Genomic DNA, 230,686 nt, shown 5'->3' with positions numbered 1-230,686 from the left:
TCGCGAAGCTGAATGAGAATGCGGTCCCGATGGGAATCACAAAAGACTATCCGAAGTTCGAAGTGAGAAGCTTCAGCCTTGACGTAGCGCGTAAGCCGGCGTCCATGGATATGCTGGAAGACGTTGCAAAAGCAATGGCATACTATAAGATGAATGACTTCCAGGTACATCTCAACGATAACCTGATCTTCTATGAAAATGCGTTCTTTAACGGCGCGGAAGATGCGAGAGACAGGGCTTATACAGGATTCCGCCTGGAGTCGGATATCAAAGAGGGCGGCCAGAACAAGCAGGATCTGACGAATACAGATCTCTATTATACACAGGAAGAGTTCAGGGACTTTATCCTGGAAGCAAGAGACATGGGCGTCAGCATCGTACCTGAGATCGATGCGCCGGGACATTCCGGAGCATTTACAAAGGTACGCCCGGATCTGATGCTTCCGGAAGAACTGGCAGTAAACGGTACCCGTGCAAGGGCAGGAGAGCAGTTTAACTTAAGCGGAGATACGGAAGACCCGAACAGCTATTACAGCCAGAGCCTTGCGTTTGTGCAGGACGTATGGGATGAATATCTGACAGAGGATATGTTTGATTCCAGTATGACAGTACATATCGGTACAGATGAATATTACGGCGATGCAGATGCGTTCCGTCACTTCTCTGACGATATGATCGAGTTTATCCAGGACAATGACCGTACAGTGCGTATGTGGGGAAGTCTGACACAGCTTGCAGGCACCGGCACAGTGGATGTCCGCAGCGAAAACGTACAGCTCAATGTATGGAATACAGGATACTCCAATCCGAAACAGATGTACAATGACGGGTTTGACCTGATCAATACACTGGACGGCTCCCTCTACATGGTGCCGAACGGGAACGGCGGCAGAGGCGGATACGGTGACTATCTTGCCACAGAGAACCTGTACAATAACTGGGTGCCGAACAATATGGGCGGTACAGTGATCCCGGCAGGTTCCGAGCAGATGCTGGGAAGCACATTCGCTATCTGGAACGATAACATTGACACAAGCGCTCAGGGTATCTCAGAAGTAGACAACTTTGAACGTTTCGAAGATGCTCTTCCGGTACTTGCAAGCAAGAACTGGGGCGAGGGCGAGGACCTTACTTTCGACCAGCTTAAGGAAACACAGGCAGCGCTCGGCGACGCGCCGGGAAGCAACCCGTATTCGAAAGCATCCGCAGACGAAAACAATAAATATATGTCCTATGAATTCGAGGACAAGACAGATTCCTCTAATAACGGAAGAGATCTGACAGAAGTTAAGAACGCGGATATTAAAGACGGCAGCCTGACACTCAAAGGCGGCGAGAGCTATGTGACAACGCCGATCGAGAAGCTGTCAACAGGAAGCACGCTGGCGTTTGATATTACACTGGACGCTCCGGCGAAAGCAGGACAGATCCTTTTCGAGGCAGACACTCCGGGAAGCGATGACTATGCGCACGATATCCGGGTGATGGATGATGGACGGCTTGGATTCAGAAGAGAGCTGTATGATTATTACTTTGATTATAAGCTCCCGGTAGGAAAACAGGTACACATCGAGATCACAACAGACACCCTTTCCACGACAATGACAGTGGACGGCGTGGACTACACGGCGACAGGTATTTACCGCAACAGACAGACGGACAATACGGTAAGAAAACAGGGCATCAAGAATGCGACTCTGCTCCTGCCGCTCCAGAGGATCGGTTCTAAGACAAACGCGATCCAGGCAGAGATCGACAATGTGAACGTAACAGTAGCAGAAGAACAGCAGGCAGTAGATATCTACAACAAGGCTGGATGGACCAAAGTAGCTGTAGATTCTGAGACGATATATACTGCAACAGAAGGGAATTTCGAGTATGCGTTCGACGGGAAATCCGGTACGATCTGGCACTCTAACTGGCAGAATGCAAGCGATAAAGTAGACGGTCAGGACGGAACAAAGGGGAATATGGATTCCATCGGCGGCACCATCAACCTTGGCAATAAGTATATGATCAACCAGTTCAGCTTCACACCGAGGACAGGTTCAGCCAGCGGACAGGTGACAAAGGCAGACCTGTATGTGAAAGCAAATGAAGGCGATCAGTGGATTAAGGTTGCAGAGGACGCAGTATTTGCGGCAGACGCATCGACGAAAACATTCTACTTTGAGGAGCAGGAAGTACAGTATATCAAGTTCGTGGCGAAAGAGTCCAACGACGGATGGGTGGCTGTATCTGAGTTTGATGTCGGAAATGCCCCGGCTCAGACCTACACCGTATATGTTGAAGCTCAGGAAGGCGGAACCGCGGAAGCCAGCGAAGAAGCAGTGCAGCAGGGTGAGGAAGTAACCGTAACTGCAAAAGCCGACACGGGATACACCTTTGCAGGATGGTATGACGCTGTTACAGGAACCAAGGTTTCTGATGACGCGGAATATACATTTGCAGTGACAGAGAACACAGCTCTTACCGCTCAGTTTACGAAGAACGATGAGCCGGAGCCGGAAGTTACGCACACAGTAACTTTTGTCGCTGACGGTAACGAAACAACGCAGACTGTCAAAGACGGCGAAACAGCAGGTGAACCGGAAAAACCGACAAAGGCGGGACATGAATTCCTCGGATGGTTCGAAGAGGGCAGTGAGAATGCATTTGACTTTGGACAGCCGATTACAGGAGACGTGACACTGACAGCACGCTTTGAAGCGTACACCGTAACTCCGTCAACCGACGCGAACGGAACTGTCAGCGTAGGTGCAATGCAGGCAGATGGGTCTGTAACAGTAAAAGCAGAGCCGAACAGCGGTTATCGTTTCGCGGGTTGGAAGGTAAATGATCAGATTGTTTCCTACGACAATCCATATACATTCACCCCGGTACAGGATACAGAAATCGCGGCGGTGTTCGAGGCTGTTAAGCCGGGAGTAACATACCATACGGTAACGATCAACGGACAGACAGTCCAGGTTGAAGACGGGCTGACGCTCGTTAAGCCTGCTGATCCGGTTAAAGAAGGATACAAGTTCATCGGCTGGTTTGTAGGCGATACAGAGTATGATTTCTCACAGCCTGTGACATCTGACCTGACGATCACGGCGAAATTCGAGAAGATCGAGACTCCGGGAGAAGGGGACTCTGATCAGGATAAGCCAGGCACAGATAAGCCGGGTGCAGATACCCAGAAGCCAGGCAGCGGCAATGCTGACAAAGGTGATAAGGGCGGCAATACAGCAGTGCAGACCGGTGACCAGAGCAGTCCTGTGATCTGGGCAGTTGTCCTTATCGTGGCAGTTGCAGCAGTAGCGGCAGTGGTCATTATCAGGAAGAAAAAGAAATAGGACAAGAGAATAAATAAAACAAATGATCTTGTCCGCTAAGCGGATGACAGCCAGGAGGGTACGGTTCTAAAAGAGCTGTACCCTCCTGGCTGTTTTGCGCGATACGCCGGGCAGGCAGTCACCATGCCTGTATAAGTGGCGGATTGCCTTATCCGACCTTGAATCTGTGAGCACATTTGAATATAATAGGTATAGTTTTATAGTTTGGAGGATGAGATGGGAAGTTTTATCAGGCGTACTGCGGTAGCGGCACTGGCTGTCTCCATGGCGGCCCTGCCGGCGGCCAATGTATATGCGGACGATACGATGACATTTGAAGAAGCATTACAGGCATCCTATGATACAGTCCCGGATACGGATAACATTCAGGGCTGGCCGCAGGGACCTCGTGTCTACGGCAATTCGGCGATCGTGATGGATATGGACAGCGGAGCGGTCCTCTATGCCAAAAAGCCGGATGAGCGGCATTATCCCGCAAGTATTACAAAGCTTCTGACAGCTTTGGTAGCGCTTGAGAATTCAAAGACTGACGATGAGGTTTATTTTTCTGAAGACAGTGTATCTTTCCTGGAACCGGGAGACGCCAGTATCGGGATGACGCCGGGAGAGATATTAAGTATGAATGACGCTTTATATGGCATGCTCCTGGCTTCTGCAAATGAGGTTTCGTATGCGATTGCGGAGAGCACGGGGAAGCTCATGGGCGGGGACTACAATACATTTATCCAGGCGATGAACGACCGGGCGGCAGAGCTGGGCTGCACTGGCTCGCACTGGATGAATGCCAATGGGCTCCACGATGAGCAGCATTATACGACTGCGCATGATATGGCGCTGATCGCGTCAGCGGTTTATCAGTTCGAGGAGTTCCGGACAGTCACGCAGACATTGAATTATACGATCGGACCGACGAATCTTGTAGGAGAGTCGCGTACATTCCAGCAGAACCATAAGATGCTCTGGGAGGGCGGATATTATTACTACGAATATTGTACCGGCGGGAAGACGGGATATACGGATCAGTCCAGGACAACGCTGGTCACAATGGCTGATAACGGCGATATGCGGCTTGTGGCGGTGCTGCTCCAGGATGATGGAGATGTATATGTGGATACAAGGGGAATGTTTGACTACGCATTTTCCAATTTTTCGAAGGTGTCTCTGAAAGGCCAGCCTAAGGCGGAGGGGGTCAGCTCTTATCTGGATGACGCGCCTTACGTAGTGCTTCCAACAGGGATCGATTTTTCATCGCTCGAGAGTGAGATAACGATCACGGATAAAAGGGAAGCTGAGGGAAAGGTAACATACTTCTACAAAGGACAGGATGTGGGAAGCGCGGATGTGACGCTGACGCCGGAATATGTGAAGGAAGAGATGGGATATGATATCACCCCGCGGATAACGGAAAAGAGCGGAGCCTCGGCTGATGGACCATCGGGAGAAGAGGCGGGGCTGCCGCTTGTGGCTAAGATCCTGATCGGAGCGGGGGCGGCAGTTGTGGTGCTGGCAGTGACCGCCTTCGCTGTGGCCAGATGTATCCTTGTGAGAAAGAGAAGACGCCGCATGGCCCGGGCGAGACGGCGCCAGATCCACAGACATCAGAGTCAGTACCGCCGGAGCCATAACTACCGGGATCCAGACTATCGAGGAGATCATCATCGGGGCCCGGACCGCCGGAGAAATGACCAGCGGCATCCGGAACGGCCTGGACGCTATGCCGCGGAAGGAGCTTCCCGTCCTTCCGGGCGAAACAAAAGGAGATAAACTGGATAAATGAGACATTCAGATATACTGCCTTCGGTAATCCGTGGGCAGTATTTTCATGATATCTTTAAACGCAGCCGAAAATTTGCTCTGGCTCTCATAACCCACTTCTGAGGCGACCTCTGATACACTCCTGTCAGTGTTGCGCAGCAGTTCCGCTGCCCTCATGATGCGGTACTGCTTCATATATGATGCAACAGGCATCCCGTATACGGATTTGAAGACGCTTTTGAGCGCTGCCGTATTGATCAGATACTGCCGGGAAAGCTCCTCGATCGTATACCGTTTCCTCAGGTCCGAAGTCATCGCGTCATGGATCCGGCGGATGATTTCCGCCTGTTCGGAGTGGAAGGAGTCAAACACTGTATTTTCCGACGGGCCGGTCATGCTCAGGAAGAGAAGGAGCTCCTGGCATTTCAGTCTGAGGTAGGGGCGGCGCATCTTTTCCGGCAGGTCATACACCTCTGAGAAAATGTGCCCGATCCGCGGGCTGGCGGGCAGGGCGGCGGTCTCCTTTTCTCCGCAGAAGGAGCGGCACAGGGCGCAGATATCCAGTTCCGCGTCTCTGAGCAGTTCGGGGAGGGTGTCCCTGAGCACTGAGAGATCGAGAGAAACCGTCAGCCCTTCATAATAGCCAAGCGGCAGGGTGATGAGGGAATCCGCGCATTTGTCTGTGGCGTGGAAAGCCAGGTCCCCGCTTCCGAAATACAGGCTCAGCCCGTCTTTCATCTCCCAGCCGATGCGTCCACGGCAGCAGTGGTCGATGGAGAGGACGCAGTCTTTGTGCCTGTGGTGGAAGCGGAACCGGTCCCCGAGGAAATAATTATAGGAAAGCTCGATCCCGGGATACAGCAGATAGGTCTCTGTTTTCAGCCTTGTGTCAGCGGGAAGTTCCGCGTCAGAGAACTCCCTGATGAAGTCTTCGTCGGACAGCGGATGCCGGATCATCAGGAATTTTCCGGGCGGGACATCGCGCAGATGACTGCTGATCTGGCAGTCTTTCCGGCAGTCTGTTTTTTGGCCCATCATCATAAAAACCTCCGTTTCATAAGGATCCGACAGCAGGGAAACTGCTGTCAGGCAGGTCAGCTGTGCTGTTCGGGGCAGGTGATCCGCCCGAGTTTTTCGATCGTATGGTGGAGCACCTGCGCAAGCTCGGTATCCGCGGTACGGTAATACATTTCCTTCCCTTCCCGCCTGCTCACGATGAGCCCGCTGCTTTTTAAAAGGCGGAGATGGTGGGAGACTGCGGGACTGGTCATATTGACGATGGCAGCGATATTGAGCACGCATTCCTCGCAGTGGCACAAAAGCCAGAAGATGCGCAGCCGGCTCGGGTCCCCGAGCTGTTTCATCGCTTCTGATACGCCGGCGATCTCATCTTCGCCGGGCATGTGCTTCATGATCTCTTCTTCGTTATGATGCCCATGGTCATGGGGCAGTGCTTTTTGTTCCATCAGGAGCCTCCTTTATGATTTTGTACTGTTTCTGTTCCGTTTCAGACTGATTGCTCCAATCGGAAATATTTTTCGCCCAAACGGGAGAATGAGCAGTCTTTCTATTGACTTATTATACGGTCTGGATTACATTATAGTCAACAATTAAATAATTGTTTAATCGAAATGGATGATACAGAGATAGCATAAGGAGTGAGATGATATGAAAAAGACTTATAAGATCGATGTGGACTGCGCGAACTGTGCAAATAAGATGGAGCAGGCGGCGAAAAATACAGCCGGCGTGAAAGATGCAGTAGTAAACTTTATGACACTGAAGATGAACGTGGAGTTCGAGGAGGGGCACGACGCGAAAGCAGTCATGCAGGAAGTGCGGAAGAACTGCAAGAGAGTGGAAGACGACTGCGAGATCTTTCTGTAAGAGATTATCCTGTAAAAGGTGATCTTGTCAAAAAACATTCTGCAAAAGCCTTTCTTTAATATGGCATGAATGGATCAGGGACAGAGGGCTGTAAATGGCTCTCTTCCTGTTACGATATGATTAAAAGATTGTTTAATTATTTAAAAGAAAAGAGGAGAAGATATGAGCAAGAAGCAGAAAAAAATGCTGGCGAGGATACTCATAGCGGCAGCGCTCATGATCGCGCTTCATTTTGTGCCGGTCGAGGGGATGGCAAGATTTATCCTCTACCTAGTGCCCTATCTGGTCATAGGATACGATATCCTGCTGAAGGCATTTAAAGGGATCAAAAACCGGCAGCCGTTTGATGAAAGCCTGCTCATGGCGGTCGCCACAGTGGGGGCGATCGTCATAGCGCTGACAGACAGCGGGGATTACACTGAGGCGATCGCGGTCATGCTGTTTTATCAGGTGGGAGAGTGGTTCCAGAGTTATGCGGTCGGAAAGAGCCGCAGGAATATCAGCGACCTTATGGATATCCGTCCGGATTACGCCAATATCGAGACAGACGGGAAGCTTACGCAGGTTGACCCGGACGAGGTGGAGATCGGCTCTGTGATCGTAGTGCAGCCGGGGGAGAAAGTGCCTATCGACGGCATTATCATAGAAGGGAGCACAGCGCTGAACACAAGCGCCCTCACGGGGGAGAGCCTTCCGAGAGAGGCGGGAGAAGGCGACGAGGTGATCAGCGGATGTATCAATATGACTGGGGTCCTTAAGATCAGGACTACGAAAGAATTCGGGGATTCGACAGTATCGAAGATCCTGGACCTGGTAGAGAACGCCAGCTCAAGAAAATCAAGGTCAGAGGCATTTATCACCAGATTTGCCAGGATATATACGCCTGCCGTCGTGTACAGCGCCATTGCCCTGGCGCTCCTGCCGCCGCTTGTGCGGATGTTCGGCATGGGGCTGGACGCCCAGTGGGAGACATGGGTCTACCGGGCGCTTACCTTTCTTGTTATAAGCTGTCCATGCGCTCTGGTCATCAGTATCCCATTAAGTTTCTTCGCGGGGATCGGCGGCGCAAGCAATGCAGGCGTACTTGTGAAGGGCTCCAACTATCTGGAGATCCTGTCGCAGACGAAATATGTCGTATTTGACAAGACCGGTACACTCACGCAGGGTGTGTTCGAAGTCAATGCAGTCCACCACAATCAGATGGACAGAGAAGAGCTGCTGGAATATGCGGCGCTGGCAGAGAGCGCATCCTCCCATCCCATCAGCAAAAGTCTCCAGCGCGCATACGGGAAAGAGATCGACCGCAGCCGTGTGACAGAGATACAGGAGATCAGCGGAAACGGCGTCACTGCGAAGGTGGACGGTGTGGAAGTGGCAGCGGGCAACTCGAAGCTCATGGACAGACTGGGCGTGAAATGGATCGACTGCCATCAGTCAGGAACGATCATCCACATGGCAGTGGACGGCAGATACGCCGGACATATAGTGATCTCTGATATAGAGAAGCCTCATGCCAGAGAGGCAGTCCGGGCGCTGAAGCGCTCAGGCGTAGAGAAGACTGTCATGCTGACCGGTGATTCCCGGAAGGTGGCAGAGCATGTGGCGGCGGATCTTGGCATCGACGAAGTCCATGCCGAGCTGCTTCCGGCAGACAAAGTGGCCAAAGTCGAAGAACTGCTCGCGCAGAAACCGGCCAGAGGAAAGCTGGCTTTCGTGGGAGACGGCATCAACGACGCGCCGGTCCTCTCCAGGGCGGATATCGGTATCGCCATGGGAGCCATGGGCTCGGATGCGGCTATTGAGGCGGCGGATATCGTGCTCATGGACGACGATCCGCTGAAGATCGCCAAGGCGATCAGGATCTCGCGAAAATGTCTCCGGATCGTGTATGAAAATATCTGGTTCGCCATCGGCGTTAAACTCATCTGCCTCGTGCTCGGCGCAGTGGGCGTGGCCAACATGTGGCTGGCGATATTCGCGGATGTGGGCGTCATGATCATCGCGGTACTAAATGCGATCCGGGCGCTGTTTGTGAAAAAATTGTGAAAAGGGACAGGGTGAAACTTGATTGGGGACGTAGTAAAATCGGATTTTACTACGTCCCCAATCAATGTTGACTTTTTTAATGAATGATATTAATATAATCGTAAGATACTAACTTGTGAGATACTAAATAAATCCAAAAACCTGACAGAATGGAGATGAGATGATGTTTTATTGTCGTGATTCGGAATTGGAAAAGATGAACAGGCGCTATGACAATGGTCAGTTTGAGTGTATTGTCATATATGGAAGGCGGCGCGTTGGAAAAACTGCACTGATCAATGAATTCTGTAAAGGGAAACCAACGATCCTGTTTTCTGCGCTGGATTCGACAGAACAGGAAAATCTTGAGACATTATCCCGCGCGGTCTTTGCGTATAAGTATCCGGGATCGGATATGGGAGCTCGATTCGATACGTATGAGGATGCGTTCAATGAGATCGGCAGGATCGCATCAGAGGAACGACTTGTGTTTGTGATCGATGAATATCCATATCTGGCGAAAGCAAAATCAGCTGTTTCATCCATTCTCCAACATTTGATAGATCACCGCTGGGTCCATACGAAACTGTATCTGATCCTCTGCGGGTCGTCTATGAGCTTTATGGAAAATCAGGTGCTCGGCCATGAAAGTCCTCTGTATGGCAGGAGAACCGGGCAGTTTAAGATTGAGCCGCTGAATTACAGGGAAACCGCTGTTTTTCATCCGGAACTTTCCGAAGAAGATAACGCACTGATCTACGGGATCACAGGCGGAGTTCCTCATTATATCAATAAGCTGGGTGTGCGCGGATCGGTGGATGACGCTTTGCTGGAAAATCTGTTTGACCGGTCGGGATATCTGTTTGAGGAGCCGGAGAATCTGCTGAAGCAGGAACTGAGAGAACCGGCTGTTTATAATGCTGTCATCCGGGCGATTGCAGAAGGCGCCTCCCGAATGAATGAGATTGCTACGAAGACGGGAACAGAGACCGGTCCTTGTTCAAAATATATCCATACGCTCATGGAACTGGGAATCATTAAGAAAGAAACCCCTGTTACAGAAAGACCGGGAAAGAAAACGATTTATCTTCTTGCGGATCAGTTTTTCCGTTTCTGGTACCGCTTCGTGCCGAAAAATATCATTGCTGTGGCGTCCGGGCGTATCGGTGAAACATATGACCGCGCTGTAAAGGCGCATTTGGCTGATTATATGGGACTGACTTTTGAGAATATGTGTCGGCAGTATCTGCTTTACTATGCAGAGGATCTCCCGATAGCTATGTGTGATCTCGGTCAGTGGTGGGGCACAGACAGGAAGACAAGAAGACAGGTACAGATCGATATAATAGGATGTCCGGCAGAGGGCAGTGAATATATCATAGGTTCCTGCAAGTATAAAAAAGAAAAGACCGGGCTTGATGAACTGGAACGGCTCAGATCATATGCTGCTGTATTTGGGAAGGGAAGCAGGTATCATTATTATATTTTTTCAAAGGCCGGATTTACGGAAGGGCTGGAAAACGCCGGGCAGCGTGGCGAGGTGCGGCTTGTCACGTTGGAGGAGATGTATTCGATGAGTTAGTCGCCTTTCTTTTCATAAATATTTGTGGTATGCTATAAACACCAAGATAATAAGCAAGATAATAAGTAAGTCTCGAGCAGGAGGATCAAGCATGTCAGTTTATCAGCCGCCTTTTCATATAACGGATCTCTCTGTCATCTGAACCCGGCAATGGAGATGTTAAACACAGACAGTCTGGAATTCTGACAGGGGGATTGAGCGATGTTTACAAAAGAGATGATGGATACGTTTACAGACCTTGACCTTGCGGTCTATGACTGCATCGTGAAGAACCGGGGGCGGATCAGCAGGATGCCGATCAAGGAGCTGGCTGCCATGGCCCATGTCTCCACGGCTACGATCCTGCGCTTCTGCCGGAAATGCGGGGCGGACGGATACAGTGAGTTCAAGCTCAAATACAGAGAACATCTGGAGGGCAAGCGGGACGCGCTGAAAGACGACGGCACTGCGGAGCTCCAGAGCTTTGTGAACCAGGTCCGGTCTGAAGATTTTCAGGAGAGCATAGAGAAGGCATTCCAGTATCTGAGAGAATCCCGCTGCACGATCTTCATCGGGGTGGGCTCTTCCGGTATGCTTGGGAAATACGGCGCGAGATATTTTTCCAATGTAGGGCGTTTCAGTCTGTTTATCGATGACCCGTGGCTGCCGGTCCTGCAGGATCTGGCGGAGAACACAGTGACGATCGCACTGTCGGAATCCGGCCTGACGAGCCAGACCATTACAATCGCGTCGCAGCTTCAGGAGCGGGGCAGCAGGCTGATCTCCATCACAAACAATGCCAATTCGGTCCTGGCAAGGATGGCGGACTGCAATATCTCATATCATGTGGCGGAGGCGCTCGTCAATGAGCGGAATGTGACGACCCAGATCCCGGTGATCTATATCATCGAGACCCTGGCTAAGAAACTGTACAACAGCGATAATCCGTAAATCGTCAGACGGAGGCAGGAAACATGTCCCTTTTCGATCCTGAACAGATCCGGCAGATGAAGCCGGGTGAATTTAAGGTCTATAATTACATTACTTTACATATGGAAGAGATCCCGAAGATGAACATCCGCCAGCTCGCGGACGCTGCGGGCGTCTCGACGACGACAGTCCTGCGCCTGTGTGAAAAAGCCGGGTGCGAAGGATATACGGAACTGAAATACCGGATCAGGAAGGAACTCGGACACCGGGAGAGAGCGTGCAGTTATGACGCTGTCCCGGCGACGCAGTTTATCCGCAGCTCGGAGCAGGCCGGGAAGTTCTTAAGGGATATGGAACTTGCTGCCGGGATCTGTGAGAAAGCGGGGCTCATCATCCTGTGCGGAGACGGGGAGAGCGGGATGCTCACAAGGTACGGGGCTTATCTTCTGAGCAGCGCAGGGAAGGCGGTATTCTCTGCGGAGAACGGATCGGGCCTGTCCTGTCCGAAGCTGGATTCAGGGAGTGTGCTCCTCGTCCTCTCCGCGTCGGGAGAAGCGGACGAGACGGTTGAGCGGATCAACCGGTACAAAGCGGCAGGCGCGTCCGTGATCAGCATAACGAACACCGCCCAGTGCCCGGCGGCGCAGATGTCGGATATCAACTTTGCCTGCTATATGCCGGAGATCTGCGGGGAACTGGATCACATAAGCAGGATATCCCAGATTCCGGCGGTATATATCCTGGAAAGGCTGGCGGCAGCCATCCAGAGTTCCAAAACCGAAAAATAGCAGCAGTCCAGGCAGTACAGCCTGCAGCCCCGGGATGCTGCGAAAAATAAGGGGCGAAAAATTAGAGGCGAAAAATAAGGTAAAAAAACAGACTATGCGGCAGCAGATCAGTGTATATCATGCCGTAGAACCTGTTTTTTTTATGTAACAAATGATATTCCGGCAAATATGTGTCAGATTAACTAAAAATAATTGTAAACAGGCGGATTTATGATAAGATTTGCATAGTACATGAGCGCTCATGTGGACCCAAACCTAACTTGGAAAAGGAGATCAGGAAGGTATGGAAACAAGAAAAATTCCACATGATTTTTTATGGGGCGGTGCAGTAGCTGCGCACCAGCTCGAAGGGGGATATGACAAAGGCGGCAAGGGCCTGTCCATCGCGGATGTGATGACCGCGGGTGCGAACGGCAAAGACCGGGAGATTACCGACGGGGTCCTGCCGGGGCACTATTATCCGAACCACGAGGCGATCGATTTCTATACGAGATATAAGGAAGATATCCGGCTGCTCGCAGAGATGGGGTTCCGGTGCTTCCGCACATCCATCGCCTGGACGAGGATCTTCCCGAACGGGGATGAGGAAGAGCCCAATGAAGAAGGGCTTCAGTTCTACGACGACCTGTTTGACGAACTGCTGAAGTACAACATCGAACCGGTCATCACGCTGAGCCATTTTGAGATGCCTTTCCATCTGGTGAAAAAATACGGCGGATGGAGAGACAGGAGGCTGATCGGCTTTTTCGTAAAATTTGCCGGTACAGTCATGAGACGCTATAAAGATAAAGTAAAATACTGGATGACATTTAACGAGGTCAACAACCAGTCCAGTGTCCAGAACGCCTGGGGCGGATGGACGAACTCCGGGATCATCTACCGGGAGGACGAGGATGTGCAGACGGTCCTGCAGCAGGCGGTCCACTACGAGATGGTGGCCAGCGCGATGGCGGTGAAGCTGGGGCATGAGATCAACCCGGATTTCCAGATCGGGTGCATGCTTGCCATGGTGCCGTTCTATGCCAGGACCTGCTCGCCGCAGGATGAGATCGCAGCTCAGATCGCCATGGAGCACCGCCTCTACTATTACGGAGACCTGCATGTATTCGGCGAATATCCGGCGTTCATGGAAGCGTTCCGGCGGGAGAGAGGGATTGTCCTGGATATGACAGAGGATGACCTGAAAGCGCTGAAAGAGGGGTGCGTCGATTACATCGGCATCAGCTACTACATGAGCGGGACGATCAGCAGCGTGGAGACAGAGGACTGCACAAAGGTGGCGGAAGGATTTTACACGGCACGCAATCCCTACGTGCAGAAGAGCGACTGGGGATGGCAGATCGACCCGCAGGGGCTTCGGTATTCCCTGAACCTGCTGTATCAGAGATACCACAGGCCGATCTTTATCGTGGAGAACGGATTCGGCGCTTACGATAAGCTGGAAAACGGCGAAGTGCATGACACATACCGCATCGATTATCTCAGACGGCATATCGTCGAGATGAAAAAAGCCATGTTCTCAGACGGGGTGCCTGTCATGGGCTACACGCCGTGGGGATGCATCGATCTGGTGAGCGCCGGGTCCGGTGAGATGGAGAAGCGCTACGGCTTCATCTACGTGGATAAGGACAACCAGGGCAATGGAACGCTGGAGAGAAGGAAGAAAGATTCCTTCGAGTGGTATAAGAAAGTGATAGAGAGCAACGGAGAAGTTTTGTAAAAATTTAAGGAGGATGAGAACAATGTTGAGGATCAGACTGTTTTGCGCAAACGGGATGTCAACGAGCCTGCTCGTAAAGAAGATGGAGGAAGCGGCGAAAGAAAAGGGGAAAGAAGTGGATATCAAAGCCTATCCGATCCTTGATATGGAGCGGCTGATCGGTGAGGCGGACGTGGCGCTCCTCGGACCGCAGGTAGGCTATCAGCTCGCCAAATCAAAAGAGATCTGTGGCGCGGCAGGGGTTCCGGTGGACGTGATCCCGATGGCGGACTACGGCATGTGCAACGGCATGAACGTGCTCCGGTTTGCGTTCAAACTGGCGGCAGGAAAAGAATGATTTAAAGTATCAGAGAGGAAATGAGATATGCAGAAACTAATGAATGAAAAGATCATCCCCAAGATCATGGCATTTATCAATCTCAAGGGGATCCAGGCAATCAAAGACGGTATGGTCTACTCGATGCCGCTGCTGATCGTGGGTTCGGTATTCCTGATCATTACCAACTTCCCGGTCCAGGCAGTAGTGGACGTGCTTGAAGAGACAGGCATCAAGGCAGTGCTTGAGCAGGCGAACGGCGCGACATTCAATATCAGCGCCATGATCGCCGTGCTTGGTATTTCATATAACTATATCAAACTTGACGGACAGGAGCCATTGAGCGGTGCGATCGTAGCCCTCGGTGTGTTCATTATGATGACGCCGGCATCCATCACAACAGAGAGCGGGGACGTTGTGGGCGGCATCATCAATAAGAGCTGGACAGCCGGACAGGGCATGGTCGGCGCGATCATCGTCGGCCTGATCGTAGGATCCGTATACTGCTGGTTCCTGAAAAAAGATATCCGGATCAAGATGCCGGCCGGCGTCCCGGAAGGCGTGTCCAACGCGTTTTCCGCACTGATCCCGGGCGCGGTGATCGTAGTGGGCGCAACGATCATACATGGGATCTGCTCCATGGGATTCCACACGACAGCCATGGAACTGATCTACAATGTGATCCAGACACCTCTGCAGGGCATGACAGATTCCATCGGCGGCGCGCTGCTGATGTGCTTCCTGACTCCGTTCCTGTGGTTCTTCGGTGTACACGGCTCCACCATCGTGGGCGGTATCATGACCGGTATCCTGCAGGCGAACAGCCTTGAGAACCAGGCGCTGATCGACAAAGGGATCGAGCTGACTGTGGCAAACGGCGGACATATCGTAACCATGCAGTTCTTCGACCAGTTCATCAACGTGACAGGAGCAGGCCTTACGATCGGACTTGTCATCTACATGTTCTTCATGGCAAGGTCAAAACAGATGAAGACACTCGGAAGGCTGGAGCTCGTTCCGGCGCTGTTCAACATCAACGAGCCGATCCTCTTCGGTCTCCCGATCGTGATGAACCCGGTGCTGGCATTTCCGTTCATCGCCATGCCGGTGATCTCCTGTATCTTACAGTATGCTGCTCTCTACACAGGGCTCTGCCCGCTGTACGGCGCGACACAGGTACCGTGGACCTGCCCGCCGATCATCTCCGGCTTCCTGATCGGAGGATGGAGAACGGCGCTGCTGCAGCTTGTAATATTTATCATCTCCTTCTTCGTGTACCTTCCGTTTGCAAAGAGAGTCGATAAGCTGAATCTGGTCAAAGAGGCGGAAGCAGAAAAAGAAGGAAATGATGACGACTGGTAAAAAGAAAGGAATACAGATATGACAGAAGCATTTGAAACCGCATGTTTCGGAATCATTACATATGTGGGCACGGCAAGATCCTGTTTTGTCAATGCCGTGCAGTGCGCAAAACAGGGCGACTTTGAGGCCGCACAGGAACAGATCCGCCAGGGCGACGAGGCATTCACGGAAGGCCATCACATCCACGCGGACCTGCTGGCGCAGGACGCCAACGGCGAGCTGAACGAGTCGGGGCTTATCCTGATGCACGCCGAGGACCAGCTCATGAGCGCGGAGACATTCCGGATCATGGCGGAAGAATTTATCGAAGTATATAAGAAAATCGAAAAATAACCCGGTTTGGGACGTAGTAAAATCCGATTTTACTACGTCCCAAACCGCGTTTTGCCCTGTCCCTTTTTGTAAAAACCTGATTTGAACCTGATTTGACAAAATATTGGACTCTTCCTTTTTTCGAATAACTATGTTATTCTGTCTTTATCTCATGCGGACTGCACTCGGCAGATTCATCGCATGCTGCATCCAATATTCATGCCCGTATATTCAGGGCGGATTTCACACGATTATAATCGAAAGGCGGGGTGATGCCATTGCAGAAATAATCATTTAAATATAAAGTTGCACCAGAAAAACAAGATGTATTATACTTAAGGAGATAAGATGGATAAAGCAAAACTACAATGGCACCCTGCTTTTGGGGCCGCTCTGCGCATTACGCTGCAGGATGAAATGAGATATCTGGAGATGCATGAAGAATATCTTCTGAGTAAAAAACCGCTGCAGATGGATATTCTTATCATAAAAAAGCTGAAAGATATACTACCTGAAAGGTGACCCGTTTCCAATGCAGCTTTTGATTCTTCCGGAACTGTCTGACAGGGAGAATTTCTGGCTGCAGAGTATGCGGACTGATCTTCGGGCAGGTGGAGAGATACGAAAACTTATGCGGGAATATGAGAAACACAGGAAATCAAAAGATTACGCAGCAGTGATGGATCTGATCACAAGAGCGAACTGGGAACAAATGGAGGTCGAGAAGAAAATGTGTGATGCGTTGAAAGAATTATTTGCAGAAGAATTAAAAGAAGCGGACAGCAAAGGCCGTACTGAAGGAATACAACAGGGGTTTACACAGGGAGTTCAGCTTACAAAACAGGTTTTGAAGCTTGCAGCTCAGGGAGAGTCACCGGAAGTGATATCGGAGAAATGCAGTATTTCGCTGGAACAGGTGAAGGAGATCCTGGAGTAAGTAAACCGCACGAACCACCAGAAAAATCTTGACGGATCTCCCGTTTCTCTATATAATAACATGTGCATAAATCCAATAGCAAAGGCTGTGACGGAGACAGTAGGTCTTATCCGAACATCCCAGCGAGCCGGGAGATGGTGCAAGCCCGGCATCAGTAGGGTACTGCCGAATATCACTCCCGAGCCGCAGCCCAGAAGGCGCGCCGGATCTGTATTGTACGGCGAGAGTAAGGGCTGACGTGAGTTCCCGCGTTAGGGGACGCCATATGCGGAGCAGGCGGCAGACCGCTCCAAGTATGATGTAACAGGTGGTTAAAACGAGAGAACAGTAAGGCTTTCGTCCTTTTACAGGACGGGAGCCTTTTTATTTCTAGAGCTCTCCGTTTTGATTTCGTTCTCCGTTCTGGAAAGCCCGAGGTGAGGATATGTCCATTGAGGGCCGTAAAGGAACGCCGGCACTTGGACTGCGTATTTTGCAGTCCTATGTACCGCTGCGTTCCGTCCCGAGCGGAAGCGCGCCCGAAATGGACATATCCTCACCTCGGGCTAAACAGAAAGGAAAGATCAGACATGTACAAAAAAGTATCAACAGATATGAATTTTGTCGGCCGTGAGAAGGAAGTCGAGAAGTTCTGGGATGACAACCACATCTTCGAGAAGAGCATCGAAGAGCGTGAGGGATGCCCGGAATACATCTTCTACGACGGCCCGCCGACAGCAAACGGGAAACCGCATATCGGACACGTGCTCACACGTGTCATCAAGGACATGATCCCGCGCTACCGCACGATGAAGGGATACATGGTCCCGAGAAAGGCAGGATGGGATACCCACGGCCTGCCGGTGGAGCTCGAGGTCGAGAAGGCGCTCGGGCTGGACGGCAAGGATCAGATCGAGGAATACGGTCTGGAGCCGTTCATCGACAAATGTAAAGAGAGTGTGTGGAAATATAAAGGGATGTGGGAGGACTTCTCCGGCACAGTCGGCTTCTGGGCTGATATGGAACACCCCTATGTAACATACCACAACACATTCATTGAATCCGAGTGGTGGGCGTTAAAGCAGATCTGGGACAAAGGCCTGCTCTACAAAGGCTTTAAGATCGTGCCCTACTGCCCGCGCTGCGGCACGCCGCTGTCCGCCCAGGAAGTTGCCCAGGGCTACAAGGACGTCAAAGAGCGCTCCGCAGTCGTAAGATTTAAAGTGAAAGACGAAGACGCATATATCCTTGCATGGACGACCACGCCGTGGACGCTGCCGTCCAACCTTGCGCTCTGTGTGAACCCGAACGAGGACTACGCGAAGGTAAAGGCAGCAGACGGCTACACCTACTATATGGCGTGCGCTCTTCTTGACACCGTTCTCGGTAAACTCGGCGCGGCAGGAGACAAGGAGAATGGCGCGGAGAGCAGACCGGCATATGAGATCCTTGAGACATACAAGGGCACAGACCTTGAGGGCAAGGAGTATGAGCCGCTCTACCAGTGCGCAGCAGACGCAGCTGCAAAGCAGAATAAGAAAGCATTCTATGTGACATGCGATACGTATGTAACCCTGACAGACGGTACGGGAGTCGTACACATCGCGCCGGCATTCGGTGAAGACGACGCGAATGTGGGAAGAAAATATGACCTTCCGTTCGTACAGCTCGTAGATGAAAAAGGAAATATGGCGGAATCCACGCCGTTCGCCGGACTGTTTGTAAAGAAAGCAGACCCGGAAGTATTAAAAGACCTGGACAGCAGAGGACTGCTCTTCGACGCTCCGAAGTTCGAGCACAGCTACCCGCACTGCTGGAGATGCGACACACCGCTGATCTACTATGCGCGCGAGTCCTGGTTCATCAAGATGACAGCGGTAAGAGACGACCTGATCGCCAACAACAACACCATTAACTGGATCCCGGAGAGTATCGGCAAGGGCCGCTTCGGCGACTGGATCGAGAATGTCCAGGACTGGGGCATCAGCCGCAACCGCTACTGGGGAACCCCGCTCAACATCTGGGAGTGCGAGTGCGGACACATGCATTCCATCGGAAGCATCGCAGAGCTGAAAGAAATGTCCGATAACTGCCCGGACGACATCGAACTGCACCGCCCGTACATCGACGCGGTGACCATCAAGTGTCCGAAATGCGGCAAAGAGATGCACCGCGTGCCGGAAGTGATCGACTGCTGGTTTGACAGCGGCTCCATGCCGTTCGCGCAGCATCACTATCCGTTTGAGAATAAAGAACTGTTCGAGCAGCAGTTCCCGGCGGACTTTATCTCCGAGGCGGTGGACCAGACAAGAGGATGGTTCTACTCCCTGCTGGCGATCTCCACGCTGATCTTCAATAAGGCGCCGTACAAGAATGTCATCGTCCTGGGACATGTGCAGGATGAGAACGGCCAGAAGATGAGCAAGTCCAAGGGAAATGCCGTCGATCCGTTCGACGCGCTGGAGAAATACGGCGCGGACGCGATCCGCTGGTACTTCTATATCAACAGCGCGCCGTGGCTTCCGAACCGCTTCCACGGAAAGGCCGTGACAGAGGGACAGCGTAAGTTCATGGGCACTCTGTGGAACACCTATGCGTTCTTCGTCCTCTATGCGAATATCGATGAGTTCGACGCGACAAAATATACACTGGAGTACGATAAGCTTTCCGTAATGGACAAATGGCTCCTCTCCAAGATGAATACCATGGTAAAAGCTGTGGACGACAATCTCGGCAATTACCGCATCCCGGAGGCGGCAAGAGCGCTCCAGGAGTTCGTGGACGACATGAGCAACTGGTATGTAAGGAGAAGCCGCGAGCGTTTCTGGGCAAAGGGCATGGAGCAGGATAAGATCAATGCATACATGACACTGTATACAGCCCTCGTGACCGTATCCAAGGCGGCGGCTCCGATGATCCCGTTCATGACAGAGGAGATCTACCAGAACCTTGTACGCAGCATTGACAAAGACGCGCCGGAGAGCATCCACCTGTGCCTCTTCCCGGAAGTGCATGAGGAGCAGATCGACGCAGAGCTGGAGCAGAACATGGACAATGTCCTGAAGCTCGTAGTCATGGGACGCGCGTGCAGGAATGCCTCCAATATCAAGAACCGCCAGCCCATCGGCCAGATGTTTGTGAAAGCATCGTTCAGCCTCCCGGAATTTTACCAGGAGATCGTCGCGGATGAACTGAATGTTAAGAATATTAAGTTTACTGACGATGTAAGAGACTTTACTTCATATACTTTTAAACCGCAGTTAAAGACAGTCGGGCCAAAATATGGTAAAATGTTAGGCGGCATCAAAGCTGCCCTGGACGCTCTGGACGGAAACGCGGCCATGGATGAGGTCAATGAGACCGGAGCCCTGAAACTGGATGTGAACGGACAGGAGATCACTCTTTTCAGAGAAGACCTGCTCATCGACACAGCCCAGACAGAAGGCTATGTATCTGAAAATGACAACGGCATTACGGTCGTCCTGGATACGAACCTGTCTGAAGAACTTCTTGAAGAAGGATTCGTGCGCGAGATCATCAGCAAGATCCAGACAATGAGAAAAGAAGCGGACTTCGAGGTCATGGACCGGATCCGGGTGACATATGAAGGAACAGAGAAGGCAGAGGCAGTTTTCGAAAAATACGCAGGACAGATCAGCGGAGAGGTATTGGCTGACCAGGTTGTAAAAGCAGAGCCGGCAGGCTTCGTGAAGGAGTGGAAGATCAATGGTGAAGCAGTTACAATGGGCGTGGAAAAGGAAGGAAAATAGAACGATGTTCAGCAAAAGATTTGAAAAAGAAACATTTAAAGAGACAGTAAAAGAGAATGTGAAAACACTGTACAGAAAAACGGTTGAAGAGGCGACTCCGCAGCAGCTGTTCCAGGCAGTGTCTTATGCGGTGAAGGATGAGATCTTTGACGACTGGTTTGCGACGCAGAAAGCTTATGATGAGAAGGATGCCAAGACCGTGTACTATATGTCCATGGAGTTCCTGATGGGCCGTGCCCTGGGAAATAACCTCATCAATATGAAAGCATACAAAGAAGTCAGGGAAGCGCTTGACGAGATGGGGATCGACCTGGATGTGGTCGAGGACCAGGAGCCGGATGCGGCTCTTGGAAACGGCGGCCTGGGAAGGCTTGCCGCATGTTTCCTCGATTCCCTCGCAACACTGAACTACCCGGCTTACGGCTGCGGCATCCGCTACCGCTATGGTATGTTCAAGCAGAAGATCGAGAACGGCTATCAGAAGGAAGTGCCGGACGACTGGTTAAAGGAAGGCAACCCGTTCGAGCTGCGCAGGGAAGAGTACGCGAAGGAAGTGCGCTTCGGCGGAAATATCCGTTTTGAGAAAGACCCGGAGACGGGAAAAGATATCTTCATCCAGGAAAATTATGAGTCTGTCCTTGCGATCCCGTACGATATGCCGATCGTCGGATACGGCAACCATGTGGTGAATACGCTGCGCGTATGGGATGCACAGGCGATTACAGACTTCAAGCTGGATGAGTTTGACAGAGGTAACTATCACAAAGCAGTGGAGCAGGAGAACCTGGCGAAGCTGATCGTGGATGTCCTCTATCCGAACGATAACCACTACTCCGGAAAAGAGCTCAGGCTGAAACAGCAGTATTTCTTCATTTCCGCCAGCCTCCAGGCGCTGATCGCGAAATATAAGAAGAAACACAGCGACATCAGGAAGCTCCACGAGAAAGTTGTCATCCAGATGAATGATACCCATCCGACCGTTGCGGTTCCGGAGCTGATGCGTCTGCTCATCGACCAGGAAGGATTGAACTGGGAGGAAGCATGGGATGTGACGACAAAGACCTGCGCGTATACAAACCATACGATCATGGCAGAAGCTCTTGAGAAATGGCCGATCGACCTGTTCTCCAAGCTTCTCCCGCGTATCTACCAGATCGTACAGGAGATCGACCGCCGCTTCCTCATCAAAGTCCGCGAGATGTATCCGGGCGATGAGAACAAAGTGAAAAAGATGGCGATCCTCATGGACGGACAGGTGCGCATGGCGAATATGGCGATCATCGCCGGCTTCTCCGTAAACGGCGTGGCAAAACTCCACACAGAGATCCTGGAGAAACAGGAGCTCAAGGACTTCTACCAGATGATGCCGGAGAAATTCAACAATAAGACAAACGGCATCACACAGAGAAGATTCCTCGCGCACGGCAACCCGCTCCTGGCTGACTGGATCACAGACAAGATCGGAGACGGCTGGATCACAGACCTGTCCAAGATCGCGAACTTAAAGCCATATATAAACGATGAGAACGCAAGGCGTGAGTTCATGCAGATCAAGTACCAGAACAAAGTACGCCTGGCGAAATATATCAAGGAACACAACGGCATCGATGTTGACCCGCGCTCCATTTTCGACGTGCAGGTAAAACGTCTCCACGAGTATAAGAGACAGTTCCTCAACATCCTGCATATCATGTACCTGTACAACCAGATCAAAGAGCATCCGGAGATGAGCTTCTATCCGAGAACATTTATCTTCGGTGCGAAGGCGGCTGCAGGCTATCTGAGGGCAAAGGAGACGATCAAGCTGATCAACTCCGTTGCAGAGGTTGTCAATAACGACCGCAGCATCAACGGAAAGCTGAAAGTCGTATTTATCGAGGATTACCGCGTGTCCAACGCGGAGATCATCTTCGCGGCAGCGGATGTCAGCGAGCAGATCTCCACAGCTTCCAAAGAGGCGTCCGGTACAGGAAACATGAAGTTCATGCTCAACGGCGCTCCGACGCTGGGCACCATGGACGGTGCGAATGTAGAGATCGTACAGGAAGTCGGCGAGGAGAATGCGTTTATCTTCGGACTGAGCTCAGAGGAAGTCATCAACTACGAGAACAACGGCGGCTACAATCCGCAGGATATCTATTTCAATGACTGGGAGCTCAAGCGCGTGGTCGATCAGCTCATGGACGGCACATACTCTCACGGCGACCACAATATGTACAAGAACCTGTACAATTCACTGCTCAATACACAGTGCACGGACAGGGCGGATATGTACTTTATCCTGAAGGATTTCCGCTCCTACGCAGAAGCGCAGAAGCGGGTGGAAGAGGCATACCGCGACCAGCAGAGATGGTCACGCATGGCGATGATGCAGACAGCGTGCAGCGGCAAATTCTCTTCCGACAGGACGATCGAAGAGTATGTCAGGGATATCTGGCATCTGGAGAAGGTCGAAGTGCCGTCCGGGCAGGATGAATAAACAGAAGCAGCAGAGAGGAACAGAGGCGGGGAATGACAGAAAACAGGAGGCAGTAATAAATGGGTCGTGATTATCATTATACGTATGAATATAATTATCCGGTCAGCAATTCAGAAGGGTTGGTCGGCGTGATCTTATCAGTTTATCTGATCATCCTCACACTGATACTGGCCTTTGTACTGGTAAGCTATATCTTCCATTCAGTCGGACTGTATACGATCGGAAAACGGATGGGGAAAGAGTATCCGTGGCTGGCGTTCATCCCTTACGCGAGGGATTATTTCCAGGGCGAACTCGCCGGGCCGATCAAACTGAAAAACAAAGAGATCAAAAATCCGGGGATCTGGAACCTGGTCATTCCGATCATATCCAGTGTTCTGGCAGGCGTGTTCGGAGTTCTTATCATCCTCGTGACCGGAGTGGGCGCTGCTGCCCAGATATCCGGCGCAGGAGGCGCGGGGATCGCGCTGCTGTTCGTTATCATGCTGTACACACTGCTGATCGTGGCGGTGATCGCGGCACAGGCAGCGCAGATGGCGCTGAAAGTCCTGATCAACAAGCAGATCCTGGAGAGATTCACTACGGGGAATATGGGGCTTGTGCACGCGGTGCTGATGATCGTGGTCCCGCTTTACGAGGCGCTTTGCTTCTTTGTGATGCGGAAACGGGATTTTAATCCGGGGATGGAGCCGAAGATTACTCCGCCGCCGGCGCCGCTCCCGCCGGTCATTCCCGGCGGACCGGAAGGACCGGCAGCAACACCGCCGGCGCCGCCGCAGGGCGGACCGGAAAATCCGGTGGATGTCCCGGTTCCTCTGGCTGGCGAAGAAGGCGCCGCGCCTGCCGCAGAGACAGCAGGGGCTGCAGGGCCGGAAGCGGACAGGGACGAGAAAACAGAATGACAGAGGACAGCTCTTCATACAATACAGTATGGAGGGCTGTTTTTTATGGACCGATATGTGATCGAGCAGAAACTGAAATCTGTCGCTGCATTCCTTGTGATCATTATCCTGCTCCCGTATATTATCTCTGTGTTCGTAAATGGCGCAGACGCCGCGGCAGACAGCGGGGACAGTGCGTTTTATGTAAAGGTAAAAGTGCCGGATACGGAGGAGGCGGACGGCGTTGCGGAGATCGGCTGGACAGACTATCTGGCAGGAATCCTCGCCAGAGAGGTGCCGGCTGATCTTGGGGAAGAGGCGATGAAAGCACAGGCAGTGATCATCAGGACCCAGATCTACCGCGGGCTGAGCGGATCGGAAGACAAAATACTTGACATGGACTACATGACGCGCGAAGAGATGAAAAAACAGTGGGGACAGGAAAAAGCTCCGGAGTATTATGAAAAATACATACGTGCTGTAGAACAGACGGATGATACAGTGCTCATGTACGGGGATGCTTATGCGTGGACTCCCTTCCACCAGTCCAGCTGCGGGAAGACAAGGAGCGCGGAGGAGGTCATGGGGACCGGGGATTATCCTTATGTGGCGGTAAGGGAGTGCCCTGACGACAAAGAGGCGGACAATGAGATCCAGGTTTTTACATTCTCCTGTGATGAGATCCAGGCGGCATGCCGCGATTTCCTGGTCGCTGCCGCTGACGGAGAACAGGCAGAGAAGGGATATACGTTTGCAGATTTTGAGATAACGGCATATGATCTGGCAGGATATGTCAGCCAGCTCAGGATCGGGGATACACTCTGTACAGGCGATCAGTTCAGGGATGCCCTGGGGCTCCCGTCCAGCGCGTTTTCCTTCAGTGAGACACAGGGAGATGCAGATGCCGTCAGTGAGATAAAGATCACAACCACCGGGAACGGGCACGGGCTGGGGATGAGCATCTGGACAGCGGAAAAGATGGATGAAGAGGGGATGTCATATGAAGAGATCCTTGCGTTCTTTTTTGAGGGCACTGAGCTTAAAAAAGACATCCAGGAGACGGAACTGTTCTGATTTTCAATGGTTTTTCAAAGTGTGGAATAATACGGATGTTTTCTGGCAAAAATATAGCCAGAGGTGATGACAATGAATAAGAATGAAAGACCATCCTTCTTAAAGAGAAGGGGCGCTGCGGTCGGCATTGTGATCTGTTTTGTGGCGGTCATTGCTCTGGTAGGGGTATATACTTTTAATAACTATCAGAAGGACATTGACGAACAGATGGCGAAAGCCGAAAAGCAGGCAGAACAGCTTACAGAAGATAAGACAGAAGAGACAACAACAGATGATATCGTCCTGCCTGAAGCAGGAGGACAGGAGGACAAAGGCACAGCATCAGAGGAGAACAGCCCCGGTACGGAGAGCGGAGAGAACGGAGGGCAGGACAGCGCGGGTGCAGGCACCGGGGATGCCGATGGGGCGGCAGCGTCGGGAGCTGATACATCGGGCGTGTGGTTTTCAGAAGAAAGCGTCCTTACATGGCCTGCCAGCGGAGCGGTGATCATGGGGTACAGTATGGATCAGACCGTGTTTTTCCAGACTCTGGAGCAGTACAAGTATAATCCTGCGATGATCATCAGCGGCGAAGTCGGAGAGACGATCACGGCCTCCGCAGCAGGGATCGTGACGGATATCGCGGAGACAGCGCAGACAGGGACAACAGTCAGTCTGGATATGGGGAACGGATATACCGCCGTATACGGCCAGCTTACAGATGTGGCGCTCTCAGCAGGCGATTATGTCAATGCGGGGGAAAAGATCGGGAATCTCAGCGAACCGACCAAATATTACAGTATAGAAGGACCCAACCTGTACTTTGAGATCCTCAAAGACGGAGAACCGGTGGATCCTATGAATTTTATGGAATAGTATCAAGTGGGCTGAAAACAGACGGACCGGCAGTTTTTCCTGCACAGGGCCGTCTGTTTTTCTGCGCCGTCCGGTAAGCGCTACAGGATTTCGCCGAACAGATTTACAAAATCCCGCGTAATGGGTACAATACAGGGCAGGGGGACATTGCTATGGACAGGGGAAAATATAAGTGTCAAAGGGCTGAAGAGGTGAGGAAAGTGAATTATACCTATATTGTCAGATGCAGCGACGGGACTCTCTATACCGGCTGGACTAATGACCTGGACAAACGTATCAGGGATCACAATGAGGGAAGAGGCGCCAAATATACCAGATCCCGCAGGCCGGTCATACTGGCGTATTATGAAGAGTTCCTGACAAAGGAAGAAGCCATGAGCCGCGAATGGGCCATCAAGCATATGCCACGGGCTAAAAAAGAAGAAATGATCCGCAGGTCGGGAGCGGCTGCTGATATTCCCTGAAGGGAAAAAGGCGGTGGGAAAAGAACAGGGAAAATGGATCGGATTTCTGTTGCAGTCGGAGATTCATATTATGTATAATAAAAAGAAAAAGGAGAAAAAAGAATATGAGAAAGTTTATAGGAGTTGACCTCGGCGGTACAAACATTCGTGCAGCGATCGTAAGCGAAGATGGCGAGATCCTGAATATGAAGAAGTCAGAGAGCCATCCTGAGCGGGGCGCGGAGGCTGTCATGGAGACAATGACCTCCCTGATCGAGAGCCTGGAAGGCTATGAGGAATGCGAAGGGATCGGGATGGGGATCCCGGGGCCGATCGATACGGTCAACGGGAAGATCATCGTGTCCACAAACCTGCCGAAGCTTATCGGATTCCCGATAGCGGATTACATACAGAAGCATTTCCAGAAGCCGGCTTATATGGATAATGACGTGAAGGTCGCGGCTCTTGGCGAGGCAGTGCTCGGCGGAGGAAAAGGATATCCGATCGTTTATTATGTGACGATCTCCACAGGGATCGGCGGTGCGCTTGTCATTGACAAAAAAGTGATCAGCGGACAGAACGGACATGCCGGAGAGATCGGAAATATATGCATTGACCGGAACCGGGAGAAATATAATATCCTGAATGTGGGCGCTGTGGAGAACGAAGCCAGCGGTACAGCGATCACCCGCAAGGGAAGGGCTGTATTCGGCGACAGTATAACCAATGCGGGAGATGTTTTTGAACTGGCGCGAAAAGGCGATGAGAAGGCTCTTGAGATCGTGGACGCTATGGCATATGACCTTGCCATGATGTTCAGCGCGATCGGACATATCATAGATCCGCATGTGTTTGTCGTAGGCGGCGGAGTAATGAAAGGCAAGGATGTCTTCTTTGACAAAATGGAAAAATATTACCGCTCTATGATCCATGCAGGGATGCAGTCCGTAGTGTTTAAGGAAGCAGAGCTGGAGGAGCCGGGGATCGTGGGTGCTGCGATGCTTCCGATGACTCAGAAACAGGCGTGATGCAGATGAAAGGGCGGAGAAGATAAATCTCTGAAATAGAAAACCGGGAGTATGCGGCGGATGCCTTGCATACTCCCGGACTTTTTGTTTGGATCCTGTTCTTCTGTACTGTATAGTATTACAGCGGAGAAATCTTAGTAGTTTTCAGCTTTTCTCTCGAAATAAGCTCTCGGGTGTGCGCATACCGGACAGATCTCCGGCGCTTCCTCGCCCTCATAGATGTATCCGCAGTTATTACATTTCCAGCCGAGAGGAGCCTCGTCTTTAAATGTTTTTCCCTGACGGTAGTGGTCGAGAAGCCTCTGGTAGCGTTTCTCGTGAGCTGCCTCTACCTGGGCAACGCCGCGGAATTTAGCGGCAAGTTCCGGGAATCCTTCTGTCTCGGCTTCCTCAGCCATCCTCTTATACATATCGGTCCATTCGTAATTCTCACCGGCTGCAGCGTCAGCAAGGTTTTCCTCAACGCTGCCGATCCCGTGGAATTCTTTAAACCACATTTTGGCATGCTCTTTTTCCTGGTTTGCGGTTTCCTCAAAGATGTTCGCCATCTGTACGAATCCGGCTTTCCTTGCGGCGGAAGCGTAATAGGTATATTTGTTGCGTGCCTGCGACTCGCCGGCGAATGCTTCCATCAGATTTTTCTCTGTTTTTGTTCCCTCATATTTTGACATAATGGGATCCTCCTGTTTTTATTAGCCGAAGTATCTCTTCAGAAGACCTGCGAATGCTTTTCCGTGACGGGCCTCGTCTCTTGCCATCTCGTGAACTGTATCATGGATCGCGTCAAGGTTTGCAGCTTTCGCACGTTTCGCAAGGTCAAATTTACCTGCAGTAGCGCCGTTCTCAGCCTCTACACGCATCTCAAGGTTCTTCTTTGTGCTGTCTGTAACGACTTCGCCGAGGAGCTCTGCGAATTTAGCAGCGTGCTCTGCCTCTTCGTAAGCAGCCTTCTCCCAGTACAGGCCGATCTCCGGATATCCTTCTCTGTGAGCAACTCTTGCCATTGCAAGATACATACCTACCTCAGAGCACTCGCCCTCGAAGTTTGCTCTCAGGTCAGCAAGGATGTCTTCGCTTACGCCCTGCGCAACGCCTACAACGTGCTCAGCAGCCCATGTCATCTCGCCGGACTGCTCCTGGAATTTCTCAGCCGGAGCGTGACATACCGGACATTCAGCCGGAGCAGCCTCTCCTTCATAAACATAACCGCATACTGTACATACCCATTTTTTCATGATCTTTGTCTCCTTTTCTTTTTTTAAAATATATTTTTATGACTTTTTAATGCAGTCACTGCATTCACCGTAAAACAACGTGGAACTGGAAGTAATGATGCCGTCGAAGTTTTCTGCCGCCATCCGATTGACCTCCTCGATACTGTGCATGTCCAGATCCAGATCCAGTAACCGTCCGCACTTTGTACACAAAAAATGATTGTGCGGTTCGACCCTTCCGTCAAACCTGTCCCCGCCATCCGGCGTAGAGATCTTTATCGCCTCCCCGATATCTGTGAGAAGATTCAGATTCCTGTATACAGTCCCAAGGCTGATATTCGGAAAATCTTTTTTCACATGCATATAGACCGTGTCAGCGGTAGGATGCTCCCTGGTTGACATAAGGTAATGTTTGATGGATTCTCGTTGCCTACTGTATTTCAAAGCTGCCAATGGGAATCCCCCTTTCATTTCTGGATGAAACAGGAATCGATTAATAATGATAACGATTACTGTAATTAAAATATAATACATAATCCTGGACTTGTCAATACCTAATTAAAAAAATCCGGGGAACATACCTAATTAAAAAAATCCGGGGAACAGTAAGCGGGGGAAGTGGGACTGTATCTTTGCCATATTTAATATGAAGATATTAGGCAGCGCATATTTCCGTCAATATGTTACAAAATAATTAACAGATGTGCAGGCGGAGAGAAGAAATATGGGATGGATACACAGTATATGTCGATGGATGTCTGCGGGATGCCTGCAAAATCAGTTGACAATGCGAGGTTCTGTTGGTATAATGTTACCGTAACAAATTTAACAAATGTGTAACATTTAGAACTTCCTACAAAAGATAAAGACATGAAATGAAGGAGGTTTTATATGGATAAGACACACATTAAGCAAAAGGTGATCCTCTCTGCTGTGGCAGGGATGATCCTGGTCCCGGGGAGGGTGCTTGATGTACCGGCTGCCGGGAAGACCGGGGAACAGCCCTTCGTACAGGCATCAGGGATCGAATCGGTACTGGAGAAGTGTTATGAAACAGAGGTGAAGGATAATATCAATCTCTATCTGGTGCCAACAGAAGAGGGAGAGTATTTGAATATGGCATTTTCTGATACAGGAGATTATACCTATATCAGGAGTGCTCCGGACGAAAACAGCGACTGGGTCGGGAAACTGTATCAGGATTCAGCGGCCCAGGTGCTGGAATATCTGGACGGCTGGACGAAGGTCAGGTCCGGGTCGGCTGAGGGATATGTGCCGGCGGATTCCCTGATCACAGGCGGGGAGGCGTCGCTGCGGGCGGAAGAGTTTGAGGACCATACGGTCACGGTCACAGCGTATGCCCTGAATGTCAGGGATGGTCAGGGGACTGGCGCGGATATCCTGACTCAGGTCGGGCTCGGTGAGACATACGAAGTGACAGGAGATCCTGTGGATGGCTGGTATCCGGTCAAAGTCGGGGAGATTGACGGCTGGGTGTCGGGAAACTATGTGACAGAAGAGACTTCTTACTCTTATGGGGAGACGAAGGAGGAGGAAGAGGCAAGGCTTGAGGAGGAAGCACGCAGGGCGGAAGAGGCCCGGGCGGCAGAGACAGGCGCTGCGGCGGGCATTCTCCCGGGCGGCAGTGTCACAGGGCAGGCGGTCATTGACTATGCATGCCAGTTTATCGGGAACCCATACGTATGGGGCGGGACAAGCCTGACAGACGGAGCTGACTGCTCCGGGTTCGTCCAGTCCGTTTATGCCCATTTCGGCGTAAGCCTGCCGAGGACTACCTATGAGATGGTAAACTCGGGATATGCCGTAAGCTATGCGGAGGCGCTGCCCGGCGATCTGATCCTCTATGACGGGCATGTAGGACTGTATATGGGAGACGGCACGATCGTCAATGCTATGAATGAAGCAGACGGCATCGGGATATGCAGTGCCACATATACAAATATCATTGCTGTAAGGAGGGTCTTGTAAAAGACTGGAAGTAAATGGAAGAATGGGGGCTGTACTTCAGATGAAGAGTACGGCTCCCTTTTTCGACATAAGGAGCGCGCGGATAAGCAAAGTGCACAAAAATGTTTTTATTTGTAAAAAAGCGTCGAAATTAAATAAAATGGAGTTTTCAACTTATCCACATCGCAAACCACGAAAAACGTGGAAAAAATAAGGATTTCCACAAAGTTATCCACATTATCCACATAAAAACATGTGTTTTTGGTGAATTACTCAGGGCTGAAAAAAGAACGGACGTTTTGGCGAGTTGTTATGAAAATGTAAAAATGTCGAAAAAAATCGGATTCAATATTGACTTTTGAGTATTCAAAAAAACGAAAAACAGGTGTGGACAAATCTGACAATTCAGAAAAGAAAGCGGTATACCACGCTGTATAAAAGCAAAAACATTGTTGATAAATTAATTGACAGGGCTTATAATAATAACCGCTGAAAATTATCATTTATTTATAAGGAGGAAATAGAAATGGCACAGATTTCTAAAGATACAAAAATCGGAGAACTTCTCAACATTTTCCCGGAGTCTGCACCGATCCTGATGGAGATCGGGATGCACTGTCTCGGCTGCCCGGCTTCTCAGATGGAGACGCTCGAGGAGGCGGCAATGGTGCATGGCATTGACAGTGTGCTTCTTGTTGAAAAGATCAATGCGGCTATGACAGCGGCAGGGAAATAATATCCGGGATATCAGGACACGGCATAAAAAGGCCCCTGACAGTCTGAGTGTGAGTTCAGGCTGTCAGGGGCTTTTTGATATCCGGACTACAATGCGGATAATTTTTGTACGGCGTCTGCTGATACGATGATGTCACAGTGCTCTTCCAGAAAGGCGAGGACAGAAGCTTCGGCCTTTTCGGGGGAACTGTACTCGGAAAGCATGTTGCATATTTTGTTAAACTCATTGGCGGAGTGGTCCGATGGCGCCAGGGCCAGGATATACATTCCTGTGCTTTCATCTTTATATAATGTATTGGCGCCCCTGTATACCGGCGCGAGCAGGCGGGAAGCCCGGATCACGCTGTCGAGAGTCTCGAAAGAGAAGAGGCGTACTGAAAAAGCAGAAGGGGCTGATCCCGGCTCGGAGGTGCGTGTCCCTGCTGCCGCCTCCTTTACCTTGTTCAGGAGATTCAGGAATTCATCCGCGCCCTGGAGCTTTTCGAGCGCCTCCAGGTTCAGAGGGTCTGAATCTCCGGACGGGGTGAATTTTGAAAACCGTGTGTCCAGCTCTTCGGGATCTTCGACCTTTGTGATGATCAGAACGATCGAATCTGCTGAAGAAGGGATAGCCTCTATCATCAGGGGGATATTCTCCGCTTCAAATCCAAAATCAAAGGATGCCTGCTGCATCATATCGCGAAATAAAGATTTTGCTTTCTCTGTTCCATATGCCAGCTCGCTCAGTTTCAGATGGCGGGCTGCAAGATCAGCATGTGTCAGCGTACAACGAATCTGATTTTCATTGAGTTTCTCAATCTTCATATGATCACATCCTTATACTATATATGATAATATGCACACAAAGTAAATTTGGATACATATTCTCATCATTAGTATAAACAAAAACCAAAAAGATGTAAAGATAAAATTGCGGCACGCAGAGTTATCAACGAATCCACACGGGTTATGAACAAAAAACACATTGAAAACAGGAGAATGGGAACCTATAATGGCACTTACAAAAGATGGTACCCCTGATAAGTAAATATAACGTGAAAGGAGAGAAGCAGAGGAAACAAGAAGCCGCTGTGGATCAGACTGTCTTTTGTCCCGCCGCCGGACCGAGAGTATGTCACAGGTACTTCCTTATAACGATGCAGGCGGGGTACACTATTTATCAAGATCCGCAGAGGAAAGGAGTATACGCCGGATGAAAATGGATGAAACAGTTTACAGGGACATGTTTGCGGAACTGGAAGGGTATGAGAAGAGAGGGATCGATATCTCCCTTGACGGATATCATGCCAGCGCGCTCCAGATCGTGACAGCCCATATGACGAAGGAAGAAGGTACGTATATGCGCGATTATGATATTGACCGGGATGGACGTATCGAAGCGCTCAGGTTTACGGATATAAATGAAAACAGCCGGGCAGAGGATACCCCCTTTATGCCGGCCGGGCTGTTACGTGGACAGTGATCCGAAAGTGCTTAAAATCTCCTGAAACAGGCAAATTATTAATGACGTATAATGAAAATATGTTATAATGATTCCTGATAGGAGGTGCGGCATGGACGAAAGAGGAAGAAGGGGCACAGCTTCAGGGCGGGCCGGCGCAGGCGGTGCGCGAGGAAGGTACCCCGACAGAAAACCCCGGAGACCGGAAAGCAGCGGTCAGGGCCAGAACAGACGCCCTGCCAGGCGGAGCAGCAGAGCCAGGAGAAGACGCCGCAATGCGGCAATACGGTGGACAATCTTTATCGTACTGATCATAGCAGCAGCCGGAGGTTTCGTATTCTGGAAAAAATACGGCCCATCAAATGAGAGAGCTGATCTGACAAAATATTATGAACTGGAAGCGGAAAATGACGTGGCTGTGGTGATAAATGACCAGGTGATCAGAAGAGATATGCCGGCAGCGGAAGATGGAGCGGCTGAGGCGCCGACGCCGGGAAAAATGATCGACGGACAGTATTATATCGAATACTCTGTTGTACGGGAACGGATCAATAAAAGGTTTTACTGGGATCCGAATGAGAGCGTCCTGCTGTATACCCTGCCGGGAGGCAGTGTTTCGGTAGAGGTGGGCAGCAAAGAATACACGGATATCACAGAACAGAAGAGCGAAGAGTATGTGATCCTTAAGACAGAAGGCAGGACTGCGTATATCGCGCTTCCGTTCATCCAGGCGTATACAAATATGGAATATGCGGTTTATGATGAACCTGTACAGAGGGCTGTCATTACCTGCGAGTGGGGAGAGAAGCAGACTGCAAGTATCAGACGGGACACGCAGGTGAGATATCAGGGCGGTGTAAAGAGCCCGGTCCTGACAGACGTGAAAAAATCTGACAAAGTGACTGTGCTGGAAGATGAGGATGACTGGATGAAAGTCGGGACGGAGGATGGCTTTATCGGGTATGTCCGGACCGGAGACCTCAGGGACATTGCGGCAGAGACTACATCCAGAGAGTTCGAGGAGCCTGTTTATACGAATATCACGAAAAATTATACGATCAATATGGCATGGCATAATGTATCCAACACAGATGCCAACAGCTATATACTGGAGACGATCGCAGGGACAAAGGGGCTTACGACCATAGCGCCGACGTGGTTCAGCCTGAGTGACACGGAGGGAAATGTTTCATCACTTGCCGATCCGGATTATGTCAATTATGCCCATCAGTCCAATCTTGAAGTATGGGCTGTCCTGCGGGATTTCCACGGGGGCATCAATTCTTATGATGAGACCTATGAAGTGCTGAGCTACACTTCGAAGCGTACAAAGGTCATTAATCAGGTGATCGCCGAAGCGCTCCAGTCGGGAGTGGACGGCATCAATCTGGATTTTGAACTGGTTTCAGTGGAATGCGGAGAGCATTATGTCCAGTTCGTCCGGGAGCTGTCAGTCAAATGCAGGCAGAACGGCCTGGTATTTTCGGTCGATAACTATGTGCCTCAGCCGTACAATGAGCACTATGACATAGAAGAGCAGGGCGCGGTCGCGGATTATGTGATGGTCATGGGATATGACGAGCATACAGATGGTTCTTATCAGGCCGGCTCCGTGGCGTCTATAGGCTATCTTGAAGACGGCATTACTGAAGCTCTGAAATCAGTGCCGGCTGAAAAATTGGTGGCAGGCGTCCCGTTCTTCACGCGATTGTGGTTCGAGACTCCGAAGACGGAGGATGAGCTGGCAGAGGAAGCGGGAACAGAGGCCGCATCGTATCCGAATAAAGTTACGAGTTATGCTTATGGCATGGATGAAGCGGCGGAGATCGTTTCGGCAGCCGGGGTGCAGACCGAATGGGATGCCACGGCAAAACAGAATTACGCGCAGTGGGAGGCTGACGGCGGCGTCTATAAGATCTGGCTGGAAGATGAGCAGTCCCTGGAAGAAAAGCTGAAAGTGATCAAAGCGAACAATCTCGCAGGTGTGGCCGAGTGGAGCCTCGGCATGGAGGATCCCGGTGTGTGGGATCTGATCCTTCAGTACGTAAACTGAGGAGGGGCCAGACAGCAGAGTTTTATTAAAACGCATATCACATAGAAAGAGACATCCTCTTTTTGCATATATATTGGTATATGTGAAAAGGGGGTGTTTTTATGATGAGAAAAATTGGCGCTATAGCAGCATCAGCGGTTTTGGCGGGGCTGATCATCCTGTGTCAGGCAGGATGCATAGCGTTGAGGAAAGGGATCGACGACGGGATGGAAACTTCAGGAGACGCAGCGGCCAGAGAGGGATGGATGGTGATAATAGATGCCGGGCATGGCGGAGTGGATGCCGGGAAAGTAGGGGTTAATGGAGAAGAAGAGAAGGATATAAATTTAAATATTTCTTTAAAAATTAAAAAATTACTGGAAGAACAAGGGGTCAAAGTTAAAATGACGAGGAATGACGATGACCGCCTCGCGGAAAGCCAGATCGAGGATCTGAAAGCCCGGGTATCGATCATGAATAAAGAAAAGCCCGACCTTGTTGTCAGTATCCATCAGAACAGCTACCATGAGGAGACGGTAAGGGGAGCGCAGGTATTCTATTATACGGATTCAGCACAGAGCGAGCGTGCGGCGGAGCTGATCCAGGCAGCTTTCAGGGAAGCAGATCCCGGGAATACCAAAAAGGCGAAAGGGAACAGTACATATTATATATTAAAGAAAACAGAAGTCCCGGTGGTGATCGCGGAATGTGGATTTTTAAGCAATCGTGAAGAGGCTGCAAAGCTGGCGGATGAGGAGTATCAGCAGGAGATGGCGGAGGCGGCTGCAAAAGGTGTCATGCGGTATCTGGAAGGAGAGTGAGACGGACGGGCCTGCGCGGCGTACAGACCGGGGCGGAGAAGAGCCGGGGGAGAGTGAGCTGGAGGGCGCGTATAAAAGAGTTTTTTTTTGATGGGAATAATGATATAATAAAACCCATGGAGACAAAGATAAGAAAAATAGATAAAAACCAAATAGATGAAACTGTCATACGGGAAGCGGGAGATATCCTGAAGGCGGGAGGGCTGGTAGCCTTCCCCACAGAGACTGTCTACGGGCTGGGCGCGGATGCCCTTAAGGAGGAGGCAGCGTTAAAGACTTATGCGGCAAAGGGCAGGCCTTCGGATAATCCCCTGATCGTGCATATCGCGGAGTATGAGGATCTGAAAAAGATCGCGGTCAATATCCCTGCGGAGACGGATATCCTTGCGGCACATTTCTGGCCGGGACCGCTTACTATGATCTTTGAGAAGAGCGCGGCTGTCCCATATGGGACGACGGGCGGGCTTGATACGGTGGCGGTGAGGATGCCGTCAGACCCGGTGGCCCGGGAGCTGATCCGGGCAGCAGGCGGTTTTGTGTCCGCTCCGAGCGCAAATACGTCCGGACGTCCGAGCCCGACGACGGCGGAGCATGTGGCGGAGGATCTGGACGGGAAGATCGACATGATCCTGGACGGAGGCGCGGTGGACATCGGCCTGGAGTCTACGATCCTTGATATGACGGTCACTCCGCCGATGATCCTGCGGCCGGGAGCGATCACAGCCGAGATGTTTGAGGAACTGATCGGTGAAGTGAGCGTGGATGAGACCCTTCTGGGAGATGAGAGCAAAAAGGCGCCGAAAGCGCCGGGCATGAAATACCGGCATTACGCGCCCAGGGCGAAGCTGCTTATAGTTGAAGGGGATCTCAGGGAAGAGATCCTGGCGATCAGGCAGCTTGCCTACGCGGCTCACAGAGAAGGGCGGCGCATCGGCGTGATCGCTACGGCAGAGACGCTTCCCTTCTATAAATATGGAGTGATAAAAAATATCGGGACAAGGGAAAATGAAAAAACGATCGCGCGGAGCCTGTACCGTGTGCTGCGGGAGTTTGACGAAGAGGACGTAGAGACGATCTACAGCGAGTCCTTTGCCGTGCAGGGGATGGGGAAAGCGATCATGAACCGCCTGGAAAAGGCTGCGGGACATCTGAGGATCTCTGCGGCTGCGGTTGTAAAGCAGCAGAGATACCGGCGGATTACTTTTGTGAGCAGGACGGATTCTGCGAGGGCGCCTATGGCGGCTGAAATCCTCAGGCAGTATGAGCTGAAGCAGGAGTACGTGGTGGACTCCAGAGGCCTGGTGGTATTGTTCCCAGAGCCGGCGAACCAGAAAGCGGAGGCGATCATGAAGAGCGCCCGGATGACGCTGGGGGATCATGTGTCGCGCCAGTTTGGCGAGGAAAACCTGCAGGAAGATACACTGATACTTACGATCGATGAGAACCAAAAGAATAAAATCCTGTCAGAATACGGGACAGGATACAATGTATATACTTTGAACGAATTCGTGGGAGACAGCACGGAGATACCGGATCCGTACGGGCAGCCACTGACTGCATACGGGGAATGTTTTGAGGTTTTGCGCGGGCTTGTCAAAAAGCTCGCAGAAAAATTAGATTCACTTGTGGAGGAAGGATTATGACAGGCAAAGTAACGGTCATGGACCACCCGCTGATCGCGCATAAGATCAGCTATATCAGAAGAGAGGATGTAGGGACAAAGGAATTCCGGGAAATGATAGGCGAGATCGCGCAGCTCATGTGCTATGAAGCTACGCGGGATCTGAAGCTGAAAGATGTGAAGATCAAGACTCCGATCGCAGAGATGACGGGGAAGGAACTGGCTGGAAAGAAGCTCGCTATCGTGCCGATCCTGCGCGCGGGAGTCGGTATGGTGGACGGCATGCTTTCCCTGATACCTGCGGCGAAAGTCGGGCATATCGGCCTGTACCGCGACCCTGAAACTCTGGAGCCGGTGGAATATTACTGCAAGCTTCCGGCTGACTGCAGTGAAAGGGAAGTGTTTGTGGTCGATCCCATGCTTGCGACGGGTGGTTCCAGCGTGGCAGCGATCCGTATGCTGAAAGAAAAAGGCGTGAAGAATATCCGCTTCCTGTGCATTATCGCTGCTCCGGAAGGGCTGAAGCGCATGCAGGAAGAACACCCGGACGTGGATGTTTATATCGGAGCGCTGGATGAAAGGCTGAATGACCACGGCTATATCGTACCCGGGCTCGGCGATGCCGGGGACCGTATCTTTGGAACGAAATAAACAAAGGAGATGGGGACAATGGCGGAAAAGACGGAGAAAAGAGCAGATTATTTATCGTGGGACGAGTATTTTATGGGGGTGGCAATGCTTTCGGGGATGCGTTCAAAGGATCCGAATACACAGGTCGGATGCTGTATTGTCAGCCCGGATAATAAAATCCTGTCAATGGGCTACAATGGTTTCCCGATCGGATGCTCGGATGACGAATTCCCGTGGGCGAGAGACGGGGAGGACCCGTTGGAGACAAAATATGTCTACTCCACCCACAGTGAGCTGAATGCGATCCTGAATTACAGCGGCGGGAGCCTTGCGGGCGCGAAGCTCTACGTCTCCCTTTTCCCCTGCAACGAATGCGCCAAAGCGATCATCCAGGCCGGGATCCGCGAAGTGATCTATGACTGTGATAAATATGCGGATACCCCGAGCGTTATGGCTTCAAAGAGAATGATGGACGCTGCCGGTGTGAAATATCATAAATATAACAGAACGGACAGAAAGATTGAGATTGAATTATGATACGTACGATAGAAGTAAAAGAGATTGCAGAAAATATCAGGGAAATGTGCATTGAGGCGAACCATTTCCTTGCGCCGGATATGGGGCGGGCTCTGGACCGGGCGGCGGTTTCGGAGAAATCGCCTCTGGGAAGGAAGATCCTGGAGCAGCTGGAAGAAAATCTCGAGATCGCAGCTGAGGATATGATCCCGATCTGCCAGGATACGGGGATGGCGGTTGTGTTCATTGAGATCGGGCAGGATGTCCATCTGGAAGGCGGAGACCTGGAAGACGCGGTGAACGAAGGCGTCAGAAGGGGGTATGTGGAAGGCTTCCTGAGAAAATCTGTTGTGAGAGATCCGCTGATCCGTGAAAATACAAAGGACAATACTCCTGCTGTGATCCATACAAAGATCGTGCCAGGGAAAAATATAAAGATTACTGTCGCGCCGAAAGGGTTTGGCAGCGAGAATATGAGCCGCATTTTCATGCTCAAACCGGCAGAGGGCATTGAGGGCGTGAAAAATGCAGTGATCACTGCCGTTCAGGATGCCGGCCCGAATGCATGCCCGCCCATGGTGGTTGGCGTGGGGATCGGCGGCACATTTGAAAAATGTGCACTTCTGGCAAAAGAAGCCCTGACAAGGGAGGCAGGGAGCCATTCTCCGATCCCGTATGTAAAAGAAATGGAAGAAGAACTCCTTGAAAGGATCAATGGGCTGGGGATCGGGCCCGGGGGACTGGGCGGTACGACGACAGCCCTGGCTGTGAATATCAATACCTATCCCACACATATCGCGGGGCTTCCGGTGGCTGTGAACATATGCTGCCACGTGAACCGGCATATCACGCGTGTGATCTGACACGGAAGGTTTGTGACGGAGTATTCTCCCGGAATGCCGGGAGATTTTTTGACAGAAAGGATATTTTCATGGATAAGCATATCAGAGTACCTATGGATAAAGAGACGGCGAAAAGCCTGCGCTCGGGCGATTACGTATACTTGACGGGCACTGTTTATACGGCGAGGGACGCAGCGCATAAAAGGATGGACGAGACGCTCCGGGAAGGAGGAGATCTGCCGTTTGATGTAAAGGGGCAGGTAATCTATTATATGGGGCCGTCTCCGGCAAGGGAGGGACGCCCTATCGGTTCCGCCGGACCGACGACTGCGAGCCGTATGGATAAATATACTCCGCAGCTTCTGGATCTGGGGCTGGGAGCGATGATCGGAAAAGGAAAGCGGAGCCCGGAAGTGATCGAAGGTATTGTCAGGAACGGCGCTGTATATCTCGCGGCTGTAGGGGGCGCCGGAGCCCTTTTGTCTAAATGTATTACTGCATCTGAAGTGATCGCTTATGACGATCTGGGGACGGAGGCGGTCCGCCGGCTGGAGATCAAAGATTTTCCCGTTGTCGTGGTGATCGACAGCGAAGGCAGCAATCTTTATGAGACTGCGATAGAAGAATACAGGCAGACGGGGGAAGAAGAAAAATGAAACGTATTTTAATGATGGTGCTGAGAAATCTTTATATGGTGCCATATGGATGGATCCGCCTGTGTTACAGGGCAGCCCACGTAGATAAATATACAGAAGAAGATATGTATGCATTTCTCCGCTGGATCGATCTGCACGCAAACAGGGGCGGCAGAGTGCATATCGATGTCCATGGCAGGGAGAATATCCCGGACAGGGACGGGTTTATGTTTTTCCCAAACCACCAGGGACTCTATGATGTGCTTGCTATTATAGAAGCAAGTCCGCGCCCGTTTTCCGTGGTCGCGAAAAAAGAGATAGCGAAGATACCATTCCTGAAACAGATCTTTGCATGCATGAAAGCGTTTATGCTGGACCGTGAAGATGTGCGCCAGGCAATGCAGGTCATCATTAATGTGACAAAAGAAGTGCAGAAAGGAAGAAATTACCTTATCTTTGCAGAAGGTACAAGGTCAAAAAATGGAAACCGTGTGGGCTCGTTTAAGGGCGGGAGTTTTAAAGCGGCGACAAAAGCCCGCTGTCCGATCGTACCTGTCGCGCTGATCGACTCTTTTAAGCCCTTTGATACAAATACGATCAGGCCGGTAACAGTCCAGGTGCATTTCCTTAAGCCGCTGGAGTATGAAGAGTACAAGGATATGAAGACAACAGAGATCGCTGCGCTGGTAGAAAAGAGGATACAGAGTGTGATCGATGCCAATATATAATATATAAAGAAGACGGCGGCGACAGCTGCAATTAACACGCTGGTGCGCTTTTCCGGATAGCGCGGCGACGTGCCGCTGCTGTTACTGGTACTGTTTTTGCGATTTTTTTGAAAATCCCGTTGACATTAGAAAATGTGTCTAGTATAATAATCTTCGCACTGTTAGTGCAGAACTGAATAATCTGCTGCAGCTCAAAACTGTGGTCGCGTTCAGAATCAGGAGAAATACTCAAGAGGCTGAAGAGGCGCCCCTGCTAAGGGTGTAGGTCGGGAAACCGGCGCGAGGGTTCAAATCCCTCTTTCTCCGTTTGATATTATCTCAAAAAACTACTGGAGATTTCCGGTAGTTTTTGTATCTCAAAAGTTAAATTGTGGATAATATCATGTAAAAACCACCAGATATAGTACCGGGAAGAAAACTTGAAAAAGTTGTAAAAAAGTGTTGACAAACACTTGGTAAAAATGGTAATATATCTAAGCTGACTCGTGAGGGACAGCGAAAAACAAAACAAATTAAAAAAGTTCTTGACAAACGAAATGAGATTTGATAAAATATCAAAGCTGTCGCTTGAAAAGAACGACAGGAACCTTGATAACTGAACAATAGACAACAACCCTTGAAAATTTCTTTGAAGAGAAAATTTCTAAGAACGGTTCAAACGAACCAAACACAGTAAAGGGATAGAATTGCTAGCAGTAATTCTTGAACAGAACAAACACTTTTAACGAGAGTTTGATCCTGGCTCAGGATGAACGCTGGCGGCGTGCCTAACACATGCAAGTCGAGCGAAGCACTTTACTTTGATTCTTTCGGGATGAAGAGTGATCTGACTGAGCGGCGGACGGGTGAGTAACGCGTGGGCAACCTGCCTCACACAGGGGGATAACAGTTAGAAATGACTGCTAATACCGCATAAGGCCACAGCACCGCATGGTGCAGGGGTAAAAACTCCGGTGGTGTGAGATGGGCCCGCGTCTGATTAGCTAGTTGGTAAGGTAACGGCTTACCAAGGCGACGATCAGTAGCCGACCTGAGAGGGTGACCGGCCACATTGGGACTGAGACACGGCCCAAACTCCTACGGGAGGCAGCAGTGGGGAATATTGCACAATGGGGGAAACCCTGATGCAGCGACGCCGCGTGAGCGAAGAAGTATTTCGGTATGTAAAGCTCTATCAGCAGGGAAGAAACTGACGGTACCTGACTAAGAAGCACCGGCTAAATACGTGCCAGCAGCCGCGGTAATACGTATGGTGCAAGCGTTATCCGGATTTACTGGGTGTAAAGGGAGCGTAGACGGATAGGCAAGTCTGGAGTGAAAGCCCGGGGCTCAACCCCGGGACTGCTTTGGAAACTGTTTATCTAGAGTGCTGGAGAGGTAAGTGGAATTCCTAGTGTAGCGGTGAAATGCGTAGATATTAGGAGGAACACCAGTGGCGAAGGCGGCTTACTGGACAGTAACTGACGTTGAGGCTCGAAAGCGTGGGGAGCAAACAGGATTAGATACCCTGGTAGTCCACGCCGTAAACGATGACTGCTAGGTGTCGGGGAGCAAAGCTCTTCGGTGCCGCAGCAAACGCAATAAGCAGTCCACCTGGGGAGTACGTTCGCAAGAATGAAACTCAAAGGAATTGACGGGGACCCGCACAAGCGGTGGAGCATGTGGTTTAATTCGAAGCAACGCGAAGAACCTTACCTGCCCTTGACATCCTTTTGACCGGCGAGTAATGTCGCCTTTCCTTCGGGACAGAAGAGACAGGTGGTGCATGGTTGTCGTCAGCTCGTGTCGTGAGATGTTGGGTTAAGTCCCGCAACGAGCGCAACCCTTATCTTCAGTAGCCAGCATTTAAGGTGGGCACTCTGGAGAGACTGCCAGGGATAACCTGGAGGAAGGTGGGGATGACGTCAAATCATCATGCCCCTTATGGGCAGGGCTACACACGTGCTACAATGGCGTAAACAAAGGGAGGCGATACTGCGAAGTTGAGCAAATCCCAAAAATAACGTCTCAGTTCGGATTGTAGTCTGCAACTCGACTACATGAAGCTGGAATCGCTAGTAATCGCGAATCAGAATGTCGCGGTGAATACGTTCCCGGGTCTTGTACACACCGCCCGTCACACCATGGGAGTCAGTAACGCCCGAAGTCAGTGACCCAACCGTAAGGAGGGAGCTGCCGAAGGCGGGACCGATAACTGGGGTGAAGTCGTAACAAGGTAGCCGTATCGGAAGGTGCGGCTGGATCACCTCCTTTCTAAGGAAAAGAAAAGAAGTAAAGAGCTGTTGTCTATTGTTGGGTTATCAAGATAACCAGAACATATTGGTGGCGATGCGTTCAGGGGCAACACCCGTTCCCATCCCGAACACGATGGTTAAGACCTGAACGGCCGATGGTACTGCACTGGAGACGGTGTGGGAGAGTAGGTGGCCGCCAATTTAAATGGGCTTATAGCTCAGCCGGTTAGAGCGCACGCCTGATAAGCGTGAGGTCGGTGGTTCGAGTCCACTTAAGCCCATTTGCCAACAAAATATTGGGAGCTTAAGTAAGCTTTACAGATAAAAGAGGTAAGGTCACTTAAGCCCATCCATATGGGGGATTAGCTCAGTTGGGAGAGCGCCTGCCTTGCAAGCAGGAGGTCACGAGTTCGACTCTCGTATTCTCCACTTGGTTTCGAAAGAAACCAGATGTACCTTGAAAACTGCATACAGAGAAAATCAATTGATGATAAGAATATCTTATAAATCAAGACATCCGAGGTAATGTTATTAACAACATTAACAATACAGTCTGAAGAAAACAGACTCAAATAAAATTGGCCTATTGCCAACACATATAACGCTATATATGTGTAGAGGAGTCCTCATTCCCGTGAGGACGAATCGTTTGGTTATGCTGATAAGAGCGTATGGTGGATGCCTTGGCACTAAGAGCCGATGAAGGACGTGATAAGCTGCGAAAAGCTTCGGGGAGGGGCAAATACCCATCGATCCGGAGATCTCCGAATGGGGAAACCTGGCTGAGCAGACCTCAGTCATCCCTAAGCCAATCCATAACTTAGGGAAGGGAACCCGGTGAACTGAAACATCTAAGTAGCCGGAGGAAGAGAAAACAACATGTGATTCTGTGAGTAGCGGCGAGCGAAAACGGAAGAGCCCAAACCATGGTGCGTGCACCGTGGGGTTCGGACCGCGGAATTGATCCAGCAAGTTTAGCAGAACAGTTTTGGGAAAGCTGACCAGAGAGGGTGAAAGTCCCGTAAGCGAAAGATGAGCTGGCATGGCGGTATCCAGAGTAGGTCGAGACACGTGGAACCTTGACTGAACATGCGGGGACCACCCCGTAAGGCTAAATACTCCTTAGTGACCGATAGCGCATAGTACTGTGAAGGAAAGGTGAAAAGGACCCCGGGAGGGGAGTGAAAAAGAACCTGAAACCATATGTTTACAAGCTGTGGAAGAACTTTATATGTTCAACCGCGTACTTTTTGTAGAACGGTCCGGCGAGTTGCGCTGGCTGGCGAGGTTAAGGACTGAAGGTCCGGAGCCGAAGGGAAACCAAGTCTTAATAGGGCCACAGTCAGTCGGAGCAGACCCGAAACCGGGTGATCTACCCATGTCCAGGTTGAAGTTGCCGTAAAAGGCAATGGAGGACCGAACCCACATCCGTTGAAAAGGGTGGGGATGAGGTGTGGGTAGGGGAGAAATTCCAATCGAACCCGGAGATAGCTGGTTCTCCTCGAAATAGCTTTAGGGCTAGCCTCATACGAGTCTTGCGGAGGTAGAGCACTGAATTCCTGCGGGGGCGTCAAAGCTTACCAAGGGATATCAAACTCCGAATGCCGTGTAGATGATGTATGGGAGTCAGACTGTCCGAGATAAGTTGGGCAGTCAAAAGGGAAAGAGCCCAGACCTGCAGCTAAGGCCCCAAAATGTGTGTTAAGTGGAAAAGGATGTGGGATTTCGAAGACAACTAGGATGTTGGCTTAGAAGCAGCCATCCATTAAAAGAGTGCGTAATAGCTCACTAGTCGAGAGGTCCTGCGCCGAAAATGTCCGGGGCTGAAACACACTGCCGAAGCTCAGGAACTTACGAACGTAGGTTGGTAGAGGAGCATTCTTAACGGGACGAAGCGGTACCGGAAGGAGCCGTGGACTGTTAAGAAGAGAGAATGCCGGAATGAGTAGCGAGAGGAAGGTGGGAATCCTTCCGGCCGAATATCTAAGGTTTCCAGGGTAAAGCTGATCTGCCCTGGGTAAGTCGGGACCTAAGGCGAGGCCGAGAGGCGTAGCCGATGGACAACAGGTTGAGATTCCTGTACTATCCTGTAACAGAACTGTGGGGACGCAGAAAGAGAGCGTGGGCCGGGAATGGAAAGACCGGTGCAAGCGAGGTAGGAGTCGCACAGGCAAATCCGTGCGGCAATCCGAAGACGTGACGCGGACCGAAAACAAGTAGGGAAGCACGTGAGCTGGCTGCCAAGAAAAGCCGCTATTGTTTGCAGGATACCCGTACCGTAAACCGACACAGGTGGATGAGGAGAGAATCCTAAGGCCGACGGGAGAAGCATTGTTAAGGAACTCGGCAAAATGACTCCGTAACTTCGGGAGAAGGAGTGCCAGGGAGACCTGGCCGCAGAGAATTGGCCCAAGCAACTGTTTAGCAAAAACACAGGTCTATGCGAAACCGAAAGGTGAGGTATATGGGCTGACGCCTGCCCGGTGCTGGAAGGTTAAGGGGAGAGGTTAGCGCAAGCGAAGCTTTGAACTTAAGCCCCAGTAAACGGCGGCCGTAACTATAACGGTCCTAAGGTAGCGAAATTCCTTGTCGGGTAAGTTCCGACCCGCACGAAAGGCGTAATGATTTGGGCACTGTCTCAACAATGCACCCGGTGAAATTGAAATACCAGTGAAGATGCTGGTTACCTGCGCCAGGACGGAAAGACCCCATGGAGCTTTACTCCAGCTTGATACTGGGATTCGGCATTGCATGTACAGGATAGGTGGGAGGCTTTGAAGTGGTGACGCCAGTTGCCATGGAGCCGCTGTTGGGATACCACCCTTGCAGTGTTGGGTTTCTAACCAGCAGCCGTGATCCGGCTGGGGGACAATGTCAGGTGGGGAGTTTGACTGGGGCGGTCGCCTCCGAAAGGGTATCGGAGGCGCTCAAAGGTTCCCTCAGAATGGTCGGAAACCATTCGGAGAGTGCAAAGGCAGAAGGGAGCTTGACTGCGACACCGACGGGTGGAGCAGGTACGAAAGTAGGACTTAGTGATCCGGTGGTATAAAGTGGGATTGCCATCGCTCAACGGATAAAAGCTACCCTGGGGATAACAGGCTTATCACTCCCAAGAGTTCACATCGACGGAGTGGTTTGGCACCTCGATGTCGGCTCATCGCATCCTGGGGCTGTAGTCGGTCCCAAGGGTTGGGCTGTTCGCCCATTAAAGCGGTACGCGAGCTGGGTTCAGAACGTCGTGAGACAGTTCGGTCCCTATCCGGCGTGGGCGTAGGATATTTGAGAGGAGCTGTCCTTAGTACGAGAGGACCGGGATGGACTGGCCGCTGGTGTATCTGTTGTTCCACCAGGAGCATAGCAGAGTAGCCAAGCCGGGAAGGGATAAACGCTGAAGGCATCTAAGCGTGAAGCCCCCCTCAAGATGAGATATCCCATAACGTCAAGTTAGTAAGACCCCTTGAAGACGACGAGGTAGATAGGGCAGAGGTGGAAGTGCAGTAATGCATGGAGCTGACTGTTACTAATCGGTCGAGGGCATAACCAAAGCGGGAATAGGTAAGATGGATGATGATTCTTTGTATGTAGTTTTCAGGGTATATACCTTGAAAAATTAAAAAGTGGCCCAGTGGCTCAGTTGGTTAGAGCGCCGCCCTGTCACGGCGGAGGTCGAGAGTTCGAGTCTCTTCTGGGTCGTCTGTGGGGTCTTAGCTCAGCTGGGAGAGCATCTGCCTTACAAGCAGAGGGTCATAGGTTCGAGCCCTATAGGCCCCACTTAAAAAATATGGATGGATTCCCGAGTGGCCAAAGGGGGCAGACTGTAAATCTGTTGGCAACGCCTTCGAAGGTTCGAATCCTTCTCCATCCATTCAATACGCCGATGTGGCTCAATTGGCAGAGCAGCTGATTTGTAATCAGCAGGTTATCGGTTCGAGTCCGATCATCGGCTTTGTCTCAGATGAGACAATATAATTTAATATCGCGGGGTGGAGCAGTCTGGAAGCTCGTCGGGCTCATAACCCGAAGGTCGCAGGTTCAAATCCTGCTCCCGCAACTTACACACTGTATTGTGTGTCAAATGCCCAGATAGCTCAGTTGGTAGAGCAGAGGACTGAAAATCCTCGTGTCGCTGGTTCGATTCCGGCTCTGGGCATTTTTCTCTGTAATGAATATCATAGCAGTTACAGAGATATAGAGATATATAATTGGATATGGGCGTGTAGCTCAGGTGGTAGAGCACTTGACTTTTAATCAAGTTGTCCGGGGTTCGAATCCCCGCACGCTCAGTAGGTAAAATAGCCGGAAACGCTGTATTTGTGCAGAGTTCCGGCTTTTTATATGCTGGTATACGGAAGCATGCTGACTGTAAAGAGAAAGGTTGTGAAGCGGTTGACAGAGTTAACAAAGAAGGCAGAAAATGTAAAGCTGAGTGATGATGGAACAAAAGTGATCATCCTGGATCAGGAGAAACTTCCGAATGTAGAAGAATATCTGGAACTTGACAATGCAGAAGATATCTATGAAGCGATATTCAGGCTGAAAGTAAGAGGCGCTCCGGCAATCGGCATCTGTGCGGGGTATGGGATCTATGTGCTGGCGAGGCAGATCGACACAGAGGATTTTGATACTTTTTACAGAGAATTTAAAGAGAAAAAGGATTACCTGGATTCATCGCGGCCGACAGCAGTGAACCTGAGCTGGGCCCTGAACCGGATGGAGCGTGTGGTATTAAACAACAGAGAGAAAACTGTGGCTGAGATCAAGGATCTGCTTCTGGCTGAGAGCCGGAAGATCCAGGCGGAAGACGTGGAGATGTGCAGGGCGATCTCTGAACACGGCCTGTCGCTCCTGAAAGATGGCGATGGGATCCTTACCCACTGTAACGCGGGCCCGCTTGCCACATCGAAATATGGGACCGCACTCGGTCCTCTGCTCCTCGGGAAAGAAAGAGGGATGGAGTTCCATGTGTTCGCGGATGAGACGAGACCCCTTCTCCAGGGGGCAAGGCTGACAGCGTATGAGCTCCAGAAGGCTGGTGTGGATGTAACACTGATCTGTGACAATATGACAGGGCTTGTGATGAAAAATGGCTGGGTCAATGCATGCCTGGTAGGATGTGACAGGATCGCGGCGAACGGAGATGCGGCGAATAAGATCGGGACCAGTGTGGTCGCGGTGCTGGCGCAGTATTATCACATTCCGTTTTATGTGCTGGGACCGACATCTACGATCGATATTCATTGTCCGACCGGCGATGACATCACGATCGAGCTGAGGGATCCGGAAGAGATCAAGAGCAAGTATTACAGGGAGCCGTCAACTCTCCCGGAGGTGAAGTGTTATAACCCTGCATTTGACGTGACGCCTCATGAACTGATCACAGGGATCGTGACAGAGCATGGAGTGATACGGGCGCCGTTTAAAGAAAATATTGCAAAATTGTTTGAAGAACATCCGGAAAAGTGAGTGCCGGGCTAAATGTTAAGGTTCTATGTCTGAGTATTGTCCGTAAGTGAAAATTTATGTTAAAATTAATATCCGGGATGGATTGAAAAGATGAGTAACGGCTATGAATATCTGCCGCAGGCATAATGAAAGGGAATTAGTAATGAAGTATCTGGAGCCAGACGAAAAGAAGAAGCCGGGGCTGCCCTGCGGGAAGGCAGATGTGCCGCTTTTTCTTGTTTTAGCGCTTACGGCGGCCGCTGCGTTTTTCGTATACAGCGGGGACGGCAGCAGGGGGACAGGCAGTATGGCTGAAGGAGAGGCAGGGATATCAGAGCGCGTATCCGGGGCGGCTGACAGCCTGTATGCGGCAGAGGAGACGGTTGCTGCGGGAGAGGACGAAGAAATCCCGGAAGAGGCGGAGATCCCTTTTGAGAATATCATGACAGCGGACAGCTCGGACCTGACGGTCACATGGGACGGGCTGACAGAGGGAGATCAGCAGGATGTAGATGCCTTGGAGGGAGAAATACGTGCTGGGTTGGATGCGTTTGCTGCTGAGGGATATACGGCTGGTTTTATGCTGTATGACCTGAACAGCGGGGGCGGGATCAGTTATCATGCGGACGAGATGTATTACAGCGCCAGTGCGATCAAGGGACCGTATGTCGCATGGCTTGTTGAGGACTATCCGCAGACAATGGATTTTTTATACGGAACGATCCAAAATACGATCACATGGTCAAGCAATGATGCTTATGGGGAGCTGATCACAACATATGGTTATACAGAGTTTAATGACTGGGCAGCAGGGATCGGATGTGAGGATTTTGTCATATCCGGGGAATGGTATACTTCAGTAAAGGCGAGAGATTTTGCGAAGCTCTGGTGCCATATGTATGACCGTGTTGTGTCAGGGGGAAGCCTGGCTGGCATTATAAATATATATACGGATACACTGTCCTCTGCCATATCTGAGACATTGGGAGGACAGTATACGGTCTATTCAAAGGGAGGATGGATCGGTGAGGGAAGGGGTTCTTATTACAATGTGCAGAATGATGCGGGGATCGTGATGAAAGGTGAGCATCCATATGTGCTCGTTATATTGAGCGATGCTTATGGGAGACTGGATCTGCTCGATAACCTTGTTTACATTCTGGACCAGGCGCACACAGAGCTGACAGAAACAGCAGGATAGACTGCGGGCGGCCGGGAAGAGCTGCTGCATCAAAAAAAGCCGGGATGAGATCACCGGCTGAGAAAAGAGGAAATATATGTGAAAAAGCATCTCTGCTTTATTTGCCTATAATATAACCGGGATTTGTGTACAATATGTGTTGATTCTATAAAAAGCACGTTAATAATTCTAAAAGAAGGATAATGGTCAGGCGCAGGAACGTATGTTAAAATGGGGAAAGACCAGAAATATGGAGCGGAGAAATGGAATTTTTATATAAAAAACTGAAGGATTATTCGGCATCGGATTTTTACGGCTTCCATATGCCGGGACATAAGCGCAGCGCCCGGCTGACCGGGGCGGACCTGCCCTATGGTATTGACATTACGGAGATCGAAGGGTTTGACGACCTGCACCATGCCGGGGGGATACTGAAGGAAGCGCAGGAGCGGGCGGCGTCCGTGTACCGCGCGGAGGAGACACATTATCTGATCAACGGGAGCACTGTGGGGCTCCTGAGCGCGGTGCTCGGGAGCACAAGGCGGGGAGAGAGGATCCTCATGGCGCGCAACTGCCATAAATCGGTATATAATGCGGCACTGATGAATGAACTGGAGCCGGTATATCTATATCCCAGGATGCTGGATGGGACAGAATTGAATGATGAAGTGACACCCGGGGAGGTGGGACGCCTGCTCGATGAAAATCCGGATATCAGGGTGACAGTCATCACCTCGCCTACATACGATGGGGTAGTATCAGATATAAAGGGGATCGCAGACACTGTCCACAGGAGAGGGGGTATCCTGATCCTGGATGAAGCCCATGGCGCGCATTTCGGCTTCCATCCCATGTTCCCTGAAAATGGAAATGTGCTGGGTGCGGATATCGTCATCCACAGCCTGCACAAGACACTGCCTGCGCTGACGCAGACAGCGCTTCTCCATATGAACGGGATCCGGGCGGACAGAGAGCGGGTCCGCATGTATCTGCATATGCTCCAGTCCAGCAGCCCTTCTTATGTACTGATGGCAGGGATCGACGAGTGTATCCGCATGCTGGAAGAAAGAGCGGGAGAAGTCTTTGGACAGTATGCAGCGCTTCTGGAGGAGACAAGGGAACGGCTGAAAGGGCTTGAGAGGCTGAAGCTGACAGAGACAGAGCGGTATGACAGATCCAAGATCGTAGTCTCTACAGCAGGATGCTTTGAAGAAAATAAAAAGTTTACTGGAAAATGTTTATATGACTTATTAAGTGAAAAATATTTCCTACAGATGGAAATGGCATCGGCTTCTTACATCATTGCCATGACATCTCCGGCTGACACAAAGGAAGGACTGGGACGGCTGGTGTCCGCTCTAAATGAGGTTGATGGGAAACTTGCAAAACATAGCAAGAATGCAAGAAATTATTCGAAAGCAGGACGCAATAATCATTCTTACGGGGACTGCACTGCAATGTCAGAGGGAGAAGCCTGGTATAGTGAAGCTGTGGAAAATGAACAGGCCTATACGCCGGGACAGGCCGCTGCCCTGGAAAACAGAGAGTGTATCCCCATTGAGGAATGCGGGGGAAGGGTGGCATTGGAATATGCCTATATCTATCCCCCGGGCATCCCGCTGACAGTGCCGGGAGAGAGGGTATCCGCCGGAACAGCAGAGCGGCTGCGGCAGTACAGCAATGCCGGACTGCATATTGAAGGGACAAAAACAAGAGGAAAGATCGAGGTGCTGACAGATGGGTAGGATTTATTATGTGATGGGGAAGAGTTCTTCCGGAAAGGATACAGTCTATAAAAAACTGCTGGAGCGGCATCCCGGGTTCCGAACGATCGTGCCTTACACGACCCGTCCGATCCGGGAGGGGGAGCGCGACGGCGTGGAGTATTTTTTTGTGGATGACGAGCGGCTGCGCGAGATGCAGGAGGCTGAGCAGGTGATCGAAGTGCGTTCCTATAATACCAGGTGCGGGGTGTGGACGTATTTCACAGCGGATGACGGCCAGATCGACCTGGATGCGCATGACTATCTCGTGATCGGGACGCTGGTATCCTACCGGGCGCTCAGAGAATATTTCGGGGAGGAGAAGCTGCTCCCGGTGTATATCGAGGTGGAGGACGGGCTGCGCCTGGCGAGGGCAGTGGAGAGGGAACGCAGACAGGCAGAACCAAAGTATTCGGAGCTGTGCAGGAGGTTCCAGGCAGATGAGGAAGATTTTTCCGAGGAAAAACTGGGCAGGGCAGGGATCACGAGACGATTTGAGAACCGGGATCTGGCTGCATGCCTGGAGGAAATAGAAGATTATATCCGAAGTTCGGAAAGGGTATGACTTTGAGGAAGTATGTGCTATACTAAAAAAGTCTACCCTTTTGCCCGGGAAATGTAGTACAATAGGGTGTATACAGGATCAGGCGGTCCGGGTGTTCCCTCTGGGGAAATTATGTATGGCAGGTGATAGATATGAGTAGTTTTAAAGATGTTGTAGGACACAAAAATATTATTAAATATATCCAGAATGCAGTGACTGCGGACGCGGTCTCCCACGCATACATCCTGAATGGCGAGAGGGGATCAGGGAAGAAACTGCTCGCCAATCTGTTCGCCATGAGCCTTCAGTGCCAGAACAGGGACGAAGACGGAGATGCATGCGGGAAGTGCCAGTCGTGCAGACAGGCTCTCAGCGGCAACCAGCCGGATATTATCCGGGTTACCCACGAGAAGCCGAATACGATCAGTGTGGATGATATCCGCGTGCAGGTAAATGACGATATCGTGATCCGTCCTTACAGCAGTAAGTATAAGATCTACATCATCGCGGACGCGGACCTGATGAGCGTACAGGCCCAGAACGCGCTCCTCAAGACGATCGAGGAGCCGCCGCAGTACGCGGTGATCATGCTCCTTACGGAGAATGCGGATACGCTCCTGCCTACGATCAGGTCCAGGTGCGTGATGATGAAGCTGAGGAATATCAAGGATCAGCTTGTGAAGAAGTATCTCATGGAGCATATGGAGATCCCGGATTACAAAGCGGATGTGTGCGTTGCCTTTGCGCAGGGAAATATGGGAAAGGCGATCATGCTCGCGAATTCGGAGTATTTCAATGAGATCAAAGAAGAGGCGGTCCACCTGCTCCGGAATATCGACGATATGACCGTGCCGGATCTGATGGAAGCGGTGAAGCGGTGCATGACATACAAGCTGGAGATCAATGATTACCTGGATATCATCGCGATCTGGTACAGGGATGTGCTGATCTATAAGGCGACAAAAAGTGTGGACCGTGTTGTATTTTCCGACCAGATGAGATATATCAGGGAGCGGGCGAGCAGGAGTTCTTATGAGGGCATTGAGAATATACTGGACGGGATCGAGAAAGCAAAGTCCAGGATGAAAGCGAATGTCAATTTCGAGCTGACGATGGAACTGCTCTTACTGACAATAAAGGAGAACTGACAAAATGACGAAAGTGATCGGAGTGAGGTTCCGGACAGCGGGGAAGATCTATTTCTTCGCTCCGGGGAAATTTGATATAAAGCAGGGCGACAATGTGATCGTGGAGACTGCCCGCGGCGTAGAATTCGGGCGGGTCGTGAGCGGTCCCAGGGAAGTGGAGGACGAAGAGGTCGTACAGCCCTTAAAGTCCGTGATCCGTCCTGCGAACGACCAGGACAGGAAGACGGTCGAAAAGAATAAGCAAAAGGAAAAAGAGGCATTTAAGATCTGCCTGGAAAAGATCCGCAAGCACAAGCTGGAGATGAAGCTGATCGATGTGGAATACACGTTTGACGGAAATAAGATCCTGTTTTATTTCACTGCGGACGGAAGGATCGATTTCCGCGAGCTGGTGAAGGATCTGGCGGCAGTGTTCCGCACCAGGATCGAGCTCAGGCAGATCGGGGTCAGGGATGAGACGAAGATCCGGGGCGGGATCGGCATCTGCGGCCGTCCGCTGTGCTGCAGCACATACCTGACGGAATTTTCGGCGGTATCGATCAAGATGGCGAAAGAGCAGAATCTTTCCCTGAACCCGACAAAGATCTCGGGCGTATGCGGGAGGCTGATGTGCTGCCTTACGAATGAAGAGGAGACTTACGAGGTGCTCAACAGCCAGCTCCCGTCCGTGGGCGATACGGTTACGACAAAGGACGGGCTGACAGGGGTGGTGCATTCCCTGAGCGTGCTGCGCAGGCAGGTGAAAGTCGTGGTCAATCTGGAGAATGATGAGAAAGAGATACGCGAATATCAGGCGGATGACCTGAAATTCAGGCCGCGCAGGAAGAAGCAGAAGGTCTCCAGGGAAGAGATGAAGAAGCTGGCTGCGCTGGAAAAGGGAGAAGGAGCGTCAAAGTTAAATGACAAATGATACGCGGAGATCGCTGGTGAAAGAGGGGGAGCGCCTGGACGACCTTCAGCTTAACGGGCTGGAGCTGATCCAGGATCCGAAGAAGTTCTGCTTCGGCGTGGATGCGGTCTTTCTCTCGGATTTCGCCAGAGTGAAGCCGGGGGAGACGGTGCTTGACCTGGGGACGGGGAATGGGATCATCCCGATCCTGCTGTCCGCGAAGACAAAGGGAAAAAGATTCACAGGGCTCGAGATACAGGCAGATACAGCGGATATGGCACGCAGGAGCGTGCGTTACAACAATCTGGAGGAGCGGATCGAGATCGTGACAGGGGATATCAAAGAGGCGGCGGAGATATTTAAGCCGGCCTTTTTTGATGTGATCACCACGAACCCGCCTTATATGCTGGCGGACCACGGGCTGCGCTGCCCGGATGACGCCAGGGCGATTGCGCGGCACGAGGTACTGTGTTCTCTGGACGACATCCTGCGGGAGAGCATGCGCCTCCTCCAGGACAAAGGGCGTTTCTATATGATCCACCGCCCTTTCCGCCTGACAGAGATCATGATCAAGATGAACTACTATAAGATCGAGCCAAAGCGGATACAGTTTGTCTATCCGTATATTGATAAAGAGCCTTCTATGGTACTCGTAGAGGGCGTGAGGAGCGGGAAGCCGAGAGTGACGGTGGAGCCGCCTATCATCATATATGACAGTCCGCGGGATCAGTCCGGGGACCGGGCTGCAGAGTGAGCGGGAGGAGAGGAAAAATGGCAGGGACGTTATATCTGTGCGCAACACCCATAGGAAACCTGGAGGACATGACGTTCCGGGCGGTGCGCGTTTTGAAGGAGGCTGACCTGATCGCCGCGGAAGATACGCGCAACAGTGTGAAGCTTCTGAATCATTTTGACATCCGGACGCCCATGACCAGCTATCACGAATACAATAAATACGATAAGGGCAGAAAGCTGGTGGAAAAGCTGCTGGAAGGGAAGGATATCGCTCTGATCACGGACGCCGGGACGCCGGGGATCTCTGACCCGGGGGAAGAGCTTGTGGGGATGTGCCACGAAGCAGGGATCACAGTGACAGCGGTCCCGGGTGCGGCTGCGTGCATTACAGCGCTCACCATATCCGGGCTTCCTACGAGGCGGTTTGCCTTTGAGGCGTTTCTGCCGTCGGATAAGAAGGAGAGGGAGGCAGTGCTGGATGCGCTTGAGAAGGAACAGAGGACGATCGTCCTCTATGAGGCGCCGCACCGCCTTGTGAAGACGCTGAAGCTACTGGCGGAACGGCTGGGAGAGCGCCGGGTCAGTGTGTGCAGAGAGCTGACAAAGCGCCATGAGACGGTATACCGGTCTACGCTTCCGGAGGCTGCCGCGCATTATGAGGAAACCCCGCCCAAAGGGGAATGCGTGATCGTGGTACAGGGGCTCACCCGCCGGGAGGCAGAGGAAGAAGAGCGGCAGAGGTGGATGGATATGAGCATCGAGGAACATATGGAGCATTACCTCTCGCAGGGGATCGATAAAAAAGAAGCGATGAAACGGACGGCGAAAGACCGGGGAGTACAGAAAAGAGAGATCTATAATTACCTTAACCGCGGTTGAGGCGGGGAGGAGCGGAAAAAGAAACAGACATCAGGAAGATCTGATGTCTGTTATTTTTCCGTCTTTCATGAAAACAGTTTTTTTCTTCAGCCCTGCGGCTTCTTCCTGCTTGTTGGTCACATACAGGACGGTGATGCCGAGTTCCTCGTTGATCTCGAGGATATCCCCGAGCATCTCCACGCGCAGCTCCGGATCCTGGTGGGCAAAATCTTCATCCACGAGAAGGACCTTCGGGTGGAATACAACAGCCCGCGCCAGCGCGACTCTCTGCCTGTCCGAAGCGGAGAGGAGCCGGATCTTCTGGTCAAGGACATCCGTGATCCCGAAGAATTTTGCCGCTTCTTTGACGCGGCTGTCGATCACCGTACGGGGGAGATTACGCAGCCGCAGTCCCAGGGCGATATTGTCATATACGTTAAAATGCTTGTATAAAGTATAGTTCTGAAATGCCATTGCCAGATGCCGGTCACGGGGCAGGATATCGTTGAGCAGGTCTCTTCCGAGATAGATCCGTCCGGATGTGATATCTTCGAGACCGCCGATCATGCGCAGGATCGTGGATTTCCCGCAGCCGCTCGGACCGTGGAAAACAACGAATTCACCGTCCGCTATGGAAAGGCTGACATCGTCTACGGATACAAAACCGTTTGGATAGGTCTTTGTCAAGTGCTCTAATGTCACGCTTGCCATAAAAACACCTCCATGTGTCGAATTGCCGGAGTCAGCGCTGTCTGACTCCTTTTTTATTTTAGCACAAACACTGCCCTCTCACAATCCCAAAGACATTGCGCCGGCGAGGAAGACGCTGGCGGCAAGCCCGGCAAAAGTGGCGAGGAGCGCGCCTGCCAGTGTGTAGCGGGAGCGTTTTACCCCGGCGGTCATGAAGTAGACGCTCATTGTGTAAAAAATGGTCTCAGTGCAGCACATGGAGATGGAGGCGATCAGCCCCAGGCGCGAGTCTGTCCCGAACTCTTTGAACACATCCAGGAGCAGCCCGGTGGCAGCGGAGGAGGAAAACATCTTTACGACTGTGAGAGGGACGAGCTCTCCGGGGAATCCGATGTAGGAGGAAAACTGTCCGACTACAGAGGAAAGGAAGTCCAAGAAACCGGAGGCGCGCAGGATCCCCACAGCAGCCATCAGCCCGATCAGCGTAGGCATCAGCCGGATCACGGTGAGAAAGCCGCTCTTCGCTCCTTTGATGAATGTTTCGTATACATTGACACCGACCAGGAGAGCGTAGGTTACGATACCCAGTACGATGAAGGGGACGATAAAATCTGAAATATAGAGAAGGATCTGCAAGGGGCGCACCTCCGCGGCAAAGATGATCTATCCAGAGTATATGCCGGGGCGGCGAAAAATATCTGCCGGATGGATGAAAGCTCCTGTCTTAAAGGAGGGGAGGGCAGGGAAGAGACGCGCGGGTGGGGCGGCTTATGAATATCAGCAGGAGCGGTTTCATAGGATGGAGTAAAGGAATTTCAGGAGCTTTTATGCTGTCTTTGAGGTCTCACTACATAAAATCCACTAATCCGTACCGAAAAAAGTCTGCTCTCCGGATCTTCGGTGCGCTGAGCCTTGCCGCCGGCCTTGCGGTATGCGGCTGCAGGGCGCGCGTGGGGGCGGACGGGGAGAATGCAAGATTCCGCGAATATACACGGGAACTGTTCTGCCGGGAAGCTGCGTCTGATACGGTAAACCTGCACTATACACTGAAAGATCCGGAGGAGTATGGGATCGAGGACCCGCCTGTAACGTTTGGCAGTTTTGATGCTGAAGAGGAAGCGGTGAAGGCGGCATCGGAAAATATGCGCCGGTCGCTCCTCGGGTTTTCTTATGATGATCTGGATACGCAGAACAGGCTTACATATGATGTGCTGGATTACCGGCTAAAAAATATGGATAAGAGCGCGGAGTATCTTTTGTATGAGGAGCCTCTGGGACTGGTCAGCGGCGTGCAGACACAGCTTCCGGTAGTCCTGTCGGAGTATCAGTTCTATGACCGCCGGGATGTGGATGACTATCTGGCGCTCATGAAGACTACGGGGGAGTATTTTGACAGCCTGATCCGTTTTGAGAATGAAAAATCAGAAGCCGGCCTTTTTATGGCGGGTTATGCGGCGGATACAGTGATCGGGCAGTGCCGCGCATTCCTTGATATGGGAGATGGAAATTATCTGTATTCGACATTTGCTGACAGGATAGAAGAAATAAAAGAGTTGACAAAAGAAGAAAAAAGTGAATATATACAGGATAATGCTTTGGTGATACAGGACTATGTATTTCCGGCGTATGAAAAGCTGACCGCAGCAGTGGAAGATCTGAAGGGCAGCGGAAAGAATGAAAAGGGGCTTGTCTTCCTGCCGCAGGGGAAAGAATATTATGAGCTGCTTGCAGAGCAGTCCACAGGTTCTGAGCGCTCTGTGGATGAAATGAAGGATCTGACGAGAAGGCAGATCTCGGATGACCTGGAAGCGATGGAGCAGGTGCTTGGCATCAGCTATGGCGAGGCAGAGGAAGCCGCAGCATCCATCGGGCAGGAGAGCGCGGAACTGATCCTGTCGCATCTGAAGCAGGGGATCAGCAGGACGTTCCCGGAGGCTCCTGAGACGGAACTGGAAGTCAAATATGTGCCCGAGGAGATGGAAGAGCATCTAAGCCCGGCTTTCTATATGATCCCTGCGATCGACAACACCGGAGAAAATGTGATCTATATCAATCAGGGGCATATGGGGAATGATCTGACACTCTTTACGACACTGGCGCATGAGGGCTACCCGGGGCACCTGTACCAGACAGTCTTCTACGAGAGCACGGATCCGGATCCCATCCGCAGCCTGATGGATTTCGGCGGCTATGTGGAGGGATGGGCGACTTACGCGGAGATGGGGAGCTATTACCTGACGCCGCTGTCAAAGGAGCAGGCGGTCATCCTCCAGAAGAACAGCTCTGTCATCCTCGGGCTGTACGCGCTCGCGGATATAGGGATCCATTATGACGGATGGAGCCGCATGGATACGATCGCATTCTTTTCGAATTACGGGATCACGGACGCGGATACTGTGGAAGAGATCTACGAGCTGATCATCGGTTCGCCTGCGAATTATCTGAAATACTACATCGGATATGTGGAATTCCTGGAACTGAAAAAGGACTGGGCGGAAGAAAAGGGGGAGGAGTTCTCCCAGAAAGAATTCCACGAAGCAGTGCTGGAAGTCGGGCCTGCGCCGTTTGGGATCGTGGAAGACTATATGTGGGAGATGGGCGGAGGTTATTAGATGCTGAATTATCTGTGGGCAGGGATGATCCTTGTGGGGATCGTGTTCGGGGCGTTTAACGGGAGGATGCAGGATATCACCAATGCGGCGCTGGATTCGTCAAAAGAGGCAGTGACACTGTGCATTACCATGATCGGGGTGATGGCATTCTGGACCGGGATCATGGAGATTGCCTCAAAAGCGGGGATCATACGGATGGCGTCGCGGAAGATGAGACCGCTCGTGCGGTTCCTTTTCCCTGGTATGCCGGAAGGGCATAAGGCAGAAGAGCATATTACGACCAATTTCATCGCCAATTTTCTCGGGCTCGGGTGGGCGGCGACTCCGGCAGGGCTCAGGGCTATGGAAGAGCTGGGCAGGCTGGAGGACGACAGAAGGGCAGGCAGGGCGCCGGGCCCGGTGAGGAAAAAGGGAGTGGCGGGCAATGAGATGTGTACCTTCCTTATCATCAATATCTCCTCGCTCCAGCTTATTCCCATGAATGTGATCGCTTACCGGAGCCAGTATGGGAGCCCTGATCCGGCTGCGATCATCGGCGCGGGGATCCTGGCGACGATGGTGAGCACGGGGGCGGCGGTGGTATTCTGCAGGATGATGGACCGGAGGCGGAGAATCTGAGAACATATACTTTTACGGTACAAGACAGAAGAATTTTGTGGAGATTTTGTGGGAATGTTTTCTGGTTTTGAAATAATTACGGATATAACGGGAATAATAGTTGAAATACCAAAAATGCGGTTATATAATAAAAAATAAATACGAGATAAACGATAATAAAATTGGAGGACGTCATGAAAATATTAAAAATATCAATTAAAGGTCTGCCACATTTTCAGTATGATTTAAATATCGATTTTGTTGCGCAACAGAGAGTGGCTGATGACGACAGAGAACAGCTGTCTAATATTTTTTCTAATATTTATACGAATCCAGCAATCTCTTTTATCGGTATTAATGCATCTGGGAAAACGACAATATTGAAAGCGATTTCTTTTGTTATAGAATTACTCAATAATAAGCCGGTAAATAATATATCATCAAATGAAATTATTGATGATATTGACAGCAGTCAGAAAGTAACTTTTTCGGTATATTTTTATCATGAAGGTATTGTGTATAAATTAAAGACAAATATAGGAAAAAAAGAAAACATGACTGATGGAAGCACAAAATTTGTCATTTTGGATGAAACGCTGTGGTCTAAGGCAGTTCATCGTATAAAAACAAAAAAAAGCCTTTATAATTTCAGGGATTCCGATCTGAAGACAGAGAGAAATAATAATGAAGAGTATCTAATGGAAGATGTCAGTATTATAGTTGCGTTAAATAAAAAGCAAGATGCAAATTTTTCCTTATATGATATGTCAGAATTTACAGATCATAATATGCTGAACGTTTTAGGAAGATATCCAAAAGAACTTTTGACTTTTTTGGATCCGAGTATTGAATATCTGGTTTGCCGGCCAAATGAAAAAAAGGTTGATATTAAACTGAAATTTTATGGAAAGAACGAAATTAGTCTGAGCAGTCTATTAGAGTTGAACAAGTACCTTTCTTCAGGAACGATAAAGGGGCTCAGCATATTTATGGGAGCAGTGTTTGCCTTTATAGAAGGCGGATATTTGCTCGTCGATGAACTGGAAAACCATTTTAATAAAGAAATTGTAGCGACGTTAATACGTTTTTTTATGGATAAAAAAATTAATAAAAAAGGCGCAACCCTTATTTTTTCTACTCACTATTCCGAATTGCTGGATGAATTCGAAAGGAATGACAGTATTTATATTGTCAGAAACAGAGAGGGGATTACAGCGGATAATCTGTCTAATATTTTAAAGAGAAATGACATAAAAAAAAGTGAAATATATGACAGTGATTTTCTAAAAGGAACTGTGCCCGCATATGAATCGTATATTGCTTTGAAAAAGGCTCTTATATCGATAAGATAGGAGGCTTGGGATGGAAAAATATACAGCGTGTATCTGTGAGGGCGGAGCCGAGAGAGCAATATTGGATCTGCTGTTGGACGACCATAGACTGATTTTTGAAAGAGAGGATTTACTGGAAGAAGAATTGCTTAGATGCCGCAGCGCGAGAGATTTTGAAAGAAGGTATTTGAAAAAATCTTTTTCTGAAAAGATTACTGTTTATCGGATTTTGGATTCCAGGAGCGAGAATTTTAAATTGAGCAAAGTTTATAAACAAAAGGTTGATGTTGTTAATGTTGTTACCGCTCCGGAAATTGAAATGCTTATTATTTGTAACGAAGGAAAATATAAAGAATTCAAAAATTCAGGTGAAAAGCCCAGTGTATATTGCAAAAATAAACTAAAATATAAAAATGTTAAAAGTTACGATTTTGTCCATAAGTATTTTTCGGATATGCATACTTTAATTAATGCATTGCATGAATATAACAGGGTGTCGAAAATCCGTAAAGATGAAAGATCTTTATGGGATTTATTAAAGCCTATATAAAAGAGGGCGAAAAGGCGAAAAGGGCAAAAACAAAAAAGTGCTTGCAATTGTTTTTTATGTATGGTAATATAATCAGCGGTCACTGTTCGGCAGTGACTGTGTATGGCCCCGTGGTCAAGCGGTTAAGACATCGCCCTTTCACGGCGGTAACACGGGTTCGATTCCCGTCGGGGTCATTCGCACGTAGCGTCTAAAGGACAGCCGCTAAGTGCTCATACTCAAGGCGCAGTAGCCAAGTGGTAAGGCGTGGGACTGCAACTCCCTGATCACCGGTTCAAATCCGATCTGCGCCTCTTGAAAGAGAATACCGCAGGATCATCTGTAAGAGATGACCCTGCGGTATTCTTGTTTTCTGCTTTAAAAGCAGAGAGAGGCTGATCTTGCCTGAAAGATATTTTTGTTTACGGTCTTGACGGACAGTGTTATAATGTCAATACTGACAATCAACAACGGAGGAGTTATTTAGATATGGAATTAACGACGATTCGGGAATTATTTAAGAACAGAGAACAGTATCTGGACCAGAAGGTGACGGTCGGCGGCTGGGTGCGCAGCATCCGTGATTCAAAGACTTTTGGTTTTATGGTGTTAAACGACGGCTCTTTCTTTGAGACGCTGCAGGTTGTATATCACGATAAGATGGAGAATTTTGCTGAGGTTTCCAAATTGAATGTCGGGGCAGCGGTCATCGTGACCGGGACTCTGGTAGCGACGCCTCAGGCAAAGCAGCCGTTTGAGATCCAGGCGGATGAAGTACAGGTTGAGGGTGCTTCAGCTCCGGATTACCCATTGCAGAAGAAACGACATAGTTTCGAATATCTCAGGACGATTTCTCATCTCCGCCCCAGGACGAATACGTTCCAGGCAGTATTCCGCGTGCGTTCACTGGCGGCTTATGCGATCCATAAGTTTTTCCAGGAGAGAGGATTTGTGTATGTGCACACTCCGCTGATCACGGGGAGCGACTGTGAGGGAGCGGGAGAGATGTTCCGCGTGACTACCCTTGATATGGAAAATGTCCCGAAAAATGAGGACGGGTCCGTGGACTATACAAAGGATTTCTTTGGGAAAGAGACCAGCCTGACCGTGAGCGGGCAGCTGAACGGCGAGACATATGCCCAGGCATTCCGCAGCATCTACACATTCGGTCCTACATTCCGTGCGGAAAATTCGAACACAACGAGACATGCCGCTGAATTCTGGATGATCGAGCCGGAGATCGCGTTCGCGGATCTGGAGGATGATATGGATCTGGCGGAGGCAATGCTCAAATATGTGATCCGCTATGTGCTTGAGAACGCGCCGGAGGAGATGAACTTCTTTAATTCCTTTGTGGACAAGGGGCTGTTGGACAGGCTGAACAATGTGGCGGACTCTGATTTCGCGAGGGTGACTTACACGGAAGCTATTGAGATCCTTGAGAAGAACAATGACAAATTCGAATATAAAGTGTCCTGGGGATGCGACCTCCAGACAGAGCATGAGCGCTATCTGACAGAGCAGATTTATAAGCGCCCGGTATTTGTCACGGATTACCCGAAGGAGATCAAAGCCTTCTATATGAAGCAGAATGATGATGGAAAGACAGTCGCGGCAGTGGACTGCCTTGTACCGGGGATTGGTGAGATCATCGGAGGAAGCCAGAGGGAGGACGACTACGACAAGCTCCTGAACCGTATGAATGAGCTGGGATTAAAGGAAGAGGATTATGATTTCTATCTTGACCTGAGAAAGTACGGCTCCACGAGACATGCGGGATTCGGGCTCGGCTTTGAGCGGTGTGTGATGTATCTGACAGGAATGTCAAACATCCGTGATGTGATCCCGTTCCCGAGGACAGTAAATAACTGTGAATTATAATCTGTAAGAATGATGTGCATAGTCCGGGAAACACGCGGACAAAGGCAGAGGGCAGGGCGTGACATTTCAGATGTGGCGCCCTGTCCCTTTTCCGGCGGACAGGAGGTGCTGAATGAGATTTATCCATATCGCGGACGTGCATCTGGGCGCGCAGCCGGATGCAGGCCCGCTTTACAGTGAGAACAGGCCGCAGGAGCTCTGGGATACTTTTGAACATGTGATCCGCGTATGCGAGGAAGAACGGACGGACCTGCTGCTCATAGCGGGGGACCTGTTCCACCGCCAGCCCCTGCTCAGGGAGCTGAGGGAAGTGGATTATCTGTTTTCGCGGCTGACTCACACAAAGGTAGTGCTCATAGCGGGGAACCACGACTATATCCGGCGGGATTCCTATTACAGGACCTTCAGGTGGAGTGAGAATGTGTATCCGCTTTTTGGGAGAAATCTGGAATATGTTGATTTCCCTGAACTGGGCACTGCTGTGTACGGGCTCAGCTATCACAGCAGAGAGATCAGTGAGCCTCTGTATGACGGGGCAGCGCCGGCCGGGGCGGAGCCCATAGAGATACTCCTCGCCCACGGGGGCGACCAGAAGCATATCCCGATCGACAGGAAGGTTTTGGCGTCATCAGGATTCTGCTATATCGCTCTGGGGCATATCCATAAGCCTCAGGCACTGGAAAAAGACAGGATCATTTATGCGGGGGCGCTGGAGCCTGTGGACCGGAATGACACAGGGCCGCACGGGTACATCAGAGGAGAGGCCTCGAAGGCGGTAGTCAGGACGCAGTGGATCCCCTGTGCCGAAAGAGAGTACATACATCTGGAACTCGACGTGGACGGATCCGATACAGAAGGAAGCGTCAGAGAAAGAATCAGACAATACATAGATGAACAAGGAAATAATAATATTTACAAAATAACTTTAATAGGAAAAAGAAGCCCGGATATCATATTTGATACAAAAAGGATCGCAGGGATGGGAAATATACTGGAAGTGGCGGATGAGACCTGTCCGGCGTATGATATCACGCGGCTTTTGGAGGAAAACAGAGAGAATCTCCTGGGGCAGTATATTTCACACTTCGCAGGCTGCCGGGAAGGAAGCCTTGAATATGAGGCGCTCTGTGAGGGGATCGACGCGATCCTGGCAGGGCGAGAATGAGGCGGAGACTTCATCGGCAGGGGTCCTGCCGGATAACGGCGGAAGAGAGCGGAGAAGCCGGCGGAAGATACAGGTGAGAGGGAGCAGGCATGGTCATCAGAGAATTATATATCAAAAATTTCGGAAAATTTAAAGAACGCCACTTTTATCTGAACGATGGCGTGCAGGTCATATCCGGGGAAAATGAATTCGGGAAATCCACCCTCCATGCTTTTATCCGCGCCATGCTTTTCGGGTTGGAACGGGGGCGGGGGCGCGCTGCGGCAAGGGATGCGTTTACCCGCTATGAGCCGTGGGACGATCCGGGATCCTATGCCGGTGTCATGCGTTTTACATGCGGAGGGCGCAATTTCAGGCTGGAGCGCAGCTTTGCCAGGGCGGCGCAGCGGGCGTCGCTTGTCTGTGAGGATGACGGGGAGGAATTATCCCTGGAGCACGGCGATCTGGACATGCTGCTGGGGGGAATGTCCGCGGTGCTCTTTGACAGTACTGTGTCTGTGGGACAGCTCCAGGCCCGGCCGGGGCAGGAGCTTTATGAGGCGTTGGAAAACCGCGCGGCCAATTACTTTGAGACGGGGAGCGGCGAGATCGATCTTGCGGCGGCATTCCGTCTGCTGAAGGAAAGGCAGCGCAGCGTGGAACGGGAAGTCAGGGAGCAGGAAGCCGCCCGGGAGAAAGAACAGGAGAAAGTCCGCCTGGAATGCCGGTATCTGGAGCAGGATATGCGGGCGCTCCAGGACGAATATGAGGAAAAGAGAGGGCAGCTGGAAAAGCTGGGAAATCCTGAGGAAACAGAAGCGGCGCGGGACGAGGGACAGCAGACCGGGACCGCGGGGCGTAAGGAAAGCGTGTCCGGACCGGGGAACCTGATCCGTATGGGAGCAGTGGGAGTGCTGGCAGGTGCAGTGGGCTTCCTGTGGAGCCTGTTCCTTGAAAATGCCGTGCACACTCTTCCGTCAGCGCCTTTCGCAGGGGTATCCGCTGTGGTCATGGCAGTCGGTATCCTGCTCCTGGCTGCCGGTACCGCTGCGGCTGTGAAAGCGAGGCGGAGCGGCGCGGGGGCAGAGGATGTGCGCCCCGGGGAGAAAGCAGTTCAGAGGAAGACAGAAGGAAACGGGAAAAGCCGGGCAGAAGGAAGCGATAAAAATCAGGCAGAGGCAAGAAGGATCCAGGGAGAGATGGACCATATCCGGTCCGCCTGGAAGGAAAAAGAGATCCGCTGCGCGAACCTGCGGGAACAGTGCGAAGAGTGCGGGGACAGCGATACACTGAGGATCCTGCGCAGGCGGCAGCAGGCGCTCGCCCTGGCGGCGGAGACGCTTGAAAAGACGGCGGCGGAGATGGGGGACCAGACAGCTGGGATCCTCAACAGGAGAGCGTCGGAGATATTTGCGGCTTTTACAGATGGAGCATACCAGTCTCTCCGTATGGACGGGGAGAGACACCTGTCTGTGTGGGACGGCGTCAGAAACATCCCGGCAGAGCGCCTGAGCCGCGGGACGGTCGAGCAGATCTATCTTGCGGTGCGCCTGGCGGCGGCAGATATCCTGCTGGAGGAGCCTGTGCCGCTGATCCTGGATGATGTGTTCGCTTTTTATGATGACAAAAGGCTGGAGTCTGCATTAAAATGGTTGAGCAGCCAGAGAAAACAGGTTATAATATTTACCTGTCATAAGAGAGAAGAAGAGATAGCAAAGAGGGTAGTTTACTCATGAAGATAGCATTGCCAAGAAAAGTGACGATGATCATTAATAATCTGCAGCTCCACGGGTATGAGGCATTCGCCGTGGGCGGGTGCGTGCGGGATTCTATCCTGGCGAGACGGCCCGAAGACTGGGATATCACCACGTCCGCCCGGCCGGAAGAGATCAAGAAGCTTTTCCGCAGGACTGTGGACACAGGGATCGAGCACGGGACGGTCACAGTCCTGATCGGAAAGGATTCCTTTGAAGTGACGACCTACCGTGTGGACGGGGCGTACGAGGACGGAAGGCATCCCAAGGAGGTGCATTTTACAAGCCGGCTGGAAGAGGACCTGCAGCGCAGAGATTTTACGATCAATGCCATGGCCTATAATGATGAGGTGCGGCTGGTAGATGTATTCGGGGGGATGAAGGACCTGAACCACCACCTGATCCGGTGCGTTGGAGATCCGTGGGAGCGGTTCTCGGAGGATGCGCTGAGGATCCTGCGTGCGGTGCGCTTTTCCGCGCAGCTTAATTTCCCCATCGAGAAAGAGACCGCCCAGGCAGTGAGGGAGCTTGCCCCCACTCTGGAAAAGATCAGCGCGGAGCGGATCCAGGCGGAGCTTGTCAAGCTCCTCGTATCCCCGCATCCGGAGCGGATCCAGGATGCATATGAGCTGGGGATCACCAAGGTGATCCTGCCGGAGTGGGATGCCATGGTCGGAGTGGAGCAGAATACGCCCCATCATAAATACGATGTGGCGCAGCACACTCTGCGAGCCCTGAAGAATGTAAAGCGGGATAAGATCCTCCGCCTTACCATGCTGTTCCACGACATGGGGAAACCGGCGATGCGCACTACAGATGAGAATGGGCGGGACCACTTTAAAGGCCATGCCCTGGTCAGCGAAGAGATCGCCCGAAAGGTCATGCGGCGGCTGAAGTTTGACAATGACACTGTGAAAAAAGTGTCCAGGCTCGTGTGCTATCACGATTACCGTGTGGAAGCGACGCCGAAGAATGTGCGGCGCGCGATGAACCGGATCGGCGTAGAGCTGTTCCCCTATTATCTCGCGGTGCGCATGGCGGACGCCAAGGCGCAGAGCACATACAGACGCAGGGAAAAGATCGAGAATATCGTAGCCATGAGACAGCTCTACCAGCAGGCGCTGCTGAACAGGGAATGCGTCACTCTGAGACAGCTGGCGGTCGGAGGGAGAGAACTCATGGATCTGGGCATGAAGCCAGGGAGAGAACTGGGCAGTATGCTGAGCGAGCTGCTGGAATACGTGATCGATGACCCGGAGAGAAATAAAAAAGAAATACTCTGCGCATATGTAAAAGAAAAAACAGGCCGGTAATCATACTCGGGCCGACTCTCTCATAGATTAGAATAACAGTTCAGGCGTGCCCCTGCCGGAGAGGGAAAACGGCGGGGCGCACCGGGCTGTTATGATCAAAGAGTGTCTGACAGGGGGCGGCTATGAGAGAGGAATATGAGCTGGAAGTATTGGAACAGTATAATATAGAAGTAAAAGGCACCCGAAGGATAAGGGGTGCGTTTTTTTGCGATACAAATGAGGGGACGATGCTGCTGAAGGAGACGAAGATATCAGCGCGGCGTGCCCCTTTATTATATGAGGTGCTCAGCCGGATCGAAAAGCGTGGAAACGTAAAAGTTGACACTCCTGTATTTACAGAAGATGGGGAACTGCTTGTCACTTCGAGAGAAGGGACTGTATATATGCTGAAACGATGGTATCAGGGACGGGAATGCGATATCCGCCAGGAAGGAGAACTCCTGCGCGCGGCTGCGCAGCTTGGCCGGCTGCACAGGGAGCTGGATGCTGTTTCCGCCGGACAGGACTCTGCGCCGCTGCCTGCTCCGTTTCCGGGGAAAAGGAGCCCGCTGGAGGAGATCGTGCGCCATAACCGTGAGCTGAAAAAGGTGCGTTCTTTTATCCGGGGGCGGGTGGCTAAGAATGAATTCGAATACCTTTATCTTGAAAGCTTTGAGAAAATGTACGGTATGGCTGAGAGGGTCCGGCAGAAGATGGAGGGATCCGGGTGCGGGGAGCTGTATGCAGGCTGCATGCGGCGGGGGACCCTCGTACACGGAGATTATAATTACCACAATATTCTGGTCCTGAAGCAGGGGCTGGCGGTGACAGGATTTGAACATATGTGTTCAGATATCCAAATGCATGACTTGTATTACTTTATGAGAAAGGCAATGGAAAAACATCATTGGAAACGAAAAACAGGACAGCAGCTTCTCGAGGCATATGAGGAAGAGCGTCCGGTCTGTCCGGAGGAGAGGGAATATCTGGGACTTTTTCTCGCCTACCCGGAAAAATTCTGGAAGACAGCCGGGAGTTATTACCGGTCAAATAAGTCGTGGCTGCCTGAAAAATGCGTGGAAAAGCTGAAACTTTCCGTTCGCCAGGCGGAAGAAAAACAGTGTTTTCTGGAGGAAGTATTTTCTTTAAATATATAACAGAGTTTTGTTGCTGTCCGGGCTGAAACATGGTATATTAGAACTGGATTTATTTGTGATTTTGTACAAAAAAACCAATAAAAAGACAGTAGGAGTGGTAAAAATGTATCAGGAAGAGTATAAGCGCTGGATGGCAGCGGATCTGGAAGATGCAGATCTGAAGCCGGAGCTGGCAAAGATCGAAGGAAAAGACGATGAGATCAAAGAACGTTTTGCGGTTGCGCTGAAATTCGGGACAGCGGGGCTGCGCGGCGTGCTCGGCGCGGGGACGAACCGCATGAATATCTACGTCGTGCGCCAGGCGACACAGGGACTGGCAAACTGGGTGAAGACCCAGGGCGGTACACAGACTGTGGCGATCAGCTACGACAGCCGCTTAAAGAGCGATGTGTTTGCGAAGACAGCAGCAGGAGTGCTGGCTGCAAACGGGATCAAAGTAAGGATTTATGACGCACTGATGCCCGTGCCTGCGCTCTCTTTTGCTACACGCTATTATAACTGCAATGCGGGGATCATGGTGACTGCTTCCCACAACCCTGCAAAATACAACGGATACAAGGCTTACGGCCCGGACGGATGCCAGATGACGGACGATGCGGCGGCGATCGTGTATGAGGAGATCCAGAAGACAGACGTCCTGACAGGGGCGAAATATATGTCCTTTGCACAGGGAGTTGAGGAAGGGTTCATCCGCTTTGTGGGCGATGACTGCAAGAGGGCCCTCTATGACGCGATCGAGTCACGTCAGGTACGCCCGGGACTGTGCAAAACAGCGGGACTGAAACTGGTGTACAGCCCTCTGAACGGTTCAGGGCTTGTGCCGGTCACACAGATATTGAAGGATATCGGAGTGACGGACATCACCATCGTACCGGATCAGGAATATCCGAACGGCTATTTTACGACATGCAGCTATCCGAACCCGGAGATCTTTGAGGCGCTTGAGCAGGGGCTGAACCTGGCGAAAGAGACAGGGGCAGACCTGATGCTGGCGACAGACCCGGATGCGGACCGTGTCGGCATTGCCATGAAGTGTCCGGACGGATCCTATGAGCTGGTCAGCGGAAATGAAGTGGGAGTCCTGCTCCTTGACTATATCTGCGCGGGACGCATAGAGAAGGGGACCATGCCGGAAAATCCGGTGGCAGTGAAATCCATCGTTTCCACACCTCTGGCTGACGCGGTAGCAGAGCACTATGGCGTAGAGCTCAGGAGCGTGCTGACAGGATTCAAGTGGATCGGCGACCAGATCGCCCGGCTGGAGCAGGCGGGCGAGGTAGACCGCTTTATCTTCGGATTCGAGGAGAGCTACGGATATCTTGCCGGACCGTATGTGCGGGACAAGGATGCGGTCATCGGTTCCATGCTGATCTGTGAGATGGCTGCATATTACAGGAGCATCGGAAGCTCCCTGAAACAGAGGATGGAAGAGATCTACGCGCAGTATGGGCGCTATCTCAATAAGGTAGACAGCTTTGAGTTCCCGGGATTGAGCGGGATGGACAAGATGGCTGGCATCATGGAGAAGCTCCGTGAGGAACCGCTCAAAGAGATCGCCGGGTACAGAGTGGCGTCGGTGACGGATTATGAGAAACCGGAAGAGACCGGGCTTCCGTCGGCAAACGTGCTGATCTACAAGCTGGAGAATAATGAGACTGTGATCGTCCGCCCGTCAGGGACAGAGCCGAAGATCAAGATCTACTATACGACACTTGGTAAAGACCTCGCTGAGGCGCAGGCTGAGAAAGACAAACTTGCGGAAGCTCTGAAACCTGTAATGGAGTAATTTCACTTTGCTGCTGGGCTGGCGCTGCCTGAAAAACATTCCCGCTGAGCCTGCTGCGGCCATTGTGTCTGCTTTTTCGCCAAAACGCCGAAAAATCTTGACAAAGCCTTATGAAACCGTTATAACAGTACATAAAGGCGGAAACATGCGGACGACCGGGCATATTCCCCTTTGAAAAATCAGTATAAAATTGTATGCAGGTACAATAAAGAGGAGGATTTACCTATGAACAAAACAGAACTTATCGCAGCGATCGCAGAGAAGGCAGAAATTTCCAAGAAAGATTCTGAAAAAGCTTTAAAAGCTTTTGTCGACGTTGTTGCAGAGCAGCTTAAAAATGACGATAAAGTTCAGCTCGTAGGCTTCGGGACATTCGAGGTAAGCAAGAGAGCAGCAAGAGAAGGAAGAAACCCGCAGACAGGACAGACTATGAAGATCGATGCATGCAAGGCACCGAAATTCAAAGCAGGAAAAGCATTAAAGGATGCGATCAACTAATCTTGTCTTGTACTTAAGATAAAGGAACGGACAGGCACTTGCGATGCTGAGTGGGCATCGCAGGTGCCTTTTTACGCGGTGCGCCCGGGAAGCGGTTTTGGCCCGCATGAGCGGCTGGCTGCCGGGCTGCGGACAGCGGACGGTCCTGGCGCGGGCTGCCCCGGCATCGCGGAGAACGGGGAAGGAGGAGGTGAGAGCATGCGTCTGGACAAATTTTTGAAAGTATCCCGTCTGATCAAGAGGCGGACTGTGGCAAATGAAGCCTGTGATGCAGGGCGTGTCATGGTCAACGGCAGGCCGGCAAAAGCATCGGTGCAGGTAAAGCAGGGGGATGTGATCGAGATCGGTTTCGGCACAAAGACAGTAAAGGTGGAAGTAGTCGATGTGCAGGAGACGACGAAAAAGGAGCAGGCAAAGGACCTGTTCAAATATCTTTAGGAATAAATAAGGGCTGTCTCTCATATATTTAAAAGCAGAGTGGGAGGGAGTGCGGATGGAAGAACAGCGTATCGCGAAGACACACAAACTGGTGGTCAACAACAGGAAGACAGCGGCGGTGACAGGGGTGCTGGATGTCCTTTCTTTTGACCTGAATGAGATCCTGCTTGAGACGGAACAGGGGATGCTGATGGTCAGGGGAACGGATCTGCATGTGAACAGGCTCAGCGTGGAAAAAGGCGAGGTAGACCTCTCAGGCAGCATCGACAGCATCGCATATTCCAACATTTCGCAGAGCGGGGGGAAGACCACAAAGACCACAGAAGGCTTCCTGTCGAAGCTGTTTAAGTAGGCGGCCGTGATCCTCGGTATCGGGACGGAAGCGGGCGTTTTCCTTTATGCCGGGCTGTCGGGCATGGCTGTAATGTTTGCCTGCCGGTTCCTCTCCTGTCTCAGAAAGCTGATCCCGCACAAGCCCTGGGTTGTGGGGGCGGAGGATCTGTGTTTCTGGGTCGCTGCCAGCGCTTATATTTTCAATGGGATGTATGAGACTACATATGGGAGTATCCGATGGTTTTTCCTGCTTGGCCTCGGAACAGGTGCAGGAGCGGGATATGTGCTGGTATGTCTCGGAAGAAAGGCGGGCAGGAAGATCAGCTCAGCTTTTCTCAGTCGGAAAAAGAAGCTGAAAAGATAAAGGCTGAAAACATAAGCGGGAAAAGAGAAAATAAAAGCCTTGAAAAAAGAAGGGAAAGAATATAAAATAGTTTTTGATAACGGGGAAGATAAATTACAGATTAATAAGCAGGGTGAGTATGGATGGATAAGATGAGACAGCAGAGAGCTGTAAGACAGAGGCAGAAAAGGAAAAATTCCAGGCTGAGACAGCATAAGAGGAGTGTTCTGCTTATCTGTGCGGTACTGGTGGCCATGACAGGCGTCCTCGCGGCAGGTTCTCTGAAACTGAATGCGAAAAATGCCAGGTATAAGGCTCAGGAAGAGGAGCTGGAGGCGCAGATCAAAGAAGAAGAGCAGCGTGCGAAAGAAGTAGAAGAATTCGAGGAATACGTAAAGACAGATGATTATATAAAGGACACTGCCGAGGAGAAACTGGATCTGGTGGATCCCAATGAGATCCTGTTCAGGCCGGCGCAGTAAACAGTCCGGCAGGCTGCAGTGGATATAAGACAAGGATTACGAATGAAGACTTCGGGAAAGATTCCCGGGGTCTTTATTTGTTCAGCGGAAAATCCGGCCCTGTTATGCCGCAGGGACTCCGGAAGGAAGGGAGATAATGGTATGGAAGATGGACAGGCGCTGCACGGTAGCCCGTATGTAGAACAGATCGAGAAATTCGCACATTCTCTCCGGCAGCTCTCCCACACGTTCCTGGGGCTTGAGGAAAAGCGCCAGGCATTTTCTTCGGAAGAGATCGAGGAGATCTTTTCGGGAGTAAGGGAGCGTGTGTGCGCAAAATGTGAGAAATGCGGCTGGTGCTGGGGAGAAAATTTCGTGCACACATATCAGATGGGGTATGATGTCCTCTCCGCGGTGGACAAGTATGGGAACGAGCTGAACACAGAAACGAAACGGAAACTGATGCAGAGATGTATCATGGCGCCCAGGTTCCTGCGCGAGACACTGGAAGGATTCCACGGCGCGCGGCAGAACATCATCTGGGTGAACAGGATCGCCAGGAGCCGCGAGAGCTGTGCTGTCCAGCTCGATACTTTCGCGGATATGATGCAGCATACGGCGAAAGAGCTGGAGGACAGTATCTTCACGGATGAGCGCCTGGAGAAAAAGATAGCCTCAGCCCTGAAGAAAAGGGGTGTCCGGGTGCTCTATACGCATTTTTTTATGAATGGGGAAGGGAAATATGAGATCCATGTGACTGCGCGGAGCATGAAGAGGGACAAGGTGCCTGTAAAAGAAATCGTGCGGGCAGTGTCAGATGCGGCGGGCAGGAAATTTGTACTGCCCGGGGACAGTGCGCAGATGCTCGGGAGCAGATACATGACGGTCGTGTGCAGAGAGGGGCCGGCCTTTTATACGATGCAGGGGACAGCGCGGATCGGTAAGGGGTGCGCAGATATCTCAGGGGATAATTTTTCCATGATGGATATGCCCGGAGGAAGGCGCGGGGCAGTCCTCTCGGACGGCATGGGATCCGGGGAGGAGGCATGCCGGGAGAGCACGCTGGTCATCGAGCTGCTCGAGGAGCTGCTGGCAGCAGGCTTCCCGGAAAAAACCGCGATCCAGATGATCAATACGACCCTGGTCATCGGGCGGGAGGAGATCCATTATTCTACAGTGGATATGACAGTGTTTGACCTCTACACAGGAGAGTGCGAGATCATAAAGGCAGGGGCCTCTTCCACATTTATAAAGAAAAAGGACAGTGTAGAACACCTGAGCTCCACCAGTCTGCCCATCGGGGTGATGAACCACATAGAGATCGATTCCGTTAAGCGGAAACTGGAGAGCGGTGACTTCGTGATCATGGTAACGGACGGGGTGCTGGACGCCCTGCCTGTGGGCGAGCAGGATATCCTGCTGGAGACGATCATACAGGGGAGCGCGATCGCTAATCCGAAGGAGATGGCGCACCATATACTGGAACAGGTGCTCGCGTGGACGGGAAAAGAGCCTGCGGATGATATGACAGTGCTGGCAGTGGGGATCTGGGAGTCTTAGGGCTCTTTACTTTTGGGCATGAATTGGTTATAGTTTACATATGATGAGAAATGAAGAGAGAGAAGTGGAAAAGTTCATCAGGAAACACGGCATGATCGGGAAAGGTGACGTGGTGGTCGCAGGCGTATCGGGCGGAGCGGACTCGGTATGCCTGCTTTTTGTGCTCTGCGGACTGCGCAGGGAGCTTGGGTTCAGCGTCAGGGCATGCCATGTGAACCACGGGCTGCGCGGCGCTGAGGCGGATGCGGACGAAGAATATGTGAGAAGGCTGTGCCGGGATCTGGGCGTGCCGTGCCGTTTTTTTCATGAAGATGTAGAATGGATCGCCAGGAAACGGAAACAATCTCCTGAGGAGGCAGGGCGGATGGTGCGCAGGGAGGCGTTCCTGACGATGTGCCGTGAGGATGGCGGGACAAAGATCGCGACTGCCCACCACAGAGATGACAATGCGGAGACAGTGCTCCTCAATATGGCGCGGGGGACCGGGCTGAAAGGACTCGGCGGCATCCGCCCGGTGACCGGGAAATGGATCCGTCCGCTCCTTGCGCTCACGAGGGAGCAGACAGAGGGCTATCTGAGGAGACGCGGCATAACGTGGTGTGAGGACGCGACGAACAGCGGGGATGAGTATACACGGAACCGCATCCGGCACAATATCCTGCCTGCCCTGGAGACGCAGGTGAACAGGCGGACAGCGGCACATCTGGACGATCTGTCCAGGCAGGCACAGGAAATCTGGGACTACCTGGAACAGGGAGTGGACCTCGCGTGGGAGAAATGTGTAAAAAAAGGACAGAGCACCCGGCCCGGGATGTGTACCGGCGCAGGGGCCGGGGGAAATACCGGGGAGACACGCGCGCTCGAAATCGATAAAGGGATGTTCGAGCAGGAGATGCCCGCTGTGCGGACCCAGCTTTTAAGAAGATGCCTCGCACAGGTCAGAGGGCGGGAGCGCGACATAGGGACCGCGCATGTCAATGCGGTGGCGGAACTTTTCGGGAAGCAGCCGGGCAGGCGGATCGACCTCCCCGGAGAGATACGGGCAGAACGTACCTGTGCAGGGGTATGTATCAGGAAAAAAGAAGAAAACAGAACAGATTTCGAGATCCCTCTGTGTATCCCGGGAGAGACGGCTGTCCCGGAGACGGGACAGCGGATCATATGCCGGTTTGTGGAAAACGCGGATATCCAGGCAGCCAGCCTGATCCCGCAAAAAAGTTACACGAAATGGTTTGATTATGATATAATAAAATACAGTCTTTCTGCGAGAACAAGGCAAAGCGGCGATTATCTCGTTATTGATGAGAACGGGAGCCGTCAGAAGCTGAAGGCTTTTTTTGTGAATGAGAAGATCCCGCGGGAGAAAAGAGACTGTATGCTGCTCATCGCGGACGGGGCCCATATCATATGGATCCCGGGGCACAGGATGAGCGGGGCGTACCATATCAGCAGCAGGACAGAGAAGATTCTTGAGATAAAGATAACGGAGGAAGAGGGAAATGGCAGAGACGATCAGGGTATTGGTCCCGGAAGAGAAGGTTGACGAAAGGATCAGGGAGCTGGGAGAGCAGATCAGCAGGGACTATGAAGGGAAGCAGGTCCACCTTATCTGTGTGTTAAAAGGCGGCGTATTCTTCATGTGCGAGCTGGCGAAACGTATCACAGTGCCGGTATCCATGGACTTTATGTGCGTGGGAAGCTACGGGGACGGGACTGCATCCAGCGGAGTCGTGCGCATTGCAAAGGATCTGGATGAGTCGATCGAAAATAAAGAAGTGCTGATCGTTGAGGATATCATTGATTCAGGAAATACACTGTATTATCTGATGGATGTCCTTAAAAAGAGAAACCCGTCCAGCATGCGGCTGTGCACGCTCCTGGACAAACCGGAGCGCCGGGTGAAGGATGTGAAGGTGGACTACTGCGGATTTGAGATCCCGGATGAGTTCGTGGTGGGATACGGGCTTGATTATGCCCAGAAATACAGGAACCTTCCATATATCGGAGTGGTGGAAGGCCTGGAATAGAGAGGAGTATAGATTTTGGATAATAACAGGAAATACAGGAGCATCAATGTGTCTACGATCCTGATGTTTATTGTGATCGTAGTGGCAGCTCTCTGGATGGCAGGCAGGATGCAGATGCACCGGCAGGAGATGGCGTATACGGATTTTGTCTCCCAGGTCCAGGAGGGCAATGTAACCGACGTATATATTGACCTGAACAGCGCCGTGCCCACGGGTACGGTGTCATTCATGCTGAAGGACGGGGATGGGGCAAGGACAGTGAATGTCTCTGATGTGGAGGACGTAAAGGATCTCCTCGATGAGAATGATGTAAGATACAGTATGTCCGCCATACCTGAGGCATCCGTGCTCACGACGGTCTTCCTTCCGCTGCTGATCACGCTGGCAGGTGTTTTCCTGCTTTTTTATCTGCTGAACAGGCAGAACGGCGGGGCGAATGCAAAGACAATGAACTTCGGGAAGAGCCGTGCCAGGATGACAGGGCAGGATGAGATCAAAGTCACGTTTGCGGATGTGGCGGGACTGAAAGAGGAAAAAGAAGAGCTTGAAGAGATCGTGGATTTCCTCAAGTCACCGAAAAAATACGTACAGCTTGGAGCAAGGATCCCCAAGGGCGTCCTTCTGGAGGGCCCGCCGGGGACCGGAAAGACCCTGCTCGCGAAGGCGGTGGCAGGGGAAGCGGGAGTGCCGTTTTTCAGCATCTCAGGGTCTGATTTTGTCGAGATGTTTGTCGGCGTGGGGGCATCCCGCGTGCGCGACCTGTTCCAGGATGCGAAGAAAAATGCTCCGTGCATCGTGTTCATCGATGAGATCGATGCCGTGGCGAGACGGCGCGGCAGCGGGCTCGGCGGCGGCCATGACGAGAGAGAGCAGACGCTGAACCAGCTTCTCGTGGAGATGGACGGATTCGGAGTGAATGAAGGGATCATCGTGATGGCGGCGACGAACCGAAAGGACATCCTCGACCCGGCGATCCTCCGTCCCGGACGTTTTGACCGGAATGTGATCGTAGGGCGCCCGGATGTGGGCGGCAGAGAGGAGATCCTGCGAGTGCATGCGAAGAATAAGCCGCTGGGAGATGATGTGGATCTGCGCCAGATCGCGCAGACAACGGCAGGGTTTACCGGCGCGGATCTGGAGAATCTGTTAAACGAGGCTGCGATACTGGCGGCGAAGGACAACAGAGTGTTTATCCAGCAGCAGGATATCCGCCATGCATTTGTAAAAGTAGGGATCGGCCCGGAGAAGAAGAGCCGTATCGTTTCCGACAAAGAGAGGCGGATCACCGCCTATCATGAGGCCGGGCACGCCATACTGTTCCACGCCCTGCCGGATGTGGGACCGGTCTACAGCGTATCCATCATCCCGACAGGAGGCGCGGGCGGATATACGATGCCGCTCCCGGAGAAGGATGATATGTTTAACACAAAGGGGCATATGCTCCAGGAGATCACCGTGGCGCTGGGCGGCCGTGTGGCAGAGGAAGAGGTCTTTGATGATATCACCACAGGGGCATCCCAGGATATCAGGCAGGCGACAGCGATCGCAAAATCAATGATCACCAAGTTCGGTATGTCCGAAAGGTTAGGTTTGATCAATTATGATAATGACAGTGAAGAAGTATTCATCGGAAGAGACTTCGGGCACACATCAAGAGGTTATGGTGAGAAGGTTGCCGGAACGATCGACGAAGAAGTAAAGCGGATCATCGATGAGTGTTACGCAAAGGCTCGCAGGATCATCCAGGAGCATCATGACGTCCTGGACAAATGCGCAAAACTCCTGTTAGAGAAGGAGAAGATCACGAGGAGCGAGTTTGAGGCATTATTTGATGAGGACAGCGAGACTAAGGGGGCTTAGATTATGAACAGAGACGCGCTGTTCTGCGACGGTACGCAGGACTATGTCAGTCCCGCGGAACCGGCGGTAAATGAGAAGGTATTCCTGCGGTTCCGGACAGCACATAATGATGTGGAAGAGGTGAACCTTCTTACAGGGGAAGACAGCCATGCGATGTGGAAGGTGCAGTCGGGGGATGATTTTGATTTTTATGAGATCGAATGGCAGCTTGGCACAGAACCTTTCCGCTACTCGTTTGAGATAAAAAAGGGCGAGCAGATCTGGTATTACAACCGATACGGAGTGTCGGACCACAGGGAAGATTACTATGCGTTTACGATCGTGCCGGGATTCTCTACGCCGGAGTGGGCGAAGGGGGCGGTCATGTACCAGATCTTTGTGGACCGCTTCTGCAATGGGGATCCCGCCAATGACGTGGAAGACCGCGAGTATATCTATATCGGCGAGCCGAGCACAAAGGTCAGGGACTGGGATCAGACTCCGGCGGCAAGGGATATCCATAATTTTTACGGCGGAGATCTCCAGGGAGTCATGGATAAGCTGGATTACCTGCAGGATCTGGGAGTTGAGGTAGTCTATTTTAATCCTCTGTTCGTCTCACCGTCCAACCATAAGTATGACATCCAGGACTATGACTATATCGATCCCCATTATGGAAAGATCGTTGAGGATGGGGGCGATGTGCTCCCGCCGGGTGCTCAGGATAATATCCATGCGACAAAGTATCAGAAACGCACAGGAGATATCCGGAATCTCGAGGCCAGCAATGAGCTCTTTGCCCGTCTGGTAGATGAGATGCACAAGCGGGGAATGAGAGTGATCCTGGACGGAGTGTTCAATCACTGCGGTTCCTTTAATAAATGGATGGACAGGGAACGGATCTATGAGCAGCAGCCGGAGTATCCGAAGGGCGCCTATGTGAGTGCTGACAGCCCGTACAGAGAGTTCTTTCACTTCTTTGATAACCGGGATGAGGCGTGGCCATACAATGGAAGCTATGACGGATGGTGGGGGCATGATACGCTTCCAAAGCTTTCGTACGAAGATTCGCCGGAACTTGAGCAATATATCATGGACATAGGAAAGAAATGGGTTTCTCCGCCTTATAATGTTGATGGCTGGCGACTTGACGTGGCAGCGGATCTGGGGTGCAGCAATGAGTATAACCATATGTTCTGGAAACGCTTCCGCTCTGAGGTGAAAAAGGCGAACCCGGAGGCGCTCATACTGGCGGAGCACTACGGCGACCCGATCGAGTGGCTCCAGGGAGATGAGTGGGACAGTGTGATGAACTATGACGCGTTCATGGAACCTCTCACATGGTTCCTGACCGGAATGGAGAAACACAGTGACGAGCGCCGTACTGATCTGTGGGGCAACCCGGATAACTTTGTGGGCGCGATGAGCCATTTTATGGCAAGCATGCTCACGCCGTCTCTCCAGGTGGCGATGAATGAGCTGTCAAACCATGACCATTCTCGGTTCCTTACCCGGACGAACCACATCGTCGGCCGGGCAGAGCATGTGGGAGCCAGGGCGGCGGAAGAAGGCGTAAACCATGCGGTCATGAGAGAAGCGGTCGTCGTGCAGATGACATGGGTCGGAGCGCCTACCATCTACTATGGAGATGAGGTCGGCCTGTGCGGTTTTACAGATCCGGATAACCGGCGCACATTCCCGTGGGGGAAAGAAGACAAAGAACTTCTGGAATTCCATAAAGAGATGATCCGGATACACAAAGAGGAAAAGCCGCTGAGAAAAGGGTCCATCAAGCTCCTTGCCGCGGCTCATAATGTCCTCGCGTTTGCAAGGTTCCAGGGCGATGAGCAGATCATCGTTGTCCTGAACAACAGTAAGGAGCTCAAAGAGATCACCATTCCCGTATGGCTGTCAGGCGTACCGAAAGAAGGCAGGATGGAGCGCCTTGTCTATACATATGAGAATGGATATACGACCGCTTATGATGAGTATATCGTGCAGAATGGCGAGATCGTCATCAATATGGGGCGGCACTCAGCGGCAGTGCTGAAACCGATCCGTAAAGGTGAAAAGCTGAAATAGTGGAAAAGCTGAAATAGTGGAAAACCTGAAATAGCCGAAAACCGGCAGTGAAAGGGAATTGCATGACAAAGAAAATCGCAGTAATAAACGACCTGTCCGGGTTTGGGCGCTGTTCTCTCACCGCAGCGATCTCCGTGATCGCTGCCATGGGGGTGCAGCCCTGTCCTCTGCCGACAGCGGTGCTGAGCGCGCAGACAGGATATCCGAGTTATTTTTATGATGATTTTACAGATAAAATGACAGAGATCCAGCGAGAGTGGGAGAAAATGGACGTCCGGTTTGACGGGATCTATATGGGATTTATGTCAGGGGTGCGCCAGATCAGGAAAGCCCTGGGATTTCTGGAGACATTTTACCGGGAAGATACCTTTCTCCTCGTGGATCCGGTCATGGGGGATAATGGGGCCAGGTTTGAACTGTTCTCTTCCGAATTCCAGCAGGAGATGAAGCGCCTGGCAAAACGGGCGGATATCATCACGCCGAATCTGACGGAGCTCTGTCTGCTGGCAGATGCGGATCCGGGCATGGCTGCGAACAGAGAAGATGCAGGCGCTGAGGGTGATGGTGCGGAGAACGGCGGCGCCGGGGATAACGGACGGGAGATTGTCCGCGGCGGCGCCGGGATCGTGGATGCAGCGGAAAAGCTTGCCAGACATGTCATGCAGGGCGGACCGAAAGAGGTGGTTGTTACGGGGATCCGCTTTCGGGACAGCTCGGATGGCAGGGAAATGATGGGGAATCTTGCGGTCACGAAAGACCGGACACAGTTTTATGCGCAGCCATTTATCGGCGAGGGCTACTCCGGGACAGGGGACCTGTTTGCCTCGGTGATCGCCGGCGGGAAGGCCAGGGGGGATGACCTGGCAGAAGATGTAAGGCTGGCGGGAGAAATGATCGCGAGGGCGATACAGGACGCTGTAAGGGACAGAGTGCCCAGGGACGAAGGGGCAGAGTATGAAAAATATCTCCCGCTGTTAATGAAATCTGGATCTGTGGGGGAGCTGCTGTCAGAGTAAAACGTCCTGCAACAAACCGACGGTTTTCGGACGTTTAACCAATCGGTCGTCTCCCCCACAAATACAGATTTATTTCGTCAGGACTTCCACCCCGTCTTCTTTGACGAGCACCATATACTCAATCTGTGCGGAAAGCCCGTCGTCGATGGTGTACACGGTCCACCCGTTATCTTCATCGACGAAGAAGTCCGGGCTGCCTTCATTGATCATGGGCTCTATCGTAAACATCATGCCCGGGACGAGGAGCATTTCGCTCCCTTTCGGAGTCACATAGCTGACGAAGGGGTCTTCGTGGAAGGCGAGGCCGATCCCGTGCCCGCCGATCTCTTCTACCACGGAGTAGCCGTTTGCCCTGGCATGGGTGTTGATCGCGTCAGCGATATCTCCCAGGTGCCCCCACGGTTTTGCGGCGGCGAGCCCCAGCTCAACGCACTCTTCGGTAACGCGGATCAGTCGTTCCGCGCGCTCGGAAACTTTTCCCATCTTGAACATGCGGGAAGCGTCAGAGAAATATCCGTCGAGAATGGTGGACACATCGACATTGATGATATCTCCTTCTTTCAGGATGATCTCTTTATCCGGGATCCCGTGGCAGATCTCATTGTTGATGGAAGTGCACACGCTTTTCGGGAAGCCCTGATAGTCCAGGGGGGCAGGGATGCCGCCGTGTTTTACTGTAAAGTTGTGGACGATCTCATCGATCTCGGCTGTGCTCATGCCGATGCGGATGTGCTTTGCCACTTCGTCCAGGACAGCTGTATTAAGCGCTGCGCTTTCTCTGATCTTTGCGATCTGCGCCGGGGTCTTAAGGAGCTGGCGTGTGGGGACGATCTCTCCCTTCTCTGCGTGCAAGAGCATCCTTTCTTCGATAGGCATGTGGCATTTTTTATATTTTTTTCCGCTGCCACACCAGCAAAGGTCATTTCTTTCCATGAAAAACATCTCCTCTGAAATTATTTTTGGCTATAGTCATATGAAATCATATAACTTTCTGATTTGTGATAATTGTTTTCTGATATAAAGTTTCAGAAACGGTGTATAAAAAGCCCGCTCCTGAGTTTGGGCTCAAACCATGTGGATTTGGGAGGCATCAGCCTGCCGGAGTCTGCGATCCGCAGAAGCTCCTCCATGGAAGTGGGATACATGGAAAATGCGATCCCGCCTGAGCTGTCAGCTGTTCTCTCTAACGCTTCTGCTCCTTTTATCTCGCCGACAAACCGAATGCGCGGATCTGCCTTCGGGTCACTGATCCCGAGCACGGGAGCAAGAATGTGATCCTGAAGTACGGACACATCAAGCCCGCCGACGGGATCCTCAGACAGAAGGGCAGGGCGCGCCTGGGCACGGTACCACACACCGTCAGAGTAGATCCCGAATACGCCTTTGGCCTCCGGCCGGTAAGGTCCGGCGCCGATCCGGGTGATCTCAAAGCCATCCTTTATCTTATCAAGAAAAGTGGAAAATGTATACCCATTTTTATCTTTGACAACACGGTCATAACCATATATCTTAAGCTCATCCGAGGGGAAGAGGACACAGAGAAAGAAGTTGTACTCCTCCGCGCCGGAATAGTCCGGGTCTGCGGCCCTTCTGGATAAGCCGACTTTTACTGCTGAGGCAGCTCTGTGGTGGCCGTCCGCGATGTAAAGATGAGAGATGCCGGCGTAGATCCGGGCAATCTTCCCGATATCACCCGGGTCATCAATCTTCCATACCTGATGCCGGACTCCGTCAGGACTGGTAAAATCATAGAGGGAGTCCCTGGTTTTAATGCGCTCTGTGATCTGATGCAGGCCGGCATCAGGACGGTGGGTGAGAAAGATAGGTCCTGTCTGGGCGCTGCATGTATCGATATGCCGGATGCGGTCCTGCTCTTTTGCTTCAAGGGTCTTTTCGTGCTGAAGGATCACACCGTTTGTGTAATCGTCAATGGACGCACAGGCCGCGAGGCCTGTCTGAGTCCTTCCACCCATGGTGAGCGCATATATATAGTAACAGTCCGCACTGTCCCGGATAAAAGAGCCGTCCCGTATCATTCCATCAAGAGTATCCCTGGCAGTCTCATACACCTGAGGTGAGTACATGTCGGTCCCTTCGGGAAGAAGGGTCTCCGCCCGGTCGATCTTCAGGAAAGAAAGAGGATTGTCACGGACGATCTCCCTTGCCTCTGCGCTGCTGTATACATCATAGGGGAGAGCCGCAATGGAAGAGGCGAGCTCTTTTTTGGGGCGGATCGCCCGGAATGGTCGGATAATGCTCATATGAGTCTCCTTTCAGGGGGCATGGATGTGCAGAGTCCTGTCCGCACACGGATGCCGTATGTTTTTAAATATAAACGACACGGATATTCTAACACAGAAAGCACGGGGATGCTACCGGATAGCCGGGAAAACATTGGATGTAAAGGGTGTTCCGGAAATGAGGGCCCCGCGCGATCCGACAAAAACCGTGATTTTTACTTGCCCGGCTCTTAAAAGTATAGTAGTATTAAGACTTAAAGGAGTGATAAGTTTTATGTGGTACTGGATCGTGATGTTTGTGCTGGCGGCAGGCAGCATTGCTATGCTGTCGGTATCTTTTATCAGTATAAAAAAGCGGAATGACAGGGCGGTTTACGCAGGCAGCGGCGGAAGGCGCGGCTATGGCCCTGATGACGATGAGGAGATCCCGGATGCTCCGCGGCGCAGGCGCAGGAGAGAAGGGGATGACCCGAGAGACCAGGAAGAGCGCCCGCGAAGGAAGAAAAAAAGGCAGTGGAAGATCATCCTGGAAGATATTGACACCTGGGATAAATATACGTTTACATTTTATGACACTATAGGCATCGGACGGGGAAAAGACGGCAGTATGTATGAAAAATATCTGCCGGTGTCCGGAGATGGCCGAGTGTCCAAGATCCACTGTGTGATTATCCGAAGAGGGGATAAGCTCTATCTGAAGGATGAGGGGTCGAGAAATGGTACATACTTAAATGGAGAAAGGCTGGACGGTCCGGCAGTGATCCAGAGAGATGATATCATCGGGGTCGGCGAGACACGTTTTGAGGTGCAGAGGATACTCAGGGAGAGCGAGTAAGCCGCGCGTCAGGCATGTTTCGCTGTATTTCCCGGATATTTCCCGGACGCCGCGGGCAGGCGGTCCCTGTAACAGCGGGGCGCAGGCATGCATATACTACATATATAATGTCTGTCCGGGAGAGATGTGTATGAATGAGAAAATGCCTTATTATTTGGCTTATCCGGTCCCGTTTTCATATGATGACGAGAGGACCGAGAGAAGGGATATCGAATATTTAAGGAGCATGTATTCGGATATCCCGAAACGGCTCCTTCCTTATGTGGAAGAAGAATGCGACCGCATGGAATACGAGAACAGTATGATGTATGACCAATATCCGGATAAACTGCAGCTGAAACTGATGTGCAGGCGGATCTGTGATAATGCGGGAAGGCATGAACGGCTCTGCGCAGGCGGATGTGAGGACAGGGGAGAGATCGGGGAGCAGTCACTGCGCGATCTGGTTGAAGTTATGCTTTATCAGGAACTTTACAGGCGCAGGTGTGACCACCGAAGGATGCACAGGCGCTTCTATTGATCTTCCGTTGATCGGAAAAACAGCTGAAAACTGACAGAAAAACGGGCGCCGCAGGCAGACTGGGATGCGCCCGGCGACAGACAGGATGAAAAGACAATGAACTATAAAAAGAAAAACCTTATATTTATCGGCATGCCGGCAGTTGGTAAGAGCACGGTGGGCATTGTGGTGGCAAAACGTCTCGGAATGCAGTTTATCGATACGGATCTGCTGATCCAGGAGCAGGAGGGAAAACTGCTCAGAGAGATCATTGCCGAGGCGGGGCAGGACGGTTTCCTGAAGATCGAAAACCAGGTGAACGCGGCTGTCAGCCCGGAGAATGCGGTCATATCCCCGGGCGGGAGTGTGATCTACTGCCGGGAAGCTATGGAACATTATAAAAAGATCGGTACAGTCGTATATTTGAAGGCTTCTTATCAGACAATAAAGAAGAGGATAAGGAACCCGAAAAAGCGCGGTGTGGTGCTGCGGGAGGGGCAGTCCCTGAGGGATCTGTACGATGAGAGAGTGCCGTATTTTGAGAAATATGCGGATATCACGGTGTGTGAGGACGGCTGCCGCATAGAAGAGACAATAGAAAATGTCCTGAATGCGGTGAAAAAACGCCGAAAAAAGTACAGAAGGCGTAAAAAACTTGACAAGGGGACATCACCCAAACTAAAATAGGGCTTTGGAAAAAGCCGTTTTTGTGGTACAATAAATTCGGCTGAATGAAAGTACAGATATGATAACAGAATGTTAATCGAGGTGCGAAATGGAGCAATATATCATCAAGGGCGGAAATCCGCTGGTAGGGGAAGTGGAGATCGGTGGCGCCAAGAATGCGGCTCTTGCGATCCTTGCGGCAGCGATCATGACAGATGAGACAGTCCTGATCGATAATCTGCCTGATGTCAATGATGTGAATGTGATGATCGAAGCGATCGGCGGGATCGGGGCAATGGTACAGCGCATTGACCGGCATACTGTGAAGATCAATGGCGGTACGATCGGTGATTTTAATATAGAGTATGATTATATCAAGAAGATCAGGGCGTCCTATTATCTTTTGGGCGCGCTGCTCGGAAAATACAAACGCGCTGAGGTGGCGCTGCCGGGCGGCTGCAATATCGGCAGCAGGCCCATCGACCAGCATCTGAAAGGCTTCCGGGCGCTGGGCGCGGACGTGGATATCGAGCACGGAAAGATCGTTGCCGAGGCGGAGAGGCTGAAGGGGACCCATCTTTATTTTGACGTGGTCACTGTGGGCGCGACGATCAATGTCATGATGGCGGCGGCACTGGCTGACGGCGTGACGATCATGGAAAATGTGGCGAAAGAACCGCATGTGGTCGATGTGGCGAACTTCCTGAACAGCATGGGTGCGAATATCAGAGGGGCCGGCACGGATGTCATCAAGATCCGCGGTGTGAAGTCTCTGCATAAGACGGAGTATTCGATCATCCCGGACCAGATCGAGGCGGGGACATTTATGTTCGCGGCGGCGGCTACGAAAGGGGATGTCACGGTGCTCAACGTGATCCCGAAGCATCTGGACGCTACGATCTCCAAGCTGGTGGATATCGGGTGCGAGGTGGAAGAATTCGACGACGCGGTGCGCGTGGTGGCAAAGGGACGCCTCAGATGCACGCAGGTCAAGACGCTGCCCTACCCGGGATATCCGACGGATATGCAGCCCCAGATCGGCGTAGTCCTTGCGCTGGCGAAGGGAACGAGCACGATCACGGAGAGTATTTTTGAGAACAGGTTTAAATATCTCGGCGAGCTGGCGCGCATGGGAGCGATCGTAAAAGTCGAGGGTAACTCAGCGACCATTGAAGGCGTGGAAAAGTTTTCCGCCGCAAGGGTGAGCGCGCCGGACCTGAGGGCGGGAGCGGCTCTCTGTATCGCGGGTCTCGCGGCAGACGGCATTACGGTCGTGGATGATATCGTATATATCCAGAGAGGGTATGAGCGCTTCGAGGAGAAGCTCCAGAGCCTCGGCGGGATGATCGAGAAAGTGTCCAGCGAGAAAGAGATCCAGAAATTTATATTAAAAGTGGGATAGAAATATCAGGAGACCTATTGACATTCCCGCTGTTATGATGTAAGGTCATTCAGTGGAACATTACAAATTAAATAACCAGACTTTCTCTTATTCAGAGCGGTGGAGATACAAAGGATCTGTGAAGCCGCGGCAACCCCTTGTAAGGAAGGTGCCAACCTGAGCGAGTGATCGAACAATAAGAGGATTGTTGTGATAGAGTGACAGTCCGCTTGTGCGGGCTGTTTTCGTTTGGTGGAGAAAGGAAAGTTATACCGGCATACAATGCGCCGGATCTGAGAAAGGAGAAACAGATGGAGAAATTATTATTTACTTCCGAGTCAGTGACAGAAGGACACCCGGATAAGATGTGCGACCAGATATCAGACGCGATCCTGGACGCCCTGATGGAGCAGGATCCTATGAGCCGAGTGGCGTGCGAGACATGCTGTACGACAGGAATGGTCATGGTCATGGGCGAGATCACGACAAAGGCATATGTGGACATCCCGAAGATCGTGCGCGACACAGTGCGCGAGATCGGATATACGAGAGGAAAATATGGGTTTGACGCGGATACATGCGGCGTGATCACAACGATCGATGAGCAGTCCGCGGACATTGCGCTCGGCGTGGATAAGGCGCTGGAGGCAAAAGAGCATAAGATGTCAGAGGATGATATCGAGGCGATCGGTGCAGGAGACCAGGGTATGATGTTCGGCTATGCGTCCGATGAAACGGAGGAGTATATGCCGTACCCGATCGCAATGGCGCATAAGTTGGCGCGCCGCCTGACAGAAGTGCGGAAAGACGGGACGCTCCCGTATCTCCGCCCGGACGGGAAGACACAGGTTACGGTGGAGTATGATGAGGACAGGATCCCGAAAAGGCTGGATGCGGTTGTACTTTCCACGCAGCATGACCCGGATGTGACGCAGGAGCAGATCCATGAGGATATTAAGAAATATGTATTTGACGAGATCATTCCCGCGGAAATGGTTGATGAGGAGACGAAGTTCTTTATCAATCCTACGGGAAGGTTCGTGATCGGCGGGCCGCACGGGGACAGCGGACTGACCGGGCGCAAGATCATCGTGGATACCTACGGCGGTATGGCGCGCCACGGCGGCGGAGCTTTCTCCGGGAAGGACTGCACAAAGGTAGACCGCTCAGCTGCCTACGCGGCGAGATATGCTGCGAAAAATATCGTGGCAGCAGGGCTGGCTAAGAGATGTGAGATCCAGCTTTCCTACGCGATCGGCGTCGCGCAGCCGACATCGATCTCAGTAGATACATTCGGTACAGGGAAAGTGTCAGACGGGAAGTTGGTGGAGATCATCCGGGAGAACTTTGACTTCCGTCCGGCGGGCATTATTAAAATGCTTGACCTGCGCAGGCCGATCTACAAACAGACGGCAGCGTACGGACACTTCGGGCGTCATGACCTGGATCTCCCGTGGGAGAAGCTGGATAAGGTTGACGCACTGAAGAAATATCTGTAAAATATACACAATGGAGCGAAAAGAGTCAGGGGGACTGGAAATGGGCGCCTGGCTCTTTTTGTTTCGTGAATTTTCAGACGATTTGGGGAAGAGGGGTCAGACCCCTTTTCAAAGGGGTCTGACCCCTCTGGGGAAAGCTTTCAGAATATTTTGACAAAGGGGGATTTCCATGAAACTCAGGACAAAACTTCTCATTGTTTTTATCTCGGTTATGATCTTGCCGACGATCTTTACTTCTGTGGCAATGCATACCTTTGCTCCGGAGCGGGTAAATGAGATCCAGCAGATGTATCTGATGGTTGTGTTTCTGACGACCGGGCTTCTGATCTACTGGATCTACCGGGGGATTTCTGTGCCGCTGGCCAAGCTCCAGAAGGCGGCGCGCAATATCCGTGAGGGAAACCTGGATTTTGAGATCCAGCAGGATTCGGATGATGAGATCGGGCAGCTCTGCCAGGACTTTGAGGAGATGAGGCTGCGCCTGAAGGCGAACGCGGAAGAAAAGGTGGCGTTTGACAGGGAAAATAAGGAGCTGATCAGTAATATTTCCCATGATCTGAAGACGCCGATCACTGCCATAAAGGGGTATGTGGAAGGGATCATGGACGGGGTGGCGGATACGCCGGAAAAGATGGACAGATATATCAAGACCATTTATAATAAGGCTAATGAGATGGACCTTCTCATTAATGAGCTGACTCTGTATTCCAAGATCGATACGAACAGGATCCCATACAATTTTACGACGATCTCTGCGAAAGGATATTTCGAGGACTGTGCGGAGGATCTGCGCATGGAGCTGGAGGCGAAAGGTGTGGAGTTCTCTTACCGGAACTGGATGGAGGAGGACTGCAAGGTGATCGTGGATCCGGAGCAGCTCAGGAGAGTTATCAACAATATCGTGTCCAATTCGCTGAAATATGTGGATAAACCTCAGACGAGGATCACGATGGAAGTAAAGGACGTGGGAGATTTCGTCCAGGTCGAACTGGGTGACAACGGGAAAGGGATCGCGGCGAAAGACCTGCCCTATATTTTTGACAGATTTTACCGCACGGACGCATCGCGGAATTCTTCAAAGGGCGGGAGCGGCATCGGTCTTTCTATTGTCAAGAAGATCGTGGAGGAACACGGCGGGAATATATGGGCGACCAGTGAAGAGGGCACTGGCACCACAATGTATTTTGTGATCAGAAAATATCAGGAGGTACCGATCGATGAGTAAGCGTATTTTGATCGTGGAAGACGAAGAGAGCATTGCAGATCTGGAGAAAGATTATCTGGAGCTGAGTAATTTTGAGGTGGAAGTCGCCAATGACGGGGAGACCGGACTGAAAAAAGGGATGGAGGGAGATTTCGACCTGATCATCCTGGACCTGATGCTCCCGGGAGTGGACGGCTTTGAGATCTGCCGCCAGATCAGGGATAAGAAGAATACTCCGATCATCATGGTGTCGGCCAAGAAGGATGACATCGATAAGATCAGAGGACTCGGCCTGGGCGCGGATGACTATATGACCAAGCCGTTCAGCCCGAGCGAGCTGGTCGCAAGGGTGAAAGCGCACCTGGCGCGCTATGAGCGGCTGATCGGAAGCAATGTGGAGGAGAATAAGGTGATCGAGATCCGCGGGCTGAAGATCGATACGACCGCGCGGCGTGTATGGGTCGGCGGCGAGGAGAGGAATTTTACGACAAAGGAATTTGACCTGCTGACCTTCCTGGCGAGCCATCCGAACCATGTGTACACAAAGGAAGAACTGTTCCGGGAGATCTGGGATATGGAATCCATCGGGGATATCGCCACTGTGACGGTGCATATTAAGAAGATCCGTGAGAAGATCGAGTATGACACATCCCACCCGCAGTACATTGAGACGATCTGGGGAGTGGGATACCGGTTTAAAGTATAAGCCCGGCAAAAATAAGGGGAGAAGCCATATGGGAAGTTATCTGAATCCGTCCAATGACAATTTCATAAAAGCCCTGAATTCGGAAATTTATGTAGATAAGACCGGACTGATCCGCTATACAAACAAAGTGCTTAATACGCAGCAGCAGAATGTGTGTGTGAGCCGGCCGAGACGCTTCGGGAAAACAATGGCTGCGAATATGCTCGCTGCCTATTACAGCCGCGGCTGCGGATCACGGGAGTTGTTTGCGGGACTGAAGATCGCGTCCGATGATTCGTTTGAGAAACACCTGAACCGGTATGATACGATATTTATTAATATGCAGGAATTCCTGAGCCAGGGCAGGGGTGTGGAAGGCATGCTTTCTCTGTTAAGGAAGACGCTGCTCTGGGAGCTTCTGGAGGAATACCCGGATTATCGGTATTTTGACAGAGAAAACTTAGCCCGGACGATGCAGGATATTTATCGGAATACCGAATGCCCGTTTGTAGTCATTATCGATGAGTGGGACTGTGTATTCAGGGAAAACCGGGAAAATAAGGATGCACAGGAAATGTATCTTGATTTTCTGCGGGATCTGCTCAAAGACAAGGCTTATATCCATCTTGCCTATATGACGGGGATCCTTCCTATAAAAAAATATGGCACACATTCTGCCCTGAACATGTTTGATGAGTTTTCCATGATCGATCCGGGCCCATTGGCAGAGTATGCGGGATTTACAGAGGAAGAGGTGCTCGGCCTGTGCGAAGATTACGGGATGGACCCGGCCGAGGTGAAGGGCTGGTATGACGGTTACAGGCTTGGCGATGCTGCGCATGTGTACAGCCCGAGGTCGGTAGTAAGCTGCATGCAGTTCGGAAAGACGGGAAATTACTGGAATCAGACAGAGACATTCGAAGCGCTGAAAATGTACATTGATATGGATTTTGCAGGGCTTCAGGACGATGTGATCAGTATGGTCGCGGGGGAAGCTGTCCCGGTGACAACAGGGAGCTTTACCAATGATATGACTACGCTCCGGACGGAGGATGACGTGCTGACTCTGCTTATCCACCTCGGATACCTGGGTTATGACAGGAGAGAAAGGACAGCGTTTATCCCGAACAGCGAGATACGGGGAGAGTATGTGAATGCGGTCTCTGTTTCGGAGTGGGGCGGTATTTCAGAGGCGCTGAAGAATTCTGCGGATACACTGAATGCGATCTGGCAGAAACAGGCGGATCTTGCAGTGAAGGGGATCGAGGAAGCTCATTTTGAGACCTCCCACATCCAATATAATGATGAGAATGCATTGAGCTATACGATCTCTCTGGCGCTGTATGCGGCAAGGGCGTTTTATACTGTATACAGAGAACTCCCGACAGGGAAAGGCTTTGCGGACATGGTGTATATCCCGAGGAAGAACCATCCGGAAAAGCCGGCGCTCGTGGTGGAGCTGAAATGGGACAAAAGCGCTGACGGAGCGATCCGCCAGATCCGTAGGAGAGAGTATGTGAGGAGCCTTGAGGATTATCGGGGCAGGATACTGCTGGTCGGCATCAATTACGACAGGCGGACAAGAGAGCATCAGTGCGTGATCGAAGAAATGGAAAAATGATTTTTGGGGAATCATTCTTTAGCTCTTTCTTTACAGCCGCTTCTCTTGTCAATCCATATGGAGAGTGATATATTAAACAGGAAATGACTCCTGCGCCAGCAGGCCTGGTCAGCGTGCCCGCAGGAAAGTATAAATAGGAGAAATAATTTCATATGGAAGAGCAGAAAAAAAGTGCAAGGCGCGTGCGTTTGAATACAATGCAGCTCGTTGCACTTGGATTTTTTGGAGTGATCTTTCTGGGGGGCGTGCTCCTCTGGCTTCCGTTCAGCAACCAGAAGCCGATCGAGTTTATTGACGCGCTCTTTACTTCGGTGACCAGCGTATGCGTGACCGGACTTGTGACGATCGTCCCGGCGGATCAGTTCACTGTGGTGGGAAAGATCATACTGGTGGTCCTGATCCAGATCGGCGGTCTGGGCATCATCGCGTGCATCGCGTCATTTTACCTGATGCTGGGCAAGCGGATCTCCATGAAAAGGAGGATCACGATCCAGCAGGCGTACGGGCTGGATACACTTTCCGGAATGGTCAAATTTGTTATCCGTATCCTGAAAGGGACCTTTCTCGTGGAAGGGATCGGAGCTGTCCTGTTTGCCTTTAAGTTTATACCTGAGTATGGCGTCGTCGCGGGGATCGGATATTCCATATTCCACTCTGTGTCAGCATTCTGCAACGCGGGGATCGACATTATCGGAAGCACCAGTTTCCAGCAGTATGCTTTGTCGCCGCTGATCAATTTCACGACCATGTTCCTGATCGTGATGGGCGGTCTGGGATTCCCTGTGTGGTATGATATCGCTGCCAATGTGAGAAAGATCGGCAAAGAGAGAAAGCGGCCTTTGAAATGGCTCTTTACAAGACTGACGCTCCAGAGCAGGATCGTGATCATCATGACTGCCGGACTGATCCTTTTCGGCACACTGTGTTTCTTTATCATCGAGTTCGAGAACCCGGCGACCATGAAGGATATGAATGTATTCCAGAAGATCATGGCGTCTATGTTCCAGTCTGTGACAACAAGGACAGCGGGATATGCCACAGTATCCCAGGCGGGGCTTGAGGAGAGCTCCAAGCTCATCGGTTGCATCCTGATGTTTGTCGGAGGTTCCCCGGCAGGTACGGCCGGCGGTATCAAGACGACGACCGCGGCAATGCTGATCCTGACCGTGCTCTGTGTGCTCAGGAACCGCAGGGACACGGAGTGTTTTGACCGCAAGATCGCTACAGAATCCATCAAATCAGGCGTTACCATCGCGCTGATCACATTTATGGTCCTGTTCGCAGGGATCATGGCGCTGACTGTCTTCGAGCCGGGAGTGGATGTGCTGGACCTGATGTACGAGGCGGCATCCGCCATGGGTACAGTAGGATTGTCTGCAGACCTGACGCCGGGCCTTACGAGGGCGAGCCATATCGTGCTGATGCTGATGATGTACATAGGCCGTATCGGGCCCCTGACAATGGCGCTGGTATTTGCGGGAAAGAGTGATAAGAGTTCGCAGTTCAGGGAACTGCCGGAAGAGAAGGTAATGCTCGGATAACTGGCCGCGGATAACCGGACCGGGGCTGAGCGGCTGATCCGATGTATCCGGATCAGAAGAATGAAAGCAGAAAATATTTGGAGGAATAGACAATGGAAAAGCAGTATGCTGTACTTGGGCTGGGAAGTTTCGGAGAGAGCGTAGCGCTCACGCTGGAAAATATGGGGTGTGATGTCCTGGTGATGGATGACTCCTATGAGAAGATCCAGGATATCTCGGACAAAGTGTCCTATGCGATGAAGGCGGATGTGGCTGACCCGGATGCGCTCCAGGCGCTGGGCGGAAAAAATCTGGACGGTGTTGTGGTGGCGGTTTCGGAAAATCTCGAGGCGGGCATCATGGCAACCATGCTCTGCAAGGAGATGGGGATCCCGCTCGTGGTAGCGAAAGCAAAGAATAAACTCCAGGGGGCGATCCTTAAGCGTGTCGGAGCGGACCGGATCGTGTACCCGGAGATCGAGATGGGGAGCAGAGTGGCGAAGAGCCTGGTATCCAGGGAATTCATGGACTGGATCGAGCTCTCGAATGACTACAGTATGGTGGAGATCGCTGTCCCGGATAAATGGGTCGGACGGACGCTGGTGGACATCAATGTGCGTGAGCGCCTCGGCATCAATGTGGTGGGGATCATCATCAATGGGAAGATCGATGTGACTCTGGATCCGCAGAAGCCGCTGCCGGAAGGCGGGATCCTGATCGTGATCGGGGCGAACGATGTGCTGGAGAAGTTTGATTCCAAAAAGAAGCTGTAAAAAACAGAGCGCAATCTAATTTTTCCTTGACATTCCGAAATCCTGCGTTATAATAAAAACGAATTGTAAAAGAATACTGCTGAGAACAGGACAGGACTTCCGGCGCAGAGGTGTTTTCAGAGAGTTCCCGGACGGTGAGAGGGGACAGCACAGCCCGGTGAAGCCATCGCCTGCGAGCAGTCTGGGTCAAATCTTTGGAGAGTAGCCCGGACCGGGATTCTCCCGTTACAGGGATACCTGTTGCCCCGCCGGTTGTGCGGCAGACAGGGATGAGGGACCGGCAGCGCAGAGAGGCGCAGCAATGCAGAGAAGCGCAGCACCGGTAACAGAAGTGGTATCGCGGAAAAGTATTTCGTCTTCTGACAGAGTGATCTGTCAGAGGGCGTTTTTTATTTCCGTGAAGCAGCGATCCAGGCGGACATGCCTGCATGTCCGTTTGGCGGCTCCCGCGAAGGTCCTTTCGGCAGCTTTTGCATTTCAGGATGCATCGGATGCATCGGCATCCGTGAGACAATCTTTTTTAGATACAAAGGAGAGTAGAGGATTATGAACACATTAGTAATCGTACTGATCGCCGCTGTGTGCCTGATCACTGCCTATGTGCTGTACGGACGCTGGCTGGCGAAGAAATGGGGGATCGACCCGAAGGCGAAGACTCCGGCGGTCCTGCATAATGACGGGCAGGATTACGTGCCCACGGACGGATGGACAGTCTTTGCCCATCAGTTTTCATCCATCGCGGGCGCGGGCCCTGTCACCGGAGCGATCCAGGCGGCGGCGTTCGGCTGGCTGCCGGTCCTTCTGTGGATCATCCTGGGAGGCATCTTCTTCGGGGCAGTCACGGACTTTGGAGCACTGTACGCGAGCGTCAAGAATGACGGAAAGTCCATGGGACTCCTGATCGAGAAGTATATCGGAAAAGCGGGAAGAAAGCTCTTCCTCGGATTCTGCTGGCTGTTCTGTCTTATTGTTATCGCAGCGTTTGCTGACATGGTGGCAGATACATTTAACGCGTATGTCGTGACGGACGGCGTGCAGACGCTCTCTGAAAATGCGACAGTAAACGGGGCGGCGGGAAGTATTTCCCTGTTCTTCATCCTGTTCGCGGTCGTGTTCGGCGTGGTCCAGCATAAGGTGAAATTCACCGGATGGAAGGAAGTCGTATTCGGGCTGGTATGCACGGTGCTCGCATTTGTATTCGGTATGAACTTCCCGGTGATCCTGGGCAAGGATATGTGGGTGTACATCGCATTTATCTATATCTTCCTGGCGGCGGTGCTTCCGATGTGGTTCGTGATGCAGCCCAGGGATTATATGTCGACCTTTATGTTCGTGGGAATGATCGCGGGCGCGGTGCTGGGACTGATCTTTGCGCATCCGTCCATGAACCTTCCGGCGTTTACGGGATTCCAGAATGAGAGTCTGGGAACGCTCTTCCCGATCCTGTTCGTGACAGTCGCATGCGGCGCGGTGTCCGGATTCCACAGCCTGGTGTCGTCCGGTACGTCCTCCAAGACGATCTCAAACGAAAAGGATATGCTGAAAGTCGGATACGGAGCCATGGTCCTGGAAAGCCTTCTGGCGGTCATCGCGCTCTGCGTGGCAGGCGCGGCGGCAGGTGCGGACGGCACAGCGGCAGTGGGAACGCCGTTCCAGATCTTCTCCTCAGGAGTCGCTGGATTCCTCGAGATGTTCGGCATCCCGGTCTTTGTGGCGCAGAGCTTCATGACGATGTGCGTATCTGCCCTGGCATTTACGACACTGGATTCCGTAGCGCGTATCGGGCGTATGTCCTTCCAGGAGCTGTTCAGCGTGGATGACATGGAGCACGCGGAGGGCTGGAGGAAAGTCCTGTGCAACAAGTATTTTGCGACAGTCATCACTCTGGTGTTCGGCTACATTCTGACCCAGGTCGGATACTCCAATATCTGGCCGCTGTTCGGAAGCGCGAACCAGCTGCTGAGCGCGCTTGTGCTGATCACGCTGTGCGTATTCCTGAAAGTGACGGGAAGGACGATGAAGACGCTGGTGCCGCCGTTTGTGATCATGCTGATCGTGACATTCTCCGCCCTGGTGCAGAGATTTATCTCACTCGTTAAAGCATTCTCAGCGGGAACGGGCGTGTTCATGGTCGAGGGACTGCAGCTTATCGTTGCGGTGCTGCTCATGGTGCTCGGTGTGACGATCGTGGTCACGTCGGGGAAAGAGCTTATCAGGAAAAAAGCTGAGAACTAAGCGGATTTAAAAATAGCAGTTCAACCATCGGAAGTCGGAGGCTGAACTGCTTTTTTGTGTGCGTCCTGCCGAGGGGCAGATACAGCCGCTGCTGCGGGGCGGTCCTGCAAAATGTTCCGGGAACGGATTACGATCACGCATTCGCCTTGTAATCCCATGCCCGCCGGTTTATACTACGCATATGGATTCAGGCATGATATGAAATCTCCGGAACAGATGCAGGCCAGAAAATTACGCAGCCATCGGGAGATGCAGAAGTATCGGTAAGGAAGGGAAGAATAAATGCAGAAGATTTTAGTAGTGGAAGACGACAGGGAGATGAACCAGGGGATTTCCTATGTCCTGGAGGAAGAGGGCTATCGCACCATATCCGCCCACACTATCGCGGAAGGGCGGGACGCTTATGAAAAGAACGGCGCGGATCTGATCCTGCTGGATGTGAACCTGCCGGACGGGGAAGGCTTTGGATTCTGCCGCTGGATCCGGGAGCGCTCCAAAGTCCCGGTGCTCTTCCTGACGGCAAGGGACCTGGAGGAGGACGCCCTGCTGGGGTATGAAGTGGGCGCGGAGGACTATGTGACAAAGCCATTCTCCATGAAGATCCTGCTCAGGAAGATCAGCGTCATCCTGAAGCGGAGCGGGGAGGAGCAGGGGACTGTGTTTGACGACGGATTCCTGAGGCTCGACCTGCTCCGGGCAAAGGCGGAAGTAAATGGGAAGGCGTGTTCTGTCACTCCTACGGAATTCCGGATCCTCAAAGAGTTCCTCGCCCACAGGGGGCAGCTCCTCACCTATGAAGTGCTGCTGGACAGGCTGTGGGACGGCGGGAACCAGTTTGTGGATAAGCATGCCCTGGCGGTGAATATAAACCGGCTGCGGGGAAAGATCGAGGACGCGGAGCACAAATATATTTCAAATGTATATGGGATGGGGTATCAATGGATTGGACAGTGATCATCGCAGTGTGCGCCGCCGCGGCAGCGGGCGTCATGGGCTGGAAGCTGTGGAAGATGAAGCGGGACGTCTATGAGTTCGCGGACGCGCTGGAGGAGAGCCTGGACGCGGTCATCCAGGGCAGAAGACCGTGGGAAAGCGGGGAAACGGAAGACACGCTCCTGGGGAGGGTGAAGGAAAAGCTGCGCCGGGTCTTCCATATCCTGGAGAAGAAGGAAGAAGAGACTGCGAGGAGCAGGCAGCAGATCAGAGAGCTGATCTCGGACATTTCCCACCAGACGAAGACGCCGGTCGCAAACCAGAAGATCTATCTGGAAATTTTGAAAAGCAGGGGTCTCCCTGAGGATGCGGGAGAATTTCTGGATAAGCTGGAGCATCAGACGGACAGGCTGGATTTCCTCTTCCGGAGCCTTGTAAAAATGTCCCGGCTGGAGACCGGCGTGATCCAGATCCGGAAGGAAACCGCGGATCTGATACAGACATTGGGATGCGCGGTGGCGGCTGTCGTCCCGGCAGCCTCGAAGAAAAATATCGTTCTCTCTGTGGAAAGAGAAGACGGGGAAGGGGCGCTGGAACTGCCCCATGATAAAAAATGGACGGAAGAAGCCATCTATAATCTGCTGGACAATGCTGTGAAATATACCACGCAGGGCGGGAGGGTCACGGTCCGGGTGCAGCGGCGTGAGATCTTCACGGAGATCCATGTGCGGGATACCGGGAAGGGGATCGCACCGAAGCGGCATGCCCAGATCTTTACCCGGTTTTACCGCGAGCCGGAAGTCCACGGACAGGATGGCCTTGGTATCGGGCTGTACCTGACGAGGAAGATCGCGGAGATGCAGGGCGGATATGTGGAAGTGCGCTCAGAAGAGGGAGCAGGAGCGGACTTCTGTATTTATCTGCCGAATGAACAGCAAGGGCAGGGGCAGCGGACGGAGAGGGGCGCGTCAGGAGGGAGCGCGGTCACAGTTTTGTGATTATCCGAGATTGAGACCGGTCTGTGATTTTCAGCGTGTATCCTGAGATCACAGAGGAGGTAAGAAATATGGGAGATTACATTGTAAGAACAGTTGGGCTGAAGAAATATTACCGTCTCGGAGAGAATACGGTAAAGGCGCTGGACGGAGTGGATTTCGCCGTGAAGGAGCGGGAGTTTACCGCCATCATCGGGAAGTCGGGGAGCGGAAAGAGCACTCTGCTGCATATGATCGGCGGGCTTGACACACCCACTGCCGGAGAAGTCTATGTGGACGGAAGGAAGCTCTCGGATATGAACAGAGAGCAGCTCGCCGTTTTCAGGAGGCGCAAGGTGGGATTTGTATTCCAGAGTTATAACCTGGTGCCGGACCTGAATGTGTATGAGAATGTGGTGCTGCCCATCGAGCTGGACGGGAAGCGGATCGACCGGAGGTTCGTGAGGGAGATCCTGGAACTGCTCCAGATCGACGGGAAAGCGGAGGCTCTGCCGGGGATGTTATCCGGGGGACAGCAGCAGCGCGTCGCCATCGCCCGCGCTGTGGCGGCAAAACCGGGGATTATCCTGGCGGATGAACCGACTGGGAATCTGGATACCGCGTCCGGGCATGACGTGATGGGTCTGCTCAAAGTGGCGGCGAAACAGTTCCAACAGACCGTGATCCTGATCACACATGACAATGATATCGCGCAGATGGCGGACCGGACCGTGCATATTGAGGACGGCAGGATCGTAAAGGCAGGTGACCGTTATGCTGGCAAATAACAACCGCAGGGTCATCGACCGCATGGCAAAGAGCACGCTGAGGAACAATAAGGGAAGGAACCTGATCATTTTTCTGTCCATCGTACTGGCATCCTTTATGCTCTTTTCGATCTTTACGGCAGGGATCACTTATTTTAAAATGCAGCGGCTCCAGAATATCCGTTTAAACGGCGGGGAGTACGACGCCATCATGTACGGAGTCACTGAGGAACAGAGGGAGAAGTGTGAAAATAACCCGGATATAAAAAGGACGGGGATCCTCGCCATGAGCGGATACATCGAATCCACGGAAAAGGATGGCACTGTGGAGGCTTCCTGTATCTGGGCGGATCCTGTGTGCTGGGATGAGATCATGGCGCCGGCGCGGGACTGGGTGATCGGAGTTTATCCCAAGGCTGACAATGAGGTTATGGTGACAAAAGAAGCGCTGGAGCAGGCAGGGCTTGCCGGGCTTACGGTGGGGGACAGTTTTTCCGCAGGATACCGGGATGGGAACGGAAATCTGCTGACAAAGGAGTTCATCATATCCGGCATGTGGGACGGCTATGGGACGAAGAATGCGTTCTATGTGTCAGAGGCATTTTACCGGGAGTCAGGATATGACGTGTCAGAGGTGAGATGCGGGAGATTCCATCTGGACTTTGACAGGCTGGTCATGACATCCGGTGAGCAGGAAGCATTTATCGAGAGCCTGGATCTGGGGAAACAGCAGGCCGTGTATTTTACCGGTGATATGGGATATTCTCTGCCTATCTTTTTCGGCCTGTGCGCCCTTGCGGCAGTGACCTGCCTGTGCGCGTATCTCCTGATCTATAATATCCTGTATCTTGCCGTATCGGGAAATGTCCGTTATTACGGGCTGCTCCAGACTGTGGGGATGACAGGCAGGCAGATCCGGCGGCTGATCCGCAGGCAGATGATGTTCCTCGGATGCGCGGGAGTGCTGGGAGGGCTTCTGGCAGGGGGAGCGGTCTCGTTCCTGCTCCTTCCGTCGGTGATCCGTTTCCTCGGGATCCGTGCCGGGGAGGAGGGGGATGTCCCTGTAACACTGAACCCGGCAGTCGTTCTCCTGACGGTTGCCCTGACCGCGTTTACGATATATATGGGCAGCAGGAAGCCTGTGAAAATGGCTGTGTCTGTCTCACCTCTGGAGGCAGCGGGATACCGCCCGGCGCAGGGGAAGGACGGGCGCCGGCGGACGGGAAGAGGAAGGCTGATCCCCAGGATGGCGCTGGACCAGGTATTAAAAGACAAAAAGAAATCCGCTGTGATCATAGTTTCGCTTGCAGCCGGGCTGTCTGTATTCCTATGCCTGAGCACCCTTCTGGAAAGCCAGGCGGCGAGGACCATTGTGACAAATCATATGAATAATGATATCACGGTCACAAATGATACGCTGAAAAAGGAAGATCCCGAAGAGCACAGGGATCTGCTGACAGAAGATTTTCTCAGAAGCCTGGAGGATGTCAGCGGAGTGTCTCAGGTCTATCCGCTCATATACGGGCAGATTACAGTGCCCTGGGAGCCGGATTTTGCCGATCTGTGGATGGAAGAATTTTACGCGAAGTGGATGAACATACCCTATTCGGATGAGGCGGAGGAATATAAGGAGTATCCGGAAAATTTCGGTTCCGTCATACTGGGAGTCAGCGAGGCGGAGTTCCCCTATCTCCAGGAAACCGTGGGAGCAGAACTTGACAGAGAAGAATTCCTGTCCGGAAGATCATGTGTGCTGTACCGGAACGGTCTGGATCTGACGATGGATGATCTGGCGGGGAAAGAAGTCACCTGCGCGGAGTACGGGAACGGTGAAAATACACGTACATTCCAGATCGCCGGGCTGACGGATGAGGGATATTACAGCGGCCCCATGCTCGGGTATCCGCCCACGGTCATTGTGAGCGATGCTGTGGTCAGAGAGTTTATCCCCGCTCCGGTTGTCTCCAAGGCGGGGATCAGGTATGCGGAGAAGTATGACGAACAGACAGAGCAGGAAGTGCTGGATCTGTTCAGGAGCAGCCCGGATGCTCATCCTGGAGGGACTGTTCTTCGCAGGCGGGTCGCTTATCCTGACCGCCACCGCGGGGCTCGCTGTGACGTATGCAGTGTACCAGTCTATGAACTATATGCAGGCGCCCTTTGTGGTGCCGGTGTGGCCCCTGGTGGGGATGGCGGTGTTTATCACAGCAGTATGTGTCGGGATTCCCCTTGCCGCGGGAGCGCGGATGATCAGGAAGGGGAGCGTGGTGGAGAGGGTGAGGCTTATCTGAACTGACCCATTTTATCTGGATAGGATGGGGGTGGTGCTGATGGACAAGAAACCGTTTGACTTTAAAGATCTAATGGCTTTTGGAATGTTCATTCTGGCATTGCTGACATTCGTATTTGCGAATTTGAAGTAGTGTTTAAAGCATAGCAAAACCGCCCTTGTACTTTGGCGAGTAAGGGCGGTTTCATAAACTTAACTTATTGGTCAACCACTTTGGCGGTTGTTCTTTTAGCACCTTTAATATAGCATATCTTACTGGCAGGTGGCAAGGATTATTCAGTTTTTATAACAGAAATAAGGTATGCATATATGTTATGTGATAATTCTTTAAAGGGTGTGGAAACTCCATTTATCCTTTCAGCAGCCCGTCTATCATCCTGGATGCCTCGCTCCGGGTCAGTGTCTGGGGATCCAGGTCGATCTTTGCGCCCCGCTTCCGGATCAGGCTGGTAAGAAAGGCGAGCTGTTTCGGCGTGGCGGGCTGAGGTTTTCTGACCTTGTATGTAAGCTGCACAGGCTGAAAGAGCCTGGGCTCGTCCGCTTCAAAATAATGCGCCAGAGTCTGGTAAAGCTTGGCAGTGGCAAGCGCGTCGTGGTAGGCGCGGTGCGCGGATTTATTTTCTATATGGTAGTGGTCGCACAGGCTGCCCAGGCTTTTTGAGTCCAGGTCAGCATGCACTTTTCTGGCAATTTTCAGGGTGTCAATGCCCATCTTTTCAAATGTCAGACCGTCCTGTACGGCGCTGCATTTCACAAAACTGTAATCAAAGATCACATTGTGGCCGATCAGGACGTCGTCCCCGCAGAAATCCAGGAAGTCAGAGACTACCTGGCTGCGGGGATTTGCGTCCGCGACCATTTCATTTGTGATCCCGGTAAGCGCTGTGATCGCCGGTGAGACAGGAGATACGGGACGGATAAATTCCATGAACCGTTCCGCAACCCTGCCTTCCCGCACTTTCAGCGCTCCGATCTCTATGATCTCATTTTCCATGGGATCGAGTCCCGTTGTCTCAATGTCAAATGCAATGTATGATCTCAGCATGATTTCCGCTCCTTTTCTGACTGCTATTATAAAGGGAAAGGAGGAGAAAATCCAATTTTATTTACCGTCCGGCATAAGAGCTCCGGTATAAGAGCATCGGATATGCGCCGGATTACGGCTGAGTCTGTATCTGTATTTACAGATATCCCCGGAGATCCTTTATAAAATCTTCTTCCGTGCGGATGATCCGGTCCGCCAGGGCAAGCGCTTTCTTATCCGCGCGGTCCAGCGTGTTCCGCCGCTCGCCCAGGGTCTTGATCCCCATACTGCAGCCGTCGATGAGGAGTTTGGAGATCTGCGTGTTGTCGTCATTGAAAGTGAGCTTCATCTCTGTGGTAAACCATGCAAAAGTGCTGGAGACAGCTCCCGGCTCCTTCGGCTCATAACCGCATTCGCTGAGACATTCATCCGCTTCCTGCCTCAGCTTTGCGTGGCGCTCTGCGTAGCTGTCCGCCAGTTCCAACAGGCGGTGATCCCTGATGTATTCCCGGATCTGCCCGATACTGTCCTCCGCCATCCTGCATCCGCTGGTGCACTCTTCCAGCAGTTTTCTTGTCTGTTCATCCATGATCTTCCATATCCTTTCTTAATTCTAATAATCTCTTATACTTAGAGTGTCAGGGATATTGTGCGCATTTTTCTGATGGATTATGCGGTAACAGTTCAGCCATCGGGCTGCGCGGGAGAGAAAATCATGCTCGCATGATTTTTCGAGCGGGCAGTCCGATGAGCTGAGCGCCCGTTTATGAGGAAAACAGCGGTGGCAGCCGCAATAAGCACGCAGTGCGGTTTTCCGAATGGCGCGGGCTGAACTGTTACATTATGCCCACAGATACGGAGCGGATTGATTTTTCAGCTTTCATGCCATATAATAGAGCGGAACCGGAGCAATCCCGACGCAGGGGCGGGATGTTCACACATAATCGGAAGACAGCGTCCGCAGCGCGGGCGCACACGGTTCTGTCGGACTTAAGAAAGGGGGTAACCTATGTTAAAGGGAAAGACAGTCCTGCTCGGGGTCACGGGCAGCATCGCCGCGTACAAGACCGCGTCCCTGGCCAGCGCGCTCAAAAAGCTGCACGCGGATGTGCATGTGCTGATGACGCAGAATGCGGTGAACTTCATCAATCCCATCACGTTCGAGACTCTGACCGGCAACAAGTGTCTTGTAGACACATTTGACCGTAATTTTGAGTACAGCGTGGAGCATGTATCGCTGGCAAAGAAGGCGGACGTGGTGATGATCGCGCCTGCCAGCGCCAATGTGATCGGCAAGATCGCCCACGGCATCGCGGACGATATGCTGACGACCACTGTGATGGCGTGCAGGTGCCGCAAGATCGTGGCTCCTGCCATGAACACAAACATGTTCGAGAATCCGATCGTACAGGATAATATGAAGATCCTGGAAAATTATGGATATGAGGTCATCAGCCCGGCTGTGGGATATCTGGCATGCGGCGACACGGGCGCAGGGAAGATGCCGGAGCCGGAGCTCCTGCTCGAGTATATCCTTCAGGAGATCGCCTGTGAAAAGGATATGCAGGGCCTGAATGTGCTCGTGACAGCGGGACCGACCCAGGAGGCGGCGGATCCGGTCCGCTATCTTACGAACCACTCCACGGGGAAGATGGGGTATGCCATTGCCACAGTGTGCGCGCGGCGCGGCGCGTCCGTGACGCTTGTGAGCGGCCCGACCGCTCTGAAGAAGCCGCAGTTCGTCCGCATGGTGGAGATCACGACCGCAAAAGAGATGTTTGAGGCAGTGGCCGGACGGGCATCAGAGCAGGATATCATCGTCAAGGCAGCAGCAGTGGCGGATTACCGCCCGAAATCTGTGAGCAGTGAAAAGATGAAGAAAAAAGACGGGGAGCTCACGCTGGAACTGGAGCGGACAGACGATATCCTGGCCTGGCTCGGCGGGCATAAGAGACCGGGGCAGTTCCTGTGCGGGTTTGCCATGGAGACGCAGGACCTGATCGGGAACGCCAGGCAGAAGCTTCAGAAAAAGAACCTGGACATGATCGTGGCGAACAGCCTGAGAGTGGAAGGAGCGGGATTTGGCGGCGATACCAATGTGGTGACCATGATCACGGAAAACGAGGAACTCTCACTCGGGAAAATGTCAAAAGAGGAGACAGCCTCAAAGATCATGGACCGGATCATGGACATACGGGCTGCCGAAGATATTGGCGGCAGCGAAAACAATCGAATATAGGGACAGAATTCTTAACTGTGCCAAATGTATTGTATCCCTTACGGGAATGATAACAAGGAGGCAATCATGAAAAATTCAGAAAATCAAAGAACAGAAACCAGGAAACAGACTGACAGCAGCCGGCCAAACAGCGGCGGTGTACAGTCAGGGAGCAGATTCAGCACGATGAGCATGGTCCAGGTGGCGATCTTCGGTGCGATCATATGCATCATGGCCTTTACCCCCTTTCTGGGCTATATCCCGCTTGGATTTACAAGGGCGACCATCATCCATGTGCCGGTCATCGTCGCGTCCCTTCTGATGGGACCGAAAAAGGGAGCGGCGCTGGGATTCCTTTTCGGGCTGACCAGTTTTATCAATAATACGATGAACCCCACGCCTACCTCATTCGTGTTTACGCCCTTTTACAGCATCGGGGATGTGAGCGGCGGTCTGGGAAGTATAATCATATGCTTTATCCCGAGGATCCTTGTGGGTGTAGTGCCGTATTTTGTATACAAGCTGGTCATGTGGCTCACCAAAGACCTGGTCAAAAGGAAGAGCGGGATCTCAAGCGTGGGTCTCGTGCTTGCGGGAGTGAGCGGCGCGCTGGTCAATACCCTGCTCGTCATGAACCTGATCTTCGTGTTCTTCAGAGAGGCATATGCCGCGGCGAATGAAGTCGCAGTGTCAGCGGTCTATACGTTTATCCTGACAGTGATCGGGGTCAACGGCGTGCCTGAGGCAATCGTCGCAGGGATCCTGACCCTTCTCATCGGACGTGTGCTCTTAAAGAAAAATGTCAGGGAAAGGCTGGGCTTAAGAAATGATATTGGCTATTGATATCGGGAATACAAATATCGTGATCGGGTGCATGGACGGCAAAAAGTGCGTGTTCATCGAGCGGCTGTCCACCGTGCGCACAAAGACGGAGCTTGAATACGCCATTGACATCAAGAATGTGCTGGATATCTATCATATAAAAAGAGCAGACCTGGAGGGGGGGATCATCTCCTCGGTGGTTCCGCAGATCACCACGATCGTAAAGCTCGCGGTAGAGAAGATCCTGAAAAAAGAACCGCTCATCGTCGGCGCAGGCATCAAAACCGGGCTCAATATCCGCATCGATAACCCGGCGCAGCTCGGCAGCGATCTTGTGGTGGACTCAGTGGCGGCGATCGCAGAATATCCCGTTCCACTTCTGGTCTTCGACATGGGGACTGCGAATACAGTCTGCGTGATCGATAAAAATAAGAATTACATCGGCGGGATGATCTATCCCGGGATCGGCGTATCCCTTGATTCCCTCACTGCGAATGCATCGCAGTTGGGCGGCATCAGCCTGGAGGCTCCGGAGCATATCATCGGGAAAAATACGGTGGAGTGCATGAAAAGCGGCACCATATACAGCGCCGCCGCTGCCATAGACGGTATCATTGACCGTCTGGCGGAAGAACTGGACGGGGATGTGACCGTAGTCGCCACCGGAGGGCTGGCAGGGAAGATCGTGCCCCACTGCCGGAGAGAGATCCGGCTGGATGAAGATCTGCTGCTCAAGGGGCTGGCGGTCATCTATCAGAAAAATCAAAGGTGAATCTGGATTTGCGGGGGGAGCCTTCCTCTTGGTTGAACGTCCGAAAACCGTCGATATGATTGAGGACATTTTCGTGGCGTATGGGGATATGGCTCAGGTTCCGGTTCCGTAATCTGGGAAAGACGTAAAAAGAATGGGATACGGCTAAGGACAATTTCAAAGCGGAAGATTCGCCTGCGGCTCAGGCATCCGCTTTGAAATTAACGCCGCATCCCATTCTTTTAAGTCTTTCCATCAGATTACTCCAAGTCACCGTCGCCATATCCCCGTCCGCCGCGAAAGTGCGCATCAAAGGGGGGCCGGTTTTCTGCGTGCATCCGACCGGAAGGTCCCCGCAGGCAAATGCAGGATTTCGAAAGGTGGGTGAGAGGGGGGCTTTTTGTCGAAGAAGTTCCCCTCTCTCACTACGTTTTTAAACGCTGCATTTGCTGGGGACCTTTCGGCTTGAGTAAACCAGAAAACAGCGAAGCGTTTTTTCGAAAAACTTTCAGCCCCGGAGCCGAAGCCACCCACACACCCGTGCTGAATACGTCTTCTATAACCGCGCTTCGCTGGTTTCGTCCGATTTACTCGATCACAGGCTCCCCCGTAATTACAGATTTACAGTGTATCGCCGCGTTTGATGTATCCCGGTTTTTCGGGAGACGCGATGACTCTCTTGCCGCGGATCAGCCTTGCGTGCTTATCTACGACGAGGTTTTCTACGTGGACGCCTTTTCCGATGACTACGTCAGCGGAGATGACACAGTTCTTTACGACAGCGCCCGGTTTGATGATGCAGCCTCTTCCGATGATGGAATCCTCGACTGTGCCTTCGATCAGGCAGCCGTTGGATACGACGGAAGATGTCACCTTGCTGCCCTCGAAATACTGTGTCGGGCAGGAGTCGTTCGTACGGGTGTAGATCGGCCAGTCCGGGCTGAACAGATCGGAAGCGTGCTTTAAGTCGATCAGGTCCATGTTTGCGTGATAGTAGCTGTTGAAATCGCAGATCGCTGCGAAGTATCCTCTGTGGGAGACTGCGCGGATGTCAAGATTCTCGCACTCTTCATTGAGGATATCAGCGAAGGTGTACATGGAGGACGTCTTATGCGCTTTCTTTACCAGGTCGATAAAAAGTTCTTTTGACATCACATAAGTGTCCAGGGAAATATTTTTGTTTTTCGCATTTCCGTGGTTCGGCTCGATGGAGAGCACGCCTTTCTGTTTGTTGATGTTGAGCGTGCCGCAGTTGAGGAATGCTTCCTTCGCATTGTCCACAGAGTGGTACATCATGGAGATGTCTGCACCTGACTCGATATGTTCGCTGAGGAAGGTGCTGTAATCTGCTGTATATATCATGTAGCTCGGAGCGATGACAACATAGGGAAGATGGATCCTCTCGATGCAGTCCATGTTTTCAATGTATGCCGCCACGTCAGTGCTGTAGATATCACCGATGCGGTTGTTCTCTGTATACATGATATTGAGCTGTCCGCGCTTGGAGTTGATATTGTAGTGGCGCCCTGTCCCCAGATGCTCTGTCAGGGAACGAGGTTTCCTGCGGACGTATACCTGGATATTGTCAATCCCGCTGTTGCTCATATTTGAGATCGGGAAATCGATCGTGCGGTATCTGCCGAGGAAAGAAAAGGCTCCTACCGGACGGTATGCCTGAAGCCCGTCTACCTGGATGTGATTTCCGGCAAAATTAACGATTCCGAATGCCTTACTCATATTATTCATCCCCCTTTACACGTTTTGCCACAAGTTCGATATTCTTGCTGTCGGCGCTGCCTACTACGGCGTTTTTGCCGATCTTGATGCCGTCCGCGACGAGTGCGCGCGTTACCACTGCGCCTTCCGCGACTTCAGCTCCCGGCATGAGGACACTGTTGATGACCTTTGCCCCTGCCGCCACCTTTGCGCCGGTGAACAGGACAGAGTTGTGCACTTCGCCGTCAATGACACAGCCCTGGGTGATAAATGCGCGGTCAATGACTGCGTCCGCTCCGATATACTGAGGAAGCGCTGTGACATCCTCTGTGTAGATCTTCCAGGTGCTGTCATTTAAGTCAAGCTCATTGTTCTTGTCAAGGAGATCCATGTTTGCCTCCCAGAGAGAATCAATGGTTCCCACATCCTTCCAGTAGCCTTTGAATTTATAGGCAAACAGGTTGCCGCCGCTATTTAACATGGCGGGGATGATGTCTTTTCCGAAGTCATGGTTGGAATCCGGATCCTTCATATCTGCGAGGAGCATCTTGCGCAGCTGCTTCCAGTTGAAGATGTAGATACCCATGGAAGCGAGGTTGCTCTTCGGGTGTTCCGGTTTCTCTTCGAATTCAACGATGCGCCCGGTCTCATTTGTATTCATGATGCCGAAGCGGCTCGCCTCTTTCATCGGCACTTCGATGACAGCGATCGTTGCGTCCGCCTTGCACTCCTTGTGGTATGCGAGCATTTTCGCATAATTCATTTTATAGATATGGTCGCCGGAAAGGATCAGGAGATATTCCGGTGAATATGTATCGATGAAATCGATATTCTGTGAGATCGCGTCCGCTGTCCCTCTGTATACATCCAGGTTGGCGTCGGATTTCTCACGCGGCGGGAGCACATACACTCCGCTGTCCTTTGCGTCCAGGCCCCAGCGGCGTCCCGCTGCGACATAGCTGTTCAGGAGAATGGATTCATACTGTGTAAGGACACCTACAACATCGATCCCGCTGTTGGCACAGTTACTAAGGGGAAAATCGATGATGCGGTATTTTCCACCATATGAAACAGCCGGTTTTGCCACTTTTTTTGTCAGGTCATGAAGACGGGACCCGCGGCCGCCGGCTAAAATCATGGCTAACATGTTATTTTGCTTCATAATGAGCCCTCTCTTTCATTCTTAGTACATTTTATTATACAATTTTTTTTGTGACATTTCTATACTTGCGATGGAAAAAGTACAAGATTTTCGTTAAAACGGCATAAAAATTCAATGTGGAATGTGAAAAATGCGCATGAACAGGAATCGTCGGTCAGAAAACAAAGGCAGAGTGATAAAATTCGCGGGAAATCGGATTTGTATGTTGACAATAAAATTGTATTTGCATATACTGACTGTTAGTTACCGAACAAATTTATGGGCGGAAGGATATTTCCATATTTGAAAGGAAGTTGAGTACAATGTGCGGCAGTGAAAACATGGAGATCAGCGACAGCGGCCATGATGTGGGCAGGCTGATCAATACGATCTCGCATCAGCTGAAACGCCGGATGTGTATCCAGGAGGAAGAGGACAGCCTGACCACGAACATGCAGCGGCTCGTGCTGCATTATATCCTGTTCGAGTCCCTTAAGAGGGATATCTATCAGAAGGACGTGGAGAAGGAGTTCCAGATCCGCCGGTCCACTGCGACGGGTACGCTCCAGATACTGGAAAAAAACGGATTTATCAACCGCGAACAGGTAGAGTGGGACGCCCGGCTGAAAAAGCTGACGCCCACGGATAAGGCAAAAGGCGTGCGCAGGCATATCCTGGACAATATCCGCTATATCGAGGAGCTCCTGGCGCGGGATATCCCGGCCGAGAAGCTCGCGGTCTGCAGGGAAGTGCTGAGCCAGATGTCGGAAAATTTGTCGGTAGACGAAAAAAGAAGAGAGGAGATAATAGACCATGAATAGGAAATTACTTCGTTCTGTCAGGGAATATAAACGGGAATCATTCCTGACTCCGGTGCTGGTCTGTCTGGAGGTTCTGATGGAAGTCCTTATCCCGCTGCTGATGGCGAAGATCATTGACGTGGGGATTATGGAAGGGGATATGGCTTACATTATAAAGATGGGTCTTCTGCTCATCGTCATGGCGATGCTCGCCCTGGCATTCGGCGCCAAGGCGGGACAGCTCGGAGCGATCGCTTCCTCAGGATACGCGAAGAACCTGCGCCATGATATCTTTTATCGGATACAGGAGTTTTCATTTGGAAACATCGACCATTTTTCAACATCCAGCCTTGTGACAAGGATGACCACGGATATCACGAACGTGCAGATGGCGTATATGTTCACCATCCGTCTGCTGGCAAGGGCGCCGATAATGATCATACTTTCCCTGATCATGACAATGACCATCAGTATGCCGATCGCCATTGTCATGCTGATCGTAGCGCCGGTCCTCGGCACCGCACTGATCTTTATCGCAAAGAAAGCGCACCCACATTTTGTCAAGGTGTTTGATGAGTACGATGTGCTCAACAACACAGTCCAGGAAAATGTCAACGCGGCAAGGGTCGTCAAGGCGTATGTCCGCGGCGACCATGAAGTAGAGAAATTCGGCAAAGTATCTACGATAGTATTCAAACTGTTTACGAAAGCCGAGAAGATCGTAGCGTGGAACTCTCCGATCATGCAGTTTGCCGTATATACAGTCGTTATCGTCATGGTGCTGATCGGCGGCGAGAGTATTATCAGCGGAACGATGCAGACAGGAGAGCTGACCAGCGTGATCGTATATGCGCTCCAGATCCTGATGTCTCTGATGATGGTGACCTTTGTGTTTACGATGATCATGATCGCAGAGGCTTCCACAGACCGTATCACAGAGGTGCTGGAAGAGGTGCCGGAGATGCAGGATAAGGCGGACGCAGTCAAAACAGTTGCAAACGGAGATATTGATTTTGAACATGTCAACTTCAGCTATGCCGGAGAAGGCGGAAATCTTTCGCTCAAAGATGTGGATCTTCATATTAAAAGCGGACAGATCGTCGGCATCATCGGCGGTACGGGAAGCGCCAAGTCCACTCTTGTGCAGCTGATCCCGAGGCTGTATGACGTGACGGGCGGCAAAGTGAAAGTCGGCGGCGTGGATGTGCGCGACTACAATCTGGAGGCGCTGCGCGACCAGGTGTCCATGGTGCTCCAGAAGAATGTGCTCTTTACGGGAAGTATTTATGAAAACGTCCGCTGGGGTGATGAGAATGCCAGCGACGAGGAAGTGCAGAGAGTCTGCAAGCTGGCTCAGGCGGACAGCTTTATCCAGGAGTTCCCTGCCAAATATGACACTATGATCGTAGAAGGCGGTAACAATGTGTCCGGCGGGCAGAAGCAGAGACTCTGTATCGCGAGGGCGCTGCTTAAGAAGCCGAAGATCCTGATCCTTGACGATTCCACCAGCGCGGTGGATACAAGGACAGACGCTCTGATCCGCCAGGCATTCCGCGAGGAGATCCCGGATACGACGAAGATCATCATCGCGCAGAGGATCTCTTCCGTGGAGGATGCGGATGTGATCATTGTCATGGATAACGGTGAGATCAACGGTATCGGCACATCAGAAGAGCTTCTGAAGACGAATGCCATTTACCGGGAAGTATATGAATCACAGGTGAAAGGAGGCGCTGACGATGAGTGATCAGATCAAACAGAGACGGGGCGGCGGCCCGGCAGTCACAAAGGGAACGATCAAGACGGCGAAGCGTCTGCTGAAATATGTGACAGGTACTTATAAGGTGCAGTTCATCGTGGTGCTGATCTGTATCCTGATGAGCTCCGTTGCCTCGATCTCAGTATCTCTGTCGCTGAAATTCCTTCTGGATGACTTTATCATCCCGCTGATCGGGCAGACTGACCCGGATTACACAGAGCTTTACAGCGCTCTGGCAGTGCTGGGGACGATCTTCCTTCTGGGCGTGATCTCTACCTTTGTATACAGCCGTATGATGGTCGTGATCGGACAGGGCGTGTTAAAGCGTGTCCGCGATGAGATGTTCGAACACATGCAGACACTGCCGATCCGCTATTTTGACCAGAATACAAACGGCTCGATCATGAGTCTTTACACGAATGATACGGATACCCTGCGCCAGATGATCAACCAGTCCATCCCGCAGGTGCTGATGTCCGTGTTTACGGTTGTTGTGACATTTGTTTCCATGCTGGTGCTCAGCCCGGTGCTGACGATCCTGGCAGTGATCATGATCTTTGTAATGAGCCTTGTATCAAAACTGGTGGCGGGCAACAGCGGAAAGTATTTCATCCGGCAGCAGCTCGACCTGGCAGATATCACAGGTTTTGTGGAAGAGCGTATGAACGGCCAGCGCGTCGTTAAAGTGTTTAACCACGAGAAGATCTCAGAGAGAGAATTTGACGAGCTCAATGAGCGCCTGTTTACAAGTGCGTCACGGGCGCATACATTTGCAAGTATGATGGGGCCCATCATCGGAAATCTCGGAAACCTGCAGTTCGTGCTCACGGCAGTGTTCGGCGGCTTCCTCTCCGTAATGGGCATCGGAAATATCACGCTGGGAGTCATGGCGTCTTATCTGCAGTTTACAAAGAGCTTTACACAGCCATTCATGCAGATCGCGCAGCAGTTCAACTCCATCATCATGGCGCTTGCCGGAGCGGAGCGTATCTTCAATATGATGGATGAGGAGCCGGAGGTTGACGACGGCTACGTCACCCTTGTCAACGCGAAGAAAGACGAGAACGGCAATATCGTGGAGTGCAAAGAGCGCACCGGCATGTGGGCGTGGAAGCATCCGCACAAGGCGGACGGAACGGTCACTTACACAGAGCTGAAAGGCGATGTGCGCTTCTATGACATGACATTCGGATATACGCCGGACCATATGGTGCTCCATGACCTGACCCTGTATGCAAAGCCGGGGCAGAAGCTGGCCTTCGTCGGATCCACCGGCGCGGGCAAGACCACGATCACCAACCTGATCAACCGGTTCTACGATGTGGCGGACGGCAAGATCCGCTATGACGATATCAATATCAACAAGATCAAAAAAGCGGACCTGAGACATTCGCTCGGCATCGTGCTCCAGGATACCCACCTGTTCACAGGCACGATCAAGGAAAATATCCGTTACGGAAAACTGGACGCAACGGATGAAGAAGTATATAAGGCGGCAAAACTCGCCCATGCGGACGGATTTATCAACATGCTGCCAAATGGGTATGACACCCACTTAAGCGGCGACGGGGAAGAACTCTCCCAGGGGCAGAGACAGCTCCTCGCCATCGCCAGAGCGGCCATCGCAGATCCGCCGGTGCTGATCCTGGATGAGGCCACGTCCTCCATCGATACCAGGACAGAGCAGATCGTACAGCAGGGTATGGATAACCTGATGAAAGGGCGTACCGTATTCGTCATCGCCCACCGGCTGTCCACCATCCGCAACAGCGACGCCATCATGGTCCTCGAACACGGACGCATCATCGAGAGAGGAACCCATGAGGATCTGTTAAAATTAAAAGGAACTTATTATCAGTTGTATACAGGGAAGTTAGAGCTTTCGTGACGGCAATGAGCCGTGCGGAGAAGCGGAAACAGGGACCCGGAAGAGTGCTTGCATTCTTACGGGTCCCTGTTTCTGTTTTTCCATAGGGCGAATGCCCGCGACTGAGATGGAGCGGCAGAGCCGCGGAATCGAAGTTGGCACGGCGGGCGCCCCTGACCTTTGCCGGACAAATGTTAAAAAGAACTTGAAAATGTGCCGGATATGATAGATGATTATAAATAAGGCGAACTAAAGGGGTAACAGTCTGCCCGAAAAACAGCAATGGAATCATGTTGGGAGAGCATAAGAGGTGTATTGAAATGTATATTCTTATTCCATTAATACTGTCAGCAGTATGTTCATTCGTGAATCCTTATGTAGGATTGTTTGGTATATTTACACTTGTGGAAGTAATTATTATCCTTTGTGTTGACATCAATGCAAATGTCAGGATCAAATTGAGTGATAAAGTGTCTGCGGAAGATCCGCCTCGCTCGGAACGGCTGAAGAGATCGGGAAGGGTTCTTGCAACAGCAGAATGTGTCCTTGTAGTCTTTTTTACAATAATAACAGCAGCAGTAGAGAGCGGGGTGTGGATGCTTGCAAGCGGAAGAATTACAGGTGATCCAGTGGTTATGACGCCGTTTTCTATCATTTCAGAGGAGAATCTGACGCTTAGTTTTGTTTTGCTTGTATCCGCTATGGTATTTCAGGTTATTGCGCTTATTCTGGTATTCGTCAGGAGAAGGCAGTTGAGAAAAAGAATTTGTTGAGACGCAGTTTCTGATGCCCATAAGGATCAAAGCTGCCAAAGTTTTTTCAGAATAGAACAGAGGGAATGTAAATGAGATACCAGACTGTCGGGAAGCGGCAGATAGTTGATATCAGATAAAATGATGCAGGATAATCTGCAGGATTACATTATGGGAGCGGAGAATGAAGCCTGCGGCGATGTATATGGCGGAGTCTATGGGTACATAACAGGGAGGAAGTATGAGGGATAAAAAGACAGTGATTTTGATGATAATAGCACTTTCCCTTCTGGCGGCCGGATGTAGCACCGGCGCAAAGGAGAAGAGTGGGAATCTTAAAAAAGTAGAACGTATGGAAACAGAAAAGATTTTAACCGTCGATGAACTGATCAGATTATCAGGAATTACAGAAGCAGATTACAGAGATGTGGATCTGCAGCAGTTTATCGAAGACTATGCAATAACAGAAGAAAATGTGGAGTCTTTAAATATCAAACTGTTGCTCGAAAATTATGATGGAGAGGAAGATGTAAGCGATATATTTGCCGGTACGGCACAGGAGCGGAAAGATGATTTCACAACAGGAGTGGCAGCGATTGCTTTTTACGAAAATGTAAATACCGGTACTGAGTGCGTATACTATGATCTGGCTGCAAAGGAGAGGTATCGGGCAGCCGACTGTTTTTTGTTTTCGGATTTGGATCAGACAGAAGCGGAGCCGTATGGAGATGGGGAAATGCTTATAGATAAGATGGACAGTCTCGGGGTGTTTTCCTGGGAAAACAGCAGCGATCCGGAATATATGGAGGATGCACAGAGTATGGAACTGGCAGTAAAATATGAGGATGGTACGGTATTTCATGTATCATCAACAGGAATTCTGTCGCAGCTTTTGCCCGATACGTATACAGAAATAAGAACATTGCTGCTGGGATAGCAAAAAGGATTGTTATCTGTTCCTGGAACTTCTGCCGGTCTTGTATCTCAGGAGTCAGAGAGGAAGCGGATAAAACGAGGAGTGAACAGGGGTAAAAATATGGGTGGGAAACAATTAACTTTAGCTGAGAAATGGCAGATAGATGCAGAAGCGTATAAGAAAGGTGCCATAAACAAAACATCTGTGCCTCAGTGTGCAAAGTGCAGATATGTTAAAAAAGGAGATGCCCTGCACTGTAACGTTTATAAAGAAGAAAGAAAACCGGGGTATGTGATGTTCCCGCTCAAAGAATGCCCGTCATTTTGCAGTGATGACATTTTGGAGATCGATGTGTCTGGCGTGAAATGCGACAAGATATACGGGGGAGTTTTTGGATTTCTTTCATACGGAATCCTATAGAGATGTGGTCCTGAATGCAGTAAATCTCGGGGGAGACACTGATACGATCGCTGCTCTCGCCGGGGGGATCGCAGGGATATATTACGGTTTCCGGTCAATCCCGGATAATTGGGTACAGAACATTTGCCGGAAACATGAAATATCAGATATGATATCAATGTTTTGCCGCAGCGTTTTCAGGATGGAACAGAGGGGATGTAAATGAGAGATCAGATCAAAGATCTAGAATATTTTAATGAATTTTTGCAAGAGGAGCAGGCGAGGATAACCAGATTCTCTGATAAGCTGGCAAGTGGTGGAGTAAAACCGGAGAGGCGGCTGCCGGTAAAAACAAAAATACATGATCTAAAGCTGGGAATATTAACAGCGAGATATTCCAGAGGGGACGAACTTTCGGTATTGGAAGGGGAATATGCAGAATTATTGAAAAGCTGGGGAGAGGTATGGGAACCGGATAATTATAATAAAAACCTGAATATGATCTCACTGGGAGGTTTGAAGCCGGGGCTGTTGCAAAAATATTAAATATAGATGATACGGGCATGGAACATATGCCCTGTTACCCGTACGATCTGGTCCATTATAAGTGATCAATCCCGACCGGGGATGTCCGTGAACGGGCGAAAGAAACGGACAGGTTTCTTTTTCGGTTCGATGAAGAGAGATACAATATTTCTGTGATACCGAAAGTTTATAAAAAAGGTGGTTTATGGTATGCAGTCAGGCAGATATATGTCAGGGCATACGGCAATGTCCTGTGTAAAGAAAGAAATGCACCGGCAGTTTGGAGACGAAATATTACTGGAGGAGGAAAAGTACGCCTGGGAGCATCATGGATGGTTTTTGTTGAAATTCCGGTATATACCGAAACCATATATGATCCAATTTGAAGGAGAATTTAACTGTTTTAATGTTAGGATAACGAAAGACGATGACGCATATATTGCTTTGAAGAAACTGACTGATTACAGCAATGACCTTATTGAGAAGGATATATGTGATTCCATAGAAAAACTAAAGAAAGTACTAAAAACCGAGATCGCTTTTTATAGATCCATAAACGGCAAACTCTATCAGGAGATTAATGGAGAGTACAAGCGGATCAGGAGATGAGAGGACCTGTTTTAAATGGACAATAATAAGTTGATAAAAAGAAAAATACAGACTTATGAGATCGTTTTATGCATTTTTGTACTTTGTGTGATCGCGGCGGGACTGTTTATGCCGAAGGCAGGTCCTCTAGTAATGATCGACGAGATCTGTGATGTACTTGCCATCTGGACTGCATGCATCTATGTGAGCGTGCGGATCATACGGGGCATACGGGACAGAGGGCCTTTTCCTGCTTCCGTGAAAGCAGCCCGGATCTTTGTCATAGCCGTATGCGTGGTGATCGGTGTACTGTTTGCGAGGAGCACAGCTCTGGATCTTGTGTCCGGACCGGAGACGGCTCAATTGACGGATATACAGGTCAGCAGATCCCAAGCGCATACAGGTATCTTTTCGCTCCACTATTATCTGACAGGAACGGACAGCCAGGGAGAGCGTGTCCGGCTTGAGATATCGGGCGATGATTATGCCAGACTGTCAGGAAGCAGCAGTGTTACGGTTGAATATTACAGACATACCGGGCGGATCGTCAGATATATATAGATGGCAGGACGTATAAAAAAACAGAAAGAAAAGTAAAATATCCCACAAGGATACCAGGCGATCCCCTGATCCCTTGTGGGATGATTTTTATCAAGATATGGTATGGATATCAGCAGAACGTTAGTCGAGTTTCTTCCCTGTGAGCATCTCGTACCCCTGCAGGTAGATATCAATGGTCTTCTGTACAATGTCATCCGGCAGTGTCCAGTTGTTGTCCGGGTTTGCCTTCAGCCAGTCGCGCGCGAACTGCTTGTCAAAGGACGGCTGTCCGTGTCCCGGCTCATATCCGTCCGCCGGCCAGAAGCGGGAGCTGTCCGGTGTGAGCATCTCGTCTCCGAGTACGATGTTTCCGTCCTCGTCCAGACCGAACTCGAACTTTGTATCCGCGATGATGATGCCGCGTGTCAGGGCATAGTCCGCGCATTTTTTGTACAGCGCGATGGTGTAGTCACGGAGTTTTGCCGCATACTCCTCGCCCTTGCCCGGGAATGCTTTCTCCAGGTGCTCGATGCTCTGCTCATAAGAGATATTTTCGTCATGGTCCCCGATCTCTGCCTTTGTGGACGGAGTGTAGATCGGTTCAGGCAGCTTGTCGGACTCTTTGAGTCCTTCCGGCAGCTTAATGCCGCAGACTGTGCCGTCTTTCTGGTAGCTTGCCCAGCCGCTTCCTGTGATGTAGCCGCGGACGATGCACTCGATGGGGAGCATGTTGAGCTTGCGGCACATCATACTGTTGCCGTCGAACTGCGGCTGCTGGAAGAATTCCGGCATATCCTTTACATCGGTTGAGATCATGTGGTTCGGCAGGATGTCAGAAGTCATGTCAAACCAGAATTTGGACATCTGTGTGAGCACAGTTCCTTTTTTGGTTATCGTGTTTTTCAGGATTACGTCAAAGCAGCTGATCCTGTCAGTTGCAACAAGGATCAGGCTGTCGCCGTTGTCATAGATTTCACGTACTTTTCCTTCTTTGATCGGTTTCATTTCGTATACCTCTTCTTATTTATAGTTTAAATAGTTCCTTTAATAGAATAGGCATAAATGAGGGGAAAGACAATAGTTTTTTGGATTTTTGTGAAAATAAAACGATGGAGAAGCGGAAAGAGTACAGATTTACAGCAGATATCCGATATGGTAAAATACAACAGGGAGAACGCCGGGGAGCAGCACGGACGGCGCGCCGGTTTGTCGGCGATGGGAACGCTGACGGAAGCATGATCCGAGAGGGAGTATAGCCTGACAGGAAGCGTGGCTCAACAGGAAGCATGGCTCAACAGGAAGCATGATCCAATAGAAGATAAAAAGAAACAGGAGGAGTACTTATGATAACAGTAAAAGAATACCGCGGGCATATCCGCAACTGGGAAGAACTGTGCGAAAGGCTGGAAATCCCGCTTGACCTTACGCGGGAAGAGCGGGAGGAGAGGATCCTGATCCGCGCTTATGAGACGTGGGGATATGAGATGGCGGACCACATGCACGGGATGTTTGCGTTTGCGCTCTGGGATGATGAGGAGAAGAAGTTATTCTGCTTAAGAGATCAGTTCGGCACTAAGCCGTTTTATTATTATGAGACTGCGGACGGGAATCTTCTCTACGGCACTACGATCCGCAGGATCATGGAACAGCCGGGATTCGTAAAGGAGCTCAATGAAGAAATGCTCCAGCTCTATCTGAGCCTGACCTATGTGGCGGGGGAGAACACATTTTTCCGGGGGCTTAAGAAGCTCATGCCGGGACGGTATCTCGTGTGGCAGGACGGCAGGCTGAGCATTACGCGCTACTGGACGCCCACGTTCCATCCGGATGAGAGCCGGACGCTGGAGGAGTGGGCGGACGAGATCCACACAACGCTGAAAGAGATCATGCCTGAGGTGAAGACAGCGGACGAGACGGCGGAGTCCTTCCTGTCCGGCGGGGTGGATTCTTCCTACGTGCTGGCAATGTCCGACGTGGAGATGACGGATTCCTGCGGGTATGAGGAAGAGCGGTTCGACGAGTCCGGGCTGGCGCGCCAGACAGCGGAGATCCTTGGCAGGAAGAATTCCCGGTGCCTGATCACGCCGGAGGAGTATTTCGGGATCGTGCCATACGTAATGTACAATATGGAGCAGCCGCTCGGGGACGCATCGGCCATCGCGTTCGCCATTGCCTGCCGGGAGACAGCGAAGCATACGAAGATCTGCTATTCAGGAGAAGGCGCGGATGAATTTTTCGGCGGGTACAATATGTACCGCAACGCAGAGCGATACGGCGAGAATCTGAAGACATTCTATGTGGGAAATACAAATATCATGAAAGAGGATGAGAAGAAACGCATCCTGAAAAAATATGACCCTGATGTCCTTCCGATCGAGGTCGCGCGGCCGATCTATGAGGAGACAGAAGGCCTGGATCCGCTGACGAAAATGTCTGATGTGGATATCCAGATCTGGCTGGAGGGAGACATTTACCTGAATGTGGACAAGATGAGCGAGGCCGCGGGGCTGGAGATCCGGATGCCCCTGACGGACCGCAGGATATTTGATATCGCGTCCCGGATGCCGTCCAAATATAAGGTTAATGAGGAACAGAACAAGGTGGCGCTGCGCACCGCGGCGGCAAAGGTGCTTCCCGAGGAGATCGCGTTCCGCAAGAAGCTCGGCTTTATCGTGCCGATCCGTGTCTGGATGGCAGACGAGCGGTATAACGGAGACGTCAGGAGATTATTCCACAGCGGGATCGCGGAGAAATTTTTCGACGTGGACGAGATCAATGCGATCTTTGACGATTATGTGGGAGGCAATTCGGACAACTGGAGGAAAGTGTGGACGATCTATACATTCCTTGTATGGTATGAGGAGTATTTTGTGAAGCGCTGATCCTTTCGGAACAGACAGGAGAGATAAAAATATGATAATCGATACACATGCCCACTATGATGATGGACAATTTGACGCAGACAGAGAGGAGCTGCTCGGCAGCATGAAAGAGGGCGGGATCGGGCTCATCGTAAACGCGGGATCCACGGTCGCGTCCTGGGATAAGATCGTGGAACTGACCGAAAAGTATCCTTTCGTATACGGTGCGGTCGGCGTGCACCCGGATGAGGTGGGTGAGCTGGATGAGGAAAAGTTCCTGAGGATGGCGGACCTGCTGGATCGGGATAAGATCGTCGCTGTGGGGGAGATCGGACTGGATTATTACTGGGATAAAGAAAAGCATGATCTCCAGAAAGAGTGGTTCGTCCGCCAGCTTGGCCTGGCGCGGGAAAAAGAGATGCCTGTCATCATCCACAGCAGAGAGGCCGCGGCAGATACGTTTGATATTATGAAGCAGCACGCCGCCGGTATGAAGGCGGTCATCCACTGTTATTCCTACTCCCCGGAGATGGCGCGGGAATACGTGAAGATGGGGTATTACATCGGCGTGGGCGGAGTCGTGACATTTAAAAATGCGAAGAAACTGAAACAAGTCGTGCAGGAGATCCCGCTGGAGTCCATCGTGCTGGAGACAGACTGTCCGTATCTGGCTCCTGTCCCATACAGAGGGAAAAGAAATTGTTCATTGTACCTGCCTTATGTGGCAGAGCAAATTGCAGAGCTGAAAGGAACAACAGTCGAAGAAGTCATACAACAGACAGAAAAAAACAGCAGGGAGCTGTATGGTTTGTAGAATATTCAGAAAACGCGGCTAAAAGGGGTCAGACCCCTCTTGGGAGGGGGCTGACCCCTTTTGCCGAAGCTGTCTGAATATTCCGAAAGGAGGATAAAATGAAGCAGCCCACATTAGGCAATCCGCAGAATACGATCGCAGTGCTGCAGAAGTATAATTTTGTGTTTCAGAAGAAGTTTGGGCAGAATTTTCTGATCGATACTCACGTGCTGGATAAGATCATCCGGGCAGCGCAGATCACGGAGGAGGACTGTGTGCTGGAGATCGGGCCGGGTATCGGGACGATGACCCAGTATCTGGCGTGCGCGGCGCGCCGTGTGATCGCGGTGGAGATCGACCGGGCGCTGATCCCGATCCTGGAAGATACGCTGGAAGGATATGAGAATATAAGGGTGATCAATGAGGATGTCCTGAAGGTGGACATTGCGAAGCTGGCTGAGGAGGAGAATGGCGGCAGACCCATCAAGGTGGTGGCGAATCTGCCGTATTATATCACCACCCCGATCATTATGGGGCTCTTTGAGAAACATGTCCCGGTAAAGAGCATAACCGTCATGGTGCAGAAGGAGGTGGCGGACCGGATGCAGACCGGACCGGGCTCCAAGGACTACGGCGCCCTGTCGCTGGCTGTACAGTATTATGCAGATCCGTATATCGTGGCAAATGTGCCGCCTAATTGTTTTATGCCCCGTCCGAAGGTGGGGTCAGCGGTGATCCGGCTGGACCTGCATGAGGAACCGCCTGTTAAGGTGAAGGACGAGAAGCTCATGTTCCGGCTGATCCGCGCGTCATTTAACCAGAGGAGAAAGACGCTGGCGAATGGGCTGAAAAATTCGCCGGAGCTTGATCTCACAAAAGAAGAGATCGAGGCGGCGATCCTCTCACTCGGGAAGGGGCCGAGCATCCGCGGTGAGGCGCTGACGCTCGCTGAGTTTGCGGCGCTGGCTGACCGGCTGAGCTGATCCAAAGTAACAGTTAAGCCCGCGCCATTCGAAAAACCGCACTGCGGCCTTACTGCGGCTGCCGCCGCTGTTTTCCTCATAAACGGGCGCGCAGCCCGATGGCTGAACTGTTAGGATTCACAAATATTTAATAGTCAGTTTATTGTTTAATTATGCGATTTTTAGTATAATATAAAGATCATACGGAGAAAAAGGAGGAAGGTCACATGGCAAAAGATATTGAGAACATTTTATTCGATATTACTCCCGAGATCGAAGCGCTTGCGAGGGAATGTGAACAAAATAATGCGATCGAAAAAGAATTGTACACCAAATACGAGGTGAAGAGAGGGCTGCGTGACCTGAACGGAAAAGGTGTTCTTGCAGGGCTTACGAACGTTTCAGATGTCTGCGCCACAAAGATCGTCAACGGCGAGTCCGTGCCTTGCGAGGGCAATCTTTATTACCGGGGATATAATATCAAAGATCTGGTAAAAGGATTCCTTGCCGCAAAGCACCCGGGCTTTGAAGAGACAGCATATCTGCTCCTGTTCGGGGAACTTCCGACCAAGGATCAACTGCAGGATTTCCAGCGGATGCTGGCGGAGAGGAGAACACTTCCGCCGAATTTTGTGCGCGATATCATCATGAAGGCGCCCAGCCGCGATATGATGAACAGTATCACCAGGAGTATCCTTCAGCTTTATTCCTACGATGACAAGGCTGACGATACGACGATCCCGAACGTGCTGCGCCAGTGCCTGAACCTGATCAGCCAGTTCCCGATGCTGATGGTTTACGGCTACCACGCATACAATTACCGCATGGGAGAGGATCTTTATATTTATGCACCGAAACCGGAGCTGTCCGCGGCGGAGAATATCCTGATGATGCTGCGCGAGGACAGGAAGTATACGAAGCTTGAGGCGAAGATCCTTGATATGGCGCTCGTGCTCCATATGGATCACGGCGGCGGAAACAACTCTACATTTACAACGCACGTTGTAACCTCATCCGGCACGGACACTTACTCCACGATGGCAGCTGCCATGGCCTCCCTGAAAGGGCCGAAGCACGGCGGCGCGAACGTGAAAGTGACGCAGATGTTTGATGACATGAAAGCGCATCTGACCGACTGGGAGGATGAAGATCAGATCAGAGCCTACCTGGAAGCACTGCTTGACAAGAAGGCGTTCGACAAAAAGGGACTTATTTACGGAATGGGACACGCGGTTTACTCGATATCAGATCCTCGTGCGGATATATTCAAACGGTTTGTGAAACAGCTCGCAAGAGAAAAACATCACGAAAAAGAATATGCCCTCTACGAAAAAGTAGAGCATATGGCGCCGGAGATCATCGGTGAGAAGCGCAGGATGTACAAAGGCGTCAACGCGAATGTGGACTTTTACAGCGGCCTTGTCTACAGCATGTTGGATCTTCCTCCGGCACTGTATACGCCAATCTTCGCGGCGGCGAGGATTGTAGGCTGGAGTGCACACAGGCTGGAAGAACTCAAGAATGTAGACAAGATCATACGTCCGGCATACAAGGCTCTCGCGCCTCATCGCGAATACATAAATCTTGATGACAGGTAAGTGAGTAACATGAGAGACGAGTTTTATTTCCCGTCAAAGGACGGCAATACGGAGATCCATACAATCGAGTGGAAGCCCGAAGGGAAAGTGAGGGCCGTCCTTCAGATCTGCCACGGAATGGTGGAATATATCAGGCGATATGACGAGTTCGCACAGTTTTTGTGCGGGAAAGGCTATTATGTCGTGGGAAATGACCATCTCGGGCACGGCAAGTCTGTTCAGGCAAAATCCGAGTATGGGTTCTTTAATGAAAAGTACGGGAATGCCTGCGTGATCGGAGATATGCATACGCTCCGGCAGCGCACGGAGAAGAAATATCCGGGAGTGCCGTACTTTATGCTCGGGCACAGTATGGGCTCATCGCTCCTCAGGCAGTATATACAGATGTATGGAAATGGGCTGAGCGGGGCTGTGCTGGTGGGCACGGTGGCTGACCACAAAAAAGCCGCGCTGCTGTTCGGGAAGAGGCTCTGCAGATTGATGGCCGCGTTCAGGGGATGGCATTACCGGAGCAGGATGGTAGATAACCTTGTCCTGGGGGTGTATAACAAGAAGTTTAAGCCGGCGCGGACCCGGGCGGACTGGATCACCAGTGATAATGAGCTCCTGGATATATATGTCTCTGATCCGCTCTGTTCTTTCATGGCTACTGTGAATGTATATTACAACATTTTCTGCGGGATGATCGGAATACAGCGGAAAGAGAGTGTGTATATGATCCCCAAAGGGCTTCCGGTCCTCTTTTTATCCGGGGCGGATGACCCGGTGGGGGAGTTTGGCAAAGGCGTGCGGAAGATTTATGAAAAATACCGGGCAGCAGGCATACAGGATGTGACGCTCAGGCTGTATACGGGAGACCGTCATGAACTGCTCAACGAGACAGACAGGGAACAGGTCTATGAGGACCTGCTGAACTGGCTGGAAAAGCATATATGATCAGGAACTATATGATCCGTTTAAAAGAAAACAGTGTATCCTTCAGCGGGTGGGACCGCCGGGGATGCACTGTTTTTTTTGCGAGCTGTTTTTTGTGATATGGCCGGAAGAAGAAACAGAGGCAGGAAGAAACAGGATGACTTTGCCGGACTGCCATGATAGAATAGTGTCGGAGTGCGCGGGAGATCAGATGAATGCCGCAGGGCGGCCTGGTCTGGCTGCGTCCGAAAATATCAGAGAATGAGAATGGAGGGAAACTATGTTTGATCCAAACAGTACATTTCTATTTATCCTTGCCGGGCTGGTCATTGTCTTCGTGATCGCTCAGTCTGTATTTTTCCTTGTAAGGGCATACAGGAGAGGAAAAACTTTGGGCATGGACATGAAACAGATCCGCAAAACTATTATTTCCACAGCGGTCTTTACCTTTGCGCCTGCGGTGTCCATCCTGCTGGGAGTTATCACCCTGTCAAAATTTCTGGGGCTCCCGCTGCCGTGGCTGCGCCTCAGCGTGATCGGAGCCATCACCTATGAGCTGCCGGCTGCGACAACGACAGCGAACGCGCTGGGGATCACAGCGCTGTCTGAGACGATCACAAACCCGGAGGTATATACGGCGATCGCATGGGTCATGACGCTGGGGATATTCCCGGGGCTGATCTGGGTGCCGCTTTTTATCAAGAAGATCCAGGGCGGGCTGATGAAGATCAAGAACAAGGACAGCAAGTGGGGTGATATCCTTATGACTGCGCTGTTCCTGGGGATGATCTCAGCGTTCCTGGGGATGGTATTCGCGGATATCCGATCAGGACTGGCGGGATGGATCCCGATCTTTGTCCTGCTGTTTTCTGCGTTTGTCATGGGGATCTGCGGGATCCTGGTCAAAGTCTGCCGCATGAAGTGGCTGGAAAACTATGCTCTGCCTGTCAGTATGCTCTGCGCGATGGCATTTGCGGTAGTGATCACACCTATGATCGTGTAAGCATCGGAAAGGAGAAATAAAAATGAGAGATAAAAACCGAAGCTATGAAGAGATGACACATATATACGGGCGGATCTGGATCCTGAGCGCGCTCGGGATGATCTTTGCTTATCCGATCGTTGCCTGTATTTATTATGACGCATGGCCGGGGATCGTGCCCGTGCTCAAAGGACTGGTGGGAGTAGCGCCCATTTTCTGGACAGTGGGGCTGATCGAGGTGCTGACTTTTGTACCAATGCTCGGGACTGCGGGCTCTTATCTGGCGTTCGTTACAGGAAACCTTACGAATCTGAAAGTGCCGGCGGCATTGACCGCCATGGAAAATGCCAGGGTAAAACCGGGCTCGGAGGAAGGCGAGGTGATCTCTACGATCGCGGTGGCGACATCTTCGATCGTTACCACTGTGATCATTGCCGTGGGAGTGGCGCTGCTCGTACCGCTAACCCCGATCCTGAACTCGCCCACCCTTAAGCCAGCATTTGACAATATACTCCCGGCGCTGTTCGGCGGGCTGGCAGTTGTGTATGTGAGCAAAAACTGGAAGATATCCATAGCACCGCTGGTGTTTATGGTAGTGCTGTTTTTGTGCGTGCCGTCACTGTCAGGATCCGTGGGAGTGCTTGTGCCGGTGGGCGCGCTCATCGCGATCGGAGCGGCGAGGATACTGTACAAAAACGGGAAACTGTAAGTTGTCTGAATATTTACGGCATTGGGACAGACCCCTTTTAAAAGGGGTCTGACCCCAATGGGGAAAGGAGTCACACTATTTTGATTATTTTGTATTGTATGCTTGCAATAATACTAATTTTTCTGGCTATTCTTTTGGTCAGGGCGGTGATGTTTCAGCCGCACGAAGAATTAAAACCTTCAGGGAAAAAGATCGATCTGGACAGCGACAGGATTGTAAATGATATGGTACAGATGATCCGCTGCCGGACGGTTTCCTACAATGACGACAGCCTGATCGACAAGGCGGAGTTTAAGAAATTCCAGGATCTGCTCCCGGAACTGTATCCCCTGGTGCATGAGAAATGTCCGCGGGAGTTCGTCGGCGTAAACGGTATGCTGTATCACTGGAAGGGAAAAACAGCGGATGAGCCTGTGGTGCTGATGGCGCATTATGATGTAGTGCCTGTGGAGGAGTCCCAGTGGGAGAAGCCTGCGTTTGAAGGGATCGTAGAAGACGGTATGATCTGGGGGAGAGGGACTCTGGATACGAAGGGAACCTTCTGCGGGATCATGGAAGCAGCGGAGAAACTGATCGCAGAGGGATTTGTACCGGAGCATGATATTTACTTTGCTTTTTCCGGACAGGAAGAGATCAACGGACCGTCCTGCCCGGCGATCGTAGACCTGTTTGAAGAGAGGGGGATACGTCCGGCTCTCGTTGTGGATGAAGGCGGAGCTGTCGTGGAAAATGTATTTCCGGGAGTGACCCGGGAGTGCGCCCTGATCGGTATCGCGGAAAAAGGGCTTACGAATATTGAGTTTAAGGCAAAAAGCGGGGGAGGGCATGCCTCCATGCCGCCGGTGCACACTATTGTGGGCGAGCTGGCGCAGGCAGTGGTGGATGTGGAAAATCATCCTTTCCCGAGACAGCTCACAAAGCCGGTAAGGGAGATGCTGGACATCCTGGGCAGACATTCCGGATTTGCGTACAAGATCTTATTCGCAAATCTCTGGTGCCTGGAAGGACTTTTTGACAAGGTGTGCCGCGCCTCGGGCGGAGAGCTGAACGCGATGATGCGCACAACATGTGCAGTGACTAAAATGCAGGGCGGAAAAGCGTTCAATGTAATCCCGCCGGCGGCTTCCGTGGGGATGAACCTGCGTCTGCTGGGGAAGGATACTGTGGAATCTGCAAAAGCTTATCTGGAGAAGACCATCAATAATCCGAAGATCGAAGTGTCAGTGTTTGAGGGGAGAAATCCATCGGCAGAGTCTGATACGGACTGCAAGGAATATATCAGGCTGTGCCAGGCAGTGAAAGATACATGGACGGATGCGATCGTCTCGCCCTACCTGATGATGGCATGCAGCGATTCCTGGCATTACTGCCGGATCACGGACCATGTATATAAGTTCTCAGCAATGAAACTGTCAAAGGAAGAACGAGGCATGATCCACGGGAATAATGAAAGAGTTCCCATCGAGACGCTGGTCAGAACTGTGGAATTTTACGTACGGTTAATGCAGAAGTGCTGAGAAATCCGGAAAATGATTGTGCGGATATCTGAGGCTATCTGACAGACAGATATTTTTGAACAACGAAAACCCATCAGTAATCTACTGATGGGTTTTCGCCGTTTTATAAGTTATCTAAAGGAATGAGAGTAAAGTGCGGCACCTTTTGGTGCCTAAACTTTTATGAGGGGGGAAGATAGTTGTTTTATCAACTATCTTGGTTATAGTATAGAGGGAAAATATGACAGAAGTGTGAGGAAATCATAAAAGAAGCAGGAAAATTATTAACGAAAACTAAAAAATACATGAACAGAGCTGGCAATGTCAGTAGTGTTTACTGTTCCAAACAGTGAGGTAAAGGAATAAAGCGAAGACGATCCTGTAATGGACGCAGAACAACGAGAACCCGTTAACCATCCGGCTAACGGGTTCTCGTCGTTTTTATAAGTTATCTAAAGGAATGAGAGACTATACTGTTTGATTATATCGTGTTATAAATTGCTATGAAGCCCGTAAATGCGGGCTTCATCCTGTCTAGCACTTTTATAAGCTGTTATAGTTTATTATGAAAAGGTGCCCCAAAAGTGCCCCGGAAAGGTCTCATTTCTTCCTGAATGAGTTTACCGCAGTTACAACTGATGCCGCCGCAGTTACTGTTGATGCTGTTGCGGTATCCTGCTGTAAACGTCTGATTTCTTCCTGAATCGCCATTTGATCCTGTTGGAATTGATGTGTTTCTAATAAGTTGTATGCTTCTTTCAGGCTGTCAGCGCGTCCCTCATTGATAAAATTCCAAAGATGGTAAATGTCATAATAATTATAAAACTTTGCCGGAAAATCTTTCGCTCCGTTTTGATAGGCAGGATTGCTTTTTGCCTGTTCCAATGCGCTAAGTGCTTCTGCGAGTTTATGGTCTGCGGGTTTTACATAGCGGTTCTGTTTCATGTAAAGTAGTATAGCGAGAAGTGCGCCAAAGAGGAGGGAACCACCAAGCCCTCCAATTTGTGGTGAGCCATTGTGGTCAAGATAAAATAAATTTGTATCATGCACAATGAGCAACCCCCAAACAAACCAAAATGCAAAACAAACTCCCAATACAATGATTCCGGCTTTCCATTTTTTTGTAGCCTTTTCATAATTCCGCTCGGCTTTATTAGCGTTATCTTCTGCTATTGCAACGGGGGCGGTTATTCTTTTCTTTTCTGCTAAATAGTTTAAAATTTCTTGCTTATTCATACCCTATCTCCTATGCGTTTTGAATATTTTTATCTTGGTGTAAGGTTTAAAGTGTTAATCGCCGTTACCATCTCCTTTCAAAATTCCGAGATATAGGTTCTTATCTTTTATCATCCTCTCCCGGACGTTCCTCAATCCCATAATCCTCTCCCGGATATGTCCCCACGATGTCACAGGTTCCGTCCAGAATCTTCCAAACCAGTTGCGCCTGTTCCGCCTCCGTCAGGTCGTCTGACTGGGTACAGGAATAAAGCAGGTCAACGGCTTTCTGGAATTTCCCGTCAAACAGCCACTCCCGGGCTAAGTTGGTGACAAACCCTCCCTTGATGGAAAAGGATAATGCTTTCTGTCCCATATTTTCCTCTTTAGGGAGGACAGGAAAATCCCCGCCCTCCCGAATCTTGTCCTATGCAGGCTTTGTAGCGCCGCAGGAACAATAGTAATAATCTGTATAGGTCTCATTCCAGCCCTGGTCTTCACTATGGCTATGCGTGTGGGAACAAGCAACATCTTGGCTCCCATAATATTCTCCCGCTTTCAGATGGGCTTTTTCGTGTTCTGCGTGACCCACACCATCGCCAAATACAGCGCCACAGCCACAAACGGTGTCATAGGAATGGTCGCTAGTCGTTACAGTCACCCAGTTCTCATGCCAGCGCGTTGCTGTGTGAGGCGTCCAGCTACAAACATGGGGCGGTGTGGTAGAACCCCCGCCGCCGGATGAACCGCCAGAGCCGCCGGATGAACCAGAGCCACCGGATGAACCACCTGAGGAACCACCTGAGGAACCAGAGCTGCCACCAGAGGAACCTCCGCTGGATGAACCAGAGCCGCCAGAAGCAGAACCTCCGGAAGAAGAACCGGTCTCTTCCGTCTTCCCGTCATCCGTCCCTTTGTCCCCGTCGGTCTTTCCGTCATCGGTCTCTTTCTCATCATCCGCCGGTTTCTCTCCCGGCTTCACGTTGTCTTTGATCACGTCATCCCCGAGGTCTTTCTCCTCGTCTTTGTCCACGACTTCCACATCTGTGGGGATATCCACGGAACCTACGTCAGAACCGCTGCCTTTGTCATCGGAACCGTCCATTTTGTCATCAGAAGTGCCTGTCCCGTTATCGGAACCGCTGTCTTTGTTATCGGAACCATCCGTTTTGCCATCGGAACCCTCTGTCCCGCTATCCGGTGCATCCGTTTTGTCATCGGAAGTGTCCGGCGTCTCCACTTTGACAGGCTCTTTGAACTCTACTTCATAGGTCACCTCATAATGCCCCGGTTTCCCGAAGTCCACGTTGCCCTCTTTGACGGTCACGGACTTGATGTTGCTGTCCTCTCCGGCTTCCTGCTGGATATTGGACGCATAGACGTCAAAGTCATACTCTTTCAAGTCCTGAGACAGTTTCAGGTTCTTTGTCAGGTCAGCTACCTCAGACACGGCTTCCGGCACGACCGTCACCGGGACGACCGCCTCGGCGGTGCCTTTCGTGCCCTTGCTGTTTTCTAAGTCAAAGGTGATCGTCAGGTCTTTGGCTTTGTCCGTCACTTCCGAGAAGGTAAGGGAGACGTTGGGCACGTTCTTCCCGCTCATGAGTGTTGTTGCACCCTCTGTCTTTGCTACGGTGAACGTGTCACCTTTTCCCGGTTCCGGCAGTTCCCCGTCTGTGTCAAAGGTGACCGATTTCCCGTCGTAGTCAAGGGTCACTGTTTTCACGGAGTACCCGGTGTCCGGCTCTACCTCTGAAAGGAAGTCAGACAACGGTGCCGCTTTGTTCTGGATCACAGTCACGTTCTTTTCCGCTGTGAGATCCGCTTTCGTTTCTACGGTTTCTGTTGCGTCAGATGCAGTCGGCGTCTCTTTCCCTCCGCATCCTGCGATCATTGAGGCTGCCAGTGTGGCGGCCAGTACAAGGGATACAAGTTTTCTCTTTTTCATAAATTCATCACTCCTAGCCTTAGCGAATTCCAATAAATACAGTATATTCGACATATCGAAGATATTCAAGTCTTAGAATATATTTTATGGTTATTCCTAGGGAGGAATAGCATATGATTGATTATTCTCCGTTCTGGAAAACATTAGAAAATTCAAATGAGAATTGGTATACATTGAACCGTAAATATAATATTTCTCATAGTACACTGTCGCGTTTGAAGCATAATAAAGATATATCAATGAAAACTGTTAATGATTTATGTAGAATCTTGAAGTGCAATATCCAGGATATAGCAGTATATGTGCCATCTGACGAAGATCAATTTTTATATTAGCATCTGTGGGAAATGATCTGAAGCAGTATGCAAAGAAATCAGACCAACTAGAAGAATGAGTGTTAGCGGAGCGCGGTCATTCTGGCGGGCGGTAGGGTGTACGGCTGAGTTTTCCGGTAGAATTCGAGATGATTTTTAAAACAAATAAGCAAAAAAGAGGGCGGGAGACCGCTCTCTTTTACATTCTTTAATCATTCTATATTCAATTTCTAAAAAAATTTAAACTCGTCCCTTGGAGTTTTTGCATACGCAAAAACTTTTCCCTCGGGGGCAAGCCCCCGAACCCCCATCCATTTATGAAAACATAATCATTTCTTTTAACCTTTATCTTCTTTCCATAATGTATTATCTCGTAAAAAGAAAAAATTTGTCAAGAAAAAAACTATAAATTATTATAAAAGTTTTATAAAGAAGCGTTCGCTATTGAAAAAATGAGAAATTTTCTAAATGTCAAAATTCTTGAACATTGCATGTTAAATACTTATCTTAACGGTAATGATCTGCCGATGTCCCACAGTTGCAAATGTGAGGAATATATCTGTTGTGTCATAGGGCACGACTTAGCAATTAATTAAAAAGACGCAGGCTTGCATGATATCTAAAAAATGAGCGCGCTCATGTGGAGACACTACATGACGATTAAATGGACAAAAGACAAATTAGAACAGGAACTTGAACGTGATTGCATCGCTGACAGAGAAATTAATAATGTGATTCAATCTATACCGATAACGGACATTATGAAGAATATCGAGAGATTGCGTAAAATCCGTCAAAAAAAATTTCCTATGTACACGCAGGAGTTTTTTGCGAAAAAGGTGGGAATAAGTCGTGGTACATATCAGAACTACTTACACGGAGAGGAAGATGCTCTCAAAGTAAAAACCCTGTTGAAAATGGTAGATGTATTACGATGCGATATTGCTGATGTCGTTAAAAAAGGGGGTGAAGCCTAAAACTTTGACCTGGGTAAGAGTCGTTAAACTGCCCGTGTAACCTATCAATTGAGTATTATAGGCTACAACAGCGGTAGCCGGAAAGGAGATTGCTATGGCAATTCAGCACTCGTGGGCGTATACCCATACTAGTTTTGATGCTGAGAAGTTTCTTAAAGCGACAAGAAATGAGTTTCAGCTAGTATCGCAACGACCTCATCAGTCCAAAAAAAATCCTGAAGAAAAAGGTGTTTCTGTAATTTTGCTCATCGCTCACGATGATAACGATTACGGCATGGACAAGAATGGGAACAAGCGCGAAAATAACGTGTTAAATACATTTGACGTTACCATTCTTAATGGTGAGACCTCGATACCTTTCCGCAAAGGTGAAAAGGTATCACTTGGCAACTATCTGCCGGAAAAATCGTATGTGATCGGTTTTGATCTGATCCTGAGATTCGACAGCATCAGGAAAGCGGGGGATGCAAAATGAGGAAAATCCAGACCGATAGACAGCTAAGAGGTGAGCTGTTAATTGCTTGGACTGTAATGAGTACGATCTGCGGCGTAGCTATATGCTACGCCGCGGGTATATATGGATCAGATATGCTTACTTTGGCATGGCTGATATGGGTTATATTGTGTTTTCCACCGCTTCTGATCTCGGGAACGGTGTGGGCGTTACGGAATCACATTGACAAAGGCGTGAAATATGCGTGGAAACACTACCTGCTTGTATTGTCTTTAAGAAAACAGTTTTTTGATGCGGGACTTTACGTCACAAGGAGAATCGGTGCGTCTGAGATAGCCGTGATACCATGGATTTCGATCAAATTTCTTCCAGATTACGCAAGCGGGCGAGTGTATATAAGGAACAGCATTAGATTGCACGGTAAACTGAGCAAAACGGATATATCAGCGGCGTTAGGGCGCTATGTTATGGAGCAGATTTATTTGAAAGATGATGGGAATCATTATTATTTTGACTTTTACGATGCTTCGATCGATAGGCGTTTGGTGTTTAACAATTTTAAGTCTTTCAAAAAATATTCCGATGCGATAGAGACATATGAATTATTCGTTGATTCACGCACTCGATTGCCGCTCACGCATCAGCTTATTGTCGGGCAGACAGGCTCGGGAAAATCTTATGCTCTTCACGGACTTCTGCTTCAGATGTCATTGAAACCGGTGAAATATCACTTGTATTTCGCTGATCCTAAATCATCAAGCATTGCATTGCTGGGCGAATTGCTTTCCCCTAATGATACAGCAGAGGATTTTGAGGATATTGTTGCATTACTGGAAAAATTTGTGTCTAACATGCAAGCGAGGCGCCCTGTGTTGAAAAAACGCTTACGGAAAAAGATAGACGGTGATTACAGGGATTTTGACCTATCCCCGCATATCCTGATTTTCGATGAGTATGCTGCGTTCTCCCTGCAATTACAGACAAAAGAGAAGAAACAGCGTGACCACGTGGATGAGCTAATTGCTCAGATCATCCTGAAAGGGCGGCAGTCAGGCTTTTTCATCTGGATCGTGATGCAACAGGCGGGAAGTAATAATATACCGACATTCCTGCGTGACAATCTGCCGTGGAAAACGGTGCTCGGTAACGCAGAGGATCAGACCTATGTCACCGCGTTTGGCGCGGGCGTAGATATCCCGGAACGGAAAATGGAGATTGGCGAGGGTGTATACACCTATCCGGCGGTTGCCAACAAGCCGAAACTGTGTGCATTTCCGACTTTGAACTTTGACGTTCTGGATGCGTTGAATCAGGGAGCTGGGGTACTGTAAGTACCCCAGCTCCAGTTTTTAAAGAGTAAAAAGTAACCAGAAATTCATAAATACATATTGCTGAATGCAAACAATTTTAAGCGAAAGGCGAGGAATATTATGGAAAAACAGATATTATTAGGAGTTGATGAATTAACACTTGTACTGTCATTGGTTGACAAGACGATATTGGAAGATCTGGACGAATGGCAGGAAAAGGCAGAAAGCATGATTTCAGAGTTCGCAGGACTTGCGAATCTGGAAACGGTTTTCGGAAGTCAAAGAGAATTGGAAGATAAATGTCCGCAAGGCTACACGGTTGGTTACCAATACGGTGATCAGCCGTTTTATTTTGCCGTGGCGTATCATCCGTTACACCCTGATATGGGCGTGATCATCAAGTTCAGTGCGCACAGTTGGTCTGTATATAGCAGAAGCAATTCTATGAACATAAAAAGGTTTCTGGAGTCCATCAAGTCAGATGCATATAATTTCAGGCTGAGCCGAGTTGATTTCGCGGTTGACTACCAAAACTGGGATTTTGCCGTTGATGATATTTACCAGAATCTTAAGGCTCACAATCTGGAAATACGAGACTATAACGGCAGGAAAAATACCTCCATAATCACAGCACATGAAGTGAATGGTGTGGCAGATACGTTTTACGTTGGCAGTAAAAAAACAGGTACAAGGCTCTTTCTGCGTGTGTATGACAAAAGGACAGAACAGCTTGAAAAACGTGGTTTTCGCATGGAAGAAGCCTTGTACACCACATCATGGGTAAGATTTGAAGCGGTATTCAAAGGTAAGTACGCGCATCAGCTAACGGACATCATAATGCAGACTGAAGAGGAAAAACTGAGTCATCTGATCGCAGATAAAGTTTCAGAGAAATTCAGATTCTACGATCTTCAGTCTGAGAAACTTCTGGATTTTTCCCGGGCATTACTGGAAAAAGCGAACTTGGATTTTGAGCGGTTGCGATTGGAAAGTCCGCGGGATAACGGGTTAATGAGTTTGCTGTCACATCTTGTCAACGGTTCCGGATTGTTCTCCGCTATGTATAAATGTGACGAGATCTGGGGAGAAAAGACGGCTGTAGTCTTGCTTGATCATCTGTACAAATTATATACAGAGCAGTATGAGCCGAACGATGACGTGAAACATTGGTTGAAAAAACACAAAGACTCGATGAAAGAACAATCGCTTGAGGATGATCTTAAGATGCTCAAGGTGCTTAAGGCAAACTACACCAAAGGTGCAGCAGACGATTTCACAGAGGAAAATGAGGTGATGAATGATGCAGGACAAACTAGCACTGACAATTAATGAAGCATCGGAATACACGGGAATCGGGAGAAATACCCTGCGGGATCTGATCCGTTGGGATAAGCTCCCGGTGATCCGGGTGGGGAACAAAGTAGTGATCAGGCGGGATGATCTGGACAGATTTCTCTCAGAGAATCGGAATAATAATTTGAGAAACAGATTTGAAGTGATTGAACTAAAGCAGGGATAACGGTATAATAAACGGTATCAAACGGTATAGTCCTTGCGGAAGAAAGGAGCGTAAAATTGGGCAAGGACTTACATGGAAAACAGTTGCCGACAGGGATCATGCAGAGACCAAACGGAACATATCGGGCACGGTTCAAATATAAAGGTGAAAAGTATACTCTGGACAATGCAAATTTAAAAGAATTGATTGAGCAAATGGAAGAGCTCAAATATGAGGTGAAGCACGGGATCAGGGGAAAAGGAGACAATCTTACTCTTGACTCTTGGTTTGATGTCTGGCTGAATACTCACAAGAAAAAGTCAATCAAAGATAGCACGCTATCCCGATATGATTACTGCTATAAGAACTATGTGCAGGAAAAGCTCGGAAAAAGGAAACTGGCAGATTTTAAACCAATACTGCTAGAACGGCTGTTTCAAGATATGGCAGACGATAATTACAGTACAAAGACAATCCGTGATATTTATAATATCCTTAGTGCTATGTTCAAGTATGCAGTACATAACCGGATCATTTCATTTAATCCCTGTGACGGGGTGGAACTCCCTAAGACAAAGAAAAAGCCGATCCGTGTTCTGTCTGTTGAAGAACAGAGTGAAGTACTGAGATATGCCCAGGACAGATTATATGAAAATCTGATCGTAACTGCATTAGGCACAGGGATGCGCGCCGGCGAACTCTTAGGATTGTCGGAAGATGACCTGAATTTTAAGAAACGGGAGATCACGATCAATAAGACGCTCGTATACATAAAAGACCTGTCAACCGGAAAATATGTGTTTAAATTTCAGACACCAAAGACAGAGAGCGGAAAGCGCGTGATCCCGATGCAGGAAAGCGTATACAAGGCATTGAGAAAGCAGAGAACGCAGAAAAAAGAAATGCAGATCGCGTCTGATGCATGGGAGCCGTTAAGGGGATTTGAAAATCTTGTGTTTGTCAGCAGGAACGGAAAACCAGTGTCAGAGCATGCTTTTCAGTCTGCACTTGACTGGATCGTAAATGCGATCAACAAAGATCGTCAGAAACAGGCTGAGAAAGGCAAAAAGGATTTCGTGCCGATGGAACACATTTATCCTCATGTGCTCCGGCATACGTTCGCGACAAGATGCTTTGAAGCAGGGATTGAAGCAAAGACAGTCCAGAAGTATCTCGGTCATTCTTCCGTAGCGATCACGTTGGATATTTATACACACGTTACGGATGATAAGGCAAAAGAAGATATGAATAAACTGGAACAACTCTATAAAAAGATCATATAGCAACTCTATAAACAACTATCTACCACCGCAGTATTCCATAAGATAACAAAAGGGTGCCCCAAAGGTGCCCGAAACGCTTAAAGCGGAAAGCCATAGACGGCGAAAACCCGCTAACCACAAGGGCTAACGGGTTCCGTGTTTTTATAAGTTATCTAAAGGAATGAGAGTAAAGTGCGACATCCCGGTTCCCCGGGATGTCAATACTTTATGAGGGGGGAGATAGTTGTCTTATCAACTATCTGAGTCTTAGTATAGCCGGGAAATGTGTCCAAAGTATGTTTAAAATCTTAAAGAAAAAGAAAATACCTTATGAAATAATTAAGACACCCGAAAGGCATAAGGATCAGCAGGAGTGAAAAATTGAGAAAAACCGACATGGTTAAGGCGAAGATGTTGGATAGATGAGGAACAATAATGGAGAAAATATGTATAATTAAAGAAAAGTTGATGATTTGGATAGAATATACTGAATTCTATCGGCGCTGGCATTAACCGGAGCGTGCAGCCGGTTTATTGCAGCCGGGCTACAGCCCCCGGCATATATTAATACATTCATCTCTATGCGGGGAAAATTGAACCGGGATAGAGCTTGAGGAAAGAGGACGGACTGGATCAGAAATGGGCTGTATTATTGATGTAGTCCGGAAAATATGATTGCAGATGTTTTTTATGAGAAATCTGCTGAATAAGCGAAGGAGGAAGTATGAGAAAAAGGAGCATTATTGCTAAGGGATTGTCAGCCGTGCTTGCGTCGGCAATGGTGATCCCAATGATGGGGATGACAGTATCCGCATCGAAAGTGCCGGAGGATGTAGCTGCGGGCAATCCGGACGACGTACAGATCGTACGTCCTTATATCCGGGGCGATGAGATTGCAGGTACGACTCTGCAGGGGAATTATACATACTATGATGTATGTGGAAGCCATGCTGAATCAGGTACTGTCTTTCAGTGGTACCGCAGCGACGAAAAGGATGGGGAATATACAGCGATCCCAAATGCGGACAGCAGCACGTATACGCTGACAGAGGAGGATGTGGGAAAGTATATCCGATTCGAAGTGGACGCGGACAACTGCGATCCTTATAAAAATAATCAGAAATTGGAGTTCGAAGAAGGGACAAAGCCTGTAAATGAGGACGGTACCGTCTATGCACCAGAGGCGTTTTTTACGGAATATCTGGACACCGAGGCTCCGGATGTAGACACAAATGCCGATGGTTATTATGACTTAAAGCAGGCGGCGGCTGCTCTCGGAAAGGCATATTGGAGCGGAGATGAGAATCAGAGCGAAGTGGAAAACTTCCAGATGGAACACCTTGGGCAGGGACTGATCGTGATCGGCGGGAGCGAGGATATTTTTGACCCGGTATCAGACCGCGACCTGATCGATGAAGCCTGCAACATGCTCTATACGCTCAGGGCAACAGACGAGCAGATGCAGTGGTTCAGGGATGCTTCTTTACAGATTACGACAATTATTCAATCGAGTATACATCTTATGGAAAAGATATTGTAAAGCAGTTTGTGGACGCTGCCCATGAGGCGGGACTCAAAGTCGGATTTTATTATTCACCGCGCGACTGGTATAATCCGAACTATCTGACAGAAGACCACCACCGGTATCTGGAATACTATTTCGAAGAGATACAGGAACTTCTGACGAATTACGGAGATATCGACATCATGTGGTTCGACAGTATCGGAAGAAGTTCTCTGAATGAGTGGGATGCGCGGACTCTCCTGCGCCGGATGAAACAGCTCCAGCCGGATCTGATCGTGAATAACCGCTATACTTCGGTACTGGCGGGATACGAGCAGTCTCCGTATGATATCAACGGCGATTTCGCCACGCCGGAACACCGACTGGGCGGATTTGATTCCGAGCGCCCGTGGGAGAGCTGCATGACTGTGACAGAGGCTCCGGGAGGAGGCTGGTCCTACCGTCCGGACGGCAGGATCAAGACCGTGGAAGAGTCAGTGAAATACCTGATCAACAACGTAGTAAATGATGGAAACCTGCTGTACAATATCGGGCCCATGGCTAACGGAAAACTCAATGAAGACCACGCCCAGGTATTCCGTGAAGTAGGGGAGTGGCTGGAGCCCTATGGCGAGGCAGTCTATAACACCCGCGGCGGCCCGTATATCAGCCCGAAATGGGGAGAAAGCACTTATAAGACAAATGACGACGGGACACAGACAATCTATCTCCATGTGACGCCGCTGTTAAATGATTATACTGTGGAAGGAGACAATCCCCCGGCAGGATCCCGACTTTAAAAAGTCCGCATTCTGTGGAAATGTCTCCTCCATGCTTATCTGCACATGTTTCTAATGGATAATTCTAATTCTTCTGGGGATTTTGAGGCTCCTGCTGCAGATCATCCACGATCGAAGCGATCATCTGCGGGTCCTCGCCCAGCATATCTGCGATCTCATCAGGAGACATCCCGCGGCGTAGCATTTTTTGAGTATATTCTTTTGCTTTTTGCCGAAGTCCCTGTTCCATGCCCTGCTCCAGTCCCTGTTTAATGCCCTGCTGAAGTCCCTGCTCCAAACCCTGTGCCAATCCCTGCTCTAATCCCAGTTCCTGTGCACTGTCCATCAGGCAGTTGTAGTCGCGGACCGCCTTCTCACGGGCTTCATACTCCAGGCGTTTCCGTTCATCCGCGCTGAGTTTTTCCAGTTCACTGAATGCTTCATGGATATATTTATCTGATTCTGCCATTTCTTTAAAATCCTCCCTGGTCTTCCCATTAAAGAACCTCATCCAGCGGGTGATGCTGTCCTCATTACGGGCTTTTCTGGGCAGTTTCCGAAGCTCCGGGATGTGGAGCTCCATCAGATCCGTATAGAGTTTCCCGGTTTTAGTATCGCAGAGAGAAATCTTGTGGTAGCATTTCTTATCTTCCGGGAAATGGACAAAGTCCAGGAGGCTCACGTGGATACATTTTTTCAGCTTATTGTAGGAATCTCCCTTTTTCAGCTGCCCGGCATACATCCGGCATAGATAGAACAGCACACGGTTTGTCCAGTACGGGAAATACACGACCTGCATTTCCATATCGATCTGAGTGCCGTCCCTGAGAAGTACTGCCACATCCAGGACACCCAGCTTATCGTCGTCGTATTCAGCGGGCAGGATCGTGGGCAGCAGTGTGGTTTCCTGGATCTCTTCCGGCTTTCTGCCAAGGAGCGCTGCGATGAATCCTTTTCTTACTTTTTCATTCTGCATCAATTCTTTGAAACAGAAATCCACTGTGGGAAGCATTATGAAATTGTTGGTTGTCTGTGCCATAGACGTTTCTCCTTTCTGTGCTGTAACTGTGTTTCACGGAGACGCGCTTTTGCTGCGCCATCTCCTGCAAATGCAGCTCCATACAGAAAAGGATCCGGCCTGAGTTTATTTTATCATATCTCCCTGATGTGTAAAGGAGAATCTGTTTCCCGGGGCTTTTCTGTATGGGGTTGAGCTCTGGCTGCTTCATTATCGGGGTATCATCTGGAATACAGATCCGAAAATGAGATTTGGAATAAAAGACTGTCTTTTTGTGTACATGCAGGATATCACAGGATGCTATAAAGCGCAATATAATGACAGAAATCATTGCATTTCTGAGCACAGCAGAAACCAACAGGACGTAATTTCAGGCGGAATAACAGCGCTTATTGTAATTCCCGCAGATGTTCCTCAAAGCGCTTTTCAAAAAGCAGTTCTTCCTCAGAGCCGGGGAGCGGGATGGTTACGGTCCCGCCTTCCCAGGATGAGAGATAGACCGCATTCGATATGAGCAGGCTCTTGCGGGCTTCGTCCCAGGGAGCAATGAGATTGTCTGACCGGCCGGAATTGACTGCCAGGGCGAAGTTTGCCAAAAGTTTTGCGTAGGCGTCCGGCTCTGTTTCCATCGGGAAGCTTTCCCATGTCCCGGAAGGCGCTGCGAATGGATCCGTAAGCGTTGTGCGTGCCTCCTTTTCCGGGCGGTCGAGACGGCAGATGCGCACGCCGTCCGGCTGGCAGATGATGAGGCCGTTATCCATGGCAATCTCCAGGCGGTTCACGCCGGGAGCTTCTCCTGTAGATGCGGTGAAGACTCCTGTGGCGCCGTTTTCCCATTCCAGGTAAGCGGTCACTTCATCTTCCACTTCGATGGGATGGTATTTGCCGATGTGGCAGAATGCCCGGGTGCGCGCAGGCGTGCCGCAGATCCACTGGAGCAGGTCCAGGTTGTGCGGGCACTGGTTGAGGAGGATCCCGCCTCCGTCCAGCTTCCATGTGCCTCTCCAGGAAGAAGCCTGGTAATAGGCATTGGGGCGGTACCAGTCCGTCACGGTCCAGCTGAGCCGCTTTAATCCGCCGAGTTCCCCGCTCTGTACGATCCTGCGGATCTTCTGGTAAGAGGGGGAAGTGCGCTGGTGGAAGATGTAGGCGCAGACCAGATCCTGCGGCCGCGCCTCCTCCATGAGCCGTGCCTGGCGGCTGTATATCCCGGCGGGTTTGTCACAGAGGACATGCAGGCCCCGCTTCATGGCGGAGATACTCTGTTCCTCGTGGAGCCTGTGAGGAGTGGCGATGATGACCGCGTCCAGGCTGAGGCTTTTGTCATCCACTGCCTGAAATAATGCATCTGCGGAAGGGAAGACCGGAAGGCCTTCCGGCAGTTCCAGCCCCAGTTTCTGAAGCTGCTCCGGGCGAACGCGGGTGACTGCCGCGAGTTCCATTCCCGGAATCTGTCCTTCGAGGAGAAGGGCAGCATACTGGCTTCCCATGTTTCCCATACCTATGATTCCTGTTCTGAGTGCTTTCATATTATTCTGCCTCCCGAGTAAGATTTTTGCAGGACTCTGCGCAGCCCTGTTTCCGGGGGCGGGGCCCGGTTTTGGACTGATGCCAGTCTGAAACGGCTGAGAAGCCAGGCATCAGCAGTGCGAGATAAGCGTCCTCCAGGGCGTATCTGAAGGGATAGATCTCAGGGCCGCCGGTTATGTATCCCTTCATTCCAGCCAGCATACGCGCGATCGCTGTTTCATCCTCAGGGAGCCGGCATACGCCGAACACCGGGGAATAGAGCGGCCTTCCCTCAAAAGAGATGGATAATACTTCTCCGGATATCGGATCGCTCCTGGTTAAAAGGGGCGCCTGCATCGGAAGGTTATCTCCGTCCAGATAATAAACCGTGTCATTGAAGATCTTTGACATGATGTACCTCCTGGCATGAAACTGGACTGTCATAAACTGTCTAAAATTTTATCACTGCGCAGTGGGAAATACAAGATTCATACAACGGAAGTGACTTCACATTGTAACAGTTCAGCCGAGGCAGGGGAGAGCGGAAGGACATGGGCGCAGCAGTTAAAAAAAGGTTTATAAAAGAATAAACTGCGGCGCCCCTGTAAAACAGCTGACTCTGAAAGCAGATCGTTTGTTTCCATATTAAAGTGCTTTCTTTTACATGGCATTACCTTACACGGATCGTATTTCCCGCATAGATGAGGTCCGGGTCAGAGATTCCGTTTAACGCGGACAGAGCGCTGACCGTGGTGCCGAATCTTGCGGCGATGCCGCTTAAGGTATCCCCAGGCTGGATGGTGTAATACTGTGCGCCGGAGCTGCCGGATCCTCCGTTTTCCGGGACGCGGATCGTGTTCCCGGCATAGATGAGATCCGGGTTGGAAATCCCGTTCAGAGAGGAGAGGGCGCTTACCGTAGTGCCATAACGCTGGGCAATGCCGCTTAAGGTATCCCCGGGCTGGATCACATAGGTGATATAATCCGGCGATGGAGACGGGGACGGCGAAGGCGCGGGTGAACTGCCGTCCAGGTGGTTCAGCCCTGCGGCTTTGATCGCGGCAGGATAATCGACATATCCGATATCCAGGTCCACATCGCCTGATATGCCGGGAATGCTGCCCTGGCTTGTGTACTGCCAGATGCCGCAGTTCGTCCCGTCAAAACTGTCCGCGTAGCGGGCGTACCAGAAGGCGTAGCGCTCCGGGAGGGAGCTGCCCAGGTAGGTGTCGAGGAAATTGCGGTTTGTATAGAACATGGCGTAATAGCCTTTTTCTTCCACGCGGTTGCAGAAACTTGTCACGATCTGTTTCGCGAGCGGTGCATTTATGGTCACACCTTCGCCTGCCGCGTAGGCCACGGACGCCTGCTCGATATCGTAGCAGACCGGGTAGTCCAGCCGGTAGCCGGATATAGTATCCAGGCAGCCGTCAGCCTCCTGTACGGCGGTCTGCGGGCTGACTGCGTAGCAGAACCAGTACACACCGATGGGGAGACCGATACGGTTGCATTCGGATGCATTTCTGTGAAACTGTTTATCCACGGTGCCGAAGCCATACCCCGCGCGGAGCATGGCGAACTGGTATCCCGCGGCTTTGACCCGCTCCCAGTCGACAGTCCCCTGAAATTCGCTGACATCAAGTCCTTTTATACTCATATGGATCAGACCTTTCTATAAATAAATGTGTCCCGGAAGGCGTTGGAAAAGAGCCGCCGGGTTTGGTTTAATATATGCAGATAGTTTAAGAGGAGTTCGCAGAAGCGGATGGGATTTCCGATGGAACAAAACTACTAATATTTAGTATAAAATTTATTAAAAAAGGATGATGTTCTGACTTTCGCATTTGTGTATTAAAGTCAGAACATCATCCTTTTTCTATTGCCTAACCGTCAAAACTGCCATATAATAAATACTGATTGATAATTTTTTATCGATATTACACAAAGAGACTAAAGGAGGTATCCCATGTTAGATCAGAGCTACTACGACAAGACGGATGAGATCATCGCGGAGCACGGCTCGGACCAGGCTTCCCTGATCCCGATCATCCAGGACATCCAGACGGAATACCGCTACCTTCCGCCGGAGCTTCTCAACTACGTGGCAGGGAAGCTCGGCATCACTGAAGCGAAGGCATACAGCGTGGCGACATTTTATGAGAATTTTTCTTTTGAGCCGAAGGGCAGATTTGTGATCAAGGTGTGCGACGGCACGGCCTGTCATGTGCGCAAGTCCATCCCTATCCTTGAGAGGCTGCGCAGCGAGCTGGGGCTCTCCCCGGAGAAGGCGACCACAGACGATATGCTGTTTACGCTGGAGACGGTGTCCTGCCTTGGCGCGTGCGGACTTGCCCCGGTCATGACGGTAAATGACAAAGTATATCCGGCGATGACCCCGGATGCAGCGGCTGATTTGATCCGAGAGTTGAGAGGAGTTTAGAGCGTATGGACAGAATAGAGAACAGAGAAGCTCTCGAACAGGTGCGCGGGGCTTCAAGAGCACAGATCGAGAACAGCAGGTGCAGGATCCTCATCTGCGCCGGGACAGGCTGCCTGGCGGGAGGCTCCGGGCAGATTTATGAGCGTATGTGCGAACTGGTGAAAGAACACCCGGATGTGGAAGTACATTTTGGGCCGGAGATCGCGCATGGGGACGGTGAGATCGGAGTGAAGAAGAGCGGATGCCACGGGTTCTGCGAGATGGGACCGCTGATGCGGATCGAGCCCCAGGGTATCCTGTATACAAAGGTAAAACCAGAGGACTGCGATGAAATCTTCCACAGGACCATTGAGAAGGGGGATGTGATCCACCACCTGCTCTTTAAGCAGGACGGCATCGAATACCGGAAACAGGAGGAAATCCCCTTCTATAAAAAACAGACCCGGAACGTGCTGCGGAACTGCGGGCATATCGATGCAGAGCACATCCAGGAATACATATCCACAGGCGGGTACAGAGCACTGGAGAAGGCGCTCTTTGAGATGAAGCCTGAGGACGTGATCAAAGAAGTATCAGACTCCAACCTGCGCGGGCGCGGGGGCGGCGGGTTCCCGACCGGGTACAAGTGGTCCCAGGTGGCGCGGCAGCAGGAGAAGGAGCGCTATGTAGTCTGCAACGGCGACGAGGGCGACCCGGGAGCATTTATGGACCGGAGCATCATGGAGGGCGATCCCCACAAGATGATCGAGGGTATGATGATCGCGGCTTACGCGGTAGGCGCGAAGGAAGGCTATATCTACGTGCGCGCGGAGTACCCGTTGGCAGTCAGCCGTCTGAAGCTGGCGATCGCCCAGGCTGAGGAATGCGGCCTCCTCGGGGACAATATCCTGGGGACGGATTTTTCGTTCCGTCTGCACATCAACCGGGGCGCCGGGGCATTCGTCTGCGGCGAGGGAAGCGCGCTGACCGCGTCCATCGAAGGAAACCGCGGAATGCCGCGCGTGAAGCCGCCCAGGACAGTGGAACAGGGGCTGTTCGGGAAACCGACCGTATTAAATAACGTAGAGACATTTGCTAATGTGCCGATGATCATCCTGGAAGGAGCGGACTGGTTCAAGAGCATCGGGCCAGAGAACAGCCCGGGTACAAAGGCATTCGCCCTGACGGGAAGCGTGAAGCATACCGGGCTGATCGAAGTGCCCATGGGGACCACGCTGAAAGAGGTTATCTTTGATATCGGAGGCGGCATTAAGGGTGATGCCGCGTTCAAGGCTGTGCAGATCGGCGGGCCTTCCGGCGGCTGCCTGACGGACGAGCACCTGAATGTGAGTCTGGATTTCGATTCCCTGAAAAAGATGGGCGCGATGATCGGGTCCGGCGGACTTGTGGTCATGGACAATAATACATGTATGGTGGAAGTAGCCAGGTTCTTTATGAACTTTACCCAGAATGAGAGCTGCGGGAAGTGCGTGCCCTGCCGCGAGGGAACGAAGCGGATGCTTGAGATCCTGGAGCGCATCGTCGCAGGGAACGGGGAACTGGAAGACCTGGATCTCCTGGAAGATCTGGCACGGACGATCACAGAGACTGCACTCTGCGGGCTCGGCAAGAGCGCGGCCCTGCCGGTCATGAGTACCTTAAGGCTCTTCCGCGACGAGTATGTGGCGCATGTGGTGGATAAGAGATGCGAGTCCCATACATGTTCGGCGCTGAAGCGGTATGTCATCAGCCCGGAGCGGTGCAAGGGATGCTCCAAGTGTGCGAGAAACTGTCCGGCGGACGCCATCAGCGGCAAGATCAAAGAGCCGTTCGAGATCGACCCGAAGAGATGCATCAAGTGCGGCGCCTGCGAGAGTGCCTGCGCGTTTGGCGCGATACATGTGGAATGGTAGGAGGAGACGAGCATGAGTTATATGACGATAAACAACAGAAGAGTGACATTTACGAACGAGAGAAACGTGCTTTCCGTGATCCGAAAATCCGGCATCGACCTCCCTACATTCTGCTATCATTCAGAATTGTCAACCTACGGCGCATGCCGCATGTGCGTAGTAGAGGATGACAGGGGCAGAGTCTTCGCATCCTGCTCGGAAGTCCCGAGGGACGGGATGGTGATCTATACGAATACACCGAGGCTCCAGCATCACAGGAAGATGATCATCGAGCTCCTTCTGGCGGCCCACTGCCGCGACTGTACGACCTGCGCGAAGAACGGCGTCTGTACACTCCAGAAGCTGTCCCGCCAGCTGGGTATCACTAAGGTGCGTTTTGAGAATAATAAAAAACAGCTCCCGCTGGATACTTCGTCAGAATGTGTCATCCGGGATCCGAATAAATGTATCCTCTGCGGCGACTGTGTGAGGACCTGCGAGGAGATCCAGGGACTGGGGATCCTGGATTTCGCGTTCCGCGGTTCCAAGATGCAGGTGACGCCCGCGTTCAATAAAGACCTGGCGCAGACGGACTGTGTGGGATGCGGGCAGTGCCGCGCCGTATGTCCCACAGGCGCGATCAGCATTAAGCAGAATGTGGAGCCCGTATGGGCAGCCCTTGCTGACAAAAATATCCGCGTCGTGGCGCAGATCGCCCCGGCGGTGCGTGTCGCGGTGGGAGACAAGTTCGGGATCAAGAAAGGCGAGAATACGCTGGGACGTCTTGTGGCAGCGCTGAGAAGGATCGGATTCGATGAAGTTTACGATACGAATTTCGGTGCGGATCTGACGGTAATGGAAGAGTCAAAGGAGTTGGTAGAACGCCTGGGATCAGGGGAGAATCTCCCGCTCTTTACGTCCTGCTGTCCGGCGTGGGTGAAATTCTGTGAGAACCGTTACCCCGAGTTCCGCAAAAATATCTCCACCTGCCGTTCACCCCAGGAGATGTTCGGCGCGCTCCTGAAAGAAGAGGCGCGGATGAACGCGGAGAAGGACAGGGCAGAGGGAAAAGAGCCGAAGAAGACGATGGTGGTCTCCATCATGCCGTGTACAGCGAAGAAGGCAGAGATCACAAGGCCTGAGCATTATACGGATGGCGAGCAGAATGTAGACTATGTGCTCACGACGACTGAGATCACCCGCATGATCCAGGAGGCGGGCATCGACCTGGCGCAGGTACAGCCGGAGGCGCTGGATATGCCGTTCGGACTGGCGTCCGGCGCAGGCGCGATCTTCGGAGTGACCGGAGGAGTGACAGAGGCAGTCCTGAGACGTCTTGTAAACAGCAGCCGCACAGAAGATCTGGAGGAGATCAGTTTCTCCGGCATCCGCGGCGTGGACGGCATCAAGGAGGCAAAAGTCAACCTGAACGGGCGCGAGGTGAAGATCGCGGTCGTCAACGGACTCCACTGCGCGGAGGACCTGCTGGAGAAGATGAAGGCAGGGGAAGCGCACTATGATTTCGTGGAAGTCATGGCGTGCAAGAGAGGCTGTATCGCGGGCGGCGGACAGCCGGTGCCGATCGGGCCGAGGACGAAGAAGGCAAGACTGGAAGGGATCTATAAGATCGATAATATGGCGCAGATCAAGCTGTCCAATGAGAACCCGATCATCACGGAAGTGTATGCGGGGATCCTGAAAGGGAAAGAGCATAAGCTGCTGCACAATGAGATGAATGTTTAAATGATCTTTCTGCTTATAAAATAATTTTTCCGCACGGTTGTGGAAACGTGAAAAATCGTCTATACTCTTTAGGGTATGGACGATTTTTTACGTGACAGATCCGGCAGGCGTATGCCGTGCCGCGGTACGGACAGGCGTATGCCGGATTCTGTCCTGCATAAGATAAGATCAGGAGGAGACAGATGAAATCCAGTTCGAATGAAAGATCAAAAGATACACAGAGCTCACAGAACAAGATCCTGACGATCCCGAATATCCTGTCCTTTTTCAGGCTCTGCCTGATCCCGGTCATCATGTGGCTGTACTGTGTGGAGGAAAACTACCTGTGGGCAGGGATCACCCTCATACTTTCAGGCATAACGGATACCGTGGACGGCTTTGTGGCAAGGCATTTCCACATGACAAGCGACCTGGGGAAGATGCTGGACCCGGTGGCGGATAAGCTGACCCAGGCGGCGATGCTCTTCTGCCTGCTCACCCGATTCCCGCTCATGATCCTGCCGCTGGCGCTGATGGTGGTGAAGGAGACATTCATGGGGATTACCGGGCTGTTGGTCATACATAAGACGGGAAAGGTGTTTGGAGCGGACTGGCACGGCAAGGTAACGACGTGGCTGCTTTACGCGATGATGATCCTGCATGTGTTCTGGTACAATATCCCGATGGGGGTATCCAGAGTGCTGATCGGAGTATGCGTAGTCATGATGCTGGTATCGCTGGTGCTCTATGGGAGGAGTAATCTGCGGGCGATCAAAGGCGGGAAAGGAGATAGCTTTTAGAAGATACAGATTACAGATAGAAAGATGAATATGAAGACAGAATGGAAAAGCTGAAACAGGATTATCTGTATTACTGTAAAGGGCCAGTCTCTCCGGCAGATGCCGGAGAGGCTGGCTCTTTGAATTGAGCTTATGCAGATCCTGTTTTCAGTTTAGGCGCGGTGTCTTCTCATCCTGATGATCACTGCTCCGCAGGCTGCGAGCGCCAGGAGATATGCGAAGGCAGAGCCAAAGGAATCTCCTGTCTTCGGCGTATCTGAACTGCCGGATCCATTGCCGCCGGAGGGCTTATCGGCACCGCCGCCTGCAGCCGGTTTGTCATTGCCGCCGGCAGGCTTATCGCTATCGCCAGAGGGCTTATCCGTATCGCCGGAGGGCTTATCTGTATCACCGGAAGGCTTATCAGTGCCTGTGGCCGGGATTGTTACAGTGAATGTATCGCTGTAGGCAGTTTCGCCGATCGTTACTGTGGCTGTGTAAACTGTGGCGCCGTCTGTTGTGGCAGTGGCTTCCGTCGTCTCACTGGTCACTTCGCACTCATAAGCCTTGCTGTCACCGCACTCAGAGCAGGTGACAGATGCAGTGCAGGCGGAGTGATCTTCGGACCACTGGAATACAGGTTCTCCGTAGGAATGCCCGCTGGACGGGATCACGGCTTCTCTGGTATCCGTATAGGTCTTCCCGTTGAATTCCACGCTGGCGGTATAGATCATCTTTCCGTCAGAAGTGCAGCCGGCTTCAATCTCTGTCCGGCTGCTCACTGTACAGTTAACAGTCTGAGAGCTGCCGTCAGTATGGTTAAATGTAGCTGTGGCGGAAGTATAATCTTCAGCCCAGGTAAATACAGGAGCCAGATATCCGCTTACCGTGATCCGGTAAACAACGCCTCCGGCCATGAAATCCGTCGTGCCGGGCGCAACGCCTGTGATGGCAAGCTGGATACATTCCTTGTCCGGCTCGATCTTGATGACATGGGCATAAGCGCTGCCTGTGCTGGTGGACGGATAGAGCGCATAGTAAGTATCATCCACCTTTGCTGTGATCAGATACTTCCCGCCGTCTGTGATCTCAGACGCATCAGTCACCTGGACGTAGCCCGGGATCGCGCTGCCTGAGGTTTCGCCGTCGGCTGCCGGACGGAAGATCTCCATTTCGTCAGCTGTGCCGCAGCTGTTTCCGCAGCGGTCAAAGATATTCTGACCGTCTCGGTAGAAGTGCAGGTGCCTTCCGGTGGAAGTATCGCGCAGCTTAAATGTACCTTCCCGGCTTCCGGCTATTAATCCAAAGGCTGTGGAGCTTGTCCCGCCGGGGTATTTTCCGCTGCTGCCGTTGAGGTTCAGATAAACCTGGGTTCCCTTGCTGTCCGTATTGGAGATTACCCAGTTCCCGTCGCTGCCGGTGAAAGTATACAGAGCGTTTTCAAGGCCAACGACCTCTCCTGTATAACTGCTGTCAGTTCCAAGGCTTCCGGGGCAGTCTCCCAGGATGTCGGAATAGAGTGCGGAAGTGATCTCTGCTTCTGCGATATCCGGATCCGCTTCCTGTCCGACCGTGTCATCTGTCAGGATGAAGGACTGGGACTGACCGGCCTCTAAGGAGACATTAACCAGTTCCCCGGGCGCCACAGTGACTGTGTACTCGATTCCCGAGTTTGTCTCTGTAAAGGAGACAGTACCTTCTTTTTTACCTGTGAAGATCACGGTATAGCTGCCGTTTCCGTTGTCCGTAACTGAGATGTCGAGGATATCTGCGTCAATCTCGTCATATCCTGCAAAATCTTCATAAACAGTCATGCTGTATTCGCCGTACAGAGGTACATTTAAGACCCTCTCATTTCCGACAGACGCGCCGGAAGCGATGTCAGCGATAGGGATGTTCTTATACAGTGCGGATGAGCCTGCATTTTCATACAGCAGTCCGACAGAACCGTCCGCCAGTTCGGTCAGGCAGGAGTAAGCGTAATAGCCGCCATTCGCAGTTACGGAGTAATCATATTCCCAGTTGATGCTGCCGTTCTCCTGGACCAGGCCTGTATAAATTTTGCCGTTGGCACGGCTGCCTCCGGTCGGGCAGGAGAGCAGGATGGCTGTTTTGCCGTCGATCAGCTTGGAGTATACGATCGCATTGATCTGGCATCCGGTGTGGATATTTGCGCCGGGTGTATTCTGGCGCTCCGACCAGGTTTCCCCGCCGTCTGTGGATACGGCATAGCCGCCGTGGCGGGCGAACATGTAAAGCCTGCCGTCTGCCTCTACTACAGTTGCCTCTGATGTCTGCCATGAGAGGCCTTCGCCTCTCTCCCAGGTCTTTCCGTTGTCATCGGAATAGATGACGCTGCTGTTGCCGTCCGCATTATAGAAGGTATAGCAGGGGAAGACGATCCTTCCCGTAGACATCGCGAGTCCGCGGCCGGGGCCGACGCCGTAGAATTTCGCAGTATCACTGGAATCTCCTGTGCGCACCTGCTCATTGAGGATGGACGGTGCAGACCAGGTCTCTCCGCCGTCAGTGGAAGTGACGAGCCACAGGTAGGTGGCTGCCGTTACATGCAGGTCTGCGTTGTAGTAAAATACATTCTGCTGTACATATTTGCTGCTGCCCAGCTGCGCGCAGTAAATCTTTTCTTTGTTGGCATTGTAGAGGTAATACCACTGGTCTACATAGTAATCTGTGCCGCTGTCTTCTGTGTCAATGACAGGGGCAAATCCGTCAGCGCCAAAATCGCCTACATAGTGAGTATAGGCAGCCTGATTTTCGGGAAGAGGCGAAGCGTACAGTACCAGGCGGTACTCGCCGCCGATCTCTTCATATCCGCTTTTTGCAAGCGGCGCTTTCGGAGCAGTGTTCAGGGCCACGCCGCCGGGGAAGAGGTCCGCCAGCAGATAGATGGTGCCGTCATTTCCCTGGATCATAGCCGGGTCAATGAAAGCAGTAGCATAGGAGTGCTTTGCGTCTGTGCTGTCATTGAAATAATTCGGGAAGCTGTATGTCCATGTTTTCCCGCCGTCTTCCGATTTGCTGAGGATGGTGTCAAGGGCGCACGCATCGCCTGCGTGGTTCCAGCGTGCATCGATCGCAGCCAGAAGGCTGCCGTCGTCAAGGGTGATCAGCGACGGGATACGGAAATTCGCGCTCCCGCCAGTGCCGGCGGCAAAGGGCTGATCCTGTGTCGTGCCGGTGGCAGTGCTGCCGTTTGGCAGGATCTCCGCCTGTACTTCTGTCTCCTCATAGAGATATACCGGATAGGCCTCTGTGCCCGCGCTCCATCCGCTGGAAGTATATGCGAGATAATAAGTTGTGTCACCGATCGTTCTGCTGATAGTGTAGAGACCGTCTTCTGCAGTTTCCTCGATCCGGAGTGTCTGTGCCTCAGTGCCGGCCTGAGCGGAACCGGCGTTGATGTTTATGTATCCGCCGTTCGCGGTCTCGCTTTTGACCGTATAGCCGTCAGCAACAGCAGAGATCGTCCATGCATGGGCGTGGGTGCCTGCATATTGAGACATCTCACAGTCCGTGGGGGTCAGTGTGTCCCCCGCAGTATTGACCCTGCAGCGGTCCAGTTTTGTGGTCCCGTTTGTGAGGTGCACGATCCTGAGATCCTTATCACTGGAATCTGAGGAAACGATCGTAAAGGTTCCTCCGTCTGTGAGCGTATCAGTTACTTTCTGATACTCGACCGATACCGGAAGGTTGTCCTCCGTTGGGGCGGAACTGCCGTCCGGATCTGCGGCTGATGCGTACATCGGCAGCATAGAGGTCAGCATAAAAGCGCTGGCTGCTGCAGACATAAGCCTGCGCCATTTTGTCTTTTTCATTCTTTCTCCTCCTTGTTTTTTATGTGAACTTCCGACAGGTACCGAAAGTTCACCGACAGGCATTTTACGCCTATCTTATATTTTACCATTATATGGAAGGATTTTCATTATCGCAAATTGCCTAAATCAGCGGCGGTATTTCTGTGAGAAAGTAACAGTTCAGCCGCGCTATTCGGAAAACCGCATTGAGGAAATACCGGCGCCATGATAGAATATAGCTGGCTGAGAGAAAGATGACACAGCCGCAGGCTGTGATAAGAAAGGAAAAACAGGATGATCACAAGTACAGCAAACGCACAGGTAAAAGAACTGATCAGGATGATGAAGAAGAGCCGCGCCCGGGAAGAGGCGGGCGTTTTTATCGTAGAGGGGCCGCGCATGGCGGGAGAGCTTACCGGGGATCCTGCCTGGAAGGAACGGATCGGCAGGATCTATCTGTCGGAGAGTTACGCGGAGAAACATAAAGAAGAAGCACATAAGCTGGGGGGAATATGCAGGACAGAGATCCTGGCGGACCATGTATTCGCCCATGTATCGGATACAAAGACTCCCCAGGGGATCCTGGCGGTCGTGAAAAGAAGAGAATACGGACTTGAGGATATCACAGGCAGGCAGCAGGGGGATCCTCTTGTGATCGTCCTTGACCAGCTCCAGGATCCGGGCAATCTGGGCACGATCTTCCGGACCGCGGAAGCAGCGGGGGCGACAGGCATCCTTTTGAGCCGGGACTGCGTGGATATCTATAATCCGAAGGTGATCCGCTCTACCATGGGGGCAGTGTTCCGGCTGCCGTTCCTGTATGTTGACGACCTGCCGGGTGCGATCGGCGAACTGAAAGCGGAGGGGATCCGTGTGTTTGCCGCCCACCTGGAAGGGAAGAATGCCTATGACCGGGAAGACTATTCCCGCGGGACCGCATTTCTTATAGGAAATGAAGGGAACGGCCTGAGGGATGAGGTGGCAGAGTGTGCGGACTGCCGGGTGCGCATCCCCATGCAGGGACGGGCGGAATCACTGAATGCCGCGGTGGCTGCGGCGGTACTTATGTTTGAGGCTGGCAGGCAGAGGAGGCAGTAAGCGATGAAACGAAAAGAGAGAGGAAGCTGTGAGTCGTGCGCTTTCTATGTATATGATGAGGAGTATGGGGCATATCTGTGCGATATGAATATGGATGAAGACGATTATGTGCGGATCATGTCAGACCGGTATTATCAGTGCCCGTATTATCGGAACGGGGATGAGTATGCAGTGGTCAGGAAGCAGATGTAATGGTAAAATAGTATTTCCCCACACAGGAGGTTCGCAATGTTCCACAGAAAAAAGAAATCCTCAATTTCAATGTATTACGACCCCAATGTCCATGTCCCGGCCATCCGCTGCAGTATCTGCACAGGAGAACAGGTGGCAGGATTTAAGGATCTTTCGGACGGTAGATTTGAAGAGGTCATGCTGATCCGCAGTTCCGCTGATCTGGAGGAATTCCGGGAGCGGTACGGGATCACGGGAGACATAGAAAAAATATATTAGATACGGATCCATAAGCGGATACAGGAGGCGCAATGAGTGGACTTTTTAATCTTTTTATCCGGAATTTACGGATTGAATGGTCTGAGATCGGGGAGTATTCTTATCTGAGGAAGATCCCGGCGGTCGCGAACCTGACGGAGCTGGATCTTACAAAAAACATTACCTTTTTTGTAGGAGAAAACGGAACCGGGAAATCCACTCTGCTGGAGGCGGCAGCAGTGGCGTATGGATTTAATCCGGAGGGCGGGACGCTCAATTACCGGTTCAGTACATATGATGATGTCTCGGAACTGGGGAAGGCAGTAAAGATCACGAAAGGATTTCTGCGGCCGGAGAGCAGTTATTTCTTCCGGGCGGAAAGCTTTTTTAACGTAGCGACCAAAGCAGAGGATTACAGGGATCTTTCATCAGCGCCCGTGATGTACGGGGGAAGAACGCTCCATCGTCAGTCTCACGGAGAGAGTTTCCTGGCGTTCTTCCAGTCGTTTTCCGGCAGGGGGATTTATCTGATGGATGAGCCTGAGGCAGCGCTGTCCCCGCAGCGTCAGCTGACATTGTTTATCCGGATCGCAAAGATGGCGGAAGCGGGATCGCAGTTTATCATCGCGACGCACTCGCCGATCCTGCTGGGGATCCCGGGGGCGGAAATCCTTTCTTTTGATGAAGGAGAAGTCCGCCCGTGCAGATATGAAGAGACTGAGAGCTATCAGGTGACAGAGATGTTTATAAATAACAGAGAGAAGCTGACAGAACGGCTTCTTGTCTGTCCGTGCCCGGAAGTGGTATAATTCTCTGGTGATGCGCGCTGTGCTTACTGCGGCGGCCGCCGCTGTTTTCTTCATAAACGGGCCTCAGCTCATTGGACTGCCCGCTCGAAAAATCATGCGAGCATGATTTCCTCTCCCGCGCAGCCTGATGGCTTAACTGATACTTAATGAAATGTAAATTTATGCAAAATACTTGAATTTTTATGCATAAAGATGTATACTGACAAATATTCTCAGAGCAGGCGGGAACGATATGAGACCATTACTTGACCTGACAAAAGAATACGGGCTTGTCCTGGACGGCGGAGGCGCCAGGGGCGCTTACCAGATCGGCGCGTGGAAGGCGCTTAAGGAGGCCGGGGTGAAGATCGCCGCAGTGGCAGGGACTTCTGTAGGGGCGCTGAACGGTGCGCTGATCTGCATGGACGATCTGGAGAAGGCGGAGAAGATCTGGAGCGAGATGGAGTTCTCCCGCGTGATGTCAGTGGATGACGAATGGATGAGGCAGTTTTTCCAGGGAGAGCAGAAGCTGGGAGATATCCTGAGCGAGCTGAGGCGGATCCTGCGGGAAGGGGGCGTGGACGTGGGGCCGCTCCGCAGGCTGATCCGCGAAAACGTGGATGAGGACAGGATCCGGAGCTGCGGGAAAGAATTCTGTATCGTTACATTTTCCCTGACGGACTTTAAGGAACTGAAGCTGAGCATCTCCGATATCCCGGAAGGGAAGCTCGAGGATTTCCTGCTGGCGAGCGCTTACCTGCCCGGGTTCAGGAATGAACCCATGGAGGACGGCAGGCGGTATATTGACGGCGGTTTTGTCGACAATGTGCCTGCGGATGTCCTTGCTGAGAGAGGGTATACAGACCTGATCGAGATCCGCATCTACGGACCGGGGCGGGAGCCGGGAGTGAAGCTGCCTGAGGACGGAGAGATATACCAGATCGGTCCCCGGGTCAGGCTGGGGAGCATTATTGAGTTTGACCGGGAACGCAGCCGGCAGAACCTGAAGATCGGGTATTATGACGCGAAGCGGATGCTGTACGGGCTGGAAGGGATCATTTACTACATTGACCAGGAACATACGGAGAGCTGGTATGAGCGCAGGATGAGGGACCTGACCGGGATGGAGAAGCGAGCCCTTGCCATTGTGCTGAAGCTTCCGGTCTCAGCCACGGACAAAGAGCTGTACATGGGGATGCTTGAGGCGTCTGCAAAGATCATGCGCGTGCCGAAATACTGCATCTATACCGTGGATGAGCTGAGGCGGGAAGTCAGGGAACGTTATGAACGTCTGGCAGACTTTGAGACAATGGCAGAGCTGCCGGATTTCACAGATCAATTTATAAAGATAGAGAGGGATAGGATCATGGATTTAAAAGGAAGAAACTTTCTGACACTGAAGGATTTTACACCGGAGGAGATCACATACCTGATCGACCTTGCAGCGGATGTGAAGGAGAAAAAGAAACAGGGCGTCCCGGTGGACCACTGGCGCGGGAAGAATGTAGCGCTGATCTTTGAAAAAGACAGCACCCGCACCCGCTGCTCCTTTGAGGTGGCGGCCCATGATATGGGGATGGGAACCACCTACCTCGGTCCGACGGGTTCCCAGATGGGAAAGAAGGAGAGCATCGAGGACACGGCGAGAGTGCTGGGCAGGATGTATGATGGCATCGAGTACCGCGGCTTCGGACAGGAAATTGTAGAGGAGTTGGCAAAGTATGCAGGGGTGCCGGTATGGAACGGGCTGACCAATGAGTACCATCCCACACAGATGCTGGCGGACATGCTGACGATCCGGGAGAATTTCGGTAAGCTCAAAGGGCTGAAGCTGGTCTACATGGGAGACGCCCGTTACAATATGGGTAATTCCCTGATGATCGCGTGCTCCAAGCTGGGGCTTCATTTCGTTGCGTGCACCACAGAGGAGTATTTCCCGAATGCAGAGCTTGTGGCTCAGTGTGAGGAATATGCAAAGGAGTCCGGGGCGACGATCACGCTTACTTCGGACGTAAAGGCGGGGACAAAGAACGCGGATGTGATCTACACGGATGTATGGGTGTCCATGGGCGAGCCGGACGAAGTCTGGGAGAAGAGGATCAAAGAGCTGTCCCCCTATAAGGTGACAAAGGACGTGATGGCAAACGCGAACAAAGACGCCATCTTCCTGCACTGCCTGCCGGCGTTCCATGACCTGAAGACAAAGATCGGGAAAGAGATGGGCGAGCGCTTCGGAATTGAAGATATGGAAGTGACGGACGAAGTGTTCGAGTCTGCGCAGTCAAAAGTGTTTGACGAGGCGGAGAATCGGATGCATACGATCAAGGCGGTCATGATGGCGACCCTGGGGATGGAGCAGGCTTAAAATGGAGCAGTAATATATGAGAGAAGACATGAAGACACAGATTGCAGACACCTTTTCCGAACTTCTCGAGAAGGAAGATATCGACAAGATCACTGTGACGCAGCTGATCGAGGAATGCCAGATTTCCAGGCAGACGTTTTACTATCATTTCCATGATATTATGGACGTTTTGGAATGGACCTTTAAGCGCTCGACCCAGATCCTTGTGCAGCGCAGCCTGGAGTCCCAGGACAGGATCGGGGCGCTCAAAGAGTATCTGTCCTTTGTGAGACTGCACCACAGGAAACTGAAAAGGCTGGTGGACTCGAAGAAGTGGTTCCAGATCGAGGGCATGATGGTGGACGCGGTGCAGATATATCTGGAAAAAGTGGCGCAGGGCAAGATATCGGATCTGAGGCTCAGCTATGAGGATGTGCAGGTCATGCTGCGGTTCTATGCCTGCGGCATGGTGGGCGTCCTTTTCCAGCATATAGACGACAGACAGCTGAACGAGGAGAAGCTGCTGCGGCAGATCGAGAGGATCATCATGGGGAAAATGTTCCCCGGCGATTAACTGCGCCTGCAGGCTTCTGCAATCCGCTCGGTTATCGCCTCGTAGTGCTTATACAAAATGCCGAACCGGCGGATATATCCTTTCTGCCAGGGCTTGGACCTGCCGCAGAAATGGAGGATGGAAGTATTCTTCATGACCCAGTCCATGTCGCAGACACCTGAACATTTCTTCGGAATGAATTTCGTTTCTTCCGCGCTTTAAATCGATCAGGAGAACTCCTGAGTTAAAATAATTATGATCTGTTCCGAGACGGAGCTGGTTGATGTTATTCGCCAGCTCCGTCTTTTCTGTTATCCCGATATTTGCAGGGCAGCGTCCTGACTGCGTTACATGCTCAGTTTATGCATCCCCAGCGCCTCGACGAACAGCGCGGCGCCTGTGATGATCAGATAGGCTGCCAGGATATAGTTGAGCGCCAGAGCTGACATAAAGGGCAGCAGCAGAAAGATCACAGCGAGGATGATGTTGAGCACTCCGCTGAAAGTCAGGGACCCGGTGTGCGGGATCCGGAAGTATTTCAGCCTGGATGCAAAGGAAATCTTCTGCGCTCCGCTGAAGATCAGCAGGAAGGCGAGCATAAATGTGACTACCTGTACTGTCAGCGCGACCGGCATAAAGAACAGCATGACGCCGATCAGGATATTCAGGATCCCGGACATGATCAGCATCCCGTCTTTAAAATAATAGGTCATGGACGAGTAGGCGATAAAGTGGTAAATGCCGATCACGATCATAGCCGCTGCCGTGAGATATTGGATCACAGCGAAGATACTGACCGGGAATACCGCGGTCAGGATGCCTGCCAGGACCAGCAGCGCCGCCAGGATAAAATAAGCTGTCCTGACCCGTTTCCTTCTGTTATTCCATGTGTCGATAAGCTCCTGTACGTAATCAAAATCTGAATCAAACCATCTCATAGGTCACCGCTTCTTTATATTATTGAAATTTTGTCTGTATGCTTTCCCGGGGAAGATGAGATTTATGTTCCCCGCAGTTTCAATATAGCTGACAGATCAGCTTTTCACCACTTATAATTCCCGTTTCCTGTCTTTACAAAAACGCAGATCTGTCAAAAATCTTTACAAAATCCCAAATCTGTAAATACACATTTGAAAAATTGAAAGTCGCGGTCAGGAGAGGATTTTGCTATATAAGAAATGTAGGATATGACAGCACGGGAAGGAGGATGTCTTTTCATGAAGATCGATGACAGTATATTTGCCGTGAAATTATATGAGATGGAAGAGCAGTACGGGAAACTGCAGTGCAGGATCCGGGCCTGCGAGCAGGGCGGAAGGGAAAAGATCCGCTCGGCGCTGAAAAGAGCTGAGGATGAATATAAAGAAAATACAATGCTCCTGGAAGAAAAGGTGAGGTCCTGCCGTTCTCCGGCAGTGAAGAGCCTGAGCACAGCCCAGCTCGATTACAGGAAACGGACAGAAGGACTGATGGGCAGCGAGCTGAGCAGGGATGTCCACTCAGAGGCGAGCAGCCCGGGGGAGGACCGGCAGGAGGCAGAGCTTCTGTACGCAGAGTTTGCCATGGATTTTGCCACACTCTCCGTACAGCAGGCGCTGATCGCGGCGCTGAGCGCCCTTGAGCACCGGGGCGGTGCGGAAGAAAGCGCGGGAAACAGACAGGATACAGAAGAAAGGAAGGCAATCATTATCTGATGAGCCAGGAAGAGCTGGAGAACAAGATCGCAACGCTGACCGGCGGAAGGGCGGCGGAGGAGCTCGTGTTCCACTCGGCATCCACCGGAGCGTCCAATGATATCGAGCAGGCCACAAAGCTGGCGCGGGCGATGATCACCCGCTACGGCATGAGTAAAGATTTTGATATGGTGGCAATGGAGACCGTGACGAACCAGTATCTGGGCGGGGATACTTCCCTGAGCTGCTCTGCGGAGACGCAGGCGGAGATCGACCGCCAGGTAGTGGAACTTGTGAAGAGACAGCATGAGAAAGCAGATCAGATTCTGGCGGAGAACAGGGAAAAACTGGATGAGCTTGCAGCCTACCTCTATGAGAAGGAGACGATCACAGGGGAAGAATTCATGAAGATCCTGGCTGCATAAACATAGATATAGTACAGAAGAAAAAGAAAGGCGGAATTACAAATGGGAAAGACGATCAGAGAGACAATGCAGGAGTTTACCGTAAATCAGGCGCTCAAATATCTGGAGGGAAATCCGGAAGAAAATATCCCGAAGCTGATGAGCTTTGTGGACCGGCTCATGCCGAAGGACTGGTACACCGGGCAGAGGAACGCGATCAGGAAAGCGATCACGGAGAAAAATAACTGGTATCAGCTGATCTTAAGGCTGTATGAGCTGGATCCGGGCGTGCGCAGGGCGTTCTTCCAGAATTTCATCACCAATGCCAGCCTGAAAGGCAGCGCGACACAGGAGGAACTTTCGAAAAAATACAACTGTAATATCCCCTGGGCGATCCTTCTGGATCCCACCACAGCGTGCAACCTGAACTGTACGGGGTGCTGGGCTGCGGAGTACGGGCATCAGTTTAATTTGAGCCTGGAGGATATCGACTCCATCGTGCGCCAGGGCAAGGAGCTGGGAACCTATATGTATATCTACACCGGCGGGGAGCCAACGGTGCGCAGGAAGGATATCTTCAAGATCTGCGAGATGCATCCGGACTGCGAGTTCCTGGCATTTACGAACGGGACGCTGATCGATGAGGAGTTCTGTCAGGAAATGCTGCGGGTAAAGAACTTTGTCCCCGCGATCAGCCTGGAAGGATTCAAGAAGGCAAACGACGGGCGCCGGGGAGATGGCGTGTACCACAAAGTGCGCCATGCCATGGAGCTGATGAAGGAGCACAGGCTGCCGTTCGGCATCTCGGTCTGCTATACGAGCCAGAACTTTGAAGATGTGAGCAGCGAGGCGTTTTATGACATGATGATCGAGAGCGGCGCGTTGTTCGTGTGGTATTTCCACTACATGCCGGTAGGGCACGGTGCTGTGACGGACCTGCTCCCGACGCCGGAGCAGAGGGAAGAGATGTACCACAGGATCCGGCATTTCCGGGAGACAAAGCCGATCTTCGGCATGGATTTCCAGAATGACGGAGAGTATGTGGGCGGCTGTATCGCCGGGGGCAGGAGATACCTGCACATCAATGCCAAAGGAGATGTGGAGCCCTGCGTGTTCATCCATTATTCCAATGTGAATATCCATGACGTGTCCCTGCTCGATGCGCTGAGGAGCCCGATCTTCCAGGAATATCATGACAATCAGCCGTTCAACGGAAATCATCTGAGGCCATGCCCGATGCTCGAGAACCCGGAGCGCCTGAGGGAGCTGGTGAAAGAGACCGGCGCTGTGAACACGGATTATCAGGACCCGGAGAGCGTGGACGACCTCTGCGACCGGTGCGAGCCATATGCAGAGAACTGGAAACCTACGGCAGAGAAACTGTGGGAGGAGAGCCATTCGTAAGGAATCCTGTGAAGTCAGAGGGCTGCCAGATCTGTCAGACACGAAATCCATTCGCAGGTACAAAAAGAAACGTTTTGTGGTACAATCCCGTCTTTGACAGTTCGTAAAAGAAAAATCGCTGTATCCCTTGTATTTACTGGGGTGCAGCGATTTTTTCCGTTGTTTCGAACTATAGTAATTTATTCCTTCCCCTTACTTTTTTCTGGATTGTTCTCATTTTACTTTTAGTTATGAATTGGTAGTCTGTCCGGAAACCGCAGGCTTCATGAAGGTCATCAGTAATCTTTTCCCGCCGATACAGCGGGATGAATCCCTGCTCCTGTATCCCGGCGAAATTCATTCCTTTTAGGGTATCCAGCAATTCTTCACAGGTATATTTTGAATCCAGTTTTTTCTCAAGATAACGGTAGACGGTTAATGCGAGGAAACAGATCAGGAAATGTGCCTTGATCCGGTTCTCTTCCCGTAAATAGATCGGTCTTGCAGAAAAATCTGTTTTCATGATCCGGAAGCATTCCTCGATCTGCCACCTCCCCTCACTTACTTTTAAAATATCACCGACCTCATCATCCAAAAGATCCGTGCATACTGCATAGAGCCCATCATACTGCGCCTCTTCCGCAATCTTATCCTCATCCAGATACTGTTTGATATCCGCAGCCTCCCCATCTTTTGTAACAGCCTTCTTTCCGATAAAACGCGCCGGGTCATTCGGATTCTTACGGTTCCTTTTCGCTTTTCCCGAATCCAGCATTTTTTGTGCCCGTTCCACCTGTGTATCACGGATGGATTTCTGATACAGGGCATACTTTGGAGAATAAGTGATGATCAAGCGTTGGTGCAGTTTCTTAGTGGTATATGGTTCATCCTTGTAATAAAGCCCTTTGTCATCTTCCGGAAGTTTCGTGATATCGACAGGCTCGTCATCGGAGACCCGTTTAAACCCCTGCGGGCTCAGCGCCCATTCTTTTTCTTCTTTCTTCAGCTTTTTGATCGACTGGGTTACGATATAAGCCCTTTCCCCCATATGGTTGTATTCCCGGATGGATTCCGAACCCAGCCCGGCATCGCTGCAATAAATGAATTTCTGGCATCCGAAATCACTAAGCACTTTCTTCTCCAGTGGCTTCAGCGATGTCTGCTCGTTTGCATTTCCCGGGAAGAGAGAAAACGCAAGGGGGATCCCATCCCCGTCCATGAAAAGTCCCATTTGGATGATCGGGTTCGGTCTGTGTTCCTTCCCCTTCCCATATTTCTTGCTGCCGTCTTCCTGTTCAATCTCAAAATAATAATTCGTGCAGTCGTAATAAAGGATCTTATCATTCCTTTGACCCATGAAATGGCTGTTTTTATAGACCTCCGCCTGGATCAGGTCACATTCAGCCCCGAGGACATCCAGCGCACGGTATACATCGTGAAGTTTGTAGGATGGTTTTTCTAAAAACTCTAATGCGGTCTTGTAAGAAGCACGTTTGCTGCAAGGCTCCAGGATCCTTGCGTAGATCAAATCGGAAAGGATTGCGTTGATGTCATATTTAAACTTATATTTTTGTTTTAACTTCCGGCAGATCTTATTCATCTGCATCTGATAATAGATCGATTGGAGAAAAAGGTAGCCGCCCCGGTAAAAGACCTGCTTGCCATAGTCTAACTGCCTGTCTGCGTGAAAGGGGATCAACACTGTTTTGGCTTCTTTTTCCTTTTTATATTTTTCGGTTTCTATTTTCACTTCATTCTTTGCCCAAGTAAGAACATCATCTCTTGTCGGGCCGTGCTCGACTAAAAGCTGTTCTAAAGTTCCCAGCTTGCGGACAATCATAGAAGAAGTACTGCCATTTGCTTTTACGAAAGATTTGCAGATATAAAATGACTCTGCGTTTTTTGATTTTGATATGTGAAGATTCATAGCTGATCCCTCCTTATCCCTTATTATATCATACAATAACATAAAATAACATATATAAAAACTAAAAAATTGACACAAAAAAAGCAGGTTTTATGCGGCCTGCAAGGTATTTTTCTATTATTCAACTGTCAAACTCCCGGGCAGAATCATTCAAAAATTTTATAAATAATTTTACTTTTTACAAAAGTTGTGAAAAGCGGATTTTTATGTATAATTAGATGTGTACAGCAGTTGCGAGGAGAATTCAGATGAAGACAGAGATATTGAGAATGCTCAGGGAGACAGACGGATATGTCTCCGGGCAGCAGATAAGCGAGCGGTTCGGCGTATCCAGGACCGCTGTGTGGAAGGTTATCCGACAGCTCCAGGAAGAAGGGTATCAGGTGGAGGCTGTCCGCAACAGAGGTTATCATATGGCAGGCAGCCCGGATGTGATGACAAAGGAAGAACTGGACAGTGTGATCCGAACAAAATGGGCGGGGCGGGAGGTCTGCTATTATGATATGACAGATTCCACAAACCTGCGGATCCGGCAGGCGGCAGATGAAGGTGCGCCGCATGGTACACTGGCTGTGGCGGACTGCCAGACTGCCGGAAGAGGGCGCAGGGGGCGGTCCTGGGAGTCCCCTGCAGGGAGCAGCATCTATATGTCGATCCTTCTCCGCCCGGAGATCGCGCCGACCCGGGCGTCCATGCTCACCCTGGTCATGGCATGCAGCGTGGCGGAAGGGATCAGCAGGAGCCTGGAAGAGCAGCTGGACCCCAGCGGCGGTGCGGAGATTCCTCGTATCCAGATCAAATGGCCCAATGACATCATCATAAACGGGAAAAAACTGGCGGGCATCCTCACGGAGATGAGCGCACAGATTGATTATATCAACTATGTGACAATAGGCGTGGGGATCAATGTGAACCAGACCGGATTCCCGGAAGAGATCCGCAGCACGGCAGTGTCTCTCCGCATGGAGTGCGGACAGGCACTGCGCCGTGCTCCCATCATCGCAGCCATTATGGAGCGGCTGGAAGAGAATTACGCAGTCTTCCTGAAGACCGAAGATCTCACCGGGCTGATGGAGCAGTACAGCTCCATGCTGGTAAACCGCGGAAGAGATGTGCAGGTCATCGGAGAGAAAGAAACCTACCGGGCACATGCCCTGGGGATCACCCCCACAGGAGAGCTGGTCGTGCGCCGGGAAGACGGAACAGAGGAAGAGATCAACGCAGGGGAGGTATCCGTGCGGGGCGTGTACGGATATGTTTGAGTGAATTGTCAGACGACTCAACCCAAAGGGGTCAGACCCCTCCTGGGAGGGGTCTGACCCCTTTGGGTTGAGCATTCAGAATATTTTATCAGAAAGGAACAATATGAACGAAGATTTTGTATTATGTGCGGCAAGTGCATACGAAAAGAAATTTTATCTGAATCCAGAGTTTGATCAGCTCCCGGAGAGCATCAAGGAAGAACTCCAGATCATGTGTGTTCTGTATACGGAGGATGTGGGCGGCATCCTGATGCTTGTGTTTGACGAGGACGGCAATCTGGAACTGAAGGTAGACCACGAGGAGAATGATTTTGCCTTTGATGAGATCGGAAGCGTGCTGAAGATCAAACAGCTCCAACAGACGAAGCGGGAGCTGTTTGAGTCGTTGGAGCTGTTCTTTAAAGTGTTTTATCTTGGGGAGGAGATGGAAGGGCTCCCGGAAGAGTGAGTAATGCTGGGGCAGAGGGGGAGAACACGCTCCCTCTGTCCAAATCATTAATCATTCGTATACTAAACCATACTCAACGATCACAAAATCCTCGGTCGGAGTCAGATGACTTCCCCAGAACTTTGCATCAACTTCTTTAAATGACAACTCCGTGTTGCTTGTTAATACTATATAATAACTGTCATATGCTGCATTTGCACTTCTGCCTGTTAATCGCAGTAAGAGGGGATATTCCTGACCATTGACATGATATACATTCTGTCCACTTTCATTTGAGATGTCATAATCTATTTGATACCCTGTCAGATCTTTATTATTTAAATCGGGATCAATGTGTGCGCATCCTGCGAGCATGAAAGGCAGCAGACAAAAAACAACTTTTTTTTTCAACGTGGTTACTCCTTCCCTGAAATTTAAAGAATAACTCCCACCGGACCAACATTTATATCCACGGGTATAGACATAGAATAGAAAATGATTATAATAATGTCAGGTGGACATTGAAATCAGCTCCTTTTAAAGAAGTTATGTGAGGAACAAATGTTAAAAAATAATCTGAAAGAAATACGCAGATCTAAAATATATCACAAGAAGAGGTTGCCCAGGCGCTGCATATTTCCCGCCAGTCCTTATCTAAATGGGAGAATCAGCGGGGAAATCCCGATCTGGAAAATTTGGTCGCTTTATCAAAATTTTATGGCGTGCCCATTAATGCATTGATTGATGAGACAATCCCCACGGAATGTACTGCGCCTGATGACGTTCCAGACCAAAACAATACGGATAAAACCAGCTATGATCCAAATCTGATGATCCAAATCTGATGATCCTCTATGTTACGGTATTGATAGTATCTACATTTATCTCATTTATAGGGATCGGTGTTTCAACAGTACTATTGATCAAACTGAGAAAGAAGAAATTCCCTAAAATTTTTTATGTTCTCTGCATCGTATGTTTAGTAGCATCCTTTCTGGTAAATGTCCAGGTATAGCCTTCATATTGCTGATATGGGATAAGGGGATCTGCTCCGTTGGTCTCCACGATATAAAAATCCATTTGGAGCAGGAGAACTTCTTCTCCCTTTTTTTCATATGTTTGGATCAATGGGGAGCGATCGTCAACATAAAGTTTAGTGATCCGGCATTCCGGCATTTGATTAACAAGTGTTTTTTCCAATATATGGACTGCCTGGTCAGCATCAGGGGTATCTTCTGGTATGTCGATCACAGCGTTTTCGAATATAAGTTCTGTGGTTTGTTTTTCTTTTATTTTGTAGATTACCATTAGAATGGCTATTATAGAAAGAATAAACAGGACTATAAAGCATTTCTTATTTCGATTTTTCATACTGTATTCTCCATTCTCAAAAGGTGGTTTTTATAATTTCACGACAATAATATATTGGATCAGTCAAATATTCTTTTTGCAGAAGCCCATGCTTAATGGATCCATTTCATTTGTACTATAAAGATCCTGCCTTTACAAGAATATACCGGTTTACATCCCGTCTATATCAGTTTACATCGTTGTTAAATTTCCGACATTGATCCGCCTCAGCCGGGTATTTCTTGTTTTTCTTTCCGTACAATCAGACCGGGACAGGATCTGCCATGCATAGCTGAAAAACGTGCGGCTTCTGGATTTTCACGCGGCATCGGCGCTTTGCCCCTGGCGGTACTGGCTGGTTATTTGATTAACAATTCTTGATTTTTCCGTATTTTATGTCAGACTAAAGCTAACAATCAATATCAGGATAAAAATATCAGGATAACAGGATAACCGCGGAGCGGGAGACAGGAGGAGTTTCCAATGGGACTGCATGTGATCGACGAGGCGAAGAGATGTCTGAACTGCAAAAAACCGAGATGTATGGAGGGGTGCCCGATCCATACGCCTGTTCCGCCGATGATCCGGATGTTTCTTGACGGACAGATGACGGAAGCAGCGGAGATGGTCTTTGCCAACAATCCGCTGTCTGTGATCTGTTCTCTTGTGTGTGATCACGAAAAGCAGTGTGAAGGACACTGCATCAAAGGTATCAAAGGCGAGCCTGTGCATATCTCTTCCATTGAGAATTATATTTCAGACACATGTTTTGACAAAATGAAACTGGAAAAGAAGCCGTGGAACGGGGGCAGGATCGGCGTGGTCGGCGCCGGACCGGCAGGGATCACCATCGCCATACTCATGGCATGCCGGGGATACCGGGTCACGATCTTTGAAGTCAGGGAGAAGATCGGAGGGATCCTAAGATATGGGATCCCGGAATTCCGTCTGCCGAAGTCCATACTGGACCGGTATGATAAAAAAATGAAGGAACTGGGGATCCGTTTCCGTCCGAATTTCGCCCTGGGCGGTTCCACAGGCGTCCACGACCTGTTGGAAGACGGATACAATGCAGTGTTCATCGGCACGGGGACATGGCGCCCGTACCGGCTGAATATCCCCGGGGAGACTTTTGGCAATGTCCACTATGGCATCAACTACCTGAACAACCCGGATGTCTATGACCTGGGCGACCGGGTGGTCGTGATCGGCGCGGGAAACGCAGCCATGGATGTGGCGAGGACAGCGATCCGCAAGGGCTCCCGGTATGTGACAGTCTACTCTGTGACAGAAGTGCCGGCGGCATCGCCGAAAGAGGTAGAGTATGCCAGGATCGACGGCGTGGAGTTTGAATTTCTCCAGACCGCGTCCCGGATCACGGACGACGGGGTGATGATCTGCGACGTAGAATGGGATGAGAACGGACAGATGGTAAAACACGAAGAGACTGAAAGGTTTGTTCCGGCGGACAGCATTATCATCTCGATCTCACAGGGACCGCAGGACCGGATCGTTAACAGGGATAAAGAACTGAAGGTGGACGAGCGAGGGCTTCTGAAGACGAATGAAAAAGGCGAGACCACCATGAAGGGGATCTTCGCCTCTGGAGACGTAGTCACCGGCGCCAAGACCGTAGTCGAGGCAGTGAAGTGTTCAAAAATGATCGCGGACGCCATGGATGAGTATGTGAAAGCCAGCTTTTCTTCAAAAAAGGTGTGACGTCAAAAGGGCTGTGATTGACATTCTTTGGAACAGTTCTTTACATTGCCCGCTGGTTACTATGAAGATGAAAGCCAAAAAGAAATCCTCAGGCGCTTCTTTTATGATAAATGCCTTGACGGCTATATCCGGCGGGAGAATGTCATGCCTGGAGCAGGGTCTGCCGGATCTCATCTTCGATCTTTAACAGTTCCTGTTCTGCGGCCATTCTCTTTTCGTGTCCTTCTTTCTGGATGCGGACAGCCTCGTTCATCGTGGAGACAAGATTCTGGTTTGCCTTTTTGAGAGCCTCGATGTCTACGAGACCGCGCTCAGACTCCTTTGCAACATCAATGGTATTCTGCTTTAATATCTCAGAATTTTTCATGAGCAGGGAATTGGTCGTATCAGTGACGCTGCGCTGCAGTTTGAGCGTCTCCTGCTGGCGGTACATGCCAAGAGCCATGACCATCTGGCTTTTCCAGAGGGGGATCGTCTCCTGGATCGCTGTCTGGATCTTATCTGCAAGCATTTTATCATTATTCTGGATCAGTTTGATCTGGGGCGCTGTCTGGATCGCGATGGTCTTGCTCGTCTTCAGGTCATGGACCTTTTTCTCAAACTGATTTACACTGTCTTCAAAGTCGCGGACAAGCTGTGCGTGCATAGGGTCGCCGCTCTGCTGCGCCTCCGCGCGAAGGGATGGGATCGTCTTTTCTCTGAGTTCTTCCAGCTTTTCCTCTCCGGCGGTGATATAGACCTGGAGTCTGCGGAAGTAGTCCAGATTTTTTTCGTACAGAGAATCAAACATGCCGATGTCCTTTAGCATCTGCATTCTGGCCTCCTCCAGTTTCCCTTCGATGCGGTCCACATTGACCTCGAGTTTTTGATACTGGGCAAGAAAACGTCTGACCTTTGCGCCTGCTTTCTGGAATAAGCCGAAGATGCCGGGATCTTTCTCCAGATCGTCATAATCCAGGCTCTCTACATTTGTGACAAGGTCAGCCATGAGCTGTCCTGCGTATCCGGAGTCTTTCGTGCGGATACTGCCGAGGATATGTCCGGAAAAGTCCGCGATATCCTGTTTGGCACCTGAGCCGTACTGCATGAGCATCTGGGAATCCCGCACATCGATCTGTGATTTGATCTCATCGGCAAGGGCGCGGTCTTCCGGGCTGAGAAGAGTGATCTCTCTGCTGAGTTCTTCCGCAGACAAAGGAGACGGGACCGGGGCGGCTGTATCTCTTGAGTTCATGAGATCCGCAAGTGTGATTTCTGACATAGGATGTACCTCCTTCTGAACGTTATCTTTAAAACAATGTGTCTGGCTTCCCGGGACAGCTGTCCCCGGAACATTTTACTGCAGGCTTTCTATGATGATCTTCATTACATCATAGGAAGGGACCTGAGTGACCTGGGTGATGTCCGCGGCGACTCCTTTTGCGGCGATGTCACCGCCCGTGGATACAGTGCTGTAATTTCCGGTGCGGAAGCCGTGCTTTGTCCATGCAAGAGCCTGGAGATCCTCATCGAGGAGCGCGTCAAGGAGTTTCTGTCCGTTTTCATCCAGGGCGAGCAGGACATGGGTGGACCACACGGTGGGTGTGGGATAAAGCATGACAATGTCATCTTCAATGTTTTTATATTCATCCGGATAAATGGCGGCGTATTCGATAAGCTGGCTTTCATATCCCGCGATCACAGGCTTGGCGCCTATGCCCATCCGGAGAAACTGGCTGAAAAGATCAGAGGAAGATGTCTCCATATATCCCAGCTTCCCGAAAATAGACTGGAGTTCCGGCAGGATTTCCCGCAGGTTATCCTCGGTAAGTGTCTGTCCGCCGTTCAGCACATTTGCGAGAAGTGCGGCAAACATATTGCCTGAGTTTGATCTTGCCGGATCTGTGGTGTCAACGGAAATATTTCCATACAGTTCGGCAAGCCCGATATCAGCCCACGAAGTGTCATTCTGTATCAGGCTGACGAGCCCTGCCATATCGATCTGGTAAGCCCCGCTGTTCTCTGTGATAAGCCCCTGGCTGTCAAATGCTTCCAGGACAGCCCTGTGCGTATACAGTACAATGGGAGTGTTCAGGATGATCTCACTCTGCTGCGGTTTACCGTGGAGATCCTCATAGTATTCCTCCGCGATACTGCTGGAAGGGAAGAGATAATCCATCCCATCCATATCTGCTGTCATCATGTCCAGGGAACCAGCCTTCGCATAATCTGCCCGGATCCCGTATCTTTCCTGGAGGATAGACTGGACTTCAGGGTCTTCCAGAAACTCGATTTTTTCTCCGCCTACATATCCGTTTACGACGACTGTTTCAGGTGCGCTTCCTTTCAGAAGGTAAATGCCGCCTGTGACCATCATAATTACAAGCAGGAGTATCAGTCCGATAATCTTTTTTTTCATTTGGATGTTTCATGTCCTTTCTTTGCAGGTTCTCTGTATCCTTCAGAGCGCAGTGTCTGTTTTAACAGTTTCAGGTCCGCTTCCATATCAAGCAGTTCATTCTGCATCAGCTTTTCAAACTGCATATTAAATGCGGCTTTGAGTGTTGCGACGCTTTCCTGAGTGCTGCGGAGGATCTTTTCTGTTTCTGCTGTCGACAGCCCGGTTTTTTTGAGCTCAGTATAATGTTCCAGGACGTTTGCCGCAGTTTCCTGGTAATAGTCGATATAGCGCCGCGCCGCGGTGATCTTTTCCGGGTTTTCGGTCAGATAGTCCAGGATATTTCCCGCAAGCTCTACCAGTTCCGCGCACTGCGGACCCAGGGGCTGCTCGCGGATCTGCACCGCTGCCTTTTTCATGCGGCTGTAATCCGAAGCGGCTTCGGAGAGACGCTCGCTTAAGAATTCACCGTTATCCAGGGAGTCCACTTCGACTTTCCCGATCTTTTCCACAGGGCGCAGAAGCATACAGCACGCCACGTACATTGCCGCGCTGAGGACTATGCACAGGATCAGGCTCCAGCGAAAGAGGAGCAGGAGGATGAAAAACAGCACTAACGCAAACAGCGCGGAGAGAATGATGCTGAGAAGTTCTTTCCATTTTGCATGTTTCATGGAGAGGATATCCTTTCTGATATGTTTTCACTTAATTATAGCCTTTGACGCTGCGGAATGCCTCTGTCAGGTCTTTTGTCCCGTCAAAGACGCGCGCATCCGTCTGTTCGGCAAGCTCTTCCAGCTGGGACGGGTCTGCGTCCCCGAAAGTTATGGAGAATACCGGGATATCCACGTCAGAACTGTCAAGCGCTTCCTGGAAAATATTTTTGTTATAAACAGACTGTCCATCTGTCATGAGGATTACCGCAGGGGAATACTGCGAAAGATCGTATTCCATGGCAAGCCCGTAAGCTTCGGCGGCAGCGGTATAAATGTCTGTGCCGCCTCCGGGCGCCTGCGCGGCGATCTCATTATACAGTGTTTCGAGCGCGCGGTCTGAGTCATCCTCTGCTTTCAGGACCTGGATGACCCGGTCGTTAAAGAGGACGGCGATATTGACTTCGCCTTCATTCGCCTGGAGCAGATTCTTTTCAGCGTTTTTCTGGATAAGGATCTGCGCCATGGCTTCCTTCAGCTGCTCTTCGCCTGTCCCGCTCATACTGCCGGAAAAATCAAGACAGTAGATATTAAGGGACGGCTTTTTGAAATTGGTCTGGTAGATATTTAAAGCATCGGCAAGGACATCGGAAGCGGGCATCTGGATGGGGGACAGGATCCTCTCTGTGTCAATTCCCCAGTCCGGATTGAAAACGTCTTTATTTTCAGCGGAAACACCGTTGGCGGTGATCCTGCGTCCGGTCGCTTCGATGGCTGTCTGGCTCTCAGGGGACATGAGCTCTTCCTGGAACCGCAGGAATGCGTCTTCTGTATCCGCATCTCCGTGGTCTACGTAGCAAAGAGGGGAATCCGCTATTGACAGACCGTCATACGGATATACTACATACAGAGGTTCTTTCCCTTCAGATACAAGCTGTTCATTTGCGTCAATGATCAGGCATTCGTAATTTACCATTGCGTCGTAATTCCCGGTCAGAAAGAGATCTTTCAGCCAGTCTGAGCTCCCGGAGCTGCGTTCCACTCCGGCGAGGAGGGCGCGGATCTCCTGCTGAAGAGCCGGGTCCTGCAGGTCATCAGTGGTCAGGCCTTCCTGTTTCCCGAGCAGTGCATAGAGAAAACCAATATACGCGCTCGCTCCGGAGTTAGACTGCGTAGCGCTCGTCATGCAGAAAGTCATTTTCCCGTCCGTGATCGCAGAAAGGATATCCTTGACAGATACATCAGTTCCGATAAAACCGAGCTCCCGGGCAAGACTCTGGCGGATGCCGAATACGACCGGGGACAGGGAGACGGATTGGCTGTGTTTGGTCAGATGGCCGGTATCTCCCAGGGAGATCCACATGCTGCTCGCAGGCCAGACGGCGTCATATCCGTCCGCTCCGTCCTGGAGCTCCCGCATAATATCAACGGAACCTTTATAGTCCATCTCAATGTGAACACCTGCTTTGTCTGCGCAGTCTGCGATGATCGTCTCCAGTTCCTGGTTTTCTGAACCGGAAAGGATGCGGATCGTTTTTCCGTCCCCGGAAGAATAGCCGGAATGGGAATCTGCCGTGCCGGGGCCGGATGAACCGGGAGTGCCAGGTGCAGATCCTCCCGGAAGAAGGCTGCAGCCGGAGGCAGCCAGTACAGTGCAGGCAGTCAGAAGCAGTGCGGTCAGTTGTTTCCTCATAATTGATTCTCCTTTGTCTTATCCATATATGTGACAGGATACTGTATGGGATCTTTTCTGATTATTGTCACGCAGTTTGCTGATTCCTTCTATCTGTCAGGTGTGAAAAATGCGTAAAAAGTATGTAAAAAATAATGGACAAAGGGAAAACGGTAACAGAAAAGGGGAAAAATGGCAATAGAAAAAGGCGAGACCGCCATAAATGGGATCTTCGCCTCTGGAGATGTAGTCACCGGTGACAAGACCGTGGTCGAAGCAGTGAAATGTTCAAAAATGACCGCGGACGCCATGGATGAATATGTGAAAGCTATCCTTTCTTCATCTTCATCCTCTTGATGACCTTCAGCCTTGTGAACTCCTCCCTCTCCTTTTCTTCCAGCGCGTTGGTAATCGTGTAGACAAGGGCAGAGTACATGGGGATCGTGATATTCTGGAGCGCGTTGGCGCGCTTTTGTGTTTTCTTGATATTGCTCGCCAGGCGGTAGGCGGCATTTTCTACCATGGAGAGCTTCACGGTCAGGTCCTTCACCTTGCGGAAAGCCTCCCTTGCCTTGTCGATGGACTCGTGGGTCGTGCTGAAGGAGTAAGTCGGTTTCCCGGCGTCCGGCACGTATTTCACATGGGGGATCTCAGTCCCCATGATGCTCCGGGTCTGGATCGTGATGGAATTCTCGATGGGCACGGTATAGGCAAGCAGTTCCACATTGCTGATGCCGTTTTCGATATTCGCGCGCTGGAGACACTGATAGGCATAAGTAAAGGTCGTGTCGATCTCCTCCTGGATACTGCGGGCCTCGTCGATCAGGTCCATCAGCTCCCGGATGAGGATATTCCTCTTCTTATCCATCAGGTCATATCCCTGTTTCGCAAGCGCCAGCGAGTTCTTCGCCAGCATCAGATTCCCTTTGGTCGGAAATGTACGCGGATCCATAGAATCCCTCCTATTACAAAATATTTATGGTGAACACTTCTTACATCCAACGGATGTGATCACATCTTATTATCCCTTCAGCCCTCTGGACCGTCTGTCCATATCTTCCACTTATCCTTCCACATATTTCAGATAAGGGATCAGCGCCTCACCTGTATCAGCCAGCAGCACCTCGGTTTCTCCTGAGCTGTAAATGACCGTACCCTCCGTCAGTACAGTCGCGTCCCAGTCCTGAAAATCATCTGTGACGCCGGAGCGTCCGATCTCTCCGAGAGCCTCGCCTTTCGCGAGGGAGAGCTCGCCGACCCAGTCCACGTCCATGGCGTTGACATACGCAGTGTCCTCATATACAAAGAGGTCAATGTCCCTGTCAGCGGAATAGAGCGCTTCCGGGGAAGCATTTTCCGCTGTGGACGCAGTGTTCCCGCACCCGATGATAAAAGCGGAAAAAACAACAGAGCACATCAGTGCGCAGAAGCAGTTCAGCCTGCGCCGGCAGCGTTTCATAAGTTTTGCAGGTTTCACAGGTTTCGCAGATTTCATATCAGCACCTCTCAGTGTTCGCAGAGATCCGTTCCGTGAGCCGCAAAAATTACGCGGGGGTCCTCACCTCGATCAGGTTCCCATCCGGATCATAAAAGCGGACCAGTTTCTGTCCCCACGGAAGTTCAGTGAATGGAGTTACATAATCCGGTGGCTCTGGATAATTATTTAGTTTCTCAATAAATTTCTCAATCTCTTTATCTTCAAAATAGAGTTCAGCGGAATGGTTCTGAAATATAACGTCCCTGCTGATCTCATCCTTCCATAGAGAGACATCCTGAAGGACCAGACCTTCGGTCAGGATCACATTGCCCTCCCGGGCAAGGACGACGTCCAACCCGAATAGGGAATGGTAAAACTCTTTAGATCTTTCCATATCAGTGACCGCGATCAAAATGTTCTTTAATCTCATATACAAGCTCCTCCCAGGAGTACAGCTAAAAAATCCCTCTGTTATATTTCAGCAGTGCGTATCCGATCATGACCAGCCCGATAACAGTTCCTGCGACTGTAATATAATACCAGTATTCCTGCTCAGAGATGCACTGGAGGATGCCGGTTATGATAATGCTTCCTCCGATGACCATGAGCGCGCTGCCCGTGAGCCTGCCGTAAGGCTTCCTTTCCTCAGGCAGGACCTTCCATATCATCAAATGGCTGGACAGTGACGAATAGCCGGTAACCAGCCTGTGGTCTAAGCCGCCACAAATAAAATGGAACAGAAAAACCCGAAAGTCTTGCTCACTTCCGGGTTTTTCGTTTTTAGCCGCCTTATAAAGACTGCTGTTATCTTTTTGCCTACGCACAATATAGCATATGCGTCAGGTAAAGTCAAGTATACCCGGATTCCCGTCGATCATACATGTGTGCCGAGCTGTTTATTCTTCCTCATCCATCGGCTTATAGTATTTCTCCAGTATCTTCGTATCCACCCTGTCGAGTTCTTCCTTCGGCAGGCGCCCCAGCAGTTCCCAGCCCAGATCCAGCGTCTCTTCCATGCTGCGGTTTTCCTCCTGCCCCTGTCCGATATAGCGCTCCTCAAATTCTTTTCCGAATTCAAGATATTTCTTATCTATGGGCGAGAGCTCATCCTCGCCGATGACAGAGGCAAGGTTCCGTGCGTCGCCGACCTTCGCGTACGCGGAGAAGAGCTGGTTCGCCAGGTCCTGGTGGTCTTCCCTCGTATAGCCCTCGCCGATGCCGTCCTTCATCAGACGGGACAGGGAGGGGAGGATATTGATGGGCGGATAGATGGACTGCCCGTGCAGCGGGCGGTCGAGCACGATCTGCCCCTCCGTGATATATCCGGTCAGGTCAGGGATGGGGTGTGTGATATCGTCGTTGGGCATGGTCAGGATCGGGAGCTGTGTCACGGATCCGTTCACGCCCTGTACGATGCCCGCGCGCTCGTAGATCGTGGCGAGCTCACTGTACAGATACCCCGGGTATCCCTTACGGCTGGGAATCTCTCCCTTTGAGGAGGAGACTTCACGCATTGCCTCCGCAAAAGAGGTCATATCCGTCAGGATGACCAGGATGTGCATGTTCTGCTCAAAGGCAAGATACTCCGCCACAGTCAGCGCTACCTTTGGGGTGATCAGACGCTCCACGACCGGGTCGTTCGCCAGGTTCAGGAACATGGCAACGTGGTCTGCCACGCCGCTTTCCTCAAATGTATTGCGGAAGAAATCCGCCACGTCATGCTTCACGCCCATGGCGGCGAACACAATGGCAAATTTCTCGTCAGAATTTTCACCGAGAGACGCCTGCTTTACGATCTGGGCGGCAAGCTGGTCGTGGGGAAGTCCGTTCCCCGAGAAGATCGGCAGCTTCTGCCCGCGGATCAGAGTGGTAAGCCCGTCGATGGCGGAGATCCCCGTATGGATATAATTCCGGGGATATTCGCGGCGTACCGGATTTAACGGAAGCCCGTTCACATCCCGTTTCAGCGTGGAGATGATCGGGCCAAGGTCGTCGATGGGCTGCCCGATCCCGTTGAACGTGCGCCCCAGCATATCCGGGGAAAGCGCGATCTCCATGGGATGTCCGGTCAGTTTGGTGTGGGTATTTTTCAGGGACATATTTTCCGACCCTTCAAATACCTGGATGACAGCCTTGTCCTCGTAGATCTCTACGATACGTCCGATCTTGTGTTCCCTGCCGTCTACGACGAACTCCACGATCTCGTCAAAGAAGGCGTCCTGCACGCCTTCCAGAGCGATGAGAGGTCCGTTGATGCTGCTTAAGCCTAAATATTCGATTGACATGATATCCGGTCCTCCTTACGCGTTTTTCTCAAGCACTCTCTGATAGAATGCATCAATGTCTCTGTGATACTGCGCGAACATTTCCAGCCGGTCATTGGGCACATCGTATTTGATGGCAATGATCTTGTCGAAAATATTTTCTGCCTTTAGCACGGACATGGGATGTCCCATGGTCACAAGGGTTCTTGCCTGTTTGTAGAGGTACAGGATGGTATCCATCATCAGGAACTGCTTCTCCAGGGAGACGCAAGTGTCGTCCTTGTGGAATGCGTTCTGCTGGAGGAAGCCGAGGCGGATCACGCGGGCAATCTCCAGCACCAGCTTCTGGTCGTCCGGCAGGACGTCGCTTCCGATCAGCTTTACGATCTCCAGAAGGCTGCTCTCCTGGTTTAAGAGTGCCATCAGCCGGTTGCGGTAGTCCACGAACTGCGGGGACACATTGTCCTGGTACCAGTGGCTTAAGTCATTTAAATACTCGCTGTAACTGGTCAGCCAGTGGATCGCCGGGAAATGCCTGGAATAGGCAAGGCTCTTGTCCAGTCCCCAGAAACAGCGGACGAAACGCTTTGTATTCTGTGTGACAGGCTCGGAGAAATCACCGCCCTGCGGGGACACTGCTCCGATGATCGTCACTGAGCCGTCCGTGCCGTTTAAGTTGTGCATCATGCCCGCCCTCTCGTAGAACGCAGACAGGCGGGACGCCAGGTATGCGGGGAATCCTTCCTCTGCCGGCATTTCTTCCAGACGCCCGGACAGCTCGCGGAGCGCCTCCGCCCAGCGGGAAGTGGAGTCCGCCATGATGGCAACGTCATACCCCATATCCCTGTAATATTCCGCCAGGGTAAGCCCGGTGTAAATGCTCGCCTCACGGGCAGCCACAGGCATGTTTGACGTGTTGGCGATCAGGGTGGTGCGGTCCATCAGGGGATTGCCCGTGCGGGGGTCGGTCAGCTCGCCGAACTCCTCCAGCACCTGGGTCATCTCGTTTCCACGCTCGCCGCAGCCGATATAGATAATGATGTCCGCATCCGCCCATTTCGCGATCTGGTGCTGTGTCATCGTCTTTCCGGTCCCGAATCCGCCGGGGATGGCAGCAGTGCCGCCCTTGGCGATGGGGAACATAGTGTCAATGATACGCTGTCCCGTGATCAGGGGGACAGACGCCGGAAAACGGTGGTGGGTCGGCCTGGGCACGCGGATCGGCCAGCGCTGTGTCATGGACAGCTCTTTTTTCGAACCGTCCGGCAGTTCCAGCGTGACCAGCGTTTCATCGATGGTGTATTCCCCGTCGGGGACAACATCGATGACCGCCCCTTCTACATCAGGCGGGACCATGCATTTGTGCACGATGGCGTGGGTCTCCGGCACTTCGGCGATGATATCCCCGCCGTGGAGATACTGGCCTTTCTCAACTGTGAGATGGGCCTGCCATTTTTTCTGCCTGTCCAGGGAGTCCACGCTGACGCCCCTTGTGATAAACGCGCCGCCGGAGGATTCCGCGATCCTCTCCAGGGGACGCTCGATGCCGTCGAAGATATTATTGAGGATGCCCGGAGCGAGGGTGACGGAAACGGCATTTCCGCTTGCCACGACTTCTTCCCCGGGGCGCAGGCCGGTCGTCTCCTCATACACCTGGACCGTGGTCATATCCTTGTCCAGGGCGATGACCTCGCCGACCAGCTTCTGGGATCCCACATAGACCATCTCGGACATGCGGAATCCGGTATTGCCTTTTAAGTAGATGACGGGTCCATTGATCCCGTAGATCGTAGCGGTCTTAAGCATTGCCGTCACCTCCTGAGAAAATAAATCTGTCATATTCATTGCGCAGCTGCGTCCGGAATGAATTGTCGATCAGGATGTTGCGGCTGCGGATCACAGCGCGCACGCCGCCTATGAAATCTTCCGCGCTGACCGTGAGATGAGCGCCTGTGGCGTTCTCCAGGTCAGGCCGCTTCGCCTCATCGGACGGGTTGATATAGATGGTCACCGGGTCCTGTCCGGCGAAATCCACTGCCTGACGGATGCATTTCACGAGGAAATCTCCGTAAGCCGCTGTCTTCATGTAATCATCCACAAGTCCCATGACTTCTTCAAATATTTTATCCTTCAGCTCCTGCTGGACCTTGCCCTGGCGGCGCTTGATCTCAAGCTGAGATTTTGCCGCGGCCTGGTTGAGAGAGAGACGCGCATTGGTAGTCTCCGCCTTGATGCGTGTCTCAGACTGGCGCAGCGCTTCCGCCCTGTGGTCTTCGAACACTTTTTCAAGCGCCTCTTTGTGGGCGTCAATGATCGCGTTGCCCTCCGCGCGGGCCTGCTCCATGGAAGAGGTCTGCAGGTGAGCGATTTTTTCTTCTAATGTCAAGAGGGATCCCTCCTTTTACAGTTTTAATCCGATCGCCTCGGTGATATATGATGTGATAAAGTCTTTTTTGCGCCCGGTCCCGTGACGGTCGGGGATCTCTACAAGGAGAGGCATCTTCCTCTCCAGGCGGAATGTGTCAATGATGTCCGGAAATTCCCGCCCGAATTTTTCAGTCAGGAGAACGATCCCCACTGTCTTGTCAGAGAGCACATCCTCCAGGGCCTTTTTCAGCTCATCGCGCTCGTGGACAACCACGCCGTCAACACCCGCCAGGCGCATGCCGGTGTACGTATCCACGTTATCACTGATGAGATACATTTTCATAAGATCAAGACCTCCTTGCGTTGATAACTGTCTGCCGTCCGTCAGGCGTGCCATTCATGATCCGCCTGCGGCGGATCACTCATGTGGGGCGTCCGCCCTATGCCGGTACCCGGCCTGCCGCCCCTTGCGGGCCTGCCCGCAGATGCCGCCATGCCGGATACCGGCGCACGGCTGACTGGTATTACAGATTTCCTAATATCATGAAGGAGATGATCAGGCCGTACAGGCAGACACCTTCCGCAAGGCCCACGAAGATGAGCGACTTACCGAGTACGCTGGAGTCTTCGCTGATAGCGCCGAGAGCCGCGCTTGCCGCGCTGGCAACGGCGATGCCGCCGCCGATGCAGGAGAGGCCTGTAACGAGGGCTGCCGCAAGGTATCCGAGGCCTGTGGCGAATCCGGAGTCAGCAGTTACGGATCCAGCCGCCTGTACATTCGGGCCGCCCAGGAGCATGATGGACGCCACGGCAAAAGCGCCGAAGAAGAAAAAGGCGTTCGTGCCGATGGCGCGTTTGTAGCGCCTGCGGGATTTTTCCTTCCCGAGCAGGTAGTAGCCGAACGGAAGGATGATGCTTAAGATCAGTGCAGTGATAAAAATGATTTTTGTTGCTAAGGTCATGGTAAAATCCTCCTGATTTTTATTTGCTTTTCTTTGTGTTCTTTTTTGTATATGGGTCAAATGCATGGCCGCTGCCTTTGTAGAAGCGGCTGAACATCTCGTAATATTCCAGACGGAGCACCTGGATGCCCACGATCAGTCCCTCAAATCCGCACACGAACAGGTTGCCGAAGATCACGCCCAGCCAGTTCGGATTCCCGCTCTCCGCGCCTGCGAGCTGCAGGACCACTTCCATGATCGCCGCATGGCTGACCGCGAAAGCGCCGATACGGATGAAGGAGATGGTGTTTGAGAAGTAGCTCAAAAGCGTCTCGAACATTTCGAAAAATCCCTGTACGATAAACATCGCCTTCCCGGTCTCCATTTTGTCGGCTCTCTTCTGGATCGCCCTTGTGATGGGCTCGCGGAAGAGGATGAGCAGCAGGGGCACGCCGAACATGATGCCCATGATGATGCCGCCGGGCAGCGGTCTGCCTGTCATAAACAGGACGATGGTCACGACTGCTGCGATGTAAAATACAAGTCCTGCCACACCGTTGGGGTCAAACCAGGCGCCCTCGATATCTTTGCTCTTCAGCGCGTTGACGATATGGAGCACCATTGCCACCATGATCAGGAACATGCCGAAAGCCACAGCCACGATGAACACCGTGTTCAGCTTGCCCAGGAAGGGAAGCGTGGTCATATGGTCAATGGGCCGCATCCACAGGGCGGGTATCACGTCCTCGAATCCGAAGATACTGCCGAACATGAATCCGAATATCGTGGAAAATACGCCTGCCGTGGCAATGATCCCGGCGAGCGGGGCTTTCTTAAAGTGGTAGATCAGGGCGCCGCCGATCAGGAGGAGGAGCCCCTGTCCCACATCCCCGAACATGACGCCGAAGATGAAGGAGTAGGTCAGGCCGACGAAAACAGTCGGGTCCATTTCGTTATGTGCGGGAAGCCCGTACATCTGTACAAACATCTCAAAAGGTTTGAAGATCTTCGGGTTTTCCAGCTTTGTGGGCGGTTCCCCGAAGTATGCGTCGTGGTCGTCCTCCACGACGACGAATACTTTGTCGTCGTCCTTGACTTCTTCCACGAATTTCTCCACATCGTCCTCTGCCATCCATCCGCAGAGGATGTAATAGTCTTCCTGATTGTCCTCCATGCGGGCCGCGAGCTTGCGGACGTCGAAATTATTGGAGAGCTCTTCCAGCCGGTTCCGGGCCGCCACCAGCTGCGGCGCGCGGTCAGCGAGCATCTCCCCTGCCTTTTTGTCCAGGTCGTCGATCTCAAGGTTCACCCGGGCGATCTCCCGTTCCAGAGACTGGTGGGCATAGGCCGGCGTCCCTTCGAACTCGTCCTTTAGCTCGATCCGCTCGAAGTGCAGGGAGCGGAACACGGCATCCACCTTCTGCGCTTCCGCGGGGGCAACAAAATAAGCCCCGTACACGAAACTTTCATCCCGTTCGCCCTCTACAAAAATGGCTTTCAGATCATCCATGAGATACTTCTGCATCTTGTGGTAGAATTCTACCGCAATGCGTCCGAACCGATATGTGATGTACCGGTAATGCAGCACCTTGTGGAGATCGCAGTCCAGCGGACGGAAAGGCGCGATGACCTGTTGTTTCGCACGAAGCTCTTCGATCTTCTTTTTCAGTTTTTCTTTCTTTTCCTGAAGTTCCTGGTAGTCTTCCTTTGCCTTGCGCACGACCTCGAACATGTCGTCCAGCCCCATTTTCGTATCCGGGACCACATCGTCCGCATTCGGAAGATAGCCCACGAACTCAGTCGCTTTGGCGAGCGCGTCCCGGTAGGGGTTGAGCTCCACGAAAGGCCTTAAGTTGTCCACGGTCTTGAGTTCGGACAGGGCGGATTCGAGCTGGATCTCATAGCGAGAGAGATACAGGTCAGTGACCCGGTCAATGTCGTTCCTCGGACCGGAGATATTGATGAATTTCATTTTAACGATCATTGGGTCTTACCTCCAACGTAAGCTGCCGTCTCGCCGGGGCTTAAGCCGTAGCGTACGCATTCCATGGCGGTGGTCAGCTTATTGATTTCCTCTTCCTTCAGGAAGAGATAGGTGTTGATCGCAGCCAGGGAATAGGGATCCCGGCGGCGGTCGACTGTATACAGATGATGCAGGCAGTCCGCATACATCTGTTCAATGGTCAGGTCCTGGTGGAAGTTATAGTGGCGGGCATAATAGGTCCGCGCCACGGCTGCCTCGAATTCTTCCAGTCCCGGAGCCTCTACCAGCTCCTTGACCAGGTCGGTTGACAGTTTATAGTGGATCGGGATGAGCATCAGGTAGATGTCGGCGGGCTTCATATTATAATATTTCTTTGCCCGGTAGATCCACTGCAGGTTCAGCAGGTCGATCTTTGAACCGCGGTCGCGCATGAAGAGTTCCAGGTCCTTTTTCTTGAGGACTTTTTTCTGCTCCCTCCATGTGGAAGTGTAGAAATACAGGTCCAGGGTCAGGTTGTAATCGTACAGCGTGACATTCTGTGAGTCCTTCAGCTTTTTCAGCGGAGCGTAATATTCAGTGCCCTTCAGGTTCTCTACCAGCTCATCCGTTGTCCGCGAGGTGATGAGCTTCTCGATCGAGATCTGAGAGTACCTGTCGAAAAACGCCTTTTTATAATTCAGGTCAAAGGGCTGCCTGTAATGGTTGATCACAATGCGCAGGCAGTAGTTGATCAGGTCAATCTCATAATTTTTCAGGATCAGCTTCATGAACCTCCGCTGCTTCTGCCCGCAGAATCGGTAGATTTTCGTGTAATCGTGGTAGAGCGACTGGATCAGGACTTTTTCTATATTACCTCTGTGGATCTGGTCCTCCTCCAGCGTCTCCAGGACGTCAGCGTATGCAGTGTTCTTTATCAGGTAATCCACGATCTCAGGCACGCTGCCCAGGTTCGCGATCTCTGTGAACTGCCCCGGCGACAAAAGCTTTGCCTCCATGGCCCGGATCTTTGTCACGATCCCGCTGTATTCAAGTAAATTCCCCATAGGCTACACCTCGGTGATCCTGCGCAGGATCTCGTGGGCGTATTCGGTATGCTTTTCTTCATATTCTTTCTGAAGCGCGCGGATCGTTTCCGTGCTCGCCCCGTTCTGGCTGTCAAGGATACCGGAAGTATTCTTCTCCAACTCATCCCGGATGGCATTGATGCGCGCCTGCGTCTGCTTCTCCAGATCCGCGTCAAAAGCCCTGCGTTTTTCGTCATATTCCCTGTCCAGGACTTCCTTCTGAGTTTCGGCATGCGCAACGATAGCGGATGCAGCGTCCTCGATTTCCGTCAATTTGTTTACAATAGAGTCCATAAAAAGCCTCCTCTTTGTGAGAAAATGCTAATATACTTTATCATACACCTTTTCGCCAAAAAAGCAAGTAAAGAAATCGTTATAATGGTCATTCTGATGGTTCACATTTAAGCGGTTTTCGTGCTATTATGATAGCGTTCCCATGGAACATGTTTCTAGTTTTGTTAAATAAGGGGAGGACTATTCATGAGACTGAGAAATATACCGAGAGCAGAGGGCACGATCCAGGCTCATCCCATTGTCATAAAGAGACCGGAAGACCAGAGGGGATGCTGGCGCCAGGTCTTTGGAAATAAAAGGCCCATCCACATCGAGATCGGGATGGGGAAGGGGCGCTTCATCCTGAATATGGCGAAGGAGCATCCGGATATCAATTTTATCGGCATTGAGCGCTATTCCAGCGTCCTGCTGCGCGCAGTGGAAAAATTCGATACAGAGGAATTCCGGGAACTGAAAAACGTCAGGTTCGTTTGCATGGACGCAAGGGATATCGCGGATGTGTTCGCGGAGGGAGAGGTAGACCGTATCTACCTGAATTTCTCGGACCCGTGGCCAAAAGCGCGGCACGCAAAACGGCGCCTCACATCCGTGGAATTCCTGGAGAGATATGAGAAGGTGCTCACGCAGGGCGGGCTCGTGGAATTCAAGACAGACAATACAGCGCTTTTTAACTTCTCCCTGGAGCAGATCAAAGAGGCTGCATGGACCCTGCAGGCATTCACCTATGACCTGCACCACAATGAGGAGATGAACAAAGGCAATATCATGACAGAGTATGAGGAAAAATTTTCCCAGAAAGGGAATCCCATCAACAAACTGATCGCTGTGCGCAGGTAAGGGCGCACAGCGCGCACCATTTTCGTATCCGATGCATATAATAGTGTATAGTCTTGCTGCGGGACGGGGGCGCCGATGAAGAGGAAAAGATGGAAAACATGTGTAAAAGAAATGTTTTATTGCCGGCCATGCCTGAACAGGCAGGTGTTATGCATCAGAAAATCCATGCAGGAAGTGTGTAAAATCCTAAATTCCGGCTTCTGTCACGGCGACGATAAAAAAAATATGCGATAATATTAAAAAAATGTAAAAAAACGCTTGCATTTTTGAAAAGTGTCGTATATAATATCACTTGCGTTATCCGTTAGGGATAACAAAAGTGAATAAGCGCGATTAGCTCAGTTGGTAGAGCACCTGACTCTTAATCAGGGTGTCCAGGGTTCGAACCCCTGATCGCGCACTTAGAAATCGCTGTTTTTGCGGACATTGCGAGCCGCGGGGACGGCGGTTTTTTACGTGTAGCAATGAGAAGCGCGGAAAATAAGAAGAAAGGTCCCAGGGAAGTGCTCGCATTTCCCTGGGACCTTTCTTCTTATTTTCCATGCGGCGAATGCCGCGACCGAGATGAAGCGGAGCGGAATCGAGGTGCGCTGCTCATTGCGGCCGTCTTGGACTTACCATGCGGCGAATGCCGCGACCGAGATGAAGCGGAGCGGAATCGAGGTGCGCTGCTCACTGCGGCCGTCTTGGACTTACCATGCGGCGAATGCCGCGACCGAGATGAAGCGGAGCGGAATCGAGGTGCGCTGCTCATTGCGGCCGTCTTAACGTGCCTCCATAAATTCCTCTATCTGTCCCGCGATGATCTTCATCAGCCTCTGCCTCGCTTCGATCGTTGCCCAGGCGATGTGTGGTGTGATGAAAAGCCTGTCCTTATCTTTTACATTTAACAGCGGGCTGTCCATTGCCATAGGCTCCACGGAGAGCACGTCCAGACCAGCCGCCCTGATCTCGCCTGCATTCAGAGCATCGGCAAGGTCCGCTTCATTGATGATAGGCCCTCTCCCCAGATTCAGGAGGATGGCGTCAGACTTCATTTTGCAGAAAGCATCTTTGTCCATCAGCCCTTCTGTGTATTCGTTGAGCGGAGCGTGGATGGACAGGATATCAGACTCTGACAGCAGAGTATCCAGATCCACCTGGTGATACCCTTCCTGCGCGGGAGCGCCGGATGCGGAGTAGTAAATGACCCTGGCCCCGAAAAGCCCTGCGATATCCGCTACACGGCGGCCGATCGCGCCCAGGCCGAGGATCCCCCATGTCATGCCCTTGAGTTCGTGGAACGTGCGGGCAAAATGGGTAAAGATCCGATCGTTAATGTAGCTGCCGCTTTTGACGTAATCATCATAATAGCGAAGGTTTTCCATTAAATAAAAGAGCATGGCAAAGGTGTGCTGCGCCACGGACTCCGTGGAGTACCCTGCCACATTGCGCCATTCGATCCCGCGTTCCGCGAGATAGTCTTTGTCAAGATTGTTCGTGCCGGTTGCAGTCACGCAGACGAGTTTCAGATTTTTGGCATCCGCGATCGTCTGTCTGTTGACCAGTACTTTGTTCACGACCAGGACATCAGCGTCTGTGACCCGTGCAGGCGCTTCTTCCGAAGAAGTGAAGGGATATCTGACGACCTCCCCGAGCTGTTCGAACTGTGAGTAATCAATGTCATCGCCAAGCGTGCTGGCGTCTAAAAATACGATTTTCATAAAATATAAAACCTCCTTTGCAGACTGGAGTTAAGTATATCACATTTCAGCGTGCCGGGGCACATCCATTGTAAAGAAACTGTGAAAATTATCTGACCGCGCTTGCTATGTGCAGAGACAGTACGGTATATTAGGTACAACGAACTGACAGTCAGGAGGAAATAAGATATGAGCGGATTTTTTTCACATTCCAGCAGCAGAAGAAGATATCCCGATCCGAATATGGGCGGAGCGCATTACAGGAGAAAAGGTCTGTTTGGGATGCTTTCCGGTCTGGGAAGCGGATTCAGCTCCCGGAGCTCCCGGGGACACTATGGCCAGGGGTATCCGAACCAGGGATATCCAAACCAGGGGTATCCGAACCAGGGATATCCGAACCAGGGATACCCAAATCCGGGATACCCAAACCAGGGATATCCGAACCAGGGATACCCAAATCAGGGATATCCGGATCCGGGACAGGGGGGATTCCAGCCGACAGCCCCGGCAGCGGGCGGCCAGGCAGTGTGCCCGAAGTGCGGCGCTTCTGTCCCGGCAGGTTCCAGGTTCTGTCTCTCCTGCGGGGAGAAGATGGAGACCAATGCATCATTCTGCCCGAACTGCGGGAGACCGCTCCCGGCAGGAGCTAAGTTCTGTTCAGAGTGCGGCGTGCCGGTACAGAGATGATATGTCTGAAGCGGCGCGGGGGCCGAAGCAGTAAGATCGGAGAGTACACCGTGGCATCCCGCATAGGCAGCGGACGCTACGGTGTCTGCTTTCTTGCGCATGGTCCGACAGGAAAAACTGTCGTTCTGAAAAGATTCCGGCCCAGAATGCTTCGGAAGAACCGGCAGCAGAACCATTATGAGGCGGTCATCCTGTCCGGCCTGAGCCATCCGGCCGTCCCGGAGCTGCTGGGAGTGGTCAACTGCCGGCAGGGCTACTATTATGTCCTTGAATACAAGGAAGGTGCTTCGCTGGAAGAGTGGCTTTTTAAGAGGAGAAGAGTTTTTTCTCCTGAAGAAATATACAGGATCGGATCGCAGCTCTTTGATATTCTGAAATATCTTCACGGCAGGAATGTGGTGCACGGGGACGTCAGCGCGGCAAATCTGTTATACGACGGGGAAAAGCTCTCTCTGCTGGACTTCGGTCTTGCCAGATATGCGGATGGGCGGAATATCAGATTCAGCATTGACTATGCGCGGACGGCGAATGTGCTGATCTATCTGCTCTATTCGGGATATTCCGGGAAGGGAGACCGTCCGTGGCATGAGGAACTGCCTCTCTCCGAAGGGCAGAGAGGATTTCTGCGCAGGATGATGGAGAGAGAGGAAGCATTTCGGGACACAGCAGAAGCGGCAGGAGAATTTCAAAAATATTTTTCCCCAACAGGTAGGGAATGAAAAAAGCGGCGGGCCGAAGAATAGAAAAATATTCTTCGGCCCGCCGCTTTTTTCATCAGCCGCAGGATTTTTCATAAATTTAAATGAAACTTCACAGAAAGTCAGAGCCACATTTAACAAAGGCGGCATAAAATGAAAAACATAACAAATAAAGACAAATGGACCACAGCGCGGATACTATGGGACAACAGGCTGAAATCTGCCGGATCATTCCCTGTATATCGGCGCTGAATTTACTGTGGGAAAGGAATACAGGGATTATGAAGGACAAGATTTTACATACACTGCTCCGGGCGCTTCCTATGGCGCTTGTCCTGGCGGTTCTGACGGTGACCGCGGTCTGGCTGAGCCGGATGGACGAGGATGAGACTGCGTCGGATGCCAGCCGGCTGGTGTACGCATCCGCGGAAGTCACGGCAGTTCTGGCAGACAACGCACAAGAGGATCATCAGAACGCGGAGGGACGCCGCGTGGGTGATCAGGAGCTGGAGATCCGGATTTTGTCTGGAGACCATAAGGGTGAGATCATGACAGTGACCAACTATATGAGCGCGCTGTTCAACGTGGATGTGGATCAGGGAGACCGGATCATTGTGCGGATCATGACGGATGAGGATGGTTCTTATTACGCATCGGTGTTCAACTATGACAGAGGGATCGTGCTGGGCGTGTTTCTGCTTATCTTTTTCGCACTGCTGGCAGTGCTTGGCGGGAAAAAGGGAGTCGGCGCGCTGGCAGGACTCCTGCTCACGCTTGGCTGTATCTGGTTCATCCTGATCCCGTGCCTGATCCGGGGCGTCCCGGCAGTTCCGGTGACCATCGGGGTATCAGCAGTGTCAGCGGCAGCCGGGCTGATCTTTTTGAACGGGTATTCGAAAAAGACGCTGTGCGCGGTATGCGGCTGTGTCGGCGGCGTGCTCGCGGCAGGGATCGCGGCGGCAGCGGTGGGAACCCTTTCGCCTATGAACGGCTTCAACATGCAGGAGGCAGAAAACCTGATCCTGTACGGAGCAGACCGGGGGCTGAAGATCAGCGGGCTGCTTGTGTGCGGAGTCCTGATCTCCGCACTGGGCGCTGTGATGGACGTATCTCTCGGGATCGCATCGTCAGTGTGGGAGATGAGAGAACAGAATCCGGAGGCATCTGCGGGCAGCCTGTTCCGCTCCGGAATGCAGATCGGAAGAGACGCTATGGGAACCATGGCGAATACGCTGATCCTGGCATTTGCAGGATCGTCTCTTAACATGCTGATCCTGGTGCAGACCTATGATATCCCCTTCCTGCAGCTGATCAATACGGACTCCATCGCGTTGGAGGTGGTACAGAGTGTGGCTGGTTCTTTCGGTATACTTCTGACAGTTCCTCTCGTGGCTTTTATCAGCGCCAGACTGATGGTGCATTGCAGAGGCCGGAGAGTTTAATATAGATGGCTCCGAAATTTTTCCGGAGCTGGTTTTACGGTCACTTTTCAAGATTGGAGGATGAAGATGAAAAAGAAAGCAAAGACAGCGTTAAGCGCAAGGCTTACCGCGCTGTGCATGGCTGTCCTGATGGCATTTTCCCTGCTTCCGTCCACGGCGTCAGCCGCGGAAGGGACTTCCTTCGGGAAGATCACGGGAGAAGCAGAGTTTACGACAGGCAGCTATGTCATGGTGACAGACACCGGATACGCACCGCAGAAGTTTGACAATAACTGGCTTCCGGCGGATGAGCTGGGAACTGCACTGGGAGATACGATCCCGGCTCCGGCGGACGAGACAGTCTGGGAGATCGCCGTGTCGGGCGGTACTGCCACTATCAAGGATATGGACGGACACTTCCTTGCGCCGAAGGGCGGAAATGAAAACGGGATCCGCATTTCCGATACGGAGTATCAGTGGAAATGGGAATGTCAGGACGGAAAGTTCACGTTCAGCGGCCAGGGAGATGATACAGTCATCCTGGCGAGCAACCGGAGCAGCCAGAACAAGTTCCGCGCTTATAAGACGACGACCGTTTCGGGAAATCCAAACGGATACCCTTCTGAATTCACGCTCTACAGAGCGGTGGAAGGCGGAACGTCAGAGGGGACAGTAGCTGCGCCGCAGGCGGATCCCCAGGCGGGAGCTGTGGCTTCCGGGACGGAGATCACGCTGACGACTTCCACTTCCGGAGCGCTGATTTACTATACGCTGGATGGAAGTGATCCGTCGGATGAGACGAATGCAGCGCGAGAACTCTACGGCGCGGACAATATGCCTGTGATCACAGAGGACTGCACGCTGAAGGCAGCTGCGGTCCTGGAGGGCGTGTACAGCGCGGTACAGACTCTGCAGTATACGGTTAGCGGATCTGGCGAGCCGGGAGACACAGCGCCCATCGCGGACGGCGAACGGGTGGTGATCTATGCGCCGGCATATGGCAAGGCGCTTTCGGCAGAGTATAACGGTTACTATAACAAAGGTACAGACGTGACAGAAGAGAGCGACGGTACACTGAGCGGTTATACGGATGCGGATGTGTGGACCGTTGCAGAGAATGAGGACGGAACCTACAGCTTCTCTCACAATGGACAGAAGATCGGTATGGGGGACAGTTTCTCCAGCATGCCGCTGGGAGAGAAGAACGATAAATGGATCCTTGAGGATGCGGGAAACGGCCTGTACTATGTGAAGAACACGGTGCGCGGAGCGTACATGGAGTGGTATGACAGCAACGGAAACTGGAGTGCGTACTACAACATCGCGGAGGGCAGCGAGGGAATGTTCGCCCTGAATTTCTATAAGGTGACGGACGTGCCCGGCGGCTCTGATGAGCCGGATGAGCCGTCTGCAGTGGAAGGACTTGAGGTAGAGGCCTCCCCGCAGAGCGGAGCAAGTGTGGTAGCAGGACAGCAGATCACCCTGAAAGCAGCTGACGGAGCGCAGATCTACTACACAATGAATACAGACGGCACAGAGCCGGCTGATCCGGAGGCGGGAAATGCAGACCAGCTGTACTCGGAGCCTCTGGAAATCGCAGCGACGCCTGAGAAGGATCAGCCTGTCGTGGTGAAGGCGCTGGCATATATCCCGCAGAGCGGCGATGCGGAGGCGCAGACCGGCGAGGTTTATACATTTACATATAAGGCGCCCATGCAGATCGGGGATTACGGCCTGTATTTCGGTCAGCTCCATGCCCACACAAACCTTTCCGACGGAACAGGCACCGTAGAGCAGGCGTTCGAGCATGCGGCGGATGTGCCGAATCTGGATTTCCTTGCACTGACAGACCACTCCAACTCCTTCGAGGGGCAGAGCGGGCTTCCCAGCGCAGGGACGACGCACCTTGGTGATGAGAATGCAGAGGAAGTAAATGCTTCCTGGGCGGAAGGACGCGAGGGCGCGAGAGCAATCACCGCGCAGGAAGGCGACTTCGTCGGGATCTACGGATTTGAGATGACCTGGTCCGGCGGAGCACCGGGACATATCAATACCTTCAATTCGGAAGGATTTGAAAACAGAAACGCAGCTCCTTACAAGAAGGGCGACAACTATGAAGTGCTTGAAGCATATTATGACACGCTGAACGCGAATCCGGAGACCATCTCCCAGTTCAACCACCCGGGCGACACCTTCGGTGATTTCATGGACTTCGCGCTCTATGACCCGGTGATCGACAATCAGATCACGCTGATCGAGGTGGGCAACGGCGAGGGAGCTATCGGAAGCTCCGGCTACTTCCCGTCCTACAGCTATTACACCAGAGCGCTTGACAAAGGCTGGCACGTGGCTCCGACTAATAACCAGGATAACCACAAAGGAAACTGGGGCGATTCCAACACGGCGAGAAGCGTGGTGCTCTCCGACGGACTTTCCGAGGAAGCGATCTACGACGCTATGAAGAATTACCGCGTGTACGCGACAGAGGATAACGATCTGTCCATCCTGTATTCCCTGAATGGAAATGCTATGGGATCCATCCTTGACGAGCAGGAAAAGATCCATATCACAGCAGAGATTTCCGACCCGACCGACACAGCCGGCGAGACGAAGGTGGAAGTTATCGTAAACGGCGGACAGACGCTGGCGGAGAAGACATTTACCGGCGGCAGCGCGACAGTAGAGTTCGACAACCTTTCCACAGGATATGGCTACTACTATCTGAGAGTGACTCAGGCGGACAAGAATATCGCCGTGACTGCTCCGGTATGGACCGGCGAAAGTGTGAACGCGGGTATTTCCAATACATCCAGCGATGTGGCGATGCCGATCAGGGGCGATGAGATCCAGATCTCCAGCCAGATCTTCAACAACTTAAGCGACGACATGACAGTTACTTCTCTGACATACAAGATGGAAGGCCAGACAGAGCCGTTCCACACGGCAGACGCAGCAGCGATTGGAGAGAACGGAGTGATCGGCGCAAGGGCATCCTATGAATATTCCTTCCCATACACGGCGGACCAGGCAGGCGGATTTAACATCAATGCCGAACTGAAAGCCACCATCGGCGGGGAAGAGTATACCTTCACAGATGTGCTCAAGCTGAGCGTATCCGATCCGTCCATTGCCACAAAAGTACTGGTGGACGGCACACATTACAATGATTATGTAAACGGATATTATTCCGGGAACATGACCAACTTTATCAACATGGGAACTTCTGACAACATCCAGGTGAAGATCGTACAGCCGGGTGAAGAAGTGACTGCGGAAATGCTGGAGGACGTGGCGCTCTTCGTGATCTCCGCGCCGCTGAAATACACCAGCGACTACACCGGAGACGCGCAGCCCAGCACATTTGAGGACGGCTTTATCCAGGTTGTCAGCGACTACGTAAATGGCGGCGGCAGGGTGGTTGTCTGCGGTCTGGCGGACTACCAGGATGCCAACAGCGGACTGCCGTACACCTCTTATGCACAGGCGAACGCGCTGCTGGAGGGCATCGGTTCTACCATGCACATTAATGACGATGAGCTGATCGATCAGGATGAGAACGGAGGACAGCCGTACAGACTTTATTTTGATGACTTTAACTATGAGAGTACTGATCCGGCGGTCCAGAGCATTCTGGCAGGCGTGAAAGAATCCGGACTGGCATACAGCTCCTACTCCGGATGCTCCGTCAGCGTGGGTGAGGGAGAGGCCATTGTATACGGACATGACACCACCTATTCCATCAACAGCAAGGCTCCGGCACAGGGACATGACAAGCCGGTATTGAGCTACAGCGCGGCATATGATCCGAATACAGCAGTGGTACAGAAGGGCGATGTAGTATCCATGGCTACCGAGGCAGTGGGAGAAGGCCGCGTCTATGCATGCGGAACCGTATTTTGCTCCAACTTTGAAGTGGCAGCGGAGGATCAGGTATCCTACGCCAACGGGATCATGGCGCAGAATCTCTTAAGCAGTGTGAAAGCAGAGCCTGTGATCAGCACGATCCAGGAGGCCCGCGCAGGAGCGGACGGAGAAGTGTTTACCGTAGTCGGGACCGTGGCAAACGGAACTGCCGAGAGTGGAAATGCGTTCTTCAACACCATTTACATCCAGGATGAGGAAGGCAACGGGATCAACGTATTCCCCATCGACGACAGTAATATCCGCCGCGGCGACCAGGTACAGGTGACCGGATCTGTCAGCGAGTACATCGGCGACAAACAGCTGTCAGCCATCAATGTGACCGTGCTCGAGGGGAACAAGGATGTGGTGATCACGGATACGACCACGAAGGAAGCCAATGATTATGAGACAAACTTCGGTAAACTTGTCCGGGTAAAAGGTGAAGTCACAGCAGTTACCATGGCAGGCGGCATTGTGGAGAGCATCACCGTACAGGATGACAGCGGCGAAGCGTGCAGGGTGTTCATCGACGGATATATCACATACTCAGACGAGGCTTCACAGGCTCTGGAAGAATTTGTAAAAGAGGGCGCATATATCAGCGCAGTGGGATTTGTATCTCACGATGCGGAGGGTAACCGCCTGAGAGTCCGTGACCGCTCCGAGATCCTTCCGGCAGAAGAAGGCGAAGAGCCGGCGCCGGGCGGAGATCAGCCGGGCAGCGAAACAGATCGGCCGGGCAGCGGACAGCAGGACGGTAATACGCAGACCGACGGCAGCCAGACTGGAAACGGCGCGCAGCAGGCCGGAGCAGCAGTGAAAGATCCGGTCAGCGCTGCACAGACGGGAGATAACGCTTCGGTTGGGGTCTGGATCGCGATCGCGGTGACCGCGGTTCTGGCAGCAGGCGCGGCAGCTGTTGTGATCGTTGTGGGAAAGCGCAGGAGACAGAGAGAGTCTTGACATTTCTGTCCGATACGTTTAACATAGTATCCGACATAAAACTACATAAGATTGATGACAAGGGGAGCTTGTATGACAGGCTGAGAGGAAGTTGATAACTTCGACCCATAACCTGATCTGGATAATGCCAGCGGAGGGATATGTTATGAGCGCGCGTTATAGCCCTTTTGTTTTCAATCGGAAGACAGGAGGGCTTTTATTATGTCTGGAATATTTGTCAATGCAGAGGGCGGCCTTACAGCCGCCGGGTATGCGCTTACCATTGTTGCCGGGATCATATTGTTTCTGGCGGCGTCTTATTTCGCGGGGAAACATTCCGCAAAGAAAAGGATGAGCACAAAGCAGCTCGTATTCTGCGCGGCGGCGATGGCGCTGGCCTTTATCACATCGTATATTAAGATCTGGAACATGCCCTGGGGCGGGAGCGTGACGCTGTGCAGTATGCTTTTTATCGTTCTCGCGGCAAACTGGTACGGCGCGGGCACGGGGATTTTTGTGGGGCTTGCATACGGGATCCTGCAGTTTATCCAGGAGCCGTATGTGCTGTCCTTCTTCCAGGTGTGCTGTGACTACATACTGGCGTTCGCCGCATTGGGAGTGGCCGGATTCTTTGCAAAGAAAAAACACGGGCTGCTCAAAGGCTACATCGCGGCAGTGCTGGCGAGGGGCGCTTTTCATGCCCTGGGCGGGTATCTGTACTGGATGGATTACATGCCGGAGAATTTCCCGCAGTCTTTAAAGAGCATCTACCCGATCGCCTATAATTACAGTTATCTGCTCGTGGAAGCTGTGATCACGATCGTGATCATCTCGATCCCGGCGGTGGCGAAGGGGCTGAACCGTGTGAAACAGACAGCGGCGGAGTAACAGACGGGATACAGTGGATAAAAATGTGAAAAGTAAAGGTTTTTTGTTTTGGCAGAAAATCTTTACTTTTTTTGTGGATATTTTAGAATAGTAAGAGGGCGCCTTTCCCTAAGAAATTTTTAAGATTTACATCGAGGTTTTTTTAACCCGGTGCGTTTATAGTCGTCAGTGTAAGGATAAGAGAAATAACAGGAGGCGGAAATGGAAAGCAGGACAGGAAAAGAAACAGAAAACCAGGCGACGATACTGGTGGTGGATGACAATAAGGAGATCGTATACTCGATCAGCGAGCTTTTGAAGTACGAAGGATTTGAGGTTGTGAAGGCATACGATGGGATGCAGGCGCTTGATGCCATGGAGGAGCATCCGGTCGATCTGATCCTCCTGGATGTGATGATGCCCAGGCTCAACGGGCTGTCAGCGCTCATGAAACTGAGGGAAAAGTCCCGGATACCGGTGATCATCCTTTCGGCAAAGACGGAAGAGAGTGACAAAGTATCCGGACTTGTTCTGGGCGCGGATGATTATGTGGAAAAACCTTATAATCCGGCAGAACTGATCGCAAGGGTCAAGGCCCACCTGCGCAGGTACCGCGCATGGGGCGGCGGTGCTCCGAAGGCGGAGGCAGATCAGATCGTCAACGGCGGGCTTATGCTGGATAAGAAGCAGCGGATCGTGGTCGTCGAGGGAGAGAAAGTCCGGCTCACAGCGACAGAATACAAGATACTGGAGCTGCTTATGGAGCATCCGGGACAGGTATTTTCCGCGGAGCAGATCTATGAGAATGTCTGGCAGGAATCTGCAAGCTACACTGTGGAGAATACGGTCATGGTGCATATCAGGCATATCCGCGAGAAGATCGAGATCGATACGAAAAAACCAAGATATGTAAAGGTGGTGTGGGGAATTGGCTACAAAATGGAAAAATACAGCTAAAAGATTACAGGGGTTCGTGAAACTTCACTGGACACAGACGAAATATATACTGGGAGCGCTCCTCCTGATACTCGGTGTGTGGATGTTTTATGTGGCCATCATATACCGTACATGGCATACGACCGGGGATACGATATTCTACGGGATTGTAGGGAATATCTTCATTGGAACAGGCGGCTGTATGATCGTCAGCACACTGCTGAAGCAGATGTGCGGCGGCATGTGGATGCCGGAAGAAGATCCTTATAAAGCATGGAAAAAGACCGGGAAGGGGGCGGAGAGAAAGCTCTGTCAGGCAGGTGTGGCAGCGCTGATCTGTTCTCTGTGGTACATGTGGCACCTGCTGTCCGGCGGCGTATGGGACGGCGGCGGATGGCACTACAATTACGCGGCAGGTTATATGATGATCTTTACTGTGCTTTTGCAGTTTATCCTCCTGTATGCGGTGCTTCTACGGTTCAGGAGGAAGGAGCTGGACCTTATCCATGAGCAGCAGGAGCTTGACATACAGAAGAAGATCGAGGAAGTGACAGAACAGGGACAGAAACGTCTGGAGGAGGCTCTGGAGATCGAGAGGAAGAGCCTGGAACAGGTATCCCGCAGCGACCAGCTCCGGGTGGACCTGATCACAAATGTATCCCATGACCTGAAAACACCGCTTACTTCCATGGTCGGATATATTGAACTGATCAAAAAGGAAGAGCTGAGCGATGTGGTCAGGGATTATGTGGATGTGATCTCTGAACGCGCTGAGAAACTGAAAGAAATGATCAACAGCCTTTTTAATCTGGCAAAGGCCAGCAGTGGGAATATAGAACTGCATCCGGAGAAATTCGAAGTGAACCGTCTGATCGAACAGATCTTTGCCGATATGGATGACAGGATCAGAGAGAGCGGGCTGGAATTTGTGACGCAGCTTACGAAAGAAAGCACAGAGCTGTGTACGGATAACGGATATTTTTACCGCATCTGCCAGAACCTGATGGAGAATGCCCTGAAGTATTCTGCTAAGGGAACCAGAGTGTTCATCAGGACTTCTGTAGAAAACGGAGAGAAGGAAAACATCAGAGCGAACAGAAAAACCCCGGACAGTCCGGCGGTGCCCGGAGAGAAAACAGCGCCGGGAAATGCGCGGAGGATCTGCCTGGAAATTACGAATACTTCCGGATATCCCATGGATTTTACCAAGGAAGATATTGTGGAGCGCTTTGCGAGGGGAGATAAGGCAAGGTCCGGGGACGGGAACGGCCTGGGGCTTGCGATCGTGAGCACATATGCAAAGGCTCTGGGAGGGGAGTTTGATATTAAGATCGACTGCGATCAATTTAAGGCATGCCTGAAATTTTGACATTGTAACAGTCTGGCCATGCCGTTCCACAGAAACCCTGCGCTGCATTGATTTTTATTCAAAAAACTGGTTACTCTAATAGCACGGCGGATCCTGGACGGTTCCCCGAATAAAAGAGGAAGGCAGGAACATAAGGTCTTTATGGAATTTATGGGGACAGAGCGCAGAGTTACAAAACAGAAACTGATCGAGTATAAGGACTGGCTTGCGCAGAGGTATGCCCTGAGCAGCGCAAATTCGATGCTCGTGGCTTTGAACCAGTTCCTTGACTGCCTTGGTATGGGCGGCTGGAAGGTCAGGCGCTTTAAAGTGCAGCCCCAGTGTTTCCGGGCTGAGGAAAAAGAAATGACCGGAGAAGAGTACCGGCTCCTGCGCGAGACTGCAAAAAACAGGGGAAGGAACAGCTTGCCCTGATCATGGAGACGATAGCCGGGACAGGGATCCGTATCGCACCTGCTGGGTCTGCCGCTGCGCCTGCGGCAATTTCACTGAGGTGACAGAAGCCGGGCTCGTACACGGGAATTATAAGAGCTGCGGAGGTGTTTACCTGATGAAGGATCAGCGTTACAGAGTAGATATCGGATTTAAAAAGAAAAGATTTTATGTAGGGATGTTTGATACGTTTGAGGAAGTGGTACAGGCGCGCCTTGATGCGGAAAAGATGGTATATGACGGCTTTTTGAAGGCATATAAGGCGTGGAGAGAGAAGGCGGATACTGACCCGTCCTGGGCGGAGAGCCATCCGCTGAAGTTCGGGGTGGAGAAAACAGACGGCAGATTAAAGGTCCTGACAGAATAGGGCATATACAGACTTCTGCAGTATGCGGGGCTCCCGGCGCCTTTCACATAAGATTTGACCGGAATGGTATATTATTATAGTATGTAATGAGATATACACAGAAAGGCCGGAGGAGCTTATGAAAAGATCATTGAACAGAAGAGAAACGGTTTTTGTGGCGAGCATGCTCTTTGGCATGTTTTTCGGAGCCGGCAACCTGATCTTTCCCGTTTCTATGGGGCAGCTTTCGGGAAGCAGCATGTGGCAGGCAGCCGCAGGTTTCCTCATTACCGGAGTGGGGCTGCCTCTCCTGGGAGTGGCGGCGCTGGGGATCAGCCGGGAGGACGGGCTGATGGGACTGAGCAGCCGTGTGGGGAGAAGATATGGGAAATTTTTTACCTGCGTCCTGTACCTTACGATAGGGCCGTTCTTTGCCATTCCCCGATGTGCCACTGTTGCGTATACGGTGGGCATAGAGAGGATCATCCCGGAAAATGTGCAGACAGCTGTGCTGGCAGTATTCTCTCTGCTGTTTTTTGCCGCGGTGCTGTTCTTTTCCCTGCGCCCGGGAGAGATACTGACGTGGATCGGGAAGGTCCTGAATCCGCTGTTCCTTCTCTTCCTGGGGCTTCTGGTCGTCCGGGCGCTGCTCTCCCCGATGGGGAGCATTTCCGGGACAGCGCCGGAGGGAGTGTATGCTGAGGGGGCGTTCTACCAGGGGTTCCTGGAGGGCTATAATACAATGGACGCGCTGGCAGGGCTTGCGTTTGGGATCATTGTGGTAAATGTGATCAGAGGGCTGGGAGTGGAAAATCCCGGGGATGTGGCAAAAAATACAGTGCGTTCCGGGATCCTGAGTTCGGTCCTGATGGCGGTGATTTATGTGCTGGTCACAGTGGTGGGAGCGCAGAGCCGGGGGCAGTTCCCAGTGTCTCCTAATGGCGGCGAGGCGCTCGCCCTGATCGCGGAGCATTATTTCGGGCCGGCGGGAGCTGTCATCCTGGCGGCGACAGTCACACTGGCGTGTCTGAAGACGGCGGTAGGGCTGATCACAAGTTGTGGAGAGACATTTCGGAAGATATTCCCGAAGGGCCCATCCTATCAGGTCTGGGCGGTTTTATTCAGCACGCTGTCATTCCTTATAGCAAATCTGGGGCTGGACGCGATCGTGTCCTGGTCGAAGCCGGTGCTCCTGTTCCTGTATCCTCTGGCGATCACCCTGATCCTGCTCACTCTGTTCGGGCGCTTTTTCGGGAATGACGGCGGAGTGTACAGATGGGTGACAGGATTTACTGCGGCCGCTGCGGCAGTGGATTTTGTCAATGCGCTGCCCGGACAGGTATTAGATGCGCTCCGGCTGGAAAGAGCGGCGGAAGCGGTAAGGGATCTGCTGCCGTTTGCGGAAAACGGGTTCGGATGGATATGCCCGGCGCTGCTCGGGCTGGTGATCGCGATCGTTTACCGCAGGATGAAGCATAGTTTTACAATGTAAAAACTATGCAAAGAAATCGGATTCCCAATGCAGAAAAGTCTCTCCTGTGATACAATGGATGAGAAAGAAGTAAAGCGCTTACAGGAGGAAAGAATCATGCGGAAAACAAAGATCATATGTACGCTGGGACCATCTACCGACAAGGGAGATGTAATGGAAACCCTGGTCAGGGAAGGCATGGATGTGGCGAGATTTAACTTTTCCCACGGGACACATCCCGAGCAGAAGGAGCGTCTTGATAGATTAAAGGAGATCAGAAAACGTCAGGGAAAATATGTGGCGGCGCTCCTGGATACAAAAGGGCCGGAGATCCGTATCAAAACATTTGCAGAAGGGAAGATCGAGCTGGAGGAAGGGCAGGTATTTACCCTCACTCCTGACGATGTCGAGGGGACTCAGGAAAGAGTGTCTGTCACTTATGAAGACCTCTATCAGGACGTAAAACCGGGCGACAGTGTCCTTATAGATGACGGACTGATCGGCCTTGAGGTCGTGAGCATCGAAGGGAAGGATGTGAACTGTATCGTAAAGAACGGCGGTATGGTTTCGAACCGAAAAGGGATCAACCTTCCGGGAAATGATGTCAGCATGCCGTTTATCAGTGAAAAGGACAGGGAGGATATCCTGTTCGGCATCCAGGAGGGCTTTGACTTTATCGCGGCTTCGTTTACGAGGACAGCGGATGATGTGGAAGAGATCAGGAAGCTCCTGCGTGAGAATGGCGGGGAGCAGATCAATATCATCGCGAAGATAGAGAACCAGCAGGGAGTCAACAATATTGACAGCATTATCGAGGCAGCGGACGGGATCATGGTCGCCCGCGGCGATATGGGCGTGGAGATCCCGCTGGAGGACGTGCCGGTCATCCAGAAGGAGATCATCACAAAAGTTTATAATGCGGGAAAGCAGGTGATCACTGCCACGCAGATGCTGGACTCCATGATGAAGAATCCGCGGCCGACCCGCGCCGAGACGACGGATGTGGCCAATGCGATCTACCAGGGGACAAGCGCGATCATGCTGTCCGGCGAGACAGCGGCAGGAAAATATCCGGTAGAAGCGCTCCGAACGATGGTAAAGATCGCAGTAAGGACAGAAAGTGATATCCCGTACAATCAGCTTTTCAGTGTGCGTCAGAAAGAAGAAAAGCCGGATATGACCACCGCGATCTCCCATGCAACCTGCATGACGGCGATCGATCTGGACGCAAAGGCGATCATTACGGTCAGCAAGTCAGGGCACACGGCGAGGATGATCTCAAAGTACAGACCGGGCTGCCAGATCGTGGGCTGCTCGCCGGATGAGTGTACATGCCGTCAGCTCAACATGTCCTGGGGAGTGTCCCCGGTCCATATCCGCGAGGAGTACAGCATGGAGATCCTCTTCCTGCACGCGACAGAAGCGGCAGAGAGGGAAGGATATGTCGAGGAAGGTGACGTGGTCGTGCTCACAGCAGGTGTCCCGCTCGGACGTCCGGGAAATACGAACCTCATCAAGACAACAGTAGTGGGAGAGTATTAAACAAAAAAGCAGGTTAAAGGCTGTGCAATACGATATAAAAGCCGCCCCGGCAGTGTGATGGTCACACCACCGGGGCGGCAGTCTTTTTCTTTAGGCAGTCTTTTCCCTTTTAGATATTTATCGAGCTGAAGTCGATCTCCAGATCATCATAGATCCCGGCTTTGACAGCCTCTGAGAACGCATATTCTGCAGTGTCATCGGATTCGAACGAATAAACCGTGACCCGGCTTTTCTCCGGATCGACGATCCAGTACTCCCGGACCCCGGCAGTGCGGTATTTGAACAGCTTCGTGTAGTAGTCCATCCGCCGGCTGCCCGGGGAGACAATCTCAATGACCCAGTCCGGCGCGCCTGCACAGCCTTTGTCTGTGAGTCTGGCGGCATTGCATATGACACTGATATCCGGCTCCACATAATTCCTGTCATCTGCATTCAGAAATACGGCAAATGGAGCGATGTCTACCTCGCAGGAGCCGCCTTTTCTGTCAATATAGTCCGCTATCTTACGATATAGGGCACCAAGTATCTGCTGGTGTCTCCGCGAGGGCGGCGCCATCATGTACATCTGGCCGTCGATCAGCTCTGCCCGCTGTCCGTCCGGCAGGGCATAGATATCATCAATGGTATACTCTTTGTTCTGCAGTGGTAATGGCATATCAACACTTCCTTTTCAAATATTCTTCATGATATTCCGTACAACCTGATCCTGGATCTTGTCAGCCCTTTCGTGTTCCGCTCTGTGATCGGCGTATCTGGCGCACATGTACAGATAATCAGACAGGCGGTTTATATACTGGACCGCTTTGGCGTCCGCGCCGTAGTTCTGTTCTACCTTACGGAAGCGCCGCTCCGCGCGCCTTGCCACAGCCCTTGCCACGTCCAGCCTTGCGGACTGCTCGCAGCCGCCGTAGAGGACGAACTCTTTGGCGCGGGGGAAGGAATTTTCGATCCGGTCGATCTCCTGCTCCAGGGCAGAAGTCTCATCCGCGGAAAAGCGGTAATCCATACAGCGGGGGTCAGCGACGCCGGCCATGATCTGCATCAGGTTTTTCTGTATATGAGAGAGCTGGTCCTTCAGAGCGGCGTCAGCCAGTACCTTTGCAAGGCCGATGTGGCTGTTCAGCTCGTCGATGGTGCCCAGAAGCTCAATGCGGTCGTCTGACTTGGAAACACTGATCCCGTTCATGAGAGATGTGGTTCCCCTGTCCCCGGTTTTTGTATAGATACTCATATTCCGTAGTCCTCCTTAAAAGGCAGTTTCTTGATGGCGCGGGCGCTGTTTGCGCCGATGTTCCTGCACTGGGTCCGGCTGGGCGCAAGATAGCTCTCGATATTGCGCCCCTTTTCCAGACCGCGCATTTTCAGGCACACTGCCGTGCCGAAGATGCCGATCCCGGATCCCAGCATGGAATCACGGGCCGCTTTATACGCCAGTTTTTCCATACACTCATCCGGAAATTCAGCAGTGTCGTAAAATACGCCTTCCTCCTCGATCCCGGCGCAGACTTCCTTTAAGACCGCCGGGTCCGCCTGATGAGTGTAGATAAAGATAGATGGTCTCTTAATGATCATTGCTGTTCTCCTACATAAGAGAGTACGAGCCCGGTCGCCACCGCGTTCCGGGGGCCTTCGCTGCCGCGGATATTGCCCCGGCCGCAGACGATGCGGTAATCAGTGAATGCCTCCATGAGCATTTCCGGGATCTCAAAATCCTCCGCCGAGCCTCCCACGAGAACGACGGTGGAGATGTTTCGCAGATTGTGCTCCGGCGCAACCTTCCTGAGGGCGCGGAACGCATTCGTCACGAAGACTTTTCGCTTGGCTTCCCTGCGTACCTGTACGATCTTTTCCATCGGGATCTCTTCCTCGATGCGGATCAGCCCGCTCTCTGTGAGGAGAACAACCCTGCCGAAAAATCTGGGGTCAATGGAATCGTCCACAAACGTCATCTGACCGTTTTCCATCCTCATGTGGAAGAGACTCTCCACCTTTGCCAGCGGGTATTTTTTAATCTGCTCCGCGATATGGCGGTCGCTTAAGCCCAGCTCGGTCTGGATCAGCATGGACACCAGTTCCCCGGCGCCTGCCTGGTGGGTCATTGTCACATGTCCGTCGTCAGAGATGACCGCCGCGTCCGTTGAGCCGCCGCCCATATCCAGGATGGCCAGGGGGAGCTTTGTGCCCGGGGTCGTGAGCGCGCCGAGGCTTGCCATGACCGCCTCCACACCGGCGACTTTTACCTCGGTGTTAAGCTCTGTTTTCAGGCGGTCAGCAATCTCCTGCATTGGGAGCTTCTGTGTCTTCACCATTGCCGCGATGCCTACTGCTTTCTCGAGACAGGTCTCCCCTGCGAGAGCGCCGGAGATCAGTACCGGCGCGAGGGTGTCCACAGCAAGGATATCCGTGATGCGGATGTCTGCTTCCGCGCTTTTGTCAAGTTCGCTCATTCCCGTCCGGATACGGGAGAGCATGTTTCCTACATTTGTATCCGGCTGGCCGCTGATATCGCGGATATCGCCCGCGTCCGCGGCTGCCGCCATGATCTTGTCCGCGCCTTCATCCAGATTGATCGTGATATTCCGGTCGCCGTGAAAATAAATCTCCCCTGCGGGAAGGATGTTTTCATGGATATTTCCTCCGGGAGTCTTGAGCACAACGGCGCTGCGCTTCCCGATCAGGCTTTTCGCGATGGGGGTCACGGTGCGGGTCTCCTCCGCGTTCAGACCCAGCAGCGTGGCGATCCCGTAGGGATTGGAAAGCATGCGCACGGTCTGGCCGGGGAGCGCCACCTCGATGGCAGCGGGGACTCCGTCCGGGAGACGGTCGATCCGTTTTACCTCATCGATGATCGGCACCTTTTTGTGGATCCGGTTTTCCACAAGGACCGCCTCGTCGGCCTGCAGGATGATCCCCACGATGTCGATGCCATCGTGCTGACCGGATCCGCTCCCGTACTGGTTGACCACTGCGGCGACCTCTTCGTAGCTGTGCTCCGCGGATGCCGCGAGGATGTACGGTGTCCCCGGGACACCCCGGGAAATGTTCCCGATCAGCAGGATCTCGCCCACAGCCTGCCCCGCGCCCGCCGGAGTGGACGGATTGTGCCCGATCATGGAAGAGTCCGTGATCACAGTCTCAGTCAGCGTCTCCATGGCGGTATCGCCGATGACGGGAGCTGCCTCATTGAGGCGCACCAGGTCAATGTCAGAGGTCTCGCGCCCGATCCGGCTCATGGCCAGCTTCAGCGCGTTTTTTACGGAATAGACATTTTCGACCGTGCCTTTCGTACCTGTCGTAGGGCAGGACGCACTGGTCAGGAAAGTCAGGTTCCCGTTCCCGGTGACTTCTCCGACGCAGACTTCAGTTGTGGAATTTCCGATATCAACTCCTGCGATATAACTCAAAGTAAGATTCCTCTCTTTTCATACACTTCTGCCGCCTCCATGACGAGACGCGCACAGTTTTTCGCGTTGTATTTCTCAAGAAGCTCCTGCGCCATCATCACCAGTTCCAGCTTGGTGGAGCGGTTGGGGCGGAGCTTGTCATACATCTTCAGGATCACATCATCCGGCACGTCTACCAGCTCGGCCGCGCGCTCGAAGTTCTTCTCCATCGGCTGGTTGTCAGCCTCCAGGGCGACCTGTCCCTGCGCCCGTAAGATCTCGCGGGAGATCTTGATGTCATCGGGAGCGACATGGTCTTTCATGACTTCATCCAGCGTGATATCTGTAAATTTCTTTCCGGTCTTTGACGTGATCGAATCTTTTTCATTTTCTGCTAAAGGATATCTCATTTATCTTCCCTCCCATTCGACAGCGCCGACTTCCGGGTCGAGCTGCTCGGTCTCTGCGATGTGCATAAGAGCTGCCTTTACCTGATATTTCGGGCGGCACATCGGGTCATTCGTACACGGGATCGGGACGACCTGCTCGCCTTTGACGTATTTTGCGGCGTTCTGCCCGATCTGGCGGTAAGTCTCCAGGGTCATGAGCGGCGCCTGCGGGAACAGCTCCAGGTTGGAGAGTGGATAAAGGTCTTTCTGGTGGATGACCGTGGTCCCCTTGGACTGGATCCCCACGCCGATGCCTGAGCCGGAGAGCTTCGCCGCTTCCAGCGCCATGAAGCATACGTCGGAAGTGTCGAGGATCTTGACCACTCTCGGGACCATCCCTTCTTCCTCGATCCCGGCCTTGACATTCCGGAGCACTTCGTCCAGCGGGATGTCACAGATGGTCCGCTTGATCTCTCTCTGGAACGCGGCGCCCACGCCGATCACGACCTCCTTGGGGTCTGTCCCTTTCTGTGCCCGGGGATAACCGGAATAATCTGTCTTTTCTTCGTTGATCCGGTCTCTTCCTGCCATGGAAGGAACCACGGATGAAGATGCCGGGAGGGCGTCTCCTGAAACGGAGGAGCTGCCTGTATGAGACATCTGGCTTAATACTGCATTGGTGATCTGTCTGACTAATTCTTCATTGATCTGCATAAGTATCCTCCTCCTTTCTTATATATCCTTTGGATTGATAATGTGCGGGATCTGCTTGATCTCTTCCCAGCGCTCGCCGTCCACACGGTAGCCGGTCCCCGGTCCCATGTAGTCGTTCGGAGTATTCACGCCTGAGAGTACATGGAAATCGCGGTCCAGGATCGCGGCTGTCTGCATATAGTCTCCGGCAACGCGCTGTTTCAGCATATTCAGGACGCTTGCCGCCACGTCTTCAAACCCGGTCTCCGCCAGCGCTTTTACGACGTCAATGCCGGTGATGCCGCGCTTTAACACGTCTTCCGCGGCAGCCAGGTCAGCGGTCACGTCGCGGGGCAGTGTGTCCTTGCTGCCGTGCGCGTAGGTCACAGCTTCGACCTGCTCGTCCGAAACCGGGGAAAGTCCCAGATTGCGGAATACTGCCTGCACGGCGCGGGCAGCCTTGTTCCTCACATGGATGACCTGCTCTTCTGTGACAGGCCTCAGGCCGCCGTCCACCTGCATATCTCTCTGGAGTACATTATAGTCGTCAAAGTCTTCCGCGTCGAAATTCGACCCGGCGAACATATTGTCATAATTTGGTTCCGCCGCATAGCCGGAGAAGATAAAGTCTGTCCCCGGAAGGAACTCCAGCATGGTCCTGGCTGTACGCCTCATGTCTGAATTTGAAAAGCTCTGGTCATTGGAAGAAGCACATTCCAGACCGAGGAGAGCTGCCACAAGGTTCTCTGCCAGCACTTCCCGGATACCAGCCGGGACGGAGCCGGTCACACCGATACAGCTTACGGAACCATTCTGGATCCCCTGGCTTCCGGCGCCTTTTGTGACAAAGAGGCAGCGGCACTCCAGGTAGAGCATGGATTTTTTCTCACTGCTTCCCATCAGGACTTCCGAACCGGAACCGGAGGTGAAGCGGACCTTTAATCCTCTGGATGCATATGCAGAGTTCAGGAATGCTTTGGAATACGGTGTGTCATCACCGTCGATGAATACCTTCTCCGTGCCGTACACGGAAAGCGTCTCCGCGTAAGTCGTCAGGCCGCGGATGCCAAGCTCCAGCTCGGTCGCTTCCTCCGCGGAGCACTGTGTGAGCACGCCCGGGCGTCCCACCTGGGATCCGATCAGGAGCGCCATCGCGCTCAACGGTGCATAGCGCGCCACACCCATGGTCGTCTCTTCCTCTGCGAATCCTCTGAGGGCTCCCTCCGCGGCGTCCGCTGCGATCTGAACAGGGTCGTCCTTTAAGTTCGTGATATGCGCCTGGTTTCCCGGCGTTCTCCTCGCGCGGATCTTCTGCATCCCCATCATGAGCTCCACCACATTCAGGTGGTTCATGACTTCTGCCATCTTCGCCGGCGTGATGCCGGAGATCAGCTCCAGGATCTCCTTTCTGGAGACATTGATGTCCACGATCATCCTGGCGATATCCAGCGATGATACGGACATGGACTTCTCCGTCCTCTCGATATTGATCGCGTAATCAGCGATGAACTGATCGATAAAGTCAAAATCCTCGCGGAACTTTCCGTCCAGCTCCACGATCCTGCCGTCCTCTACCCTGACGGAAGGCTCCGGGTCATAAGGGCTGCTCATCGCCACAAAGCCCATCTCCGGCCATTCATTGATGTAGCCGTCCAGATTGACCGGGCGGGCATCCAGTGTCTCAATTCTTTTTGAACGTTTCATAGTGTCTTACTCTCCCTGCGGAAAACTATATATTGGTATGATCTCATCCGCCTGCCGCCAGATATGTACGGGCAGACATTTCTAAAGATAATTATACTATAATCACAGGAGAATAGCAACATAAGAATCGAGAAATATGACAAAAAACCACAGGAAATAAAACGAAAAACCACACAAAACCACATTTGAAGAGGTGCGGTATATCAACGGGGAGAACAGAACTGACAGGAATCGGGCAGATGGGGAAGCGGGCAGGAAAACAGGCAGGGAATCAGACAGGAAAACAGAAGCGGACGGGCAGAGGGTGTGGACATAGCGGCGGCAGATGTTATAATGGATTAAGCGCCTGCCCGGATATCCTGCGGCACGGCGGATGCAGGCGGCTGTTGTATGAGAGACTGCCGCGGAAGAGAACGGAGAGAAGATCATGAGAGATGAGATTATTAGAAAAATGAAGGAGACAGCGGATGACATCTTCTGTCACCCGGAGCTGTCCATGCAGGAAACATATTCTTCCCGCAGGCTGGCACGATTCCTGGAAAGCGAAGGCTTTGAAGTAAGCTGGGGGACTGCGGGCTTTGAAACCGCATTTACCGCGGAGTGGGGCAGCGGCGGACCGGTCATCGGGTTCCTGGCGGAATACGACGCGCTCCCCGGGCTGGGGCAGGTGTGCGTACCAGAGCAGAAGGGAACCGGCGGTCCGGGCCACGGGTGCGGGCACAATCTCCTCGGGAGCGCCTGCGCAGGTGCGGCGTGCGCACTGAAGGACAGGATGGAAGAGGAAGGCCTGGCGGGGACGGTGCGCGTGTACGGCTGCCCGGCTGAGGAGATCGTGGTCGGGAAGATCCGGATGAATGAGCAGGGTGTCTTTGACGACCTGTCCGCTGCTGTGACATGGCATCCCTTTGACCGGAACAGGGTCAGCTATGATATCTGGCAGGCCCAGGATATCAAGAATTATAAATTCTACGGAAAGGCAGCGCACGCGTCAAAGCATCCTGAGATGGGGCGCAGCGCCCTGGACGCGGCGGAGCTCATGAATGTGGGCGTTAATTACCTCAGAGAGCATGTGGCGGATGATGTGAGGATGCATTATACCTATACGAATACAGACGGACCGGCAAATATAGTGCCGCCCTATGCGGAGACGAATTACTTTATCCGTTCCTGCAAATGGGAGCGGACACTGGACGCCTCAGAGAGAGTGGATAACTGTGCGAGAGGAGCGGCCCTCATGACCGGGACAAGGGTGGAGATCGAGCGGGTGACATGCAATAAGGAAATGAAGCCGAACCGCACACTGGCGGAGGTGTTTTATGAGGAGATGGAGAGTGTCCCTCTCCCGGAATATACAGAAGACGAGATCAGGTTCGCGGAGAGGATCACAGAGAATGCAGGTCTGGTCAGAGACAGGGACAAAGATGCCGGGATGTTTTCCGGGCTGGAGCCGCTGGAGGACGAGCCGGTCCCACTGGCGATCGGCACGGATGTGTCGGATGTAAGCCACACAGTGCCCACTGTCATGCTCAGCGCCGCGTGCATGTGCAGGGACACGCCTCTCCATCACTGGGCGGCGACAGCCCAGGCGGGGATGAGCATCGGACAGAAGGGCATGCTCTATGCGGCGGAATGCATGTACAGAGGAGCATACCGGCTTGTGAAGGAGCCGGAACTGATCAGGAAGGCATGGCAGGAGATGTGACCTTTTTGATGCGGTCCGGTTTGATGCGCCGCAGCGTGTATTTATGCAGGTGCTCCGGTCTGATCTGAACCGTCGCGGTTATCTGACAAACACATATTCACGGTCAGTGGATAAATCTTCCCGGTAATGCCAGCCGGGACTGTCGAAATCCCGGACGTCAGCCGCGCGGGTGATCTGGTTTTCCGCCATCCAGCGCACCATCTCGCCGCGTGCGGCCTTTGCCTGTGTCCCCTTGACTTTGACCCTGCCGTCCGACAGTTCTCCGAAGATACAGGTGACACAGGCAGGGGCGCTGCCCGGGAAGGCGGGATCCCCGGATGAAAGCGGCCCTGTACTGCGATGCTGTTCCAGCCAGGGCAGGACGGCTTTGCTGTACTCGGCGGAAGCGAGATTGACAAGCTCAGTCGTGCCTTCGCGCAGGAGTTCTCTGTACAGAGTCTCTCCCCACCAGCCGTACAGGTCTGTCCCTCTGTCTGTCGGCAGCTTTGCCTGCATTTCCAGGCGGTACGGGATCACTTTGTCCGTGGGGGACAGGATGCCGTAGAAGCCGGAGAGGATGCGCAGATGGGAGACCGCATAATCCCACTGGGAGTCCGTGAAGACTCCGGGAGCTATGTGCTGGTACTGGATGCCCTCGTAGGAGAGGAGCGCAGGGGTGAGCGCGAGCACCGGAGAATACGTGTGGAGCCGCTCCCGGTTCAGTTCGGCGAGACGGTCGCTGCATTTCCAGAGCGATTTCAGTTCGGCGAGGCTTTTCCCTTTCAGTATGGAATGCAGTTCCAACGCCCGGTCAAGAAATACCGGGACTGTAAGCTCCCGGGGAGCGTCCTCTGTAATGTTCATTTTTTTGGCGGGTGAAATGATGATCTTCAGCATGAGCGATTCCTTTCCGGTCTTTTGTGTATGGGACGAGTATACCACAGAAGACGGGAAAAGGAGAACAAAGAAAAAGGGAAAAGAAGAAAAAGAGAAAAGGAGAATTTACACATATGGGAACAAAAATCATCCTCGGGTCTGCCTCACCGCGCAGGCGGGAGCTTTTAAGCCAGATCGGCATCGGATTCACAGTCAGGGTCAGCGATAAGGAGGAAGTCTATCACAGTGAGGTCCCGGAAGAGATCGTAAAAGAGCTGGCACTCATGAAAGCGGAAAATGTCGCCACAGAAATCTTTGAAGAACAACAGGCTCAATTGGTCCGGGAAGAGGCGGACTTTGTGGTCATCGGCGCGGATACGGTCGTGGTGCTGGATCAGAAGATACTGGGGAAACCGGCGGACGGGGAGGATGCCTTCCGGATGCTGAAGTCTCTCCAGGGCAGGGCGCATGAAGTATATACCGGAGTGGCCGTGCTGTGCTGCAAAGAGGGAAAGATGCAGACTGTGCGCAGCCATGCGGTAAAGACAGCGGTGTATGTACATGAGATGACGGAGGATGAGATCCGTGGCTATATCGCTACAGGGGAGCCCTCAGATAAGGCAGGCGGCTATGGCATACAGGGGGCTTTTGCAAAATATATCGACCGCATTGACGGGGACTACTATAATGTAGTGGGGCTGCCGGTCTCCTTTGTATATCAGACGCTGAAAGAAATCGGGGCGCTGTGATACAGAGACGGAAGTGAAAACAGGATCACAGTCCGTATCCTGTTTCTGCACAGCTTTTCACACTGCTGTCCACAGAGAATCGCCGTGCTCCCGCAGCCATCTGCGCGCCTGCCGGTAATCGGGCAGGACAGATCCCACGATGGCATAGAATGCTTTTGAGTGGTTCATCTCCCGGCGGTGGGCAAGCTCATGGACTACAACATAATCCAGGACCTCTTCCGGCGCCAGGATCAGCCGCCAGTTAAAGTTCAGGTTCCCTTTGCTGCTGCAGCTCCCCCACCGCGTTTTCTGCTCGCGGATCGCGATCCGCCCGTAGGATACACCCATGATACGGGCATAATAAGCAGTTTTGCGGGTGAAGATATCCCTTGCGATGGAAATGTATCTGGCGCGGTCTTTGTCAGACAGCGGGGGACGCTCCGGGGCGGGATGCTCTTTCCTCTGTTTTTCGAAACGTGCGAGCTGCCGCATGACCCAGTCTTCCTTCTGCCGGACAAAAGCTTCGATAAAGCTGCGGGGACAGCGCTTCGGCGCGCGGACGATGACCCTGCCGTCAGGCGTGACCTGGAGGGCAGTGGTCCTGCGCGTACTGTATATGATCTCGTAGGTAAAAGGATGGTCCATGGGTGCACCTCGCTGGATGGAATGATACGATACGGTATGTAACGGGGAAGATACTGATTGACACATATTCGGATGTTGACTATAATATACTTAACAAGGGAGCCGATAGCTAGCTGAAACCTAGCCACCTCGGCAAAAATGTATTACAAAATAGCGCTACACTGACCAGGTGGGGGCGCTATTTTTTGTTATGCTTATTGATGGTTATAACAAGGGTAATAACAGCAACTAGCATAGTTACAAATGTGAATAAATCGCTGTATGTAACATACATAAGCACCAGCCCCTTTCTCTTATGAGTAGGTGGCTACATATCGCCCCATCGGCTCCCTGGGTAAGTATATTATTGTCAATGTGCGCTGTGTCCGATTTTGGACGGCTTATTCGGTGTTTTTATCTCTCAGAGATTTAATATAATGAGCAAAACGTTCGATTTGTTTTAATTCTTTGTCTGTGTATCCTTCACCATCAAAGTATGCGGCAATGGCAGCAGACTCTTCAGGCGCTTGTGTTTCTGCGTCATCTTTCACAGAGTTACAAATGATATCCTCTGTCTTTTCATCACTTACAGTCCATCCCATCAAATAAGCAGGGTTTACTTTGAAAAACGCTGCTATTTTTTCTATGGTTTCTGCTGATGGCTCGGTTTTTCCGCTTTCCCAGTTAAATACCGCATTTTGGCTGACCCCCAGGTAGGCGCCGAGCTCTTTCTGGGTAACGTGCCTGGATTTTCTTAATGATTTAATTCTACCAGATATATTAGGCATTTCATCATCTCCCAAACAAATAATAGCAAAATCGTGTATAAATTGCAATATTCTATCAAAAATATAGGAACACAGTGTTATTGCGAATTAATAAATTCATAAGAATTTCCCCCTCTCCTTTTAAAAAATCTCCCCTATCATGTATACTGTAAGGGAGGTGATGACAATGTACAATATACTCGTATGTGACGACGACAAAGAGATCGTGGAAGCGATCGATATCTATCTGACCCAGGAGGGCTACCATGTCCTGAAAGCCTACGACGGCCTGGAAGCGCTTGATATCCTGGAGCGGGAAGAGATCAGCCTTCTGATCCTGGACGTGATGATGCCGCGGATGGACGGGATCCGCGCCACATTAAAGATCAGGGAGAAGAACAGCATCCCCATCATCATCCTCTCGGCGAAGTCCGAGGACGCGGATAAGATCCTCGGGCTGAATGTGGGGGCGGACGATTATGTGACGAAGCCGTTTAACCCGCTGGAGCTCGTAGCGAGGGTGAAATCCCAGCTCCGCAGGTACAATCAGCTGGGCGGTTCTGTGAAGGAAGACCAGGATGAGGTCTACGAGGTGGGCGGACTGCGGATCAATGACGATCTAAAAGAAGTCACCGTGGACGGCGAACCTGTGAAGCTGACGCCTATTGAGTACAATATCCTTCTCCTGCTGATGAAGAACCAGGGGCGCGTATTCTCCATCAGCCAGATCTATGAGTCGATCTGGAATGAGGAGGCGATCGGGGCGGACAATACGGTGGCAGTGCATATCCGCCACATCAGAGAGAAGATCGAGATCAACCCGAAAGATCCCCGGTACCTGAAGGTCGTCTGGGGCGTGGGCTACAAGATCGAGAAGATGTAAGGCAGGAAAGTGAAGAAGGGAGTTTTATGGGAAAATGGTACAGAAAGGCTGCCGTCAAGGCAGCTGTTTTGATCGCGGGGGTCTTGAGCGGCGCGGTATTTGTGACGTCTTTTGCTGTGGGGACCACATTCGCGGGGACGGCGGATCCGGCGAAGATCCTGAGCATGACAAACCAGCCTTATGAAGAGTCCGCGGACTTTAAGGCAGCGGTCAGCGATTCTATGTCGCAGGTCTTCCATATGTTCCGGCTGGAAGATTTTTTTGAGATGGACGGCGCGTACAACCCGGAGAAGCCGGTAGACGTAGTGGAATATTACCGGGACGGCAGGGCGGACGGCGAATATGCGGCAGGGGTTGCCTATACCCTGGGCGACCTGCTGGAGTGGGGAGAGGATTATTCCTCTGACGCGGGCGATGACTATACAGAAAACGGCGTGATCGTCTGCCAGAAGCCGGATGGACAGTATCACTATTATTATCTGGAGGAGTTCCTGGCACTCTTCGGAGCGGGAGAACTGAGGATGGAATTCGCTGACGCGTACATGAACCAGGAGATCTATCTCCAGGGACTGGAGAATGGCATGTACGAGTCTTCCGGGGCTTCCGGTGGGATGAAGATCCTGGGAAGCGACGGGAGCACGGTGTACACAGACTGCTGGAACTTCGGCCAGAGCCTGCGCGAGCAGTTCGCTCCTGTGGGGGCGGAAAACCTGCTCCAGCTGGTCAATGGGTCGGAGGATCTGAACGGAAAGCTGTCCGCTGTGTATGATGCTCTGGAAATGACCCTGGGCACGATCTATGATGAATTTTCCACGTATCAGTACGGCTGGGCCCATCTGGAAGAAGGGAATACAAACCTTACTTATCTGTATATCAATACGGATACGAAAAGAGTGGAGACAAACAGGAGTGAGTACAGGGAATATGAGGATGCGGAGAAAAATCTGGAAGCGATGAAATCCGGGGACCATGTGAAGTATATGTTTGTCTATCCGAAGCTGAAAGATTTTGAGACCAATATGAATGTATCCGCATCGGGAGAATGGGAAGCGGTGAAAAGCCAGGAGACAGGCCGGGATTCGGGCATTATCTTCGCGGCTTCGGTGGACACGTCCTATCCGGTCCGGGATCAGTTCTATGAAGGCAGGGAGATCTACGATCAGAATGTTCCTTTCCTGCGGTACTCTGTGGCAGGATTTTTCGCGGGGGGGATCCTTCTGCTCATCTCTGCGGTGTGGCTCACCGCAGCGGCGGGGAAGCGGCCCGAGGATGAGGAGGTCCACCTGAATGCGTTTGACCGGTGGAAGACCGGGCTGGGGGCTGCGGCCGTGGTCCTTGCCTGGGCCTGTGTGACATGGCTCGCTGTAGGCGGAGGATATGTAGGCGGAAACTGGGGAGAACCATACTATGCCGACAGCTATTATAACCTGGCGACAGGGACAGAGCCGCAGGTTTATTCTGCAATGCTTACCCGGGATCTGGGGATGGCGGATGTGTTTACGGTCTTCTTGTACGGAGCATTTACCTTCCTGTGTTTCTTCTGGGGCTATACGAGCCTGGTCAGGAGGATCAAGGCGAAAATTCTCTGGAAGGGAAGTCTCCTTCTGGCAGTGATCCGGTTTTCGGAACGGGTGTTCCGCGCGCGCACCGTGACCGTGAGGGCGGGACTTCTGTTTGGGGGATTCCTCTGCATCCAGTGGCTGGCTATCCTGGTGCGCTCCGGTCCGACTGTGCTGCTGGCGCTGGCGGCTGCACTCGCGGCAGTCTGGTTCGTCCTGAGCAGCGCGATGGCAAAGAACCGGATCCGAAAAGGGATCGAGGCGATCGCCGGCGGCAGTCTGGAGCACCGCATCGATCTTACGGGCCTGCGGGGAGCAGACCGGGAACTGGCGGAGAAAGTCAACGATATCGGAAGCGGGCTGAACCGGGCAGTGGATGAGGCGATGCGCAATGAGCGGCTGAAGACAGACCTGATCACCAATGTATCCCACGATATCAAGACGCCGCTTACGTCTATTATTAATTATGTAGATATCCTGAAGCGCTCAGACATCGCGGATGAAAAGATCCGGGGCTATCTGGATATCCTGGAGGCAAAGGCACAGCGCCTCAAGACGCTGACCGAGGATGTGGTGGAAGCGTCCAAGGTGAGCAGCGGGAATATCACCCTGGAATATATGAATGTGGATTTAAGAGAGCTGGTCCGCCAGACAGAGGGAGAGATGGCGGAGAAATTCGCCGCACGGAACCTGACTGTGGTGCTGAATATGCCGGAAGAGCCGGCGGTCATCTACGTGGACGGACGGCGGATGTGGCGCGTGCTGGAAAACATCTTCGGCAACGCGGCGAAATACGCGATGCCCGGGACCCGGGTGTATGCGGACCTGACGCTGAGCGGGGAACAGGTGGAATTTTCCCTGAAAAACGTATCCGAGCAGCAGCTCAACTTTTCGGCGGATGAGCTGACGGAGAGGTTTATCAGAGGCGACCTGTCCAGGAGCACGGAAGGCAGCGGGCTGGGGCTGTCCATCGCCAAGAGCCTGACTGACATGCAGGGCGGCGAGTTCGAGCTGTATCTGGACGGGGATCTGTTCCGGGTGAATATAAGGTTCCCGAAGGCGCATAAAGCGGCGAATACAGCGGCGCATACAGAGGCACATAAAGGACAGAGTGGTGAACAGAGCGGTGGACAGGAGAATGCGAAAAAAAGCTTGAATTAGGAGATTTTCTGTGGTACCATACCCAATGTATGGAAAGCAGATATTTGGTACGTTCTCCATGCAAATATTTTACGCAGCGCGAGGCTGCATTATTGATTGAGTTAGAAGCTCAAATTTTATAAGTTGGTTACTTTATAACCCTGGTGTGCATGTACGCATACACAACTTGTGAAACGGTCAATAAGAGTAGTAAAAGTAAAAATATTTGCTATATAGACTCTACGTCCAATATCTGTTAAATCTGAATAAGAGAAATACCGGCGCGCAGGTCCCGGACAGCGGGCAGGGCGGCGATGCGGTATAGATATAGGAAGAAGACAGGACACAGGCTGAGTGCGGAGCGCGCTTGAGCCTGTGTTTTCATATGCAGGGAAGAAGTTTGGGAAAAGAGGGCAGATGATATGGGAAATTTATCACAGACAAGGGCACCGATCTACGAGGCGCTGGAGCGGTTCAGGAGGAACAGAGTCGTGCCGTTTGACGTGCCGGGGCATAAGCACGGGAGAGGGAACCCGGAGCTGGTCGAACTGTTGGGCGAGAGGTGCGTCAGCATTGACGTCAACTCCATGAAGCCCCTGGACAATCTCTGCCATCCGGTGTCCGTGATCAAGGAAGCAGAAGAACTGGCGGCGGAAGCGTTCGGCGCGGATCACGCCTTCCTTATGGTAGGCGGCACGACCTCCGCGGTGCAGACGATGGTGCTGGCGTGCTGCAAGAAAGGCGATAAGATCATCCTGCCGAGGAATGTCCACCGAAGCGTGATCAATGCAATGGTGCTCTGCGGGGCAAAGCCCATCTATGTGAACCCGGATGTGGACCAGGCGCTGGGCATTTCTCTGGGCATGAAGCGCGCGGACGTGGAGGCGGCGATCAGGGAGAACCCGGATGCAGTGGCAGTGTTCGTTAATAATCCGACGTATTACGGCATCTGCTCCGACCTGAAAGCGATCGTGAAGATGGCTCATGAAAAAGGGATGAAAGTCCTGGCGGATGAAGCCCACGGCACCCATTTTTATTTCGGCAGGAATCTGCCGGTCTCCGCGATGGAAGCGGGGGCGGACATTGCGTCGGTGAGCATGCATAAATCAGGGGGGAGCCTGACCCAGAGCTCCTTCCTCCTGACCGGGAAAAACATGAATCCCGGTTACATCCGGCAGATCATTAACCTGACCCAGACGACCAGCGCGTCCTATCTGCTTCTCTCCAGCCTGGATATCTCCAGGCGGAACCTGGCGCTCAGGGGAGAATCGTCATTTAAAATGGTAACGGACCTGGCGGAATACGCGAGGGAAGAGATCAATGCGATCGGAGATTACTATGCGTTCGGCCGGGAGATGGTCAACGGGGACAGCATCTATGATTTCGACCTTACGAAGCTGTCCATCCACACACTGGATATCGGACTGGCAGGGATCGAGGTGTATGACATCTTAAGGGATGAGTATGATATCCAGATCGAGTTCGGCGATCTGGGCAATATCCTTGCCTACCTGTCCATCGGGGACCGTATCCGCGAGGTGGAGCGGCTGGTGACCGCGCTGGCGGATCTGAGGCGGCGGTACAAGAAGGATAAGGCGGGGATGCTCTCCCAGGAATATATCGCCCCGAAAGTGGTCATGACCCCGCAGGATTCCTTCTATGCGGAGAAGGAATCGCTTCCACTTAAGGAGACGAAAGGGAGGATCTGCTCGGAGTTCGTCATGTGCTATCCGCCGGGGATCCCGGTGCTGGCGCCGGGGGAAGAGATCACGGACGAGATCATCGATTATATCGTGTATGCGAAGGAGAAAGGATGCTCCATGACAGGGCCGGAGGATGAGAAGATCGAGCGGCTGAATGTGCTTGTGTGAAAGGAGAAAGATATCCCATGGAAATGTGGTTTTCAGACATACATACGGACGGGGTGAAGCTGTCCATACGCATCGAAGAGCAGCTTTTCAGCGCCCAGAGCGAGGTGCAGAGGATTGATGTGCTGGAGTCGAAAGATTTCGGGAAGATCCTTGTGGTGGACGGGGATCTGATGCTGACAGAGCGGGATGAGTTCATCTACCACGAGATGATCACCCACGTGCCGATGGCAGTGCACCCGGATGTAAAGGAAGTGCTTGTCGTGGGCGGGGGCGACGGAGGCGTCGTCCGGGAGTTGATCAAGTATGACGATATCGAGAAGATCGACGTGGTGGAGCCGGATCCTCTGCTCGTGGAGGTATGCCGGAAATATATCCCGGAGATCGCCAACAGCCTGACAGACGAGAGGGTCAATATCTTCCACGAGGACGGATTAAGGTTTATCCGATCAAAAGGGGATGCATACGACCTGATCATCATTGACTCGCCGAATCCGTTCGGCGCGGGCGAAGGGCTGTTCACGAAAGAGTTTTACGGCAACTGCTATAATGCGCTCCACGAGGACGGGATCATGATCAACCAGAATGAGAGCCCCTTCTATACGGAGGAGGCGTTCCAGTGCCAGAGGATGCACAAGCGGATCGTGGAGACCTTCCCCATCTGCCGGGTTTACCAGGCACATATCCCGTCCTACCCGTCGGGACACTGGCTGTTCGGGTTCGCGTCGAAGAAGTACCATCCACTGGACGATCTGGATAAAGTAGCGTGGAAACTAAAAGGAATCCGCACGAAATATTATGAGCCGAGGCTGCACGCCGGCGTGTTCGCACTCCCGGCGTATGTGGAAGAACTGCTGGAGGATGTGGAGAGATGAGCATGGCAAAGGGAGAGTGGGGAAAGAGAGATGACTAAGGGAGAGAGAATGCAGAAGAATATTGTAAATTTTATCGGCTGCGATGCGGGGTACGATGAGGCGGATGTGGTGATCTTCGGAGCGCCCTTCGACTCAACGACGTCCTTCCGGCCGGGGACCCGTTTCGCGGGAGCGGCCATACGGGGGGATTCCTACGGGCTGGAGATATACAGCCCGTATCAGGACAAAGAGCTGACCGAGGGAAGGGTGTATGACCTCGGCGACCTGGAGCTGGCGATCGGGAGCTCAGAGCGGGTGCTGGGGCAGATCGAAGAGTGCGCGGCAGGGATATTTGCAGATGGGAAGCTGCCGTTCATGATCGGCGGTGAGCACCTGGTCACGCTGGGAAGCGTGCGCGCGGCTGTAAAGAAGTATCCGGACATGCATATCCTCCACTTTGACGCGCATACAGACCTGCGGGAGGACTATCTGGGAGTGGAGCTGTCCCATGCGTGCGTGATCCGGCGGTGCTGGGAGTTGGTCGGCGACGGGCGTATCCACCAGTTCGGCATCCGGTCCGGAGAAAAATACGAGTTTGACTGGGCGAAGAGCGGGCATACAGATTTCCATCCGTTCAGCCTGGAAGGGCTGGGAGAAGTCCTGGCGGAACTGGGAGATGTGCCGGTGTACTTTACGGTAGACCTGGATGTGATGGATCCATCTGTATTCCCTGGGACAGGGACGCCTGAGCCGGGCGGAGTGGATTTCCTCACCGCGATGCGGGCGGTGACGGAAGTGTGTGAAAAAGTGAATCTGATCGGCTGCGATGTGAATGAGCTGTGTCCGCCCTGCGACCCGACCGGGGCGTCCACAGCGGCGGCGTGCAAGATCATCAGGGAGATGCTGATCGCGGTCGTGAATCGGGATCGTAAGCCGTAAGCGCGGGCGGACGGCGAGGCCTGGGACAGAGGAGAGAAACAGAAATATTGCCAATTAGAAAACAGGGAGAAATAGTTCCCGGGGACAGACCGGGCAGAGAGGAGATTGAAAATGGGAAAAGTAATGGTAATCGGCTGCGGAGGAGTAGCCAGTGTGGCGATCCATAAGATCTGCCAGAATGACGAAGTATTTACGGAGCTGTGCATTGCCAGCAGGACAGTGTCAAAGTGCGACGCGCTTAAAGAAAAGCTGGAGGGGACTACAAAGACGAAGATCACGACCGCGCAGGTGGACGCGGATGATGTGGAAGCACTGACAGCTCTGATCAAAAAGGAAAAGCCGGAAGTGGTGCTCAACCTGGCGCTGCCGTATCAGGACCTTACGATTATGGATGCGTGTCTGGCAGCAGGCGTCCACTATATTGACACAGCGAATTATGAGCCGGAGGATACGGCGAAGTTTGAGTATAAATGGCAGTGGGCGTACAGGGAGAAGTTCGAGAAGGCAGGGCTGACCGCCCTTCTTGGAAGCGGGTTTGACCCGGGAGTGACAAGTGTGTTCTCCGCTTATGCACTGAAACATTATTTTGACGAAATAAATTATATTGATATCCTGGACTGCAATGCCGGGGACCACGGCTATCCGTTCGCCACGAACTTTAACCCGGAGATCAATATCCGCGAAGTGTCCGCGAAAGGCTCCTATTGGGAGAACGGGCACTGGGTAGAGACAGAGCCCATGGAGATCAAGAGAGTGTACAATTTCCCGGAGATTGGAGAAAAGGATATGTACCTGCTCCACCACGAGGAGATTGAGTCCCTGGCGCTGAATATCCCGGGGATCAAACGCATCCGTTTCTTCATGACATTCGGGGAAAGCTACCTGAACCACTTAAGATGTCTGGAAGATGTGGGCATGACTTCCATAGAACCCATCATGTATGAGGGGAAAGAGATCGTGCCGCTCCAGTTCTTAAAAGCAGTGCTCCCGGATCCGTCGTCACTGGGGCCGCGCACAAAGGGAAAGACCAATATCGGCTGTATCTTCATCGGGAAAAAAGACGGGCAGGAGAAGAAACTCTACATATATAATACATGTGACCACCAGGAATGCTATAAGGAAGTCGGCTCCCAGGCAGTTGCCTATACGACCGGAGTACCGGCGATGATCGGGGCAATGATGGTAATGACCGGGACATGGCAGAAACCGGGTGTATATAATATGGAAGAATTCGATCCCGATCCGTTCATGGACGCGCTCAATAAATGGGGGCTGCCGTGGAAGATCAGCGAGGATCCGGAGCTGGTAGAGTAAATTCGGATTAGGGTGATATGGCAGGTCATTTATTATGAGAAAAGAACAGTTAAAAACTCCCTGTTTTGTGGTGCGGGAGGAGGGACTCAGGAGAAATCTGGAGATACTGAAAGAAGTCCGCATGGAGACGGGATGCAGGATCCTGCTGGCGCAGAAGGCGTTCTCCATGTACCGGGTATACCCGCTGATCGGGCAGTACCTGGACGGAACCACAGCGAGCGGGCTGTATGAGGCAAAACTGGGATACGAGGAGATGGGAAAGGAGAACCATATCTTCTCCCCGGCGTATAAGAAAGAGGAGATGCCGGAGATCCTTAGGCTGTGCGGGCATATCGTGTTTAACTCCCCGGCGCAGGTGAAGAAATATAAGGAACAGGTAAAGCAGGCGGGCAGGAGCATGGGGCTGAGGGTCAACCCGGAGTGCTCGACACAGGAAGGACATGCGATCTATGACCCGTGCGCCCCGTTTTCCAGACTGGGGACTACGCTGGAAAAGTTTGAGGAAGAGATGTCAGAGGAAGATATCTCCGCACTGGACGGGCTGCATTTCCATACATTATGCGAGCAGGATTCCGACGACCTGGCAAAGACGCTTCGGGCAGTGGAAGAGAAATTCGGGAAATATCTGCACAGGATGAAATGGGTGAATTTCGGCGGCGGGCATCACATTACGAGACCTGGCTATGATATTGGACTGCTGAAGCGCTGCATCCGCCATATGAAGGAAACATACGGTGTGGAAGTCTATCTGGAACCCGGGGAGGCAGTGGCGCTGAATGCCGGCGAGCTTATAACAGAAGTGATGGAGATCGTGGAGAACGGGATGAAGATCGCGATCCTGGACGCTTCCGCTGCGTGCCATATGCCGGACGTGTTGGAGATGCCGTACCGGCCGCCGCTGAAAGACGCGGGCGATCCGGCGGAGGAGAATGCGGGCGGCAACGGTTTTGCGGGAAGCAGTCCTTCGGGCAGCAGTTCTGTGGGCAGCGGCGCTGCGGACAGCGGAACAGCGGGACACGAGCGGCCGTATGAGTACCGGCTGGCAGGGCCCACATGCCTTGCGGGGGACGTGATCGGGGATTATTCCTTCGCACAGCCGCTGAAATGTGGAGACCGTCTGGAGTTTCAGGATATGGCGATCTATACAATGGTGAAGACGAATACATTCAACGGGATGAGGCTCCCGGATATCGTTCTCGAGAGAGAGGACGGGACGTGTGAAATCGTAAAAACATTCGGATATGAGGATTTTAAGGCGAGGCTGTGAGGGGAGAATATAATGTGTGAAGTGACAGAGTGGATCGAACAGAAAGGGAAGGAAGAAAAGGCAAAAGAAGTAGCGGGGAATCTTGCTCAAATGGGTATGAGTACGGAAAAGATCGCCCAGGCGTTGGATGAAAGCGTCCAGGTTGTACGCAAGTGGCTGGGTGAAACCGGAGCAGTAAAACAGGAGCTGTAAGAAATAGCGGCGTGGAGCGCGGATGGTTTATCTGCGAGACGGCAGACCCGTCGGCAGCGAAGCCGGTGGCAGTCGTGGGCATGATCGAGGATGTGAAGGGAAAAGGCGCAGTAATAACTGTTGAACGAAAAGTAACAGTTCAGCCGCGCCATTCGGAAAACCGCACTGCGTGCTTACTGCGGCTGCCGCCGCTGTTTTCCTCATTAACGGGCGCTCAGCTCATCGGACTGCCCGCTCGAAAAATCATGCGAGCATGATTTTCTCTCCCGCGCAGCCCGATGGCTGAACTGTTATACCAAAAAATGTAAAAAATGTAAAAAATGTAAAAAGAGCAAAATTGCTTGACATAAAATGGCGAACTGAGGTATCATTTCACTGGATATCGTCGATAGGAGAGGAACATTGCCGGATGACATGGATTATTGATACACACAGCCATATCCTGCCGGGACTGGACGATGGAGCTTCAGATATGCAGGAAAGTATCCGCATGCTCCGGCAGGCCGGGCAGCAGGGAATACGGGGCGTGATAGCGACGCCGCATTATTCCGGCAGATTTCCAAACATATGTCCAGACCGTATACGGAGACTGTGCCGGGAAGTGCAGGCACAGGCGCGTGCGAGACTGAAAACAGAGATCCAGATCTGGCCGGGACAGGAGATCATGTACTCTGAAGATGCTTTGAGCTTACTGGAAGAGGAAAAACTTCTCACCATAGCCGGCACAAGATATGTCATGGTCGAATTTCTGCCTGCGGCACCGTATTCTTACATATTTAGTGCGGTCAGGGAACTGACCCTTGCAGGTTACCGCCCGGTCTTGGCGCATGCAGAGCGGTATCAGGCGCTGCGGGAAGAGGGAAGACTGGAAGAACTGAAGAAACAGGGGGCATGTGTACAGCTCAATTTCCGGCCGGCGGGCGGGAAATGGCATCAGGGGACGGCCAGATGGTGCAGGAAGATACTGCGGCGGGGGCTGGCGGATTTCCTGGGGACAGATATGCATAACACTGAGGGGCGCGGACCGGAGACGGAGAGAGCCGTAAGGTGGATGGAAAAGGAACTCAGCAGCAGTTATATAGAAGCAGTGCTTAAGAGAAACGCGATGGGGCTGCTGGAAGGAAAAGAAATATAAAGTATAACCGGTGCGCAAATAAATAAGGTAAGAGGAAACCATAATTATGGAAAAAACATACGATAATGACGAGATGGAAATCGACCTGGTAGAGATACTGTATGCCCTGAAAAAGAGGGTCCTTATCATTGTGGCTGCTCTGCTGGCCGGAGCGCTGATCGCGGGAGCTTACACCAAGCTGCTGATCACACCTCTGTACAGCGCGACTTCGACTGTGCTTGTCATTTCGAAAGAGACCACGCTCACTTCGATCGCGGACCTGCAGTTCGGGAGTCAGCTCACGAAGGACTACAGTATGCTGATCACGAGCCGGAGCGTGCTTGAAGAAGTGATCGATAACCTGGGGCTTGATATGGGATACGGCGCCCTGAAAGGAAACGTATCCATCAATAACCCGGATGAGACACGGATCCTGCAGATCACAGTGACGAACCCGGATCCGGAGCTGGCAAAAGAGCTCGCGGATGAACTCGCAGCTGTGTCTTCTGAGTATATCGGCGACAAGATGGAAGTCGTGCCGCCAAAGATCATAGAGAAAGCAGAGGTGCCCACATCGCAGGCAAGCCCGAGCCTGAGCAGGAATGTGATGCTCGGCGCACTGGCAGGTCTGGTCCTGCCGGCAGGAGTTGTGACACTGATGACGATCATGGATGACAGTCTCCGGTCAGAGGATGATATCGAAAGATATCTGAAGATCCCGACGCTGGCGAGCATACCGGACCGGAAAGACTATATCTCCGGGAAGTCGGAAAAGAAATCAAAGCGCAAAAGAAAGAGGAGGAAACATAAATGACGGAACGCAGGGTGATCATGACAGATCCCAAGCAGAATGATTATTTCTACGAAGAAGCCATTAAGACCCTCCGTACAAATATACAGTTCACCGGGACAGAGGTTAAGTCCATCGTCATTACGAGCTGTTACCCCAATGAGGGAAAGAGCGATGTGGTCTTCCAGCTCGCGCTCGAGATCGGAAAGATGGGGAAAAAAGTGCTCGTCCTGGATGCGGATATCCGCAAATCCAGTTATATAAGCAGGTTCCAGGTGAAGCAGAAGACAGCAGGCCTCTCACAGTACCTCAGCGGCCAGAGCGGACTGCAGGATATTGTATACAGCACAAATTTCCGGGATGTAGACATCATATTCGCCGGCCCGTCAGCTCCGAACCCATCGGAGCTTTTGGCGCAGGAAAGCTTCGCTTCCCTTGTGCATACAATGCGGGGGAAATATGATTATGTGCTGGTCGATACGCCGCCGGTCGGGAGCCTGACAGATGCCGCAGTCGTGGCAAGGCAGTGTGACGGAGCGATCCTGGTCGTGGAGAGCGACCTGGTAAGCAGGCGGGTGGCTTTAAAAGTAAAGCAGCAGTTGGAGATGAGCGGCTGCCATATCCTTGGGGCAGTGCTGAATAAAGTCGATATAAAGAAAAATAAGTATTATTCAAAATACAGCTATTATTACGGTGAAGAGAAGTAAATGACTGGAAGAAAAAAGCGGAAAAAGAAACTGTGGCTGATCCCGGTGTGCGTGGCAGCGGCAGCAGCACTGGCGGTGGGATTTCTCGTTTTCAGGACAGTGCGGCCGGGAGAGCAGGCGCAGGAGACCGGCGGGAATGCAGATGCAGATACTCCTGACGCCGGGACAGTGATCTGGGAAGGAAAAGAATACCAGTATAATGACCACCTGAGCAATTATCTTTTGCTGGGGATAGATACAAGAGAAAAGGCAGAAACTTCCGTCGGGCAGGCAGACGCAGGACAGGCGGATGCCCTGTACCTGCTCTCATGGGACCGGGTAGAGAAGACGGTCAGCGTGGTCACCATCCCAAGGGATACCATGACTGAGGTCGAGGCATTCGGCCCGGGCGGAGAGAGCCTGGGGAAGTCAGAAGACCATATCAGCCTTTCCTACGCGTATGGAGACGGAGGGCATGAGAGCTGCCGGCTGACCGAGGAGGCAGTGTCAGATCTTCTGTACGGACTGCCTATCCAGGGATACTGCGCTGTGAACCTTGACGGCATCCCGGTGCTTACGGAGAGTGTGGGGACAGTAACAGTCACAGTCCCTAATGACAGTATGGAAGAAGCGTACCCTGAGTTCTCAGAAGGGGCTCAGGTGACATTAGACAAAGAAAATACAGAGCTGTTTGTGAGATACAGAGATACATCAACCCCGCAGAGCGCGCTTGCCCGCACAGAGCGGCAGAAGGAATACATCCGTGCGTTCGGGGAAGCGGCGCAGAAAAAAGCTGCGGACGGGACCGCGTTTGCGGCGGAGCTCTATATGGCGCTGGAACCGTATATGGTCACCAGCATGGGGAATGACGAATTCGTCAAATTGATGGAGAGCGCCGCGGCAGGGAGCGTGACAGAGAACTGGACAGTGCCGGGAGAGGGAGTGCAGGGAAAATCCTATGATGAGTATCATGTGGATGATGATGCGCTCTATGAGAAAATCCTGGAGACATTTTACAGAGAAACAGAGAGCGGCGGAAGAGGTGAGAAGCCGTGAAAAAGAAATATCTCGCGGTGAGCATCCTTATTTTCCTCGCCGCAGCCGTGTGCGCAGGGGTCGGGATCCGGCAGTACCTGAAAGAGAAGAATGCCGGGGACGGTTACAGCGCCCTAAGGGCAGAGGTGGGGACGGGAGTCCCAAAAGAAAAGCCCGAAGACAGCGGCGTCGAGATCCCGATCGATTTCGCCGCGCTGCAGTCGAAAAATCCGGATATCTACGCATGGATCACAATACCGGGGACGGCGGTCGATTATCCCATTGTACAGAGTGAGACGGATAATACATATTATCTGACACACACGATCGACGGCGAAGTAAGCCCGGAAGGATCGATCTATACGGAAACCTATAACAGCCGGGACTTTGAAGATCCGAATACCGTGATCTACGGGCATGACATGGCGAACGGAAGTATGTTCCAGAATCTCCTGAAATATCAGGACAGGAGCTTCTTTGACGCGAACAGAGAAGTGCTGGTCTATACGCCGGACGCGATACGGCATTACAGGATATTTGCAGCATACCTGTATGACGACAGACATCTCATGCAGAGTTTTGATTTTGATGATAAAGAAATCTACCGTCAGTATCTGGATTCCGTTTTTTCGATCCGGGAGATGGGCGCCTGTATCGATACCGGACAGGCAGTCACAGACGAGGATAAGATTATCACATTGTCAACATGCTATGGTAACCAGGCGGACAGGCGTTATCTTGTGCAGGCCGTACTGATATCAATAGAACAATAAAAAAGCATTAAGAGCAGTTTAAAGAAAGGAAGGGACGATATGAGAAAGAAATTATTTGGCACGATCCTTGCGGCAGCGCTTATCGTGTCACAGGCAGTGGCAGTATTTGCAGCAGGAGAGAGCAAGACCGGAGAAATGACACTTGTAGGAGATTCTGTCGGATGGTACGAACTGAAAGAGGCATCCGCGGACGTGCTGCCGGATCTGGCTGCGTCTGCACCGGAAGTGATGGCGAAGATCGAGGCAGTGAATTCCGGGGCTGAGACACTCCAGAGCGTGGCGGACCTTGCCCCGGAGCTGGCGGACGACCTGGAAGGGAAGGTCATGCTGACAAAATTCTTTGACCTGATCCCGATCAACGGAGGCGTACAGGTAGAAGGCGGTAAATATAAAGTTAATCTGTCTGTGCCGGCGCTGTCAGAGAATGTATCTGAGGTAGGACTCCTCCATTACAGTACGGGCAGGAGTGTATGGGAGATCGTAGAGCCTGAGAATGTAGATTACACAAATAAAGAAGTGACAGTGATCTTCGAAGACCTCTCACCGGTAGCTGTGATCGGAAAAGTGAGCGGCGGCGCGGATGCGTCGGTCGGGACCTCACCGAAGACCGGGATGACGTACGGATGGGCTGCATGGCTCGGAGCTGCAGTTGTACTGGGAGCTGCCGGGACAGCGGTATACAGAAAAGCAAGACACGAGTAGATTGCTTATAAGATGGACAACAGTGGGCGCGCGTGGGAGAATAGGCGCGCCTTTGTGTGGGAAATGGGAAGTCCTGCGGACCGTTTTTGAGAAAGTTATTTAAAGGAAGATAAATGAGAATGGAATATCTTAATTATATCGTAAACCTGTTTGGTATGAGCCTTGTGAGCGGGAATGCGGCTGATACAGCGGAAGTCATCAGTCAGGACGCGGCACCGGCTGCGGCGCTTGCCGTAGATCCGGTCAATGCAGTGATCGCTTCTGCTGTGGCTCTTGCAGCCGGGGCGGCGATCTATTTATACAGACACAGGAGGATAAGGGTATAATGGGAGAGGGGAAAAGAGAAACCGGCATGAAATGGATACATAAAGCCCTTCTTCTTCTGTTGGCAGACGTCCTGACGATTGCATTTTCTTATTATGCGGCGCTTGTGCTGCGGTTTGACCTCAGACCGTGGCAGGTACCGGGACAGTACCTGCAGGGCTATCTGTGGGCGATGCCGTACTGGATCATTGTCACAGTCGTGATATTTTACGGATGCAGGCTTTACCACAGTATCTGGCGCCTCGCCAGCGTGGCGGAGCTGCGGTCCATCCTGACAGCATATGCCCTGCTGATCCTGGCGTATGCGGGCGGCGCTTTGTTCATGGATCTGCATATGCCGGCAAGCTGGTACCTGATGGGCTATATCATAAGCTTCTGCCTGACAGCGGGGATCCGGTTCTCGTACAGGCTGCTCCGGTTTTACGCCAACCGCAGCGGAATGGACCACAGTAAGACGCAGGACCGTGTCATGGTCATTGGCGCCGGACAGGCGGGACAGACTTTGATCAAAGAACTGATCAATTCGAATCAAACGGATGTAAAAGTGTGCTGCATCATAGACGATAACCCGAATAAAAAGGGGAGGATGCTGGAAGGCATCCCGATCGTGGGGAACCGTTATGATATTGTGGATATGATCAAAAAGTACGACATTAACCGTATCATATATGCGATACCAGCGACAACCGGGAAAAACAGGAAGGATATCCTGAATCTCTGCAAAGATACCGGGTGCAGGATGCAGACCGTGCCGGGCGTGTACCAGCTCATAAACGGAGAAGTCAGTGTGAGCACTCTCCGGGACGTGGAGATCACAGATCTCCTGGGCAGGGCGCAGGTAAAAGTAAATAACGAAGAAATCCTTCATTCCATCAAAGGGAAGACCGTGCTCGTCACCGGGGGCGGCGGCTCGATCGGAAGCGAGCTGTGCCGTCAGATTGCCGGGGCACAGCCGGGTAAGCTTGTGATCTTTGATATCTATGAGAATAATGCCTATGACATCCAGCAGGAGCTGGTCAGAAGATATGGCGATAAACTGAACCTGGATGTGCGCATCGGGTCAGTAAGAAATACAAACCGGATCAACTGGATCATGCAGACATACCACCCGGATGTAGTCTTCCACGCGGCGGCGCACAAGCATGTGCCTCTGATGGAAGACAGCCCGAACGAGGCAATCAAGAACAATGTGATCGGTACATATAAGACGGCCAAGGCAGCCGCGGCGGCCGGGGTGAAAAAGTTCGTCCTCATCTCCACGGATAAGGCAGTAAACCCCACAAATATCATGGGAGCGTCCAAGAGGCTGTGTGAGATGGTCGTGCAGATGATGAACCGGAAGTGCCCGGGGACAGATTTTGTAGCAGTGCGATTCGGAAACGTACTGGGGAGTAATGGAAGTGTGATTCCGCTCTTTAAGAAGCAGATCGCGGCAGGCGGCCCGGTGACTGTGACGGATAAGAATATCATCCGTTATTTTATGACCATACCTGAGGCTGTGTCACTGGTGCTCCAGGCATCCTACTATGCAAAGGGCGGCGAGATCTTCGTCCTGGATATGGGGGATCCGGTGAAGATCGATGATATGGCGAGAAACCTGATCCGCCTCTCCGGGTATGAGCCGGATGTGGATATCATGGTGGAATATACGGGACTGCGTCCGGGGGAGAAGCTGTATGAGGAGCTGCTCATGGACGAGGAAGGAATGCAGGATACAGAGAACGAGCTGATCCATATCGGGAAGCCGATCAAGATGGATGATGAGAAGTTTGAGGCACAGCTAGATGAGCTGGACGAAGAGAGCCGGCATGAGGATGGAAGGATCAAGGAGATCGTAGCGGGGATCGTGCCGACGTATAAGCCGGATCTCCGGGTATAAGAACTTTGAGGGACGGATCGTCGCTTTGCCGCGTCCGGTCCTGAGAAGGGACATGACTGACATGGATTTGGGTGCCGGATGGCAGCCAAAATGGCGAAGCATACTCTTTTTCGATTTCGATTGAATGGAAACACAGTGCGGAGAACATTGCAGAGGCAGGGATGGTATGTGGTATGTAATACAGGTGCGGACCGGTATGGAGGAAGAAATCCGGCAGCAGTGTGAGAGAGTGATAGAAAAAGAAATACTGGAGCACTGTTTTATCCCCTACTGCGAGCAGATGAAGCGGTATCAGGGAGAATGGCATAAGGAGAGAAAGATCCTGTTCCCCGGGTATGTATTCCTCGTCAGCGAAGATGAGGAACAGCTGTATCACTGCCTGAAAAAGGTGATCGGCCTTACGAAGCTGATAGGCACGGGAAAGGAAGTTGTGCCGCTGGCAGAAGATGAGGTTGATCTTCTGATGGAATTCGGGAAAGAGGAACAGATCGTCGCCATGTCAGAAGGGATCATCGAGGATGACAGGGTAGTTGTCACGAGCGGACCGCTGAAAGGGCATGAAGGGATGATCAGGAAGGTGGACCGGCATAAGAGAAGGGCTTATCTGGAAGTCGAGATGTTCGGGAGGAAGGTTGAGACACAGGTGGGGCTGGAGATTGTGGCGAAGGTGACAACGCAAGGAAAGATAAAAGAGAAAATACAGTAAGAGTCCATGGGGGATCTTATTTTATGGGAAATACAGAAGGAATGAAGAAACAGAGGTAATATGTTTTGAAAACAGAAATAACACCATTTGAAAATAAAATATGGCTTTCCAGTCCCACAATGCACGGACCGGAGATGGAATATATGAAAGCTGCATTTGATACAAACTGGATGTCAACGGTTGGCGAGAATATCAATGAAGCAGAAAAAATGGCATGCCGGAAGGTCGGGTGCGCCTACGCTGTGGCGCTTTCAGCAGGGACAGCTGCCCTTCACATGGCGGTAAAACTGGCAGGCGTCCGGCCGGGAGATAAAGTATTCTGTTCAGACATGACATTTGACGCGACAGTGAATCCGGTTGTCTATGAAGGCGGCGTACCGGTCTTTATCGATACTGAATATGATACATGGAATATGGATCCCGCGGCTTTGGAGAAGGCGTTTGAGATTTATCCTGACGTAAAGGTCGTGGTCATAGCCCATCTCTACGGAACACCGGGGAAAATAGACGAACTGAAGGCAATATGCGACAGGCATGGCGCGGTGGTCATTGAGGATGCGGCGGAATCACTCGGAGCTGTATACAGAGGAAAACAGACAGGGACATTCGGAAAGTACAATTGTATTTCCTTCAACGGGAACAAGATCATCACCGGATCTTCCGGGGGAATGCTGCTCACGGATGAAAAAGGAGCGGCAGACAAAGTAAGAAAATGGTCCACCCAGTCCAGAGAGAATGCACCGTGGTATCAGCATGAAGAGCTGGGCTACAATTACCGGATGAGCAATGTGATCGCCGGAGTGGTAAGAGGGCAGTTCCCCTATCTGGAAGAGCATATCGCGCAGAAAAAAGCGATTTATGAAAGATATAAAGAAGGATTTAAAGATCTTCCGGTCAAGATGAATCCTTATGACGGGGAAAGCAGCGAACCAAACTTCTGGCTGAGCTGTATGCTGATTAAGCCGGAGGCAATGTGCAGGCAGGTGAGAGGAGAGCAGGAAGCCCTGTATATCACGGAGCCGGGAAAATCCTGTCCGACAGAAATACTGGAGACGCTGGCAAAATATAATGCAGAAGGGCGACCCATCTGGAAACCGATGCACATGCAGCCAATCTACCGGATGAACGGGTTCGTCACAAGGGAAGGCAATGGAAGGGCAGTGACCAATGCCTATATCGAAGGCGGCGCAGAAGGAAAAGACGGTAAGCCGTTGGATGTGGGAATGGATATATTCCAGAGAGGACTGTGCCTGCCGAGTGATAATAAGATGACAGCGGAGAAGCAGGAGAAAGTGATTGAGATCGTGAAGGGATGTTTCCGGTAAAATGAGTAAATGGAAAAAAGCAGTATCCGTAATGCTGGCCGCAGCGGCGGGCATCACGGCAGTGTCATATGCGGCCAGGAAAAAGAAGAAGGTATCCAAACCGGATGAGGCGGATCAGGCAGCAGTACAAGGACACAAACAGGGATTTTACGAAAAATATATTAAACGCCCGCAGGACTTCTGCTGCGCGCTGGCTGCAATTATCGTGCTGTCGCCGGTGATGGCAGTTACGGTGCTCCTGGTCAGGCTGAGGCTGGGATCTCCGGTCTTATTTAAGCAGGAACGGCCGGGGTTGGACGGAAAAGTGTTTACTTTATACAAGTTCCGTACAATGACAGATGAAAAAGACAGTGAGGGAAATCTTCTCTCGGATGAGATCAGACTTACCTCTTTCGGGAAAATGCTCAGATCCACAAGTCTGGATGAGCTCCCGGAGCTTTTTAATATCTTAAACGGAGATATGTCAGTAGTGGGACCGAGACCCCTGTTGGTCAAATATCTGCCTCTGTATAATGAACACCAGGCGAGACGCCATGAGGTGCGCCCGGGATTTACCGGATATGCACAGGTACACGGACGAAATGCAATCTCATGGGAAGAGAAGTTTGACCTGGACGTGGAATATGTGGATCATGTGTCGTTTCTTGGGGACTGGAAGATCATTTTTCAGACCGTGAAGACGGTGTTGAAGAGGGAGGGGATCAGTTCGGAGACGGCGGCGACGATGGAAGAGTTTAAGGGGAGTGCGGAAGAGCGGTGAGGCAGCGTATAATGCAGAAAGAAGTTATTATAATTGGGGCAAGCGGCCATGGGAAAGTGGTTGCGGATGTTATTATTCAATCAGGAGATCGAGTAATCGGCTTTTTAGATGATAATCCCGAATTACCTGGAAGATTTATTGGTTTTCCTGTTTTAGGGAAAGTAGAATGTTTTAAAGAATATCAAGAGTATTATTTTATCATTGCGATTGGCAATGCATCAATCCGCGAAAAGATAGCATTAAAAATGGACGGCGTTCAATGGTACACAGTGATCCATCCGTCAGCGGTTATTTCAAATATGGGAGTAAAAATCGGCGAGGGATCAGTCATTATGGCCAATGCTGTAATCAATGCAGATGCCGCTGTTGGCAGACATTGTATCATTAATTCGGGAGCTGTTGTGGAACATGATGATCAAATTGGAGATTTTGTCCATGTATCGGTAGGAGCACATATTGCCGGAACAGTACACATAGGGGAAAAAACATGGATCGGAATCGGAGCAAGTGTGAGTAATAATCTCTCTGTCTGCTCAGAGTGCATGGTTGGAGCAGGGGCTGTGGTCGTAACGAATATTATGGAGCCGGGGACATATATAGGAGTTCCGGCAGAAAGGAAAGAGATGAGTAACAAGGAAAATATAAAAATTATTGGGGGGGGGGGGGTAACACCCCACAAAAGAAAGGA

The 230,686-nt window shown here is 51.7% G+C and carries 213 protein-coding genes, 13 tRNA genes, 3 rRNA genes, 1 pseudogene and 2 riboswitches (1 of these 232 cut by a window edge); of the genes and pseudogenes, 176 read left to right on the top strand and 54 right to left on the bottom strand.

Translation table 11 applies throughout. The features are described from left to right. Together B5G27_RS07935 and B5G27_RS07930 are read left to right on the top strand one after the other, a co-directional pair. Positions 1-3,341, top strand: partial view of a discoidin domain-containing protein gene (locus B5G27_RS07935; protein WP_087178367.1) — the 3' portion only. 1,651 nt of this gene lie to the left of the window's left edge; the window shows 3,341 of its 4,992 coding nt (coding positions 1,652-4,992); the start codon falls outside the window, past its left edge; it ends in the stop codon at positions 3,339-3,341. 216 nt (positions 3,342-3,557) lie between these two features. Next, positions 3,558-5,105 (top strand): D-alanyl-D-alanine carboxypeptidase family protein, encoded by a 1,548-nt coding sequence (locus tag B5G27_RS07930; protein ID WP_087178366.1) that lies wholly within the window; start codon positions 3,558-3,560, stop codon positions 5,103-5,105. An 18-nt stretch (positions 5,106-5,123) separates the two neighbouring features. On the opposite strand, the gene B5G27_RS07925 is transcribed toward B5G27_RS07930, so the two are convergent. Continuing rightward, on the bottom strand, positions 5,124-6,137 hold the full coding sequence (locus B5G27_RS07925) for a helix-turn-helix transcriptional regulator (RefSeq protein WP_087178365.1): 1,014 nt from the start codon (positions 6,135-6,137) through the stop codon (positions 5,124-5,126). Positions 6,138-6,190: 53 nt separating this feature from the next. Beyond that, complete coding sequence (locus B5G27_RS07920; RefSeq protein WP_087178364.1) at positions 6,191-6,562, bottom strand: ArsR/SmtB family transcription factor; 372 nt, start codon at positions 6,560-6,562, stop codon at positions 6,191-6,193. A 202-nt stretch (positions 6,563-6,764) separates the two neighbouring features. Between B5G27_RS07920 and B5G27_RS07915 the strand changes: the two genes are divergently transcribed. The 18 genes from B5G27_RS07915 (at position 6,765) to B5G27_RS07835 (ending at position 27,443) form a co-directional block, all read left to right on the top strand. Continuing rightward, positions 6,765-6,983 (top strand): cation transporter, encoded by a 219-nt coding sequence (locus tag B5G27_RS07915; protein ID WP_087178363.1) that lies wholly within the window; start codon positions 6,765-6,767, stop codon positions 6,981-6,983. A 162-nt stretch (positions 6,984-7,145) separates the two neighbouring features. Next, on the top strand, positions 7,146-9,029 hold the full coding sequence (locus tag B5G27_RS07910) for a heavy metal translocating P-type ATPase (protein WP_087178362.1): 1,884 nt from the start codon (positions 7,146-7,148) through the stop codon (positions 9,027-9,029). A gap of 160 nt (positions 9,030-9,189) precedes the next feature. Next, positions 9,190-10,590: an ATP-binding protein gene (locus B5G27_RS07905; RefSeq protein ID WP_087178361.1), complete on the top strand. Its 1,401-nt coding sequence runs from the start codon at positions 9,190-9,192 to the stop codon at positions 10,588-10,590. Positions 10,591-10,791: 201 nt separating this feature from the next. After that, complete coding sequence (locus B5G27_RS07900) at positions 10,792-11,520, top strand: MurR/RpiR family transcriptional regulator (protein ID WP_087178360.1); 729 nt, start codon at positions 10,792-10,794, stop codon at positions 11,518-11,520. Between the two features lie 23 nt (positions 11,521-11,543). Continuing rightward, complete coding sequence (locus B5G27_RS07895; RefSeq protein WP_087178359.1) at positions 11,544-12,287, top strand: MurR/RpiR family transcriptional regulator; 744 nt, start codon at positions 11,544-11,546, stop codon at positions 12,285-12,287. A 283-nt stretch (positions 12,288-12,570) separates the two neighbouring features. Then, positions 12,571-14,007, top strand: coding sequence for a 6-phospho-beta-glucosidase (locus B5G27_RS07890; protein ID WP_087178358.1), 1,437 nt, complete (start codon positions 12,571-12,573; stop codon positions 14,005-14,007). A gap of 22 nt (positions 14,008-14,029) precedes the next feature. Beyond that, complete coding sequence (locus B5G27_RS07885) at positions 14,030-14,344, top strand: PTS sugar transporter subunit IIB (RefSeq protein ID WP_191414334.1); 315 nt, start codon at positions 14,030-14,032, stop codon at positions 14,342-14,344. A gap of 27 nt (positions 14,345-14,371) precedes the next feature. Then, a complete protein-coding gene (locus tag B5G27_RS07880) occupies positions 14,372-15,685 on the top strand; it encodes a PTS sugar transporter subunit IIC (RefSeq protein ID WP_087178357.1) in 1,314 nt (437 codons plus the stop codon). Between the two features lie 18 nt (positions 15,686-15,703). After that, positions 15,704-16,018: a PTS lactose/cellobiose transporter subunit IIA gene (locus tag B5G27_RS07875; protein WP_087178356.1), complete on the top strand. Its 315-nt coding sequence runs from the start codon at positions 15,704-15,706 to the stop codon at positions 16,016-16,018. 327 nt (positions 16,019-16,345) lie between these two features. After that, positions 16,346-16,519: a hypothetical protein gene (locus tag B5G27_RS16010; RefSeq protein WP_162611217.1), complete on the top strand. Its 174-nt coding sequence runs from the start codon at positions 16,346-16,348 to the stop codon at positions 16,517-16,519. 10 nt (positions 16,520-16,529) lie between these two features. Continuing rightward, the gene (locus tag B5G27_RS07870; protein ID WP_087178355.1) at positions 16,530-16,934 is read left to right on the top strand and encodes a hypothetical protein; all 405 of its coding nucleotides are present in this window, start codon (positions 16,530-16,532) and stop codon (positions 16,932-16,934) included. Positions 16,935-17,503: 569 nt separating this feature from the next. After that, complete coding sequence (gene ileS, locus B5G27_RS07865; protein WP_087178354.1) at positions 17,504-20,683, top strand: isoleucine--tRNA ligase; 3,180 nt, start codon at positions 17,504-17,506, stop codon at positions 20,681-20,683. A gap of 4 nt (positions 20,684-20,687) precedes the next feature. Further along, the gene (locus B5G27_RS07860; RefSeq protein ID WP_087178353.1) at positions 20,688-23,162 is read left to right on the top strand and encodes a glycogen/starch/alpha-glucan phosphorylase; all 2,475 of its coding nucleotides are present in this window, start codon (positions 20,688-20,690) and stop codon (positions 23,160-23,162) included. 59 nt (positions 23,163-23,221) lie between these two features. Further along, positions 23,222-24,064 carry a hypothetical protein gene (locus B5G27_RS07855; protein ID WP_206608985.1) on the top strand — a complete coding sequence of 281 codons (843 nt, stop codon included), beginning with the start codon at positions 23,222-23,224 and terminating at the stop codon, positions 24,062-24,064. A 45-nt stretch (positions 24,065-24,109) separates the two neighbouring features. Continuing rightward, positions 24,110-25,117: a SpoIID/LytB domain-containing protein gene (locus tag B5G27_RS07850; protein WP_087178352.1), complete on the top strand. Its 1,008-nt coding sequence runs from the start codon at positions 24,110-24,112 to the stop codon at positions 25,115-25,117. 72 nt (positions 25,118-25,189) lie between these two features. After that, positions 25,190-25,972: a M23 family metallopeptidase gene (locus tag B5G27_RS07845; protein ID WP_087178351.1), complete on the top strand. Its 783-nt coding sequence runs from the start codon at positions 25,190-25,192 to the stop codon at positions 25,970-25,972. A 200-nt stretch (positions 25,973-26,172) separates the two neighbouring features. After that, entirely contained in the window at positions 26,173-26,436 is a 264-nt protein-coding gene (locus B5G27_RS07840) for a GIY-YIG nuclease family protein (RefSeq protein WP_087178486.1), read from the top strand. Positions 26,437-26,540: 104 nt separating this feature from the next. Beyond that, entirely contained in the window at positions 26,541-27,443 is a 903-nt protein-coding gene (locus B5G27_RS07835; protein ID WP_087178350.1) for an ROK family protein, read from the top strand. Between the two features lie 134 nt (positions 27,444-27,577). Here the strand turns inward: B5G27_RS07835 and rbr are convergent, their stop codons facing one another. The 3 genes from rbr to B5G27_RS07820 are packed head-to-tail and all read right to left on the bottom strand — an operon-like array spanning position 27,578 to position 29,110. Next, positions 27,578-28,114, bottom strand: a complete 537-nt coding sequence (gene rbr, locus B5G27_RS07830) for a rubrerythrin (RefSeq protein WP_087178349.1) — start codon at positions 28,112-28,114, stop codon at positions 27,578-27,580. 21 nt (positions 28,115-28,135) lie between these two features. After that, positions 28,136-28,678, bottom strand: coding sequence for an NADH peroxidase (locus tag B5G27_RS07825; protein WP_087152476.1), 543 nt, complete (start codon positions 28,676-28,678; stop codon positions 28,136-28,138). A 36-nt stretch (positions 28,679-28,714) separates the two neighbouring features. Beyond that, the gene (locus B5G27_RS07820) at positions 28,715-29,110 is read right to left on the bottom strand and encodes a Fur family transcriptional regulator (RefSeq protein ID WP_087178348.1); all 396 of its coding nucleotides are present in this window, start codon (positions 29,108-29,110) and stop codon (positions 28,715-28,717) included. A gap of 438 nt (positions 29,111-29,548) precedes the next feature. Between B5G27_RS07820 and B5G27_RS07815 the strand changes: the two genes are divergently transcribed. After that, a complete protein-coding gene (locus tag B5G27_RS07815; protein WP_087178347.1) occupies positions 29,549-30,646 on the top strand; it encodes a C40 family peptidase in 1,098 nt (365 codons plus the stop codon). Positions 30,647-31,151: 505 nt separating this feature from the next. Next, entirely contained in the window at positions 31,152-31,361 is a 210-nt protein-coding gene (locus B5G27_RS07810) for a DUF1858 domain-containing protein (RefSeq protein WP_087178346.1), read from the top strand. Between the two features lie 86 nt (positions 31,362-31,447). Here the strand turns inward: B5G27_RS07810 and B5G27_RS07805 are convergent, their stop codons facing one another. After that, positions 31,448-32,164, bottom strand: coding sequence for an adaptor protein MecA (locus B5G27_RS07805; RefSeq protein WP_087178345.1), 717 nt, complete (start codon positions 32,162-32,164; stop codon positions 31,448-31,450). Positions 32,165-32,552: 388 nt separating this feature from the next. Between B5G27_RS07805 and B5G27_RS07795 the strand changes: the two genes are divergently transcribed. From B5G27_RS07795 to rsmI, 30 genes are all read left to right on the top strand, one after another. Further along, positions 32,553-32,822: a hypothetical protein gene (locus tag B5G27_RS07795; RefSeq protein ID WP_087178343.1), complete on the top strand. Its 270-nt coding sequence runs from the start codon at positions 32,553-32,555 to the stop codon at positions 32,820-32,822. Positions 32,823-32,913: 91 nt separating this feature from the next. Then, positions 32,914-34,854, top strand: a complete 1,941-nt coding sequence (locus B5G27_RS07790; protein WP_087178342.1) for a glycosyl hydrolase family 18 protein — start codon at positions 32,914-32,916, stop codon at positions 34,852-34,854. Positions 34,855-34,955: 101 nt separating this feature from the next. After that, entirely contained in the window at positions 34,956-35,654 is a 699-nt protein-coding gene (locus tag B5G27_RS07785) for an N-acetylmuramoyl-L-alanine amidase (RefSeq protein WP_242958267.1), read from the top strand. A gap of 116 nt (positions 35,655-35,770) precedes the next feature. Then, positions 35,771-37,297, top strand: coding sequence for an L-threonylcarbamoyladenylate synthase (locus B5G27_RS07780; RefSeq protein ID WP_087178484.1), 1,527 nt, complete (start codon positions 35,771-35,773; stop codon positions 37,295-37,297). After that, entirely contained in the window at positions 37,294-37,926 is a 633-nt protein-coding gene (upp, locus tag B5G27_RS07775; RefSeq protein ID WP_087178341.1) for a uracil phosphoribosyltransferase, read from the top strand. Before B5G27_RS07780 ends, upp begins: the two co-directional genes overlap by 4 nt. Positions 37,927-37,944: 18 nt before the next feature. After that, a complete protein-coding gene (locus B5G27_RS07770) occupies positions 37,945-38,442 on the top strand; it encodes a deoxycytidylate deaminase (RefSeq protein WP_087178340.1) in 498 nt (165 codons plus the stop codon). After that, complete coding sequence (locus tag B5G27_RS07765; RefSeq protein ID WP_087178339.1) at positions 38,439-39,284, top strand: fumarate hydratase; 846 nt, start codon at positions 38,439-38,441, stop codon at positions 39,282-39,284. The genes B5G27_RS07770 and B5G27_RS07765 overlap by 4 nt, the downstream gene beginning before the upstream one ends. Positions 39,285-39,352: 68 nt before the next feature. Next, positions 39,353-39,919 carry a Fe-S-containing hydro-lyase gene (locus B5G27_RS07760; protein WP_087178483.1) on the top strand — a complete coding sequence of 189 codons (567 nt, stop codon included), beginning with the start codon at positions 39,353-39,355 and terminating at the stop codon, positions 39,917-39,919. Then, on the top strand, positions 39,916-40,626 hold the full coding sequence (locus tag B5G27_RS07755) for a lysophospholipid acyltransferase family protein (protein WP_087178338.1): 711 nt from the start codon (positions 39,916-39,918) through the stop codon (positions 40,624-40,626). The genes B5G27_RS07760 and B5G27_RS07755 overlap by 4 nt, the downstream gene beginning before the upstream one ends. Positions 40,627-40,844: 218 nt before the next feature. Then, a tRNA-Ser gene (locus B5G27_RS07750) sits at positions 40,845-40,932 on the top strand. A gap of 414 nt (positions 40,933-41,346) precedes the next feature. Further along, positions 41,347-42,879 (top strand): 16S ribosomal RNA (locus tag B5G27_RS07745). A gap of 65 nt (positions 42,880-42,944) precedes the next feature. Then, positions 42,945-43,062, top strand: a 5S ribosomal RNA gene (gene rrf / locus B5G27_RS07740). Positions 43,063-43,067: 5 nt separating this feature from the next. Next, positions 43,068-43,141: transfer RNA gene (locus B5G27_RS07735), tRNA-Ile, on the top strand. A 75-nt stretch (positions 43,142-43,216) separates the two neighbouring features. After that, positions 43,217-43,289: transfer RNA gene (locus B5G27_RS07730), tRNA-Ala, on the top strand. Between the two features lie 222 nt (positions 43,290-43,511). Then, positions 43,512-46,404 (top strand): 23S ribosomal RNA (locus B5G27_RS07725). Together the 16S, 23S and 5S rRNA genes with 10 tRNA genes alongside form the textbook arrangement of a ribosomal RNA operon. A gap of 75 nt (positions 46,405-46,479) precedes the next feature. Continuing rightward, positions 46,480-46,553, top strand: a tRNA-Asp gene (locus B5G27_RS07720). A gap of 5 nt (positions 46,554-46,558) precedes the next feature. Further along, a tRNA-Val gene (locus B5G27_RS07715) sits at positions 46,559-46,631 on the top strand. A gap of 12 nt (positions 46,632-46,643) precedes the next feature. Further along, positions 46,644-46,725: transfer RNA gene (locus B5G27_RS07710), tRNA-Tyr, on the top strand. Positions 46,726-46,733: 8 nt separating this feature from the next. Then, positions 46,734-46,806, top strand: a tRNA-Thr gene (locus B5G27_RS07705). A gap of 31 nt (positions 46,807-46,837) precedes the next feature. After that, positions 46,838-46,911 (top strand) — tRNA-Met (locus B5G27_RS07700). Between the two features lie 26 nt (positions 46,912-46,937). Further along, positions 46,938-47,010 (top strand) — tRNA-Phe (locus B5G27_RS07695). 60 nt (positions 47,011-47,070) lie between these two features. Further along, positions 47,071-47,143 (top strand) — tRNA-Lys (locus tag B5G27_RS07690). 94 nt (positions 47,144-47,237) lie between these two features. Beyond that, complete coding sequence (mtnA, locus tag B5G27_RS07685) at positions 47,238-48,323, top strand: S-methyl-5-thioribose-1-phosphate isomerase (protein WP_330399013.1); 1,086 nt, start codon at positions 47,238-47,240, stop codon at positions 48,321-48,323. 142 nt (positions 48,324-48,465) lie between these two features. Further along, positions 48,466-49,503 (top strand): serine hydrolase, encoded by a 1,038-nt coding sequence (locus B5G27_RS07680; RefSeq protein WP_162611216.1) that lies wholly within the window; start codon positions 48,466-48,468, stop codon positions 49,501-49,503. Between the two features lie 242 nt (positions 49,504-49,745). Continuing rightward, positions 49,746-51,227, top strand: coding sequence for an aminotransferase class I/II-fold pyridoxal phosphate-dependent enzyme (locus B5G27_RS07675; RefSeq protein WP_087178336.1), 1,482 nt, complete (start codon positions 49,746-49,748; stop codon positions 51,225-51,227). Then, positions 51,220-51,810 (top strand): guanylate kinase, encoded by a 591-nt coding sequence (locus tag B5G27_RS07670; RefSeq protein ID WP_087178335.1) that lies wholly within the window; start codon positions 51,220-51,222, stop codon positions 51,808-51,810. Before B5G27_RS07675 ends, B5G27_RS07670 begins: the two co-directional genes overlap by 8 nt. Before the next feature lie 131 nt (positions 51,811-51,941). Beyond that, a complete protein-coding gene (holB, locus tag B5G27_RS07665) occupies positions 51,942-52,937 on the top strand; it encodes a DNA polymerase III subunit delta' (RefSeq protein ID WP_087178334.1) in 996 nt (331 codons plus the stop codon). Between the two features lie 4 nt (positions 52,938-52,941). Beyond that, positions 52,942-53,847 carry a PSP1 domain-containing protein gene (locus B5G27_RS07660; RefSeq protein ID WP_087178333.1) on the top strand — a complete coding sequence of 302 codons (906 nt, stop codon included), beginning with the start codon at positions 52,942-52,944 and terminating at the stop codon, positions 53,845-53,847. Further along, a complete protein-coding gene (locus tag B5G27_RS07655) occupies positions 53,837-54,580 on the top strand; it encodes a tRNA1(Val) (adenine(37)-N6)-methyltransferase (RefSeq protein WP_087178332.1) in 744 nt (247 codons plus the stop codon). The genes B5G27_RS07660 and B5G27_RS07655 overlap by 11 nt, the downstream gene beginning before the upstream one ends. A 17-nt stretch (positions 54,581-54,597) precedes the next feature. Continuing rightward, positions 54,598-55,440: a 16S rRNA (cytidine(1402)-2'-O)-methyltransferase gene (gene rsmI / locus B5G27_RS07650; RefSeq protein WP_087178331.1), complete on the top strand. Its 843-nt coding sequence runs from the start codon at positions 54,598-54,600 to the stop codon at positions 55,438-55,440. Between the two features lie 30 nt (positions 55,441-55,470). Here rsmI and B5G27_RS07645 read toward each other — a convergent pair whose 3' ends face one another. After that, a complete protein-coding gene (locus tag B5G27_RS07645; RefSeq protein WP_087178330.1) occupies positions 55,471-56,130 on the bottom strand; it encodes an ABC transporter ATP-binding protein in 660 nt (219 codons plus the stop codon). 78 nt (positions 56,131-56,208) lie between these two features. Continuing rightward, on the bottom strand, positions 56,209-56,745 hold the full coding sequence (locus B5G27_RS07640) for a spore maturation protein (protein ID WP_087178329.1): 537 nt from the start codon (positions 56,743-56,745) through the stop codon (positions 56,209-56,211). A 191-nt stretch (positions 56,746-56,936) separates the two neighbouring features. Here B5G27_RS07640 and B5G27_RS07635 point away from each other — a divergent pair, with 191 nt between their 5' ends. From B5G27_RS07635 to B5G27_RS07525, 23 genes are all read left to right on the top strand, one after another. Beyond that, entirely contained in the window at positions 56,937-58,721 is a 1,785-nt protein-coding gene (locus B5G27_RS07635; protein ID WP_087178481.1) for a DUF885 domain-containing protein, read from the top strand. Beyond that, entirely contained in the window at positions 58,722-59,339 is a 618-nt protein-coding gene (locus B5G27_RS07630; RefSeq protein ID WP_087178328.1) for a nucleoside recognition domain-containing protein, read from the top strand. A 173-nt stretch (positions 59,340-59,512) separates the two neighbouring features. Next, positions 59,513-60,670, top strand: a complete 1,158-nt coding sequence (locus B5G27_RS07625; protein WP_087178327.1) for an AAA family ATPase — start codon at positions 59,513-59,515, stop codon at positions 60,668-60,670. Positions 60,671-60,680: 10 nt separating this feature from the next. After that, the gene (locus tag B5G27_RS07620) at positions 60,681-61,199 is read left to right on the top strand and encodes a hypothetical protein (protein ID WP_087178326.1); all 519 of its coding nucleotides are present in this window, start codon (positions 60,681-60,683) and stop codon (positions 61,197-61,199) included. 104 nt (positions 61,200-61,303) lie between these two features. Then, a tRNA-Glu gene (locus B5G27_RS07615) sits at positions 61,304-61,375 on the top strand. 46 nt (positions 61,376-61,421) lie between these two features. After that, positions 61,422-61,492 (top strand) — tRNA-Cys (locus B5G27_RS07610). A gap of 175 nt (positions 61,493-61,667) precedes the next feature. Further along, complete coding sequence (gene asnS / locus B5G27_RS07605; protein WP_087178325.1) at positions 61,668-63,059, top strand: asparagine--tRNA ligase; 1,392 nt, start codon at positions 61,668-61,670, stop codon at positions 63,057-63,059. A gap of 112 nt (positions 63,060-63,171) precedes the next feature. After that, positions 63,172-64,224 carry a metallophosphoesterase family protein gene (locus tag B5G27_RS07600; protein ID WP_087178324.1) on the top strand — a complete coding sequence of 351 codons (1,053 nt, stop codon included), beginning with the start codon at positions 63,172-63,174 and terminating at the stop codon, positions 64,222-64,224. An 89-nt stretch (positions 64,225-64,313) separates the two neighbouring features. After that, entirely contained in the window at positions 64,314-65,939 is a 1,626-nt protein-coding gene (locus B5G27_RS07595; protein WP_087178323.1) for an ATP-binding protein, read from the top strand. Further along, a complete protein-coding gene (locus B5G27_RS07590; protein ID WP_087178322.1) occupies positions 65,936-67,270 on the top strand; it encodes a CCA tRNA nucleotidyltransferase in 1,335 nt (444 codons plus the stop codon). The genes B5G27_RS07595 and B5G27_RS07590 overlap by 4 nt, the downstream gene beginning before the upstream one ends. A 122-nt stretch (positions 67,271-67,392) precedes the next feature. Further along, positions 67,393-68,406 (top strand): CotS family spore coat protein, encoded by a 1,014-nt coding sequence (locus tag B5G27_RS07585; protein WP_087178321.1) that lies wholly within the window; start codon positions 67,393-67,395, stop codon positions 68,404-68,406. A gap of 103 nt (positions 68,407-68,509) precedes the next feature. Then, a complete protein-coding gene (locus B5G27_RS07580) occupies positions 68,510-70,192 on the top strand; it encodes a phospho-sugar mutase (protein WP_087178480.1) in 1,683 nt (560 codons plus the stop codon). Positions 70,193-70,417: 225 nt separating this feature from the next. Then, complete coding sequence (locus B5G27_RS07575) at positions 70,418-70,690, top strand: HU family DNA-binding protein (RefSeq protein WP_087178320.1); 273 nt, start codon at positions 70,418-70,420, stop codon at positions 70,688-70,690. Positions 70,691-70,888: 198 nt separating this feature from the next. Next, complete coding sequence (locus tag B5G27_RS16890) at positions 70,889-71,128, top strand: RNA-binding S4 domain-containing protein (RefSeq protein ID WP_087178479.1); 240 nt, start codon at positions 70,889-70,891, stop codon at positions 71,126-71,128. 55 nt (positions 71,129-71,183) lie between these two features. After that, positions 71,184-71,480: a sporulation protein YabP gene (yabP, locus tag B5G27_RS07565; RefSeq protein WP_087178319.1), complete on the top strand. Its 297-nt coding sequence runs from the start codon at positions 71,184-71,186 to the stop codon at positions 71,478-71,480. Between the two features lie 6 nt (positions 71,481-71,486). After that, positions 71,487-71,825, top strand: a complete 339-nt coding sequence (yabQ, locus tag B5G27_RS07560; RefSeq protein WP_087178318.1) for a spore cortex biosynthesis protein YabQ — start codon at positions 71,487-71,489, stop codon at positions 71,823-71,825. 122 nt (positions 71,826-71,947) lie between these two features. Further along, a complete protein-coding gene (locus tag B5G27_RS07555; protein WP_087178317.1) occupies positions 71,948-72,286 on the top strand; it encodes a septum formation initiator family protein in 339 nt (112 codons plus the stop codon). A gap of 141 nt (positions 72,287-72,427) precedes the next feature. Further along, complete coding sequence (locus B5G27_RS07550; RefSeq protein WP_087178316.1) at positions 72,428-73,825, top strand: SpoIIE family protein phosphatase; 1,398 nt, start codon at positions 72,428-72,430, stop codon at positions 73,823-73,825. A gap of 40 nt (positions 73,826-73,865) precedes the next feature. Then, entirely contained in the window at positions 73,866-75,368 is a 1,503-nt protein-coding gene (gene tilS / locus B5G27_RS07545) for a tRNA lysidine(34) synthetase TilS (protein ID WP_087178315.1), read from the top strand. Then, positions 75,325-75,852, top strand: a complete 528-nt coding sequence (gene hpt, locus B5G27_RS07540) for a hypoxanthine phosphoribosyltransferase (protein WP_087178314.1) — start codon at positions 75,325-75,327, stop codon at positions 75,850-75,852. The genes tilS and hpt overlap by 44 nt, the downstream gene beginning before the upstream one ends. Positions 75,853-75,867: 15 nt before the next feature. Continuing rightward, the gene (gene ftsH, locus B5G27_RS07535; RefSeq protein ID WP_330399011.1) at positions 75,868-77,712 is read left to right on the top strand and encodes an ATP-dependent zinc metalloprotease FtsH; all 1,845 of its coding nucleotides are present in this window, start codon (positions 75,868-75,870) and stop codon (positions 77,710-77,712) included. A 3-nt stretch (positions 77,713-77,715) separates the two neighbouring features. Then, on the top strand, positions 77,716-79,773 hold the full coding sequence (locus B5G27_RS07530; RefSeq protein WP_087178313.1) for a glycoside hydrolase family 13 protein: 2,058 nt from the start codon (positions 77,716-77,718) through the stop codon (positions 79,771-79,773). A gap of 62 nt (positions 79,774-79,835) precedes the next feature. Then, positions 79,836-80,789, top strand: a complete 954-nt coding sequence (locus tag B5G27_RS07525; RefSeq protein ID WP_087178312.1) for a bifunctional hydroxymethylpyrimidine kinase/phosphomethylpyrimidine kinase — start codon at positions 79,836-79,838, stop codon at positions 80,787-80,789. Positions 80,790-80,858: 69 nt separating this feature from the next. On the opposite strand, the gene B5G27_RS07520 is transcribed toward B5G27_RS07525, so the two are convergent. Together B5G27_RS07520 and B5G27_RS07515 are read right to left on the bottom strand one after the other, a co-directional pair. Further along, positions 80,859-81,722 (bottom strand): methionyl aminopeptidase, encoded by an 864-nt coding sequence (locus B5G27_RS07520; protein ID WP_087178311.1) that lies wholly within the window; start codon positions 81,720-81,722, stop codon positions 80,859-80,861. A 92-nt stretch (positions 81,723-81,814) separates the two neighbouring features. Then, positions 81,815-83,050, bottom strand: coding sequence for a DUF1015 domain-containing protein (locus B5G27_RS07515; protein ID WP_087178310.1), 1,236 nt, complete (start codon positions 83,048-83,050; stop codon positions 81,815-81,817). Between the two features lie 253 nt (positions 83,051-83,303). Here B5G27_RS07515 and B5G27_RS07510 point away from each other — a divergent pair, with 253 nt between their 5' ends. The 15 genes from B5G27_RS07510 (at position 83,304) to B5G27_RS07435 (ending at position 100,917) form a co-directional block, all read left to right on the top strand. Next, positions 83,304-83,864: an FHA domain-containing protein gene (locus B5G27_RS07510; RefSeq protein ID WP_087178309.1), complete on the top strand. Its 561-nt coding sequence runs from the start codon at positions 83,304-83,306 to the stop codon at positions 83,862-83,864. A 130-nt stretch (positions 83,865-83,994) separates the two neighbouring features. After that, the gene (locus B5G27_RS07505; protein WP_087178308.1) at positions 83,995-84,384 is read left to right on the top strand and encodes a hypothetical protein; all 390 of its coding nucleotides are present in this window, start codon (positions 83,995-83,997) and stop codon (positions 84,382-84,384) included. Between the two features lie 96 nt (positions 84,385-84,480). Continuing rightward, positions 84,481-85,050 carry a shikimate kinase gene (locus B5G27_RS07500; RefSeq protein ID WP_087178307.1) on the top strand — a complete coding sequence of 190 codons (570 nt, stop codon included), beginning with the start codon at positions 84,481-84,483 and terminating at the stop codon, positions 85,048-85,050. An 88-nt stretch (positions 85,051-85,138) separates the two neighbouring features. Then, positions 85,139-86,431: a UDP-N-acetylglucosamine 1-carboxyvinyltransferase gene (locus tag B5G27_RS07495; RefSeq protein WP_087178306.1), complete on the top strand. Its 1,293-nt coding sequence runs from the start codon at positions 85,139-85,141 to the stop codon at positions 86,429-86,431. Positions 86,432-86,515: 84 nt separating this feature from the next. Further along, a riboswitch (SAM riboswitch) is annotated at positions 86,516-86,613 on the top strand. A 108-nt stretch (positions 86,614-86,721) separates the two neighbouring features. After that, positions 86,722-87,909, top strand: a complete 1,188-nt coding sequence (gene metK, locus B5G27_RS07490) for a methionine adenosyltransferase (RefSeq protein ID WP_087178477.1) — start codon at positions 86,722-86,724, stop codon at positions 87,907-87,909. 169 nt (positions 87,910-88,078) lie between these two features. Continuing rightward, positions 88,079-89,134 carry a sensor histidine kinase gene (locus B5G27_RS07485; RefSeq protein WP_087178305.1) on the top strand — a complete coding sequence of 352 codons (1,056 nt, stop codon included), beginning with the start codon at positions 88,079-88,081 and terminating at the stop codon, positions 89,132-89,134. Then, complete coding sequence (locus B5G27_RS07480) at positions 89,127-89,819, top strand: response regulator transcription factor (RefSeq protein WP_087178304.1); 693 nt, start codon at positions 89,127-89,129, stop codon at positions 89,817-89,819. The genes B5G27_RS07485 and B5G27_RS07480 overlap by 8 nt, the downstream gene beginning before the upstream one ends. A gap of 28 nt (positions 89,820-89,847) precedes the next feature. Further along, positions 89,848-91,419, top strand: a complete 1,572-nt coding sequence (locus B5G27_RS07475; RefSeq protein WP_087178303.1) for an AAA family ATPase — start codon at positions 89,848-89,850, stop codon at positions 91,417-91,419. Positions 91,420-91,571: 152 nt separating this feature from the next. Continuing rightward, on the top strand, positions 91,572-92,960 hold the full coding sequence (locus tag B5G27_RS07470) for a TrkH family potassium uptake protein (RefSeq protein ID WP_164488440.1): 1,389 nt from the start codon (positions 91,572-91,574) through the stop codon (positions 92,958-92,960). 92 nt (positions 92,961-93,052) lie between these two features. Then, the gene (locus B5G27_RS07465; RefSeq protein ID WP_087178302.1) at positions 93,053-93,712 is read left to right on the top strand and encodes a potassium channel family protein; all 660 of its coding nucleotides are present in this window, start codon (positions 93,053-93,055) and stop codon (positions 93,710-93,712) included. Between the two features lie 546 nt (positions 93,713-94,258). Next, positions 94,259-95,947, top strand: coding sequence for a carbon starvation CstA family protein (locus B5G27_RS07455; RefSeq protein ID WP_087178300.1), 1,689 nt, complete (start codon positions 94,259-94,261; stop codon positions 95,945-95,947). A gap of 282 nt (positions 95,948-96,229) precedes the next feature. Further along, positions 96,230-96,901 carry a response regulator transcription factor gene (locus B5G27_RS07450; protein WP_087178299.1) on the top strand — a complete coding sequence of 224 codons (672 nt, stop codon included), beginning with the start codon at positions 96,230-96,232 and terminating at the stop codon, positions 96,899-96,901. Then, entirely contained in the window at positions 96,886-97,878 is a 993-nt protein-coding gene (locus B5G27_RS07445; RefSeq protein WP_087178298.1) for a sensor histidine kinase, read from the top strand. Before B5G27_RS07450 ends, B5G27_RS07445 begins: the two co-directional genes overlap by 16 nt. A gap of 68 nt (positions 97,879-97,946) precedes the next feature. Beyond that, positions 97,947-98,642, top strand: a complete 696-nt coding sequence (locus B5G27_RS07440; RefSeq protein ID WP_087178297.1) for an ABC transporter ATP-binding protein — start codon at positions 97,947-97,949, stop codon at positions 98,640-98,642. Beyond that, complete coding sequence (locus tag B5G27_RS07435; RefSeq protein ID WP_242958266.1) at positions 98,629-100,917, top strand: FtsX-like permease family protein; 2,289 nt, start codon at positions 98,629-98,631, stop codon at positions 100,915-100,917. The genes B5G27_RS07440 and B5G27_RS07435 overlap by 14 nt, the downstream gene beginning before the upstream one ends. Before the next feature lie 343 nt (positions 100,918-101,260). Here the strand turns inward: B5G27_RS07435 and B5G27_RS07430 are convergent, their stop codons facing one another. Continuing rightward, complete coding sequence (locus tag B5G27_RS07430) at positions 101,261-101,956, bottom strand: 3'-5' exonuclease (RefSeq protein ID WP_087178296.1); 696 nt, start codon at positions 101,954-101,956, stop codon at positions 101,261-101,263. Between the two features lie 136 nt (positions 101,957-102,092). Continuing rightward, positions 102,093-102,524, bottom strand: coding sequence for a hypothetical protein (locus tag B5G27_RS07425; protein WP_087178295.1), 432 nt, complete (start codon positions 102,522-102,524; stop codon positions 102,093-102,095). A 420-nt stretch (positions 102,525-102,944) separates the two neighbouring features. Here B5G27_RS07425 and coaBC point away from each other — a divergent pair, with 420 nt between their 5' ends. From coaBC to B5G27_RS07410, 3 genes are all read left to right on the top strand, one after another. Further along, positions 102,945-104,174, top strand: a complete 1,230-nt coding sequence (coaBC, locus tag B5G27_RS07420) for a bifunctional phosphopantothenoylcysteine decarboxylase/phosphopantothenate--cysteine ligase CoaBC (RefSeq protein ID WP_087178294.1) — start codon at positions 102,945-102,947, stop codon at positions 104,172-104,174. Positions 104,175-104,339: 165 nt separating this feature from the next. Next, complete coding sequence (locus tag B5G27_RS07415) at positions 104,340-104,996, top strand: ECF transporter S component (protein ID WP_242958275.1); 657 nt, start codon at positions 104,340-104,342, stop codon at positions 104,994-104,996. Then, a complete protein-coding gene (locus B5G27_RS07410; protein ID WP_087178292.1) occupies positions 104,980-105,747 on the top strand; it encodes a type III pantothenate kinase in 768 nt (255 codons plus the stop codon). Before B5G27_RS07415 ends, B5G27_RS07410 begins: the two co-directional genes overlap by 17 nt. Before the next feature lie 600 nt (positions 105,748-106,347). Here B5G27_RS07410 and glgD read toward each other — a convergent pair. Further along, on the bottom strand, positions 106,348-107,463 hold the full coding sequence (glgD, locus tag B5G27_RS07405) for a glucose-1-phosphate adenylyltransferase subunit GlgD (RefSeq protein ID WP_087178291.1): 1,116 nt from the start codon (positions 107,461-107,463) through the stop codon (positions 106,348-106,350). 1 nt (position 107,464) lies between these two features. After that, positions 107,465-108,604, bottom strand: a complete 1,140-nt coding sequence (locus B5G27_RS07400; RefSeq protein WP_087178290.1) for a glucose-1-phosphate adenylyltransferase — start codon at positions 108,602-108,604, stop codon at positions 107,465-107,467. Positions 108,605-108,906: 302 nt separating this feature from the next. Here B5G27_RS07400 and B5G27_RS07395 point away from each other — a divergent pair, with 302 nt between their 5' ends. The 12 genes from B5G27_RS07395 to B5G27_RS07345 all read left to right on the top strand — a co-directional run bounded on the left by B5G27_RS07395 (position 108,907) and on the right by B5G27_RS07345 (position 116,750). After that, complete coding sequence (locus B5G27_RS07395) at positions 108,907-109,404, top strand: MarR family winged helix-turn-helix transcriptional regulator (RefSeq protein WP_143449663.1); 498 nt, start codon at positions 108,907-108,909, stop codon at positions 109,402-109,404. Beyond that, positions 109,397-111,130: an ABC transporter ATP-binding protein gene (locus tag B5G27_RS07390; protein ID WP_087178289.1), complete on the top strand. Its 1,734-nt coding sequence runs from the start codon at positions 109,397-109,399 to the stop codon at positions 111,128-111,130. Before B5G27_RS07395 ends, B5G27_RS07390 begins: the two co-directional genes overlap by 8 nt. Further along, positions 111,123-113,030 (top strand): ABC transporter ATP-binding protein, encoded by a 1,908-nt coding sequence (locus tag B5G27_RS07385; RefSeq protein WP_087178288.1) that lies wholly within the window; start codon positions 111,123-111,125, stop codon positions 113,028-113,030. Before B5G27_RS07390 ends, B5G27_RS07385 begins: the two co-directional genes overlap by 8 nt. A gap of 299 nt (positions 113,031-113,329) precedes the next feature. After that, a complete protein-coding gene (locus B5G27_RS07380) occupies positions 113,330-113,782 on the top strand; it encodes a hypothetical protein (protein WP_087178287.1) in 453 nt (150 codons plus the stop codon). Positions 113,783-113,887: 105 nt separating this feature from the next. Further along, complete coding sequence (locus B5G27_RS16605; RefSeq protein ID WP_275533035.1) at positions 113,888-114,013, top strand: hypothetical protein; 126 nt, start codon at positions 113,888-113,890, stop codon at positions 114,011-114,013. Continuing rightward, the gene (locus B5G27_RS07375; protein WP_087178286.1) at positions 114,003-114,698 is read left to right on the top strand and encodes a hypothetical protein; all 696 of its coding nucleotides are present in this window, start codon (positions 114,003-114,005) and stop codon (positions 114,696-114,698) included. The genes B5G27_RS16605 and B5G27_RS07375 overlap by 11 nt, the downstream gene beginning before the upstream one ends. Before the next feature lie 99 nt (positions 114,699-114,797). Beyond that, positions 114,798-115,097, top strand: a complete 300-nt coding sequence (locus tag B5G27_RS07370) for a hypothetical protein (protein ID WP_087178285.1) — start codon at positions 114,798-114,800, stop codon at positions 115,095-115,097. Between the two features lie 4 nt (positions 115,098-115,101). Further along, positions 115,102-115,302 (top strand): ADP-ribosylglycohydrolase family protein, encoded by a 201-nt coding sequence (locus tag B5G27_RS16885; RefSeq protein ID WP_191421968.1) that lies wholly within the window; start codon positions 115,102-115,104, stop codon positions 115,300-115,302. After that, entirely contained in the window at positions 115,299-115,622 is a 324-nt protein-coding gene (locus B5G27_RS07360) for a PoNe immunity protein domain-containing protein (protein WP_087178283.1), read from the top strand. Before B5G27_RS16885 ends, B5G27_RS07360 begins: the two co-directional genes overlap by 4 nt. Further along, positions 115,616-115,687 (top strand): hypothetical protein, encoded by a 72-nt coding sequence (locus B5G27_RS17055; RefSeq protein ID WP_087178474.1) that lies wholly within the window; start codon positions 115,616-115,618, stop codon positions 115,685-115,687. Before B5G27_RS07360 ends, B5G27_RS17055 begins: the two co-directional genes overlap by 7 nt. Before the next feature lie 124 nt (positions 115,688-115,811). Continuing rightward, the gene (locus B5G27_RS07350) at positions 115,812-116,210 is read left to right on the top strand and encodes a hypothetical protein (RefSeq protein ID WP_087178282.1); all 399 of its coding nucleotides are present in this window, start codon (positions 115,812-115,814) and stop codon (positions 116,208-116,210) included. Positions 116,211-116,225: 15 nt separating this feature from the next. Continuing rightward, entirely contained in the window at positions 116,226-116,750 is a 525-nt protein-coding gene (locus B5G27_RS07345; protein WP_087178281.1) for a hypothetical protein, read from the top strand. 120 nt (positions 116,751-116,870) lie between these two features. Here B5G27_RS07345 and B5G27_RS07340 read toward each other — a convergent pair whose 3' ends face one another. After that, positions 116,871-117,734, bottom strand: a complete 864-nt coding sequence (locus B5G27_RS07340; RefSeq protein ID WP_087178280.1) for a phosphoribosylaminoimidazolesuccinocarboxamide synthase — start codon at positions 117,732-117,734, stop codon at positions 116,871-116,873. Between the two features lie 338 nt (positions 117,735-118,072). Between B5G27_RS07340 and asnB the strand changes: the two genes are divergently transcribed. The 8 genes from asnB (at position 118,073) to B5G27_RS07295 (ending at position 127,066) form a co-directional block, all read left to right on the top strand. Further along, positions 118,073-119,611: an asparagine synthase (glutamine-hydrolyzing) gene (gene asnB / locus B5G27_RS07335; protein WP_087178279.1), complete on the top strand. Its 1,539-nt coding sequence runs from the start codon at positions 118,073-118,075 to the stop codon at positions 119,609-119,611. A gap of 31 nt (positions 119,612-119,642) precedes the next feature. Further along, complete coding sequence (locus B5G27_RS07330; protein ID WP_087178278.1) at positions 119,643-120,404, top strand: TatD family hydrolase; 762 nt, start codon at positions 119,643-119,645, stop codon at positions 120,402-120,404. A gap of 98 nt (positions 120,405-120,502) precedes the next feature. Continuing rightward, positions 120,503-121,366, top strand: coding sequence for a 16S rRNA (adenine(1518)-N(6)/adenine(1519)-N(6))-dimethyltransferase RsmA (gene rsmA, locus B5G27_RS07325; RefSeq protein WP_087178277.1), 864 nt, complete (start codon positions 120,503-120,505; stop codon positions 121,364-121,366). A 206-nt stretch (positions 121,367-121,572) separates the two neighbouring features. After that, positions 121,573-122,943 carry a citrate/2-methylcitrate synthase gene (locus tag B5G27_RS07320; protein ID WP_087178276.1) on the top strand — a complete coding sequence of 457 codons (1,371 nt, stop codon included), beginning with the start codon at positions 121,573-121,575 and terminating at the stop codon, positions 122,941-122,943. A 9-nt stretch (positions 122,944-122,952) separates the two neighbouring features. After that, positions 122,953-123,879 carry an alpha/beta fold hydrolase gene (locus B5G27_RS07315; protein WP_087178275.1) on the top strand — a complete coding sequence of 309 codons (927 nt, stop codon included), beginning with the start codon at positions 122,953-122,955 and terminating at the stop codon, positions 123,877-123,879. 259 nt (positions 123,880-124,138) lie between these two features. Then, the gene (locus tag B5G27_RS07305; protein WP_087178273.1) at positions 124,139-124,861 is read left to right on the top strand and encodes a DUF5058 family protein; all 723 of its coding nucleotides are present in this window, start codon (positions 124,139-124,141) and stop codon (positions 124,859-124,861) included. A 22-nt stretch (positions 124,862-124,883) separates the two neighbouring features. Next, complete coding sequence (locus B5G27_RS07300) at positions 124,884-125,549, top strand: hypothetical protein (protein WP_087178272.1); 666 nt, start codon at positions 124,884-124,886, stop codon at positions 125,547-125,549. A gap of 149 nt (positions 125,550-125,698) precedes the next feature. Further along, a complete protein-coding gene (locus B5G27_RS07295; protein WP_242958265.1) occupies positions 125,699-127,066 on the top strand; it encodes a M20/M25/M40 family metallo-hydrolase in 1,368 nt (455 codons plus the stop codon). Between the two features lie 579 nt (positions 127,067-127,645). On the opposite strand, the gene B5G27_RS07290 is transcribed toward B5G27_RS07295, so the two are convergent. The 3 genes from B5G27_RS07290 to B5G27_RS16215 all read right to left on the bottom strand — a co-directional run bounded on the left by B5G27_RS07290 (position 127,646) and on the right by B5G27_RS16215 (position 130,208). Next, on the bottom strand, positions 127,646-128,281 hold the full coding sequence (locus tag B5G27_RS07290) for a hypothetical protein (RefSeq protein WP_087178270.1): 636 nt from the start codon (positions 128,279-128,281) through the stop codon (positions 127,646-127,648). Between the two features lie 100 nt (positions 128,282-128,381). Continuing rightward, complete coding sequence (locus tag B5G27_RS07285) at positions 128,382-128,636, bottom strand: hypothetical protein (RefSeq protein WP_087178269.1); 255 nt, start codon at positions 128,634-128,636, stop codon at positions 128,382-128,384. A gap of 51 nt (positions 128,637-128,687) precedes the next feature. Continuing rightward, entirely contained in the window at positions 128,688-130,208 is a 1,521-nt protein-coding gene (locus B5G27_RS16215; RefSeq protein ID WP_087178268.1) for a hypothetical protein, read from the bottom strand. A gap of 113 nt (positions 130,209-130,321) precedes the next feature. Here B5G27_RS16215 and B5G27_RS16880 point away from each other — a divergent pair, with 113 nt between their 5' ends. The 9 genes from B5G27_RS16880 (at position 130,322) to B5G27_RS07240 (ending at position 138,327) form a co-directional block, all read left to right on the top strand. After that, positions 130,322-130,543: a helix-turn-helix domain-containing protein gene (locus B5G27_RS16880; RefSeq protein WP_087178267.1), complete on the top strand. Its 222-nt coding sequence runs from the start codon at positions 130,322-130,324 to the stop codon at positions 130,541-130,543. Between the two features lie 632 nt (positions 130,544-131,175). Beyond that, the gene (locus B5G27_RS07270) at positions 131,176-131,499 is read left to right on the top strand and encodes a helix-turn-helix domain-containing protein (RefSeq protein WP_162611215.1); all 324 of its coding nucleotides are present in this window, start codon (positions 131,176-131,178) and stop codon (positions 131,497-131,499) included. Positions 131,500-131,593: 94 nt separating this feature from the next. Continuing rightward, positions 131,594-131,974 (top strand): hypothetical protein, encoded by a 381-nt coding sequence (locus tag B5G27_RS07265; RefSeq protein WP_087178265.1) that lies wholly within the window; start codon positions 131,594-131,596, stop codon positions 131,972-131,974. Then, positions 131,971-133,284, top strand: coding sequence for an FtsK/SpoIIIE domain-containing protein (locus B5G27_RS07260; RefSeq protein ID WP_087178264.1), 1,314 nt, complete (start codon positions 131,971-131,973; stop codon positions 133,282-133,284). The genes B5G27_RS07265 and B5G27_RS07260 overlap by 4 nt, the downstream gene beginning before the upstream one ends. Before the next feature lie 99 nt (positions 133,285-133,383). Continuing rightward, complete coding sequence (locus tag B5G27_RS07255) at positions 133,384-134,592, top strand: replication initiation factor domain-containing protein (protein WP_087178263.1); 1,209 nt, start codon at positions 133,384-133,386, stop codon at positions 134,590-134,592. Continuing rightward, the gene (locus B5G27_RS07250; protein WP_087178262.1) at positions 134,561-134,782 is read left to right on the top strand and encodes a helix-turn-helix domain-containing protein; all 222 of its coding nucleotides are present in this window, start codon (positions 134,561-134,563) and stop codon (positions 134,780-134,782) included. Before B5G27_RS07255 ends, B5G27_RS07250 begins: the two co-directional genes overlap by 32 nt. 56 nt (positions 134,783-134,838) lie before the next feature. Then, positions 134,839-136,044, top strand: coding sequence for a tyrosine-type recombinase/integrase (locus tag B5G27_RS07245; protein WP_242958264.1), 1,206 nt, complete (start codon positions 134,839-134,841; stop codon positions 136,042-136,044). A gap of 703 nt (positions 136,045-136,747) precedes the next feature. Continuing rightward, positions 136,748-137,563, top strand: a complete 816-nt coding sequence (locus tag B5G27_RS16005; RefSeq protein ID WP_162611214.1) for a hypothetical protein — start codon at positions 136,748-136,750, stop codon at positions 137,561-137,563. Beyond that, on the top strand, positions 137,488-138,327 hold the full coding sequence (locus tag B5G27_RS07240; RefSeq protein ID WP_162611213.1) for an alpha-L-fucosidase: 840 nt from the start codon (positions 137,488-137,490) through the stop codon (positions 138,325-138,327). Before B5G27_RS16005 ends, B5G27_RS07240 begins: the two co-directional genes overlap by 76 nt. 64 nt (positions 138,328-138,391) lie before the next feature. Here the strand turns inward: B5G27_RS07240 and B5G27_RS07235 are convergent, their stop codons facing one another. From B5G27_RS07235 to B5G27_RS07220, 4 genes are all read right to left on the bottom strand, one after another. Continuing rightward, positions 138,392-139,345, bottom strand: a complete 954-nt coding sequence (locus B5G27_RS07235; RefSeq protein ID WP_087178260.1) for an Rpn family recombination-promoting nuclease/putative transposase — start codon at positions 139,343-139,345, stop codon at positions 138,392-138,394. A gap of 368 nt (positions 139,346-139,713) precedes the next feature. Next, positions 139,714-140,853, bottom strand: coding sequence for a Gfo/Idh/MocA family protein (locus B5G27_RS07230; RefSeq protein ID WP_087178259.1), 1,140 nt, complete (start codon positions 140,851-140,853; stop codon positions 139,714-139,716). A gap of 1 nt (position 140,854) precedes the next feature. Continuing rightward, positions 140,855-141,244, bottom strand: a complete 390-nt coding sequence (locus B5G27_RS07225; RefSeq protein ID WP_087178258.1) for a hypothetical protein — start codon at positions 141,242-141,244, stop codon at positions 140,855-140,857. A gap of 259 nt (positions 141,245-141,503) precedes the next feature. Continuing rightward, positions 141,504-142,490: a LysM peptidoglycan-binding domain-containing protein gene (locus tag B5G27_RS07220; protein WP_087178257.1), complete on the bottom strand. Its 987-nt coding sequence runs from the start codon at positions 142,488-142,490 to the stop codon at positions 141,504-141,506. 309 nt (positions 142,491-142,799) lie between these two features. Between B5G27_RS07220 and B5G27_RS07215 the strand changes: the two genes are divergently transcribed. The 4 genes from B5G27_RS07215 (at position 142,800) to B5G27_RS07200 (ending at position 147,666) form a co-directional block, all read left to right on the top strand. Continuing rightward, positions 142,800-143,273, top strand: a complete 474-nt coding sequence (locus B5G27_RS07215) for a complex I 24 kDa subunit family protein (RefSeq protein WP_087178256.1) — start codon at positions 142,800-142,802, stop codon at positions 143,271-143,273. 5 nt (positions 143,274-143,278) lie between these two features. Further along, positions 143,279-145,165: an NADH-quinone oxidoreductase subunit NuoF gene (nuoF, locus tag B5G27_RS07210; RefSeq protein ID WP_087178255.1), complete on the top strand. Its 1,887-nt coding sequence runs from the start codon at positions 143,279-143,281 to the stop codon at positions 145,163-145,165. Between the two features lie 12 nt (positions 145,166-145,177). After that, positions 145,178-146,887, top strand: a complete 1,710-nt coding sequence (locus tag B5G27_RS07205) for a [FeFe] hydrogenase, group A (protein ID WP_087178254.1) — start codon at positions 145,178-145,180, stop codon at positions 146,885-146,887. Between the two features lie 182 nt (positions 146,888-147,069). Then, positions 147,070-147,666, top strand: coding sequence for a CDP-alcohol phosphatidyltransferase family protein (locus tag B5G27_RS07200; RefSeq protein ID WP_087178253.1), 597 nt, complete (start codon positions 147,070-147,072; stop codon positions 147,664-147,666). 152 nt (positions 147,667-147,818) lie between these two features. Here the strand turns inward: B5G27_RS07200 and B5G27_RS07195 are convergent, their stop codons facing one another. After that, entirely contained in the window at positions 147,819-151,481 is a 3,663-nt protein-coding gene (locus B5G27_RS07195; RefSeq protein WP_162611212.1) for a sialidase family protein, read from the bottom strand. 273 nt (positions 151,482-151,754) lie between these two features. On the opposite strand from B5G27_RS07195, the gene B5G27_RS07190 reads away from it, so the two are divergent. The 6 genes from B5G27_RS07190 to B5G27_RS07165 all read left to right on the top strand — a co-directional run bounded on the left by B5G27_RS07190 (position 151,755) and on the right by B5G27_RS07165 (position 156,693). Next, the gene (locus B5G27_RS07190; protein ID WP_087178251.1) at positions 151,755-152,558 is read left to right on the top strand and encodes a TrmH family RNA methyltransferase; all 804 of its coding nucleotides are present in this window, start codon (positions 151,755-151,757) and stop codon (positions 152,556-152,558) included. Between the two features lie 3 nt (positions 152,559-152,561). Continuing rightward, positions 152,562-152,750: a DUF6472 family protein gene (locus tag B5G27_RS07185; RefSeq protein WP_087178250.1), complete on the top strand. Its 189-nt coding sequence runs from the start codon at positions 152,562-152,564 to the stop codon at positions 152,748-152,750. Between the two features lie 69 nt (positions 152,751-152,819). Beyond that, a complete protein-coding gene (locus B5G27_RS07180) occupies positions 152,820-153,008 on the top strand; it encodes an aspartate dehydrogenase (RefSeq protein ID WP_087178472.1) in 189 nt (62 codons plus the stop codon). Positions 153,009-153,040: 32 nt separating this feature from the next. Then, on the top strand, positions 153,041-153,796 hold the full coding sequence (locus B5G27_RS07175) for an AAA family ATPase (RefSeq protein ID WP_087178249.1): 756 nt from the start codon (positions 153,041-153,043) through the stop codon (positions 153,794-153,796). A 232-nt stretch (positions 153,797-154,028) separates the two neighbouring features. After that, positions 154,029-156,140, top strand: coding sequence for an ornithine carbamoyltransferase (gene argF / locus B5G27_RS16875; RefSeq protein ID WP_087178248.1), 2,112 nt, complete (start codon positions 154,029-154,031; stop codon positions 156,138-156,140). A 16-nt stretch (positions 156,141-156,156) separates the two neighbouring features. After that, the gene (locus B5G27_RS07165) at positions 156,157-156,693 is read left to right on the top strand and encodes a TetR family transcriptional regulator (RefSeq protein WP_087178247.1); all 537 of its coding nucleotides are present in this window, start codon (positions 156,157-156,159) and stop codon (positions 156,691-156,693) included. A gap of 326 nt (positions 156,694-157,019) precedes the next feature. Here B5G27_RS07165 and B5G27_RS07160 read toward each other — a convergent pair whose 3' ends face one another. Next, on the bottom strand, positions 157,020-157,610 hold the full coding sequence (locus B5G27_RS07160; protein ID WP_087178246.1) for an HdeD family acid-resistance protein: 591 nt from the start codon (positions 157,608-157,610) through the stop codon (positions 157,020-157,022). Positions 157,611-157,889: 279 nt separating this feature from the next. Between B5G27_RS07160 and B5G27_RS07155 the strand changes: the two genes are divergently transcribed. From B5G27_RS07155 to B5G27_RS07145, 3 genes and pseudogenes are all read left to right on the top strand, one after another. Then, positions 157,890-158,366, top strand: coding sequence for a hypothetical protein (locus B5G27_RS07155; RefSeq protein WP_087178245.1), 477 nt, complete (start codon positions 157,890-157,892; stop codon positions 158,364-158,366). Then, a pseudogene (locus B5G27_RS07150) lies at positions 158,345-158,770 on the top strand (ATP-dependent zinc metalloprotease FtsH); the annotation flags it as partial. The gene B5G27_RS07155 and the pseudogene B5G27_RS07150, both read left to right, overlap by 22 nt. Positions 158,771-158,812: 42 nt before the next feature. Further along, positions 158,813-160,153, top strand: a complete 1,341-nt coding sequence (locus tag B5G27_RS07145; protein ID WP_087178244.1) for a radical SAM protein — start codon at positions 158,813-158,815, stop codon at positions 160,151-160,153. Between the two features lie 169 nt (positions 160,154-160,322). On the opposite strand, the gene B5G27_RS07140 is transcribed toward B5G27_RS07145, so the two are convergent. Beyond that, a complete protein-coding gene (locus B5G27_RS07140; RefSeq protein ID WP_087178243.1) occupies positions 160,323-162,059 on the bottom strand; it encodes an IS1634 family transposase in 1,737 nt (578 codons plus the stop codon). A gap of 248 nt (positions 162,060-162,307) precedes the next feature. Between B5G27_RS07140 and B5G27_RS07135 the strand changes: the two genes are divergently transcribed. Together B5G27_RS07135 and B5G27_RS07130 are read left to right on the top strand one after the other, a co-directional pair. Then, positions 162,308-163,321 (top strand): biotin--[acetyl-CoA-carboxylase] ligase, encoded by a 1,014-nt coding sequence (locus tag B5G27_RS07135; protein ID WP_087178242.1) that lies wholly within the window; start codon positions 162,308-162,310, stop codon positions 163,319-163,321. Positions 163,322-163,424: 103 nt separating this feature from the next. After that, complete coding sequence (locus B5G27_RS07130; RefSeq protein ID WP_087178471.1) at positions 163,425-163,769, top strand: DUF6145 family protein; 345 nt, start codon at positions 163,425-163,427, stop codon at positions 163,767-163,769. A gap of 51 nt (positions 163,770-163,820) precedes the next feature. Here B5G27_RS07130 and B5G27_RS07125 read toward each other — a convergent pair whose 3' ends face one another. Continuing rightward, positions 163,821-164,159 carry a hypothetical protein gene (locus B5G27_RS07125; protein WP_087178241.1) on the bottom strand — a complete coding sequence of 113 codons (339 nt, stop codon included), beginning with the start codon at positions 164,157-164,159 and terminating at the stop codon, positions 163,821-163,823. Between the two features lie 191 nt (positions 164,160-164,350). Here B5G27_RS07125 and B5G27_RS17050 point away from each other — a divergent pair, with 191 nt between their 5' ends. After that, complete coding sequence (locus tag B5G27_RS17050; protein WP_087178240.1) at positions 164,351-164,593, top strand: helix-turn-helix domain-containing protein; 243 nt, start codon at positions 164,351-164,353, stop codon at positions 164,591-164,593. A gap of 112 nt (positions 164,594-164,705) precedes the next feature. On the opposite strand, the gene B5G27_RS07115 is transcribed toward B5G27_RS17050, so the two are convergent. Further along, positions 164,706-165,119: a hypothetical protein gene (locus tag B5G27_RS07115; RefSeq protein WP_087178239.1), complete on the bottom strand. Its 414-nt coding sequence runs from the start codon at positions 165,117-165,119 to the stop codon at positions 164,706-164,708. A 462-nt stretch (positions 165,120-165,581) separates the two neighbouring features. On the opposite strand from B5G27_RS07115, the gene B5G27_RS07110 reads away from it, so the two are divergent. After that, a complete protein-coding gene (locus B5G27_RS07110) occupies positions 165,582-166,817 on the top strand; it encodes an NAD(P)-dependent oxidoreductase (RefSeq protein ID WP_087178238.1) in 1,236 nt (411 codons plus the stop codon). 142 nt (positions 166,818-166,959) lie between these two features. Here B5G27_RS07110 and B5G27_RS07105 read toward each other — a convergent pair whose 3' ends face one another. From B5G27_RS07105 to B5G27_RS07090, 4 genes are all read right to left on the bottom strand, one after another. Next, the gene (locus B5G27_RS07105) at positions 166,960-168,078 is read right to left on the bottom strand and encodes a toxic anion resistance protein (RefSeq protein ID WP_087178237.1); all 1,119 of its coding nucleotides are present in this window, start codon (positions 168,076-168,078) and stop codon (positions 166,960-166,962) included. Between the two features lie 75 nt (positions 168,079-168,153). Continuing rightward, positions 168,154-169,215 carry a hypothetical protein gene (locus tag B5G27_RS07100; RefSeq protein WP_087178236.1) on the bottom strand — a complete coding sequence of 354 codons (1,062 nt, stop codon included), beginning with the start codon at positions 169,213-169,215 and terminating at the stop codon, positions 168,154-168,156. Continuing rightward, positions 169,212-169,868, bottom strand: coding sequence for a 5-bromo-4-chloroindolyl phosphate hydrolysis family protein (locus tag B5G27_RS07095; protein ID WP_087178235.1), 657 nt, complete (start codon positions 169,866-169,868; stop codon positions 169,212-169,214). Before B5G27_RS07095 ends, B5G27_RS07100 begins: the two co-directional genes overlap by 4 nt. A gap of 31 nt (positions 169,869-169,899) precedes the next feature. Further along, positions 169,900-171,540 carry a VWA domain-containing protein gene (locus B5G27_RS07090; protein ID WP_087178234.1) on the bottom strand — a complete coding sequence of 547 codons (1,641 nt, stop codon included), beginning with the start codon at positions 171,538-171,540 and terminating at the stop codon, positions 169,900-169,902. 171 nt (positions 171,541-171,711) lie between these two features. Between B5G27_RS07090 and B5G27_RS16000 the strand changes: the two genes are divergently transcribed. Beyond that, entirely contained in the window at positions 171,712-171,876 is a 165-nt protein-coding gene (locus tag B5G27_RS16000; protein WP_162611209.1) for a hypothetical protein, read from the top strand. Here the strand turns inward: B5G27_RS16000 and B5G27_RS07085 are convergent. The 12 genes from B5G27_RS07085 to B5G27_RS07030 all read right to left on the bottom strand — a co-directional run bounded on the left by B5G27_RS07085 (position 171,848) and on the right by B5G27_RS07030 (position 181,910). Further along, positions 171,848-172,471 (bottom strand): V-type ATP synthase subunit D, encoded by a 624-nt coding sequence (locus B5G27_RS07085; RefSeq protein ID WP_087178233.1) that lies wholly within the window; start codon positions 172,469-172,471, stop codon positions 171,848-171,850. The genes B5G27_RS16000 and B5G27_RS07085 overlap by 29 nt on opposite strands. Before the next feature lie 111 nt (positions 172,472-172,582). Then, on the bottom strand, positions 172,583-173,014 hold the full coding sequence (locus B5G27_RS07080) for a hypothetical protein (protein WP_087178232.1): 432 nt from the start codon (positions 173,012-173,014) through the stop codon (positions 172,583-172,585). Between the two features lie 49 nt (positions 173,015-173,063). Then, a complete protein-coding gene (locus B5G27_RS07075) occupies positions 173,064-173,426 on the bottom strand; it encodes a VOC family protein (RefSeq protein ID WP_087178231.1) in 363 nt (120 codons plus the stop codon). A 25-nt stretch (positions 173,427-173,451) separates the two neighbouring features. After that, the gene (locus B5G27_RS07070; RefSeq protein ID WP_143449662.1) at positions 173,452-173,667 is read right to left on the bottom strand and encodes a hypothetical protein; all 216 of its coding nucleotides are present in this window, start codon (positions 173,665-173,667) and stop codon (positions 173,452-173,454) included. A gap of 225 nt (positions 173,668-173,892) precedes the next feature. After that, positions 173,893-175,281: a V-type ATP synthase subunit B gene (locus B5G27_RS07065; RefSeq protein ID WP_087178229.1), complete on the bottom strand. Its 1,389-nt coding sequence runs from the start codon at positions 175,279-175,281 to the stop codon at positions 173,893-173,895. 15 nt (positions 175,282-175,296) lie between these two features. Beyond that, complete coding sequence (locus B5G27_RS07060; RefSeq protein ID WP_087178228.1) at positions 175,297-177,066, bottom strand: V-type ATP synthase subunit A; 1,770 nt, start codon at positions 177,064-177,066, stop codon at positions 175,297-175,299. Continuing rightward, complete coding sequence (locus B5G27_RS07055) at positions 177,059-177,646, bottom strand: V-type ATP synthase subunit E (protein WP_242958263.1); 588 nt, start codon at positions 177,644-177,646, stop codon at positions 177,059-177,061. Before B5G27_RS07055 ends, B5G27_RS07060 begins: the two co-directional genes overlap by 8 nt. Before the next feature lie 15 nt (positions 177,647-177,661). Beyond that, the gene (locus B5G27_RS07050; RefSeq protein ID WP_087178227.1) at positions 177,662-177,970 is read right to left on the bottom strand and encodes a V-type ATP synthase subunit F; all 309 of its coding nucleotides are present in this window, start codon (positions 177,968-177,970) and stop codon (positions 177,662-177,664) included. A 181-nt stretch (positions 177,971-178,151) separates the two neighbouring features. Further along, positions 178,152-178,589: an ATP synthase subunit C gene (locus tag B5G27_RS07045; RefSeq protein ID WP_087178226.1), complete on the bottom strand. Its 438-nt coding sequence runs from the start codon at positions 178,587-178,589 to the stop codon at positions 178,152-178,154. Between the two features lie 19 nt (positions 178,590-178,608). Beyond that, complete coding sequence (locus B5G27_RS07040; protein ID WP_087178225.1) at positions 178,609-180,552, bottom strand: V-type ATP synthase subunit I; 1,944 nt, start codon at positions 180,550-180,552, stop codon at positions 178,609-178,611. Then, positions 180,549-181,595: a V0D/AC39 family V-type ATPase subunit gene (locus B5G27_RS07035; protein WP_087178224.1), complete on the bottom strand. Its 1,047-nt coding sequence runs from the start codon at positions 181,593-181,595 to the stop codon at positions 180,549-180,551. The genes B5G27_RS07040 and B5G27_RS07035 overlap by 4 nt, the downstream gene beginning before the upstream one ends. Before the next feature lie 3 nt (positions 181,596-181,598). Then, complete coding sequence (locus B5G27_RS07030; protein WP_087178223.1) at positions 181,599-181,910, bottom strand: hypothetical protein; 312 nt, start codon at positions 181,908-181,910, stop codon at positions 181,599-181,601. 186 nt (positions 181,911-182,096) lie between these two features. Between B5G27_RS07030 and trmB the strand changes: the two genes are divergently transcribed. Then, on the top strand, positions 182,097-182,747 hold the full coding sequence (gene trmB / locus B5G27_RS07025) for a tRNA (guanosine(46)-N7)-methyltransferase TrmB (RefSeq protein WP_087178222.1): 651 nt from the start codon (positions 182,097-182,099) through the stop codon (positions 182,745-182,747). A 327-nt stretch (positions 182,748-183,074) separates the two neighbouring features. Beyond that, positions 183,075-183,147, top strand: a tRNA-Lys gene (locus B5G27_RS07020). Positions 183,148-183,511: 364 nt separating this feature from the next. Here the strand turns inward: B5G27_RS07020 and B5G27_RS07015 are convergent. Then, a complete protein-coding gene (locus tag B5G27_RS07015) occupies positions 183,512-184,450 on the bottom strand; it encodes a D-2-hydroxyacid dehydrogenase (RefSeq protein ID WP_087178221.1) in 939 nt (312 codons plus the stop codon). Between the two features lie 168 nt (positions 184,451-184,618). Between B5G27_RS07015 and B5G27_RS16600 the strand changes: the two genes are divergently transcribed. From B5G27_RS16600 to pyk, 11 genes are all read left to right on the top strand, one after another. Further along, positions 184,619-185,116, top strand: a complete 498-nt coding sequence (locus B5G27_RS16600; RefSeq protein WP_275533034.1) for a zinc ribbon domain-containing protein — start codon at positions 184,619-184,621, stop codon at positions 185,114-185,116. A gap of 50 nt (positions 185,117-185,166) precedes the next feature. Further along, positions 185,167-185,835 (top strand): protein kinase family protein, encoded by a 669-nt coding sequence (locus B5G27_RS07005; protein WP_162611211.1) that lies wholly within the window; start codon positions 185,167-185,169, stop codon positions 185,833-185,835. A 260-nt stretch (positions 185,836-186,095) separates the two neighbouring features. Beyond that, positions 186,096-187,256: a YibE/F family protein gene (locus B5G27_RS07000; protein WP_087178468.1), complete on the top strand. Its 1,161-nt coding sequence runs from the start codon at positions 186,096-186,098 to the stop codon at positions 187,254-187,256. 66 nt (positions 187,257-187,322) lie between these two features. Then, complete coding sequence (locus B5G27_RS06995; protein ID WP_162611210.1) at positions 187,323-192,101, top strand: CehA/McbA family metallohydrolase; 4,779 nt, start codon at positions 187,323-187,325, stop codon at positions 192,099-192,101. Positions 192,102-192,151: 50 nt separating this feature from the next. Then, positions 192,152-192,259, top strand: a riboswitch (TPP riboswitch). A gap of 43 nt (positions 192,260-192,302) precedes the next feature. After that, positions 192,303-192,968: an energy-coupled thiamine transporter ThiT gene (locus tag B5G27_RS06990; RefSeq protein WP_087178218.1), complete on the top strand. Its 666-nt coding sequence runs from the start codon at positions 192,303-192,305 to the stop codon at positions 192,966-192,968. A gap of 201 nt (positions 192,969-193,169) precedes the next feature. Further along, a complete protein-coding gene (locus B5G27_RS06985; RefSeq protein ID WP_087178217.1) occupies positions 193,170-193,904 on the top strand; it encodes a response regulator transcription factor in 735 nt (244 codons plus the stop codon). Next, on the top strand, positions 193,876-195,252 hold the full coding sequence (locus B5G27_RS06980) for a sensor histidine kinase (protein ID WP_087178216.1): 1,377 nt from the start codon (positions 193,876-193,878) through the stop codon (positions 195,250-195,252). Before B5G27_RS06985 ends, B5G27_RS06980 begins: the two co-directional genes overlap by 29 nt. Positions 195,253-195,393: 141 nt before the next feature. Beyond that, on the top strand, positions 195,394-195,666 hold the full coding sequence (locus B5G27_RS06975; protein ID WP_087178215.1) for a hypothetical protein: 273 nt from the start codon (positions 195,394-195,396) through the stop codon (positions 195,664-195,666). A 136-nt stretch (positions 195,667-195,802) separates the two neighbouring features. Then, positions 195,803-196,051 (top strand): hypothetical protein, encoded by a 249-nt coding sequence (locus tag B5G27_RS06970; RefSeq protein ID WP_087178214.1) that lies wholly within the window; start codon positions 195,803-195,805, stop codon positions 196,049-196,051. Positions 196,052-196,169: 118 nt separating this feature from the next. Further along, positions 196,170-197,522: a branched-chain amino acid transport system II carrier protein gene (brnQ, locus tag B5G27_RS06965; protein WP_087178213.1), complete on the top strand. Its 1,353-nt coding sequence runs from the start codon at positions 196,170-196,172 to the stop codon at positions 197,520-197,522. A 96-nt stretch (positions 197,523-197,618) separates the two neighbouring features. Next, on the top strand, positions 197,619-199,043 hold the full coding sequence (gene pyk, locus B5G27_RS06960) for a pyruvate kinase (RefSeq protein ID WP_087178467.1): 1,425 nt from the start codon (positions 197,619-197,621) through the stop codon (positions 199,041-199,043). 109 nt (positions 199,044-199,152) lie between these two features. Here the strand turns inward: pyk and B5G27_RS06955 are convergent, their stop codons facing one another. From B5G27_RS06955 to B5G27_RS06925, 7 genes are read right to left on the bottom strand one after another with little or no spacing between them, the layout of a single operon-like run. Continuing rightward, entirely contained in the window at positions 199,153-199,698 is a 546-nt protein-coding gene (locus tag B5G27_RS06955) for a Uma2 family endonuclease (RefSeq protein ID WP_087178212.1), read from the bottom strand. Positions 199,699-199,713: 15 nt separating this feature from the next. Next, on the bottom strand, positions 199,714-200,274 hold the full coding sequence (locus B5G27_RS06950) for a cob(I)yrinic acid a,c-diamide adenosyltransferase (RefSeq protein WP_087178211.1): 561 nt from the start codon (positions 200,272-200,274) through the stop codon (positions 199,714-199,716). Beyond that, on the bottom strand, positions 200,271-200,615 hold the full coding sequence (locus B5G27_RS06945) for a glycerol dehydratase reactivase beta/small subunit family protein (protein ID WP_087178210.1): 345 nt from the start codon (positions 200,613-200,615) through the stop codon (positions 200,271-200,273). The genes B5G27_RS06950 and B5G27_RS06945 overlap by 4 nt, the downstream gene beginning before the upstream one ends. Further along, positions 200,612-202,447 (bottom strand): diol dehydratase reactivase subunit alpha, encoded by a 1,836-nt coding sequence (locus tag B5G27_RS06940; protein WP_087178209.1) that lies wholly within the window; start codon positions 202,445-202,447, stop codon positions 200,612-200,614. Before B5G27_RS06940 ends, B5G27_RS06945 begins: the two co-directional genes overlap by 4 nt. Further along, positions 202,444-202,836 (bottom strand): diol dehydratase small subunit, encoded by a 393-nt coding sequence (locus B5G27_RS06935; protein WP_087178208.1) that lies wholly within the window; start codon positions 202,834-202,836, stop codon positions 202,444-202,446. Before B5G27_RS06935 ends, B5G27_RS06940 begins: the two co-directional genes overlap by 4 nt. Beyond that, positions 202,837-203,529: a propanediol/glycerol family dehydratase medium subunit gene (locus tag B5G27_RS06930; protein WP_087178207.1), complete on the bottom strand. Its 693-nt coding sequence runs from the start codon at positions 203,527-203,529 to the stop codon at positions 202,837-202,839. It lies immediately after the preceding gene. Between the two features lie 18 nt (positions 203,530-203,547). Continuing rightward, positions 203,548-205,212, bottom strand: coding sequence for a propanediol/glycerol family dehydratase large subunit (locus B5G27_RS06925; RefSeq protein WP_087178206.1), 1,665 nt, complete (start codon positions 205,210-205,212; stop codon positions 203,548-203,550). A gap of 427 nt (positions 205,213-205,639) precedes the next feature. On the opposite strand from B5G27_RS06925, the gene B5G27_RS06915 reads away from it, so the two are divergent. Beyond that, positions 205,640-206,914, top strand: coding sequence for an amidohydrolase (locus B5G27_RS06915; RefSeq protein ID WP_087178204.1), 1,275 nt, complete (start codon positions 205,640-205,642; stop codon positions 206,912-206,914). Between the two features lie 78 nt (positions 206,915-206,992). On the opposite strand, the gene B5G27_RS06910 is transcribed toward B5G27_RS06915, so the two are convergent. Then, a complete protein-coding gene (locus B5G27_RS06910) occupies positions 206,993-207,790 on the bottom strand; it encodes a YaaA family protein (RefSeq protein ID WP_087178203.1) in 798 nt (265 codons plus the stop codon). Between the two features lie 113 nt (positions 207,791-207,903). On the opposite strand from B5G27_RS06910, the gene B5G27_RS06905 reads away from it, so the two are divergent. Then, on the top strand, positions 207,904-208,518 hold the full coding sequence (locus B5G27_RS06905; RefSeq protein WP_087178202.1) for a Maf family protein: 615 nt from the start codon (positions 207,904-207,906) through the stop codon (positions 208,516-208,518). A 57-nt stretch (positions 208,519-208,575) separates the two neighbouring features. Here B5G27_RS06905 and B5G27_RS06900 read toward each other — a convergent pair whose 3' ends face one another. Both B5G27_RS06900 and B5G27_RS06895 read right to left on the bottom strand, forming a co-directional pair. Further along, a complete protein-coding gene (locus B5G27_RS06900) occupies positions 208,576-209,142 on the bottom strand; it encodes a M48 family metallopeptidase (RefSeq protein ID WP_087178201.1) in 567 nt (188 codons plus the stop codon). 380 nt (positions 209,143-209,522) lie between these two features. After that, positions 209,523-209,909 (bottom strand): helix-turn-helix domain-containing protein, encoded by a 387-nt coding sequence (locus B5G27_RS06895; protein WP_087178200.1) that lies wholly within the window; start codon positions 209,907-209,909, stop codon positions 209,523-209,525. 166 nt (positions 209,910-210,075) lie between these two features. Between B5G27_RS06895 and B5G27_RS06890 the strand changes: the two genes are divergently transcribed. From B5G27_RS06890 to B5G27_RS06790, 21 genes are all read left to right on the top strand, one after another. Beyond that, positions 210,076-210,771 (top strand): response regulator transcription factor, encoded by a 696-nt coding sequence (locus B5G27_RS06890; protein ID WP_087178199.1) that lies wholly within the window; start codon positions 210,076-210,078, stop codon positions 210,769-210,771. A gap of 26 nt (positions 210,772-210,797) precedes the next feature. Beyond that, positions 210,798-213,491 carry a sensor histidine kinase gene (locus B5G27_RS06885; RefSeq protein ID WP_087178198.1) on the top strand — a complete coding sequence of 898 codons (2,694 nt, stop codon included), beginning with the start codon at positions 210,798-210,800 and terminating at the stop codon, positions 213,489-213,491. A gap of 401 nt (positions 213,492-213,892) precedes the next feature. Beyond that, positions 213,893-215,341, top strand: a complete 1,449-nt coding sequence (locus B5G27_RS06880; protein WP_087178197.1) for an aminotransferase class I/II-fold pyridoxal phosphate-dependent enzyme — start codon at positions 213,893-213,895, stop codon at positions 215,339-215,341. A 17-nt stretch (positions 215,342-215,358) separates the two neighbouring features. Then, positions 215,359-216,213 (top strand): polyamine aminopropyltransferase, encoded by an 855-nt coding sequence (gene speE, locus B5G27_RS06875; protein ID WP_087178196.1) that lies wholly within the window; start codon positions 215,359-215,361, stop codon positions 216,211-216,213. A gap of 48 nt (positions 216,214-216,261) precedes the next feature. Beyond that, the gene (gene speB, locus B5G27_RS06870; protein WP_087178195.1) at positions 216,262-217,131 is read left to right on the top strand and encodes an agmatinase; all 870 of its coding nucleotides are present in this window, start codon (positions 216,262-216,264) and stop codon (positions 217,129-217,131) included. 111 nt (positions 217,132-217,242) lie between these two features. Next, positions 217,243-218,445, top strand: coding sequence for a saccharopine dehydrogenase family protein (locus B5G27_RS06865; RefSeq protein WP_087178194.1), 1,203 nt, complete (start codon positions 217,243-217,245; stop codon positions 218,443-218,445). A 34-nt stretch (positions 218,446-218,479) separates the two neighbouring features. Beyond that, the gene (locus B5G27_RS06860) at positions 218,480-219,712 is read left to right on the top strand and encodes a carboxynorspermidine decarboxylase (protein WP_087178193.1); all 1,233 of its coding nucleotides are present in this window, start codon (positions 218,480-218,482) and stop codon (positions 219,710-219,712) included. A gap of 12 nt (positions 219,713-219,724) precedes the next feature. Beyond that, on the top strand, positions 219,725-219,904 hold the full coding sequence (locus B5G27_RS06855) for a hypothetical protein (RefSeq protein WP_087178192.1): 180 nt from the start codon (positions 219,725-219,727) through the stop codon (positions 219,902-219,904). Between the two features lie 11 nt (positions 219,905-219,915). Continuing rightward, positions 219,916-220,161: a hypothetical protein gene (locus B5G27_RS06850; protein WP_087178191.1), complete on the top strand. Its 246-nt coding sequence runs from the start codon at positions 219,916-219,918 to the stop codon at positions 220,159-220,161. Between the two features lie 152 nt (positions 220,162-220,313). Then, positions 220,314-221,039, top strand: a complete 726-nt coding sequence (locus B5G27_RS06845) for a CpsB/CapC family capsule biosynthesis tyrosine phosphatase (RefSeq protein WP_087178190.1) — start codon at positions 220,314-220,316, stop codon at positions 221,037-221,039. 46 nt (positions 221,040-221,085) lie between these two features. Further along, positions 221,086-221,832 carry a YveK family protein gene (locus B5G27_RS06840; protein ID WP_087178189.1) on the top strand — a complete coding sequence of 249 codons (747 nt, stop codon included), beginning with the start codon at positions 221,086-221,088 and terminating at the stop codon, positions 221,830-221,832. Beyond that, positions 221,829-222,515, top strand: a complete 687-nt coding sequence (locus tag B5G27_RS06835; RefSeq protein ID WP_087178188.1) for a CpsD/CapB family tyrosine-protein kinase — start codon at positions 221,829-221,831, stop codon at positions 222,513-222,515. The genes B5G27_RS06840 and B5G27_RS06835 overlap by 4 nt, the downstream gene beginning before the upstream one ends. Then, positions 222,516-223,550, top strand: coding sequence for an LCP family protein (locus B5G27_RS06830; protein WP_087178187.1), 1,035 nt, complete (start codon positions 222,516-222,518; stop codon positions 223,548-223,550). Beyond that, entirely contained in the window at positions 223,547-224,302 is a 756-nt protein-coding gene (srtB, locus tag B5G27_RS06825) for a class B sortase (RefSeq protein ID WP_087178186.1), read from the top strand. The genes B5G27_RS06830 and srtB overlap by 4 nt, the downstream gene beginning before the upstream one ends. A 39-nt stretch (positions 224,303-224,341) precedes the next feature. Further along, positions 224,342-225,004 (top strand): cell wall protein, encoded by a 663-nt coding sequence (locus tag B5G27_RS06820; RefSeq protein ID WP_087178185.1) that lies wholly within the window; start codon positions 224,342-224,344, stop codon positions 225,002-225,004. Between the two features lie 119 nt (positions 225,005-225,123). Beyond that, a complete protein-coding gene (locus B5G27_RS06815) occupies positions 225,124-225,330 on the top strand; it encodes a hypothetical protein (protein ID WP_087178184.1) in 207 nt (68 codons plus the stop codon). A 26-nt stretch (positions 225,331-225,356) separates the two neighbouring features. Further along, the gene (locus B5G27_RS06810; RefSeq protein WP_242958262.1) at positions 225,357-227,207 is read left to right on the top strand and encodes a nucleoside-diphosphate sugar epimerase/dehydratase; all 1,851 of its coding nucleotides are present in this window, start codon (positions 225,357-225,359) and stop codon (positions 227,205-227,207) included. A 166-nt stretch (positions 227,208-227,373) separates the two neighbouring features. Continuing rightward, positions 227,374-227,913: an antiterminator LoaP gene (gene loaP / locus B5G27_RS06805; RefSeq protein WP_087178182.1), complete on the top strand. Its 540-nt coding sequence runs from the start codon at positions 227,374-227,376 to the stop codon at positions 227,911-227,913. Between the two features lie 119 nt (positions 227,914-228,032). After that, complete coding sequence (locus B5G27_RS06800) at positions 228,033-229,238, top strand: DegT/DnrJ/EryC1/StrS family aminotransferase (protein ID WP_087178466.1); 1,206 nt, start codon at positions 228,033-228,035, stop codon at positions 229,236-229,238. Between the two features lies 1 nt (position 229,239). Then, positions 229,240-229,998 carry a sugar transferase gene (locus tag B5G27_RS06795; RefSeq protein ID WP_242958261.1) on the top strand — a complete coding sequence of 253 codons (759 nt, stop codon included), beginning with the start codon at positions 229,240-229,242 and terminating at the stop codon, positions 229,996-229,998. Between the two features lie 11 nt (positions 229,999-230,009). Next, the coding region (locus tag B5G27_RS06790; RefSeq protein WP_143449659.1) for an acetyltransferase at positions 230,010-230,686 on the top strand (677 nt) is incomplete at its 3' end.

It is taken from the genome of Lachnoclostridium sp. An76 (assembly GCF_002161355.1).
Classification (GTDB): domain Bacteria; phylum Bacillota; class Clostridia; order Lachnospirales; family Lachnospiraceae; genus Mediterraneibacter; species Mediterraneibacter caccavium.
Note: the sequence above shows the minus strand (reverse complement) of the source record. Positions and strands in the feature narration are given on the sequence as shown.

Bases quoted from the DNA above. Each gene is read 5' to 3' on its own strand.
- B5G27_RS07425 (WP_087178295.1), bottom strand. From the start codon at position 102,524: ATGGATGAACAGACAAGAAAACTGCTGGAAGAGTGCACCAGCGGATGC.
- B5G27_RS06990 (WP_087178218.1), top strand. From the start codon at position 192,303: ATGTCTGGAATATTTGTCAATGCAGAGGGCGGCCTTACAGCCGCCGGG.
- B5G27_RS07265 (WP_087178265.1), top strand. From the start codon at position 131,594: ATGGCAATTCAGCACTCGTGGGCGTATACCCATACTAGTTTTGATGCT.
- B5G27_RS16215 (WP_087178268.1), bottom strand. From the start codon at position 130,208: ATGAAAAAGAGAAAACTTGTATCCCTTGTACTGGCCGCCACACTGGCA.
- B5G27_RS07825 (WP_087152476.1), bottom strand. From the start codon at position 28,678: ATGAAAAAATGGGTATGTACAGTATGCGGTTATGTTTATGAAGGAGAG.
- B5G27_RS06995 (WP_162611210.1), top strand. From the start codon at position 187,323: ATGAAAAAGAAAGCAAAGACAGCGTTAAGCGCAAGGCTTACCGCGCTG.
- B5G27_RS07845 (WP_087178351.1), top strand. From the start codon at position 25,190: ATGAATAAGAATGAAAGACCATCCTTCTTAAAGAGAAGGGGCGCTGCG.
- B5G27_RS07480 (WP_087178304.1), top strand. From the start codon at position 89,127: ATGAGTAAGCGTATTTTGATCGTGGAAGACGAAGAGAGCATTGCAGAT.
- B5G27_RS07205 (WP_087178254.1), top strand. From the start codon at position 145,178: ATGAGTTATATGACGATAAACAACAGAAGAGTGACATTTACGAACGAG.
- B5G27_RS07525 (WP_087178312.1), top strand. From the start codon at position 79,836: ATGACAAAGAAAATCGCAGTAATAAACGACCTGTCCGGGTTTGGGCGC.
- B5G27_RS07785 (WP_242958267.1), top strand. From the start codon at position 34,956: ATGATGAGAAAAATTGGCGCTATAGCAGCATCAGCGGTTTTGGCGGGG.
- B5G27_RS07520 (WP_087178311.1), bottom strand. From the start codon at position 81,722: ATGGAAAGAAATGACCTTTGCTGGTGTGGCAGCGGAAAAAAATATAAA.
- B5G27_RS06815 (WP_087178184.1), top strand. From the start codon at position 225,124: ATGGAATATCTTAATTATATCGTAAACCTGTTTGGTATGAGCCTTGTG.
- B5G27_RS16880 (WP_087178267.1), top strand. From the start codon at position 130,322: ATGATTGATTATTCTCCGTTCTGGAAAACATTAGAAAATTCAAATGAG.
- B5G27_RS07530 (WP_087178313.1), top strand. From the start codon at position 77,716: ATGAACAGAGACGCGCTGTTCTGCGACGGTACGCAGGACTATGTCAGT.
- speB (WP_087178195.1), top strand. From the start codon at position 216,262: ATGCAGAAGAATATTGTAAATTTTATCGGCTGCGATGCGGGGTACGAT.
- B5G27_RS07635 (WP_087178481.1), top strand. From the start codon at position 56,937: ATGCTGTCTTTGAGGTCTCACTACATAAAATCCACTAATCCGTACCGA.
- B5G27_RS06955 (WP_087178212.1), bottom strand. From the start codon at position 199,698: ATGCCATTACCACTGCAGAACAAAGAGTATACCATTGATGATATCTAT.
- B5G27_RS07375 (WP_087178286.1), top strand. From the start codon at position 114,003: ATGAGGGATAAAAAGACAGTGATTTTGATGATAATAGCACTTTCCCTT.
- B5G27_RS06855 (WP_087178192.1), top strand. From the start codon at position 219,725: ATGTGTGAAGTGACAGAGTGGATCGAACAGAAAGGGAAGGAAGAAAAG.
- holB (WP_087178334.1), top strand. From the start codon at position 51,942: ATGAGTAGTTTTAAAGATGTTGTAGGACACAAAAATATTATTAAATAT.
- B5G27_RS07595 (WP_087178323.1), top strand. From the start codon at position 64,314: ATGGTCATCAGAGAATTATATATCAAAAATTTCGGAAAATTTAAAGAA.
- B5G27_RS07885 (WP_191414334.1), top strand. From the start codon at position 14,030: ATGTTGAGGATCAGACTGTTTTGCGCAAACGGGATGTCAACGAGCCTG.
- B5G27_RS06840 (WP_087178189.1), top strand. From the start codon at position 221,086: ATGGAAAAAACATACGATAATGACGAGATGGAAATCGACCTGGTAGAG.
- coaBC (WP_087178294.1), top strand. From the start codon at position 102,945: ATGTTAAAGGGAAAGACAGTCCTGCTCGGGGTCACGGGCAGCATCGCC.
- B5G27_RS07470 (WP_164488440.1), top strand. From the start codon at position 91,572: ATGGAAGAGCAGAAAAAAAGTGCAAGGCGCGTGCGTTTGAATACAATG.
- B5G27_RS07410 (WP_087178292.1), top strand. From the start codon at position 104,980: ATGATATTGGCTATTGATATCGGGAATACAAATATCGTGATCGGGTGC.
- rbr (WP_087178349.1), bottom strand. From the start codon at position 28,114: ATGTCAAAATATGAGGGAACAAAAACAGAGAAAAATCTGATGGAAGCA.
- B5G27_RS07875 (WP_087178356.1), top strand. From the start codon at position 15,704: ATGACAGAAGCATTTGAAACCGCATGTTTCGGAATCATTACATATGTG.
- B5G27_RS16600 (WP_275533034.1), top strand. From the start codon at position 184,619: ATGAGCGGATTTTTTTCACATTCCAGCAGCAGAAGAAGATATCCCGAT.
- B5G27_RS07190 (WP_087178251.1), top strand. From the start codon at position 151,755: ATGATCACAAGTACAGCAAACGCACAGGTAAAAGAACTGATCAGGATG.
- B5G27_RS07100 (WP_087178236.1), bottom strand. From the start codon at position 169,215: ATGAAAAAAAAGATTATCGGACTGATACTCCTGCTTGTAATTATGATG.
- B5G27_RS07285 (WP_087178269.1), bottom strand. From the start codon at position 128,636: ATGGGACAGAAAGCATTATCCTTTTCCATCAAGGGAGGGTTTGTCACC.
- B5G27_RS07315 (WP_087178275.1), top strand. From the start codon at position 122,953: ATGAGAGACGAGTTTTATTTCCCGTCAAAGGACGGCAATACGGAGATC.
- B5G27_RS06820 (WP_087178185.1), top strand. From the start codon at position 224,342: ATGAGAAAGAAATTATTTGGCACGATCCTTGCGGCAGCGCTTATCGTG.
- B5G27_RS07870 (WP_087178355.1), top strand. From the start codon at position 16,530: ATGCAGCTTTTGATTCTTCCGGAACTGTCTGACAGGGAGAATTTCTGG.
- B5G27_RS07925 (WP_087178365.1), bottom strand. From the start codon at position 6,137: ATGATGATGGGCCAAAAAACAGACTGCCGGAAAGACTGCCAGATCAGC.
- B5G27_RS07895 (WP_087178359.1), top strand. From the start codon at position 11,544: ATGTCCCTTTTCGATCCTGAACAGATCCGGCAGATGAAGCCGGGTGAA.
- B5G27_RS06830 (WP_087178187.1), top strand. From the start codon at position 222,516: ATGACTGGAAGAAAAAAGCGGAAAAAGAAACTGTGGCTGATCCCGGTG.
- tilS (WP_087178315.1), top strand. From the start codon at position 73,866: ATGATGAGAAATGAAGAGAGAGAAGTGGAAAAGTTCATCAGGAAACAC.
- B5G27_RS07350 (WP_087178282.1), top strand. From the start codon at position 115,812: ATGCAGTCAGGCAGATATATGTCAGGGCATACGGCAATGTCCTGTGTA.
- B5G27_RS07195 (WP_162611212.1), bottom strand. From the start codon at position 151,481: ATGAAAAAGACAAAATGGCGCAGGCTTATGTCTGCAGCAGCCAGCGCT.
- B5G27_RS07395 (WP_143449663.1), top strand. From the start codon at position 108,907: ATGTGCGGCAGTGAAAACATGGAGATCAGCGACAGCGGCCATGATGTG.
- B5G27_RS07765 (WP_087178339.1), top strand. From the start codon at position 38,439: ATGATACGTACGATAGAAGTAAAAGAGATTGCAGAAAATATCAGGGAA.
- glgD (WP_087178291.1), bottom strand. From the start codon at position 107,463: ATGAGTAAGGCATTCGGAATCGTTAATTTTGCCGGAAATCACATCCAG.
- B5G27_RS07880 (WP_087178357.1), top strand. From the start codon at position 14,372: ATGCAGAAACTAATGAATGAAAAGATCATCCCCAAGATCATGGCATTT.
- B5G27_RS07185 (WP_087178250.1), top strand. From the start codon at position 152,562: ATGAAACGAAAAGAGAGAGGAAGCTGTGAGTCGTGCGCTTTCTATGTA.
- B5G27_RS06795 (WP_242958261.1), top strand. From the start codon at position 229,240: ATGAGTAAATGGAAAAAAGCAGTATCCGTAATGCTGGCCGCAGCGGCG.
- B5G27_RS07090 (WP_087178234.1), bottom strand. From the start codon at position 171,540: ATGAGGAAACAACTGACCGCACTGCTTCTGACTGCCTGCACTGTACTG.
- B5G27_RS07890 (WP_087178358.1), top strand. From the start codon at position 12,571: ATGGAAACAAGAAAAATTCCACATGATTTTTTATGGGGCGGTGCAGTA.
- B5G27_RS07630 (WP_087178328.1), top strand. From the start codon at position 58,722: ATGCTGAATTATCTGTGGGCAGGGATGATCCTTGTGGGGATCGTGTTC.
- pyk (WP_087178467.1), top strand. From the start codon at position 197,619: ATGCGGAAAACAAAGATCATATGTACGCTGGGACCATCTACCGACAAG.
- loaP (WP_087178182.1), top strand. From the start codon at position 227,374: ATGTGGTATGTAATACAGGTGCGGACCGGTATGGAGGAAGAAATCCGG.
- B5G27_RS07505 (WP_087178308.1), top strand. From the start codon at position 83,995: ATGAATGAGAAAATGCCTTATTATTTGGCTTATCCGGTCCCGTTTTCA.
- B5G27_RS07050 (WP_087178227.1), bottom strand. From the start codon at position 177,970: ATGAAAATGTATCTCATCAGTGATAACGTGGATACGTACACCGGCATG.
- ileS (WP_087178354.1), top strand. From the start codon at position 17,504: ATGTACAAAAAAGTATCAACAGATATGAATTTTGTCGGCCGTGAGAAG.
- B5G27_RS07805 (WP_087178345.1), bottom strand. From the start codon at position 32,164: ATGAAGATTGAGAAACTCAATGAAAATCAGATTCGTTGTACGCTGACA.
- B5G27_RS07255 (WP_087178263.1), top strand. From the start codon at position 133,384: ATGGAAAAACAGATATTATTAGGAGTTGATGAATTAACACTTGTACTG.
- B5G27_RS07580 (WP_087178480.1), top strand. From the start codon at position 68,510: ATGTATCAGGAAGAGTATAAGCGCTGGATGGCAGCGGATCTGGAAGAT.
- B5G27_RS07045 (WP_087178226.1), bottom strand. From the start codon at position 178,589: ATGACCTTAGCAACAAAAATCATTTTTATCACTGCACTGATCTTAAGC.
- argF (WP_087178248.1), top strand. From the start codon at position 154,029: ATGAGACCATTACTTGACCTGACAAAAGAATACGGGCTTGTCCTGGAC.
- B5G27_RS07320 (WP_087178276.1), top strand. From the start codon at position 121,573: ATGGCAAAAGATATTGAGAACATTTTATTCGATATTACTCCCGAGATC.
- B5G27_RS06880 (WP_087178197.1), top strand. From the start codon at position 213,893: ATGGGAAATTTATCACAGACAAGGGCACCGATCTACGAGGCGCTGGAG.
- B5G27_RS07235 (WP_087178260.1), bottom strand. From the start codon at position 139,345: ATGGCACAGACAACCAACAATTTCATAATGCTTCCCACAGTGGATTTC.
- B5G27_RS07400 (WP_087178290.1), bottom strand. From the start codon at position 108,604: ATGAAGCAAAATAACATGTTAGCCATGATTTTAGCCGGCGGCCGCGGG.
- B5G27_RS07600 (WP_087178324.1), top strand. From the start codon at position 63,172: ATGAGATTTATCCATATCGCGGACGTGCATCTGGGCGCGCAGCCGGAT.
- B5G27_RS06910 (WP_087178203.1), bottom strand. From the start codon at position 207,790: ATGCTGAAGATCATCATTTCACCCGCCAAAAAAATGAACATTACAGAG.
- B5G27_RS07655 (WP_087178332.1), top strand. From the start codon at position 53,837: ATGACAAATGATACGCGGAGATCGCTGGTGAAAGAGGGGGAGCGCCTG.
- B5G27_RS06860 (WP_087178193.1), top strand. From the start codon at position 218,480: ATGAGAAAAGAACAGTTAAAAACTCCCTGTTTTGTGGTGCGGGAGGAG.
- B5G27_RS07860 (WP_087178353.1), top strand. From the start codon at position 20,688: ATGTTCAGCAAAAGATTTGAAAAAGAAACATTTAAAGAGACAGTAAAA.
- B5G27_RS07370 (WP_087178285.1), top strand. From the start codon at position 114,798: ATGGGTGGGAAACAATTAACTTTAGCTGAGAAATGGCAGATAGATGCA.
- B5G27_RS06885 (WP_087178198.1), top strand. From the start codon at position 210,798: ATGGGAAAATGGTACAGAAAGGCTGCCGTCAAGGCAGCTGTTTTGATC.
- B5G27_RS07760 (WP_087178483.1), top strand. From the start codon at position 39,353: ATGGATAAGCATATCAGAGTACCTATGGATAAAGAGACGGCGAAAAGC.
- B5G27_RS06895 (WP_087178200.1), bottom strand. From the start codon at position 209,909: ATGCCTAATATATCTGGTAGAATTAAATCATTAAGAAAATCCAGGCAC.
- B5G27_RS07620 (WP_087178326.1), top strand. From the start codon at position 60,681: ATGGAAAAATATACAGCGTGTATCTGTGAGGGCGGAGCCGAGAGAGCA.
- B5G27_RS16005 (WP_162611214.1), top strand. From the start codon at position 136,748: ATGAGAAAAAGGAGCATTATTGCTAAGGGATTGTCAGCCGTGCTTGCG.
- B5G27_RS07495 (WP_087178306.1), top strand. From the start codon at position 85,139: ATGGAGCAATATATCATCAAGGGCGGAAATCCGCTGGTAGGGGAAGTG.
- B5G27_RS07345 (WP_087178281.1), top strand. From the start codon at position 116,226: ATGGACAATAATAAGTTGATAAAAAGAAAAATACAGACTTATGAGATC.
- B5G27_RS07160 (WP_087178246.1), bottom strand. From the start codon at position 157,610: ATGAGATGGTTTGATTCAGATTTTGATTACGTACAGGAGCTTATCGAC.
- hpt (WP_087178314.1), top strand. From the start codon at position 75,325: ATGGCAGAGACGATCAGGGTATTGGTCCCGGAAGAGAAGGTTGACGAA.
- B5G27_RS07575 (WP_087178320.1), top strand. From the start codon at position 70,418: ATGAACAAAACAGAACTTATCGCAGCGATCGCAGAGAAGGCAGAAATT.
- B5G27_RS07060 (WP_087178228.1), bottom strand. From the start codon at position 177,066: ATGCTTAAGACCGCTACGATCTACGGGATCAATGGACCCGTCATCTAC.
- B5G27_RS07065 (WP_087178229.1), bottom strand. From the start codon at position 175,281: ATGTCAATCGAATATTTAGGCTTAAGCAGCATCAACGGACCTCTCATC.
- B5G27_RS07770 (WP_087178340.1), top strand. From the start codon at position 37,945: ATGGCGGAAAAGACGGAGAAAAGAGCAGATTATTTATCGTGGGACGAG.
- B5G27_RS07445 (WP_087178298.1), top strand. From the start codon at position 96,886: ATGGATTGGACAGTGATCATCGCAGTGTGCGCCGCCGCGGCAGCGGGC.
- B5G27_RS07095 (WP_087178235.1), bottom strand. From the start codon at position 169,868: ATGAAACATGCAAAATGGAAAGAACTTCTCAGCATCATTCTCTCCGCG.
- B5G27_RS07450 (WP_087178299.1), top strand. From the start codon at position 96,230: ATGCAGAAGATTTTAGTAGTGGAAGACGACAGGGAGATGAACCAGGGG.
- B5G27_RS07780 (WP_087178484.1), top strand. From the start codon at position 35,771: ATGGAGACAAAGATAAGAAAAATAGATAAAAACCAAATAGATGAAACT.
- B5G27_RS07105 (WP_087178237.1), bottom strand. From the start codon at position 168,078: ATGTCAGAAATCACACTTGCGGATCTCATGAACTCAAGAGATACAGCC.
- B5G27_RS07680 (WP_162611216.1), top strand. From the start codon at position 48,466: ATGAAGTATCTGGAGCCAGACGAAAAGAAGAAGCCGGGGCTGCCCTGC.
- B5G27_RS16010 (WP_162611217.1), top strand. From the start codon at position 16,346: ATGGATAAAGCAAAACTACAATGGCACCCTGCTTTTGGGGCCGCTCTG.
- B5G27_RS07035 (WP_087178224.1), bottom strand. From the start codon at position 181,595: ATGGGGAATTTACTTGAATACAGCGGGATCGTGACAAAGATCCGGGCC.
- B5G27_RS07430 (WP_087178296.1), bottom strand. From the start codon at position 101,956: ATGCTGAGATCATACATTGCATTTGACATTGAGACAACGGGACTCGAT.
- B5G27_RS07230 (WP_087178259.1), bottom strand. From the start codon at position 140,853: ATGAAAGCACTCAGAACAGGAATCATAGGTATGGGAAACATGGGAAGC.
- B5G27_RS07380 (WP_087178287.1), top strand. From the start codon at position 113,330: ATGTATATTCTTATTCCATTAATACTGTCAGCAGTATGTTCATTCGTG.
- B5G27_RS07475 (WP_087178303.1), top strand. From the start codon at position 89,848: ATGGGAAGTTATCTGAATCCGTCCAATGACAATTTCATAAAAGCCCTG.
- B5G27_RS06890 (WP_087178199.1), top strand. From the start codon at position 210,076: ATGTACAATATACTCGTATGTGACGACGACAAAGAGATCGTGGAAGCG.
- B5G27_RS07585 (WP_087178321.1), top strand. From the start codon at position 67,393: ATGAGAGAGGAATATGAGCTGGAAGTATTGGAACAGTATAATATAGAA.
- B5G27_RS07795 (WP_087178343.1), top strand. From the start codon at position 32,553: ATGAAAATGGATGAAACAGTTTACAGGGACATGTTTGCGGAACTGGAA.
- B5G27_RS07360 (WP_087178283.1), top strand. From the start codon at position 115,299: ATGAGAGATCAGATCAAAGATCTAGAATATTTTAATGAATTTTTGCAA.
- B5G27_RS07440 (WP_087178297.1), top strand. From the start codon at position 97,947: ATGGGAGATTACATTGTAAGAACAGTTGGGCTGAAGAAATATTACCGT.
- B5G27_RS07075 (WP_087178231.1), bottom strand. From the start codon at position 173,426: ATGAGATTAAAGAACATTTTGATCGCGGTCACTGATATGGAAAGATCT.
- B5G27_RS06985 (WP_087178217.1), top strand. From the start codon at position 193,170: ATGGAAAGCAGGACAGGAAAAGAAACAGAAAACCAGGCGACGATACTG.
- B5G27_RS06945 (WP_087178210.1), bottom strand. From the start codon at position 200,615: ATGATCATTAAGAGACCATCTATCTTTATCTACACTCATCAGGCGGAC.
- B5G27_RS07175 (WP_087178249.1), top strand. From the start codon at position 153,041: ATGAGTGGACTTTTTAATCTTTTTATCCGGAATTTACGGATTGAATGG.
- B5G27_RS07340 (WP_087178280.1), bottom strand. From the start codon at position 117,734: ATGAAACCGATCAAAGAAGGAAAAGTACGTGAAATCTATGACAACGGC.
- B5G27_RS07220 (WP_087178257.1), bottom strand. From the start codon at position 142,490: ATGAGTATAAAAGGACTTGATGTCAGCGAATTTCAGGGGACTGTCGAC.
- B5G27_RS07555 (WP_087178317.1), top strand. From the start codon at position 71,948: ATGGATAAGATGAGACAGCAGAGAGCTGTAAGACAGAGGCAGAAAAGG.
- B5G27_RS07385 (WP_087178288.1), top strand. From the start codon at position 111,123: ATGAGTGATCAGATCAAACAGAGACGGGGCGGCGGCCCGGCAGTCACA.
- B5G27_RS07625 (WP_087178327.1), top strand. From the start codon at position 59,513: ATGAAAATATTAAAAATATCAATTAAAGGTCTGCCACATTTTCAGTAT.
- B5G27_RS07465 (WP_087178302.1), top strand. From the start codon at position 93,053: ATGGAAAAGCAGTATGCTGTACTTGGGCTGGGAAGTTTCGGAGAGAGC.
- yabP (WP_087178319.1), top strand. From the start codon at position 71,184: ATGGAAGAACAGCGTATCGCGAAGACACACAAACTGGTGGTCAACAAC.
- B5G27_RS07225 (WP_087178258.1), bottom strand. From the start codon at position 141,244: ATGTCAAAGATCTTCAATGACACGGTTTATTATCTGGACGGAGATAAC.
- B5G27_RS07835 (WP_087178350.1), top strand. From the start codon at position 26,541: ATGAGAAAGTTTATAGGAGTTGACCTCGGCGGTACAAACATTCGTGCA.
- B5G27_RS06950 (WP_087178211.1), bottom strand. From the start codon at position 200,274: ATGAGTATCTATACAAAAACCGGGGACAGGGGAACCACATCTCTCATG.
- B5G27_RS07645 (WP_087178330.1), bottom strand. From the start codon at position 56,130: ATGGCAAGCGTGACATTAGAGCACTTGACAAAGACCTATCCAAACGGT.
- B5G27_RS07675 (WP_087178336.1), top strand. From the start codon at position 49,746: ATGGAATTTTTATATAAAAAACTGAAGGATTATTCGGCATCGGATTTT.
- B5G27_RS06925 (WP_087178206.1), bottom strand. From the start codon at position 205,212: ATGAAACGTTCAAAAAGAATTGAGACACTGGATGCCCGCCCGGTCAAT.
- B5G27_RS07180 (WP_087178472.1), top strand. From the start codon at position 152,820: ATGTATTACGACCCCAATGTCCATGTCCCGGCCATCCGCTGCAGTATC.
- B5G27_RS06900 (WP_087178201.1), bottom strand. From the start codon at position 209,142: ATGGACCATCCTTTTACCTACGAGATCATATACAGTACGCGCAGGACC.
- B5G27_RS07080 (WP_087178232.1), bottom strand. From the start codon at position 173,014: ATGAAATCTGCGAAACCTGTGAAACCTGCAAAACTTATGAAACGCTGC.
- B5G27_RS07290 (WP_087178270.1), bottom strand. From the start codon at position 128,281: ATGAATAAGCAAGAAATTTTAAACTATTTAGCAGAAAAGAAAAGAATA.
- B5G27_RS16890 (WP_087178479.1), top strand. From the start codon at position 70,889: ATGCGTCTGGACAAATTTTTGAAAGTATCCCGTCTGATCAAGAGGCGG.
- B5G27_RS07110 (WP_087178238.1), top strand. From the start codon at position 165,582: ATGGGACTGCATGTGATCGACGAGGCGAAGAGATGTCTGAACTGCAAA.
- B5G27_RS06810 (WP_242958262.1), top strand. From the start codon at position 225,357: ATGAAATGGATACATAAAGCCCTTCTTCTTCTGTTGGCAGACGTCCTG.
- B5G27_RS07295 (WP_242958265.1), top strand. From the start codon at position 125,699: ATGTTTCAGCCGCACGAAGAATTAAAACCTTCAGGGAAAAAGATCGAT.
- upp (WP_087178341.1), top strand. From the start codon at position 37,294: ATGACAGGCAAAGTAACGGTCATGGACCACCCGCTGATCGCGCATAAG.
- B5G27_RS06835 (WP_087178188.1), top strand. From the start codon at position 221,829: ATGACGGAACGCAGGGTGATCATGACAGATCCCAAGCAGAATGATTAT.
- B5G27_RS07155 (WP_087178245.1), top strand. From the start codon at position 157,890: ATGAAGATCGATGACAGTATATTTGCCGTGAAATTATATGAGATGGAA.
- B5G27_RS07590 (WP_087178322.1), top strand. From the start codon at position 65,936: ATGAAGATAGCATTGCCAAGAAAAGTGACGATGATCATTAATAATCTG.
- B5G27_RS07515 (WP_087178310.1), bottom strand. From the start codon at position 83,050: ATGAGCATTATCCGACCATTCCGGGCGATCCGCCCCAAAAAAGAGCTC.
- B5G27_RS07165 (WP_087178247.1), top strand. From the start codon at position 156,157: ATGAGAGAAGACATGAAGACACAGATTGCAGACACCTTTTCCGAACTT.
- rsmI (WP_087178331.1), top strand. From the start codon at position 54,598: ATGGCAGGGACGTTATATCTGTGCGCAACACCCATAGGAAACCTGGAG.
- B5G27_RS07790 (WP_087178342.1), top strand. From the start codon at position 32,914: ATGGACGAAAGAGGAAGAAGGGGCACAGCTTCAGGGCGGGCCGGCGCA.
- B5G27_RS07130 (WP_087178471.1), top strand. From the start codon at position 163,425: ATGAACGAAGATTTTGTATTATGTGCGGCAAGTGCATACGAAAAGAAA.
- B5G27_RS07485 (WP_087178305.1), top strand. From the start codon at position 88,079: ATGAAACTCAGGACAAAACTTCTCATTGTTTTTATCTCGGTTATGATC.
- B5G27_RS07000 (WP_087178468.1), top strand. From the start codon at position 186,096: ATGAAGGACAAGATTTTACATACACTGCTCCGGGCGCTTCCTATGGCG.
- B5G27_RS07085 (WP_087178233.1), bottom strand. From the start codon at position 172,471: ATGGATCCGCGTACATTTCCGACCAAAGGGAATCTGATGCTGGCGAAG.
- B5G27_RS07930 (WP_087178366.1), top strand. From the start codon at position 3,558: ATGGGAAGTTTTATCAGGCGTACTGCGGTAGCGGCACTGGCTGTCTCC.
- B5G27_RS07920 (WP_087178364.1), bottom strand. From the start codon at position 6,562: ATGGAACAAAAAGCACTGCCCCATGACCATGGGCATCATAACGAAGAA.
- B5G27_RS07140 (WP_087178243.1), bottom strand. From the start codon at position 162,059: ATGAATCTTCACATATCAAAATCAAAAAACGCAGAGTCATTTTATATC.
- B5G27_RS07900 (WP_087178360.1), top strand. From the start codon at position 10,792: ATGTTTACAAAAGAGATGATGGATACGTTTACAGACCTTGACCTTGCG.
- B5G27_RS06970 (WP_087178214.1), top strand. From the start codon at position 195,803: ATGAAGGATCAGCGTTACAGAGTAGATATCGGATTTAAAAAGAAAAGA.
- asnB (WP_087178279.1), top strand. From the start codon at position 118,073: ATGATAACAGTAAAAGAATACCGCGGGCATATCCGCAACTGGGAAGAA.
- B5G27_RS07855 (WP_206608985.1), top strand. From the start codon at position 23,222: ATGGGTCGTGATTATCATTATACGTATGAATATAATTATCCGGTCAGC.
- B5G27_RS07145 (WP_087178244.1), top strand. From the start codon at position 158,813: ATGGGAAAGACGATCAGAGAGACAATGCAGGAGTTTACCGTAAATCAG.
- B5G27_RS07755 (WP_087178338.1), top strand. From the start codon at position 39,916: ATGAAACGTATTTTAATGATGGTGCTGAGAAATCTTTATATGGTGCCA.
- B5G27_RS06915 (WP_087178204.1), top strand. From the start codon at position 205,640: ATGAGAGATGAGATTATTAGAAAAATGAAGGAGACAGCGGATGACATC.
- B5G27_RS07330 (WP_087178278.1), top strand. From the start codon at position 119,643: ATGATAATCGATACACATGCCCACTATGATGATGGACAATTTGACGCA.
- B5G27_RS07455 (WP_087178300.1), top strand. From the start codon at position 94,259: ATGAACACATTAGTAATCGTACTGATCGCCGCTGTGTGCCTGATCACT.
- B5G27_RS07815 (WP_087178347.1), top strand. From the start codon at position 29,549: ATGGATAAGACACACATTAAGCAAAAGGTGATCCTCTCTGCTGTGGCA.
- B5G27_RS06865 (WP_087178194.1), top strand. From the start codon at position 217,243: ATGGGAAAAGTAATGGTAATCGGCTGCGGAGGAGTAGCCAGTGTGGCG.
- speE (WP_087178196.1), top strand. From the start codon at position 215,359: ATGGAAATGTGGTTTTCAGACATACATACGGACGGGGTGAAGCTGTCC.
- metK (WP_087178477.1), top strand. From the start codon at position 86,722: ATGGAGAAATTATTATTTACTTCCGAGTCAGTGACAGAAGGACACCCG.
- B5G27_RS06845 (WP_087178190.1), top strand. From the start codon at position 220,314: ATGACATGGATTATTGATACACACAGCCATATCCTGCCGGGACTGGAC.
- B5G27_RS07850 (WP_087178352.1), top strand. From the start codon at position 24,110: ATGGACCGATATGTGATCGAGCAGAAACTGAAATCTGTCGCTGCATTC.
- B5G27_RS07415 (WP_242958275.1), top strand. From the start codon at position 104,340: ATGAGCATGGTCCAGGTGGCGATCTTCGGTGCGATCATATGCATCATG.
- B5G27_RS06975 (WP_087178215.1), top strand. From the start codon at position 195,394: ATGGAATTTATGGGGACAGAGCGCAGAGTTACAAAACAGAAACTGATC.
- B5G27_RS07200 (WP_087178253.1), top strand. From the start codon at position 147,070: ATGAAATCCAGTTCGAATGAAAGATCAAAAGATACACAGAGCTCACAG.
- B5G27_RS07435 (WP_242958266.1), top strand. From the start codon at position 98,629: ATGCTGGCAAATAACAACCGCAGGGTCATCGACCGCATGGCAAAGAGC.
- B5G27_RS06930 (WP_087178207.1), bottom strand. From the start codon at position 203,529: ATGCAGATCAATGAAGAATTAGTCAGACAGATCACCAATGCAGTATTA.
- B5G27_RS06905 (WP_087178202.1), top strand. From the start codon at position 207,904: ATGGGAACAAAAATCATCCTCGGGTCTGCCTCACCGCGCAGGCGGGAG.
- trmB (WP_087178222.1), top strand. From the start codon at position 182,097: ATGAGACTGAGAAATATACCGAGAGCAGAGGGCACGATCCAGGCTCAT.
- B5G27_RS07260 (WP_087178264.1), top strand. From the start codon at position 131,971: ATGAGGAAAATCCAGACCGATAGACAGCTAAGAGGTGAGCTGTTAATT.
- B5G27_RS16000 (WP_162611209.1), top strand. From the start codon at position 171,712: ATGGCAATAGAAAAAGGCGAGACCGCCATAAATGGGATCTTCGCCTCT.
- B5G27_RS07500 (WP_087178307.1), top strand. From the start codon at position 84,481: ATGAACTATAAAAAGAAAAACCTTATATTTATCGGCATGCCGGCAGTT.
- nuoF (WP_087178255.1), top strand. From the start codon at position 143,279: ATGGACAGAATAGAGAACAGAGAAGCTCTCGAACAGGTGCGCGGGGCT.
- B5G27_RS07810 (WP_087178346.1), top strand. From the start codon at position 31,152: ATGGCACAGATTTCTAAAGATACAAAAATCGGAGAACTTCTCAACATT.
- B5G27_RS07910 (WP_087178362.1), top strand. From the start codon at position 7,146: ATGAGCAAGAAGCAGAAAAAAATGCTGGCGAGGATACTCATAGCGGCA.
- brnQ (WP_087178213.1), top strand. From the start codon at position 196,170: ATGAAAAGATCATTGAACAGAAGAGAAACGGTTTTTGTGGCGAGCATG.
- asnS (WP_087178325.1), top strand. From the start codon at position 61,668: ATGGAATTAACGACGATTCGGGAATTATTTAAGAACAGAGAACAGTAT.
- B5G27_RS07510 (WP_087178309.1), top strand. From the start codon at position 83,304: ATGTGGTACTGGATCGTGATGTTTGTGCTGGCGGCAGGCAGCATTGCT.
- B5G27_RS07670 (WP_087178335.1), top strand. From the start codon at position 51,220: ATGGGTAGGATTTATTATGTGATGGGGAAGAGTTCTTCCGGAAAGGAT.
- B5G27_RS07905 (WP_087178361.1), top strand. From the start codon at position 9,190: ATGATGTTTTATTGTCGTGATTCGGAATTGGAAAAGATGAACAGGCGC.
- B5G27_RS07250 (WP_087178262.1), top strand. From the start codon at position 134,561: ATGATGCAGGACAAACTAGCACTGACAATTAATGAAGCATCGGAATAC.
- B5G27_RS07270 (WP_162611215.1), top strand. From the start codon at position 131,176: ATGACGATTAAATGGACAAAAGACAAATTAGAACAGGAACTTGAACGT.
- B5G27_RS06935 (WP_087178208.1), bottom strand. From the start codon at position 202,836: ATGAGATATCCTTTAGCAGAAAATGAAAAAGATTCGATCACGTCAAAG.
- B5G27_RS07305 (WP_087178273.1), top strand. From the start codon at position 124,139: ATGTTTGATCCAAACAGTACATTTCTATTTATCCTTGCCGGGCTGGTC.
- B5G27_RS07015 (WP_087178221.1), bottom strand. From the start codon at position 184,450: ATGAAAATCGTATTTTTAGACGCCAGCACGCTTGGCGATGACATTGAT.
- B5G27_RS07300 (WP_087178272.1), top strand. From the start codon at position 124,884: ATGAGAGATAAAAACCGAAGCTATGAAGAGATGACACATATATACGGG.
- B5G27_RS07030 (WP_087178223.1), bottom strand. From the start codon at position 181,910: ATGGACTCTATTGTAAACAAATTGACGGAAATCGAGGACGCTGCATCC.
- B5G27_RS07135 (WP_087178242.1), top strand. From the start codon at position 162,308: ATGAAGACAGAGATATTGAGAATGCTCAGGGAGACAGACGGATATGTC.
- B5G27_RS07550 (WP_087178316.1), top strand. From the start codon at position 72,428: ATGGAAGATGGACAGGCGCTGCACGGTAGCCCGTATGTAGAACAGATC.
- B5G27_RS07040 (WP_087178225.1), bottom strand. From the start codon at position 180,552: ATGATCGTTAAAATGAAATTCATCAATATCTCCGGTCCGAGGAACGAC.
- B5G27_RS07115 (WP_087178239.1), bottom strand. From the start codon at position 165,119: ATGAAAAATCGAAATAAGAAATGCTTTATAGTCCTGTTTATTCTTTCT.
- B5G27_RS07215 (WP_087178256.1), top strand. From the start codon at position 142,800: ATGTTAGATCAGAGCTACTACGACAAGACGGATGAGATCATCGCGGAG.
- B5G27_RS07915 (WP_087178363.1), top strand. From the start codon at position 6,765: ATGAAAAAGACTTATAAGATCGATGTGGACTGCGCGAACTGTGCAAAT.
- B5G27_RS07660 (WP_087178333.1), top strand. From the start codon at position 52,942: ATGACGAAAGTGATCGGAGTGAGGTTCCGGACAGCGGGGAAGATCTAT.
- rsmA (WP_087178277.1), top strand. From the start codon at position 120,503: ATGAAGCAGCCCACATTAGGCAATCCGCAGAATACGATCGCAGTGCTG.
- B5G27_RS06800 (WP_087178466.1), top strand. From the start codon at position 228,033: ATGCACGGACCGGAGATGGAATATATGAAAGCTGCATTTGATACAAAC.
- B5G27_RS07390 (WP_087178289.1), top strand. From the start codon at position 109,397: ATGAATAGGAAATTACTTCGTTCTGTCAGGGAATATAAACGGGAATCA.